We start from the raw sequence: 224622 nt of genomic DNA, 5'->3' as shown, positions 1-224622 counted from the left end.
GAACTCGCCCGAGAGCCGTATTGAACTCCATCGTGACCAGCTTACCTTGTGGGCGGTCGAGAACCTCGGACATCAGTTCGTCTCCAGGTAATTACGGAGATACCGAGCCTCGCCAATCTGGCGTTCCAGCTCCCAATATTCTGCTTCCTGATCCGCGTTCAGGTCATCCAGCTCTTCAAGCGCATCAAAGGCAGCTTCAAGGCTTTCCAGCTCGTCGTTCGCGCTCTGTAGAGCAGCAGGAACGAACCTCTGGTTAAAACTCGTCTGTGAGAAATTGTCCGGCAGGTTTGCCATTGTTGATCTCCCCGCCCCGCTGTGGGGCATGAGAGTCTATGTGCGACGTTATCACACAATGGTCAAGCGATAAAATCGCACATGTATGATTTTATCGATTCTATCGCACAAAAAAAGAAACCCGGCTTTCACCGGGTTCAAAGCTCTCAGTTGTCTCTGTCGCGCCCGTAATAGGCTGTGGGCTCACCAATAGGCTTAGCGCCCGTCTTGCCTGCATCTGTCGGAGTTGTGCTGCATGCAGCCATTGCAAATGCCAATCCGATGCCTGCGCTGATTTTGATGATCTTGCTCATTCAAGCCCTCTCCTACAGCCCGCGAGATGCGGGCCTTAGATGAGAGACCATATCAACATCGCAACAAATATAAATCTAGATTTGCTTTTAATTCATAAGCTCCGGCGGTTCCTCCATCGGGGGTGGCTCATCAGGTAAGGTGGGCGGATTGGGCGCAGGTGGCAACGGCGGTGGCATTGGAGGGGGTGGATTGGGCAGCTCGCTCGCATGACTTTCCAGCAGGTCGAAGATCAAATCAGATACGCCGTGCATGGTCCCCTCCTCCAAATTTTTGTGATGAGACCATTTAAAGTCTGCGTGCGGTGGCAGTTCCCCCCGATAAAAGAAAACCCAGCCGAAGCTGGGTCTCGATCTTACATTCCGCCGCCTGGGCCGCCACCGCCGCCGCCCATTCCTCCCATGTCGCCACCGCCTGGGCCTCCGCCCTGACTGTAACCGCCGCCGGGTCCGCCTTGATCACCTCCGGGGCCACCGCCACCCGGGCCGCCCATTCCATCAGGACCGGGCCCCCAACAGGCTGAGAGTGCGAGAGCCAGTCCAATAGCAGTGCTAATCTTTGCAATCTTGTTCATAGGAACCTCCTGCACTCACAAGGCAGGGTCTCTTGTGCAAGATCATGGCAATCATGAAACAAAAAGAAACCCGACCGGAGCCGGGTTGGCAATATAACTAAACCGGTTTAGATTTGGGTCAGGCGAGCAACGCCGAGTGCACTCTGGGCTACCTTCGGGACGCAGCTGGAGAGATGGTTTCCCTTAGGATGGCAACCTATCCAACTCTCTAGTGGGAACGCAGAGACGGGGGCTCGCCACTATTTCTGCAAAATACTTAATAGATTCAAGTTGTTCACCAGACAGGGATTTTGCCCAATCTGGTGGAAATATGACTATTCCTGCCCCAAAGATCTTTCCATCAAGGGACGCACAGCGTGGCATCAAGGCCTCGACATATTCAATTTTTGGGTTCTGCTGCCTCTTTTGGGGAAGACTTTTATAAATAGCACTGACAATAAAGTCAGCTGACTGTAGACCATATTTTTCTGTATTGGGGAATATAAAGATATTGGGTGGGTCAAAAACTGAGAAGTCGATCAATCCTTTTCTTAAATGTGTAGTTCCACTGTGATATTGTATCCAAAGTCTGGTAAAGTAATCTCCAAAATCAGGCTTTCTTAATCCTCCTCGATCAGAGAGGATAACCCTCAAATCGCTAACATTGCTTTTAACAGAGCATCGGTCATTATATTCCTTACAATATCTAGTTACTCTCTCAAGTAACAATCTGAGCATCCAATTATATAGAAATTTCTGCTTTTTGGATACTGACTCTGCCTTAGCGTTCCTGTGTGCTCGCATATTTTTTTTGTGCGATATGACGCAGAACCAACGGAATGGCCCTAATCCTAATTCGTGGCATATAATTGCTTTCTTCTTATGATTTAAACGCGCGAAGTGAATATCCCTACCAAAAGGTAGGCCCGCCCTAGCTGCCCCGTCATTCAATCTACGAAGCAATTCCGGCTCATCTGATGTTTTACTGACAATGCCGCCGAGAACGAACCACTCTGAACTGAGATCGTTATCATCATTAAGATAAGCTTTTAGGCCGTCGTCCCCAGCCTCATCTACATAGAGTGTAAATTTGTACTTGCTGGCTGAGGAATTCATGCCGGATTTCCTGGTTACTTCCAAGTCCACTTCCCAACGACGCGGCCGTTGATCTCGATATCCGAGAGAAGAACCGTGTCTGTGTCGTATGTCTTGTTCACGCTGATGATACGAACGCGCGCGGGGTCACTCAGGGGGACAAGCTGAAGCTGCTTGATGACCACCCCATGTCCGTTCCAAAGAACATACACACCGTCATGGCTCAGGATCTTGTGGTGCGTGTCCACAAGCACCCGGTCGCCCGGCATGAAATCGGGTTCCATTGAATTACCAATGACGCGGACTACAGCGAGACCCGAGCTATCTGGCACGTAGTTCTCAAGAAATGCTTTTGGCAGCGTCCATGTGGCGAGCGAGACGTGCATGTCTCCATCTCCGCCATTTTCAGCTACAAGCGCACCGCCGCCAGCCTGCGGAGAAACATCGAACTCATTGATGACGACTTCGCCATGGTTTGGCTTCTTGGCCCTCTCTGCGCGCTCCGCTCGCTGGATACTGTCCGCAATTCCCTCTGAGCCAGGCGCTACACCAGCCAGTTCCCATACTTCGGAAGCTGTGATTGGCGGGTCGCCGCGGTCAAGGAGCAAGGGGAGCATTCCTTTGACCAAATCGACAGGCAGGAAGGGCTTCTTATATTTCCCCTCGTACGAAGCGTACGTCGAGTAACGCTCTTCATATCCAAGAGCCTGGGCAAACTCTCTGACCGTATATCCAGCCCGCGAGCGCAGGGATTTCAGGCGTTCTCTTACAGGCAAATCTGTCATTCCGTTACTATGTGCGAAAAGACCGCACATGTCTGTGCGAAATAGTCGTTGCTTTTTGTGTGAACTCGTCGCACATATCGCACATGACCAAAGCACTCGTCATCATCGAGGAGCATGGGGGCACTCGCCCACTCGCTCGTAAGCTCGGACTTTCGCCCTCCACTGTTCAATCGTGGAAGCGCAAGGGAAGCATCCCGGCAAGCCGGGTTCCTGCAATCGCAGATGTCACAGGCATCTCTCTTGATGAACTGCTGAAGGCCTGCCTTCCACCACTCCCCACGCGCGCCAAGCGCCCCACCAAGGAGCCAGCGCATGCCTGACCTCCAGACAATCGGCGCGTTTATAACGATTGGCGCGGGCATGACCATGCTCGTCACCCTCTGCGTGATCCCTTCCTTCATGGCTCCGTTTCGGGGGATGAAGTGATGGCAGCTCATGGCAAGCGGGTTGGCGTTAATTGGGACGTTGAGACCGAAAACGTGCTCAAAATGCGCCGTAAAGGTCTTTCTTTTGCAAAGATCGGCCTGAAATACGGCTGCTCTGAATGGTCAGTTCGAGACGCGATGAAAGTGCGCGGCGTGAAGACTGTCCGCACCAGGACGGCGAAAACTGACGCGGAGATCCGGAAAGCGCATCAGGAAAAGGCCGTTCGGGATGCGCTGCGCAAACATGCCAAGGTGCAGGCCAAAAAGGCGGCCTCCACGTGGATTGGCGGGTTAGCTTCTTTCAGCGTGCTGTCGAAGCTCGACCGCGATATTCAAGCTGGCGCCGATCCGGTTGAAGCGGGACGTGCCATCTTCGGAAATCGCATCCCTCGCCCGCTTATCGGCGTGTTCGGCTGACCTCACCCGATGCACGCCCCTAACTCCTCAGCAACGCGAAGCGCGATGTGGTCTCTGACTTCCTGGCACATGCCGCGGTGCAGAGTAGCCCATATTCGCGCCTGCAGGATCAGGCCACGAGCCAGAACGGGCTCGTCAATGTTTTGTTCCAATTGTGGTGTCTGGGGCGGCATGTCCTCCATCTGCGGTTTCTCCTCTTCGCTCAGTGACATGACGAAGAATGGAGAAAAAGCGTGGGAAATGATCGGGCAAATCTCGACCGAAAATTGCCAATTATTGACCGAAAGTTTCCGCGAATGAGCGCCGTTATCGTTGCGCCCGTCCGCGACCGACTTCTTGAAGCGATCCGGCGTGAGTTCATGCCCCTTCGATCAGGAGCCGAAATGCTGGCGCGGGCTGCGAAGAAAACGCCCCGTGCTGCACGTAATTGGCTGTCAGACAAAAATGCGCCCGATGCGGAAGCGCTGATTGAGCTGATGGCCTCGTCCGAAAACCTCAGAAACGAGGTGCTGATGCTGGTTGCAGAACGCCAGCACGCACGAGGAGCAGATACATGCCCTGGTTCAAAGTCCGGCTGCGACGCCGGTTTGTTTGGCTGAAGCGAGAGGCTGGCCCTCCGCCGTCATGCCATGTGCTTTGCCTGCACGTCTCTTGGTTCGATTGGGAAACGTGGGCCGACAAGATGAAGCGTGCCCTGAGAGCGGCGGAAGAGGAGTTGCGCAAGTGACCGACCTACCGATTACAGAAGCGCGATCAATAATCGCGGATGCGGTCGAGATGGCGGGTGGTCAACACGCCCTCGCGCGCCGCCTCGGCATCACCCAGTCCGACATATCCCAGGCCGTGAACAACGGCCGTACAGACTCACGCAAACGGGTGCTGAACGCCCTCGGATACGTCGTGATTGAAACGATCCGCCCGATGAGAGGCCAGAACAGATGACACAAGACATGACAGGCCACAATTCCGGCGTTTCTGAGGGCGGTATTGCTGCCGACCGTCTCCGCTCAATCATTGAGAGAGTGGAAAGATTGGATGAGGAGCGCAAAGCTCTGGCCGGGGATATCAAGGATATCTTCTCGGAAGCGAAGTCTGCCGGATTTGACGTGAAGGTCATCAAGCAGATCATCCGCCTTCGCAAGCAGGAGCCTGCCGAGGTCGAAGAGCAGGAAACGCTGCTGGATATCTACCGTCGTGCGCTGGGAATGTGAGATGACCCGGACAATCTCATTCACTCTTCCCGCGCCTTACCCTCTCGTGAACCGCACGACCGGTTACAGCCATTTCACGGCGGCGAGGCAGAAGAACCAGATGCAACGTGAAGTCGCGGCTGTAGCTTATCACCTGCGGCCTTCTGCGCCGTTCGACAGGGCTCACGTCCTGATCGAGCGGCACTCCGTTGGAACGCCTGACACAGACAATCTAGTGGGTTCTGCCAAGCGTCTGATCGACTGCCTGACCACACCGCGCCCGCTGACCGTCCGGACGCCAGGCGCTCGCCAGCGCATCAAGAACAAGCGCGGGCTGGGGTTTGTCGTGGACGATGGTCCGAAGCATCTCACGCTCGAAGTGCGGGGTGTGAAGTGTCGTCTGTGCGAGCAGAAGACGGTCGTGACGATCACTGAAATTGTAGATGCGGAGGTGATGGCATGAGCGCGCGTAGATGGGCAAAATTTTGGTGGCAAGACTGGCAACGTGATCCTGCGCTGAGAATGTGCTCCCTCGCAGCGCGTGGCGCATGGATCGAAATTCTGTGCCTGATGGCAGATGCAAATCCGGTCGGACACCTCTTGGTGAATGGTCGTGCTCCCAATATGCGGCAGCTTGCAGCCGTGCTTGGGTGCTCAGAACGTGAGGCATCGAAACACGTTTCTGAACTTGAAGAAAACGGAGTTTTCAGCCGTTCAGACGATGGCACGATCTATAGCCGCCGCATGGTCAGGGATAAGGCTATCAGCGACGAAGCATCTGCCAACGGTAAGAAAGGGGGTAATCCCCAGATCAAACCAAAGAAGGCAACTAAGGTTAAGCCTGAAGAAGACAAGGGGTTAACCCCCACCCTTAACCAAGAGGCAACCCCCACCCTTAAACACCAAGAAGCAGAAGCAGATACAGAAGCAGATATACACTCTCTCACTACGTTCGAGAGCGAGCGCGCTCAAAATCCGAAATCGGAAAAATCGAAACGGGCCTCCCGGCTTGCCGCCAACTGGCGACCTTCGGCGGAAATGGTCGAGTTCGCTCAAGCCAACGGCGTCGATCCTGAGCGAACTGCAGCAGTTTTCCGAGATTATTGGGTTGGTGTTCCTGATCCCAAGGGCCGCAAAGCCGATTGGGATGCAACCTGGCGGAACTGGGTCAGGCGAGACCAGGACATTCGGCCAACAGCCCGTCCCACGCAGGCTGATCGCAGAGCTGCGGTCAACGCCGCATGGGCTGGCGTGCCCGATATCGAGGGGGTTTGAGCATGAGCATAGCGACCAAAAGCGCGGGGGCCGTCGTCCTTGCCCCGACCTACACGCCCGCCACCGGCGACCTGAAAGCGCTGATTGCAGCCAAGCGCGAAGGGTATCTCTGGCGGTCCGATCTGACGCCGGATCGTGTCTGTGCCATTCGCAAGCAGCTCGCCGACGCGGAACGGGCTTCCCTGCCCCCAACCCCGGTTGTCGTGGCGTCGTGGCTGATGAAGCTCACGAAGCTGGTCACGAACGCTCCAACAGAACTGTCCCGCGATCTGGCCGAAGTGATTTTCGAGGTCTGTGGCGATATCCCTGCCGGAGCCTGGAACCCGGAGAGCCGCTTGGCCTGGACACGTCAGCCGGACCGGAACGGCTACCCGGTTGGTTCGCGTTGGCCAGCACCCGGAGAGCTGCACACTCACCTTCGGCCCTTTGCCGAGCGGATCAGGGACGAGGTTTCAGTGCTCAAGACCATGCTTGCGATGGTCGAAGCGCCTCCTGAGCAGCGCGAGCGATCCAAGCCGACCGATGCCGAAATCGCCGCTGTTGTTCGCTCTGCCCGGATGGCCAGACAGGCGCTTGCCGAAGGTGTGGAAGAACTTGGGTGACAACCCCGAATGTGCCACTTCAGGAGTAGCGGACGAACGGATGAAGCCCCCGATAAGGTCGATGGGGTCGATATCAGTCCTAAAACCACCCTGAGAGCCGCGAGGTTGTCCGTAGAGTGCTTTAAAATTATCCGATAGAGGTATCCGACCCTAAGCTGGAAAACGCGCTGTGCGGCAAAATACGTTGCACGAGCTTTTGGTGTGCGTTACAAAGGCTCCAGAAACGAGAAAAGGGCAGGATTCCCGTCCCGCCCTTTTCAATTCCACAAGCGTCAGAACCGCCCGTGGAAATGCTCATCCGTATGTAGCGCGTACTCTATGCGTTATTCAACAAGCATCGGTCAAGGCGGTTCTTTTCACACAAAAGGACCGCATATATGGCCAAAAGTAACCGAAAACCCTCACGAAAACTGACCGATCTGGACGCGCAGATTATCATCGCACGTCTTGCGACGCAGGAATATCAGAACCGCATTGCGGCTGATTTTGACGTCAATCCTGGAAGGATTTCCGAGATTAAAACCGGGAAAGCGTTTCCTGAGCTTCAGCGCCCTTGGGGGTAATTTTATCAAGGCGGCCTCGTAAGGCCGCCTTGTCCGAAGACATAGGCGTTAGCTCTGATGGCGCGAGGTAAAGGAAAAATCGAGCGCAAGCCAGCCAAGCGGGATCTGCCCTCGAAGGTCTGTCCCGTCTGTCAGCGTCCGTTCACTTGGCGCAAAAAGTGGGCGAAGGACTGGGATCAGGTTCGATATTGTTCCAAGGCGTGTAAAGGCGCCAATTAGAAATTGAAGAACAGATTGGACAAAAAATGCCAATAAAAAAAATTAAAGAAAAAAATGTGTGGAGCTATATCAAATTCTTCTCACTTGTTTTTTCGATTCCAATTTCCATTGTTTCTGTCTTTGTAATGGTTTTTATAATCTGGAATGATTCTGCAGATTCAATATCTTCTTGGGTTTCTGCAGGGGCATCATTTATCAGCGCTATCGCTACGATTGGCGTCGGAGTATTTGCTTACAAAATTGCTCAGAAGCAAAACGACTCAGGTCAGATTGGCGCTTTAATAGATGTTTCTCGGTATTTTTCTGATTCAATAAACTCAAATTTTAATTCAATGGTTGGCGCTTCATCTCAGTCCGTGGCTAACATGGGGTTTCCCTCAAATTACATAGGTGACTACATACAAATGGGGGAGATTATAAAAAACGTATCAAGTGATACGACAGCAGGCACATCAAAAATAGTCTTTAAATCCCTTGTTTCACCCATGGCATGGAACGAATTAGAAACAGGAAAATTACTATGGCATTTTATAGATTATGAACTGACGTATAGAAATTTAGATTTTTCATCACTAAATGATGGTGAAAAAAATATATTCTTTACTGTATATAATCAATATAGAAAGTATCAGGAAATATTTTCCAATTTAATTAATTTAGAAAATAGAGAATTTTGGAATAAGATAGAAGAAAAATTAAAAATAACTTATTAATAATTCAATATTAATTAATTTCGTATTTCTATATAAAATATATAATCTTCCCGCACTTGCAGCAGTCGTACGCCCAACCTGATTTTGTTTTTTGTGTAGTCAATCGTTTGACTCGTACCGCTCCAAAAACGCCTCTATATCCCCATTCATAAGATCCTTCACGCGCTCCTGAAGAACCTCCTCCGACCAGTTCCACCATGCCAGAGCCAGCAATCGTGCGATAACGCTTTCAGAAAAGCGGAATTTGAGCAGCTTGGCCGGGTTGCCTCCTACTATGCCATAGGGGGCGACATCTTTGGTCACGACCGCACCAGCCGCAACAATTGCTCCATCGCCTATCGTGACCCCAGAGAGGATAGTTGCGCCAGATCCAATCCAGACGTCGTTACCGATGACCACATCGCCTTTCGATGAATGGTCCCCTTCCCCTTCTTCAGCTTTCGGCCAGAACTGGGAAAGAGTTTTGAACGGATATGTCGTCACAAGATCGGCGCGGTGATTGCCCAAAGCGATTGTGACATTTGGCCCGATGGAGCAGTAGTCGCCGATTGTGAGGTGAGCTTCCCCAGCTTCCAGGATTAATGGAGACCCATAGGTGTGCGGGCCAACGACCCAGCCCCACTCTGCGATTTGGTATGCGAGGGCGAAGTGCGTCAGCGCAGAAAATGCGTTGTTCCCAAATGACATAACAATGTCCTGTGGAGTTACAGGGTCTCAACGAAAGTCTTCACCCTAAATGGGTTGAGCGCAATGGGTATGTTCGCCAATCATCGTGTCGTTTTGTCCTTGTACAGCCAGCTTAGCCTGTACTATGATTCTGCAATGCAAAAATCCCCGAATGCCCGCGCCGGACTCGGCGATACGATCCGCCAGTTTTCCACTCCCAAACAGACGCGAAAAACGGCGTTCGTTTTGCCGAGAGCAGAGGATAATTCGCCTACGCCTGAGCGGGTGGCGAAGGCCGATTATGAGACGGTCGGATCTGGGAAGAAGGTTCGGCGCGCGAAAGCTACTGTCGTGAACACGCTTCACCTGGCTGGCGATATTACCGGCGATGATGTGGCGTCTGCCAAGAAATGGCAGCGGGAATATGACCTGGCCCGCAATGGCTATTTCGAAGCCCTGCCCGTTTCTGAGCGGCGGCACGTTGAGCAGGAAGAAGCGCTGAAACACGACGCTGTTTCGTGGCTGATCTTTCGCGGGCGTGCGAGCGCTCATCTTCGGGAAGTGTCTAACTCGCTTGGGCTTTGCTCGTTCAAGATCCTGAACTGGATGCTGGTTCAGGAGCTGTCGCTTTCGGCAATGGGTGCCCTGCTTTATCCGGGTGTCAGTCGCGCGCAGGCGAGCCACAAAGTGTCGGGCCGGTGTGCGCATGTTCTTCAGCAACTCACTGAATTTTACGAGCTCAAGCGCAGTCAACGACGAGCTGAGCTTAGGGCGGAGAAAGTGCTTGTACCTGTGTCACAGATGTGAGATTGTTTTTTCACGCTGCGACACCTGCGCCTAGCGTCATCACTGGACAATCAAACTCATGCCGTCACCCATCCAGACTGGATCTGTGGTGTGGTGGCGTAATGGGCGTTATCTCGTAGCCCCGGTCACTGATCGGAGCGTTGCGATTTGCCCGATTGAGGTTGGTCCCTGCCCTCGCCATCGTGCCGATGTGGCGCTGGATTGGTTTGAAGCGCTCAGCCTTCAGGTTGATAGCGGTTATGTAATCAGGTGTGTGCCGTTTGGCGTTCCGGTCTCGTCTGTCGTTTTGGCTGGCGGATTGGCGTTTGGTGCTTTGATGGCGCAGGTTCAGGTGGGGATCTCGAAAGAGGTTCAGGCTCGGGCTTTTGAAATGCGGCATTCCCCATGCGACTGTGAAATTCTCTAAAGTCCGGAGCGAACAATGGCGAACCTAACGCCGAAGCAGGCGCGGTTCGTTGAGGAATACCTTGTCGATCTGAATGCAACTCAGGCTGCTTTGCGTGCCGGGTACAGCCAGAAGACGGCAGCTAAGATCGGCTCTGAAAACCTCCAGAAACCAGAAATTCAAGATGCGATTTCTGAGGCGCAAGGGCGTCGCTCCAAGCGAACGGAAATTACTCAGGACCGGGTCTTGCAAGAGTTGGCCAAGCTTGGCTTTGGCGACATTCGCGATATTTTCTCAGAAAATGGTTCTCTCAAGCATCCAAAAGACATGGATGAGTATGCTGCGGCCCGGATTTCCTCGATTGAGGTGGTGGTAAAGCCCGTTCCTGGTACGCAGGGGCAAGAGGTCGAGCACGTCGCCAAGATTAAGTCTTGGGATAAGCTTGGCGCACTTACTCAACTCGGACGGCATCTCGGGATGTTCAAAGACAAGCTTGAGACGTCCGGAGAAATCGGCATCACCATCACATCGGACGACGACGCGCTGTAAGTATGGTCGCAAAGCTGAACCCCGCGCAGGCTGAAGCAAACCGGCTGCTGGGTTCGCCCGCGACGCATATTCTGCTCCGTGGCGGCTCTCGCTCCGGCAAGACGTTTCTACTGGTGCGGGCTATTGTGATCCGGGCGGTCAAAGCCCCCGGTTCACGGCATGGAATTTTCAGGCACCGGTTTAACGCCCTCAAAGCGACGGTCATCAACGACACCTTCAAGAAGGTGATGCGCCTCTGTTTTCCGGATCTGCCTTACACGCTGAACCAGACTGACTGGTACGTTCGGTTTCCCAACGGCTCAGAGATCCTGTTTCACGGGCTGGACAGTTCAGACCGGACGGAAAAGATCCTCGGTCTGGAATTCGCCACCGTTTACATGAACGAGGCGAGCCAGATCAGTTATGCGGCTCGGAATATGCTGCTAACGCGTCTTGCTCAGAGAACCTGCCTGGCGCCAAAAGAGTACATCGACGCCAACCCGCCTACGACGTCTCACTGGCTGTACGGGGTATTCGAACGCAAGGTCGAGCCGAAATCCGGGCAGCCGCTTCCGAACCCGGAGGCGTATGCGACGATGCAGATCAACCCGGACGCAAACCGGGATAATCTGACGCCGGAATATCTGGCCTTTCTTGAGGGGCTTCCTGAGAAAGAGCGGCAACGCTTCCTCCATGGCAACTACCAGACCGCCATTGAAGGCGCTCTCTGGACGTTGGACCGGATCAAGCGCGATGCTCAGGTAACGAATGCGAACCGGGAGGAAATACTCTCCCGGATGCAGCGCATTGTTGTGTCGGTTGATCCGTCGGGTTGTGCTGGCGAGGAAGACAAGCGTTCTGATGAGATTGGGATTTCCGTTTGCGGGCTGGACCGTGACGGCGTGGGGCGCGTTCTTGCCGATCTGACGGGGCGCATGGGCCCTGCTCAGTGGGCGAAAGCCGCTCTGGATGCCTTGGATCTCTGGAAAGCCGACCGGATCGTTGCCGAGAAGAATTTTGGCGGCGCGATGGTGGAGAACACAATCCGTGCAGTTCGACCGACTGCGCCGGTGAAGCTGGTGACGGCATCGCGCGGCAAGGCTGCTCGGGCTGAGCCTGTGGCGGCACTCTATGAGCAAGGCAAGGTTGTTCATCACGGGCGCTTTCCCGACCTTGAGGACCAAATGTGCCAGTTTTCTGCGGCTGGCTATCAGGGCTCGAAATCACCTGACCGGGCTGATGCTCTGGTTTGGGGCTTAACTGAACTGATGCTTGAAAAGCAGATCGGTCCTGCCGCCTGGCAGCCAACATCATTCTCTCTCGGCCGTTAAGGGCAAGTCATGGACTGGCTATCTCTCAAAAGCACGTATCCGGACCCGAAAGGGCAACCGGCACGATGCGGGCGACTGCTGGCCTTGCGGCGGGTGCTGAACTGTTCGCAGTACGACAGGATACCGAATGACTTCGCCACGGAGCGTAGCGGGGCTGGTGAATATATCCCCCTTTCCCGCCGTCGCCCATCAGTACGAACGAACATGTGCCGAACCGTTGTAGAGGACAGCGTTTCCCTGCTGTTCGGGGATACGCACTGGCCGTCTTTCGTTGCGAATAGTCCTGAGACAGTTGAGGTCCTAACAGCGTTTTCTCATTGTGCAGGCCTGGAACAGCTCTTCAATCAAGCTGCCATTGAGGGTTCGGTTGGGTCTGTCGCCATTCTCGCGGAAGTTGCGGAGAATATCCCTCGCCTGACGCTGCTTGATACGGCGTTTCTAACCCCACATTGGGGCTCGGATAACGGTGAGCTGACGTCCGTCTGTGAGCGATACACCGTCAAAGGTCGTGATCTTGCAGCTCAAGGGTTTGCGATCCCCGAAGACCGAATGGCCGTTGACCACTGGTGGCAGCGGACATGGACCGCCGACGACTGCGAGATCCTCACGCCTTGGCCGGTATCCGCCGATGCCCCGGGCGAGCGGGATAAAAGCCGTTCGGTTCGTCATGGGCTTGGTTTCGTACCGATCGTGTGGATCCGGAACCTTGGCGGCAGTCTCGGTGATCCCGATGGAGACTGCACGTTTGAACGCGCCATCGATACGGTCATTGAGGCGGATTATCTCCTGTCTCAGGCAGGACGTGGCCTGAAATACGGTTCCGACCCGACGCTTGTTCTCAAGACGGGTGCCATGCCTGGCGGACCAGCTCGTGAAGGTGGCGCTTCATCGGCTCTGACTCTCCCGCCCGAGGGAGATGCGAAGCTGCTGGAGATCAACGGCAACGCGGCTGAGGCGGTTCTCGGGCATTACCGGGAATTGCGGGCTATCGTGCTTGAGCAACTCCATGGAAACCGGGCGCATGCCGACAAGATCAGTGCAGCGCAGTCGGGCCGCGCGATGGAGATGATGTGCCTGCCGCTGATCTGGCTGGCTGATCGTCTTCGGCAGTCCTACGGAGCGGGCTTGTGCGATCTGCTCAGGATGATCTGTCAGTTTACGCACGCTGTGAACGATGGCCTCAAGATCGACGGAACGGCCGTCACGAACCTTGACCCGTCTGGGATCGGTTTGCACTGGCCTCCGTGGTTTGCGCCAACCGAGCCTGAACTGCTCCAGCTGGCGCAAGGGTTGGTCACAGCCGTTGATGGCGGCCTGATCAGCAACGAAACGGCTTGCACGATCTATTCAGCCCGCATTGGCATTGCTGATGCTGCGTCAGAGTGGGCGAAGATCCGCGATGAAGTGTCCAAGGGTACCCGTTTAGCTAAAAGTGCTGAAACGACCCGCAAAGACAGCAACGCCGGCAAGACCCTGTCCCATCAGGTGACAGCGTAATCACGCGGCTGATGCCGTAATCCACATGAGGGACTGATGTCCGAAGAAAACCCCGTCGACCCGAACATGGTCCGAGAGCTTGAACGCGCGCGCGCTGATATCAAGGCGATCCGAGCGGAACTGAAAGATGCCCATGCGGACGTTGATCGCGCCCGCAAAGAGCGCGACGGCTTCAAGGGCCAGCTGGAGACCCAGAAGAATGCGTTTGAGGCGCAACTCGCGGAAGCCAAGACGGCCTCGGAAAAGGCCACAGCAGATCACGAAGCGGCGTTGACGCAGCTTAAAACTGCTGGTGAGCGAGCTGTTATGGAAGCGCAGGCAGAAACGCTTGCTACCCGGCTCGGCGCGCATAACCCCGCTGATGTGGTTCGGCTGGTCGATCTTTCAGCGGTCAAGCGTGGTGAAGATGGCAAGTTCGAAGGGCTGACAGAGGCACTTGAGGCCGCGAAAACGGAGCGTGCTTATCTTTTTGGTGAGCCACCGAAAACGGGCGCCGAACAGGGGCGGACGATCACTGCCCCTGCTCCTAAGCCGGGGGCATCTGAGCCAGTCAATGCCCGCACGATGGATGGCAAGGACTATGAAGCGCAGAAGCGCCAGTTCCTCGCCTCCAAGTAATCGAGTTTCCCCGCCTGGCTGATGCTCGGCGTGACTGTGCCTGATGGCACGTAATCAGAATCAACAGACACAGGGACACGCCCAAATGGGTATTGAGAATTTTCCAGTCCAACTTCAGGCCGCCATTCAGCAGGGCTTTCTGGCCCGCGAGTTTGAGAATGGTCTGAAGTCCAAGCTTGGCTTTCGTGCGGCGGCAGACCGCGAGACTTTCAGCGTTGGCATCGGTGAGACAATCACCAAAACCCGTGCAGGCCTCAAGGCTCCTGTCACGACGCCGATGAATCCCACGCAGAACACCAACTTCGATAACGGCCTGACTTCTACGCCGTGGGATGTTGAGCAGTTCTCTCTCACGCTTAATCAGTATGGCGATACGATTGACCTGAACATGGTCACGTCCCGCGTCGGTATCGCCAGCCAGTTTCTGGTCAATGCCAACCGGAACGGTATTCAGGCCATGCAGTCTTTGGACCGCCTTGCACGCAACGCACTGTTTGGCGGTGCCAACAATGGCGTAGGGGGGTATCTGGGCGGCAACACTCGTGTTCGGACAGCACTTACGGCAGCCGGGACATCTGTGGCGGTGGACGATATTCGCGGCTTTGAACGCGTCATCTACAACGGGCAGGTAGTTGGCGTTGGCAGCAGCACGGGTATGACCGTTACTGTCGGATCAGAGGCTTATACGCTGACTGGTGCCACGGCAGACGCCACTAACGTCTCGACCGCCCCGGGCGGCATCTCTGGCACTCTCACATTTTCTGGGAATGTGGCGCAGTCTGATGGAGCTGAAGGACAGCCAGTTATCGCGGCCACAGCCCCTCTTGTTGTGCGCCCCAACGCCCGCACAACCACGGCAGGACTGATTGCCCCAACTGGAACGTATGGCTCTTCGAACTGGGTTCCGGGCGACAACCTAACGATGGATTGCATCAATCAGGCTGTTGCACAGCTTCAGAACAACAATGTGCCGATGATTGACGGGGCGTATCACGTTCATCTGGACAATTCGCAGCTTCGCGGGCTGTTTCGTGATCCAGACTTCAAGTACCTGTATCGCGGCGCTTACGGGTCCGAGGCTTACCGCGACGGCACGATCATTGAACTGCTCGGTGCTCGCTTCATTCCGACGACTGAAGCCCCGCAGCAGACTTCTCTGGGCGCAGGCGCAATCCACCGCGCTCTGGTTCTGGGTCAGGGTGCTCTTGTTGAGGGCAACTTCCAGGGGACCGGTTATTCCGATCTGCCGGATGCAGATAGCGCGCTGATCGAGATGGTGGACAGTGTGGCTATGGTCACTCGTGAGCCGCTGGATCGTCTGCGTCAGATCATTGCGCAGTCATGGTACTGGATCGGCGGTTTCGCGCTGCCTACGGACGTGACGGCAAGCACAACTGTCATTCCTACGGCAAGCAACAGCTACCTGAAGCGTGGCGTTGTGATCGAGACACTGTAATGGCCCGCCGTCCTAACGTCAGGGCGGCAACCATAGGGGGAAGTAGTGACGCTCCCCCTCTCCCGCCTTCAATTCGTCTAACATCGCCGCACGGCTTCATTGAGGCAGTTCACAACAAAGGCGTGTTTCACTGGGAAGCGGGTGAGGTTGTCACTAATCCCGTCACGATTGCTCTACTGATTGAGCGCGGGGCCAACTGGGAGCCTGTTGAATGTCTGGAAGTGCCAGCCTCACCACAGGACCACTGACGGATGCCGAGAAAACGGACATTCGCCGCTTTCTCGGTTATCCCGCAATCGGGTCCGATGCGTCCGGCCGGTCATCGTGGCGTTTTTTCGAGGCGTATGGGCAGAACGAATGGCGGATGAACAATCTTGCCGCTCCGGAATTGCAGCAGGTCCGGCTTTATCTGTCTCAGCTTTATCCGCTTGAAACGGCCATTCTCGGGGCGTCTGACAATCTCGACACGGACAGGGCTGCTGTCTGGCAGCACAATCGCAACGAGGTGTCGGACCGGATGGGACTTTACGATCTCTGGCGTCGTCGCCTCTGCGGGTTCCTCGGAATACTGCCAGGACCTGACCTGCAAAACTCGTCTTCTCAAATCATCATCTGAGGTGAGATATGGAAAATCTTGACGATCCGGTCATCACGACCGCGACCGGCTACGCCATTCCGCGTACTGCCTGGGCTCATATCCGGGACGGCTTCGTGGTGGCTATCGCGCAGACCTACGATCACCTGAAGCACCCGTTCGGTGACGTTGCAGAGGCTAAGCCGGGGAATGTTCCACTTGAAGGCGAGACTGTGATCCGCGTCACGGGCTCCAATGCTGCCGTCGGCCACCTTGTGGACAGCAAGGGGAACCTGACGCCGGCAGAGGGACGCACGACCGCGCTTTCTCCGGGCCAGCCAGCCTATCATGAGGGAGTTGTGCCGGAAGCGGTGCCGGTCAGTACTCCTGAAGAGGTTGAGCCAGAACCGGCGCCTGAGATTCCTCCACCCGATAAGCCCGAAGGGGAATAACCCATGGATCAGGCTCGATTGCAGGCCCTGACGGCGCGTGGCTACGGCAAGGCTGCCAAGCGCATCGGGGCTGAGACGATCCAGTATCGTCCGACGAGCCTGATTGATCCCCTCGCCTCGCCGCACGCGTCGTTTCTGGCAGCGTTCAACAACGATGCCGGGTTCTCGTTCAAGGCTCCGACGCTGTGGGGAAAACCCGCTGTGTTCGGGCTGTTCGATACGACGGACGTGCAGGCCGGGGATATTCTTGTCACGGGCGGCGAGAACTATTTTGTTGCTCGTTTCGAGGCGTTCCAGCCGCCGTTGTGTATCCTGTGTGACCGAACGATTTCCCTGTTTGGGAATGCGTCGTCAGGGGATGGCGCGACGGGGGATGAGAGTTCGTCCGCCTGCCCGCTGGCTGGGTATCAGGACGATTACGGCACATCCGGAGGCGGTAGTGCGTCTGCCGTGGCCTCAGGGTGGCCCTGCTCCATCCTGCTAAAAGGTAGCGGCGAGGCGTCTGGTAGCTCTATTCCGGGCGCCATCAAGGCTGCGGTCTATCAGCTTCTCTTGCCAGTCATGCCCGGATTTAACCCGCAGGTTTATATGACGGCGACTGACGATCTGGGGCGCTCCTATGTGATCGAGGGCGTTGAAGTCTCGCAATACGGGACGAAATGCCTCATGCGCGTTCAGCAGGTGTGACGTGGCAGATATCGGAACGACTTCTACCGCACTGGCGATGACGCTGGCTGGTCTGGTTTACCCGAATGGCCTGACAGGCTCATCCATCAGCGGGCGACGCACAATTATCCGGCGCGGATGGCTGCTGCCCTCTGATCAGACTGGGGCGTGCGGTCTCAGTAAGGGCGTTGATTACGTCACTGTCATGCCGATGGGATCCAGCTACAAGCGCATTGATAGCGCGCTGGATTACCCGTGGCGGACGGTCTCTATTTCGGGCTGCACGGTGATCCTCGCCGTGGACGACAACACTCTGACGGTGTCGATCCCGGATGATGTCACGCCTGCTGGTATCGTGGGCGCTCAGATCCTGTTTCAGGACGGAAGTGACACGCCAAACGCAACGTCTGTGTCGTACGCTGTCACAGCTGATGATACGGCCGTTACGATCGCTATGGCGCTAGCTCAGCAGGTCGAAGAAGCCTACCCGCGTGGGGCGACGGTCATCGTGCCAAATGCCCGTCAGATCATCGCGCGGACAGGCGGGATTGGCACACAGAAGCGAGTTACACGACGACAGGAGACACTGTTTCGGGTCTCGCTCTGGTCTGGCTCGTGGAAAGGGCGTGATGCTCTCGGGTCCGCTCTTGAAGCCGCAGCTTCGGCGGAATGGTTCATCCCGAACACGGACGGCACATTTTCGCAGATCAAGTTTGCGGGCGCCCAGGACGTCGACACCCAACAAACAAGCAGCATCTACCGCCGCGACCTGCTCTGGAAAGTGACCTACGACACGGTCCAGACACAGGCCGCGCCTCAGATGCTGTGGGGCATTGGGAACAACAACGTCGTAACGCATGCGGGTCTGGCGCTTCATTCGTTCGGCTCAGTCCTGCCGACAACGGGCGTTCTCACGGACAATTTCGAGACAGTTTATCTGGATGCGGCGGGCAACCTCGTGTTGCTGGCACAGCAGCCCTACTCCGGCCTGGCGATGGACGCGGCTGGGAACGTGATCGAGGACGCTGGCGGCAATCTGGCTGCGTTCCCCCAATAGCGAGAAAAAAACATGAGCGAGACAGTATTGTCTGGCGGGAGCGTGTCTTCTGCCAGCGCTAGTTCAAGCACGTCTAGTGCGGCGGTGACGAGCGGTGGCACTGCCGTGACGTCGGGTGGAACGTCCTCTGACGCAACGGGATCGGCAACGTCCGGGTCTGACACCACTGCCGTGACCTACGTCGTTGTCAGTGGAGGTTACGGGTTCGATGTGGGTCAGCAGATCTCCACCACGGACGATCCAGAGATCCGCAATTACGCCGTTCCGGTTTCAGGAGAATAATCCGTGGTTAAAATTTATCAGGCCGGTTCGCTGAACACGACGGGGCTGACTGTCCCTGCCATGTACGTGCAGATTGTTCAGCCGCAGACTGTCATCAACGGCGTGTCCTCCAACCGTCTCGGCGTTGTCGGTACGGCCTCGTGGGGCGCAGTCGGCAAGCCGGTCATCATCGGCGGCATGGGCGACTATCTGGCCGCATTTGGCACCAAGCAGGCTCTAGCCACGAATATCGGCGTTGCTGTGAATGTGGCGTTGCTACAGGGTGCCAGCGATTTCCGCTGCGTTCGCGTGACAGATGGCACTGACAAAGCAGCTACAGGGACGCTTGGAACGGTCGGGCTTACTGCGGTCTGCACTGGCGTGGCCGGTAACGCCATCACGGCAACACTCGTAGCGGGATCGGGGAGCAATTACGTCCTGACTGTCTCCCATGCAACGTTCGGAACATCGAGCTATACGGGCACAACCTGGACAGAAATCGCAGCCGCTCTCGTTGCAGACGCGTCCGCTCTGGTGGTTGCGACTGTTCCAAGCACGGTCCCTGCGCTGGCTGCTGGCACTGTCACGTTCTCAGGCGGATCCGATGGCGGCGCGCCAACGACAACTCAGTTTCTCGGGACTGACGGTACAGCAAACCGGACAGGCATGTATGCGCTGCGTAATACCGGCTGCGCGATCGGCCTCCTTGCCGGGCTGACAGATACGTCTTCGTGGACCACCCAGCAGCAGTATGGCCTTGGCGAAGGCACATACATGGTGACGTCGTTTGTGTCCGGCATGTCTGTTGCCAACGCCTTGACGGGTCTTGCCTCCGCTGGCGTGACTGGCTCCTACTCGCTAAAGGTCATGCACGGCGACTGGCTATATTGGAACGACGACACGAATGGCATTATGCTGGTTCCGCCGTCCCTGTTTGCTGCTGGTAAGCTGGCCGCGCTGTCGCCTGAGCAGTCAAGCCTTAACAAGGCGTTGGCCGGAATTGTCGGGAGCCAGAAATCAGGCCTCACATCCGTCGGTCAGGCGCTGACGTATTCCGACGCGGAACTGACGGCGCTGTTCGGGGTCGGGATTGACGTCATCGCCAACCCTTCTCCGGGCGGTTCGTACTGGTCGTGCCGATTGGGCCACAATACGTCGTCCAGCGCGGCGGTCAGTGGCGACAATTACACGCGCCTGACCAACTACATTGCCGAAACGCTTGCCACTGGAATGGGCGTCTATATCGGCGAGGTGATCAACGACGATCTGTTCGGAGACGTTCGGGCCACGCTGCTCGGCTTCCTGAAGACGATGCTTGATGCAGGACTGCTGGGTCTTTACGGCGGAGCAATCCCCTACACGGTTGTTTGCGATACCTCGAACAACACGCAGGACCGGACTGCGCTTGGTTATCTCCAGGCTGACGTAGCCGTTCGGTATCAGGGCATCGTTGAGAAATTCATCGTCAACTTGCAGGGCGGAACGACCGTCACTGTCACGACCAGCAGCGGGAGCTAAGTGATGGCAAATCCGTATAGTATTGGCCGGGATTGCCGGATCACCCTGCTTTGGAATGGCACTCGCGTTGATCTGCGAGACGTCACGCGCTTTCAGGCCAATCAGGAAGTGCGCCAGCAGCGCGCAGACCCGCTTAATTCCACACCGGTCGAGTTCAACACACCGAACGGCTGGCGCGGCTCGTTTCAGATTGCGCGAGCCAATGCGGGTCTGGATAATCTGGTGGCGGCTATCGAAAGCAGTTTCTGGAACGCCGGAACCATCAATACTGGCAAGATCTACCAGTACGTCCGAGAGCCTGATGGCACCACAACGACGTGGGAGTTCTCCAGTGTGTCGTTCTCCCTCACCACTGACCCGTGGCAGGCCGAGGGCATGGTTCATCAGACCTGTAACTTCTTCGCTTCAACCAGGACAAAAATCTCGTGAGTATTCCTTCTGAAATCACTCTCCCTGATGGCCGCAAGCTGGGACTCAAGGAGATCGATCCGGGCGATATGCTGGATCTCATCGAGGCTGCTGGTTCGGCTATGTCGGGTGCGGCTGCGGGTGCATGGCTTGGTTATGCGCAGATGATTGCTACCGTCACGAGCGTGGATGGCGTTCCTGTTCAATTTCCTTCCACCAAAGATGAGGTGAAAGAATTGGCGCGCAAGATCGGCAACACTGGCGTCGTTGAGCTTCAGAAGATGCTCTCGCCTGAAGGTGCCGACGAGGCCGCGAAAGACACGGCAAAAAACTGAGCCGGTCCCCGCTGTTTCAGGAGCTGCTGTTTCTGGCAGACCACGGGATAGCGTGGGACGTGGCTAAAGGCTGGTCCAATGCCCGGAGAATGGCCGCTTGCGTGGCGCTCCGGGAAATGAACGGCGAAGTGTGCGACTGGGACACCATGACATTCCATCGGAGGGGCGGATGAGGCAGTTCAAAGACATTGCTTCGTTTCAGCAGTTCATGCGTGAACGCGTGCTGCCCGCCCTTCCCGCTGCCGTTCATCGCGGCGTGCAGGATGGTGCAGACCGGATCAAAACCGAGACGCAGGCTCAGCTTGGTCACTACCTCGATGGGCCAGAGAGTGGGTTGCCTACCGCGTCATTGGCTGACAGCACGATTGATGACCGTATTCGCCAGGGATTTACCCCAGACGATCCCGGCTTGCGGACGGGCGACATGCGCGACAGCTACGGGACACGCGTGTCAGAACCGGCTTTGCGGGTTCACGCTTCTATCGGATCGGACGACATCAAGGCCGTTGTGTTCGAGATGGGTCGATTGGAACAGACCAACTATCAGCCCCCTCGCCCCGAATTGGCGGTCGCAGCGCATCGAAATGAGGATTGTGTGGCTCAGGGGATAGCCAAGGTTATTGTTCGAGTGCTTCAGGGAAGGCCGCTGCCGAATATGCGCCTTGATGAAGATGAGATTTGAAGGCCTTGCGTCTAAAGCGGAATCCGAGTGTTGGTCATATTCGTTAACAAATAGACATTATTTGTTGCATAGACTCGAAAACCTGTGACCAGAATTGGTTGTCGTCATGAGCGGCAAACAGCAACTCAGAGAGTGAACGTCATGAAGAAAAGAATCTTGCTGCTTCAAGTGTTTCTTTTTGCTCTGACTGCGGGCAGCCTTATCTCTGCACCCGCTGCGCATGCAGCGGATGATTCTTGTCCTGTGAAACCTTATATCTACATTTGCCCGGAGACTGGAGAGCCGGTCTACCCGCCTGGAAAGCCCCATCCTAATCCAGGATTCTCACAATAAGAGCCTGAATCTTCTCTTAGAAGCTGCCCTCACAGGGCGGCTTTTTTTTGGACCGCTTGGTGGGAAGAGGCTCACCTCCGTCACGGTCATACATTCCCTCTTCCCAGCAGAGTGTGCATCTCAACCTCAACGCCTTTCCCTCTAGAGGAACGCGTATGGGCTGGCGGCAGTGAATGCACGCACGTTTGACGCCTGGTGTTCTCCTGATTCCGTCTGCATCAACGCCAAGCCTCTCTGTAAGAGATCCAAGATTGTCGGCTTCGACCAGAGCCACCTTGGTGGCCGCGGCTAATTTTCGACATGCCGCCGTAAACCCTGAGTTGCAAACGACAGCCGCATGGGTCGCACGGTGATAATGCAGCGAGGCGAAGACTTCCTGCACGCATTTTGGCCCGACAGGCTTGCTGTAATATTTGCATTGGATCGCAACGACTGACTTTCCAGTGGTCGCCAGAAGGTCGCAGCCAAAATCTCCAGCAGCGCCAATGTGGCGAACGCTCCAGCCACGAATTTGGAGTTGATCAAAACAGTATCGCTCGAAATCCAAGCCTGTTTTCACGTTAGGAATCATCATGAGCATCGAAGCCTATCAGATCGGCGTATCCTTTGTCGCGGATGCAACGAAGGTTTCTGGCCCAATTGGCGAGATGCTGCGTGGAATGGATCGCATTCTTGAGCGCCAGAAAGATGTGAACATGGGGTTTGTCTCCATGGTTTCGTCTCTCGGTGGCGCTCGTCGGCTCGCTGGTGGGCTGGCGTCTGATTTGGAACGTGCCGCAAAAGCCGCTCGGGATGTAGCGTCTGCCTCTGGGCGGTTTCGTCAGGCCTCGGCCTCTTCTGGTAGTGCTTCGACAGGTAGCAATCAGGGAACTTCAACCCGCACTTCCAGTCGGCCTTCAGCGGCCAATATGGCATTAAGCGCAGCAACCGCAGCTCAGCGGGCTCCTTCATTTGTCGCTACTGGAAATTACGTCACGCCGTTCCCCGCAGCGGCTGAAGGGCTGCCAGGACGTCCTCAGCTATTGTTGCCCGCTCCCAGAGCGCCTGGAACCGGCGTCGCTGTCATCCCAGGCTTTGGGGCGTCGGGCTCCGGCGACCTGAACTTCAAGTACAGGAATACCTATCGCTCACAGCCGAGCGCAGCAGACACGATCTACGATAACGGATATCGGCCAGATTTCGCGCTGCATGGCGCGCCCTATGGACCGCAGGGATGGCATGACTTTGACGAACCTTTTTTTGATGGCGAAGCGCCTCGAGAGTCTCGCCTTTCTCGAATGCGCAGAGGCACCCGAACAGCTGTAAGAGCTGCCCGATCTGGGGCGATGACTGGAGCGCGCGCACTTGGGAGCATGCGCGTTCCCCGTGAACATCATGTCCTCACATTGCCTGAAATGTTCGCTGGCTATCTTGGCTGGCACGTCCTGAGTTCTGGATTTGAGCAGGCTGGAGCCTATGATCAGACTTTCTTGTCTATGTCTGGCGACCCAAAGGTGAATATTGCCGCGTTGCGTACACAAGCTGATCGCATCAGACGGACAAACCCTTATATCAATGCCCCAGATTCAGCCACGCTTGTGTCAGAAGCCTACGACTTGTCGGGTGGACGGATGGGCGAAGTGCCTGCGATCGCAGATATCTTGAGCCGTGTTGATCGCTCTTTTCAGCTTCTTGGAAAGGATGGGCCAGCTGCGCTCAGAGAGAGTGCGAACTTTGTTCGGGCGCAGGATATCTCAAATCGATTCTACAATCCCGCTACAGGGCAGTTCGATGCAGGACGCGCGAATGCGTCCACGGATTCCGCTATGGGAATGATCTTCGCCAATCGGCAGTTCATGCAGGGGAAGAATTTCTTTCAGTTCAGCCGCTCAGCAGGTGCTGCGGCACAGCAGATGAGCGATACGGGCATGTTCAATCTCGCCCACTTTATCGACATCGCCCCTGCCAAGGCCGGCATGCAGGTGCGGTCTCTTGAAAACCTTTTTGGCGGCTTTCATCCGCGCATGAAAAATGCCGACTTTGAATATTTCCAGAGTCTTGGCCTTGTCGGTCGAAATGGTCAGTTCAAAGGTCAACAGGAGCTATACTCAGATCCAATCGGTTGGATTACGCAGAATATTGCTCCCCTGCTTCCCCGTCATCCGGAGTTGCTCGGAATGATCCAGCGCATGAACGTCTCGGATCTCGTTAATGAGACCTACGGAGCAAGCGGAAATGTTGCCAGACAGGCTGCTGCGGCTCGAAGGACTAATGCCACAGCATCGGTTAATGCATTGGAGGGAGGCTCAAAAGCTGCGCAGCAGCGGACAGAAATTGCATGGGAGCGCTTTGAGTTTTCGCTTGGGCAGTTCGCTCAGGGGCCGGGAATCAAGGTTCTGAACAGCTTGACGGACGCACTGAACAACACATCAGCGTACATGGCAGCCCACCCAACTGACATGAGCCGAATGGCAGGGCAGATAGGAGATTTTGCCAAGGGCATGGTTGGGGCCGCTACGCTGATAAGTAAAGCGGTATCGATCGTGCCTTCATGGCTTTGGGAGCTTGGCCTGAGTGCTGCAGTTGGCGGCCGTGTCGCAGGCCCATGGGGAGCTACTGCGGCGGTTACGGCAACAGGAACTCACCTTCTAGCCAATCAAGCTAGAGGCCTCGACCATCGATACGGGTACGACAACCCTAACTACCACCTGACGTGGAAGGATAAACTTGATCCATTCCAGCTCTTCCATACGTCGGAAAAAGCTACACAGTCAGGCCAGCCCATCCAGGTAAACCTCCAGATCGGCGGCCAGCAGGTGGCGTCCGTTCTGGTCCCGCACATTGAAGCCAAGATGACCGCAAACGCGCAGAAAGAAAGCCGGGCCAGCAACGGGATGTATGATTCGTGGGCTGGCGTGAGTTTACCGGGGGTTAGCGGGGGGCGGTGATGACAAATTCTGCAAAGGAAATGACTATGCCGGGAATGATCAGTCCATCACCCGAGGCTTGGGAGCTTCTGACCAGATTGGCCCCTGAGTTTTTTCAGCTTCCCGAATGTAATGGAAGAACATTTGTACTGCTTCCTTCGTCATTAGGGTCCGAACGACAGAAGCCTGGTCCGTCCCAACAAACTGCATGCTCGGGCAGTCGATTACCAGCTCTCCTGATTGTCCCGCCCCAATCCTCAGGGGTTGGTCAATAACGTACTGCATAATCGGCTCACCAGCATCGACACGCTTTTGAAAGCGCTCAAGCGATGCCTTGGCCTCTTCAGGGGTATCGTAACCAATCTTGGGCTTCTCTTTTTCGGGCATAAGTCCGCTCCTTGAACAAATAAGGAGCGGAGCATTTGAGATGGAGTCCGGTCAAACTACAGCCATTCATCCACCCCACCATGATGCGAGCATGTCCCGCGATGGTGCGTGCTGAAGCTGTATGAGCCATCGCCGCATTTGGCTGAAGCCCCGGCAGGAACGCGGTTGCCCGTCGTATGGCTTGGGGAGTGGATGCTTTTGCCGTCCACGTTGGTGTAGTGGCCGCCGTCCAGGAGGGTGACGTCTTGGGAGGGTTTTGTCACCTGCGGCTTTGGTTGTGGCGGCTGGAATGCTTGGGCTGTCGGGGTTGTTACGAACAGTCCTGTTGCAATAACAAAAGCGTATAACGACTTATTAACGAAACACCGTAACCGAGACATATTTAGCCCTCCGTAATGGATGGGCGCACTAGTCTTGGATTCGAGTCAATTACCTTGGGTAGCTACTTCGGCCAGCCTTCGATAACTAAATGTTTGTTCTTTTCTATCGTTGCGGTGCCGGGAAATGGATCTACGCCGGTAACGCGGATCAGCGCTTCAATAGGCACCTGCCCGCATGTTGGTTGGAAGACGTTTTTGCAGACAATCACCGCGACTGCTCCTTCCGACGGGTCATAAACCGCTTTCCAGATCGAAGTTGGAATACGAACGTGGCCCTGGCCGATTGTTCCCGCATCGCCGCGAAACGCTGGTCCGGTGACGACAAAGACCTCGCCATCTTTGGCGGCCAGGCTGCGCACATCGCGCTCAATCTTGTTCCATAGGCCAGTATTCAGGGCGATGGACTGCGGCACGACGTTCGAGAGTGCGTATGTCTCGGCGCGGGAGGCCTTGTCTGAGGCGTCCCCGCTTGGCGTCATGTGGCCTCGTGACCATCCGGACCGCTTGTAGTCAGTCAGTTCGGCGCGCTGTCCAAGTGGGAGCCGCAGATCGGCGTGAAAGGCTGCCCTTCCCTGTAGTTTCTCAGCTTGTTCAACGCCCTCTTCCGTCAGGTGCTCAGTGGACCAAAGGGGTTCTTTATATTCGAGCGACTGCTGGGTGGCGTAGAACTGATTGCACAGGACCGGGCCTGCATTTGATTGCGTGGGAAGTTGTCCGTTTGGGCTCACGTCGGTGCATGCAGGCGCAGCCAAGGCGGATACGGGCGCAACGGTCAGGAAGGTAAGCAGGAGCGTACGGCGCATCTGAGCATCTTACACAGTTTCGAGCCGTTGCCATCTCAAGTGAGGTCAGACAGGTCGCACCTCTTGTCGTACTCGTTGATTGCGGCCGTAAGGGCATCAAAGCGGGCGGCCTTCGGCGTTCCGCGAACAGGCTCATTGTCAAACTACTGTTCGATCTCGCGCAGTGCCTACTCGTAGTCGGCTTCAGTTCGAAGGGAGCGGATACGCTTGACTGCAACCGGGCTCGGGACAACCTGCACGGGTGGCAACATAGCCTGAATGTCAGCGACAGTAAGTTCCGGATTGTCCGCATCCATAGAGATGCCCTGATTGATCAGAGCATCTTCATCATCAGATGGCATGACGATATTATCCTTACGAGACATGGGGCCCTTTCGCGTTTCCTGATCTTTCTCAAATTGATAATACGAATGATCCGGGGCGCAAGACCAAGGGGATAGTGCGACCTCTCCTGCTGGAGTAATAGCGAATAGATGTGTACGCTCACATCATGCGCCTCACTCCTCTCGCCGCCCTGTCGCTTCTTGCCCTGTCTGGATGCACATTCCCGCACTACGCGAACAAGGATATCGCATGTGTGAGGCAGAACATGACGTATGGTGGCCCCAATCACGGGCCGATGCCTTTTGATTATGCGATGGGTTTTTGTGTGCAGCATACGTCTAATGACGTGCTGGGGATCGTAAACGCACATCAAGTTCCGCTCGACCTTAGAGCGGACCAGGAATTGCAAAAGTTAGCCGAAAATCCTGAAACAAACCCTGACGGATACGCCTACGTCAAAAGGTAAGCCATGCTCCGTAACGTGCTGGTGTTTGGGGTGGAGGGGAATACCCCTCCACGGCAGAGCGGATTCGGGTCAATGGGATGGATTAGAAAGGGATTTCATTGTCCAAACCTGGATCAGGAATATGAGGCACTGCCCAAGCTTTCGGGGTCATTCCAGCTTTCAGAAGGGCCGCCTGCATCATACTTGCTGCTTTCGAGCGATCAGGAGAGGCTTTTGTCTCTCTCCACGTATCAAGAAGAGTCGGCATCAACGGCCAAATGATTTCAATATTTTCGCGCCGCAAATAAGATAATTTCTGGTCTACCGAAAATATTTTCCAATGCTGCCGCACGAAATCCAGCATTTCTTCTTCTTCAAATGATGGGTGAGTGTTTTCATCCTTTGCTAGCTTAATTGCCCTAACGCCCTCGCTAACATCCCAGTAATTGCGCCAATTCGCCGCATCGTAGCCATTCCCTCCGTCGTCCACTTTGGTGCGATCGGCAGCCTCTGTCACGGCCCTCTCAATGACTTTCGTGATCGTTTGCCCATTCAGACGCGCGACGAACTCCAATGCAAACCGCATTTTGGGATCAAGGCGGATTGTAAGGCTTTCCGACTTTCCCGCCTTCTTCTGAGTTCGCTGGATGGCCACGTTATATCCTCGAATCTGCAATTTCGATGATAATTAAACGCACAGCATTTTACATGCAAATCATGCTTGACGGCGCGTAATGCCTTGACGCATAAATGCAATGCACAATCAGTGCACATACACTTATCGGAGTGCGTATGCCTCAACAGATTCCGAAATATCCGCGCAAAAGGCCCCCTGGCTCATTCAAGCGCCTCATTGTTGAGATGTCCAATGATGAAATCAGCTTGGTTGATAATTGGGGAATAGATGCAGGGATGCCATCCAGGGCAGCGGCGTTTCGACGTCTTGTCAGGATAGGCTTGGAAACAGAAAAGGCATCAGGGGCCAGTTTGCAGACCACCCCCGATGCCTCAACAACCACCCTCTGAAAGGAAATGGCCATGAGCCACGATAGCACACCTGCGTCTGAAGGCGCAAAAACGATCTTCAATACCGTTGAGATTGATTTCAGAGATGCAATCAAGGCTCTCTCGCGTGAAGATCTTGAGAAGATCGCGGGTGACCAGTGCACAAAATTGTGCCTGATCTGGGAAAGCGTTATCGAGATGCTCAGCATCAACAATCCACCCTCTCGGGATAAGATGCTTCAGATTGCTGGAGACATGCTCGAAGCCCTCGATGATGAGGACGTAAGCCATGAAGTATTTTACGGCGGTGAGCATCGGGAGCGACTGCTCAAACTCTTTCCTGCCCTTCGTAGCGAAGGAGACGCAGCATGAGCAGCGCAATAGTAGCCTTTGCATTTGAAGGGCATTCAGTTCGTGGCTTCGAATATCAAAGCGAGGCTTATTTTATCGGCAACGAGGTAACTGAGGCGCTTGGCTATTCCAATGCCAGCAAGGCGTTAAGCGACCATTGCAAGTCATTGAAAAAGATCAATTATAACGAATCGTTAGAAATGGGCCTCACGGAAAAGGGGCAAAATCTGAGAGGGTTTTCGGTTATCCCTGAACGGGATGTGTATCGCCTCGTGATGCGTTCAAACCTGCCGACTGCAGAGGTCTTCGAAGAAAAGGTAGTCGGAGAGATCCTTCCCTCCATCCGCAAGACGGGCGGGTACATGGTCGCGGCGAAGGAAGAGACGCCGGAAGAGCTGGCGCTTCGGGCTGTAACGGTTCTGCAGGCTGCGCTGGAACGACAGAGAGAAGAGTCCCGTCTCGAAATCGAGCGCCAGAAAGCCCTGATTGACGAAGTGGCCCCTAAGGCGCGTGCACTCGAAACACTTGCTGGTATGCGGGGGTTCCATACCCTCACTCAGACCGCAAAAGCCTGCTCATGGCCTCGTGATGCATTCATTGAGGAATGCAACCGCACCAATTGGATATATCGAGACCGGGCAAAAGAAATCTGGATGGGGTATTCAGATAAGGAAAAGCTTGGATACTTGAATTACAAGCCTTTCCAATACACCAATAGCGAAGGGCGACTAATCAAGAAGCCTCAAGTTGTCTTTACTGACAAAGGATTGGCGAAGATCTGTGCCATCTTCTCGGCCAAGGAGCCCCCTCGCCCTTTCGCCAAGAGGTCGGAGGCAGCGTCATGAGCGCGCTGGCACTGGCAGGAACTGCAAGCTCTCCGAATAAACTCATGCGGATTGATCACATGGGCCTGTATCCCGAGGTTCGGCGCGGGGACTATGTGATCTGGCAGGAGGTTCGCGGCTTCGTTCAGGAAGGGCTGTACGTCGTGGCGAATGGCGACTTCCAGAACGTCTATCAGGTCCAGAACTGCGGCGGGAAGCTGGCACTGCTCTGGCCTGATCGGGACATTGACCCGAAGACGCGGGAACGGAAGCCGGGGATTGAGCCGCTGGAATACTCGCTGGAGGACTTTGCGAAATTCTGCCTGGGGTTTGTGGTGGCTACCGTGAAGGTCCAGCACGAAGGGGCTTTCCTCGGGGGCGAGACTTTGAAGGGTCGCAACGCCCGAGCGCCTAAACGCAGCCTAGTCGCTGCCTAACTATGGAACCGCCCTTCGGGGCGGCTTTTTTTGTGGCGCTAAACCCCTCAAATGTGAGAGCGTTATTGTCTCGGTTGTGATTTGGGCTGCGCGCAGATATTGCCGCGTGCGGAAAATGCGGACATATATGCGAAACTTATAGTGCTCTTTGGATTGAGCGAGACTGGGAGCAACAACTCACTCGATTGATGAAAAGACAGTTAGTAGATGATGGGAGGCCAAATATGACAATGAAAAAAATGACCCCCCAAGAGGTCCTCGATAAATATTGGACGAGAGGTATCTTACCGATAGACCCTGAGAAAATCGCACGAAAAGCTGACATTAAGATTGGAAATTTACCTTTTGAGGAGGTGAATGTAAGCGGCTGGTACTTGCCAACCGGCAATCATGGTCAACCAAAAATTTTGGTAAGCCGATTTGAGCCAGAGCGTCGTATCCGTTTTACCGTTGCCCACGAGCTCGGACATCACTTTCTGCAACATGGCGAGCGGCCTCGGGATTCCACCAAAGAATTCAACATCTACAACTTCGACCCCATCGAAACTGAAGCAAATAATTTTGCGGCTGATCTTCTGATGCCCGCAGAATATGTTTCTGCTCTGATTAAAGGGTTAGGCATCACTTCAGTAAAAACACTTTGCGAGAAATTCGATGTATCGGGCGTTGCTATGGAAATTCGCCTTAAGAAGCTAGGTTATATTTAAGTGGTAGATATGAATGGCGATCTTTCCGACGGTGATATTACTCAATCAGGTGTAGTTAATATTGACGAGACGCTAGAGGACCAAAAACAAAAACGTATATTCCGTTGGTGGATATTCTACCCTTTTGGTTGCCTTAGTTTCTGTATGTTTGTCGGTTTGTTTTGTGAGCTAACTAGATTGCTTACCTATAATGATCTTGTCATAACATCGTCTATGCAAGACTGGCACTCGAGTCTTCTTCTTGTTGCTATATTGGTAATATATGCTTCGGTACCTTTGTCGATAGTTATTTCTCTAATGAGAATGACTTCATCAGCAAAAAATAAGAATGAAGATGATCCACTCTTTACCAGTCCCCAAATTGAATTCATCAAGAATATTATAGGGCTAGCCTCAAGCGCAAAGTCCTAAAAAGTTAAGACCTACCCTCCAAGCCGCCCCTCACCGGGCGGCTTTTTTGTTGCCTTATGAACGCCGTGTCTTGCGGCCTGGCTCATCGCTGCAAAGCGCGTGTTGCCTCGGGTTTTTCTTGTACTGGCCCCTGTCCTGTACTACGATTCTCGCCTTATCGGAGGCGGAATGTCCAGCACACTTCTCAACGCAGAAACGGCAATCAGTTATCTCTCTGGAGCGGGTGGAAACACAACCTTCAGCTTGGGGACGATTACCCTGGAAGAGGTGGAAGTTCCTGAAGCGCTTCGGGTGGGCGGCGCTAATACGCTGATCGTGCATCAGTTGCCGGGTGGTGATCGTATCATCGACGAGGGCGGTAACGATCCGGCCCGTATCACGTTGGCTGGGCGCTTTCAGGGTGCTAACGCCTTGGCTCGGGCGCGAACGATCGAGCAGATGCGGAATGAGGGGGGTACATACCCATTTCGTGCGATCAACAGCCTATGGAAGGTTAAGATCCGCGCCTACGCCTACACTTACACCCAAAAGGGATACTTCATCCCTTACGAGATGGAGCTGGAGGTTGTCACGGCGCCTGTCTCAACGGCGGCAATCGGCACCTCCGCCCTCTCCTCTCTCGTCGGCTCCGGCGTAACTGGCGCACTCAAAACAATCACAAGCGCGATTGCAGATGTGTCATCGGTGGCATCGGAGATCGCTGGAACGGCACAGAACGTCATCGGGCAGGTAACGCCTATTGCGAACATGATTGGTGTTGGTGGACCACTGGCAAAAGCTCAGGACGCCCTGACAAGCGTATCGGGCATGGCGACGACGGGTGAAAATCTCGCAAACCTGCCGACGGCGCTTTCTGGCACGATTACAGGTTTGCAATCGACTGTTGGTCAGTTGGGCTCTGTCGTTTCTCAGGCGGGCGAGAATCTCGAAAGTATCGGTACGGGCAATGCCGCTTCTTTGCTCGCTATTGCTGGCAATGCTCACCTTGAGCTGGGCGCGCTCGAAGCCAGTCAGTCGGCCAGTGTGGCTCTCAAAAATACACAGGCGGTTTCCGGGCAATGAGCAAGACGATTACCGTCACGGCTGGCGACGTCTCGTTGTACCACGTTGCCGGACGCGAACTGTCTGACAGTACGCAGTGGTGGCGCATTGCTCAGGCGAATGGGTTGAGTGATCCGGATCTGTCGTGGCTAACGGGGCCTGTGCCGCTTGTCATCCCGGGCGTTGATCCGTCTCTAACGACAGGACTGCCGGAGACTGGATCTTGAGCGAGAGCACGATCACGGCAGTTGGGCATCGTTCAAGCGGGCCTGTCCGGTCGATCCGGGCGCGTCTGCTGGTGGATGGTGTCGAGCATCCGGAGACGCGCGTTGAGCAAGCGACCTGGAACCGGACACGATATTCGCGGGCGGATACGGCTGACCTGACACTTGCTGTGGATCGGGCGAAGCTGAATGCTGCCGGGAAGAAGTGGTTCGATCCTGTTACGGCTGATGGAGCCTTACCTCCTGACGTGAAGGTCACGCTTCAGCTTCGGGATGAAACTGTCACGAACGCGACTTGGAAGACGGTGTTTTCCGGGCTTGCTGATCGGGTGAAGTGGTCTCCTACCGAGACGCGCGTTGAGGTTGAGTGCCGGGACATGCTGGCAAAACTGCTTGATCTTCGGGTACGTGAAGCCTGGATGAACAAGACAGGACCGGAGGTCATCAAAGCTGTGGCGTCTGCCGCTGGGCTTACTGCCGATGTGACACTCTCTGCGGGTATGACCGGGCAGTTCTGGCAGTTGGAGCACAAACGGTCCTCGGCTGCCACGCATCACAAGTTCCAGACGGCGTTTGATCTGGCGCGGTATATTGCGGATGAGTTCGGCTGCGATCTGTACGCCGAGGGCGAGACGATTGTGTGCAAGCCGGTCGGATCACCGTCTGACAGTGGGGCGCATATTCATGCGTTTCATTACAATGACCCGGGGCCAACGTCGGCCATTCAAGCCGGAGCCCTGAGCCTGACACTGGAACGGGATTTCCTCACGAGCAAAAACGTGGTCGTGCATGTCATGTCTTGGGACAGCCGGCAACGAACGCGGGCTGAGACGTATTTCTCGGCGGATGGTCATTCCCGGACGCTCGCTGAGAACGCGGGCACGCTCTACAGCTATCGGTTTCCGGGGCTTCGTCAGGAGCAGATTGAGCGCAAGGCAGAGGCGATCTATCGGCAGATCATCGCGCATGACCGGACTGTTTCTCTCAATATTCCGGGTCGGATTACGCTGGAACCACGCCATTTCATGCGGTTTTCAGGCACGGGTAGTACCTGGGATCTGACGGGTGACGACGCGTACGCAGTGGACGCCGTGTCCAGCACATTTGGCGCAGACGGGTCGTTTCTGCAGGACGTAACATTGAGGAACCGCGAAGCCTCGAACGGAGGAAACAGTGACAGCACTGAATGAGGCGCGCCGCGTGGCTGAAGCTGCTGTGGCGCGGGCGGGAAAGCCATTGAACGGCATTGTCTCGGCTGTCGATCCGGTCAACCACTCGGTTAAGGTTCTGATGCAGCCTGACAATGTGGAAAGTGGCTGGCTGCCGGTTGCTACAATAGCGGCCGGTTCAATCCGCATCTGTCGCGTTCCGGATATGAACGAGCACGTCACGCTCTTGGCGATGGAAGGCGATGCCGAGCATCTGAGTGTGATCGCGGCTCAGTTTGATGCTGTTGTGATGCCGCCCGTGTCTCCTGCGACTGGCAAGCCAGCGCAGCCGGGGGAATTGCTGATCCGGACCGGATGCGGCCAGCCTCCTGCCCTTGGAGGTCAGACGGATGGGATCACAGATAGCCGCGCATCGTGGTGGCACATCACACAGGCCGCCATTTATTCGGGAGTTGGCGAGACTACCGAAACCATGACCACCAATGGCGTTGTCTGGAGGGCCGGTGACTGCACTGCATCCCTCACCTCATCTGGTTTTGCGGTCACTGGGGGCAATATTACGACGGACAAAACTGTGATTGGCGAGGAAGACGTGAAGACTGACGAGCACTCTCTCAACGGCCACGTCCACACTAATGGTAATAATGGCGGCAACACAGGAGGTCCTGTAGGATGAGCGCAATTTCTCACATCATTGGCGGAGATTTGATTCTCGATAGCGCGGGTGGTCTTGGCGTTGTCGGCGCCGCAGAAGAAGCACGGCAGGCGATCCTGCGGCGACTGTGCACGAATGCTGGCGATTACCCCTGGCACCTCGACTACGGCGTTGGGCTACCCGCTCGCATCGGGTCTCCAATGCAGGAAGGCGATATTCAGGCAGCCGTTCTTGCTCAGTTGCAGCAGGAGAGCGCGGTCGACCAGTCTCAGGCCCCGACGGTCGCGATTACGGATCAGGGGTCCGGGCAGTATCTGTGCGTTATCCAGTACGTGGACAAGCAGACACAGAGTGTTCAAGGGCTATCATTCTCAGCCTGATTTTGCTTGTACTTGTGACACAGTCGGCGTACTCCTAATCTATCATTGCCCTTTTTGCGGCAACAAGGCGCTCTTTGGGGCGCCTTTTCTGTTTCTGGCGCGTGCATGTCCCTAAATCTCCGATCGTTTTCAACGACCGTCAGCGCGGCCGTGGCTGCTGCACAGGCATCGTGCGCCTCGCTGTTGGATCTGTCTGTCGGAACGGCTGGACGTGCGCTTCTCGAAAGCGTTTCTGGCGTTGCTTTGTGGCTTCAGTATCAGGCGATTCAGATCCTGCTTGTCACGCGACTGGCTACATCATCGGGCGCAGACGCCGACAGCTTTGTCGCTGATTATGGCATGACAAGGCTTCCGGGAACGGCCGCGACGGGCTCCGTCACTCTAACGAGCTTTACGCCCTCGCAGTCCTCAGCAGTTGTAGTGCCGGGCGTTCTGGTTCGGACGGTTGCTGGTGTGTCCTACGCGGTCGTGCAGGATAGCTCCGTCTCAACGTGGTCTGATGCATCAGGCGGCTACGTTCGGCCGGTTGGGACGTCCTCGATCACTGTTCCGGTTCAGGCTGTAACGGCTGGATCATCTGGAAATGTGGCTGTCGGGGCAATTTGCCTGTTGGGCACCAGTGTTTCTGGCATTGATACGGTCACGAATGGCGCAGCGCTTACGAACGGGGCTGATCAGGAAACGGACGCAGAATTGCGCGCTCGCTTTCCGGTCTGGCTGGCTGCGAAAGCAACGGCCAATCGGGCGTCTGTTCAGAATGCTGTTGCTAGTGTGCAGAACGGCCTGACGCAGGAACTGATTGACGGCTACACGCCTGACAACACCTTTACGCCCGGATATTTCACGGTCGTAGCAGACGATGGCTCCGGCACGCCGTCCGACGATCTTCTAAGCAGTATTTACGACGCTATCTCTGACGTTAAGGCGCTTGGTGTCCAGTATGCCGTTCAGGCCCCAACGGATGTAATTGCAAACGTCTCGCTGACTGTACTCGTGCCTGTAGGTACTGACGTCTCTGCCGTCACGGCTGCTGTATCGACAGCGATTTCCGCTGATATCACGGCCCGCGCTGTGGGTGCTGGCTACGAGTATTCCCGCCTCTCCTACCTCGCGTACACGAGCGCTGGCGTGACCGTTAATGGCGTGACGGATGTTCTGCTGAACGGGGCGCAGTCTGACATTGCGGCGGCTCAGAAAACCACAATCCGTCCCGGAACAATCACGGTCACAGTGAGTGCAACCTCGTGAGTACGGGCGATCAGAGCGATTTCGTTCGTCGGCTGCGTGGACTGCTGCCGCGTGGGTGGTTTCCTGATCCAGTTGCGACTGTCTCAACGGAGCAGGCCCCGGTTCTGGTCGGCATCCTGTCCGGTTTTGGCAGTTCTCTTGCCGGGGCGTGGACGCTCCTTCAGCAGGTCCGAGTCTCTACCCGCCTGAGCACTTCGACAGGCTCAGTTCTGGATCTGGCGGCCAATGATTTGTTTGGCGTCGGCCAGTTCCCGCGCGCCAACGGCGAGACGGATGCGGCGTATCTCGCTCGCATCGAGGCCGCTTTAATTGCCAAGAAAAACACGCGATCTGCCATTTCTGCGGCACTGACCGCTGCTGGAGCTACTCAGGCCCAGATCGTCGAGTGCTGGAACGCCGCGGACTGCGGAGCCCTTCTCCCGGCAGGGGCAAGCAGAGGGTTAGGCGGATACGGCGCGCCAGCGCTGCGATATTCGGGACGCCCAGGGCAGTTCTTTCTTGAAACTGCCGTCACAGCTGACGTCCTGCCAATCGTCCGTAAATCGGTCGTGCAGACCAAGGCATCTGGTGTTGTCGCCTGGATCCGCAACGCTATCCCATCATAATGGAGGTCCGACTTGGATACTCATATCGTCTATCCGGGCCAGATCCCGCAGGATACGGACCTGCTCCTTGCTCAAAAGTTGTCAGCTCTGAGTGTTGGTGGTCTGGGTGATATCCTGTACGGCCGCACAGCCGCGGCATGGGGATTTTCTCCGACGCTGAGTTCAACGGCTCTGACTGTTACGATCGACGCGGGTGTTATCCTTGCTTCGGGGCCAATCTTGCCGACTGCGCTTGGCGGCCAAGGCGGTGGCCTCCCTGCTGATGCAACGGTCACGACCAAGCAGTATCTTCTCCCTTCGGCACAGACGCTGACCATCCCTGGAACAGGCGGCACATATACTCTTTATGCGCTGTGTTCTGACGTTGATACGGATAACGCACTGCTGCCGTTCTGGAGCGCGAATAATCCTACCCAGACGCAGGCGGGTCCGAACAATGCGGGCACCCAGCTTGCCACGCGGCGGGCCTCGCAGGTCGTACTGACGCTGGCACAGAGTGCTCCGGCTGCTCCTGCAAATGGCAGCGTTATCCCGTTGATGACCTTCACCGTCCCGAGTGGTGCGACAACAGCCTCCGGCGTAACATACTCTCAGCGAGCAAACACGTTCTGGTCGACTATTCCCGAGCTGGAATCCGGTCGTCTTCTGAAAGATGCGGATTATACGGTCAGTCAGTATTTCACCCCACAAACGAAGACGCAGTTACTGGAAGTCGAGATTCAGGGCGCGGGCGGAGCATCGGCGTCTGCAACAGGAAATTCCAGCAACTCAGTTGCCTGCGGCGGGCCAGGAGCGGCTGGTGGTTATATCCGACTCTTTGTCGACCTGACCAAAGTGTCCGTCCCGGCTGGAGGGTTCTATCTCTCGATAGGCAATGGCGGTTTGGGATCGACGGCTGCAAACGCTGTTGGTGGTACGGGTGGGGCTACTTCATTTGGGAGTATAGCTACCGCGAACGGTGGTGCCGGAGGTAATTCGACCGGGCCGATTGCTCCGGGCAATAGCGCGTGGGGCGGTCAGGTGGCAGGCGGTACAACCGTCGTGACTGCGACGGAGGGGGTTACGGTCTCCGATGCCCTGACAGGCGAAAACGGGCAGAGCCCTTTTGTCATGTATGGGGCCAGCAACGGGATCCCTGTCCCGCTAATGGGGGCTGCTCCACCTAGCAAATGGGGGAGTAGCGGACCTAATGCCACGACCGGGTCCGCGGACGGAGTTTCTCAGAGCGCTCGTGGTTTCGGTGCTGGCGGCGGAGGGACTGGGAGCGTTGGGGCCGGAACGCAGTACGGATCGTCCGGAGCACCAGGCAAGATCCGTATCCGGGAGTATTCCTGATGAGTGGAACAACAAGCAATCTGGTCTCTGTCACCCTGAGTGTTCTGGCAAAGCAGGTGGCCCCTCTTCTCTTGGAGGCGCAGCTTCAGGGCATTAATATCAGCGGTGCTGAGATTGACGGAATTGCGGTCTCTGACGCGATTACGGACGCATCTAAGACAGCTCTGGATGACCAAAAAGACATAGCCGGTGGCGTTGCCGCCCTTTCATCTGATCTGGGACTGATGCTGAATGGCGTTGAAGTCATGGGCGCCTCTGCAGATGGCCATCTCCTGATCAAGGTTGATTTGCCCACTATTGACCCAGGTATTTCCGGTGCACTCTGGAACAACGGTCAGTATGTGATGGTATCGGCGGGATAATCCGATGAAAAAAATGATTTTTCTAGCGGCTTCGGCCGCTCTCTGTGTGTCCGGTGTTCGGGCCGCTGACGTTGTTCCGAACCACATCCGGCATCCGCTGCATGTGGCAGCCGTGAAGACGCTAGCCCCGAAGTCCGTCGTTCGCATGGGGGCGGCGACTGCTTCCAGCTCCTCCACCTATGCGCCAACGCTGGCTCCAGGCGGCCTATCCAACGCCAACGTAATCGCAGGTTTGTCGTGGTCTGCTCTTTTAGGCGATACTGCCACCTACGCGGATAACTCCGTCCAGCAGGCGGATATCGGGTCTACGGTTGCGCCTCTTGATGCGAGTGGGAACGTAAAAAATCCCGTTGTTAGCAGTGTGTCTAATGCTACGGCGTCGGCGACATTTTCTGGATCGGTAGCACGAGACATAAAATCCGTAATGAGCGACACGAAGGAAGTAAAAAATTACGGAGCAAAACTAGACGATAGTCAAATTTATGCCGATCTTAATATCATAAATTCCCTTTGGGCAACTAACCCGCATTTAGTCAAAATATCCTCCGGGGCGATCTGGCCTCACTCGGGTAATTCAGCAATCGTCCCTTCTGGCAATACTGGAAACATCGTCGTTCAGGCGCAGGGAGAAATCAACCTGTGGCCGTCATACCCTGTGACCGATTATGGAATCGGGTTTCCTGTCCCGTATTTCGGGGATGGCGTGTCTTCTATCCTATATGGAGCTAATGCATCGGTTGCCCTTAGCCGAGTAGACGCCAATGACATCGGCTTTAACGCCAACCTACCGAACGTAGCGTACAACTATGTTGCTGATACCACCAAGGAACCCGGCAACGCTGGCGCTCCCGGTATGCTGAATATCAACATTCACACAGTTGCAGGACGCAACAAGAAAGGAATGGAAAGTGGCGTAAACGATATTTTCGACAGCCTATCTCTCGGCGGATTTGGCGACGATGATGTGCAAGACTGGCACCATATGGGGATTTATGGAACCGACTGGACGTGGAGTAATATCCAAGAAGTAAACCAGTATGTTCCGTTTTATTTTTCGACTGGAGTTGATGGGAACTACAATCAGGCTACTTATATAAACGAAGAAGACTTTGCTACAGGCGGACCGGAAAATAGCAAAAGCAGCTATGATCCGACGCAGTTTAACCGCAAGATGTTTTGGCTGGCCCATGGGTACGGCACAATGGGTTACGGGACCGTCGACGCCTCCGGAAACAAGACCGCGCATATTGCAGATGCGGTCACTTGGAAAGCTTCAACGTCTTACCATCGTTATCAGGAAATCATCGTCGCGGACCAGAGCGGACAACCCTTCACGTTTTACGCGCTTTCCAAATCGTACACGCCCAGCACAGGCTCCCCTGATTCCGATGCATCAGGAGCTACCGCCCCAACATGGAACTTCACAACAGGGTCAACTACAGCCGATGGCGATTTGGTATGGACCTGCTTAGGACCATTTACGGCTGATCTTGGTGAGGTTTTCGGCATTAGTGGCGATAATGCTCCCGGTACTGGGTGGGTCGCTCGGATCGGAACGCTAATGTCTGAAGACACAGATTATATTTATGACGCTCTGTTCGATTTCTCCAAAGCCGCATTTGATCCAAATGTGACGCACGTCTTTACCCGTATGCAGAAAGACATGTTTCTAGACCTAACTGCGGATGGCACTCAGGCGGGGCAAAATAATAGACTGTTTGGATATACATCTGGGGTAGGTCTAGCATACACATTGAGCGGGTCGGCAAATGGGACTGGGACTGAAAGTATACCTTTCTACGTAGCGGATAACGGTATTACAAAAATGTCTGCGTTTTCTGTGGGGTCGGATACCGGATCCATCACTAATGGCCGCGAGATCTTAAGAGCTTTAAATATGGACGGTTCAGTCCCTTCTAGCGAGCTTTCTCTTCGCTACTCCTATCCAGATCTGCATATGTATGTCGATAACAGCGACTTCGGAATGATCGTTCGTCGCGTAGGTGTGCCAGCATCAAGCTCTGCTTCCTGTAATGAGGGGGATATCGCTCAGGACCAGAACTATCTCTACATGTGTGTCGCATCAAACTCGTGGAAGCGTTCAGCGCTGGAAAGCTGGTAAGAACCTCACTGAAGAAACAAAAATGTACGACACTGACGACCATGTTGAGGTCACATATCGCTGCCCCTTCGGCTTGTCGTGTGCGTGGTTCCCGACGCAATACGGAACAGCATTGGCAAACTGACCCCAACGACAATCTGACTGACGCAGCCGCCCTCAGGGGCGGCTTTTTTATTGGAGGGGCCCATGCCCGATGAAGTGCTTGAGGCACCTGAAACGATCTCCACGCTTCAACGTCGCCTCAGAGCTGCTGAAGATACCGCGCTGCGTCTGGAGACCCGGCTCGATGCTGTTGATGCCAAGCATGATGATCTGAGAGCTGAGCTCAAGGCTGAGCTGCTGGACGTCAGGCGGGAGATTAACCTGATGCGGGACCAAATTCTGATCAGTGTGCAGGATCTCGGAAAAAAGCTGGATGACACGCGCTCGCTTCGTAGCTGGCTGATCGGCGTCCTGGCTGCAGGAGGCGGAAGTGTCGGCGCAGGTGCTGCCGTCTCGTTCTGGCACATTCTCAAGACAACCTATCCGCAGTGGCTGGGATGATGTCATGATAATCAATTCGTCTTACGGCCTTGATCCCGGGCAGGTGAAGCAGTTCATCGTCGTCCCGACACTCACGGCCATGGGCAGCCAGTTCGCCAGTCTTTCGGCCATCAATCTTTGCCTGGGAATTGCCATGGCCGAGAGCCGATTGCGCTATAAACGCCAGATCACGAACTCGGGCTTTGGTCCGGCTCGCGGACTTCCCCAGATGGAACCGGCGACCCACGACGACTGCTGGACCAACTGGCTGAATTTCCCGGCTCAGGCGCAGGTCGCAAAAGTTATTCGTGGGCTGATTGGCAACCTGACACCGAATGCCGATCTGATGATCGACAACGATTCCTATGCTTTCGCATTGGAGCGGATCAAGATCTACCGCGACAAAGAGCCGCTTCCCGCATGGAATGATGCAGCAGGCATGAGCCGGTATCACAAGCGCGTTTATAACACGTCGTCCGGGGCTGCTGATGCAGACGCTAACGTCGTGCATTTCAAAGCCGCGATTGCCGCTTGACCCGATTTCCCGCTTGGCGCGTGCGCTCAGCGCTGGCTAAGGCGGATACTCTTCAAGGAAAACAAAACATGGATTTCTCGACGCTTCTCAGCGCCGTGCCGGACAAGTACGCCCTGTACGTGTCCGCCTTCATTATCGTCTGCAAGCTGGTCACGGTGTTCGTGAAGCCGCCTTCGTCTACTTCGAAAGTAGCGTGGCTGTACCAGATTGTCAGCCTGATCGGTCTGAATGTGGGCTGGGCTGCCAATCGCCTGCAGGTCGGCAAAACGGGCGTGATGGTGGCTCGCTCCGATGCGGATGAAGCCAAGGCCGCTCTTGCCCAGGAGAATATTCCACTGGCCTCTCCCAAGCCGACCGATCGCCCTTCCTGACCGAAGGAGGCAGGTCTTTTCCTGTCAGACCGGATTTCTTCCTACCGCCCTTGAGGCGGTTTTTCATATCTGGAGCTTTTCCATGCGCCTTCGTAATCGCTTTGCCGTTCTCGGCCTCTCCGCCATTCTTCTTGGCTCTACTGTTGCCTGCACCACGACTGGCAGCACGACCACGTTCAACACAGCGGCCCTCAATAAAGATGCGAGCGCAATCGCCTATGCCGCGCAGGTCATCGAGACGATGCCGGGCGTGGTCGATCACCTCTCTGCCGAAGACAAAGCCAAGTTCGACAACCTGGTCGCTCAGATCAAGAGCGTGACGGCCTCGATTGAAGCCAGCTCTGACGGCTCCATCACGGTCAATACGGGTAAAGAATGGGCGAAGAGCCTCGGCGCCGACCTCAATACGCTGCTGACAATCGCGTCTCCGATTGTGTCCGTCTACTACCCGTCCGCATCCACCTATCTGAGCACGGTTCAGGCGATGATTCCGCTCGTTGAAACGCTCGCGGGCCTGACGGCTGCACCGTATGCAGCTCCTGCGGATAGCCCAGCCCTGCTGCGGGCCCGCATCTATCAGGGCGTCTGACCATATTCCCGACGTCGGGAAAAAGGGGAGTGGCTTCGGCTGCTCCCCTCTTTTTTTGTTTCTGGAGCAAGTGAATGACGCTCAAACTCGGCAAGGGTGCGGTCAAGCATGACGCCCGCACGTACAAACTCGGCCCCGTCCTGGCGGTCCGTCTGCCGGATGTTCCTGCCAGCAAGGACTGGTCCGCAGGTGTCCCTTATCAGATGTGGGGCAATGACCGGTTCGGATGTTGCGCCTTCGCCGCCTACGCCGCCCTGACGGCAACGTGGACGAAGGCAGCTCAGGCGCTTGTCCTGCTGACAACGACAACGGTTCTGTCAGCCTATGCGGAAGTGACAGGCTTCAATCCACAGACCGGGGCGAACGACAACGGCACAATCCTGCTGGATCAGCTCAATCACTGGCGTATTGCCGGGCTTCCACGTCCGGGACAGCCAGGACGTGACTACCTGACGGCGTTTGGTTCGATTGCTCCGACGGACGTTCAAGGGATCAAGCGGGCTATCGCATATCTCGGCGGCGTTCTCGCGGGCGTTCAGGTGCCTCGCGGGTTCATGAACCTCGGTCTCGGCGAGACGTGGGATCTGGCGAAGCTGTCTGGTGCGGATCTCTCACCTGAAGGTGGCCATGCCATTGCACTGACCGGCTACACAGCTGACGGTGTCTTCTTCAACACATGGGGCACGCGGACGTTCATGCCTTGGGCGACGTTCACGCAGATTGCGGATGAGGCGTACGGGCTTCTGTCTCGCCAGAACTGGCTTGGTATCCGGGGTTTTTCCCCGAATGGCGAAGAATTCGATTCGCTCCTGGCGGAAGTGAGGGCGGCGTGAAGCGCCTCCTCCTCTGCCTTACCCTCTCTGCCTGCTCGGCTGGCACGAACGCACCGACCACGATCAGTGCGGCCATCGCTGGTGTTCAGTCTGACCTGACTAAGGCGGGTGTGGTCAGTGTCTCGGATTTGCAGGGATGGTCAGCAGCACAGATGAGCGCGTTCGATGCCAACGTTCGTGCGCTCCAGTGTGCGCAGAAAGTCGCGGACCCGGTGGTTTCCATGATTGCCGGGCCTGTCACGATGAATCTGACAGGCTCGTTCACCCAGTCCGGTTCGTTCTCCGTGTCTGCGTCGGCTTCCAGTCTGACCCCTGTTTTTGGCTTGCAGGCCGATGCGTCTCGCACCCACGTGCAGACGCTTTCCATGCCGGTTCAGTTCGTGCCGTTGTCTGCGCTGCCGGATGCTGAGATGCAGCGTGAAGTGCAGTACGCAGGGGACCTCATTAAGCAGCGGCCAGACGTGACGGATCGGATTGTCTCAGATCGCGATGCTCTGGCCGCGCATGTCCGGCTGCTCTCATCCGGTTATGATGGAGGCGGCTGTTCTGGTGGTGCGCATCCGTTCGTGGGTATGCGCAGTAAGTAATTCTGGTTCGAAGTTAGTTCTCTGACTTGGACGATCTGGGGGGGAATTCGGAATGTCGGTTATCAGTTTATTGTTGTCCGATATCGGACATTCACGATGCAAGATTAACCCGAATAGATTGCCTCTAAGTCCGGTGAAATCGCCAGGAAGGCATCGCTCATAATCTGACGCATCCAGGGATTATCGACCGTTCGCTGCCAGAGGATCGATACAGAATAGTCTCCCAAATCAATGGGTGCCGCGCAGACAGTAAGGCCTGAAACAGCTGCGAGGCTCTGGGCCGCATGAATTGGTAGTGTGGCAATGGCACGCGCCCCGATCAGGAAGGGAGGAAGGGCAGAGAAATGTGTCAGCGCCGATTGCACCCGTCGTGAGTGACCAAGATTTTTCAAGGCTTGATCTACAATGCCCTCCCGGCCTGAAAACGAGACCAGAAGATGTGGCAGAGACAGATAATCTGTCAGTGTTAGCGGCAGTGTAAGGTCGCAGGAGACTGGATCAAGCAGGCAGGCATAACCGGACCGCCCGATCTCCTGCTGCTGTAATCCGGAGCGCACATTTGGCTGTGCGACAACAGCAAAGTCGATTTCGCCCGCTTCAAAAAGGGCCTCCACGCGGTGTGTGTTAGCCTGCCTGAATGTCACTGTAACACGGGACGCTTCTTTTGCCAGCCGTCTTGCGATTAGTGGCCCAATTGCAATCTGGAAGTCGTCAGACATGCCTATGGAAAAATGTTGTCGGCTGGTTGCGGGATTAAAGGCGGTAACAGTCGAGAATGCGTTCTGGATCAGAGCGACCCCGCCCTGGAGTGGCTCTGCCATGGCAATTGCCCGCAGTGTCGGCTGCATACCCCCACGGGTGCGGACGAACAGGGGGTCATCCGCCGCTCCCCTCAATCGGGCCAGAGAGGCGCTGACGGCTGACTGGCTCAATGACAACCGTTTTGCGGCTCGGGAAACGCTGCGCTCTTCCCAGAGCGCCAGAAAGGTAGTGACCAAATTGAAATCAAGACGTGAGATATCGACCATAGTGATTTTGACTATCAAAACAATCAATTTGCCCGATAATGTGAGAAAGTCCACTCTCCCCGTCATTGCAATTCACCACATCCATGAGAGATCCGGACATGAGCCAGCGTCGCGTCGCCGTTATCCAGGCAGGAACCAGTCTCTTCGACACCCCTCGCACACTGGATCGGATGGAGGCCCATTGCGAAGCCGCAGCAGCACAAGGCGTTGAGCTTGCAGTTTTTCCTGAAGCGTATGTCGGCGGATATCCAAAAGGTCTGAACTTCGGTGCTGTTCTGGGAAGCCGCTCCCCTGAAGGACGTGAGGATTACCTTCGATACTGGAAGTCAGCCATTGACGTTCCGGGAGCAGAAACAGCGCGGATCGGCTCTTTCGCGGCGAAAATGAAGGCCCATCTCGTTGTTGGGGTTATCGAACGTGATGGGGCTACGTTGTATTGTACGGCGCTTTTTTTCGGACCCGATGGGATGCTTTTGGGCAAACATCGCAAGCTGATGCCGACCGGCACCGAGCGACTGGTCTGGGGACAGGGAGACGGTTCGACCATTCCGGTATTCGAAACAGAGATTGGGCGTATCGGGGCTGCGATCTGTTGGGAAAATTACATGCCTGACCTACGTCAAAGCATGTATGCCCGTGGCATCAATCTCTGGTGTGCACCTACAGTAGACGAGCGCGACATCTGGCAGGCGTCCATGAGGCATATCGCTTATGAAGGGCGGACGTTTGTTCTCAGTGCCTGTCAGTATATGACGCGCGCGGATGCGCCGGAAAATTATACCTGCCATCAGGGTAACGACCCAGAAACCGTTCTCATTCGTGGCGGAAGCGTAATCGTCAATCCGCTCGGTGAAATCATCGCAGGTCCGATCTATGATCGTGAAGCCATTATTACGGCGGATATCGATCTGGATGATGTGATCCGGGGGAAATACGATCTGGACGTGGCAGGCCATTACGCCCGTCCTGATATCTTCAGTTTGCAGGTTAACAACGCCTGTCAAAATCCAGTATCGTTCTCTGCGCAAGAGATCGATGCTCCACTTCTGACGATGAAGATCGAATAAAATGACTGCGGCCTCTATCGCCTTGCCGTAACTACTGAAGCCCTCCTTTTAGATGTCACGGCAAAGTCCGTATCTGGGGATGAACTGCTATGGGGAGGGAAGCGGTCCGTCTGCTTTTGGACAAATTTCATTCGAAGAAGACGTTTTGTTGCGATGTTGACACGGCGTCTCGCCCGTAAGAGCATCAGGATTGTCGCAATAGAGCGAGCGGACGCTGAGTAAAATGAAGTTGATCCCGTGCTTGATGACTATTCTAATCCTGCCAAGCAGTGCCGTCTCTCAGACACCCAAGCAGATTTCCTGTAACGCTCGCAGCTGCAATGGAACCTTGTTTGAGGTTTTCGACGCCATACGTACTGAAATGGAGAAACCTGCTCCCCGACTTGCGAATATTTTCTCACCTCCGCTCCAACAGAAGCTTCGGCACGGAGGTGATATAGAGACCAGTATCCGCACACAGGATGCCTATATAATTCGCGGAATCGAAGTACGTCCGTTCACACTTGGGCGGCATGGTATGGTTTATCTTCGCCTGAGTAACCGCGATGAAGGCCGCTGCCTTGAAAGAGACAACGTGGAAAAGTATTATAAATTTACTAATAGAAATATTTTTATAGACGCTGCCGATCCACCGCCCCCGCAAGGCTGGGGGTATAAGAAAAAGTATTCGTCAGCGACTATCTACGTTGGTTTTTCTGACGGGCCGGCCAACTGTGCGAACGGGCTATCTGTTCACTTAGGCGAGTAGTACTCACGTTTGCATCTTTAGATGTAGTGTCCCTCATTCTCTGAGGTAACCTTTGCGGTGAGTTAACCGCCCGGGATTGGCGAATACTAATTGCGCCCAAGAAATTGCGTCGGCTTTGGAGAAGAAAAAGACTACTCATTTACGTCCGACTTGGGGTGAAAGCTGCCACGACATCTCACTTCTTGCGACGGCGCCAAGGCTCTCAGGTCGTGTGTCGAATACCACATCAACCGGAAAATTATGGTTGTGCGTCCGCTGTACTGTCTGAAGCGTGCCGAAACGGCGCCAGCCGATCCGCAAGATAAAGGCGGTGCATCCGCCGCAATTCGTCAGGTGCGCCAGGTGTCGTGGGTGCGTCCTGCGCGAGCATGCTACGCAACACTTTCATAGTGTTTAGAACGACGGCCGCGATGTCTTTCGCCAACGCCTCATCCAGGCCTGGCGCACAGACACGAAGTGCCGCCGCAATCCCGGCTATCGCATGTCCGCGCGCACGTTCGCGGATCTCCATCTTGTCAGTCCGTGCTTCCATCAGCGCGGACAGGGATTTCACACGAGGATGAAGCGTGACAAGCAATTCGATCAAGACGTCCGCCAGAGCGTCTGGGGATAGCGTAGTAGCACGTTTGGCGAGTGCGGTATATTCGTCTTCCAGAACAGCGATGTGCCGTTGCACCAGAGCGTCCGCCACCGCCTCCTTGTTTGGAAAGAAACGATAGAGCGAGCCGACTTTTGCCCCGGCGCTCGCGGCGATCTCCGCCATGGTTGTCGCTTCGTACCCTCGTTCCGCCATGAGGTCGGACGCGGCCTCCAGTAACTCCTCGACGCGCTGACGCCCAGCCGCGCGCATCGGCTGAAGAGACGTCCGTTTACCTCTTGACGAATTTGAGTCCATCCTCAAATAATGCTCCTGCTTGAGTGTCTACTCAACTTCTTAACGTTTCCGCTTGTTCCGGACAACGGTCCGGGATGGCGTTCGAACGTCAACAGGGAAGGTCTTGCCATGATTTCACTCCCCGCCACCAGGACGGCCCTCGTCCTGATCGATCTCCAGAAGGGCATCACGGAGCTACCCCTGGCTCCGACACCGGGTGCTGCGATTGTTGAGCGATCGAAAGAGCTTGCGACACGTTTCCGGGCTGCCGGCGCACCGGTCATTCTGGTAAACGTCGCGTTCGCGCCAGATTTCGCCGATGCCGTTCATGCGGTCGTCGATCGCTCCTTTTCACCGCCTGGCGGCTTCGCACCAGACTGGGCAGAACTGGTCGAGGGGCTTGCCGAACCGACCGATCTGCGTGTCACGAAACGGCAATGGGGTGCCTTCTACGGCACGGATCTCGATCTTCAGTTACGACGACGCGGTATCTCGACCATCGTGCTGGGCGGAATCGCGACCAATCTGGGCGTGGAATCTACCGCCAGGGCGGCTCATGAGCATGGATATAACGTCGTGCTCACCACGGATGTCATGTCCACATTCACCGAAGAGATGCAGCGCTTTGCCTGCGAGGAGATTTTCCCCCGCCTTGGCCGCGTGACGACAAGCGACGCGATCGCACTGGACGCGTAAGCGCATGGTGGATGTCTGCGCGTCTCACGGTTCCCGGCGAGATCGTTCATGAACACCAGAACATCGTTGCCATCCCAGGGTTCGGATCACCTGCCTCCGGGCACCTGGAAAATCGTGAGCGTCGCGGCGGTCGGATCTTTCATGGCGCAACTGGACGCCACGATCGTCAATGTGTCGCTCCCCGATCTTGTCGCGACCCTGCACGCTCCGTTTTCACACATTCAATGGGTGGTTAGCGGTTATCTGCTGGCACTCGCCCTGACGTTGCCGCTGAATGGATGGCTCGTAAGTCGCCTCGGGGGGCGAGCGGTCTATTTATGGTGCTTCGGTGCTTTCACGCTGACATCAGGCCTGTGCGCACTAGCGTGGTCTGCGCCGTCCCTGATCGTATTCCGGCTGCTGCAAGGCATGGCGGGCGGACTGCTCGCCCCTATGGCGCAGATGACGGTAGCTCGTGTGGCGGGCCGACAGATGCCGAGGGTCGCGAGCGTAATGACGGCACCTGTTCTGCTCGCTCCGCTTCTTGGACCCGTCGTCGCCGGTGCCATTCTCTCCATTGCGTCCTGGCGATGGATCTTTCTTCTCAATGTGCCGGTCGGGCTTGCGGCTTTTGCTCTTGCCGTTCTGTTTCTCCCTGACGATCGGCATGACGAGCGCCCCCGTCCACTTGACCTGACAGGGCTAGGATTTCTCGCGCCCGCTCTCGTCTCGTTTCTTTACGGCATGGATCATGTCGCCCGGCTTTATGGACAGGCGACCTTAAGCGCGTCCCTCGTGCTGTTTGTCCTGTATGTCCGATCCGCGCGACGCAAGGGCGATGACGCGCTGATCGACCTGCGCCTGCTGCGGGCGCCTGCCTTTTCGGTGTCGGCGATCATCATGTTTCTGACGAACGGGGTGTCGTTTGCTGGTCAGATGCTTCTACCCGTATGGCTGATTCACGCCTGCGGTGTCTCGCCCGAGCGGACGGGCCTGTTCATGGCCCCCCTGGGTCTGGGGATGATGTGCGTCTATCCGCTCATTGGCCGTCTGAGTGACCGGTTTGACGCCCGCGATCTGACCGGTTGCGGGGCTCTTTTGTCCTTTGTCGGCACACTGATTTTAGTGTTGCTCGCCTATAACGGTCTGAACGTCGTCCTGCTCGCCTTAGCATTGTTGCTGCGTGGCGGAGGTGGGGGCGCCGTCGGTATTCCAGCGATGAGCGCGGGATATGCTTCGATCGCACGCGCAGATATTCCGATGGCAACGACTGCGCTGAACATCATGCAAAGGATTGGAGGACCGACATTGATCACAGCGTGCGCCACATTCCTTGGGTGGCGGCTTGCGATAGCCGTTCCGTCCCATGTCGCATCAGAGGCTTATGCCGAAGCATTTGGATTGCTCGCATTATTCCATGGTGTTCTGCTGTTCGCCACTCGCTTCATCCAGCCTTTACAGAAGAAATGCCAGTTCGGATCGAACTGAACCCGTCGTGCATGGATACTCGCCTGAGAAAATAAAAATTACCCTAGCAAGATTAGCCAGCGTCGTCCGCTATGCGGTCATTCATTTGTGTTTCAGATTGTCCGACATGTAGGCGAAAGCAGTCTTCACCAGCTTCGAGCCCGAACAATCTCATCCAGCCGTGTTGTATATCGTGCAGACAGCAACGACGCCCTTGGTGTCCAGGTGCGACTTAACCCTGTCGATGAAGGGCGTATAACACCACTTCCAAACCGCGAATTGATCGCGTCCATGGCAGCCATTGCTGCATTGGATAGCTCCGGCGCCCGTGATGCAAATAACCCGCCCTGGCCCCCTGCTGGCCGCAGATCAGTCAACACAACCCCGGCTTTGAAATACCGGTATCCCGGCGACCAAACGGCCTGAGCTAGATTGGTTGCATGACGGATCAGGTCTCGGGTGTCCGAAGTCGGTTCAATGTCCGCGCCTACATGTTTGGCGTACCAAGGATCTCCATTGTGCGGGTTAGTCTGCATAAGGATGGAGAGGTGTGCAGCCTCCAGTTGCTCGGCACGCAACTTCTCCGCAGCCCTGGTGGCATAGTGCGCCACAGCTTCACGGATTTCGGGCCATTCCGTGAGTAGCCGACCAAACGTCCGGGTTGATGCAATGCTCTTTCGCGTGGCTGAGATCTCGGACAGGGCCAGGCACGATTGCCCGCGGAGCTCGGCCTGCACGCGGGCTCCGACAACAGTCAGTATGTTGCGGATCGTTTTGGGATCGAGGGCCACGAAATCCGCCACGGTTTCAATGCCCATGGCCCGCAGCTTTTGTGTGGTCTGTTTTCCAATCCCCCAAACCTCATCAATGCTGGTGGCGGCGTACCACTCAGCCCGGATATACGGATCTGTCAGATCACACAGACCCTCCAATCTTGTGTGATCTTTGGCTAGGCCGTTCGCGAGTTTGGCGATCGTTTTGGTCGGGCCCCACCCAACGCAGGTTGGAATTTTAGCCTGCTTCCAGACTGCGTTTTTGATTTCGCGGCATAGTCCGTGAAGATCCCCTGGGAGGCCGGTTAACTCGAGAAACATCTCATCGATCGAATATGGCTCGACAGACGGAACGCGAGACTGAAGAACTTCGTACATGCGCCGCGACATGTCAGCATACAGGGCGTAATTGCTGGAATACCAGACGACCGGCTTTGCCTCGGGACGCTTTCGGGCGAAGTGCCAAGGGTCGCCCATCTTGATACCAAGCGCCTTTGCCTCCCGCGTGCGGGCAATCGCACATCCGTCATTGTTCGAGAGAACAACGATCGGCTTACGCTTCAAACCAGGTTCAAACGCACGTTGGCATGAACAATAGAATGAGTTCCCGTCGATCAGGCCGTAGATGGGCATCAGACGTCCGTGCGGACCAGGCCGGTTGCCACAGCCCAGATTGAGACGTCTGTATCGTCGTCCACTTGCACAGGTTGCTTTGCGCCTGACGGACGTAGCCACCAACCGTCAGACCTCTGCGTCAGCTCGCACACGCGTAACTCATCACCAACACTCGCAACGACGACAACACCTGCTCGCGGAGCCAAGGCAGAATCAACTACCAAAATATCGCCGTGCTTGATCCCCCTTCCCGACAAGGCATCGCCTTCAACGCGCACCGGGTAACGACTTGGCTGGCGCAGATCCAGCACGGCCGCCATCAAGTCGATCGTTCCCTCGATATTGTCTGCTGCTGGGGACGCAAAACCCGTTGTGCGATCGCCTTGATAAGCCATGTTCTCCTCCCGATATAACGGAACAAAAAGGGAACAAAACGGGCCGCGTCAAATGAAATCTGAGAGCGAATAATCTTCTTTGGCGATTTCAGGTAGTTACGATTTCAGCTTTCCGCCGCCGAGAGATCACTGCAACCTGATACCCTCGGCGACTACGCTGCATCGCGTGCAGATACACTGAGGCCACCTGCGGTCATCCCGCAATTAATTATGTCTTTATATTTCTGACGTGTTTGGGAGTGCGAACTATTGAGGATTACTCAATGCTTCGCCTGTCAAGGGATCCTTGACGGCTGAACGTGTAACAAATGCTGATGAGTTGCTGCAGGCAAGACCGCCCCGCTGCTGAAGTGTCAGGGTCCTGCGGCGCCCATGGAGTCCCGTGCAATTGATAAGCGATTCGGCCTGATCTCAATTTCTGCACGGATTTTGCACGGATTTCATCGGTGCAACGCGATTCTACATGGTAGGGATCGGCGATAAATGGCAGCAGAAAGGATCGGATCGGTTCCGAATTCTCTCTCTAAAAACTGCGATTTTATAAGGAAAATTCTGACCGGATCGGGTGGTGGGCGCAACAGGGATTGAACCTGTGACCCCTACCATGTCAAGGTAGTGCTCTACCGCTGAGCTATGCGCCCCCGATCCGGTGAGGCGGTGTTTAGCTGTATCAGTTCGGGGTGACAACCCCCAAAAATGAAAAAAATGCACCGAGGTTATGACGACCCTTCCCCCCTATCCTGCTGTTATCATTAAAAAACCTCAGAAAACTGCCATTCCGATTGTGGTTTCCTCTCCCCATTCTGGAGAAAAATATTTCCCTGATTTTCTTCAGATGACCCGATTGTCTTTACGGGAGCTTCAGCAGACAGAAGACAGGTTCGTTGACAGATTGTTTGATTATACCTCTGAGGTGGGCGGTACGCTGCTGGCGACGGAGTTTCCGCGTGTCTGGTGTGATGTGAACCGGGATTGCCGGGAACTGGATCCAGGAATGTTCCGCCCTGCCCTGTCGAGCGAAGGGCTTGTGCAAAGTGCAAAAGTCCGGGCCGGATTTGGTGTTATCCCGCGGTGTGCTTCCCAAGGGCGGCCGATTTACACTCATTGCCTTCCTGTGGAAGAAATTCATCGGCGGCTGCAACTAGGGTGGATGCCTTACCACGAGAGCCTAAGCAGATTGCTTGGAGAGCTAAAGCAACAGTTTGGCTTCGTGATTTTACTGGAAGCACATTCAATGCCACCTCTCCCCCAGGCTCGTGCGTGTGACATGGTGATCGGAGATGTGCATGGAAAATCCTGTTCCCAGCACCTTACGGAAACCGTGCAGCAATCTCTGTGTCAGCTTGGATATGAGGTTCGGCGGAATGTTCCTTATGCAGGCGGATACATTACAAGTCATTATGGTTGTCCCGCTGAAGGAATACATGCCATCCAGTTGGAGATCTGCCGCTCGCGGTATCTGAACCCTGCGACATTACAACCATCGCGTGGTTTCCAGCAGGTTCAGAGCGATATGGCGGCCCTTCTGGAGACGCTCTCTCACTTTGTGGAAGACCGGTTATCCTCGCACGCTCCTTCCAGAGTGCAGTCAGCCTCGTGATGGCTTTTCTGTGGCATCCGGAAGATTGGCACAGTCACTTAAAATTGCGGTGAGTAGCAACCGGAAGTATGCCCTAAAGGCGTGTTTTTGAATCTGAGTTTGGACAAGTGCATGTTTCTGGGAATTGACGTCGGAACATCCGGAATCAAGGCTTTGCTGGTGGATGAAAACCAGCACGAAGTTGCATCCCATACGGAGAGCCTGACGGTTAGCCGGCCTCATGCGGGGTGGAGCGAACAGGATCCGGAAGACTGGTGGAAAGCCGCTTGTCGCGCCATTGATAAACTGCACAGTCAGCATCCTGAAGCGGTTGCGGCGATCCGTGGCATTGGTCTCTCAGGACAGCAGCATGGCGCGGTTCTGGTTGACGCATCTGGTGAAGTCTTACGCCCGTGCATTCTGTGGAATGATACGCGTGCAGAAGCGGAATGTGCACTTTTTGAGGAACGGTTCCCGCTCAGTCGTGAAGTGACGGGCAATATTGCCATGCCGGGCTTTACCGCTCCAAAGTTGCTCTGGGTCGCACGGCATGAGCCCGAAATTTTTGCCAGAATCCGTCATGTTTTGCTTCCAAAAGCATGGCTGCGGTACCGGATGACTGGCGAGATGATCGAAGATATGTCGGATGCCTCGGGGACGCTCTGGCTGGATGTTGGAAAGCGTGTCTGGTCGGCCGAGGCTTTGAAGGCCACGGGTTTGACGCTGGCCAATATGCCAACTCTCTGTGAAGGAACGGAGCCTGCCGGTGTTCTGACGGAAGATCTGACGCACCGTTGGGGCATGACGTCTGCGCCTGTATTTGCGGGAAGTGCCGGAGACAATGCTGCCGGAGCGGTAGGCCTTGGCGCTATTCGCAATGGGGATGCTTTCGTTTCTCTGGGAACCTCAGGCGTTGTGTGGGTGACAACCAATGAGTTCAGGCCAGAGCATCAGTCTGCCATTCATGCTTTTTGCCACGCCGTACCGGAAACCTGGCATCAGATGGGGGTAACACTTTCTGCTGCTGCGTCTCTCGCCTGGTGGGCAAAAGTGTGTGGTGTGACGGAACGCGAGCTGTTGACTGAGTTACCAGAGCGCCCTACCCGCCCATCATCTGTTCTTTTTGCGCCTTACCTGTCCGGAGAGAGAACGCCTCATAATGATGGGACCATCCGGGGCGGATTTGTTGGATTGTCTCATGATACGAGCCGGGCAGAATTGACGCAGGCTGTTCTTGAAGGAGTCGCGTTCTCTTTTCGTGATGCTCTGGAAGGTTTGACGGCTTCTGGGTCCATAATCACTGAAGCCGATGTGATTGGCGGGGGATCTCGCAGTCCGTTCTGGATTGCTATTCTTGCTTCGGTTCTTGGTTTGCGGCTGCACAGCCTTGCACATGGGGAGCACGGAGGTGCGTTCGGGGCAGCGCGGTTGGCCCGAATTGCTGCGACGGGTGAGAGTGTGGAGAGTGTGTGCACACCGCCGGAGCGGGTTTCTGCCACTGATCCGGTCCCAGAATTACAGAACGCCTACGATCAAGCCTATAACCGCTATCGTCGTCTCTATCCTGCTCTGCGGGGAATTCAGGACGCCTGAATACACCAAACAGGCCGAAAAGAAGATGTTTTGCCTGTGATGCCGGTATGATAATCCCGGTCATATGCAGGCAAAATTTCCTTCCGTTTATCTGGCCGGTGATCTGGTATTTCGGCCGGATGCGCTCTCCCTTTTCGATCGTCTTAAAGCCATCTGTGCAGAGGTAGGCCTTGAAGGTATCGCCCCTTTTGACGGGCAGGCTGAAGCAAGGCTGATGCCGCCGGGGCGCGAGACCATTCTGGCTTTCGTTCGTGCGGATCGCGAACTGATGGATCAATGTGATGGCGGGTTGTTTTGCGTAGATCCATTTCGTCGTTCAGCGGATATGGACCCTGGGACCGCGGTGGAAATTGGTTACATGCACGGTCTGGGAAAGCCGATGGAAGGCTACACTGTGGATGGTCGGCTTTATCCTGAAAAGGTCGAAGCTTACTGGCGCGAAGCCTGGGGGGAATCGCTTCGTACACGAAAAGAAGATGGGGCCCCCGCTTCGGGTAGTATGGAAGATCCGGGTGGAATGCTCGCGCATTCCGAGGGGTTGTACCAGAACGGCATGGTTGATGGATTTATCGGGTTTTCCGGTGGACAAATTGCGGTAGATGCCGATTTTTATGAAGCGTTTCGGAAGGCTGCAAAACGTCTCTCTGAGCGTCTGGGCCGTTAAGAGATCACAGCCCTTCTGGTAAGGACAAATGATCGTCAGACTTGCTTGCGGGGCTGATGATCATTGTCTTTGCATGAAGGAAATCGCGGTGCGCACTTCTGGTCTGATACTGATTGCCATACTGGGACTTTCTGGCTGCGCAGAGCCTCAGCGAAGAGATACTCGGGCGGATCTTCTACAGCCCATCAAAAATAACCACTCAGGAGCAGACACCTCCTCAGCCTTTCAGAAAGATGGAAAGGTCCATGGAAGCATGTCAATGAGTTCTGGTTTTGGAGCAGGCTCCGGTGTGGGAGCCGGGCCGGGCTAGCCTTCTCTGAGTAGCCCGGTTGGATGGTAATGGGGTTAGTGTAAGTGGGTTCGAAAACTCGATAGCGGTGGAGCCACCTCTTCGAGAGATTTATTCTCGGCATCAACGCCGAAAATCCACGCGACAATACTGGCGCAAATCATAAGAACGGCTGCAAAAACATATCCTGCAACAACGGAATCAAGTCGACCCGTTTCAATCAGGTATCCGAAAAGCACGGGGGCTGCCGCGCCGCCAAATAATGTTCCCAGTGCATAGAAAACCGCGATCGCGAAAGCGCGCATTTCAAGTGGGAAAAGCTCGCTGGCGGTCAGATAGGCAGAAGAAGCTGCTGCAGATGCAAAAAAGAAGACGGCGCTCCAGCCCAGTGTCTGGGTAAGTGCAGTCAATATTGAGGCGTGCATGGCCCAGGCCACCATCATCATGAGCAACCCCGAAAGCGCGTAGCTTGTTCCAATCATGCGACGGCGACCGATCGTATCAAACCAGCGTGCCATAAGAAGCGGTCCGAGGAGGTTTCCAAGAGCCAGAGGGAAAATATACCAGCCCACATGCCCTGTAGGAACGAACAGGTAAGTGGTTAGAACCATTCCATAGGTAAAGAACACAGCATTGTAGAGAAAGGCCTGTGCAATCATCAAAACAAGAACGTAAAATGTTCTACCGCGATAATCCTTCAACATGATCCGGATCATATCCATCGGCATAAAAACGCCCGCAGGATAGATCATAACTTTCGGGATCGTACTGTTGCTTTCAAGGTTAGATGAATGAGCCTCCATTTTGGAAACGATGGCTTCGGCTTCCCGTATGCGGCCATGTGTCATCAGCCAACGAGGGCTTTCAGGAACAAAAGCTCGCAGGAAAAGAATGATGAGGCCAAGCATGGCTCCGATGGCAAAGGAGACCCGCCATGCAATGGCAACGGGGAAAAGAGTGGTGTTTAGCAGGGCTATGGATCCCAAGGCCCCAAGAGCTGCACCTGCCCAGAATGTTCCATTGACCATGAGATCAACACGCCCGCGCAGACGGGCGGGCACCAGTTCATCAATGGCTGAATTGATTGCGGCATATTCTCCGCCAATGCCGAGACCTGTCACCATGCGGGAAAGAGCGAAGCTAACCGTCCCCCATGCGCAGGCGGATGCACCTACACCAAGGACGTACAGGCCGAGTGTCAGGAAGAAAATCTGTTTGCGTCCCAGTCGATCTGTCATCCAGCCAAAAACAAGAGCCCCGAGGACTGCACCTGTTACGTAGGCAGAAGAGGCAAGACCAACGCCTTCGGCGCTAAGGTGGAGCGTATCTGCTCTTTGTAGGGATGGTCCGAGAGAACCAATGACGGTTACTTCTAGCCCATCAAGGATCCACGTGATCCCCAGAGCGATGACGATGAGCATATGAAACCGGGACCAGGGCAGCCGGTCCAGACGCGCCGGGATATTTGTTTCCAGCGGTTTTCCATTCTGAAATGCGCGGATGGAGGAATGAAAGTCCTGAGTATTTTTCTGCAAGTCCGCCTCCTTTATGGTCTGTCATTCAGATTTTCGACTTGTGCAGCAGGAAACGCGGGGAGTTTGACGTTGCAGTGGCAAAAAATGCTCTCAACACTCACATTATCTCGACCGACCTACTCCTGTAGAGGTGGCGATGAGCAATTGAGAGGTTTTTTATTGCTGTTTCAGAGGGAGCGTGAATTCAGGATTCATTCGTTAAGATTTATTTTTCTTTATGTTAAGATTCTGCAACCTATTATGTAGCGTGAAATGTCGGTTGTTTATGTTGATCCAATACTTTAATGTTTTGAAAACTTTATTGGCATGTATTCGATCTATTATTCGTTAATCTCAGGAATAATTTAAAGCCGTATGTTGTCCCGCATCGCAGAAAAATACACTCCTGCATTGCTTGTTGGTGGAATTGTATTCTCTGCTGCTGTAATGGGCATTTATTCCAGACATTTTGGTCAGCTTGCCCAGATATGGCCAGCAAATGCGCTGTTGCTCTGGATCATGATTACCTATCGCCAGCTTGACCGATTGTCTGGTTGGCTGGGAGCCTGCGTTGGCTACCTGTTGGCCGGTTGGGTCATGGGGGACAGATTTCTGATCAATGTCTGGCTTGGAACTGCCAATCTGGCGGGTGTCAGTGCCGGATATCTACTTTTTGGAATTTTTAGGAAGGATGGAAATGGACTGATCGGCCCTAAATCCGTGCTTTCTCTTTTGCTGGTGTGCAGTGGAGCCGCAGCAGCATCTGCTTCGGTCGGAACGCTGCTTGCAATGTCTCTTCCCGGAACTACGGCATGGAGCCGTTTTATCCTGTGGTTTAGCAGTGAACTTAATCGGCACCTTGTTCTGCTGCCCGTATGTTTTTCAGGGCGGGAATGGTTCTCCAGACAGACCTTTTATCAATGGCGTCAGATTTTCGCTCTGCGAAAGATGAATATCGCACCGGTGACAAGTTTGGTCATATCCGTTGTTCTGGCAACGATTACGGGCGGTCCGGGAGCCATAGCCTTCCCGGTTCCTGCTCTTCTTTGGTGTGCCTTGAGTTACACGGTTTTACCGCTGTGTCTGATCGTCCTGATTTTCAACGTCGCGGTAATGGGGATCGTCGAGGCCGGATTTCTGAACTTTGGTCAGATGTATCCGCATCTTGGTGGCATTGTTTCTTTCCGCCTGGGATTATCTTTTCTGGTTCTTGGTCCGTTAACAGTTACTGCGATCATGACAACACAGCGAGCTTTGGTGGATCGCCTCAATCAATCAATTACCTGGGACAGTCTGACAAAAGTTCTCAGTCGTCAGGCGTACCTTGAGCAAAGTCAGTCCTTTATTGAGAGTAAAAGAAAAAAATCTGCGTTAGGAATTGCTGTCCTGATGTTGGATATTGATCAGTTCAAAAGGATTAACGATACATACGGTCATTTTGTGGGCGATAACACTCTGGAAGCCGTTGCAAAAGCAATTTCGGATATTTTGTCTGATGATCAGATTTGTGGTCGTTTAGGGGGGGAAGAGTTTGCGATTACCATTTCAGTTGAAAGGGGTGAAGAAGCGACCTGTCTGGCTGAAAAGATCCGATTGTCTGTTGAGAAAATTCTCATCCCGGTAAACGGGGATACATTCATTCATATGACTGTCAGTATTGGTGTTGCGTTCCAGCTGTTTACGGATGATGTGAAGTTTCGCGCTCTGTTGGCCCAGGCAGATGTGGCCCTCTATCAGGCTAAAGCCAACGGACGAAATCGGGTGGCACTCTCATCGACCGTATTGGAGAAACAGGAGCGCCCTGCTGTTCATCTTTCCTGAAAAACCAGTTTTTTCTAATGCCCAATGTAGCGGCCGGGCCTGTGAAAGACCATGAGAACACTGCTCATGGCTATGGCACTTACGGCAGAGAGCAATGCTTTTTCCCATGGCAGGAAGAATGCGGATGTAGCCAGAATGGCAGCATCAATCATGATTTGCACCCGACCGGCATTGAAGCCGCGGCTTTTCTGAAGCCAGAGCGTAATAACGCCTGTCCCGCCGACGCCCGCTTGATGGCGTGCCAGAGACAAAATTCCCATACCAATCACGGTTCCTCCAAACAGAGCTGCAAAGAGAGGCTGAATGGAAGAAAGCGTCATGACGCTGGGGATCAGGCGGGCAAGTGCTGTAATGCCAAAGCTCGCTATCGTTGTCTTTAGCGCGAATTGCGGCCCCATTGCCCGGATGGCAAACAGAAGAAATGGGATATTGATGGCTGTAAACAGATTTCCTGGTGTCACAGGTAGAAGATAAGACAGTAGCAGGGCAATGCCTGCAACACCTCCCGTGACAAGACCCGCCTTGTGAAGGCACATCAGTCCCATGACGATCAGGGAGCAGCCGATCAGAAAGGCGTAGACGTCCTCGACATAAGAATGACGTAGCCCAGGCCCATATGGCGAAGTCATAATCGGAAAATCCAGCCGTTCAGCAAAAGATCCAGTCCGCCAGACTGGAATAAACCATAAGATTTTGAGCCAGATAATTCAGCTATGCCGCATTGCCCAGCCTCATTCATCATTGGAAAATATTGTTTCAAGAAGGCCGTTCCCGGCTTGCTTGATGCTACTGTCAGGCTAGGCTTGATCGGATTTTTTGTACAGTACGGCTCAGATTGCGATTCTTGAAAAAGCTGACTTTGAGGGTAAAAGAAAACCCGGCTTGAGCCGGGCTCCTAAAATCACATTCTGTCGCCTGAGCCGCCATTGCCCATGTTGTCACTTTGGCCGCCTCTGCCATCACCTTGATTATAATTGTCGGGCCCACCCATGCTACCTTCATGATGATCATGATAGCCGCTGTAGCCCATATCACCTGGCCCCGGCCCCCAACAGGCGGAAAGAGCGAGAGATAGTCCGATAACCGTACCGATTTTAACGACTTTATTCATATGGTCCTCCTGCGGATAATAACGCTGGAGTGGGAAAGCTGAATCAGGGCAATATTAAAACAAAAAGAAACGAATTTTTAGAAAATACAGAAAGTTTGGGAGAAAATTGAATTTTCTATTACATTTGGAAGTATTTGAAACATAAAATTTTATAAACGGAGCGATATATGCCGTCACTTTAAACAATACATGATCTGTAAATATAGATCAGAAGAGTATGTTCTAAAAATTACTACGGACTTTAGGAGAATTCGAATGGTGGGCACGACAGGGATTGAACCTGTGACCCCTCCCGTGTGAAGGGAGTGCTCTACCGCTGAGCTACGCGCCCATTCGATGGACGGGCTTTTATCAGCGGGCCAACTCTCTGACAAGACGCTTTTTTCGCCACGTGCTCGCCTTTCTTTGAACTCATTGCCCCTCCAGAAACATTTTGTCTGACAGGGAATGGCAATGAAACGGAATGCGGCTCTGGATTGTATGCGCGGCGCTGCAATCCTTCCGGTGCTTGGAAACCATCTCGGGATCCGCATTCCCCTTGTACACACGGCCTTGGGTGATTTCCTTCCGCACTGGCTTTTGGTTGGCATGAACTACAATGGTGGCGAAGCTGTCAGCATCTTCTTTGTGCTGTCGGGCTTTCTGATTGCATCGCGCGTCCTTCAGCGATTTGGAGCACTGGATCAGATCCAGCCTCTGCCCTTCCTTGCTCATCGGGCCGCACGCATCCTGCCCTGCCTTGTAGCACTCGTCACGGTGTTGGGGCTGCTCGACTATATCGGTTTCGAGGATTACCGCTTCGTGAAGCCGGGCCAGAGTTTTTCTGGTGCGACACTGGCTGCGTTCGGTTTGTACTTCAATGTCTGGCAGGCACGGCATGGCTGGAGCGTGGCAGGTTGGACGGTGCTCTGGTCCCTTTCGATTGAAGAACTGTTCTATCTCTTTTTCCCGTTCTTCTGCCGCCTCAGCGCCCGTATCCGGGTTGGAGTTCTCGTTGCTCTCGCCATCATCGTGCCGATCTACAGGGCAACATTGCATGGCAACGAAATCTGGCGCGAACAGGCAACGCTGACGGGCGTCGGAACCATCGCAATGGGCGTCCTCATGGCGATTGTTGCTGCCAACTACCGACCCAAGGGGCGTTGGCCTGTTGTCATGGGTGCTGTCGGCTTAGTCATGATGCTGGCGGAGATGTGGGGCCCCATGTCTTGGTGGCGCCTGCTCCCGAATGGCCTGATCGCTATCTTTTACGCCGGGATTGCCATGCTGGTACTGGCCTGCGGCTGGAGGTCTTTCGAAGGAGGCGCAGGAAGCTGGTTGGTTCGCCGAATGGGGCAGTTGTCCTATGAGGTTTATTTGACACACATGTTCGTTGTCATGGCGGCTGTGCGGATCTGGAAACACAACCACTGGTCACAAAGTATGGGCTGGATCGTCTATCCGATCTGTCTGGTACTGATCTGGGGATTGGGAGAAGCGGTATCCCGTTTCTTCTCCCGCCCAATTGCCCTCCTGCTGGACCTGGAAGTTGCCTCCCGGTTCCGGCGGCGGGTGCTGGTTCAGAACCCGAACATGTGATCGAGAGAGAAGCCGCCCTCGCCATTTTCGAGGCCATGATAGCCGAACAGTCGGCACGTCAGATCGCGGATCAGAACATATCCGCCAACGCCAGCCCGCTCCAGATGCGCGCCTTCGAACAGGTCATGTGGACGGACCATGAAAGAACCTGACGGCTGAATGTGGATGGTGGTCTCCGCGATGAGGCTGCCATCTGCGGCATGAAGCAGCAGAACCGTCTCGGACGCACTGGTGCCTTCGATGGAGGCCGGATGGATCAGGCAGCAGAAACTCCGCAGTGCATCATGGCCAAGCTTCAGGAACAGGCGTGTTGTCAGGCCCGGCGGTGGTCCGGAATAGGACTGTGGCTCGGAGCGCCATGTCATTAACGTGTTGAAGATGTGGGCGCCAAAGCTGGTCTCGGCGGCATGATCCGTGTCTCGGTTACGATAGCGCATCAGCGCGTGAAGCCAGCCATCCGCCTCCCCGCCATCGCGAAAATCATAGACCAGATCAGCGTGGCCCGGACGATCGGTCAGGTCATGCAGGGCAATCGCCGTGGAATGGTCGCGAGGCAGATTTCCGAGGAAATGCGAGCCGACGGGCTGGCCAGCCTCATCGAAAATATCGAGCCTAACGGGGAGTGTTTCCAGAGCTTCGGACATCGGGTTGGGCTGAACGAAGCTCTCGAACGTCGCCGGGTCCAGAATGGGGAATGGCAGAAGGAACCCACGGCCCAGCGACGGTGCAAAGTTCCGGATAGCCGGGTCTGGACGGATATTGTCCCGCTCGACGTTTAGATGCGCGATACGCGTACGGCCACGTTGCTCGATTTCATAGCGGGGACGCACAAGATGGCGACCAGACCGCATTTCAAGCTGCGCTGGCCAAGCCAGATCCGGAAAAAGTGCCCCGACATTAACGGCCAACGTCTCAAATGGCCCGATCGCACGATTCACGCCTCGATGACCGTCCACGCCCATTGGGTTGAACGTAATGGCACCAGCGGGAATGGTCGTGGCGTGGCTGTTTTGCACCCAGACCGTGAGAGTTTCGTCGGCTTCGGGAGCGGGAAGCGTCGCATAGCGCACGGACGGCCAGGCGTTGGCGTCATGTGTGACTGAGAGGCTCGGATCGCCGTTCTTGCCCCACACGTCGAGCGCATATTTCACGACGTCATGGCCACGGGCACCAATGACGTGGATGAACAACTGCCCCATGAAGGCAGGAAGACCAAAGCGTTTACGAACATCCGCACTGTCGATGGTGATGCCAGCGCCGACGTGTTCAACGGGCTGTTCCCACTGCGCGATAATCTTTCCTGTTCCGTCATAGAGACGCAGCCAGTAACGCAGGTTCTGCGCGCCGTAATTGGACCAGTAGTTCGCTGTGACGATCCGCGTGGAGAAACGGTCATCGTCGCGGAAGAATGCAAAATTCGTCGCAAAATTGAGCTTGTCGAGATATGGGCGGCCACGAACGATCATGTCGTCTGGCAGGCGTGCAGGCGCGAGGGTGTAAAGGTAACGCCCGTTCAGGAGAGACCCTAACCGGCCGCGCATTTTTGCATCGTCGAAGGACAGCGCGAGGATGATATCTGCATCCACATGTGGCAGGTCCACGAGGGCTTTTCGCGTGCCGCCAAATCCGTCCGGCTGCCCGACCTGTTCCGTATCATGAACCAGAACGACAGAGGGGCGCAGACCAGGATAAAGGGCCACCAGCGTCCGGACCGTATCTTCGGGATCGTAAATGGCGATCGTCTGCCCGGCGAAGTCCTGCTCCATCCGCGTCAGTGCCTCGGCGGCAAGCGGGTGGGCCAGCGCCTTGTAGAGCACATTGCCACCCTGTGGACCGAACGTGCGGATATCGAGCATAGAGGGCCCTTTCAGAGCTTCAGTCGTTGGCGCATTTCTCTCGCCGTAGCAGGGGTGTCGTCAAGCGGGTGGACGGACCAGGGTTCAAGGTCGGGGCTGAAGGGCCGGATACGCCCGGCGTCCTGAAGGGTTTCGATAAACCTCCCAATCCGGGTGGACTTGCCGGGCAGCGGCAGGATCATGACCGGAGCGGTCGTCGCCGCGGCCTCCGAAATCATTGAGACACTGTCTGTCGTGACGGCAATGACGTCCGCGCAGGCCAGCATTCCCAGATAGGGGTTATCGTTGCCCTGCCCTTCCAGAATCCGTATTCCCGCCGGGATGAGCTTTTCTTTCAGAACAGCCAGCGCGGCGTCATCCGTTCTGCGGGATGGTGTCAGAACGGCCTGCATCCCGGTGCGGCTGGCGAAAGCGATCAGTCCATCAGCCATTTCTGCTGCTTCGGCGGCTCCAAGAGAAAAACGTCCATTCGTTCCGCCGATCAGGATGGACAGGAGTGGTCTGTTATCCAGTTTCAGGCGGCCTTCCCACGCGGCGCGTGCGACCTCCAGCTTGTGCGGCGTTACGGGATGAAGCGCATTGCGAGAAATCAAAACATTCTCGCCGATGATGCCATCATGGGTGTTCGCAATCACAAGATCGAACTTGGCCAGCGCTGTTCTCGGGTTCTGGATCTGGACGACCGGTAGCCCTTCCCGTCTGGCAACAGCAGCCCCGACAATCCCGCCCGTTCCGCCAATGCTGATAATGAGGCGGCTATCAGGCGAAATGCTGATCGGAGCAATCCGTTTCAAAGGAGAAGGCCAGTAGCGGGCTGGAAAGTGGCCCCAGGGTTTGCGGATCAGAACGGGCCGGAACTCCCACTCAAGACCTGCCTTTTCGGCCAGCCCTGCCCCCTGTGCCCGCATGCCGGCGAAGTCTTCTGCGATGATTGTTGCCTTCATGGCGGGCCTCCTGAAAAAAGAGCTATTTCCCGAAACGGAAGAAATTTGGCAAGAAGCGCATATGACGATGCCAGAAACACCCTCGACTGACACTCCTGACGGCTTTGCCGCTTTTGGGCTGATCCCGCCTCTTCTCGCCACATTGGAACAGGTGGGGCACAAGCGGCCCAGCACGATTCAGGTTCAGGCCATCCCGCCTTTGCTGAAGGGGCGCGATGTTCTTGTGGCATCCCAGACGGGCAGCGGCAAAACGGCTGCTTTTGTCCTTCCCATGCTTCAGATCCTCTCACAGGGTGAAAGTGCTCCCGGCCCGCGTGCTCTGATTCTGGAGCCAACGCGTGAACTGGCTGCGCAGACGGCTTCGGTCTGCCGTCAGTTAGGGCGTCGCCTGTCCCTGAAGACGCGTGTGATCTGTGGCGGAACATCACGTGAACAGCAGGTTCGTTCCATTGTCGATGGCGTTGACATCGTTGTCGCGACGCATGGTCGTTTGCTGGATCTTGTGATGCAGGGTGATCTGGTTTTGGAGTACCTGAGCTATCTCGTTCTGGATGAGGCTGACCGTCTTCTGGATGAAGATTTCTCCGAGAGCATGACGGCTCTGACGCCTTATTTCCCGGATGTTCCGCCCCAGACGGTTTTCTGCTCCGCTACGCTGCCGGAGCCAGTCATGGATCTGGCCAAGCGTGTGACGCGTGATCCTGTTCGGGTTGAGGTGGCTGCAGAGACGTTCACGCCCAAGAAGATCCGCCAGCGTGCGATGTTCGTGGAAAAGGAAGACAAGCCTGAGACGGTAGCTCGTATTCTGGAGCGTTCTCCGGGGCGGAGTATGGTGTTTACCCGCACGAAGGCGAATGTTGATCTATTGGCGAGGGTTCTGCGCAAGCACGACATCAAGTCTGAAACCCTGCACGGAGATCGGACGCAGGGCGCGCGAAACAAGGCGCTGGATCTGTTTCGTCAGGGGCGCGTTCCAGTGTTGGTCACGACGGATATTGCGTCCCGGGGGCTGGATATTTCCGATGTGGATCTCGTGATCAACATGGATATGCCCGAGACGCCGGAAGCTTATGTTCACCGCATTGGGCGTACAGCCCGTGCTGGCAAGAAGGGGGCCGCCTTCTCGCTCATCAATATCGACGAACGCCTGTCCCTTCGTGATATCGAGAAGCACATTGGCTATCGCATCCGCATTGCAACGGAAGACGCTCTCGATACTTAACCCGCGACACTGAGGATTTTCTGCCCCAGGTCCTGCCATGCTTTAGCGCTGTCAGGGACCGGGGCGACAGGGGGTGGAGCGTTGAGAAGTTGAGCGATGGTTCTTGCGATGGACGCTGGGTCAGGCTCGCAGAGCATGGCCTGGGAATGTTCGGAGAACTGTTCAGACAGTCCGCCAACATTAGTAGCCACCACATACCGCCCGCCCGCAATGGCCATGGCGCCGACACCGCTTTGCGATGCTTCCCGGTAGGGAAGAAGCAGTACGTCTGCCCAGGCAATCAGTTGTGACAGTTCGTCTTCCGGAACCCACCGGTTTTCGACGATTACGCCCTTCATTCCAGATAAACGAAGCAGCTCCGGGCTTTGAGGGCCTCTTCCGATCACTCTGCAATCTACTGCGATTTCGAGTTGAGGGAGGGCGTCGGCCAGAAGGTCAAGACCCTTGTAGGGGAGCAAGCGCCCGAACATCAGCAGTCTGGGTTTTTCGCCATGACTGAAAGGCAGAGGTGCCTCTGTTCCCACGAAGGGTGGATGTAACAGGGAGACTACGGGTTTCCCGCGACAGATGGCATCCCCCGACAGCACCGTGGCAACGTGCTGGCTGAAAGTCACCAGAAGGGACGACTGGCTGATAAGCGCCTTTTGCAGAAACATCTGAAACGGATAACCGTCTCCCGGATGTGTCCTGGCGTCATGAACAATTGTCACGACCTTGACGTCTGCTCTGCGGAGAGCATGAGCCATCAGAACATCAAGCGGGGCTGGCATCGCGCAGATGGCGACGTCGGGCTTGTTCCGAAGCATCAGCAGGAACAGCTTTGAGATGATCAGTGGGGCCTGAAGAAACCTGCCGAACAGCCCAAAGGCGGATCTGTAGGCTTTGAGCATCAGAGCATCAGAGCATCCTGTGGAGCATGATAGCTGTGAAGAATCTCTGCTTCTTCTGACAGGCACAATCTCACGGAGACGTCTGGTAACGCTGTCAGCCCATTGGCGAGGTCGACCGCAATGCGTGGTCCTGCTCCTCTTTTGCCCCATTGCCAGACAAGGACAGTCTTTATCGCCACGCTTCAACTCCTGCCGCGTGGATGGCTTTCAGAAGGCTGGTTCCGTCAAGATGCTTTGCAACGCGTTCCTGAGCCGCAGTTCCAAGGCGAGCCCGAAGATCAGGATGGTCCGCTGCCAGACGAAGGGCTTGTACAGCCGCTTGTCTGTCCGGGAGCGCCCAGCATGTCTGCGGCATGTCCAGCACGCCTCGGGGGTCATGGGCGGGGATGAGGTTGTAATCGACAGGAAGCCCGCAGGTGCTGTCCATAAATTCTGCTGTGGCAGACCAGTCGGTTGCAATCACGCATCGCCCCAGAGCCATCGCTTCGGCCACGACAAGGCCGAAACCTTCACTGCGATGCAGGGACAGCACGATATCGCAGCATCGCATCAGGGCTAGGCGATCGGCCCCGTTGTAAAGATGTGTCTCTATCTGGATATTGGAAGCGCCGTTAACGGCGCTCCGAATGGCGGCCATATCCTCAGGGTAATGGTCTATATGGCTGATTTTCAGAATCAGAACCCTGTCCTGACGATCTCCGAATGCTTCACGGAACGCAGCAATCGTATCAATCGGGTTTTTGCGCACCATGCTGGACGCCAGATTGAACGAGACAAGAACCGTAACGGCTTTTTCTGGTAATCCGAAGAATGCCCTATCTCGTGTAGAGGGGGCCTGTCCCACAAGGCCTACGGGATGTTCCACAACCCTTACCGGACGCCCCAGCGAAACCAGTGCATCAGCCGTGAAGCGGGATGGCGCCCAGATTTCATGAACATGCCGCCGTGCGTGCGTCCATGTGTCAGGCACGACCGGAAGCTCCCAGGCCCAGTAACCAATAATTTTTCGCCCGGTTCGGAGTGTACGCGGCATTCTGAGCAATACGGCGGGAAACATCGGTGCGTTCACATGTACGATCAGCGGTGCGCCAGGACCGACAGAGTCTCCATCCAGTCGGTGTGTCTCAATGTCCCATGTGGCACAGAGAATGCCGAGTTTGCGAAGAGCTGCCACCATAAGGCGTGCCCCCTCTCCCAGACCGGAGCCTCGACTGAATTCACCTGCGATGATGACACCAGCGGCGTGTCGAGGGTAACTGGCTTTGACGCCGGGCGTCACGCCCGCTGTTGCCCACGCAAAGAAACGCCGTCTCTGTTGCTGGGGAAGTTTTCGCCACATTCTGTGAAAAATAGAGAGGCCCGCACTGCGACTCACAGAAGTTCCTTCAAGGCGTTTTTGGAAAGAGTCGGAAATTGTTGGAAACTAAAACCACAATTTTCGTGTCTCATTTTTTACAACATGTTGCGGGCGCACACATCGTCATCCTCTCCCCTTTCAAAGTGCCTATGGTGAGAGATGAGGAACGTGCTTACAGTACAATCTATGACGGATCAGCGACCCATTTCCCTCACCTTGGAAACGATTCTTTCGGCATTGATATCGTTTGATACAACGAGCAGCCGGTCCAACCTGCCGATCATCGAATGGATTGAGGCATACCTCGTGTTCCATGAGGTCTCTTTCGTTCGTTATCCGGGTGGAGATGAGGGGAAATGGAATCTTCATGCCATCATCGGCCCGCAGACTGCTGGTGGCATAGCGTTCGCAGGGCATGTGGACTGCGTTCCTGTTGATGGGCAGGACTGGTCCTCTGATCCGTTTGTTCTTCGTGAGGAGAATGGGCTGCTTTACGGGCGTGGTGCTGCAGACATGAAGGGATATGTAGCCTGTATGCTGGCCGCTGTTCCTGATCTCAAGGTCATGGAGCTTCCCAAGCCGGTTCATCTCCTCTTCACGTGTGATGAAGAAATTACCTGCGATGGCGCACGATATCTGATTGCGGATATCCGTCGTGCCGGCCGTCTGCCTAAGCTTTGTGTCGTCGGCGAGCCGACCATGATGAGCCCTGTGATTGCCCATAAGGGTCGTTTTGCTGTTCGCGTCCAACTGAAGGGAAAGCCCGGTCACTCCTCCCTTCCGGAAGCTGGTCGAAACGCACTGCATGCGATGGGACGGGCTATTGCTTTATGTGCAGATGAAGCTGACTGGTTCGCTCTTAAAGGCCGTAAAATTGAGGGTTTCACCCCTTCTTACACCACCATGCAGGTCGGGTTGGCTTCAGGAGGGAGTATCCTTAATATCATCCCCGAACAGGCGCAGTTCGACGTGGAGTGGCGAAACGTACCGGGCGATGAAGGCGCCGAAGAGTTTGAGAAGCTTAAGGAGGCTCTGGCGCCTCTGGATGAGGATCTTAGAAAGGACAATCCCGAGGGCGGTATCAGCTATCTCCAGTTGGTAGACCTCCCTCCTCTCGCATTACCTGCGGATCATCCTCTGACTGAGATGACCTGTCAGATCACTGGTCGAAACACTCCTGGCGTGGTTTCCTACGGCACCGAAGCTGGCATCTATCAAAGGGGTGGGATGGACAGCATTGTCTGTGGACCGGGCGACATCGCGCAGGCTCATCGACCGGATGAATTTATTGCCAGAGAACAACTGGAGCGTTGTGGGAAAGCACTGCGGGACTTTGCACGGAGGGTGAGCGGAACAGCATGAGTTGCAAGGCTGGTCAGAGACATCATCCGATCAGGGTCCGTCAGCCTCGCTTGACGGAAGACCTGCCTGGATGTGGCCGTCCGGTTTATCCTCTGGATTTGTGTCTGAAGGCTCCGGACCTTTCTGCCTGGCGTAATACGGCCTCTGGCATTCCTGGTGTACAGATTTTTGATTCCGGTTTGAACGGCCCGGACCTTGTCATTGTCGGCATGGTACACGGTAACGAATATGCAGGCGGCCACGCTCTCGAAACCCTTCGTCGAAACAACCCGGTTCCGCGCGTCGGACGACTAACTCTGATTCTTGCGAATCTGACAGCATTTGGTTGCTTCGATTCAACCGCGCCGATGGCCTCTCGGTATCTGACCGAGGATCTGAACCGTCTTTGGCATCCGTCACGACTGAACAGTAGTGAACGGTCCAGTGAACTGGATCGAGCTCGACAAATTTTACCTTTTATTGAACGTGCGGACCTGCTGCTGGATCTTCATTCTACACTATGGCCGTCTGAGCCCGTCTTTATTGTGCCTCCGCGACGGCGCTCCAGTGATTTTGCCTGTGTTCTGGCTTCCGAAGAGCAGCCTGCAGCGTTGGTTGTGACGGATCTGGGGCATCAAGGTGGCTCCCGTCTCGTCGAGTATTCCCGATTTATGGCGGTTGGAGGGACCGGCCGTGCCTGCCTTCTGGAAGCCGGTCTGCACTGGCGACCAGAAACCGTGGATATGATGGTGAAGGTTTCCGAGCGTTTTCTGAAAGACGCGATGCGGATTCATTTTCAGGGACGCGAAACGGATACGAAGCAGCCCGCAGAGATGGCCGTCGTGACGGATAATGTTCTGGCGCGAAGCGCAGACTTTAGATTTGTGGAGCCATGGGTTGGCAATACCTGCATCCCGAATGCGGGAACCGTTATTGCTAGGGACGGTCATGATCTGATCTGCACACCTTATGACAAGTGTTTACTGATCGTCCCGAATTTGCGCCCCAGACTGGGGCAGCTTGCGGTGCGCCTGGCGAGACGCACCGCAGTCCACCTCAACGCTTAGGCGGAAGCGCGATCATAGATCGGGAAGCGACGGCAGAGCGCCTTCACTTCTTCATGGACACGGTTGGTCGTGTCATTGACGTCGCCCTCTTCCAGAGCTGCCGTCAGAACTTCGTCCATCATGCGGGCAATGGTGCGGAATTCTTCTTCACCGAAACCACGTGCCGTTGCAGCTGGGCTGCCCAGACGAATGCCGGACGTGACGAACGGCTTTTCCGGATCGAATGGAATGGCGTTTTTGTTGGCCGTGATGCCAGCGCGCTCTAGAATCTCTTCCGCAAGCTTGCCCGTTACCTTCTTGGGGCGAAGATCAACCAGCACTAGATGGCTGTCCGTGCCACCCGTCACGATGTCGAATCCACGTAGCTGAAGTTCATCTGCCAGTGCCTTGGCATTGGCGACAACGCGCTTCTGATAGTCGCGGAAATCATCCTTCAGAGCCTCACCGAAAGCTACGGCCTTACCAGCGATGACATGCATCAGTGGGCCGCCCTGAAGACCCGGGAATACGGCAGAGTTAACCTTCTTGGCCAGCTCTGCGCTGTTCGTCAGGATGATGCCACCACGGGGGCCGCGTAGCGTCTTGTGGGTCGTGGACGTCACGATGTCCGCGTACGGAAGCGGGCTCGGATACAGGCCAGCTGCGACCAGACCGGCAAAATGCGCCATGTCCACCATCAGATAAGCACCAACTTCGTCAGCGATCTTCCGGAAGCGCGGGAAATCGATGACGCGCGGATAGGCGGAGCTGCCGGCGACGATGATTTTCGGCTTGTGCTCGCGGGCAAGCTCTTCCATCTGATCGTAATCGATCAGGCCGTCCTGCGCGCGCACACCATACTGAACGGCGTTAAACCATTTGCCGGAATAGTTCGGAGCTGCACCGTGGGTCAGATGTCCGCCAGCCGCGAGGCTCAGACCCAGAATGGTGTCGCCCGGCTTTGCCATTGCCATGAAGGCTGCCTGATTGGCATTGGCGCCGGAATGAGGCTGCACGTTTGCAAATTCTGCGCCGAACAGCTTTTTAAGGCGTTCGATGGCGAGGGTTTCAACGCGGTCCACGTCAACGCAGCCACCATAGTAGCGCTTGCCCGGAAGGCCTTCAGCGTACTTGTTGGTCAGAACAGAGCCCTGCGCTTCCATCACGGCAAAAGAGGCCATGTTCTCGGACGCGATCAGCTCGATACCATCCTGCTGACGGGTCAGTTCGTCATTCAGAATTGCGGCAACTTCGGCATCAGCCTCTTTCAGAGGCGCGTGGAAAAAAGGATTCAGCGTGGACTGGCTGGCGTGTTCCGACATCGTGGTCCATTCTCCAGGGTGAGTTCGCCCCGTCACTACCGCAGAATGCGCGCGTCGGCAAAAACAATCCGTGTTTCCAACGAGGATCTTTCATGACCAATCCGCTCTGGCGGACCAAGCCTGTGTCTTCCGCTGCGTCTGACAATACAGGCCTGAAACGTGTTCTTGGCCCCTGGCATCTGATCGCACTTGGCGTCGGTGTGACCATTGGTGCTGGCCTGTTCTCGCTGACAGGCGTTGCAGCAGGCCAAAATGCAGGCCCTGCCGTCACGCTGTCCTATCTTATTGCTGCCCTCGCCTGTGGCTTTGCCGGCCTCTGTTACGGCGAACTGGCTGGTATGATCCCGTCGGGCGGGTCGGCGTATTCTTATGCCTATGCATCCATGGGGGAGTTGATCGCCTGGATCATCGGCTGGGATCTTGTGCTGGAATATACAGTGGGGGCTGCTGCTGTCGCCTCAAGCTGGTCCGGCTATGTGGCCTCCTTGCTCTCGGGTTGGGGAATCACGATTGATCCGAGGCTTCTGGCTACGCCCATGACGCCCGTGACACTTTCGGACGGGTCAGTCGTCAGCGCCTGGTTCAATTTCCCAGCGGTTCTGGCTATCTGGGTCGTGACGGCGTTGCTGATGCGCGGTGTCAGCCAGTCCGCTGCCGTGAACAATGCCATCGTGGTGATAAAGTTGACAGTGATTGCGTTGGTGCTGGTGTTCTGCATTCCGCATATCAAGCTGGCCAATTACCATCCCTATATCCCACCAAACGATGGCACCTTCGGGCATTTTGGCTTCTCTGGCGTGATGCGTGCCGCGGGGATGGCCTTCTTTGCCTATCTGGGATTCGATATCGTCTCCACTACCGCGCAGGACAGCAAAAACCCGGCTCGGGACATTCCCGTGGGGATTATAGGAAGCCTGCTGATCTGTGGTGTCGTCTATGCTGTGTTCTCGGCGGTTCTGACGGGCGTTGTGAACTATAAAGGCATGGCGAATGATCCAAGCCCGGTTGCAACCGCGATTGATGCTGCGGGTGCGCCCTGGCTCGCCAGTCTTGTGAAGCTGGGGATTACTGTCGGGTATGTTTCTGTTCTGTTTGGGCTGCTTCTAGGGCAGGCACGCGTATTTCTGGCGATGTCACATGACGGCCTGCTTCCGAAAGTTTTTGCGAAGCTGAACACACGCACCCATACGCCGTGGACCTCCCATCTCTGTTTTGCTGCGCTGACAAGTGTTCTGACAGCCGTGTTGCCTATTGGTGAATTGGGCAACATGACATCCATTGGAACCCTGCTTGCATTCATCATCGTCTGCGTTGGCGTTCCGCTTTTGCGGATGCGGGAACCTCAGGCGCCACGTCTCTTTCGTGTGCCAGGTGGCCCGATCATTCCGGTTCTGGGCGTGCTGTCCTGCGGTGCCGTCATGGTGTCTCTGGACCTGCTGACCTGGGTTCGGCTGGTGGTATGGCTCGTGATCGGGTTGGCAATCTATTTCTGTTACGGAGTACGTCACAGCCTGCTTTCCAGATCAAAAATATAGGAGCATGATCGGGGGCATGACGAATGCATCATTCCCCCTCTTCCGCCCGCGGCGTAATCGCCACGATGCCTTTACACGTCGGCTGGTTCAGGAAAATCGACTGCACGTCGATGACCTGATCTGGCCGATTTTCGTTTGTGAAGGCGAAAATCAGCGCCAGAAAGTGTCCTCCATGCCTGGTGTTGAGCGCGTCAGCCTCGACAATCTGGTAGAACATGTCCGCCCGGCTGTTGAACTTGGTATTCCGGCTGTTGCCATCTTCCCGATCACGCCAGTCGAACTGCGTGATGCAACGGGTACTGAAGCCTTGAACCCGGACAATCTGATGTGCCGCGCATCCCGCGTCATCAAGGAAGCCTTTCCGGAGCTTGGTGTCATCGGTGACGTGGCGCTCGATCCCTACACGGATCACGGCCATGACGGTGTTATCAAGGATGGCCGCATTCTGAATGACGAGTCTGTCGAGATCCTGCGGCAGCAGGCGCTCAATCAGGCCCGCGCTGGAAACGATATTATTGCGCCGTCTGACATGATGGATGGTCGTGTGCAGGCAATCCGCGAGACGCTTGATGCCAACGGCTTCGAGACCGTCCGCATCATGGCCTACACGGCAAAATATGCTTCCGCTTTCTACGGTCCTTTCCGTGATGCGCTGGGATCGGGTGGCCTTCTGACGGGTGACAAGAAAACCTACCAGATGGACCCGGCCAATTCGGATGAAGCTCTGCGTGAAGTTGAGCAGGATATTCGTGAAGGGGCCGATATGATTATGGTCAAGCCGGGAATGCCCTATCTGGACATTATTCGCCGTATTCGTGACCGTTTCTCGGTGCCGACCTTTGCCTACCAAGTGTCAGGTGAATACGCGATGTTGGCTGGCGCTATTCAGAATGGCTGGCTTGAGCGGGATCGTACCATCATGGAAAGTCTGATCGCTTTCAAGCGTGCTGGCTGTAACGGCATCCTGACGTATTTTGCGATTGATGCTGCCCGCCTTCTGAAAGAAGAGCACTGATTAACCGTCGCGCGAAAGGCGTTCAGGCATATTACGGTGGCCTGAACGCCGAGGAGATCGCTAAACGCCATATGGTGGAGGCAGGGCTGGACATTCTGGCTCAGAGGCTCAGAACACCCTATGGCGAGATTGATCTTCTGGTCGCGGATGAGAACTGGATCATTGGGGTGGAAGTCAAAAGCCGCTCTACGCTTCGAGATGGCGCAGAGGCTCTGGCTTCTCGTCAGGCAGAACGCCTGATGGCGTCATTCGGTTATATTCTGGAAACCAGACCCGAATGGTGTCGCCCCAATACGCGATTCGACGTTATTGTCGTCGATCACACGGGACAGGCGAGACGCATCATGGATGCGCTACGCCTCACATAAAGATCAGGTACGGCGGCTGCGTGTATGACGATGAGCTGCCGTCGCAACAGAAGCATGCGGACGGTAAGCCACGTTCCGGATCACAGCGCGATGCCCGCTCCATGCCACGGAGTGGCTTGCAGAGTGGCGAGCGAAATGAACAACAGGGCGGTGATAGACTGGCGTGGCCGTCAGAGCGTCGAATGTCAGCTTGCTGGCTTCAAAATCGGTAATGGCTGCACGGGCATGAGCTTTTCCGGCTCCCATGCAAAGTCCAACTCCCATAATGCCGAGAGCAATTCGGCCAGCCCACTGTCGCGCCATTGATGTGATCCCATCCCTGTTCTGATGAGTTCACCGTATGACGTAAACGCAGAGTTCGACAACCCCGTTTGGGTAAGTTTTAGAAAAAATCAAGGTCTTGCCATTTTTGGGCGCAACATGGCTGAATTGTGGCGGTCGCAGACCTTGCAGAGTGTTGAATTCCGGCCATTTTACAGGCCGGAATTAACAGATCAGGCATTTGCCGTAGCGATTCCCTTTTCAGTCAGCAGCGTTTCAAGTTCGCCGCTCTGGTACATGTCCGTGACGATATCGCAGCCACCGACGAACTCACCCTTGACGTAGAGCTGAGGAACGGTCGGCCACTGGGAGAAATCCTTGATGCCCTGACGGAGTTCAGCGCTTTCAAGAATGTTGCAGGTCTCGAACGGAACACCAAGATGCGTCAGGATCTGCACAACGCGTGCAGAGAAGCCGCACTGTGGGAAGAGCTTGTCACCCTTCATGAACAACATGACCGGGTTTGCGTCGATCAGGTTCTGGATGTGCTGGAACACGGTCTCGGACATTAGGTTTTCCTCTTATGGGCAGAAGAGAGGGGGGCAGCCCCTCTCCCACTGTCAGCAGTCACTTCAGAAGGGAATGATTCCCTCGCAGTTCAAGGGGTCAGGGTTTTGAGAGCCATTGCGTGAAGCTCTGTGCCCATTCGGCTTCCGAACGCATCATAAACCAGTTTGTGCTGTCGTACACGCGAAAGCCCCTGAAAGGCTTCACTGACGACCGTGCAGGCATAATGATCGCCGTCTCCAGCAAGGTCCTGGATCGTAATTTCAGCATCCGGGATTGCTGCAAGAATCGTGCGTTCGATTTCAGCGGCACTCATCGGCATAACTCAGACTTCCTCATCCATGAATTTCGGGAAAAAGGCAGCGTTGATCTTGCGCAGCCTGCTGGCTTCCAGGGAAATCCCGTCAGCAAGGTTCAGTGAGGTGCCGCCAGAGCGACCCAGCTTGCGTGCAGGAACATGAGCTTTTTCAGCCGCGGCAATAAGCTTCTGGGCATCTGGTGTTGCCACGACATAGCAGGCCTGATCTTCACCAAACCAGAACGCATGTAGCGGAAGATTGGACGGAGGCGGATTTAGCGTGCAGCCAACGTCTCCAGCCATGACCATTTCGGCAATCGTGACCAGAAGGCCGCCATCTGCGATGTCATGACAGGCTGTCACAGCGCCGGCTTCGATCTGACCGCGGACAAAATCGCCATTCCGGCGTTCGGCCACGAGATCAACATGAGGTGGAGCGCCCTCTTCCCGGTGGCAGATTTCACGCAGCCACAGGGACTGACCCAGTTCGCCACGGATTTCACCAATCAGGACAAGACCGTGCGCATCAGGCATGGCAAGTCCAATCGAGCGTGAGGCATCTGCCAGTACACCAAGCGCACCAATGGCCGGCGTCGGAAGAATGGCCTGAGCCAGACCTGTCGGAGAGCGCGTCTCGTTATAGAGCGAGACGTTGCCACTCACGACCGGGAAATCGAGCGCGCGGCACGCATCGCCCATGCCTTTGATGGCTTCTGCGAACTGCGCCATGATTTCCGGACGTTCCGGATTGCCGAAGTTCAGGTTGTCCGTCACGGCAAGCGGCTTCGCACCTGTTGCCGTGATGTTGCGCCATGCTTCGGCAACAGCCTGCGCCCCGCCAACTTTCGGATCCGCCTGACAATACCGTGGTGTGCAATCAGTCGTGAGGGCGAGACCCAGACGGGTGCCTTCCACGCGAACAACAGCAGCATCAGCCGCACCAGGACGACGCGCCGTGTTGCCACCGACAGACCCATCATACTGGTTCCAGACCCAGGCGCGGGAGGCCAGGTCCGGGCAACCAATCAGCGTCAGAAGAGCATGCTCAACACCCACCGGATCAGCCGGAGGCTGAATGTGGCGTGGCTTTTCCAGCGGCACGGTCGGACGATTGTAGATCGGAGCTTCATCGGCCAGCGGTGCCAGTTCGATGTCAGCTTCGATCACGCCATTGTGCTTGACCGTGATGCGTCCGGTATCGGTCAGATGTCCGACAACAGCGAAATCCAGCTCCCACTTTTCGAAAATGGCGCGGGCCTGTTCGGTGCTTTCCGGCTTGAGGACCATGAGCATCCGCTCCTGGCTCTCAGACAGCATCATCTCATAGGCGGACATGTTGGGCTCGCGCTGCGGAACTGCATCAAGATCCATCTCGATGCCAACGCCGCCCTTGCCTGCCATTTCGACGGCAGAAGACGTCAGGCCAGCAGCGCCCATGTCCTGAATAGCCACAATCGCATCGGTTGCCATCAGTTCGAGACAGGCTTCAATCAGAAGCTTCTCGATGAACGGGTCTCCGACCTGCACGGTCGGGCGCTTGGATGCGGCCTCTTCGTCAAACTCCGCGGAAGACATGGTGGCACCATGGATGCCGTCACGTCCTGTCTTGGAGCCGACATACACGACCGGATTACCCACACCAGCAGCTGCGGACAGGAAGATCTTATCCTGCTTGGCCACGCCAACCGTCATGGCGTTGACGAGCGGATTGCCGTCATAGGCCTTGTGGAAATTGACTTCGCCGCCGACCGTCGGAACGCCAACGCAGTTGCCGTAGCCACCGACGCCGCGAACCACGCCGTCAACAATACGGCGCGTCCCCGGTGTTTTTGGATCACCGAAACGCAGAGCATTCAGATTGGCGACCGGACGGGCACCCATGGTGAAGACGTCACGAAGGATGCCGCCCACACCTGTCGCAGCGCCCTGATAGGGCTCGATGAAAGACGGATGGTTGTGGCTTTCCATCTTGAAGACAGCAGCCAGACCTTCGCCGATATCCACAACGCCCGCATTCTCACCTGGCCCATGGATAACCCATGGAGCCTTGGTTGGCAGCGTCTTGAGATGGATGCGGGAGGATTTGTAGGAGCAGTGCTCCGACCACATGACCGAGAAAATTCCAAGCTCCGTAAAGCTCGGGGTCCGACCCATGATGGTCAGGACCTTCTCATATTCCTCGACCGTCAGACCGAAGGACTGAGCCAGTTTGGCGTCGATTGTCACACTCATCCGACGAGAGCCTCCACAAGGCCTTTGAAGAGCGGCACACCATCGGTGTCACCGATTTCCGGGTCAGTCAGGTTTTCCGGGTGCGGCATCAGACCGCAGACACGGCCGTTTTCGCTCAGGATGCCAGCAATAGAGCGAGCACTGCCATTGGGGTTCACATGACGGTCATCACACGAAACCTCGCCCTTGGCACCACAGTAGCGAAACGCAACCCGGCCCTCACCTTCGAGACGTGAGAGCGTCTCGTCAGAAGCAGTGTAGTTGCCGTCCCCATGAGCCAGAGGCGCGCGGAAAACGTCGCCCGATGACCACCCCTGCGTGAAGGGGGACGATGCGTTCTCGACCTTCAGGTGGCAATCCTGCGACAGGAACCGCAGACCGGCATTCCGAAGCAGCGCACCCGGCAGAAGATGAGACTCCGTCAGGATCTGGAAGCCATTGCACACACCCAGAACGTGACCGCCCTTCTCGGCGAAGGCTTTGACCTCGCGCAGGATGGGGGAATGAGCCGCCATGGCGCCACTGCGCAGGTAGTCCCCGAAGCTGAAGCCACCCGGCAGAACCACGAGATCCAGATCACCGAGAGATGTCTCGCGATGCCAGATCATTTTCGGGGTCTGGCCTGAGACCAGCTTCAGGGCATGCACCATGTCGCGCTCCCGGTTCGTACCGGGGAAAACGACGATACCGGCCTTCATTTCTGGCCCTCCGCTGGAGCCGATGCTGCGGCATGACACGGATAAGCCTCGTGCAGAGCACGATAAACGGCCTTTCCACCGGGCTGCGTCAGGGCATCAGTGTGCGCGTGCAGCCATGAAATCAGCTTGCCACGAACCTGCGTGGTGGTCTCACCCGTCGGAACGCAGAATGCGACCGGAGCACCTGCATCGTCCGCATAGCTGTCGTATTTCTTGGCCCAGACTTCGCTATCCATCACGCCTGCGAGATAGGCATCGCACAGAGCGGTGGACTTGCTGGCAGAGCACATGTTGCCAAGAGCTTTGCCGGAAACTTTGGAGACGCGTTGTGCGTGAGCCGGAGCGGCGGTTACGGCCAGAAGGCCGCTTGCCAGAAGAACTGCGGAGAAAAGCTTCATTCTGCCACCTCGACCCTGAAATCCTCGATCACTTCGTTGGCCAGAAGCGCACGGGCCATGGCTTCACCCTGCTGGATCGCCTCGGCCTTGTCCGTTGCAGGAACGTCCAGTTCGACAACGCGGTTCACACGGACTTCGCCGATACCCTTGAAGCCAAGAGACTCAAGTGCATGGCCAACAGCCTTGCCCTGAGGATCAAGAACGCCGTCTTTCAGGGAAACAAAAACGCGGATCTTCACTGTACTGCCTCCGGACCCTTGAGGTCTCCATTGCTGGCTTCGGGAAGGATCCCGAGACGCCGTGCGACTTCCTGATAAGCTTCCTCGACGCGGCCCATGTCCCTGCGGAACCGGTCCTTGTCCATCTTCTCGCTGGTTTTGGCGTCCCACAGGCGGCAGTTGTCTGGAGAGATCTCGTCAGCGACGATGATCCGCATCTCCTCGCCTTCCCACAGACGGCCGAATTCCAGCTTGAAATCAACAAGCGTGATGCCGACACCCATGAAAATTCCCATCAGAAAATCATTGGTGCGGAGGGCCAGCGTGTTCATGTCATCCAGGTCCTGCGGAGAGGCCCAGTCGAATGCGGCAATATGCTCTTCAGAGACCATCGGGTCTCCAAGGGAGTCATTCTTGTAATAATATTCAATGATGGTGCGTGGCAGGCGCGTTCCCTCAGGAATGCCCAGACGCTTGGCGATGGAGCCAGCCGCGACGTTGCGGACCACAACTTCCAGAGGAATGATCTCGACTTCCCGGATCAGCTGCTCACGCATGTTCAGACGGCGAATGAAGTGCGTGGGGATGTTGATGTCATGCAGCTTCATCATCAGGTGTTCGCTGATGCGGTTGTTCAGAACACCCTTTCCGGTGATGATGCCACTTTTCGCACCGTTTCCGGCGGTGGCGTCATCCTTGAAATACTGCACGAGTGTTCCGGGCTCTGGCCCTTCAAAAAGAACCTTGGCTTTGCCTTCGTAAAGCTGGCGGCGGCGGGCCATGAGCAATCCTTACTGCGTTGCGCCGTCCCGGTTCATAGGGATGCGGAAACGGCTGGTCCAGCGACGGTTTTCCGGTTCCATAGCATTACGGAGCCAGAACCGCGAGAGTGCGGGAAAACTATTCCCGCCCAGATTTGTCCAGATTAGCCGAAAACGCGGCTGTAGATACGATCAATCTGCTTGAGATGCTGGGCCGGATCGAAAGCGCGATCTAGAACCTCGGCACTCACACGACCTGACACTTCCGGGTCGGCCTCCAGATTTTCACGGAACGTGCGGAAGCCCGGCTTACCCAGCTTCGTCCATGTCTCCATGGCGTTGCGCTGTACGATCCGGTAGGCGTCTTCACGGGAGATACCGGCACGGGCCAGAACCAGCAGAACTTCGCCGGAATGGACCACGCCGCCAAGGCTTTCCATGTTGGCAATCATCTGATCCGGATAGATCACCAGCTTTTCCATCATGCCAGCCAGACGGATCAGGGCGAAATCAAGCCCGATCGTACCGTCCGGGCAGATGTTACGCTCCACGGAAGAATGGCTGATGTCCCGCTCATGCCACAGCGCCACGTTCTCAAGTGCGGGAACGACGTGAGAGCGGATCAGACGGGCAAGGCCGGTCAGATTTTCAGAAAGAACCGGATTCCGCTTGTGCGGCATCGCGGAACTGCCCTTCTGCCCCTTGTGGAAGAACTCTTCCGCTTCCCGGACTTCCGAACGCTGAAGATGACGCACTTCAACGGCCAGACGCTCGATGCCGCTTGCAATGACGCCAAGCGTGCAGAAGAACGCAGCGTGGCGGTCACGTGGGATGACCTGTGTGGACACGCTCTCGGCAACAAGGCCGAGCTTGTCGGCGACATATTCTTCAACAGCCGGGTCAATATGCGCATAGGTACCAACGGCGCCAGAAATGGCGCAGACCGCGATTTCCTTGCGAGCCTGAAGCAGGCGCTCTTTGTTGCGGGCAAATTCAGCGTAATGACCAGCCAGCTTCAGGCCGAAGCTTGTTGGCTCAGCATGAATCGCGTGGCTGCGGCCGATCGTGACGGTCAGCTTGTGCTCATAGGCGCGTGTCTTGAGCGCTTCCAGAACGCGATCCAGGTCTTCCAGAAGAAGATCAGCAGCCTGCGTCATCTGAACGGACAGGCAGGTGTCCAGCACGTCGGAAGACGTCATGCCCAGATGAACGAAACGACTGTCCGGACCGACCTTTCCTGCAAGCCAGGTCAGGAACGCAATCACGTCATGGCGCGTTTCAGCTTCGATCTCGTCAATTCGGGCCAGATCAGCATCGGAGAATGCAGCCATGGCAGCATCCCCCTTCTCACGGATGATTTTGGCTGATTCGACAGGCATGGCGCCCTGTTGAGCCATGGCTTCACAGGCCAGAGCTTCGATTTCGAACCAGATCCGGTAACGGTTGGCGGGCGACCAGATCGCGGTCATCTGGGGGCGGCTGTAACGCGGAACCATGAGAACTCCGGAAGCGAGTGGGGCTTTACGAGGGCTGCTTAGACCAAATACGAAGAGATTGCACGGACCCCTTTTGGAAGAAATAACCCTTTGACGCCCGATACCCTGACCCACGCCCTGATCGCGCTCGCGCAGGTAACGCTGATTGACATCACCCTTGCCGGAGACAACGCGATTGTCATCGGGATGGCGGTGCGTAGTCTCCAGGGACGTCAGAGACGGCTTGCAATCCTGATCGGGACAGCTTTTGCAGCTCTCCTGCGTGTGGGGCTAGCTCTTGTTGCCGCACGCCTTTTAGCGATTATCGGCCTGACACTCGCCGGTGGTTGCCTGCTGCTGTGGGTCTGCTGGAAGATGTACCGGGAGCTTCGGCACAGCGATGCCGAAGCGGAAGTGGAGGCTCCGTCCCGACTGGGGGCCGCCATTCTCAAGATTGTCGTGGCCGATCTTTCCATGAGTCTGGACAATGTTCTGGCGGTTGCGGGTGCTGCTGTCGGGCACCCTTGGATTCTCGTTGGCGGTTTGGCCTTTTCCGTATTGTTGATGGGAATTGCGGCGTCGTTTATTGCAGGACTCCTTGCCCGCTATCGCTGGATTGCCTGGTGTGGTCTGCTTGTTGTGCTAGCCGTGGCGATTGAACTCATCATCCGCGGCGGAGGAGAAATCTGGCATCATGTTGTGCTGCCGAGCTAAACGTCCCGTTCTTCTGGCTGTTGCTCTTTTTTTGGGAGCTGCAGCGCCTGTTCCGAACGTAACGCCCCCTGTCCGGGACAGGCTCGTCCAGTGGCTTCAACTGGTGTCACCTGGCGCAGGTAATCTCCCTGCAGAGGCCTATCAGGCATTTCTGGTGCAGACGCCGACCTGGCCGCAGCGGGCAAAAATGATGTGGCGTTACCAGACCGCCCTCGCCCATACATCCGATCCGGCAATGCTTGACCGACTTTGCCCAACATTGCCGCTGACCATGGTTTCAGCGTTTCTGACATGTTCCGACCATATGTCTGATTCCGCTGCAAAGGCCCGTAATCTCTGGAGTTCTGGCGCTGGTAATGCGCAGGAGGAAGTCTCGCTTCTTGGTCTTTATGGCGCAGGTTTTACGCTCGAGGATCAGTGGCATCGCTATGAGCGCCTTGAAAGTTCCGGACAAATTTCGGCTGCAAGTCGCCAGATTGATCGCCTTCCTGCGGATCGGCAGGCTTTGGCGGAGGCCCGCCTCGCCGAGCGTGCAGCGTCTCCAGATGCTGACACGGCTTTCAATACTCTTTCATCTCGTGATCGGTCAGACCCCACACTGGTCCGTTATCGTTTGAAGGCGCTACGGCGTGGAAATCGTCTGGATGAAGCATTGGCTCTCTGGGCGTCGGAAGGCTATGCCCTCCAGGTTGCTGCCCCATCTCACGACTGGTCGAGCGAAAGAGCTAGTCTTGCGCGAGCCTTTCTTCTGGCAGGCCGGACGCAGGACGCTTATGCGCTTGCCCAGGATATGACGCTGCCTTTCACCGAAATTGATCGTCAGGAAGCGCAAAATCTTTCGGGTTTCATCGCTTTGCGACTGCTTGCTGATCCGCAAAAAGCCGAGCAGTTTTTCAGTCCTTTGCAACAGGCAACCTCGCTCGCCATGCAGGCGCGAGGTTGGTACTGGACTGGGCGAGCCCGCCAAGCCCTGAAAGACGATCATGGTGCACAGGTGGCCTTCCAGCAGGCCACACGCTTTCCCACGACATTTCATGGTCAACTCGCTCAGGCTGCGTTGACTCAAGAACTTTCCTTGCTTGTCTCAGGTGCGTCGTCACCTAATTTCCATCATGCCCTCCTGCAGGATTTGCAAGCACTTCCTGCTCTGAATGCAGGAGTATTGCAGAGACAGGATCTGGTTGAAGCAGTCTCCGAACTCGCGCAGTCGGGCGATCTGGAGCATGCAAAAGATTTTCTTCTTTTGCTTCAGGTCGCAAATCCATCACCAGAAGGGCAGAAAGCAGTCGCTGATTTGGGCGCGCGTCTGAATGTTCCGGCTGCTGAAGTTTTTGCAGCACATGCTTTGTCTCGAAAAGGGGTGGCTCTTTATCCGCAAGGCTTTCCTGATCCTTGGCCTGAAGCCTCTACAATCCCTGTTGGCTTGCTTCCGGCTATTATTCGGCAGGAAAGCGGGTTCGACCCTTCTGCGATAAGTAGTGCACATGCCATTGGCTTGCTACAAATTCTTCCTGCCGCAGCGAAGGATGTTGTCCGGCGCGGGCATCTCGGCGGAATTAATGTTTCAGCCGCAGCCTTGCTCGACCCGCAGACCAATCTGACCGTCGGAAACGCATATGTGTCGCAGCTTCTGACACGGTTTGAAAATACCATTCCCTATGCACTCGCGGCCTATAATGCAGGTCCACACAGAGTGGATCTCTGGCTCAAGGCAAATCCTCCTGCTGATCCGCTGACAGAAGATGGACTTCTGGATTGGATCGAGCGTCTGCCTTACCGGGAAACGCGAATGTATATCGAGAATATCGAGGCAAACATGATGGTTTATCGGGTGAGTGCAACCAATGTCGGAAACTGACTTTCAAACCCTTTCGGAAACCGTGCTGAAGCACCTTTCTGACCGAAAAATGCGCCTTGTCACCGTAGAAAGCTGTACAGGGGGAATGATCTGCGCGGCATTGACAGATATCCCGGGATCTTCAGCTTTTATTGAAGGCGGCTTTGTGACGTATTCCAATGCTCTTAAAACAAGCGCCGCCGGTGTTCCTGAGGATATTCTGTCTCGGTATGGGGCAGTCAGTGAGGAGACTGCGCAGGCCATGGCGGAAGGTGCTTTATGCCATGCTGCGGATGCTACGATCGCCATTTCGGTTACAGGCATTGCGGGTCCTGATGGCGGAACGCTTGCCAAGCCTGTTGGAACGGTTTGTTTCGGGTTGTCCATCTTTCAGGGGGCAAGTCTTACAGAACGCCATGTTTTCCCAGGTAACCGCTCAGATATACGGCGAGCGACAGTCAGGCATGCTCTGGGTATGATCCTGAAAGTCTGAAATAAAAAATCCCCGCTGACGGGCGGGGATTTTTTATCAGCCAAAAGACTGGAAACTTACTGCCCGTCGTTTGGAGCCGTGGCAGGCATTGTGGAAGCTGGCGGGACGGATGGCGCAGGAGCCGTAGGGACGACAGCAGATGTCGGAACCGTTGCAACCGGTGCCGGGGGTGCTGGAGGCTGTACCTGAACCGGTGTCTGTGCCTGCTGGAGAGAACGTGCGTTCAGGGCATCAGTGGCTGAGACTTCATCGGATTTCTGGGCATGTGCTCCAGACTTCTTGTGATGGTGGCCGTGATGTTCGGCCATGGCAGGAGAAGCAGCAGCAATCAGAGCCGAGAGAGCAAATGCGCCGAAGGAAAGCGTCTTCATTGCGTAATCCTTTCATGACACCATTCGGTGGTTGGGCCTGAAACGGCCCATGGCCCAAATGGTTCATAATATATTACGGCATTTCTTTCTCGGTCAGGAGAGGCCAGGCTGTTGAGTTGCACGGCTCTGAGCAGTCTGTACCCCATAGGTATCCCGCGCTCTTTTGATGAATGCGGAGACCATCAGGCGAACACCTTCGTTGAACACTACGCCCATGGCGTTCTGCAGCAGACGCGAACGAAACTCGAAGTCTACGAAGAAATCGACCAGACAGCCCCTTGGGTCTGGCGTGAACGTCCAGACATTGTTCAGATACCGGAAAGGCCCCTTTTCGTAGCGTACCCGAATACGTGAGGGACGCTCGAGCGTAACGCGGCTGGTAAACGTCTCGCGAAAAGGCCCGAAACCGATGGTCAGGTCTGCTACAAGTTCCTGCTCTGTCTGGGACTTGATGGCGGCTTTGACACACCACGGCAGGAACTGCGGATATTTCTCCACATCTGCCACCAGATCAAAAAGCTGTTCCGGTGTGTAGGCAATCAACCGTTGCTCGGCATGTGTCGGCATCAGAGACTTTCTTTCAGACGGCTGTTCCGCGCGGCCTGGAGCTTCGCGAAATCGCTGTCCGCATGATAGGAGGATCGCGTCAGAGGGCTTGCGCTGACCTGAAGAAATCCTTTCGAACGGGCAGCCGCAGCATAGCCATCAAACTCTTCCGGCGTAACAAACTTTTCGACAGCCGCATGTTTGACGCTTGGCTGAAGGTACTGCCCCAACGTCAGAAAATCGACATCGGCGACCCTGAAATCATCCATGACCTGCCATACTTCCATCTTCTCCTCACCAAGGCCCAGCATCAGGCCAGACTTGGTGAAAATGGATGGATCGAGCCTCTTCACACCGTCCAGCAGACGCAACGACTGGTAGTATCGCGCACCTGGGCGAATTGTGGGATAGAGACGCGGTACAGTCTCGATATTGTGATTGAAAACGTCCGGCCGTGCCTCCACCACGATCTCCAAGGCACCTGGTTTCCGAAGAAAATCAGGCGTCAGGATCTCAATGGTTGTTTCCGGGGAGGCTGCACGGATCGACTGAATAACATGCGCGAAATGACGTGCACCGCCATCCGCAAGATCATCACGATCAACCGATGTGATAACAACATGCTTCAGGCCCAGCTTCGCGACAGCTTCGGCAACCCGGCGCGGTTCATCGGTATCCAGCGCCTTGGGCAGCCCTGTGGTCACATTGCAGAACGAGCAGGCCCGTGTGCAGATTTCCCCCATGATCATCATGGTCGCATGGCGCTGGGACCAGCATTCCCCGATATTCGGGCAGGCTGCTTCTTCACAGACCGTAACCAGATTGGCCTCCCGCATCAGAGCCCGTGTCTCGTGATACACGGGATGATTGGGCGCCTTTACCCGGATCCAGGATGGCTTGCGCTGGATCGGGTTGTCAGGACGATGTGCCTTCTCCGGGTGGCGGAGAGCAGACATCTCACGATGATCTATGGTGATGCGCTGGGACATGGCGTCAGATATGGAGCGGACCGTCGAAGGCCGCCAGAGTGGCTTCGTGCATCGTCTCGGAAATTGTCGGATGCGGGAACACTGTCTCGATCAGTTCTGCTTCCGTCAGTTCACCAGTACGGGCAATGACATAGCCCTGGATCATTTCCGTGACTTCCGCGCCAATCATGTGTGCGCCCAGAAGTTCCCCTGTCGTGGCATCAAACACGGTCTTGACCATGCCTTCCGTCTCACCCATCGCGACGGCCTTACCGTTCGCCATGAACGGGAAGCGCCCGACACGAACCTTGTGGCCTGCGGCAATAGCCTTTTCCTCGCTCAGACCCACCGAAGCGATCTGTGGGCGGGAATAGGTGCAGCCCGGAATGTTCAGTGCATGCAGAGGCTGTGGGGAACGGCCGGCAATCTTTTCAACGCAGAGAATGCCTTCATGGCTTGCCTTGTGAGCAAGCCATGGAGCGCCCGCAACGTCACCGATGGCATAGATGCCCGGCTCTGCCGTGCGACAGAAGCCGTCCGTGACAATATGAGTCCGATCGACCTGAACCTTGGTCCCTTCGAGGCCAAGATCCTCAACGTTTCCAACAATGCCAACGGCGCAGATCACGCGATCCACCGTCAGATCAACCGTGCCAGATGCGCTTTCAATGGTGGTGGAAACCTCGTTTTCACCCTTTTGAAGCGGACCAACCTTTGCGCCGGTGATGATCTTCATCCCCTGCTTCTCAAAGGCCTTGCGAGCGGCGGCGCTGATCTCGGGGTCTTCGGCAATCAGAATTCGGTCCGCAACTTCCGCAATGGTCACTTCGCTGCCCATGTTGCGATAGAAAGATGCAAATTCGATACCAATGGCACCAGAGCCAATGACCAGCAGGCGTTTCGGAAGCTCGGTCGGCGTCATGGCTTCACGCGCACCCCAGATCAGCTTGCCATCTGTCTCCAGACCCGGAAGCTGACGGCCACGTGCGCCAGTCGCCAGAATGACGTTGGGCGACTTGATGACCGCCACTTCGGCGCCATCCTTGGTGATGGAAACCTTGTGCGCTTCCCCTGCCCGACCAGCCAGTTTTGCCCGACCGTCAAAGGTCGTGACTTTGGCTTTCTTGAGTAGATGAGCAATGCCACCGCCCATACGGCGTGCAATACCGCGGGAGCGCGCAACAATCTTGGGGAGGTCAAAAGACACATTTTCGGCCGAGAAGCCGAAGGTGCCCAGATCATGCAGGAGGTGATGAATCTCGGAAGACCGCAGGAGCGCCTTGGTTGGAATGCAGCCCCAGTTTAGGCAGACACCGCCAAAATGCGTGCTTTCCACGATGGCAACGCTCATGCCGAGCTGGCTTGCACGAAGTGCTGCGACGTAACCGCCAGGACCGCCACCAACAACGATCAGATCGAAAGTATCGGACATGGATCAGACCACCAGAGTGTAAGGGTTCTGTACGATGTCGCGCAGGGCGTTCAGCCACTGTGCGCCAAGCGCGCCATCAACGGCACGATGATCAACAGAAAGTGTCGCCGTCATGACGGTTGCAATTGTAAGCTGGTCTCCCCGCACAACAGCGCGTTTCTCACCTGATGCAATGGCCAGGATACCAGCCTGCGGCGGATTGATGATCGCCGCGAAATCCCGAACGCCAAACATGCCCATGTTCGAAATGGAGAACGTGCCGCCCTGAAATTCTTCCGGCTTCAACTTGCCTGCACGGGCACGCTTGGCCAGATCCTTGGCCTCACGGCTGATCTCACGCAGGGATTTCTGGTCCGCATTGCGGATAATAGGCGTGATGAGGCCTTCCGGGATGGAGACAGCTATCGAAATGTCCACATTCTCGAAATGCAATGTCTCGGCATCGGTAAACTGAACATTGAGACCGGGCTGCTTCTTCAGTGCGAGCCCAACCGCCTTGATCATCATATCGTTAACGGAGATCTTGAAGCTGTTGTCCTCAGCCGTAGCATTCAGTTTTGAACGCAGGGCCAGCAGAGCATCAAGTTCGATGTCCACGGATACATAGAAGTGCGGAACCTGTGTCTTTGATTCCGTCAGGCGCCGCGCAATCACCTTCCGCATTGTGGAGTTCGGAACGCGCTTTACATCCCCGTCGATAGCAACCGGGGTCGCAGGGGTCGTTTTCGGCGCGACCGGTGCAGCGTTGCCGCCCTTCTCCACATCCCGCTTCAGAATACGACCGTTCGGGCCGGTCCCGTTTAGGGATCCAAGAGCAATTCCGCGGTCTTTAGCCATGCGTTTTGCCAGCGGGGAGACGAAAATACGCTCGCTGCTCTCCTCTTTCGACGCGGCTTTGGCACTTGCTGGAGGTATACTTGCAGCAACAGGCTCAGCGGCCTGAACAACAGCAGCAGGCGTCTGTGCCACAGATGCGTCAGGTACGTCTTCGCCTTCCTCAACCAGAATGGCGATGGGTGTGTTGACTGCAACACCCTCTACGCCTTCCTGAACAAGAATGCGGCCGAGAATACCCTCGTCTACGGCCTCGACTTCCATCGTGGCCTTGTCGGTCTCGATCTCGGCGATCACATCGCCGGCTGAAACCTTATCGCCCTCATTTTTGAGCCAGCGGGCCAGTTTGCCTTCGGTCATTGTCGGCGACAGGGCCGGCATCAGGATATCGGTTGCCATTGTCGGTCAGTCCCCGAACTGCTTGCGGACTGCTTCCACAACCCACTCGGGTTTCGGAAGTGCCAGTTTTTCAAGATTGGAAGCATAAGGCAGCGGCAGATCAAGGCCGCAGACGCGCGCTGGCGGTGCATCGAGCCAGTCGAACGCCTGTTCAACGGCAACCGTGCAGATTTCTGCACCGATACCTGCAACCGGCCAGCCTTCCTCAACGGAGACAATCCGGTTCGTCTTTTTGACGCTCTTGATGATGGTCTCGGTATCCAGCGGACGCAGAGTGCGCAGATTGATGACCTCGGCCTCAATACCTTCTTCGGCAAGCTTTGCCGCAGCATCCAAAGCCACGCCGACCATGATGGAGAACGCGACCAGCGTAACGTCCTTGCCTTCACGTTCAATCTTGGCCTTGCCAATTGGCAGGATGAAGTCCTCATCCGTGGGGCATGGGAACTTCTGTCCGTACAGGATTTCGTTTTCCAGCACCACAACCGGGTTCGGATCGCGGATGGCCGCGCGCAACAGGCCCTTCGCATCAGCGGCAGACCAAGGAGCCACAACCTTCAGGCCCGGGATATGAGCATACCAGCTTGCAAAGCACTGGGAGTGCTGTGCGCCCACGCGCGCTGCGGCACCATTAGGGCCGCGGAATACGATGGGGCAGCCCATCTGACCACCGGACATGTAAAGCGTCTTGGCTGCGGAATTAATAATATGATCAATGGCTTGCAGAGAAAAGTTCATGGTCATGAACTCGACGATCGGCTTCAGCCCTGTCAGTGCTGCGCCAACTGCCATTCCCGTAAAGCCATGCTCGGTGATTGGCATGTCGATGACGCGCTTTTCACCAAATTCGTCCAGAAGACCCTGGCTGATTTTGTACGCACCTTGATACTGGGCAACTTCCTCACCCATCAGGAAGACGTCTTCGTCGCGGCGAAGTTCTGCGGCCATTGCATCGCGCAGCGCTTCACGAACAGTGATGTTCTTCGTTTCGCCCCAGTCCTTTTCCTCTTCCGCCTGTTTGATGGCTGGAGCCTCAACAATGGCAGGAGCAGATGGGGTTTCAATCGCAACGGGTGCGCCGGCAGCCGGATCGGCAGGACGTGTTACGTTGTCTGCTGCCGCCGCATCTTCACCGTCTTCAAGCAGAACGGCGATAGGTGTGTTGACGGCAACGCTCTCGCTACCTTCGGGAACCAGAACTTTGCCGAAGACGCCGTCTTCAACGGCTTCGACTTCCATCGTGGCCTTGTCGGTCTCAATTTCAGCGATCACATCGCCCGACTTTACAGCCTCGCCCGGCTGACGGAGCCAGCGTGCAATCGTACCTTCGGTCATGGTCGGCGACAGGGCCGGCATCAGAATCAGAGATGCCATGGAACTCAGGCCTCCACCAGAATATCAGTCCAGAGCTCGGATTCATCCGGCTCCGGGCAGGTCTGTGCAAATTCGACAGCGTCAGCCACAACGGCCTTCACGTCAGTTTCAATGTCTTTGAAGATGTCTTCGCCAATGCCATTCTGCAGCATTTCAGCCTTCAGATTTTCGATTGGATCGCGCGTGCGACGCATTTCCTCGACTTCGGTCCGCTGACGATACTTCGCCGGATCGGACATGGAGTGTCCGCGATAGCGATAGGTTTCCATTTCCAGCAGGAATGGTCCCTTACCTGCGCGGCAATGCTCCATGGCTTCCTGAGCGGCCTGATGCACGGCGAAAACGTCCATGCCGTCAACCTTGCGGCTGGGGATACCCCAAGGCTCGGCATTGCGGGAAAGATCTTTGGATGCCGAGGCGCGCTCGATGGATGTCCCCATGCCGTAGCGGTTGTTTTCGATCACATAGATGCAGGGCAGCTTGTGCAGGGCGGCGAGATTGAAGCTCTCGTAAACCTGCCCCTGCGCAGAAGCCCCTTCGCCAAAATAGACGATCGAGACTTCGTCCGTGCCACGATAATGGTTGGCAAATGCCAGCCCCGTTCCAAGTGCGACCTGAGCACCGACGATGCCGTGGCCACCGTAGAACTCCTTCTCACGGGAGAACATGTGCATGGAGCCACCCTTGCCGCGGGAATAGCCACCGGAGCGACCTGTCAGTTCGGCCATGACGCCACGGGCTGTCATGCCGGCAACCAGCATCTGGCCATGGTCACGATAGGACGTGATGGACTTATCGCCCTGCTTCATGTTCAGGCCAATGCCGACCACAACAGCTTCCTGTCCAATATAAAGATGACAGAAGCCTCCGATGAGCCCCATTCCGTAGAGCTGCCCAGCCTTTTCTTCAAAACGTCGGACCAGCAGCATGTCCTTGTAGGCACGCTTCATTGTTTCCGGCGAAAGGGCCGGACCGTTGCTCCGGTTGGAAGCGGACGTTGTCTCGTCCATGGCGGTCTCCTGGAAATGCACAAATTTGGGGAAGCTCTTACCGATACTTGGCCTCGAAGGCCAGAGTGACCCCAGTTACATCTCCGAAAGGAGAGGCAGGGTCCGGAAGCTTAACGGAAACGCCCTGTTGAAGAGAGACGCGAAAGCGCCCCCTTTAACAGGGCCGGATGTCAGGTAAAGCCAAGAAGGCGACGGGCTGCTGCTCCCGGATCATCTTCGCGAAGGAGGCTCTCTCCAACCAGTACGGCGCTGGCTCCTACCTCACCAACCTTGAGAAGGTCGTCCTGCGTTTTGATACCGCTTTCAGAGACCACCAGGCGATCTGGGGGAACCATCGGAGCCAGATCCAGTGTCGTCTGAATGTCTGTTTTGAGCGTGCGAAGATTGCGATTGTTGATACCGATCAGCGATGTATCAAGAGCCAACGCACGGTTCAGTTCATCTGCGTCATGCACTTCCACCAGAACGTCCATATCCAGACCACGGGCGATACCGATGAGTTCGGATGCCTGCGTTTCTGTCAGCGCCGCCATGATGAGGAGGATACAGTCCGCACCGATCAGGCGGCTTTCATGCACCTGCCATGGGTCAAGAATGAAATCCTTGCGAAGAATCGGGAGGCTACAGGCCTCACGAACGGCGCGAATATCGTCCGTGCTGCCATGAAAGCATGACCCTTCCGTCAGAACCGACAGACAGGTCGCGCCCGCTGCCTGATAGGCCTGAGCAATACCGACCGGATCGTAAGTCGGGCGAAGAACACCTGCGGACGGGGAAGCTTTCTTGATTTCAGCAATTAGCCCAACCTGCCGGTCAGCGGTCAGATGCTGGAGAGCCTGTCCGAAGCCGCGCGTTGGTGTCGTGACTTCACGCGCCCGTAGCGTAATGTCCTTGAGTGACATGATCTGGGAGCGCTGCTCTACGTCCACGCGGGTACGTGCGCAGATACGAGCCAGAACGTCGCTCCTATCTGTCGTTTCGGCTGAAGGGTCCTTGATGGGTGGCGTGGTCGTTTCCGGGACTTCCGGGTCAGGAAACTGCTCTACCCCTTCAGGTGCATAGGTCATCGCTGGTCGCTGATGCATGAAGGTCATGATAGTCCTGCATTTGTCTTGGTAAGGGAGGCAATGGCAGTACGCGCCCGTTCCAGGGCTGTCCGTGCATGCCCATTATCAATGGAACGAGCCGCCAGTGCCATATTGTTACGGAACGCCTGTGCGTCAATCGTGCCATTATGCACGATAATGCCGCGTCCAGCCACATGAAGGGCAGCGGCGGCATTCAAAAGAACGGTATCACGGTAAGGTCCGTGCTCTCCTTCAAGAAGTGCAGTCAGGGCCTTTGCGTTCGCAGTGGAATCTCCGCCGCGGATGGCAGAAATTGGAGTGAATGACAGTCCCGCGATGCCCGGGTCGAATGTCATGCGGTTAATCATGCCGTTTTCGAGGCTTACGATTTCAGCAGAGCCGGCAAGTGTCAGTTCATCGCTGCCGCCCTCGTTCGTCGTGCCATGAACAGCCCAGACATGTGTGCTGCCAAGGCTGCCAAGGGTCCGGACGACCGGTTCACACCAGCGAGCGTCAAAAACACCAATAAGCTGACGCTGCACCTGAGCCGGATTGCAGAGCGGTCCAAGCAGATTGAAAAGTGTTCGAAATCCTAGTGCCTTACGGACAGGAGCCGCGTGGCGCATGGCCGGATGATGAAAGGGTGCGGCAAGGAATGCCAGATGGTTTTCCCGCAACTGAGCACTTTGAAAAGCCGGATCGTCGATCGGCGGAATGCCAAGCTTTTCCAGAACATCAGTCGCGCCAGATTTGGATGAAAGCGCGCGATTGCCATGTTTGGCGATCGGAACACCCAGTCCTGCCAGAACGAACGCAACGGCGGTCGACACATTGAGTGTGCCAAGTCCGTCGCCGCCTGTCCCGCAAACATCCAGCGTATCCGCCGGAACATCTGGCAGAACTGTCATATAACGGCGGACGGCCTGAACCGCTCCTGTCAGTTCATCAGCAGCTTCACCGCGCATTTTGAGCGCTGTGAGGAAAGCCGCGAGTTGGGCAGGTTCCACCTCTCCTGCCATGATTGCCGAAAATGCGTTTTCAGCATCGTCGGTGGTCAGAATAGAACCGTCGGCAACGCGACGTAGAAGAGATGGAAAGTCAGCTTTCTCCGTCATGCCGGCTCTACGGTCTTGTGCGGAATGCCAGCGATCGTCAGGAAGTTCGCCAGCAGTTCGCGGCCTGCCGTAGAGGCAATGCTCTCCGGATGAAACTGAACGCCATGCACATCGTAGTCCCGGTGACGGACGCCCATGATAATGCCATCCTTCGTGGACGCATTAACGATTAGTTCGGGGGGAATGCTTGCTGGCTCCAACGTCAGACTATGATAGCGCACGACGTTCACCGGTTTAGGAAGGCCAGCGAAAACACCCGTACCGTCATGGTCAACCGGACTGATCTTGCCATGCATTGGAACAGGTGCCCGGACGACCTTCGCGCCAAAAACCTGCCCGATTGCTTGATGTCCAAGGCACACGCCGAAAACCGGCACTTTTCCGGCTGCGGCCCGGACCAGATCACAGCAGATGCCAGCACCGTCGGGCGCACAGGGACCAGGGGAAATCACGATGGCGGAGGGTTTGAGAGCAAGAGCTTCCTCGACGCTTAGTGCGTCATTGCGCCGCACATCACATTCAACACCCAGCGCGCCCAGATGATGCACGATGTTGAATGTGAAGCTGTCGTAGTTGTCGATGAGCAGGATCATGGCAACAGGATGGCCTTCACGTTTCGTTACGTCAAATGCAACATTGTTTCAGGATTTTGCTGCGTTGGAGACAGCGACTTCCGCAGCCCGGAAAAGTGCTCTCGCCTTTGCCTGCGTTTCGCGGAACTCCGAGTTCGGATCACTATCTGCCACGACGCCGCAGCCTGCCTGAACATACATCTGACCATTCTTCAGAACAGCCATCCGTAGCCCGATGCAGGTATCCATTTCCCCATCCGCACCAAAATATCCAACGCAACCGGAATACGGCCCGCGGCGGGTCGGCTCCAGTTCGTCGATGATTTCCATGGCACGGATTTTGGGCGCGCCTGTCAGCGTTCCAGCTGGAAACGCGGCAACAAGTGCATCCATGGCAGTCTTGCCAGCCTTGATCTGCCCCGTGACTGTCGAGGAAATGTGCATAACGTGGCTGTAGCGCTCGATGACGAACTGATCGGGCACCTGAACGGTCCCGAGTTCCGAAACGCGGCCCACGTCATTCCGTCCCAGATCAATGAGCATGAGATGCTCGGCGAGTTCCTTCTGATCCGCGAGTAACTCTTTCTCAAGCTCTAGGTCATGTGCCCGGTCGTTGCCACGCGGACGGGTGCCAGCGAGGGGGCGGACCGTGACTTCCCCTGCCCGCAAACGGACGAGAATTTCCGGTGAGGAACCGACCAGTGCGTAATCTTCCAGTTCCATCAGGAACAGGAACGGAGCCGGGTTAATGCGGCGGAGGCTTCGGTACAGCGCAAGCGGAGACAGCGAGAATGGCGTTGTGAAGCGCTGGCTTGGAACGATCTGAAATGCGTCACCGGCCGCGATGTAATCCTGCGCGGTTCGGACATTCGCTTCGAACTGCTCCTGCGTTACGTTGGAGGATGGGGGAGCGAGTTCGGTGCCCGCAGGAAGCGTTTCCGTTGCATCTTCCAGAGGGGCAGCCAGCGCTGCCCGCGCCCGATCCAGTAGTGCATGAGCTTCTGCGGTTGTCATGGCGCCACGAACCGGCACCGCGAGCGTCAACTCATCACGGACCGAATCAAATACGGCGAAAAGCTGGGGTCGGATCATGATGCCTTCCGGCAGATCCAGATCATTGACGGGAGCGTTGGGCAGGACTTCCATCTGGCGAACCATGTCATAGCCCAGCACGCCAAATACGCCGCCGATCATGGGAGGCATATCGACTGGGAGGTCCATCTGGCTTTGGTCGATAATGTCCTTCAGCGTCTCCAGCGGTTTGCCCTGAAGAGGTGTTCCATCAAGGGTCACCTCCCCGCTCCGGCACTTCCAGACCAGATCAGGCAGAAGGGCAATCACGGAATAACGGCCCCTCGCCGCGCCGCCTTCCACGCTTTCCAGCAACATCCGGTAAGGATCATCGGAAAGACGGGACAGGCGCAGATAGGCTGAAACCGGGGTCAGGAGATCTGCGGCTTCGATACTGTGAACAATCGGCATCACTGCGCTCCGTTAGCGGCTGCGGGGGATGTCGAGGCCACAACCTGATTGAACAGGTTCATGTTCATGTGTGAGACGGGAACGGTTTTTTCCAACGCTGCGTCCAGGGCCATCGGAATGTCAGCCTGCAGGGACTGAACATACTGAGCGTCCAGATCGTGACGTAGGGACTGGCTGTCACCGGCATCGCCTGGCTTCTGTGCGGTCACATTGACCAGCCAGAACGCATCCGGGCCTTCATACATGCCAGTTGTGCCAACCTTCAGGCCGAAGGCAGCCCGCAGAACATTCTGCGGCAGGGACTGATCCGGATGAATACGGGAAACAGCAACGTCCTTGCGCAGGTTCGAAGCTTCTGGCTGGTTTTCAAGAGCCTTGGCCAGAGTGCTCTTCTTCGCTTCCGTGAACAGAGCCGTGACGCGTGCATCAGCGGCATGACGCTGCTGGTCTGCGGTCCAGGCCTGAACGACCTGATCGCGGACTTCCGTGAAGGGACGCAGCGTACCTGGATGGATTTCGTCAACAGCAACTGCGAAAGCAGAGCCGTCCGGACCATTCACAACAACCGGCTGTGCATCCTTCTTCTGGGAGAAGATGTGCTGGATGATGGACTGGCGCAGATTGGCATCGCCCGGAATTGGAGCAGGTACGCCGTCCTGCGTCATGCCGCGGGCATCAAGGGAACCTGCTGCTGGAACCGCGCCAAGATTGGATGGAATTTTTTCAAGCGTCGTTGAGCCTGCAATCGCGTCCTGAAACTGCGCAAGGCGCGCCTGAAGAGCCTGCGGGGCTTCCTGCTTCTGGACCTGATCGCGCAGATCGTTCTTTGCCTGTTCAAAGCTTGTCTGATGTGGTGCGACAACATCGGTGATGTTGAAGACCACCCAGCCTGCTGCCGTTTTGGTCGGGCCAGTGATCTGGTTTGCCTGAGCTGCGAATGTGAGCTTGGCCAGTTCCGGGTTCGGGATGTCACTCTGGCGCACATGTGGAAGAGCTACGGCTGCCGCGTACGGGTAAGCCTTCTGGATAGCGTCCCACGCATTCGTGTTGCGCCATGCCGTTGCGGCCGCGTTGGCTTTTGCCTCGTCCTGGAAGGTGAGAACCTGAAGTGTCCGTGTTTCGGGAACATTGTAGGTGCGGGCCTGGAAATCATACAGCTTGTGCAGGACGTCATCCGGAACTTCGATCGTCTTGGCAACGATGTCTGCCGTCATCACAACCATCTTGGCATGACGATATTCCGTGGTGCGGAAATCCTGCGGGTGATTGTCGTAATAGCGGTGAAGCTGTTCGTCTGTCGGTGCAGCAGCAACCGTGCCCGCCGTGAATGGCACGCGCAGAACATCCAGAACGCGCTGGTCTGCATCAAACGCAAAGAGACGATCCATCAGGGACGTCGGTGCCTGTACGGATGCGCCCATGCCCTGAAGCAGTCCGCGGGAAATGATGTCCTCGCGAATCATCTGGATCAGACGCTTTTCAGTAATGCCGATGCGTGTCAGGCGATCATTGAGCATCGCGCGATCGAACTGGCCCGCAGCATTATGAAAGGCCGGGATCGCGAAGATTTCTTTGCGGATCAACTCGTCTGGAACATTCATCCCTGCCCGTTCACCAGCAAGCTGAACTTCGTTCTGGATCACAAGATTGTGAAGAACCTGACGGGCGATCTGCTGTTTGGTGCCATCCGGAAGATGCGAGGCATCCGCCAGACCCATCTGCTGCGCTGCGGCTGGCAGTTGGGTGGAGAGCGCCCGTGCCAGATCGTCTGGTGTGATGCTGCGGCTACCGACCTGCACAATCGTGTTGGAGCCACGGGTCCCCATATTGGAGTAAACATCCCCTACGCCCCACCCGATAAAGGCCAGGAAGATCAGGATTGCGGCGGCACGGCCGGCCCAGGAGTCAACGAGAAGATGGCGTAGGGTGGTAATCATAGGGTCAGGACGGATCCGGATGGCGGGATGGTGCGGACAGGGAAGGCCCGCTAGAACTTGCGGCACCATAATGTCGTGAGCCGCGCTTGACCAGAAGCGGAAGGCTCACCCTCAGGAGGAAGCATGGACGTATCGCCGAAACTCGTAATCGGTAACTGGAAGATGAATGGCTTGCGGGACCAGACCGTACAGCTTGCAACTGCCGTAGCCGAAGGCGCACGCTCCCTGCCTGACGACGTGAAACTGGTCATCTGCCCGCCCTTCACCCAACTGGAGCGCGTGTCTGATATTCTCGAAACAATCGGTTCTGATCCAAAGATTCAGTTAGGCGCGCAGGACTGTCATACTGCATCATCCGGTGCGCATACGGGTGAAATTTCAGCGGATATGCTGGCTGATGTCGGTGTGCGGTACGTTTTACTTGGTCATTCCGAACGGCGCCAGAACTGTGGCGAAACGGACGCCCTCATTCGTCGTAAGGTGCAGGCAGCCGAAGCGGCGGGGCTGGTGCCGGTTGTCTGTATTGGAGAAACCATGGCCGAGCGCCAGGAGGGGCGCGCGGCGACTGTTTTGGCCAGTCAGATCGATGGATCTTTGACCGATAATTTTAACGGCGTTCTGGCTTACGAGCCCATCTGGGCTATCGGGAGTGGTGTTACGCCATCCCGTGATGAACTGGAGCGAACGCTGTTTCTTCTGCGTGGATTGTTGCAGTCTCGCCTCAAGATGGATGACATTCGCGTGCCAATCCTGTATGGCGGCTCCGTAACACCGGCCCAGGCGCCGACCATTCTTTCCATCGGGGTGCTGGGCGGAGTGCTGGTTGGCAGTGCGAGCCTGGACGCGAAAAGCTTCCTGCGCATTGCTGAAGCCGCATCGATCCGCCTGTCCTCCCAACCATTGTCCGGACCCTATCGTTCATGACCACTTTCCTGCTTGTCATCAATCTGCTGGTCACACTGGCCCTGATCGGTACGATCCTGATCCAGCGCAGCGAAGGCGGCGGCCTTGGTATCGGCAGCAGCCAGGGCATGGGCTCTTTCATGACTGGCCGTGGAACGGCAACGCTTCTGACGCGCGCGACCTCCGTTCTGGCCGGCGTTTTCATGCTGCTTTGCCTCGTTCTGGCCCTTCTGAACCGTGGCGCCTCCTCTGGCGTCGGAGGCCATGACATTCTTGCTGATCCGCCGGCTCCAGCCGCCGCAACAACAGCTCCTGCTTCGCCAGCAACCCCTGCCGCTTCGGCTCCTGCCGAGACGCCTGCTCACTAACTGAGTCGGGAAGCATCTCGACGCTTCCCCTCGCCCCCACCTTCGGTGTATGAGGAGCGCCCATGACGCGCTTCGTATTCATCACCGGCGGTGTGGTATCTTCTCTCGGCAAGGGCATCGCTTCTGCGGCTCTTGCTGCTCTCCTCCAGGCACGCGGCTACAAGGTCCGCATGCGCAAGCTGGACCCCTACCTGAACGTGGATCCGGGCACGATGAGCCCGTATCAGCATGGTGAAGTGTTCATCACCGATGACGGGGCTGAAACAGACCTCGATCTCGGTCATTATGAGCGCTTTACGGGCGTCCACGCCCGCCGTGCTGACAATACCACGACAGGCCGTATCTATTCCGATGTCATCGCCCGCGAACGTCGCGGCGATTATCTGGGCGGAACCGTTCAGGTCATTCCGCACATCACGGACGCCATCAAGGACGTCGTGGTGGCTGGTACGGAAGATTATGACTTCGTTCTGGTGGAAATCGGCGGAACGGTTGGCGACATCGAGAGCCTTCCTTTCCTTGAGGCCATCCGTCAGCTTCGTAATGATCTGGGTCACAACCAGACCATGTGCGTTCACCTGACGTTGCTGCCGTATATTCCCTCAGCAGGCGAACTGAAGACGAAGCCGACGCAGCATTCCGTTAAGGAGCTGCAGAATGTCGGTATTCAGCCTCAGGTTCTGCTCTGCCGTTCGGATCGTCCGATTCCGGAAAACGAGCGCCGCAAGATCGCGAATTTCTGTAACGTCCGCCCGGAAGCTGTGATTGCGGCGCTGGATGTCGATACGATCTATGCGTGCCCGATTTCCTATCATAACGAAGGCATGGACCGCGAAGTCCTGCGTTATTTCGGTCTGCCGTTCGAAGGCTCACCGGATCTGACCCGCTGGGAAAAGATCGTCCACGCGATTCGCGAGCCTGAGGGCGAAGTGAATGTTGCTGTCGTGGGCAAGTACACGGCCCTGCTGGATAGCTACAAGTCGCTGGCCGAAGCCCTGCTGCATGGCGGGATCGCGAACAATGTCCGTGTGAAGCTCGACTGGATCGAATCGGAAGAGTTCGAGAAAACGGCTGACATTGCCGAGCGCCTGAAGGATGCGGATGCCATTCTGGTGCCGGGCGGCTTCGGTGAGCGTGGTGCGGAAGGTAAGGTTCAGGCCGTTCGCTATGCCCGTGAGAACGGTATTCCGTTCCTTGGGATCTGCTTTGGCATGCAGATGGCTGTGATCGAATGTGCGCGTTCCCTCGCCGGTCTGCCCAAGGCCTCCTCCACGGAGTTTGGCCCGACGAGCGAACCGCTGGTTGGCCTTATGACGGAATGGGCGAATGGCAACGAACTGATGCGTCGTCGCGAAGGTGGAGATCTTGGTGGCACAATGCGTCTGGGCGCCTTCCCTGCCAAACTGGCTCCCGGCTCCCGCGTTGCGGAAATCTACGGCAAGACGGAAGTGCGGGAACGTCACCGTCACCGTTGGGAAGTGAACCTGCATTACAAGGATCGTCTGGAAAAGACGGGTCTGCGTTTCTCCGGCATGTCTCCGGACGGCGTGCTGCCGGAAGTCGTGGAATACCCGGATCATCCGTGGTTCATCGGCGTGCAGTACCATCCGGAACTGCTGTCCAAGCCATTTGATCCACACCCTCTCTTTGCAGGCTTCATCGGTGCAGCCCGCAAGCGGACGGAAAGTAAGTGAGCTTGCGGGTTGGCAATCTCGAGATCGGTCAGGACCGGCCCTTCACCCTGATTGCAGGGCCGTGTCAGATCGAATCCCGGGAGCATGCTGTGGAGATGGCGGATGCCCTTTCCACAGTGTGTCGCGAGCTTGACATCGGTCTGATCTACAAGAGCAGCTACGACAAGGCGAACCGCAGTTCCGTGAATGCGGCGCGCGGCGTGGGTATGGAAAAGGGGCTGGATATTCTGGCCTCCATCCGTGAGCGCTTTGATGTTCCGGTTCTGACGGATGTTCATTCTGCCGATCAGTGCGCTATCGCGGCGCAGGCGGTGGATGTTCTGCAGATCCCTGCATTTCTGTGTCGGCAAACGGATCTGCTGTTAGCTGCGGGTCAGACGGGTCGGGCCATCAACGTCAAGAAGGGGCAGTTTCTGGCTCCCTGGGATATGGCGAATGTTGCGGCCAAGCTGGCTTCGACGGGGAATGAGCGCATCATGCTCTGTGACCGTGGAACGAGCTTTGGGTACAACACGCTTGTTAGCGACATGCGCGGACTGCCGATCATGGCGCAGACGGGTTATCCTGTTGTTTTCGATGCTACCCACTCGGTTCAGCAGCCGGGCGGCCTGGGGGCTTCGACGGGTGGACAGCGGGAGTTCGTTGAACCCCTCGCCCGCGCTGCGTTGTCCATTGGTGTTGCTGCTGTCTTTATTGAGGCGCATCAGGACCCTGACAATGCTCCGAGTGATGGCCCCACAATGGTTCCTCTTTCGGAAATGAGAGGCCTTCTGACGCGCCTTAAGGCGTTCGACGCGCTGGCGAAGTCTTACAGCGTATAATTCTGCAACGGTGCGAGGGCTGCCATAAGGAGACTTATGACGGCCCCCGCTGTCAGCACGCCCCGTAAGGCCATGTAACCGGGTGGCAGCGCGCCATGCTTCCAGGCCACCCGTTCCACAGCAAACGTGGAAATGAAGCCGATGACCTCCAGTAGGTATCCGGCACGCAGGCCCCCCAATAATCCGACGCAGAGTGAAAGCCATGCCCAGAGCGCAGGGCAGACTCCCAGAAGGAGTCTCTGACGATCACGATCTGCCGTTCCCTGAACTGTGATGATGTCAGGTCGTTCCATGGCCAGCCCCCAGTGGACGGCCCCCAAAAAGGACAGGATACATGCGCCGTACGCCAGAAGAATGACCGTCAGATGCGGCAGTGGGGAGAAGAGCCCTGCCAGAAAAATCCAGCCTCCCAGCGTCAAGAACGGGAGGAGTCCCGCGAGACCAAGGATCAGGGCGAGAAAAGGAAGACGCATGTCGTCGATTGACCTTATGTTCTGATTTTGAGACGAAACGGTGATCCGTTCCGAACGGTTATGAGCCACACCCGGTTCACGCATATCCAGGAGAGCTTCCATTGAGCGCCATTGTTGATATCACTGCCCGCGAGATCCTGGACAGCCGTGGTAACCCGACCGTTGAGGTTGAGGTTGAGCTGTCGTCTGGTGCCCGCGGTCGTGCCGCCGTTCCCTCTGGTGCTTCTACTGGCGCCCACGAAGCTGTCGAGTTGCGTGACGGGGACAAGTCCCGCTACAACGGCAAGGGTGTTCTGAAGGCCTGTGGGTTCGTTGAAGACGAAATCCTTGAAGTGCTGCAGGGCGCCGAATCTGAAGATCAGATCGCCATCGATAACGCGATGATCGAACTGGATGGCACGCCGAACAAGTCCCGCATCGGTGCGAACGCCATCCTTGGTGTTTCCCTTGCGGTTGCCAAGGCGACGGCCGAAGAGCTGGAACTGCCGCTCTACCGTTATGTCGGTGGCGTTTTTGCACACACCCTGCCCGTTCCGATGATGAACATCGTCAACGGTGGTGAGCACGCAGATAACCCGATCGACATTCAGGAATTCATGATCCAGCCGGTTGGCGCGCCAACGATCGCTGATGCCGTACGCATGGGTTCTGAGATCTTCACAGCGCTGAAGAAAGGTCTGTCCGCTGCTGGTCACAACACGAATGTGGGTGACGAAGGTGGCTTTGCTCCGGGCCTGAAGTCTGCTGACGAAGCTCTGAGCTTTATTACGAAGTCTGTTGAGGCTGCGGGTTATCGTCCGGGTGATGATGTCACGTTTGCGCTCGATTGCGCTGCGACTGAGTTCTACGCCGACGGCCGCTACAACCTGAAGGGTGAAGGCAAGGAATTCGATTCTTCCGGTATGATCTCTTACCTGGAAGAACTGACGAAAAAGTACCCAATCGTCTCCATCGAAGACGGTCTTGCTGAAGATGATTGGGAAGGCTGGGCAGAACTGACCTCACGTCTGGGTGGTAAGCTCCAGCTCGTCGGTGACGATCTGTTCGTGACGAACCCTGAGCGTCTGCGTCGTGGCATCAAGGCTGGCACGGCCAATTCCCTTCTCGTGAAGGTCAACCAGATTGGCACGCTGACGGAAACGCTGGAAGCTGTTGAGACGGCTCACAAGGCTGGCTATACCTGCGTGATGAGCCATCGTTCCGGTGAGACGGAAGACGCTGTGATCGCGGATCTGGCTGTTGCGACCAACTGTGGGCAGATCAAGACGGGCTCCCTCTCCCGCTCTGATCGTACGGCCAAGTACAACCAGCTGATCCGTATCGAGCAGCAACTCGGTAGCGCGGCACGTTATGCAGGTCGCAGCATTCTCAAGAATGCCTGACCAGAAAGTCGGCCCCTTTTGGGGCCGGTTTTTCTTTTGGAAAATAATCAGGTGTCTTTTGACATGAATGATTGTTTCGCTCTGTCTCTCTGAGGTAGGTTATCAGGACGTTTGAAAGCCAAGGGAGACTGTACCCCGCGTGAGACCTCTTCGACTCATCAAGCGCGCCATCCGTACGGTTGCGCCGCCAGTCCTGTTTCTTTCCCTAACGGCTTATTTCGGCTGGAATGCTCTCCATGGGGCGCATGGTATTCGCGCGTATCAGGATCAGCTCGTTCTTCAGCAGCAGGCTCTTCAGGCGCAACAGGATGCCAAGGATGAGCAGGCTGTCTGGCATCGGCGGGTGCTGGCTCTGAAAGAAAAGGCACTTGATGCTGACATCCTCGATGAGCGGTCACGGGCCATGCTCAATCTTACTAAAAATGGCGATATCGTTGTGCCCTACGGTCCGCACGACAAGCTTTTCTGAGGTCAGTTTTTGAAAGAACCGCTTAATCGGTTCTTTTTTTGTGGGGGCAACAAAAAAGGCGACCGTAAGGCCGCCTTTTTAAACTCGTATGATCCGCGAGGTCTTACTTGATCTTGGCTTCGCGGAAGGTCACATGCTTGCGAGCGACCGGGTCATACTTACGGACTTCCATCTTGCCCGTAGCAGAACGTGCGTTCTTCTTCGTGACATAGAAGTAGCCGGTGTCAGCCGACGAAACGAGACGGATCTGAATAACGTTGGTTTTTGCCATGATACCCTCGGGCTTGCGCCGTCCTGATGCCGCTCGCAAGTGTCAAAGCAGCAGGTTGATCTAGTTCGGCGCACCATGCTGATTTGTCTGTCTCAGGTCAAGGCTTTCTCGTGAAAATCCGCTGATAACGTGTCTTTTTTCGGAAAAATGATCAATTTTAGCCGCTAAAAGCCATGTTTCCAGGACATTGATCTCCTTGTAGTCGCGTAAAGAGGAACCTATAAAGAACAAAAGGGAGATACATGTTGGTCATGTGTTCTGCCGGTTTTCAGATTATGCCTCCACCGAGGCGCATGGGAGCGCCTGTATGCTGACGCGCAAGCAGCACCAGCTTTTGCTATATATTGACGAGCACCTTCGCCGGACCGGATATTCTCCCTCTTTCGACGAAATGAAGGATGCGCTCGAGCTTCGGTCCAAATCCGGGATTCATCGCCTGATTTCTGCTCTTGAGGAGCGAGGCTTTCTGCGTCGGCATCATCATCGTGCCCGAGCACTGGAAGTTCTGCGTCTCCCTCACATGGGCACAGATGCGCCTCATGCGGATGGTGTCGCTCCACAGGCTCCCTTTGTGCCGACAGTTGTTGAAGGCGGTCGCCAGACCATGGAGGGGGCTTTTTCGGAAGCCCCACGCTCGCCCATCGAAGATGTGAGTGTTCAGATTCCCCTCTATGGGCGTATTGCGGCAGGTCTTCCGATTGAGGCACTTCAGGATGAGAGCGCACATATTCAGGTGCCCTCTTCCCTGCTTGGCACGGGTGAACATTATGCCCTGACCGTTGCGGGTGATTCTATGATCGAAGCCGGTATTCTAGATGGAGATGTAGCGATCATTCGTCGTGGCGAACTGGCAGATAATGGCCAGATTGTTGTGGCTTTGATTGATGATCAGGAAGTGACACTCAAGAAACTGCGTCGTCGTGGGTCTACGATTGCTCTTGAGGCGGCTAATCGGGAGTATGAAACTCGTATTCTTCCCGCATCACGCGTACGGATCCAAGGTCGTCTGGTAGCGCTATTTCGCCAGTATTGACGACGTGTTTCCTGCAAGTCCTTAAGGCTTGCAGGAAACGTAGAGTATTACTGTTTGGGTGATGACGGAACGCCGCGGACGACCCGGACTGTTCCGTCAGGCGCGATGAGTGTGCTCGTGCCATCCCCGTTCGGGATAATGATAGTCTTGTCAGGATTTTTTGACAGGAAATGAGGCGCATTATCGGGAACGCTTGTTGGAAGCGTTGGGACAAGATTGCTCCGGTCCAGAGATACTCCATGATGTGCATCGGAGCTTTCGCCAGCCGAGATGCTGTCTCCCGGTTTCATCTGATGACCCATAGCGCCCAACGCGCCAGACCCGGCAATGCCACCCATAAACGTTTTATCAATGGAGGCACCTCCGAAATAGGTTGCGGGGTCGCCCAAAGCGCGATTGAACACGCTGTCGGGGTTTTCAACATCTTTCAGGGTTGGGAGAGGTTGGGGAGAGCCAGGCCACATATTTCCGCCTTCCGGAAGGATCGGCGTGGAGGCAACTGTTTCTCCGCGAGCGCGGCGCAAGTTCTCGCTATCCCCACGTGGTGCGTTGGGATTGCCGCCTGACCATAGGGCTGTGTCATTAAAAAATTTGCCCATGCCCGAACAGCCACTCAGGGCGAGAGGTAATGCCAATAGAGCGGCCTTACGCATTGCATACTCCCATAAGGTCGATCCTTGACCTTTAGCGGTCATTGCGTGAAAGCGCCAGATGATGGGAGGATAACTGCAATAATAATCGTGCACAGTTCGGATCAGGATACGATCTTCGAGGACTTGCGCGGATCAGATGCCATCATTCTGGAAAGGCCAACTGTAAGGTAGCCCCAGCCACTGAGAACTGTTGGAATAACAGAGATCCACAGCAGAATACCACCAATCAGCGTGGCGGGCAGAAAGGACAGATGAAGAGCGGTAGCGGCCTTGTCTCCACCAATCAGGAAGCCAATGGCGACCATCTGGATGCCGGTTTTCCATTTTGCCAGACGGGTAGATGGAAGGGTTTCTCGCTGGGAAGCCATATATTCACGCAGACCGCTCACGAGGATCTCGCGCAGCATAATGATGATCGCGGCGTAGAGCGAGAATACCGGAAGAACCGTCAGGCCAGCCAAAGCCAGTAGCAGGGCTCCTACCAGGAGCTTGTCCGCGATGGGGTCCATCATGCGCCCCAGTTCGGACAGCATCTGCCACCGGCGTGCCAGAGCGCCATCCAGATAATCCGTGATGCAGGCCGCCGTATAGACAACACAGGCTGCTACATTCCCCAGTGCGGAATGCAGGGCTAGCAGAGCGACCAGAACTGGAATGGCCGCTATGCGAAGCAGGGTCAGGACATTTGGCAGATCAGTGAGCATCGAAGGCAGTCTAGAACAGTTTGGTTGGTTCCGGTATGCGCCAATCTGCTCGGGATGTGTGTATTTTTTGTGCCAAAAGGAGATGGAGCCTCGATCCTCACGGAAATGTCAGCTTTGCGTCCGGAGCCATTCAGGATGAAAATGTCCGTATATGGCTCTGGCAATGCCTGAACTGATTCCTGGCGCTGTTTCAAGCTCTTCAAGGCTGGCCTGTCTCACACTTTTTGCAGAGCCAAAGTGATTCAGAAGAGCTTTCTTGCGAGCACCGCCGATTCCCGGAACGTCATCCAGTTCTGATTTTCGTAGTCCTTTGGAGCGCCCTGCCCTGTGTGTTGTGATGGCAAAGCGATGAGCCTCATCCCGTAAGCGCTGGAGGTAGTAAAGAACCGGGTCTCGTGGTGGAAGCTGGAATGGGGCTTGGGTTTCCGTAAAGAACCATTCTCTGCCCGCATCCCGATCCGGCCCTTTGGCAATCGCCACGATGGGAATGTCCGTCACGCCCAGATCATTCAGGGCCGCGCGGACTGCATTGAATTGTCCCAGCCCGCCATCAATCAGTAGAAGATCCGGCCAATCTTCGGGTCTCTCGCCGTCTTCCCTGTCCTTGCCGAACCGACGTTCCATGACTTCACGCATCATGCCGAAATCATCTCCGGGAGTAACAGGCCCTTTAATGGCGTATTTCCGGTAGGATCGTTTTTCAAACCCTTCCGGGCCGCCCACGACCATGACACCATAAGGCGCCTGCCCCATGATGTGTGAGTTGTCATAGGTTTCGATACGTTTGGGCGTTTCTGTAAGGTTGAAAACCTTCGCTACCCCTTCAAGCAGCTTTTTCTGGCCCGTATTTTCCGCAAGCTTCCGTTCCAACGCTTCGCGCGCGTTCAGGGCGGCGTGATCGACGACGTTCTTTTTTTCGCCACGCTGCGGAAACGAGATTTCAACCTTCTGCTCCCGCCGAATGCTGAGGGCTTCCTCAACAAGTTTCTGTTCTGGCAAGGCATGATTCACCAGAATGGACGGTGGCGGAGGTTTGTTGTCGTAGAACTGCAGCAGGAATGCTGACAGGACATCCGCAGGAGCCTCTTCTTCGGCATGGACGGGATAGAACGCCCTATTGCCATTATTTCGGCTGCCTCGGATGAAGAAAACCTGAATGCAGGTCTGACCTGCGTCCTGCCAGATCGCTACGATATCGGCATCATTGATGGACGCCGGATTGATAATTCCCGAGTTCTGGATGCTGGCAAAACCGCGGATACGATCGCGGATCGCCGCAGCCTTCTCATATTCCATGGCCTCGGAAGCCCGCTCCATTTCGATCGCCAGTTCCTGTTGTAGCTCGGTATTTTTGCCTGACAGGAACTGCTTCGCCTGCATCACCAGTTCGGCGTAATCAGGCTTGGAAATGCGATCCACGCAGGGTGCGGAGCAGCGTTTGATTTGAAAAAGCAGGCACGGGCGGGTTCTGCTGTTCAGAACAGAGTCCGAACACGAGCGGAGAAGGAAGGTCTTCTGCACAAGGTTCAGGGTCTGGTTCACAGCCCAGGCCGAAGCAAACGGCCCCCAGTATGTCGCACCTTTAACCGGTTTGCCGCGCTGCTTGGTGATCTGCGGGAACTCGTGATTTTCCGTCAGCATCAGCCAGGGGTAGCTCTTGTCGTCCCGCAGCAGGATGTTGAAGCGCGGCTTCATGCGCTTGATGTAGTTTGCTTCCAGCAGAAGCGCGTCTGCTTCCGTTCTGGTAATGACGATCTCCATTGAGACCGTCATGGACACCATACGGCGAAGGCGTTCAGGAAGCTGGTTGATCCGCGTATAGGACGACACACGTTTCTTGAGGCTCAACGCCTTGCCGACATACAAGACCTCCCCCTTCTCTCCCAGCATGCGATACACGCCAGAGCTGTAGGGAATGGTCTTCAGAGCCTCGCGGATTGCGTCCACGCCCTGTTTTTTAACAGTCGGAACAGGGACTTCCTCACCCATCATTCTTGTTTCCATCTCCTTGGGCGTGAGGTCATTCATGCCGGTTCTTCAGTCATCCACTGAACCTGTGGACAAGTCTGTGGGTTGCTCCATGACAGAATCATGAAGGCCAAGGTTTGCAAGCCCTGCCGTCAGATTGCCTATTTTTTAATCATTAAACGTAAATAATTGAAAAGACTTATAAATTCTTTCCGTTGCATGGATGGGTGAGAAATTTTTCCCATTCTTGGCTTTGGTTGAACGGGACCTCTTGACTCTTAAAAGCATGGTGGACGAGTGCACTTCGCTTTAAGTCTTTATGGTCCCGTTCTGTTCCTGTTTGAGAGAACTTTTTGGCTGAGCTCAGGACGATTTTCAGAATGAAATTGATGCTTGTTCGGTCTTTTCCATCAGTCGCAGCATGTTACCACCCCAGATGGCAGAAAGATCGTCCGGTCCAAATCCAGCAGCTTGCAGAGCACGGGTCACGTTTCGCGTTTCTGTTGCGTCTTCCCAGCCAGGAATGCCACCGCCACCATCGAAGTCAGACGAAACGCCCACGTGCCTCACACCGATGCGCTTGGCAACGTAAGCCACATGGTGTGCCAGATCTTCGACAGTTCCGCCGCCTCCCTTGCGGAGGAAAGACCCCATGGCCGTAATCTGGATCAGGCCATCAGTTTCTTTGAGCCGATCCAACTGTTCGTCATCAAGGTTGCGAGGGTGATCGCAAAGACTGCGGACGCAGGAATGGCTGGCAAAGACAGGTGTCGTGGAGAGTTCAGACGCCTGCATCATCGTGGACTTCGCGGTGTGAGAGACATCCACTAGAACGCCATGCCGGTTCATCTCACGAATTGCCTCGCGGCCAAGTTCTGACAGGCCACCATGAAGCGCGGTGACATCGTTCAGGCTTTTGAGAGGAATGGCTGCATCCGCCAGCACATTATGCCCGTTATGGGTCAGCGTCATATATCGAACGCCATAGTCCCGGGCCAACTGGCCAATTCGGGCGGGGACACCACCAAGAGCATGACCATTCTCAATGGCAGGTACGATGGCGAGAGCATTGTTTTTGAAGGCTGAACGAACATCCTGAGCTGTCCGGCAGACACGAGCCACCAGCCCGTCCTGCTCTCCTCCCAGAGAAACAATGACCTTCAGCATGGCCTGCACACGCTCCCAGGCCTCTTCATGCCCTGCCTCATCGCGTGACCCTTGTGGGATGTAGGCTGCAAGGCAGACGGATCGCAGTTTGCCCTGATGGCACTTCCGAACATCCACTTTCCGCGGGTTATCCGAAGACCAGGCATCGTTCATGTTAGGCCATGGAATGTCGATATGAGTGTCGAAAGTGAGAAGCGTGTCGTGAAGGTCAGTCATGATACGTCCTAGATCGGGTGCAGGGTTTCTTGACGCAAGAGGTGCTTGTCAAAGAGGGCAATTCAGTCGATCCAGAGGTGATGCGTCTGATTACATGGAACATCAACTCCCTCCGACTTCGCTTGCCGCTCTTGAAGAAGCTGGTTGAGGAGGAAAACCCGGACATCGTCTGCCTTCAGGAGACGAAAGTTCCCGATCCGCTCTTTCCGGCTGAAGCGCTAACGGCGCTCGGACTGCCCCATCAGCTTTATCGCGGCATGAAGGGCTATAACGGGGTGGCGATTCTTTCGCGACTGCCCCTGACGTCCGTTGCGAACACTCCAAACTGGTGTAGCCGCGAGGATTGCCGGCATATCGCGGCCTCCATCGAGACCCCTGGCGGTCCGGTTCTGCTGCATGATTTCTACGTTCCAGCCGGCGGCGATATTCCTGATCCGGAAGAAAACGAGAAGTTCGCCCACAAACTTGCATTTGTGGAAGAAGCCGCTGCCTGGTTTTCGGAGACGCCCCCTGCCCGCAGCATCGTAGTTGGAGACCTTAACATTGCGCCACTGGAGCATGACGTCTGGAGTCACCGTCAGCTTCTGAAGATCGTCAGCCACACACCGCCGGAGACAGAACGGCTCAATGCCTGGATGGCGACAGGTTTTCAGGACGCCATGCGGCGTATCACGCCTGAACCGACCAAGCTCTATACGTGGTGGTCTTATCGAAACAAAAACTGGAAAAAGTCTGACCGTGGGCGTCGTCTTGACCATGTCTGGATGACGCCTGACCTGATGCCGGGATTACGGGATATCCGTATTCGTCGGGATGTGCGGGACTGGGAAAGCCCGTCAGATCATGTGCCGGTCGTGCTGGATTTTGATCCAGCCTGACCGGCTTGCTCCCGGCTTCAGGCCGGGAGTGATTCCGCTGTAGCGACTGTTTTGCCCTCTGGATCAAGGCGATAACCGCCCCCTTCCGTGATGAGCAGGGATGTCTTGGTCGGATCCGGCTCGATCTTCTGACGCAGACGATAGATATGCGTTTCAAGCGTATGGGTCGTGACGGCTGCGTTGTAGCCCCAAACCTCGTTCAGAAGAACCTGACGTGCCACAGGGCGATGCCCTGCACGATACAGATACTTCAGGATCGCTGCTTCCTTTTCCGTCAGACGGATCCGGCGGTTACGCGCGGTCTCGACGAGGAGTTTTGCGGAGGGACGGAATGCATAAGGCCCAATTTCAAAAACGGCATCTTCGCTGTTTTCAAAAATCCGAAGCTGTGCGCGAAGTCGGGCCAGAAGTTCGCCAATCCGGAAAGGCTTTGCCACGTAATCATTGGCACCGGCATCCAGGCCGCGAACAATATCGCTTTCATCATCTGAGCCGGTCAGGATGATGATTGGCATGCGAACTCCCTCACGACGCAACTCCGCACAGAAATCGCGTCCATCCCCATCTGGAAGGGTGATGTCCAGCAGCATCGCATCATAGCGTGCCCCCGGCTTCTTCAGCAGTTCCCGAGCAGTCGCGACAGAAGTCGCTTCAATTGTCTCAAGTTCGCCACCGTGCTGGAGCTGTTCTGCCAGCAACTGCCGGAGTGTGTCGTCGTCATCAACTACGAGGATGGGGCGGGGACCTGCCATAATACCTGTCTCGTCTTATCTGAGCGGAAGCGTCACATCCGCGTGGGTTCGCGTTGATAAGCCACGCATCTAATTCTTCTCTCCCCATTGCTGGAAAGCGAAGCAAACTTGCAACATGAGGTATGACAAATGCAAATTGAAAAGAAAACAGCCTGATGACTAAAGCTAATTTGAGAATCGCTGAAAACCGCGCTTTTCTCCACTTTCGAAATGAAATCATTCCGGCTTTGATTGGATCAGGCGGCATACGCCTTGACAAGCGCGAAGGTGATCACGCGACGCCGGTGGGAGAATTACCGCTGCGCCGTATTCTCTATCGTGCTGACCGTACGCAAAGGCCGGTTTCCGGCGCCGGCTTGCCTATTGAGCCAATCGCTCCATCAGATGGATGGTGTGATGACGTGGGCTCTTGCGATTACAACCGTCCGGTTACTCTTCCCCACGCCGCCTCATGCGAAAAAATGTGGAGGGAAGACCATGCTTATGATCTCTGCATTGTGATGGGATGGAACGATCTCAAACCCGATTCGGGGCGTGGATCAGCAATTTTCCTGCATCTGCCGACTGTGACGGGGTTTACGGAAGGGTGCATTGCTTTACAGGAACGCGATCTTCGCCGCGTCCTAGCACAGGGGCTAACCTCGATTATTGTGGAAGCGCCCTAAGACGCTTCCCCATCCCCTTTGGTCTGATCGGTAGGTGGGACCATGGAAATCATAAGATCTCCCGGCATCGGTACGATCGTTGTCGGGTCTTCGGCGGATCGAATAAGGATGGCTGTCCGTCGACTGACGAGGATATCCAGTCGGTTATCATCCGTTCCGAAACCGCCTGCATTCGCGTCTGTTGCAACGCGGGACGTAAAGCGCCACCCCTGTTCGAAAAGCGTATCGAACAGGGTGTAGTTCCACGCAGGTTCTCCAAGAACCTTACCACGCGAGTCACGAGACAGACCGTGATAGAAATCCAGTCTCGCCACGCCAGGGCTGATCTGAAATACGCGTTCCCGCCCCATAGCCGGAGCCAGATGGCCACAGATCATGCCGTTATAAATACCATCACCCGTCGTCGCGATCAGGTAATCAGCAGGACGCTCCTCAAGGGCCTCCTGTCCGTGCTGAGACAAGAGTTCAGTGCGCAGAACCGGAATATCCATCTGCGCTGCCGGCATCAGGGCGCTCGATCTGTTGTCGACCAGAAGGACTGGAATACCTTCCCGGTGCAGGCAGGCTGCAAGATCAACAGACCATCCGCTGGCGCCCAGAATGGCAATGGCCGGATCGTTTGAAAGGGTGAGTTTCAACGCTCTTGCAATGGGCCGGAGCGAGAAACCATGCAGGATCATTGTCACAGCGATGACAGCGAACACGGCTGGCATGATGAGATCGGCAGACTGGTATCCTGTTTCCTTCAGGCGAATACCTGCCGCCCCAGCAACGGCGGCAGCCACGATACCGCGAGGCGCAATCCATCCGACAAAAAGCCGTTCTTTCCACGGCATGCTCGTTCCAAGCGTGGAAAAGAAAATCCCCACAGGTCTGACAACAAACAGCACCACCAATGTCAGCATCAGAATCGGAATGGAAAGATGCTTGAGCACCTCACGATGCAGGTCGGCCGTCAGCAGGATAAACAGAACTGACACCACCAGAACCACCATGGATTCCTTGATGCGGCGAAGTTCTGCGACGCCGGGAATATGAAGGTTGGTCAGCGCCATTCCAAAAATCGTCACCGCGACCAGCCCTGCCCCCTCCATTTCCAGATTGCAGGCTGTGAAGATGACCAGCGCCATGGAAATGAGAACCGGCGTTTTGAGGATTTCCGGCATCATGTCGCGCGTGAAGAGATAGCGGATCAGATAAGCCGGAAGGATGCCTGCCGAGATGGACTCGGTTGCGGCGGCCAGAAGGTCTGGCAGCGTGTGGGTAAAGAAAACGCCGGTATGCAGATCCACATGCAAGAGCATGAGCTGTAAAACTACAGCCGCAAGAATCGCTCCCAACGGATCATTGACGATGGCTTCCCATCGCAGAAATGCGGCCACTTTAGGTTGTAGCTTCGCGCTGCGCAGAAGCGGGAGAACCACCGTCGGTCCTGTTACGACGATAATGGCCCCAAACAGCATGGATGTGCCCCATTCAAGATGGGCAACATAATGCGCGGCGAGCGATCCCAAGGCCCAGTTGATGGGCAGGGCAAGCATTGTCAGGCGCGCGACACCTTCTCCGGCTTCCCGAAGCTGGCGAATGTCCAGCGCCATCCCCCCTTCGAACACCACGATCGCCACCAGAAGCGACACAAGCGGACGGAAGACCCACCCCATCGTTTCGGATGGATGGAGAATACCCAGGCCGGGCCCGAACAGCAGTCCTATGGTGAAGAGGAGGACGATCGCTGGGAGGCGAAAGCGCCAGGCGACCCATTGGGCCAGCATTCCGGCCCCGAATGTCAGGGCTATGCCAAGGAAGATATCATACTGCATGTGTAAGAGCGCGTCTGTCCCGTGCTGATTTGGAAACGGGCATCATAACCCGGATCATGGTCCGGGCCTAACCGTCTCACTTTGCAGGGAGTATCTGCGTGTCAGAATCGAAACTGGTCATCCGCCCTGCGCAATCCCTGGATCGGGAGGGGATCTGGCGTGTTCTTGCGCCTGTTCTCAAGGCTGGCGAAACCTATGCCCTTCCGAGGAGATGGGGCCGTCGGCAGGCCCTCGGATATTGGATGGCTGTCGAACATCGCGTGTTTGTGGCGGAAAGTTCTGACGGTGAGATCGTCGGAACTTTTTATCTTCAGGACAATCAGTCAGGTGGCGGTCGACATGTCGGGAATGCATGCTTCGTCGCGTCTCCCGGATATGGTGCTGGTCGTCAAATGGGTGAATTTGCCCTGAAAGAAGCGCAGGCCCTGGGCTACCGAGCTATGCAGTTCAATTTCGTTGTCCGCACCAATGACCGCGCCATCGCACTCTGGACGCGTCTCGGTTTCCGGGTGGTTGGAACACTTCCTGGTGCCTTCAACCACCCCGAGCGCGGCTATGTGGATGCTTTTGTTATGTGGAAGGAGCTTCTTCCGTCCGAGCAACAGGCTCCAGACGCTGCATGACGCAGGCGAAGAAGCCGTCAGTTCCGTCCCGAAGTGGGGTCAGGGAGAACTGGGCCTTTTCGCGGAGTTCGGCCGGAAGAAGATCAGGCAAATCTTCCGTTGGAACCCGAACAAAGTCCGTCCTGCGCTTCAGGAACGCATCAATCTGCTGGCCATTTTCAGCAGCCAGAAGAGAGCACGTCGCGTAGATCATTCGGCCGCCCGGTTTGACCAAAGATGCTGCACGATCAAGGATTTCGGACTGTTTGATAACAAGTTCCTGAATGTCCTCTGGCGTCAGGCGCAGGCGTGCATCCGGGTTGCGACGCCACGTGCCTGTGCCTGAACATGGTGCGTCTACCAGAACACGATCGAAGCTCGCAGCACGACGCTTGGCCCATTTGTCGCCTGTCACCAGAAGGTGGCGTTCGACGTTGTGAACGCCTGCCCGACGCAGACGCTTCACCGCACCTTCAAGACGTTTCTCGTGAACATCGCAGGCAACGATATGGCCCTTGTTTTCCATGGTCATGGCAAGGGCGAGCGTTTTGCCGCCTGCGCCTGCACAGTAATCCAGAACGCGGTTGTCTGGGCGCGCATCAGCCGCCGCGACAACCAGTTGCGATCCTTCATCCTGAATTTCGACCAGACCATCCTTGAAAGCCTGTGCGGCCGTGACGGGCTGACGCCCATCGAGGCGCAGACCCCATGGGGAAAGCTTGGTCGGAACAGCGTTCAGCCCTTCCCGCTTCAACGCGCGCAGAGCGTCTTCCCGCGTGCCCTTCAGAAGGTTCACGCGCAGATCCAGTGTGGGTGCGCCCAGCATGGCTTCCATCTCGTCCGCCATGCGGGACCCGAAGGTCTCGCGAAGCGCGGGCTCGATCCAGTCCGGATATTCCAAGCGGATGGCGATTGGTTGCTTCTGGCTGGAAAGTTCTTTTCCTTCCAGATGCTTGAGGTTGATATCCTCACGCGGCGTCAGAGGGTTCTGGGCATAGCGCTCGCCGCTGAACATCATCCGGACCTGATCCATCGTCGTGCCAGACAGCAGCATGGAGGCTGCGCAGAGCAGGCGTGGAGAAATGTCGCCCTGGCTGCCTTCCAGATGCCAGTGCAGCCGTCTCCAGCCACGAAGCACATCCCAGGCCAATGTGGAAATGGCGCGTCTGTCTCCGCCACCAATATAGCGGCGTTCACGGAAGAAAGCGTTGGCAGTAGCGTCTGCGGGACGGCGGGGCGCATTCTGGATCGCACAAAGCAGATCAATGGCGCCGGAAAGGCGAGCTGCGGGGGTCATATCGCCCCCGTAGCCGGTTTGGCCTCTCAAAGCGAGAGGCCAATGCATATGAAATGTCAGTCCCGACGGTAGTTCGGGGCTTCACGCGTGATTGTCACATCATGAACGTGGCTTTCACGCAGACCAGCATTCGTGATGCGACGGAACATCGTGCGGACCTGAAGATCGGCAACCGTGGCAGATCCGGTGTAGCCCATGCCGGCCTTCAGGCCACCAACGAGCTGATGCACGACGGGAGCCATGCCCCCCTTATAAGGAACCTGCCCTTCGATCCCTTCAGGTACCAGCTTCAGCGTGTCACGGACTTCCGCCTGGAAATAACGATCCGCAGAGCCACGCGCCATGGCTCCGAGAGAGCCCATGCCACGATAGGACTTGTAAGCACGTCCCTGATACAGGAACGTCTCGCCGGGGCTCTCATCCGTGCCAGCCAGCAGCGAGCCAACCATCACGACGTCAGCACCGGCACCGATAGCTTTCACGATGTCGCCGGATGTGCGGATGCCACCGTCCGCGATGGCCGGAACGTCAAGTTCATGACAGGCCGCAGCGGTTTCCATAACAGCGGAGAACTGCGGGACGCCTACACCGGCAACAACACGCGTTGTGCAGATGGAACCCGGACCGATACCCACCTTGATGCAGTCGGCGCCGGCTTCAATAAGTGCGCGTGCGGCCTGAGGCGTGGCGACGTTGCCCGCAATGACCTGAAGAGCGGGATGACGCTCTTTAAGGGTTCGGACGGTGTTCAGAACGCCATGTGAGTGGCCATGCGCCGTATCTACGACAATGACGTCCACGCCAGCTTCCACGAGAGCTGCAGCGCGAGTCAGTCCGTCTTCGCCAACGCCAACAGCCGCCGCGCAACGCAGGCGCCCCTGATCGTCCTTGATGGCGAGCGGATGAGTTGTGGCCTTGTCCATATCCTTGACGGTGATCAGGCCGATGCAGCGACCGCCTTCGTCCACAACCAGCAGCTTTTCAATGCGGTGGCGATGCAGTAGTGCGCGAGCTTCTTCTGGCGCAGCGCCGTTCAGAACCGTGACAAGGTTCTCTTTCGTCATCAGATCGCGAACGCGGGTATTCAGATCCGTCGTGAAGCGGACGTCACGATTGGTCAGAATGCCAACAAGGATGCCTGTCCCGTCTTCCACAACGGGCAGACCCGAGACGCCATGGCGGGCCATGATGGCGTTGACGTCTGCCAGTGTCTGGTCTGGACCAACGGTGACGGGATTGACCACCATGCCGGATTCAAAGCGCTTGACGCGACGAACCTGCTCGGCCTGCTCTTCAATGGAGAGGTTCTTGTGAATGACGCCCATGCCGCCCTGCTGAGCCATGGCAATGGCCATGCCATCTTCCGTCACCGTATCCATGGCGGAGGACATCAGGGGAATGTTCAGCTCGATGGTGCGTGTAAGGCGTGTACGTGTCGACGTCTGGGCCGGAAGCACGGACGATTCAGCTGGCTCGACGAGAACATCGTCAAATGCCAGTGCCTCGCGAATGCGTGCGCTTAGATCAGTTGTGCAGGAAGAAGATGTCATGCCCGCTGGCCCCCGTTGGTCATGCGTCGTGAGACGCTGAAATCAGAACCGGGAGCCAAAAGGCCCGACCGGCCGTTGGCGGGTCCTCATAGACTAATTTCCCCCTGGAGGGGAAGTCTCTTTTTGCGGTAGATTTTAAGGAATTTTTTGGCTGGGAGACCTGGATTCGAACCAGGGCTGACCGGGTCAGAGCCGGTAGTTCTACCGCTAAACTATCTCCCAAGCGGTGAGTGGGTGTTTACCCATCACGGCTGGGTGACGCAAGGGGGCATTTTCATTTTTTTTAGAAAAACTGATATTTTTCTTGCGGTCAGACGTTTTCCCGTCTCATGCTGCTTATCCAAGGTCCCAAAACGGGCAAATCGGGAGCCTAAACAAGATGATGAGGCAAGGAACGGAGCACAGGCTATCAGGTCAGGCGTCAGTACGGACGTCTAGTACCCGTCAGGCCGGACCGTTCTTTGGCGCCATCGACCTTGGAACCAATAATTGCCGTCTCATGATTGCTGCCGGAACAGCCAATGGTTTCCGTGTGGTTGATAGCTTCAACCGCTCCGTTCGTCTTGGCGAAGGGCTACGTCTGAGTGGCCGTCTGGCGGAAGAGTCCATGACGCGCGCACTGGATGCTCTGCGGATCTGTGTGGAGCGCATGAAGCAATGGCCCCTATCCCACGTTCGGGCCGTTGCAACGGAAGCCTGCCGCAAGGCGGCCAACGGTCGCGAGTTCCTTGAACGTGTTCAGAGCGAAATCGGCCTGACGATCGACATCATTACTGCCCGCGAAGAAGCCGAGCTGGCTCTTGAAAGCTGCTCTCCGCTTTTCCGCGTGCCGTCTCATGCCCCTGCCCGGGCTGAGCGTGGCGTTCTGTTCGATATTGGTGGTGGGTCAACCGAAGTTGCATGGGTCCGGGTGGACCAGGCTCGCAAGTCCCAGACTCTGATCGGCACAACCAGTATGCCTGTCGGCGTCATTACCCTTCAAGAAATGTTCGGCGAAGGCCACGGGTCTTCTTATGAGGAGATGGTGTCTTACGTTCAGAGCCATCTGGCCGATTTCGAGAATATTCATCGCATCCGAAGGGAAATTACGCAGGGAAATGCCTGTCTGCTGGGAACATCCGGGACAGTGACGACCCTTGCTGGTGTGGCTCTTTCCCTGCCCCGTTATAATCGTGCGGCGATTGATGGTCTTACTTTGCCGGGTAACGTCATGCGCGAAGCCATCAATACGTTGCGCGGGCTTTCGAGAAATCATCTTTCCGCCCATCCATGCGTGGGAGAGGATCGTGTGAAATATGTTCTCCCGGGTTGTGCAATTTTCGAGGCAATTCATCGCGCATGGCCTATAGAAGAGGTCACGATTGCCGATCGGGGGTTGCGTGACGGCATGCTGCTGCGTATGGCCCGCGATCATGGCCAGCGTTTCACACGGGAACGCCGTAGGCCCTATCGTCATGTCACGCCCCGTTCAAGGGGCCCTCTCGGGAATTACGCCACGATATGAAGCCGCCCAGATCCCGCTCCGGTTCTTCTAAAAAGGATACGGGACCCAAGCGCATCCCTGGAAAAGCTCTCAAGAGCGCAGCTGCCCCTGGGGCGGCTGATGCCACACAGGACGCCTCGACATCCCAGACAGCCCGTAACAAGGTCGTCACGCTCCGTACTGCCCGTGGCCGTACTACTGCGCAGCAGCGCTGGCTGAACCGTCAGTTGAATGACCCTTATGTGGCGGCTGCCCGGAAGCAGGGCTGGCGGTCTCGTGCCGCCTTCAAGCTGATCGAAATTGATGACCGCTTTCACATCATTAAGCCGGGCGCGCGCGTCATTGACCTTGGTGCAGCGCCAGGTGGTTGGTCACAGGTGGCCGTCAAGCGTGGTGCAGGGCATATTGCGGGCGTTGACCTCCTGCCCGTCGATCCAGTGAGTGGAGCCGAGATCATTGAAGGTGATTTCACCGATCCTGAGATGCCGGACCGCCTGAAGGAAATTCTTGGCGGCCCTGCTGATCTGGTGATGTCTGATATGGCTCCCAATACAACCGGTCATGCAGCGACAGACCATATGCGCATCATGGGTCTCGCAGAAGGTGCGCTCGACTTTGCCATGCAGGTTCTTGCCGAAGGTGGCAGCTTTGTTGCCAAGGTTTTCCAGGGCGGCTCTGAAAAGCAGATGCTTGATTCCATGAAGCTGGCCTTCGCTTCCGTGAAACACGTCAAGCCGCCTGCTTCCAGAAAAGAATCAAGCGAGTTGTACGTCATCGCTACCGGGTTTCGTCCCGAACGTCTGACCGAAGAAGACTAACCTCCCTTCTGATGAGTGCTTTTCAGAAGCGCTCATCAGTTTGCGCGCTTGACCGAAACATGTTGCGGCTACAGAACGGACAGGATGATCCAGAGTCTGACTGTAATCCTGCTATATCTGGCCTCGCTGCCCGTCTTCGCGCTTACATTGGCGCGGCAGCCTCACAAGGATTTGCCGCCCTGGGCCATATGCCTGTCACTGGTGGCCACAGAAACATCAACACTCACAATCGTTAGTGTTCCCGGTGTTGCCTTTCTACATGGCTATGTCTTCTTGGGGCTGGCTCTGGGGTACCTGTTTGGGCGCGTCGCCGTTGCGATATGGTTTCTGCCACTTCATGAGCGCGGCGCCACATCCATTTACCGGTATGTCGGGCAACGTTTTGGCCATCGTCTTCAGAAGCTCGTCTCTGGCACATTTCTCCTGACACGTCTTCTGGCGGAGGGGGTGCGCCTCTATGCAGGCATGCTTCCCGTCTCCCTCCTGTTTGCGAGTATCGGATACCCCGTCCCTGACTTCGTTTTGCTCATGGGCATCGTCGTGCTGACATTGGCCTACACGTTGGCGGGTGGTCTGAAGGCTGTGGTGTGGTCCGATACGCTCCAGCTTGTTCTTTATCTGGGCGGAAGTGCTGCCTGCGGCATTGTGCTGTTTGACCGTATTGGTCCTGCCGTCTTTCATGCCGCCCCACTCTTCACATCCGGTTTGCCCGCTTTCACCAACCCGTTCTCGGTAACGGGTGCCGTGGTGGGAGGAGCGATCCTCTCCCTGGCGTCTCACGGGACGGACCAGTTGATGCTACAGCGTTGCCTTGCCGCCAGAACTCTTGGAGGCGCGCGTGCTGCGATGATCGGAAGCGTCTTTGTCGTGGCGCTTCTCTTTGCATTGCTTTCTTTTATAGGCGTTGGACTGCATGTTCTCTGGCCGGAGTATCAGGGCGCGCCAGATGCACTTTTTCCGAAGTTTATTCTGACGTTACCGCCAATTCTGCGCGGATTGCTGATCGCGGGTATTTTAGCCGCGACAATGGGATCGCTTTCCAGCGCCATGAATTCCATGGCCGCAGCAACCAGAAGTGACTTCTTTCCTAAAAACACGCTCTCCCTGCGGACGGCGACATCGTTCTGGGCTGTTTTGCTGGTCGCAACCGCTTTGCTGTTCTCGCACCCGACCGGCTCTGCTGTCGTGTTCGGTCTCTCCATAGCATCCTACAGCTACGGTGCGACGTTAGGCATTTTCCTGCTGGCCATGCTTGCACATTCGCGGGACGAAGCGAGCGGAATTGCTGGTTTTCTGGTATCTATTGCCGTGTTGGGTCTGTTGGCGATGGTGCGTCTTGATGGGCACCCCATCGCCTTCCCATGGCTGGTTCCAGCGGGTGTTATCGCTGCGTTCGTAGGCGCGACCGTTTTCTCAAAGCTGCGGCGGATAGGTTTTCAGAAATAGGGCAATGGCCTTCTGAGCCGCTGCGGCATCCCGTCCCAGTTCCATGAGGGCTGGGATCTGCCGTGGATGCTTCAGAAGAGATCCAAACAATCCGGGTAGATAAATGGCCCCGTCTTTCAGGCCATCACGCGCTGCAGGTGGCAGATTCCGGTCCGAATCATCGCAAACCACCCTTAGAACAGCAAAGGGTTTGCCCGTCTGAGCAACCGCGCCGCTTTCCATATCGACTGCAACACAGCGGGTCTGGTTGTACAGACGGCTTTTTTCTGCTGCTGTCTCGATCAGGGTGTCGCTGTGCAGAAGACCTCCACGTCGCGCATGATCGGCCCCGAAACGTCTGCTCAGAACAATGTCCGCGTCGTAGGACGTGTCTTGAACAACGACCCGGTCCGCAACGACGATCGTTCCCGGCACAACGCTGGACGATAGACCCCCGGCACAGCCAAACGATAACAGCCGGGTTGCACCTGCCTGAACAAGCCGTGCAGCACCTTCCATTGCACCAGACGCTGTCGCGTTGCTCAAGGCAATGGGTGCATCAGGCAGGAAACGGCGAATAATGCACGCTTCCTGCTTCATTCCAACCAGAATACCGAGCATCAGAAACCGTATTCCACTCGGCCCGTGTTGCTGGTGCCCAGATTGCGATATCGGGACAGGGCCTGGAGCGGAAAGAACTGCTTGTAGCCGTGATAACGAAGGTAGAAGACTTTCGGGAAGCCAACGGCGTTATAGGCTTCTTCCTGCCATTCTCCGTTCTCGTCTTGCTGGGACATCAGGAAGTTGACGCCGCGTTTGACGGCTTCACTGTCCCTGCGCCCCACAGCCATGAGGGCCAGAACGGCCCAAGCTGTCTGGGATGGCAGGCTTTCCTTGTAAATGCCCGGGGGTGCACCTTCGTAGGTTGCACAATCCTCGCCCCAGCCGCCGTCCGAACGTTGAATATCTTCCAGCCAGTTCACAGCGCGCTTCACCATGGGGTCATCGTACGCAATTCCCGCAATGTTCAGCGCGCACAGAACAGACCATGTGCCGTAGATATAATTCGTCCCCCAGCGTCCAAACCAGCATCCTTCCTTTTCCTGCTCTTTGCGCAGGTATTCCAGTGCCTTGTCGATCACCGGGCGATCTTCCGGATGACCAAGCTGGCATAGGAAGGAAATGCACCGGGCCGAGACGTCTGCCGTAGGAGGATCAAGGAGTGCGCCATGATCCGAGAATGGAATATGGTTCAGCATCTCAAGGTCATTATCGACGTCGAACGCGCCCCAGCCGCCATTTGTGCTCTGCATCCCGATGATCCATTCACGGGCGCGTTCAATCGCTTCGCGGTTTTCTTCAGGGTCAACACGATGAAGCAGCATGCCGACAACAGCTGTGTCATCCACGTCCGGGTAGTAGTCATTTTCGTACTGAAAGGCCCATCCGCCTGGACGCAGATCCGGCGTGTTGATTGCCCAGTCTCCCTTGACGTCGAGGATCTGACGATCCCGGAGCCACTCGGCACTTTTCTTCAGCTTTGCGAGGGTTTCATCACGCTTTGTCGGATGTGCTCCGGACGCAGCTTCCATCATGGCCAGACCGGACAGCCCTGTATCCCAGACAGGGGACACGCAGGGCTGGCAGTAAATTTCGTCATTCTTGTGAACCAGAAGGTCCTGAATGGACTCCCATGCTGTCACAACGCGCGGATCACTATCCGGCACACCAAGGGCACGATACATCATGACCACATTGGCCATGGCAGGATAGATTGCTCCGAGACCGCCACGGCTCAGGCGCGGCTCGATAAAGCTGATGGCTGCTTTAAGAGCCTTGTCATGAATTGTCTTGGGAATGAGCGGCAACACTGGCCGTAACGCCGTGTCCAGATGCTTGAACGCCCGCCCCCAGATCGAACGGTAAGGCCCGCGTATCCAGTCTCTGACCTCAGATGGCGGTTTGACGAACAGTTCCTGTATATGAATACCGCGAGGGTTGACGGCCTGGGGCTTCAAGGCCCCTACAGCCAGCATGGGAGCAAGCACTGCGCGGGACCAGTAAGACATGTTCCATACGGAGAAGAACGCCGTCCGCGGGAGCAGCATCAACTCAACCGGCATGACAGGCGTTGCGTCCCAGGGAACTTCCCCAAACAGCGCAAGCTGGATACGCGTAAAGACGTTGGAGCGAGCTGCGCCACCATGGTCCAGAATGGCTTCACGTGCACGACGCATATGCGGCGCGTCAATGCTGTCACCAATGGCCTTCAGGGCAAAATAGGCTTTTACGGTCGCAGAAAGGTCAAAACCGCCGCCGAAATAGAGAGGCCAGCCACCGTGTTCGCCCTGAATGCGGCGAAGATAAACGCCAATCTTGTTCTGCTTTTCCTGATCGATCCGATCCAGATAGTGTTCCAGAAGAACGTATTCAGCAGGAATGGTGGCATCGGCTTCAAGCTCGAAAACCCAGTGCCCATCGTCCTTCTGACGTTTGCCAAGGGCTGCATGAGCCCCCTCGATCGCACGAGTGACGTCATCTCCCTCAATGGGCTTGTGGGAAAGGGTCTCGCTCATGCGGTCTTCTTTTTCGTCTGGATAGATCAACATTATTCAGGTCTTCCGGGACATGCAGCCCTCATCAAGGGGAGTGGTGTTACAAGCATAGCTTTGTGAGTGCGCCTCACGATTCCGTGTGTTTTATGGCTGAACGGAAACCCAGGGCACTCACTGCCGCCAATCCTGACTGGATTGCCCCTTCAATGGTCGAAGGAAGGCCTGTGTTCGTCCAGTCTCCGGCAAGCGCCATGTTTGCCGTGTCGGTTTTGGCGGCAGGGCGACGGCGGTTCTGCTCGGGGGTTGCGGCAAACGTAGCCCGCTTCTCACGCAGCAGGCGTGCTGGAGGCATCGCAACAGGCAGGGGCTGAGGCAGAACGGGATCAAGCGCGCGTCTGATTTCAGACCAGATCGTAGCCAGCATTTCGTTGCTGTCGCGGTCGGCGTAGCGATTGGCGGCGCTGACTGTTACGGACAGGACGTCACCCTTCAGGAAGATCCATTCCGAAATACCCCCAACAAGCCCGACAAATCGTGCCTGCGCGACGACGCCCCGTGCTTTCACGGGAGCCGAGAGCTTGAAATGCGCATTCGCGATACTTTCGAAAGCATCAGGAGTAATGATTTCCGGAAGCAGGGTTTGTGCCACAGGTCCGGGTACAGCCACGATGACATGATCTTCCGAGCCAAGCTCAATTCGCCCTTCTGTGGTCTCGATGGCTGTAACCCGCCCTTTTTCACGTTCGATTGCGCTGACCCGCACACCGGTACGGATTTCTCCATGATAGCGCCGCAGGTAGGCAAGAGCCGGGTCCACCAGCGTTTCGGAAAGTCCGATTTCAGGGAACCAGGGACAGCACGCCATCCCACCTTGCGCCAGAGACTTACGGATCACATTTCCCAGGAGCAGCGCGCTTCCTGTGTGCAGGTCTGTGTTAAGAACCGAAATTGCAAAGGGTTCCAAAAGACGGCGGCTGAGTTGACCTGGTTTGAGGCAATCTTCAACGACCGTATTGTCATTGGCTTTCAGAAAGCGTCCCAGAGACGCAAGTTCTGAAAGCTTCATGCCAGGCACGCGGCGACCACCGGGAAGTGCCCAGAACGGTATCTTTCCCTTGGACAAACGCAGCGTCCACGCCAGATCGTCCTGCAGATCATAGTAGGGAAAAATTGGAATACCCGGGCCACTCAATGTGTGACGGGCGCCAAGAATATCAAGATAACGAAAGGTCAGACCATTTGCAGACAGGATCAGATGATTGCCGTTATCAATGAGGGCATCGAGTGTCTTGTCATGAAATGAACGTGCTCGTCCCCCACAGGCCGGACCTGCCTCGTAGATCGTGACCTTTGCCTGTGCGGCAAGCTCGACGGCTGCGGAAAGACCCGCCAGGCCGCCACCAATGATATGAACGTGGCTCATGGGCTTATTTCACATATGCCGCCAAAGCGCGGACCGCACGCCAGCCTTTGCTGACTTTTGCTACCGCCTCAGGGTTCTTCCACCCTCTTTTTTCCAAAGCATTCAGAACCGGTTCGTAGGATGCTGCCATCATACGCGCCGGACGCATCGCCTTATGGTCACAGTCCTTCATGGCACGGCGTGCCTCCCGGAAATGATCATGGGCGCGCCGGGCAAGGATGCGGCCTACGCCATCGAGACCATGAGCGTACAGGGCTTCTTTCGGATCGCTGGGAACATTGAAGCGTTCGAGCAGTTCTGACGGCAGATAGAGACGGCTGCGTTCGGCATCTTCAGCAATATCTCGCAGGATGTTCGTAAGCTGAAGCGCTCTTCCCAAATGCTTAGAGACAAGATCGGCAGCCGGCGAAGAGTCGCCGAACGCCCGGACGGACAACCGGCCAACTGCTGACGCAACGCGATCACAATACAGATCAAGCGTTTTTTCATCTGGTGCAATGATGGGATCACCGCAATCCATGGCCATTCCATCAATGATGGCGTGGAAATCTTCAGCCTGCAGATCGAAACGGAAGATGGTCGCTACAAGCACGCGGTCCAGAGCATCGCGCGTTTCACCCTTATAAAGGCGCTCGATGCGGTCATGCCACTCCTGCAGAGCCTGCAGCGGATCTGCAACGTCCGCGTCACCGTCAGCAATATCGTCTACCTCGCGGCAGAAGGCATAGATTGCGAACATGGCCTGACGTCTTGCTGCCGGCAGAACCTTCATGCCACGGGCAAAAGACGTGCCGGATGCAGTGACGATATGCTCCACATGGTCAAGATCGGCCTGCGCGCAGGGAAGACCGGAAGAAGCACGCGCCCTGCTGAAAACCATGTCTGTCCCCTGTCCTGTTTCAGAAATGCTGCGTTCTAACGCCAAATGGGCCTGTCACAAAGTCGGCTCGAACGGAATGGGATGCCATACGTTCCTATGATGCCAAAAGGCAACACCCTTCCATCAGGAGGTCCCATGAAGTTCAGTCTCTTTCTTGCCACTATCGCTATGTGTTCGAGTTTTTCTGTGGCTCAAGCAGAATCGTCGTCAGCCAAAGCTCATGCCGATCATCTTCTGAAAGCCACGCATTCATGGAACGGCGTAGCCTACGCGCCCTATACGACGTCCCAGCCGGAACTCAGCATGATTCGCCTGACAATTCCGGCACATACGGCCCTGCCCTGGCATAAGCACCCGTTTCCGAACGCGGGATATGTTTTGCAGGGTTCTTTGACAATTCAGGATAAGGAAAGTGGCAAGAGCCAGACTTTTCATCAGGGAGAAGCTTTTGCTGAATCTGTGAATGACGTTCATCGTGGTGTGTCAGGAAACGAGCCGACCATCCTTTTGCTGACTTACGCTGGCGCAGAAGGACAACCCACGTCGATCCCCGTGGATAAACAGAATCCTGAATATTGAATCAAAGCTCAATTGGACCTTTGACAGCTAGATCGTTTCGTTTCTATTATGTTTTCAGAAATTCTAGGAGCGTGAACCGAGCATGACCGACCGCCTGTCCTCTGAAGCAAAAAATGATCTCCTTTCACGCGGTTACTCCCGTCGTAGTCTGGGCCGCGTAGCTGCACTTCTGAGTGCAGGCATGGCGGTACGGTCTATCGTAGGGCGCGCTGAAGCCTCCCCTCTCACGGCTCTCCCGCCTGGCGATGTGACCAAGATGGTCCGTATTGGCAGCAATGAGTGTTGGACCGGCCCATTTCCGGCTGCGGCCAAGGCTGGTGCCGCTGCGGTTTTCGAAGGAAACCGCTACGACCCTACGGGTCATACGCGCGAAGATCTGATCAGCACCGCTGCCAAAGTCGAAAATATCCCAGAGAATTGCATTATACCTTGGGGCGGTTCGTCCGATCCACTTTGTCGTACAATCGTGACATTCTGCTCTCCGACCCGTGGACTCGTGACGGCTGATCCGAGCTATGAAGCGGGATGGGTTGCGTCTGAATGGCTTAAAATTCCGCTAAAAAAAGTGCCGCTGGACGCGTCAAATGGTTACAAAACCGACGTGAAAGCGATGTTGAAGGCGGATCCAAACGCAGGTGTCTATTATATTTGTTCGCCCAATAATCCGACCGGCACACTGACGCCGCTGGAAGATATTCGTTGGCTGGTCGCAAACAAGCCAAAAGATTCCATCGTTCTGGTTGATGAGGCTTACATTCACTTCTCTAATGCTCCGAGTGCTGTTGCGCTTGTTGCTGAAGGTCGGGATGTCGTTGTTCTGCGCACATTCTCCAAAATGTTTGGAATGGCGGGGCTACGTCTTGGGTTTAGCATAGCTGCCCCTGCCCTTCAGGAAAAAATGATGCGCTATGATGGCGTGAACCAGACACACATGCTGCCTATCCCGGCGGTTGTGTGTGGCACGAAGAGCCTCACCATGAAGGCCGATATCGATGCCCGTCGTCGTGAGATGATTGCGGCCCGCGCCATGACCTACGACCATCTTCAGAAGAAGGGAATCAGCTTTATCCCGTCTGATGCAAATATGTTCGTTATTGACTGGAAGCGGCCTGCCGGGCCGATCAAGGATGCATTCCTGAAGGAAAACATCATTATCGGGCGCTCCTGGCCGATCTGGCCGAACGCATCCCGCATCACGGTTGGCTCGATGAGTGAAATGAAGAAATTCTGTGCGGCACTGGACCGCATCATCGGCTGATAGTTCAAAACGGGAGGCTCTCTGGCCTCCCGTTTTTTATTTAGTGTGTTGGCCAGTAGCGCATTGCCAGAAGTAGGGCTTTTGCCCCGTCAGCTTTTGTAAGAGCAACCCGTTCGGCCACAGGGTCCTGACGACGCAGTCGCTTTGCCAGAATATGCGACAGTTCCACAATGACAGCGGCCTCCAGTCGCATCCGTCGATCTCGGATCAGCATTGGAAGACCGCGTGCTTCGCGATTCAGTGCATCCACCCCATCAAGCATCCTGTCGAAAACCCGTCTCAGCCCGGGCTTGCTGCGCACCAGCCTCAGGTCATCAATGGTAACGCCTTCTTCCTTAAGCCAGGGCAGCGGAATGTAGCAGCGGTCCAGAACCTGAAGATCTTTTGCCGCATCCTGCAGGTGATTAATCACCTGAAGCGCTGAACACAGAGCATCTGAAGGTGCAAGCGTTTCGTGTCCTTCTGCATGGAGCAGCAATAAGAACCGACCGACAGGATTGGCGGAATACCGGCAGTAATGCAGCAGTTCCTGCCAGCTTTCGTATCTTGTTTTTTCTGCATCCATGCAGAATGCTTCAAGAAGATCTGTCGCTGTCTCCAGCGGTACACCTGTCTTGAGAAGAACCTCTCTCAGCTTCACCGCTGTCTGGGCATCGGCTCGTTGCGGAGCCTGTAGTTCTCCTCTGATGACGGCGGCCATCCCACGCAGTCGGGCAATTTTCTGCTGCGGGGTTAGTTCGGATGTATCCACCATGTCATCCGCCACGCGGGCGAAATTGTAATAGGTATGAACATACGGGCGGAGATGGCGGGAAATCAGCAAAGAACCAACGGGGAAATTCTCGTCGGTTTTGCCTTTGTCAGAGGTGACGTCTTTCGTCCCCCAGATGTCTTCTGTCACGATGCCTCATCCGTATAGGAGCGATTTTTCCAGCGCACGCCAACGCCCCTGTGATGGTCGATCGCCGAGCCGATGGTTGCGGCCATATAGAAGGCGGCAATCAGCGGCAGCGGCAGTGCGCGCCATAAGGGAAGTCCGAACCGTCGCAGGGTTGGAAGAAATGTAGCGCAGGACAGGAGATAGGTCAGTAGTCCAACCTTCCTCGTACGCCCTTTCCCAAAAATGGTTAGTCCGATCGGAAGGAGCCAGATCAGCGTCATTCCGAAAATGGTCACAAGAAGCAGGAGCGGCGACTGCCGGAGTTGGACATAAGCCGTCCGGGCAATCATTTCCCAGATGTCTTTCGCGCCACGATATGGTCGAACCGACCATGCGAGCGCGCTGTGGCCCAGATAGAGGCGGCCGCCGGAGCGTTTGACATGCGCTGCAAGAGTGCAATCGTCGATGAGTGCTCCCCTGATAGCCTCAATGCCACCAATCCGGTCCAGTGCGCGTCGACGAAGCAGAATGGTCCCTCCTGCTGCGCCTGCGATTTTGGATCGCTCGTTTGCCGTCCATGCAAAAGGGTACAGCATGGCGAAGAAATAGACGAAGGCCGGAACCAGAAAGCGCTCTGCAGAGCTCTCACAATTCAGAGCCACCATTTCGGAAACAAGATCCAGATCGTCTGCACGGGCCTTGGCGAGAAGCGTCGAAAGATGCTTGGGCGCATGCATGATGTCTGCGTCGGTTAGCAGGACGTATCCGTAAGGCCCAATGTGACTCAGTGCTTCCTGCGCGCCCTGATTGACAGCCCAGAGCTTGCCACTCCATCCCGTAGGACGGGAAGCACCGGTCAGGACGGTGAGACGTTTGTGTGGGTCAGGCAGGGCGCGGGCCAGATCGCCTGTTCCATCTGTGCTGTTATCGTCTACCAGGATGACCGACAGTTTCCCGTCATAATCCTGTTCAAGTAGCGACGTCAGACACGCTTCAATCGACTCGGCTTCGTCCCGTGCCGGAACGACGATTGCGACGTCAGGGGCGCAGGGCGGAGCAGCGGAAGGTTTGAGAACGGGTCCACCCTGCCAGAATTTTCCATGGAAGAGCGTCAGGTAGATCCAGGCGCCAAGGCTGGTGAGTGCACTTCCATAGAGCATTATTTCATCCGTCCATGCAGACGGAACCACGAAATGGCATCCGCTATGGCGTCCCTTGCAGGCCGGGGGGCATAGCCAAGTTCCGTCTGCGCCTTCAGCGAAGAGAAAAACATCAGCTTCCGAGACATGGCGAGTGTTTCACGGGTGACACGCGGCTCAATGCCAAAGCCCCGAGCCAGCCATTCAGATACGACAGCCACCGGATAAAGCCACGACTGCCTGAGCTTGATGCGGGGCGGTTTGACGCAGGCAATCTCGCTCGTGAGGCGGAAAAGATCCCCCAGCATCATGTTCTCCCCGCCGAGAATATATTTCTCGCCGATCTTGCCGCGTTCAAGCGCCAGAACATGCCCTTCGGCAACGTCATCAACATGCACGATGTTGAGGCCTGTCTCCACATAGGCTGGCATCCGACCGGATGCACAATCGAGGATCATCTGACCTGTAGGCGTTGGTTTGATGTCGCGCGGGCCAATCGGCGTCGAGGGGTTGACGATGATTGCAGGAAGTCCCTTTTCACGCACCAGTTTCAGAACTTCCTGTTCTGCCCGGTACTTTGAAAGCTTGTAGGTCCCGATAACGGTGCTTTCCGTGACGTAGGTTTCTTCGTCTGCCGGCGTACCGTCCTTGTTGAGCCCAAGGGCCGCAACGGAAGAGCAGTACACGATCTTCTCTACGCCGGCTTCCAGGGCAGCCAGCATGAGGTTCCGCGTCCCTTCCACATTGGCTTTCATCATCACTGCCGGGTCCGGAACCCAGAGTCGGTAATCAGCCGCGACGTGGAAAAGATTTTTTACGCCTTTAAGCGCTGCCGGAAGAGTCGAGGGATCGGAAAGATCTCCGATGGCAAGTTCCGCGTCGAGCTCTGTAATGTTGGATCGGTCCGAGTTTTCCCGAATAAACAGACGCAGGCGGTGCCCACGTTCCCGGAGCACGCGGGCAACAGCAGAACCGACGAACCCGGTAGCCCCTGTAACGAGTGTGACATCGTTCATGGTGGCAATCTTCTCCTTGGTTCATCAGCAACAGGTTGAAATTTTTCGCGTACCTTACTGCTGCTGGCTTTCGGGGGAAAGCGTCTGCAAGACTGGAATATTGGAGAACTGTGGGTTAGAGCGTGTTGCAAACGGCATGTGACGAAGACGTTGAAAAAAACTCTCCCCATTATCCTCTCCCTTCTGGGCGTGGCTCTCTTCACATTCATTGCAGCCAAAGCAGGCGTTCATCCTGTTATGGAAGCTCTTGGAAAAGTCGGTATCGGAGGGTTCTTCCTTCTGGTCATGGCTCAACTCGTGGTGGACATTGGACTCGGTATCGCCTGGAAGGCTTCCGTTCCCCAGATCGGTCTCCTGAGACTGATTGGCGCGCGTCTGGTGCGAGATGCAGCCGGGGCCTGCCTGCCCTTTTCCCAGCTTGGTGGAATGGTCCTCGGAGTCAGAGCAACTCTGGCAGGGCGCCGTGCTCAGGCGGTGGATGGAGAAGATCTGCACTGGCCTGAAGGCGTGGCGTCCAATCTGGTGGACATCACCACCGAAGTTCTTGGGCAGATTGCATTCATTCTGGTTTCAATCCTCTGCCTTGTCGGTCATCAGGGAGCTGCGCGGTTTATCTGGCCACTGATGGGTGGCATGGTTCTTCTGTCGCTTGGGATCGCAGGGTTTATCTGGACCCAACATCGTGGCGGGTCGATGGTTCGTAAGGCTGCGATGTTCTTTGGGCGTCATATTGCGGCTGACTGGCGCGAAAGCCTGATCGGAAACACCGATATTTTTCAGGCCCGTCTGGAAGCTCTGTGGAGCCGCCCGGACCGGATCATGCTGGGAGCATTGTCACATTTCCTCTGCTGGATCGCAGGCGCTTTGCTGACATGGATCGCGCTCATTCTTCTGGGAGCGCATGTCGGATTCCTGTCAGCGCTCGCTATTGAAGGCGTCGTGTGCGGGATCATGTCAGCAGGGTTTCTTGTCCCCGCGGCTCTGGGAGTGCAGGAAGCAGCCTATGTCGCTCTTGGTCTGATTTTCGGAATTGATTCACAGATTTCTCTGAGTCTGTCCCTACTGCGTCGTGGAAGGGATATTCTGATAGGTATTCCCGTTCTTCTCGGCTGGCAGTTTGTTGAAATGAGCCGTCTTCGCAAAGAAAACGGCTCTTCCACACCTCGCTCAGAAAAGACCGCGACATCCGTTTTGAAGACAACAACATCCGTTATGGCCGCAAGTGGCAAGAAAGACGGCTCGTCTTCTCGTGAAACCGAAGATAAGGACGGCGCTGCATTTGCAACGTCGCCGCGTATTCTTTGATGGCCCTTTTCAGATCTCTTGCCGTTATTGGGCCCGGACTGATTGGATCTTCTGTCCTGCGTCGTGCGCGCGAAACAGGTCTTCTGGCAGACACGTTGATTGCAGCGGACATCAACCTAGCAGTGCTGGAGCGTGTCCGAGACCTGAAGATAGCGGATGTTGTAACAGATAGCATGGCGGTGGCGGCTCAGGCCGAATGTGTCATGATCTGTGTGCCGGTTGGTGCTGTTGAAGCGACGGCGCGTGCTATCCTTCCCTACATGAAGCCGGGTTCTTTTTTAACGGATGTAGCCTCGGTTCGGGGCCAGCTTGGACCTACGATTCAGGCCCTTCTGCCAGAAGGCGTTGCATATGTACCCGGCCATCCAATGGCGGGTACCGAGCATTCTGGGCCGGATGCAGGTTTCTCGACGCTGTTTGAAAACCGCTGGTCCCTGCTCGTGCCGCCTGATGGCGCAGATGAGAAAGCTGTGCAGAAGGTACGGCAGCTTTGGGAGCTGTGCGGCGCCAGAACCAAAATCCTGTCTGACGACAAGCATGATCGTATTTGCGCCATGGTAAGCCACCTGCCTCATCTGCTGGCGTTTACCATTTGCGACACGGCCGATAATCTTTCCGAAGAAATCCGTGCTGCTGTTCTTGATTATGCAGCTTCAGGGTTTCGGGATTTCACACGTATTGCTGCTTCGGACCCGGTGATGTGGCGGGACATTTTCATCGCCAACAAGGATGTTCTTTTGGAGACCCTTGATCGCTTTGTGGCAGATGCTCAAGGCATGGCGCAGGCAATCCGGGAAAGCGATGAAGCTGCTATTACAACCCGTATTGAACGGGGACGCAGGATCAGACGAACACTGATTGAGAACCGTCAGGCCTGATGGTTGGATTTTCTTCCACCCAGCAACGGGCTGGATGGAAGAAATATTTGAAAATCAGGCTGTTATGATGCGAAGCGTATTTGTGCTTCCAGCAACGCCGTAAGGCAGGCCAGCCAGAACAATAACATGATCGCCAGGTCGGCAAAGCTGCATAGAACATGCCATGGCCGCAGTAGGCTCTGCCAGTTCTTCTATGCTCTGAGCGATATGCTCTTTCTCCACAACCCGTGGAAACACACCCCAAACAACGCAAAGTCGCCGTGCGACTTCCTGATGAGGTGTGACAGCCAGAATGGGGCAATGGGGCCGCTCGCGGGCCATGCGGATTGCGCCACCGCCACCCTGTGTCCGGACACCGATGGTCTTTGCGCTCAGAGCCGTACTGACCTGCCAGGCCGCCTGAACAATGGCGTTCTGAACGGTCCCCTCGGGCTTTGGACGGGCACGGTCCATACGGAGGCGCCACTCGGCGTCCTGCTCCACGCGAGACGCGATGCGAGCCATGATGGAAACGGCTTCAATCGGGTATTTACCCGCTGCGCTTTCGGCCGAAAGCATGACAGCATCCGCGCCATCATAAACGGCGTTGGAAACGTCTGAAACTTCAGCGCGTGTTGGTGTCGGGCTTTCGATCATGCTTTCAAGCATCTGCGTTGCCACGATCACAGGGCGACACTGGCGGCGTGCTTCAGCAATAGCGCGCTTTTGGGCAACGGGAACTTCCTCTGGTGGCAGTTCCACGCCGAGATCGCCACGGGCCACCATGATGGCGTCAGACAGGCGTACAATCCGCTCCAGATCTTCCATCGCCTGAGGTTTTTCAAGTTTCGTGACGATCGCTGCACGACCCTTGGCGATTTCGCGAGCTTCTTCGACGTCTTCGGGACGCTGCACGAAGGAAAGCGCGATGAAATCCACACCCAGCGAGAGGGCAAAGTCGAAGTCCTTGCGATCCTTTTCGGTCAGCGCAGGAATTGGCAGCGTGACGTCAGGAACATTGACGCCTTTGCGCTCGGAGAGCTTGCCACCAATAACAACTTCCGTTTCAAGCGCACCTTCGAGAACATTGACGACACGCAGCTTGAGTTTGCCGTCGTCGAGGAGAAGATGGCTTCCGGACTTTGCTGCCGAGATGATTTCAGGATGTGGCAGGCAAACACGATCGACATTGCCGGGGGTTTTATCCAGATCAAGCCGGAAAGGCTTTCCTTCTTCAAGGATGACCGGGCCGTTCTCGAATACGCCAACACGCAGTTTCGGTCCCTGAAGATCGGCCAGAATAGCGAGAGGGCGTCCCACTTTCGTTTCTGCCGCACGGATCGCTGCATGACGTTCGCCATGATCTTCATGAGCACCATGAGAGAAGTTTAGGCGGAAAACGTTTACTCCGGCCTCAGCTAGAGACAGGATCATCTCGGGCGAGGATGAGGCCGGACCAAGAGTTGCGACGATCCGCGTACGACGATGATGGGAGCTGGATGTCATGGAGTGGCGTCCTCGCTAGGAAAAATCAGTTGGATTGAATCGTCTCGCCAGGGAGCAGTCCCCAGAACAGACGACGTGGCAGCCATCCCTCGTAGCCTTTGACGACCACGTGGCACCATTGAGAACTTTGTGGGCAGGCTTTGATGTTGCCCACGGTTCCCGGCTGGAGGACAGCAACCACGCTGCTGTCTTCCTCCGGATGGCTCATGAGGAGAACATCACTTTTATGCGCGCGGGCTTCTTCCTGAGTCGCAACATGCCCCAGAACGCGCGCATCTGCGCGACCGATATGGTCTCCGTCCTTTTCGGAAGCCTCACCAGTTTGTGCTTTCACACCTTCCGGTGGAAGTCCCGGAATAACAAAGGTACGGCTGCCATAAAGGGTGGCCTGATGTACCCAGCCCTTCTGACCGTCGGAGTCTTCAACCAGACGCCAGACATCGAACTCACGTTCGATTTCAACAGGAAGACCGCGGCGATGATAGACCCAGTCAATCGGATAGCGATCACCTGGCCCTCGGCGCATGTATACTTTGTCAGCTCTTAATGCAGCATAGCGCGGCAGAGGCAGACCCGTATTGCTTCCCTTGTCGGTTGGTGCGTCAGCCGGTGGAGCATCGGGGGATGGCGCTGGCATCTGGGTTGCACTGGCAGCCGCAGCCCCGGCGGCACCCGCTGCTAATCCGGCAGCTAGAGGCGCGGCATGACGCGTGACAGTCGTATGTCGTGCGGCGTGATGGGCCTTTTTGGCAGGACTGGCAGTATCACCCGTATTCTTCGAAGGCTTTTTCTTCCCATGCGCGGCTTTGGCAGCTTTCGCATCGGCCTTGATCGCGTGGTCATGTTTATGATGGGCCGCTTCTGCGGGAGAAATGACCATCAAAGCCGTTGCCGCTGCGAAAGACAGCAGAAGCGGACGGCAGCGCAGGGTTCGGGACAGAGGAGTGACAAGCGTTCTCATGAGCGCATCCCTGCCAAGGGTGGAGAGTTTCGGCAAGTCACCAAATGACGAAAATCGCGATTTGGATGCGGGAAATAGGTCACAGTGCAAGGATCGGTCGGTCTCCAGCCTGTTCCAGAAAAGTGACAATACCCCGAACGGCAACTGTTTCACACAGAGTGTCTGGTGTCAGCCCTGTGAGCGCAAGCCCCGTTTCGCAGACCATAAGGTTTGCTCCGAGTTCAATGACAGCTTCACGTAAATCCCGGAAGCTGGCGACGCCTCTGTTGTCCAACTCGGTATCGGAGGTGATGTCTTTCAGGCCTGACCAGTCTTTTGCGAGAGCATGAACGCTTCTGCCGCCAGCAAAAATCGTTACCGTGCGCCCCAGAGACAATGCGCCAGCCGTGACGATCAGCGCATAATGTGCGCGTTGCCAGGAATCATCTGCAAGCGTGATGAACATGGGGGCTGTCATGCGTGATGATCCGATTGCGTAGAAGGATGAACCGGACACGCCGGATCTCTGGCGAGAGGAAAGCTTCTGAGAGTACCGGCAAGAGCATCCCACATCATGAGACGCGTGTCCTCCCTGCCCTCAAGCTCCATGATTTCCCTCATGACTTCCACAGCCATCAGGCTCCCCATGACGCCTGTCGCAGCGCCCAGAACGCCGGATTGGCCGCAGGTTGCTGCTTCTGTTTCAGCTGCTTCCGGGAAAAGGCATCGATAACATGGTCCACCACATTGGGGGCGAAAAACAGCCAATTGTCCTGCAAAGCCCTGAACTGCGCCGGAAATAAGGGTCTTTCCATGCCGGACGCAGGCGTCCGAAACTGCCAGGCGTGTTTCGAAATTATCAGTTCCGTCACAAACCAGATCATATTCTGGAACGACGTCATTCAACGTATCAGCAGTAGCCCTGACAGCATGCGTGTTCACCGTGACCAGAGGGTTGATGTCGCTGAGGTGATAAGCGGCAGCCTCTACTTTCAGGCGACCTATATCTTTCGTGCCGTACAGAACCTGCCTCTGAAGATTGCTGAGTTCCAGAATATCATGATCCATCAGCCCAATCCGGCCAATCCCCGAGGCTGCAAGCTGTTGGGATAAAGGCGCTCCCAACCCTCCTGCTCCAATAATCAGAACGGAGGCATTTTTCAGCCGCGCCTGCCCGATGGCCCCGACTTGGGGAAGTAGGATGTGGCGGGAATATCGCTCAAGCTCGTCGTCGGAAAAATCAAGAGTCATGGTCTCAAGATAATTGCTGACTTTTGAGACGGAAAGACGTTAGATTCATCATTGTCCACATCTCCCCGGATTTTGGGGTTTGTGCGGAGGCTCTATCATGCAAAATTCTTTCTGGAAAAAATCTTCCCGGACGCGGCAGGGCCTTGGTGTGGGTCTTGGAGCGACTCTGGCTGCCTACGCCATCTCTCCCTATCTGGCGCTCTGGGATATCGACCGTGCCATGAAGGGAAACAATACGGCCCGGCTCGTCCCGCATGTGGATTGGACGTCTCTCACACATTCGCTCAAGGAGCAGTTCAAGCCGCCCGCACCAGCGTCAGATGATGATCTTCCGGATTTCGGGAGTTCCTTCGCAGGAAACGCCATATCGAATGCCATCGATACCGAGCTTTCGCCTGGAACACTGATGACAACGGCTCATCAGTTCATGCCGACTGGTGCCACAGCATCATCGGGTGGAGGCTGGCCTGTGTGGGGTGGCCTGCACGCCCATTTCGTGAGCCTCAACAAGTTTGAGGCTCAGGTGGACCAACCGGGACAGACACCGTTCGTCCTGCATATGAAATTCGAGCACTGGGGCTGGAAAATCACGCGGTTCGATCTGCCGCAGTCTGCCCCGCGGCCCTGATTCAAAGGGCCGTTCAGGCCGGAGGAAGGTCTTCCTCAAGGACAGTGATGTGAATGGCGTAGGACACCTCGCCCTCGTCCTCATCACGGTGCACCGTGCCGATCACTTCGCCTGCGACCGCGAGTTCAACACTCATTCCCTTACGGGCTGGCTTGGTAACTGTCAGTTTCTGTGAGCCGAGAAGACGCTGCAATGTCGTCTGAAGGCGCGTCACTTCGGAAGGGGTCATATCGGCCATCGGGTGGCACTCCTGAGTTTTGGCAAGGTCTTGCCCTGTAGCTCATCGTTACCCTGAAAGGAACCCATCTCCCCTACCCTGAATGGTATTCCTGTTGTAGAAACCGGGCTCTTCCAATCTTTCGCCCTGTTCCCCGGCTGTGCCCGGAGGTTTAGGGCGGGTCATCCTGACCTTGCGCAAAGGAGACAGAATGCGCCCCTCCGTCCTCCGTGTTTTTGGAGCACTTGCAACCACCGTTACCCTTTCCGGATGCGGATATTTCGATTCCCGTAATGCTCACAAGGCCCAGTTCGAGATGGTCGGCATGACCAGCTACGATGTTCAGGCTTGTGCTGGTCTTCCGGGCAGTACGAAGAAGCTGAACGATACAACGGAAATCTGGCAGTACGATGGAACCCAGAGCACGCCGACGATTTCGTCGGATTCCGGCCTTATTCCTGCACAGTCAATCATCAGCATCTATCAATCCGCTTTTGGCGGCGGCGGTACGACGTGCCGTATGGTGCTTCGTCTTGACCATGATCGCGTTTCCGAGGTGCATTACACCGGGAACGACGACGAATATATCGGAACAGACGGTATTTGCTCCATCATTACCCGTGGTTGTGCACGTCAGCGTGAATCGACCATGCATCGTGTAAACGCTGGACCATTTGGCCCTGTTTCTGCTTTCCATCCGCCCGCGACACCTCCGCAGAGCAGTTCGGCAACATATTCAGATCAGTCTGGGAAATATGTACCGCAGTTCAGCAAAGACAAGACACAGCCTGTGATCCAGCCTGTTAAGTAAGACGGTAGGCCGGGGGGAGACCCCCGGCTTTCTCATTTTATGGGCAGTTAATCAGATATTTCATTTTTCGAACGGCTGGTCCAAGCCCGGAAAAAACTGCCTCACTGATCAGAAAGTGTCCAATGTTCAGTTCCGCCAGCCCTGGCAGCTTGGCGATAGGCGGCACATTGTCATAAGTCAGGCCATGACCGGCATGGAGTTCAAGGCCACAATCGGCAACGGTTCCCGCTGCCTGATGCAGACGTTCCAATTCTCCACCTTTGCCATGAGCATAGGCGCCGGTATGCAACTCGACCACAGGTGCACCGAGTTCTGCTGCTGTTTCGATCTGTCTTGTATCAGGATCGATAAACAGTGAGACCCGAATACCGGCATCTCTCAGTCGAGCAATTTTGGGCGCCAGAATTTCTTTGTGCCCGGCGACATCAAGCCCCCCTTCAGTTGTGACTTCAGCACGCTTTTCCGGGACAAGGCAGCATGCGTGCGGTCGAAGAAGGCAGGCGATACGGACCATCTCTGCAGTTGCTGCCATTTCGAAGTTTAGCGGTGCCGCCAGAACCTTGAGGCGTGGCATATCGGCGTCCCGGATATGTCGACGATCTTCTCTGAGATGAGCTGTAATTCCATCTGCACCCCATTGGATCGCCAGTTTTGCAGCGTCCACGGGATCAGGATAAGCATCGCCACGGGCGTTTCGTAATGTGGCAACGTGATCAATATTAACGCCGAGCCGGATCATTGGCTGTTTCCCCTTCTGTGCTGGGACATGAAATCTGCCAGTCTGAGTGCTGCCAGAAGGCTGGAAGGATCTGCCCGGCTGGAACCACCAACCGGGGCGGCAATGTCAAAGGCTGTCCCATGATCCGGGGACGTTCGAATAATGGGTAAGCCCAGAGTGACATTGACGCCCTCTGCCATATCGAGCGTTTTGAGCGGAATTAGGGCCTGATCGTGGTACATGCAGATCGCCACGTCATATTTCGGGCGGGCCGTGGCACTGAACATTGTATCTGGCGGATAAGGCCCGGAAACGCACAGCCCTTCGTCTTTCAGTTGAGCAATAGCCGGACCGATAATCGTTTGTTCTTCGGTCCCCATCAGCCCCTTTTCCCCTGCGTGAGGGTTCAGACCGGCAATAGCCAGCCGAGGGGATACAAGCCCAAAATCGTTTTGCAAGGCACTATGCGTCGCCCGGGCCACGGCGATAATATGGTCTGTCGTGAGAGTTTCCAGGGCACGTCGCAGTGAGACATGAATGGTGACGGGAACGACTTTAAGCTGAGGGGATGCGAGCATCATGACCTCTTGCCCTGTCGTCTGACAGAGGGCCGCCAGAAATTCCGTGTGCCCCGGATAAGCGAAGCCTGATGTTGCCAGAATGTGCTTGGCAATAGGGTTGGTCGTGACACCGCCTGCCCGGCCTTCCAGAACAAATCCAACGGCACGCTCAATGCTTTTGATGACGGCGGGCGCATTGTCTGACGTTGGCTGTCCCGGCGTCACAAGAGTTGGGCACGTTATCGGGAGAACAGGTAGCGCGTCAGAAAAAGTCTGCTCCGCATCCTCCGGCTTTTCAATCAGCCGGAATGGAACTGAGTTGTTCAGTAGAACAGGATCGCCCAGCCAGAAAAAAACTGGCCCGGTGTTCCGGAGAGCCTGCCATGCGGCAACGGCAAGCTCCGGCCCGATACCAGCAGGGTCACCGAGAGTCAGGGCGATCGGAGCTGTCATATCAGCCGACATCCGCCAGAGCGGCAAGGATGCGGACCCAGGAGCGAATACCTTTGTGAAAGGATTCGAGACCATATTGCTCATTGGGGGAATGAATGCGGTCATCTGCCTGCGCAAAACCGACCATTAGAGCATCCAGCCCTAGCGCATCCCGCACTTCACCAGCGACAGGAATGGAGCCGCCGCTTCCAATGGTGGCTGCTGGAACGCTCCACTCATCCGTCAGAGCCTTGAGTGTTGGCGCGAGGAACCGGCTGTTCCGGGACACTTCAAAGCCCGGTGAACCACCATGTGGTGTAAATGTAACTTTCGCATCGGCCGGGAGAGTCGCGTTAACATGAGCGCGGAATGAGTCCCGGATTTTCTCAGGATCCTGCCCCGGAACCAATCGGAAGGAAACTTTCGCCATGGCTTTTGCTGGCAGAACAGTCTTGAACCCTTCTCCTTCATAGCCGCCGGAAATTCCGTTGATTTCACAGCTCGGACGGCACCAGGTCTGCTCAATGGCAGTATAGCCCTTTTCACCTGCTGCAATAGCGAGACCAGCTTCTTCGAGAAGGGCCGCATCATTCGGGAACAGGGCTCTCCATTGTGCCCGTGTCTCTGGCGACGGGTCCTGAATGCCGTCATAAAAGCCGGGAAGCGTCACCCGGCCGTCAGCATCGCGCAATGTTGCAAGGATTTGGCAGAGCAGTGCGATCGGGTTTGCTGCTGCGTTGCCATAAATGCCCGAGTGCAGATCATGTGATGCGCATTCAATGACGATTTCTTCTGCCATCATTCCGCGTAACGAAGTCGTGATGCCTGGCGTCGTTCGATCTGCCATGGACGTATCACACACAAGCGCGACGTCGGCTTTCAGCTCTTCTGCATTTTCCTTGAGAAAGGGAAGCAGATTGGCGCCCCCGCATTCCTCTTCCCCCTCGAGAAGGACGCTGACCTGAACAGGAATGGATCCATGAACTGTTTTCCATGCACGGCACGCTTCAAGGAAGGTCATGACCTGTCCTTTGTCATCACTGGCACCACGCGCAACAATGACCTTTCGACCTGCACCATCCTCTACAAGGCGCGGTTCGAAAGGCGGCGCTTTCCAGAGATTTTCAGGGTCGGTCGGCTGGACGTCATAGTGCCCATAAAACAGGACATGAGGTTTGTCTGCCTGAGGTGTATCGTGTGCCACGACCATCGGATGCCCAGGCGCAGCCCATTGAACATCCCTGACATCAACTGACAGTCCCATTTCTGCCAGATCCTGTCGAAGCCATTCAGCGGCCTTGCGGCAGTCCGCGGCGTGGGAGGGTTGGGTGGAAATGCTGGGAATGCGCAGCAGGCTGAACAGTCTTTCAACGGCACTGTCCAGAGACCTGTCAACGTGAGACAGAACAGCATCAAGAGGAAGGGATGTTGAAGTCGTCATGGAGTCAAAGTTCCGAAAGAGGTAGTGAGATGCCAACGCGAGGTGTCAGGGTTCCGAGGGCCGGTGCTTCTTCCGACGTCTCAAAAGGATGAGAGTCCTCGGCCTCCCGGGTAGGATCGTCAGCTTTGCGATGCTGCAGACGAATGGGGGCTGGCGCGATGGGGCCATTGGGCCTGTCCTGCCTGATCAGGCGTGGTGCATGGTCAGGTAGCGCAATAGGGGCCTGCCCCGACGAGAGGTTCAGAATATTCGTTACCTGCTGATCAAAAATTCTCGCATCAGCCAAGGACGAGACGAAGTGTCTGACGTTCTGGCTGATGCGGTTCCAGAGTTCTTCGTCTTCATACAGTCGTATCACCGCATCTGCGAAAAGAGCGGGGTTACAGAAACCACCTGCAATGCACTTGCCGGCCTCTTCTGACCACCCAAGTTGCTGCATGGTTGTTTCTGTCAGAACAGCGGGAAGGCCGGCAGCCGCAGCATCCAAGATTTCCTGTGCAGGTGCACTCATGACGCGGGAAGGATCAATCATGATCCTGCGTGTGCGGTAAAGTGCAGACATGTTCACGCTATCAGGGAGTGGTTCAATTCCTAAAGCTCTTGTGTAAGGTGTCAGGTCGATGTCGTTGCCTCTATACCCTGCAAACAGAACTGTCGCATCCGCTGGAAGGCGGTCGGACAATTCATGCAAAACCTGATGCACAAACCAGTCCAGACCATCATGTGCTGCGCTTCCTGAAGTTTCACAGGGTAGTGCGAAAAGAATTCCAGAACGATCATGAAAGCCCGGAACCGTCGTTGGAATGGTACGCGGAACATAGTTGAGTTCAAGTACGTTACCGTACCCGAGAGCGCGCAGGTTTTCAGCTTCTTCGGCGTGAGAGCATACAAGAGCCTGACACATCCAGGCGTCTGTCAGTTCGCGGTCAAGATCATCAAGCATTTGCTCGCGATCATTATGAAGGCCAACGCGCTTCCGAAGATAACTTTCTCCAGATGTTGTGCCATCAAGATCCAGGATCATATTCAGCTTGGGAAGAATGGCAGAATGTGATCGCAATATGCTGCCTGTTCGATGCAGTGTGTTGCCTCCCGTGATCCAAAGGTAATCGAAGGACGCAGCACGATCCCTGAGAAATTCCGGAAGCTCGGAAATGTCACTCTCGTTCATGATTTCTACGTTCGACGGAAAATCAAGGGCAACCGTCACGGGGTCGGTAACACCGCCTTCCAAGGGGAAAACCGTAACATGGTACCCCTTGAGACTCAGGGCCAGAATCAATTCCTGGGTCCGAAGATGGGGGGAGCCAAGCGAGCGGTGAGGCAATGTAGAACAGAGCACAAGCACTGTTGGTACGCCTGACGCAAAACGTGCTCTGAAAAGAGACGTACCGGTCATGGGATAGCGGGAAAGTATGGCCGAAAACCGTCGTTTCAGCCATGTCTGATTCCGGCGCAGGAAGTCTTCGGGTAACACAGTTGGTGGTCGGGTCCGATCCAGAATGGAAGGGTCATAGACGATTTTACCACCTACCTGACGCAGAGCCAGACACAGGGACAGGAGCCTGGCTTCGGACCCAATGCAGACTTCGTCAATGCCTCCGCATGCAGCCAGCTTGTCCCGTCGACAGAACAGCATGCCAACAGAGATTGCATCTACCTGACGGCAGAACCCGATTTCCGGTTCATTTGCGCGTCGGCCAACACCAAATCTGAGAGTCGAAGCATCTCGCCAGACAATCGTGCCCGCCTCAAGGACTCGGCCATCAAGACTCAAAGACTGGCCACCTACAGCCCAGACATCAGGGGAATCAAAGGCCTGCAAAGCGGCGTGCAATGTATTGGGGAACGGCTGCGTGCCCGGCTCCATCAGGAGAACAATATCGGCACGCGTACGTTCTACAGCGTGATTAACCTGTTCCGTGAAATTTGTTCGGGATGTTGGGCGAAGAACACGTATTCCTCTTACAATACGCTCGATCTGTGCCGTCTCGTCACTCGAACCGTTATCAACAATGATGATATCAATTGCGCCCGCCCCATTTGCATGCAGGGCAGCCAGTGTAGAGAGTGTTTCCAGAAACTGGTTGGTTACGGGAATGACGACACTGATTTCCGGAGGCCGAATCAGGCGAAAATCCAGAGGAGAGCGGACGATTGACGGAATAAGCGTGCCGGCCCGCTGCAAATCCAGATTTCTATACTGTTCCGGAGAGGCATCCGGAAGCTCTTGTGTAACGGCGATATTTCCCTGAGACTGGACCCAGAGCGCAAATAAGTCCTCGAATTGACCTTCTCTGAGCTTGCGCTGTATCCCCGGTTTTTCGGAAAAGCCTCTCAGATCTACCTCGGCCTGAGGTGTGCGCATCTCACGGGCGCCGTAACGCACAAAATGATCATACCCGTTGCGAAACCCGCCATTGGCCACGATCTGTGCAACGTCCGGGTACATATGAGCGTAATAGTCTTCACTGAACCATTGGTTCGGGTTGTATGCACCTGGTGTGGCATTTGTCAGATAATGATGCAGTGCGTTGAGGAAAACACCGTCTTTGAGGGCATTTTCGACCTCTGGGTAGGTAGCCAGATACCACTCTGGATCAAAATACCAAGAACTCCGACATAATCCCGCCCCTGCTGACATCAGGAACTGTCGAAAATCACCTTTACCGATGTCGTAGGAAATGCCTCGAGTCAGGCTGGCCATCCGGAAAACGGATGTCTTGAAAAAGGTGTGTGCCTGCCTCTGCTCCTGCTCGCCATCTGTCAGATAATGGTCATACCCGTTGCTAAACCCCTGAGAAATCAGAACCGGCAGACTGAGATCTGTATTGCGGGTGAAATATTCGGTCTCGGAGAAAAGCCAATGTGGCGAGCGGCTCCGAAAACCGCTCTCACAATAATGCAGAAAGCCACAACTGAAGACGCCGTAGCTGATGCCATCCCGAACGTCAGGGTTTTGTCTCAGATACCATTCTTCGTCGAAAAAACGATTGGGTGACAAGCCTTGGCTGGCCCCCTGTTCCAGCCAGTGCTGTTCCATGGCCTCATTGCTGAGATCCAGAGCCGAACCATCGCTTTTGAGAAGCTGTTCCTCCCGAAGAATACGCGCATACCGGGTCCGGTACCATTCAGCATCAAAGCGACCCCAGACCGGAGGCCTGGGACCAGAAAAGGCTGGAGAAGCAAGGATATAGTCTTTCAGGCTCATGACGACCTTTTCCTGCACGCGTCTTGGTCTTTGAGGATTAAATATTATCAGCCCTGTTGAAGCCGACGGCTCTGCCACAGGTCATGGAAATTGATGGGTTGGATATTTCCTACAGGGAAACCAGCTTCCCGAATCACATTTAACATTGCTGCACGAGCCGAAGGGAAAAGATATTTCGGGGCTTCGACGAGAAGAAGCGGCTCTGCCGTAGCCTGCGTGACTGCTCCTGTCAGACCAAAAAGACCTGCATAGGCAATATTGGTTTCATAGAGCACGCGGGGAGCAGGTGCATTGGGGACGGGAGCCGCGTCCAGACCCTGCGCACGAATGACCAGGGTAACTTCAAAACTCGGCTGTCCGCCTGGGAGCTGCCGGGCCGTCACATCCACTGTCATGCCGACGTGAGGCTGGGCCGGGATGTCACGGTAGATGTCAGGGGTATTCTGAACGTCAATGGACAGGGTACGGAGATACTGCGAGCCCACAACTAGCGCAGGGCTGGGTTCAGACGTCGCAGAACTTCCGGATGCACCCTGAAGTGTGTCTGCATGATTGTGATCGTTCATCCTGACCTTACCTGTAATCTGCACAAAACAACCTGCATTGTCGTTTGAAAACGCAGGATAAAGACATAAGGTTATCTTGTGTCATGAGGGGGAAATTTTGGCTACCCGAAGGCTTCCTGAATCTGATTATATGAAGCGCCCACGTAGCATTCCAAGCGCCGGAAGCGGCGCCCATCGCCTGGGAAGTTCTGCGCGGGCAATCCGGCGAATATGATAACTGGGCGGTGGCTGTTGTTCAGACATCAGGAAGTGAGCGTAGGCCCGGACCTGAGAAGTCCGCCACTGGCAGTCAGCTTCCGCGGCTTCGCGTGATATATAAACATCTGCGATGATCGTACGCTTCCCCTGAGATGCGATCACGGCCCATAAGGTGTCGGTTTTTGGCAATGACGGACGCAGTGGTATGACTTCGGGCACGGCGGTCCCTTTCAGTAAAATACTGGGAATGTTATCGCCTTAACGGAACGTCAGCATCGGTGTCTGGTTATGTCCCGCGACAAGAGCACACCACCATGAGTGCTGACAGGAAATCAATCCTCCTCAGGGTGTCTTGTCGCCCTGCAGGCAGCACGATAGGACTTCCTCATGCTGAGACTTCTTTTTATCGTTATTTTTTTGGCTGCCCTGATCGTTTTTGCTCTGAGCAACACTGATCTTGAACCAATCTGGCTCATCTCCTTTGGCTGGCATCTCTCTGTGGGTACGCTGGCGCTTGGTATTGGTGTTGTCGGCCTGATCTTTGGCTTTCTGACTGGTTGGGTTGGCGAGCTGCGGCAACGTTCGCGCGCTCGCCGGTCTGAAGCGCATGTTCGCACGCTGGAAAGTCAGTTGGTGGAACTGCACCAACGGCTTGACCGTCTTCAGACCCCTCCCGTTGCCGCAACAACGACAGTCCCCTCACCTGAAAACCGGATCTGATTATCACCATGTCCAAGAGAACCAAGCTGATTGCTGCTTTTGATACGAATAGCCGGTCACAGGCAGAAGAGTGGTCCGTGACCCTCGGCAAGACGGTCGATGCCATCAAGCTTGGGCTTGAGTTTACTTATGCCTGCGGTCTGGATGCGGTTCGGGCTGTCTCGACAGGTCACCAACTCTTCCTGGATCTCAAACTGCACGATATTCCCAATACCGTTGCTTCCGGTCTTTCCGCGCTTGCCCCTTTACGACCTGCCCTGACGACCATTCATGCCTGTGGTGGAGCGGAGATGATTGCCCGCTCTCGTGAAGCGCTGGAAAAGGCATGTCCAGATGAAGCGCATCGTCCTCGTCTGCTGGCTGTTACTGTTCTGACGAGCATGGACGAAGCTGGCCTACACGAAACCGGCGTAAGTGCTACGCCGCAGGAACAGGTATTGCGGCTCGGCAAGCTGGCAATTTCGGCAGGGGCCGATGGACTTGTGTGCTCGGCCCACGAAATCGCGCTTCTGCGTGATGCTCTGGGCGACAAACCTGTTCTGGTTGTGCCTGGTATCCGCCCTGCTGGCAGTGCCTCCAACGATCAGAAGCGGATCATGACGCCGACGCAGGCGGCTCAGGCTGGCGCGGACTGGATTGTTGTCGGACGCCCTATCACACGTGCTCCTAACCCTGCTTTCGCAGCCCAGGAGATCATGGCTGAGCTTGCCAGCGCATGATCGGCGTCAAGATCTGCGGTGTACGGGATGTTTCAACCATGCAGTTCTGTGCGAATTTGCGGGTCGACTGGGTTGGTTTCGTCTTTTACCAGGCCTCTCCACGTTATGTGACACCCGAGCAGGCTAAGGTTCTGAATGATAGCGCGCCTTCCCGGTCCTTGGGCGGCCCCGCGCGCGTCGGGCTGTTCGTCAAGGCGGATGACGAAGCAATCGAACAAACCCTTCAGTCTGTGAAGCTTGATGTTCTGCAGATCTACGACACAGAAGAAAGAGCGAGAGTCATAAGGAGCCGTTTTGGCCTCCCCACATGGCTTGCAAGAGGCGTGACTTCGTCGTCTGACCTCCCGTCTCGTGCTGAACTTGATGGGTATGTGATTGAGGCCCCGCATCAGGCAGGAGACGGCCGCCCTGGTGGTCTGGGACGCACATTCGACTGGACGTTGACCAAAAGCTGGTCTGCCCCAGCGTTCTGGATGCTGGCAGGAGGCCTGAACCCTTCCAATGTTGGTGATGCATTGCAGGCCAGTGGAGCGCCTGCAGTAGATGTGTCTTCGGGTGTGGAAGACAGCCCTGGCCATAAGTCTCACGATTTAATCAAAAAATTTGTCGAAAAAGCGCGTTTGGGGGGTTGATCTCCGAAAGGGCTTTTCGTAAATACCACCTCGCTCGACAGGAGAGATGGCCGAGCGGCTTAAGGCGCACGCTTGGAAAGCGTGTGTACGTTAATAGCGTACCGAGGGTTCGAATCCCTCTCTCTCCGCCAGCGATACCCCCACTATTAGCGACCGTTATTGACCAAAGGCAGCCACTTCTGCTCTTTTCGTTCATCTGGTCTGTTTCATTAATATAGAGAACAAATCATGAACCTCCATCATAATGGGGGTACCGATGGGGGTGTCGTTTGAGGCGTGGGGGTATCGGTGCTTACAGACATAGCAACCCGCGAAAATCTGCCAGAAATGGACGTCTGGCCAAACTGCGTCGATACTTCGGCGCACAGCCTACTTCCGGCAATCGACTGGAGCGCGGCTTGTGCGAGACTGCGGGCGCGTCAGGTTCAGGATATCGTCTAGGTTGAGCGCCGAGTGCGGTACGGATCATCTGACGGTAGATGTGGGATGGAACGCGAGACTGAAGAACTTCGTACATGCGCCGCGACATGTCAGCATACAGAGCGTAATTGCTAGAATACCAGACTACGGACTTTGCTTCGGGGCGCTTTCGGGCGAAATGCCAAGGGTTGCCCATCTTGATGCCAAGCTCCTTTGCCTCCCGCGTGCGGGCAATCGCGCAGCCGTCATTGTTCGAGAGAACCACGACAGGTTTGCGCTTCAGGTCAGATTCAAACGCGGGCTGGCATGAACAATAGAATGAGTTCCCGTCGATCAGGCCGTAGATGGGCATCAGACGTCCGTGCGAATCAGGCCGGTCGCCACGGCCCAGATCGAAACGTCCGCATCGTCATCCACTTGCACAGGCTGCATTGCGCCTGACGGACGTAGTCACCAACCGTCAGGACGTTGCGTCAATTCACAGACGCGCAGTTCATCCCCGACGCTGCCTTCGTTGATAGAAGGCGGTATGGATATGGATTAACCCGAAGATGTTGACACAGTGGCTCAGGAGCCAGACAGTCGAGGATTGGAAGGTTGGCCCTAAAAAGTTCCTGCTCAATAATCGTGACGGAAACCGAGGAAGCCATGGCGGCCGCTTTTCGTCGGAATACGTTCCATCTCCCTTGCCCGACGACACTTCAGATCAGGCTTTTGTTCGTTATGCATTTTACACTGGAAACTCTTTTCTTCCTGATCTCAACCGCCTTTGTCGCAGGCTGCATTGATGCTCTGGCAGGTGGCGGAGGTCTTCTCACCATCCCCGCCCTGATGGCAGCCGGTATCCCTCCTGTCTCGGCACTGGCTACCAACAAGCTTCAGAGTAGTATCGGGACCTTCTCGGCGTTCCTGGCCTTTCTCAAAGCCGGACATGTCGATATCTCTCAGTTTACTCTGCCGGCGGTGGGCGCTTTTCTTGGGTCTCTGGCGGGCGCCACGGCCGTTCAGTTCATCAACCCGGTGTTTCTGTCTGCCATTGTGCCGCTGCTGCTCGTAGGCATGGCTATCTATTTTCTGTTGGCACCACCCATGAGTGCGATGGATCGGCAGGCTCGCCTGAACCGTTGGGGCATTACCGCCTGCATCACAGCCGTAGGTTTTTATGATGGTTTTTTCGGTCCTGGCGCCGGGTCGTTCCTGACAACCGTTCTGGTTGCCTTTGCCGGTCTTGGACTGGTCCGTGCCATTGCCAATACCAAGTTCCTCAACCTTCTGACCAATCTTGCGGGCCTGACCGCCATGATTGCCGGAGGAAAGGTCTTATGGCTTCTTGGCTTTGGTATGGCGGGAGCTAACATTCTGGGTAATCAGGTGGGTGCGTGGCTTGCCATGCGTTTTGGTGGCAAAGGGCTCCGGCCCTTACTGGTCGTCATGTCGCTAGCTTTGACCATCAAATTGCTGGCCAATCCCGATAATCCATTGTGGCAAATCATCCCGCGATATTTGAGCTACTGAAGGTCTCCTAAGTGCTTAGCCCCGGAATTTGATGGGGTGGTGCTTTCACGTGAGTGGAAGGAAGTGGATGTGTCGCACGCGCACGCTCTATGATGTGCAATTAGTAGTAATCAGAACAGGGCTTCAACAAATGTCTAATATTATAACCTTATATAAGACATTGAGATGTTGATATCAAAATATAAATAAATTTTAAACAATAATCTTCTTTAGGTTTAGTAATAAAAGTATATTTTATATAATATTTTTCGGGCCAATCTATGGAAGGTCGCATAAATGACCTTTCTCAGTCACTACGTTGTCAATTCATTGGATTGCGATTTACGTGCTTTCTCCCAATGGCCAGCCAGTGAGTCACATCACGCGACTCACTTAGTGAGTTAACAGGACCTGCGACTAGGAGGTAGACGTTCTCAAGCGTGCAGAAACGGTATTTCCGGCGATTTGGACGACAATTGTCAGTATGACAAGAATACTCACGACCCATAGCATCATGACAGTATTGAATCTTTGATATCCATACCTGATGGCAAGGTCTCCCAATCCTCCCGCTCCAACGACCCCTGCCATGGCTGAAGCGCTGATCAGGGTAACCAGTGTTACTGTCAATCCAGAAACCAAGCCCGGCAAAGCTTCCGGGATGAGGACGGAACGTACAATTTTAGTCCGTGTTGCTCCCATTGCGCGAATGGCATCAATCAATTCTGGATCAACGTCCTTTAGTGACACTTCTGCAATACGCGCGAAATAAGGAATGGCCGTAATCGAAAGAGGCACAATGGCGGCGGCGGTACCCAGCGCAGTGCCTACAAGAAAGCGCGTAAACGGGATAAGGATTACTAGTAGAATAATAAACGGAACTGCTCGTGTCAGATCTATTACAAAGCCCAGGGCCCGACCGATAGGTCGAATGGGCCATAAGCCGCCTGGGCGTGTGATGGTTAGAAGAATGGCGAGAGGCAGGCCAAAAAGAACAGCTATCCCCGCAGACGCAAAAACCATTTCAAGCGTTGCCAGCGTTGCTCTGAAAAACAACTCAAAGATCTGATGACGCATATCCAATGACCTCCACTTCTTCCACGTTTTGCGATAGCCATTGGATCGCTTGTTCATGATTGCAAGATAAACTCAGCACAAGCGTGTCGCGCCGTTCGGGGGACTTTCCGTGAATGTCTGCTTGTAAAATGACGGCCGTAACGCCAAAAATTCGATAGAGATCTGCCAGCAGCGCTGATGATAAATCACCCCGGCTGCTGCCGAGACGCAAAACTGCCACAGTCCCGGGAGTGGCTCCGTTTGTCATGAGTGGAAGTACATGATCAGGAAGAGATACCGGATCATCGTTGATAAAAGATTTAGTTAAAGCGTGACGGGCCTGCCCTCTGGCAAGAGCCTCCGTTGAAATATCTTCAGCAATAGCTCCCTGATCAAGAACGAGTACTCGATGAGCAAGGCGGCGTATAACATCCATCTCATGCGTAATAAGAATGATTGTGACGCCTACCTCTCTGTTAATTTTTTCCAGGAGGGCAAGAATTGAAGCCGTGGCTTCTGGGTCTAGTGCAGATGTTGCTTCATCACACAGGAGAATAGCCGGACTTCCTGCAAGGGCTCTCGCTATTCCAACTCTCTGCTTCTGGCCTCCAGAAAGCTGTGCAGGATACTTGAGTTCATGACCTTCAAGGCCAACCAGCTTCATAAGCTTCTGTATGCGATGAGGGCGTTCCTTTTTGTGAACGCCCAGAATTTCAAGGGCAAGAGAAATATTTCCAGTGACTGTTCTGGATTGCAGAAGATTGAAGCCCTGAAAGACAAGGCCAATACGCTGTCGAAGGGCAAGAAGGTCTTTCTCTTTAAGTTCATTCAGATCCTGACCTTCGATAAGGACTCTGCCTGAATCTGGAACTTCCGCGCCATTCAGGCAGCGAAGGAGTGTCGTTTTCCCTGCCCCGGAGCGTCCAATAATTCCGACAATTTCGCCTTCCCGAACAGAGAAACTCACGTTCTCAAGCGCAGTATGCCCTTCAAAACCTTTGGAAAGATTTTCAATTTTTAATATTTCACTCGTTTTGTCAGGCATACAGGCTTTCTGAATATTCTGGATTTTAAAGCGTCAGGTCGGCGCGCAGGTAGTAGAAGCCTCCCTCTTCAGAGAGTTGCTGGCTGAGTGTATCATAAAGATTGTTGTTATAGTCTGCTGTAAAGGAAGGCACCCGACTTGGATGGGCATTCCCTACGTTATTACCTCCAAGAGCGAGGTGAAGCTGAGGAAGAACCTGATAGCCGACTTCAAGATTGGTTACGAAACGTGGGCGATTGATCTGATGATAGAAATCCGTTGTCGAGAAGGCGTTGCTGCCGGAGACAAACGTCAGGTTGGATGTCGTGTGACCATAGCGGATTTCATGCACAGCCACATTCCACTTACCACGATGCCAGATCCCGCCAAAAATCAGCTTATTGGCAGGATTTTCCGTTGACATCAAGCTGATCTGCTGTGCGTTCAGAACGGGCGTCCCTTCCCCGGTCCGGGCAATGTCTTTTACATTTGTATGATTGAAGTTAACCGCAGCGTCCCAGTCCACTTTTCCATATTGGCCAAAATCTGAAGAATAACGCGCCGTGATATCAAGACCCGTTGTTCGTGTATTGGCGCCATTTGTGAAATAATTTGTGCTGACAGCGGATTCATCTCCGGCAAAGCCTGAGGTATTCACGCCTGCTGCGGCATATGCTTCAACTGCACGCGCGCCCGAAGCATACCCTCCGTCAACAATACGATGTTTGATGTAGATCGTATAACCATCAATATTGATATGGAGTCGAGGAATTGGGTTCAGGATCATCCCCACACTAAAATTTGTGGATGTTTCCGGTTTGAGGCCAGGAGAGCCTAGCGCACGTGCGGCAGCCGAATTGGCTGCAATCTGTCCCGTCGCATAATTGGGGCTGGAGATGAACGCTGCGAAATTCTGCTCTGCAAGAGTGGGGGCGCGAAATCCGGTACTCGCTGTTCCTCGGAAACCAATATAGCGATTAATATCATAGCGTGTGGAAATCTTGCCCGTCCGAGCATTTCCGACGTCGTTATAATGTTCAAAGCGACCTGCAAGGTCTACTCGCCACTGTTTGACAATCTGTGTTGAAAAATCGACGTATGCTGCCGCCACATGCCTGGCTGCATTCACTGCGTCCTCAGGTGTTTCGCCCTGATACCCCTGTGCGCCACTCAAATAATACGACAAAGGTTCCCCTGCTCCAATTGAGTATGTATCCCGGCGATACTCTCCACCAAACGCAATATTCAGGGGGCTGTAGAGGAAAGGAATGTCGACACCACGTCGAATGTCGAGATTATTTGTCCATTGTTGATTGGAGTAATTGCCAAGATAAAAACGGGATGGAGAATATCCTGTTTCCTTATAAGCATCAGCATTGGCCGAATTGTAATCAGCCAGTGTGTCATGATCTCCGCCGATTGTGGAACTTAGATCCCAGTCAAATCCATAAAGTCTTTTTCCACGAAATCCTAGCGTGAAACCATAATCATTTTCAGGCATTGTCTCAACAGGCTCAAAACCATTTGGATACATTCCCGAGAGCCCGTCAGCGGCTGTTGTACTTGGAGCACGGAGAAAGGCCCAACGTTCTGCATCCCGGTGCGTAAACGTTCCGAAGCCATAAAGCTCTATGCTGTCTGTCAGATGATAACCAAAATTCGCTTCGATTGACTCTCGTGTGACCTGAGGCTGACCTGTTGCCAGATCATTGTTTTTACCGGTCCGGGGATCAATGCCGGTTCTCTGAGTTCGATCCTGATGTTTGAATTCTGCGCTGATATTCAGATACCCGCGCCGCCCTAGTTTGAAGCCTGCATTCAAGTTTTCTCCTGTCGTGAAACCATCTCCCGCGGCATAGCCACCGTTTGTGGCTTGCATATGAATGCCGTGATTATTGGATTTCAGAATGACATTGATAACACCCGCGATAGCGTCCGATCCGTACTGAGCGGCGGCTCCATCCTGTAGGATTTCAATGTGATCAATGGCAGAAATGGGCAGCATATCCAAGTCAACAGGCGTTGTTCCCTGTTGCGACGAAGCGTCTACTGCAATTGCTGCTGTCGTGTGCCGTCTTTTGCCATTTACAAGAACCAGAGTCTGGTCGGCGTTCAGTCCTCGCAAACTGAGTGCATCGATCACTGATCCTTGATCCGAACCATTTACTTCCCGGCTGATCGAAGGCGATAGCTGAACAAGCGCTTCGCGAATGTCTGTCATTCCAGTCGCGCGAAGCTGATTGCCGCCAATGATCGTAATCGGGCTTACACTTCTCGCTGCTGTCTGGGACGGATCACGCGTTCCTGTCACAATCACCTGTTCAGGCTCTTCAGAACGCACACTGCTCGTACTGGTTACAGACGCAGGCTTTTTGACGAAATCCTCCTTTTTAAGCGGCTTTTCTGCCTCCGGGTTATCTTGATCCAGCTTATTTCCAGCCGCGACCGCCGTAGAGAACGAAAGGCTGACCAAAAGTGGCGCCAAGATATAACCACTACGCATAATAGTTCTTTCTAGGAAAAATATCCATATCCGATTATGTCATAGTGTTTTTGGAGTCAAACAATGTGTTGTGTGTGGATTTAATATATAATGCGATTTATGATGGCGATATGTACGGTTGGCCTGCTTGTGTGGGCCGCCTCAAACCGGCTTTGCTTTTAGATAGTCGTAGTTGAAAGTGATCAAACGCATGACGCAGAAGCACCTTTCCCTGCCCACCATCGACCTGTCACTTTGGAAAGATCAGCAAGCGCCAGATAATGTCTTCCTAAGTTCTCTCAGAAACGCGGCACACGAATACGGATTTTTCTATCTGAAAGGTCATGGGATTCCATTGGATCTGAATGCTGCTCTCATGACGCAGGCAAAGAATTTTTTCTCTTTGCCGCTTGCTCAGAAAGAGCAGATTGCGATGATCAATTCCCCTCATTTCAGGGGGTATAATCATGCAGGTCGTGAAATCACGCGCGGCAAAGCAGATTGGCGTGAACAACTGGATATAGGTCCAGAGAGATCAGCCCTTCAGGATCTTGAGAACAAACCTGCTTATCTCCGCCTTCAAGGCCCTAACCAATGGCCGGCCACACTTCCGTCTTTCAAAGAGACTGTTCTTCTGTGGCAGGAAAAGGTTTTGAATGTTCTGAGGCGCCTATTGGAAGCTCTCGCTTTATCCCTGGGGCAGGATGCAACAGCTTTTCATCCTGTCGTCAGGGATACACCTTATCAACTTTTGAAACTTATCCATTATCCCAGTCAGCCTGACGATGGAGGGAGACAGGGAGTTGGTGCCCATAAAGATAGTGACCTGTTGTCTCTGATTCTTCAGGACAATCAAGGAGGCCTTGAGGTGGAACTGGAGAACGGGGAATGGATTCAGGCTTCTCCGCAATCAGGCACATTCATTGTCAATATCGGAGAACTTCTGGAAGTCGCGTCAAGTGGGTATTTCAAAGCCGCAATTCACCGTGTTATTAGCCCCTCTTCTGGACGAGACAGGCTGTCCGCTGCGTTTTTCCTTGGGGCACAACTTGATGCTACGATGCCGACGCTTCCTTTGTCGGAGAGCCTAACAAGGGCTAATAGCGGTATTACTCAGGATCCCGAAAATCCCCTGTTTTCCCAGATCGGGCAAAACACCCTCAAAGGGCGCCTGCGTTCTCATCCAGACGTCGCAGCCCGCCATTATAATGACCTTGTTTCTGCTGTTCCGTCGAAAGATCTGCATCATGCGTAAGCGACTAACCAATCTTTCTGCCGCCGCAAATAACAATTCCCTTGGACGGCGTAAACTTCTGATGCTGCTGGCTGCCACACCAGTAATTGTGTCGTCAGCAAAAGCACAATCAAAGCCTGTTCGTGTTGGCATTCTGTCAGGGGAAGACGAAGATATCTGGCGCATTGTCCAGGATAATGCACGTTCAGAAGGGCTGACGATCGAGGTCGTGACTTTTTCTGAAGGCAATCCGATCAATGCAGCCTTGGCGGCCGGAGATCTGGATGCCAATGCATTTCAGCACGGACCGTATCTTCGGGCTCAGAACGCTGCCCTTGGATCTCATATCGTTCCGGTCGGGAATACTTACTTTGCCCCGATCGGGTTTTATTCAAAAAAATGGAAAACGCTGTCGGCGATCCCGGACGGCGCGACCATTGGCGTTCCTGCCGACCCCACAAACGAGGGACGTGCTTTGAAGCTGCTTCAGTCTCTGGGGTTGCTTAAAATTTCTTCTGATGCAGGCGACATGCCAACAGTCCTTGATATCGCCGAAAACCCAAAAAATCTGTCTATCAAAGAGTTGGACGACCCTGTTCTGGCACGCTCTCTGGCTGATCTGGATGCTGGCGTGGTGATTACAGAATGGGCTTATAAAGCGGGGATCAACCTCACGTCAGAGCGGTTGGCACGTGAAAGTATGGACAATAATCCGTATATCAATTTTATCGCCGTTAACGAGCCGGATGCCCATGCGGCATGGGTCCAGCCTTTAGTGCATGCATTTCAGAAACCGAACGTCCGCGCGAAGCTGCTTGAAGCCTATCATGGAGCCATCATACCATCCTGGACGTGATTTTCGCGTCTTCTGCAATCAAGAAAACAAGGATTTTACAGCATGACATGGTCTCCCTCCCCTTCCCGCTACGAGCACGCTCTTTTTCGCCGTTCAGGTCAGTCGGGTTTGAAGCTTCCTCTCATTTCTGTGGGTTTGTGGCATAATTTCGGAGGGGTAGACGTTTTCGAGACTGGCCGCTCGGTTATTCGTAGAGCATTTGATCGGGGTGTTACACATTTCGATCTCGCGAATAATTATGGACCACCTTACGGATCAGCCGAAGAAAATTTTGGCGAAATCCTTCGTCGGGATTTCAGAGCCTATCGTGATGAAATGATCATCTCGTCCAAAGCCGGATGGGATATGTGGCCAGGGCCCTACGGAAATGGAGGCTCTCGCAAATATCTGCTGGCTTCTCTTGATCAGAGTCTCAAGCGCATGGGACTCGAATACGTGGATATCTTCTATTCCCACCGTCCAACACTTGATGTTCCTTTGGAAGAAACCATTGGAGCGCTTGTTCAGATGCACCGCCAAGGCAAGGCACTCTATGTTGGGATATCGTCTTACGGTCCTGAGCGAACCCAGCAGGCGGCTGAAATTCTTAAACGCGAAGGTGTTCCTCTCCTTATCCATCAGCCGTCGTATTCCCTCTTGAATCGCTGGGTAGAGGTTAAACTTCTGGATACGCTGGAAGCTCTTGGTGTCGGCTGTATTGCCTTTTCTCCTTTGGCTCAGGGTCTTTTGACTAACAAATACCTGAACGGTGTTCCTGAGGGCTCCAGAGCTTCGACGGGGTCTTCCTTCTCTCAGGAAATGTTGACAGAAGAGAACTTGTCTCACGTTCGTGCATTGAATGAAATTGCTCAAAAAAGAGGTCAAAGTCTGGCGCAAATGGCAATTGCGTGGGTTTTGCGTGATGAACGCATAACATCAGCGTTGATTGGCGCAAAAAACGTTCAGCAATTGGATGACTCTCTGGATTCTCTAAAAAACCTAACTTTTAGTTCTGAAGAACTGGCGAAAATTGATCACTATGCCAAAGAAGGAAAAATTGATCTGTGGCGTGATTTGTCAAAATAGAAAATTTTATTCCGATTAATGGAAGTATTATCGAAGTATATAGGTCTTATGTGCTTCAAGCTCTGGCTGTGAATGCCAGAGCAAAGGGGGGCGAGATATTGCTTGGGACGCTGCTGGTAAAAGAGAGCATTTTCGACTGAATAACCTTCTGGCGGCAATCTGTTTGCGATGATCAACGCCGCATTAATGCGTCACCGGCTTCGACACTAATTTCAGAGATGGAAATACTCGCTTCTGACTTTCCAAAATAGTACTAAGTCCGTTCACGGTATGCTCTGCGTAAAGCCTGAGGTGGTTGAGCATACACACGGAGGAATGCGCGACGCATACGCTCAAGATCGCCGAAGCCAATGCGTAAAGCGATCTGATCGAGAGGTTCATTCGTATTTTGAATACGTGGCAGAGCGGCGTCACACCGGATACGCTCAACGGCGCGGGCAGGTGTTTCTCCTGTTTCTGTAACGAACTGTCGTGCAAACTGCCGCGGGCTAATGCCTGCAAATTCTGCCAGCCGTTCTACCTGTAATTGTTCCTGTAGATGCAAACGAATGTACGCAATGACGTTGCGAATACGTCCAGGAGGAGGCTCCAGATCAAGAAGTGTGGAAAACTGAGATTGGCCACCAGTACGGCGATGATAAACCACAAGCTCTCTTGCGACAGCTTTAGAAATCTCAATTCCAAAATCCTCCTCAATCAGAGCCAAGGCAAGATCGATGCCAGCCGTAATGCCAGCAGAAGTCCAGATCGCACCATCACGGATGAAAATGCGATCTGCTTCGACTTTTAAAGAGGGATAATGGCGCTGGAGAACTGCCGTATGTCGCCAATGTGTTGTTGCGCGGCGCCCGTTAAGAAGACTTGCTGCTGCCAACAAAAATGTCCCGGTGCAAACACTGGCACTCCGCCCCGCTTGACTTGCCATCCTGCGAACGAGAGCAACTACATCGCCGCAATCTGTAAAAATCTCAATATTGGGAGCCCCTACGACCACAATCGTATCGGAATACTTGGGAACAGAAGGTTCGGTGGTTTCAATTTTTACACCTGATGAACTCTGGATCAGCCCACCAGAAACAGAGACGATCCGGATATCATAGCCAGTTTCATGATAATCGCGCGCCAGATTGAAGGCGCAAAGAGGGCCGCTGAGGTCGAGTAGCTCAAACCCTGGAAACACAATGAACCATATGATGGGAGAGAGATGAGAAGCCAAAATTTATAACTCCATGGCAGAATAAGAGGACTCTATGTCATTTCTGCCGTCAGGATCCGGGAATATGATCATAACGTTACGGTGGGCCAGCTGAAGAATTCTGCGGCGCCTCATAATGGTTCTTTGGGCCTATTTCTTCAATGAGAGGAGATAATATCATGATAGATACGTTTCGATCCGGAACGAGCATCAATGGAATTGAGGTTCCGGACTCTGTTCTTGGACGTGCGATTACTGAATTTATTCGCGATACTGAAAGCGAGCTACTCTTCAACCATTCAAGCCGGGTCTATTTTTTTGGCGCTCTGGCTGGGCAACAGCGCGAACTGATCTTTAGTTCAGAACTCCTGTACGCTGCAGCAATGTTTCATGACATAGGGCTGATGCCTTCTCACAGCAGTAAAAATCTGCGATTTGAAGTCGATGGTGCAAACGCTGCAAGAGATTTTTTGCAAAGTTATAAAGTCGATCCCTCGGATATCGAAAAAGTCTGGACCGGCATTGCTCTTCACACAACACCAGGCGTGCCTGAATTCATGCACCCGGTGATTGCACTAACCACTGCCGGGGTCGAAATGGATGTTCTTGGTCTGACATACGACCAGTATTCTGATGCGGTTCGCGACGCCGTCGTAACGGCTTTTCCTCGGACGCCTCATTTCAAGGAAGACATTATACAGGCATTTTATGAAGGTATCCGACATAAGCCAGAAACAACTTTTGGGAATGTTAAGGCTGACGTCATATCTGATAAAGAACCGTATTTTCACAAAGGTAATTTCTGCTCTATTATACGCGGATCATGCTGGAAATCTTGATTATTACCTGTGGATATTGAATCCACAGGTAACTATTCTCATTTATCTTAGTGTGTTTCCTGATAATGGTTTCTGTAATAATTGATTATTAAATACTATCGTAATAACGGTGAGACTTTTTGACCTAACAGATTAATACCACGCAATTGCGCATCATGATCGTTGGCAATCATGCTAAGTTGGAAGGTCAATCGATCAATGCCTCCCAATGCCTGAGCGGCGACTTTAGCCTTTTCTGCTACCCGGGACGGATTACCGATCAATAATACGCCGTTCGGACCCACTTCATGCATGTAGCGCTCACGCGTTGCCGGTGGACCTCCGCGTTCTAGTGCCATCTTGCTGGCCATATGATGCCAGCCTGGCCAGAGGGCTTCGATGGCCTCTTCGTTAGTATCAGCAACATACCCAAAAGTATGGATGCCGACTTTCAGTGCTTCAGGTGGATGGCCTGCTCTTCGGCCTGCTTCCCGGTAGAGATCGACAAGTGGGCGGAAACGGCTATGTGCTCCTCCGATAATTGCTATCATCAGCGGCAATCCAAGGAGGCCGGCCCGTATGAAAGACTGCGGCGTACCGCCGACACCCAGCCATATCGGTAAGGCTTTTTGAAGAGGTCGAGGGAAAATGCCTCCGCCAGTCAACGGTGCACGAAACCGCCCTTTCCAGTGAGGGTGGGTTTGAGATCGTACCTGCAGCAACAAGTCCAGCTTTTCTGCAAAAACGTCGTCATAATCATTCTGTGTAACGCCGAATAGACCATGAGCTTCCTTGAACGACCCTCGTCCAACAATGACTTCTGCACGTCCTTGCGAAATAAGATCGAGCGTTGCAAAATCCTGAAATAAGCGCACAGGATCAACTGCACTGAGAACAGAAACGGCACTGGTCAGACGGATGTTCTTGGTGCGCGCTGCGGCTGCGGCGAGGATTACGGCTGGCGAAGCATCGATGAATTCTGCTCGGTGGTGTTCGCCAATCCCAAAAATGTCCAGACCTGCCTTATCAGCAACATCAATTTCTTCCAGAAGCCGTTCCATACGTTGTGTTGGTGACGGTACAACGCCGGTCGTCAGGTTCGGAATGATAATAGCAAAGCTATCAATTCCTATTTCCATTGTGCGTCTCCTCGTCGCGTTAGATTAGCGCAAGCGTGCGATTTGTTCGCGCTCCAGCCAGGCCAAAACCAGCGCGAGTGTCAGCAATATCACCGCTCCGGCTGGATTGGAGTGCAGGATGAATAGATGGGTCAACAACGCAAAGAACATAGTGGCAGCCAACCACAGCGCTCCCAAAACCGTCACGCCGGAAATGAATAGGGCCACTACTCCTGCGATTTCGAGGAATGCCGTGACATAGCGAAACCATTGGCCAAGACCGATCTGGTCAAAGACCTGCACCATCATTGAAACACCGGCAAGCTTGGAACTGGCTGCCGCTAAAAATGCAGCAGCTAATAGGATACGTAAAACCCATGAAGCGATCATTGTCTTCTTTTCAGGTGTTACAGGCGAACTGGTTGTCATGAAGGATCTCCAAGTTGATTGGCATCCGTCATAATTCTTGCAAAATCATCTAAAAACCCTATGTTTCTATATATAATCTATCGGATAAATAGATATGTTAGATGGTATTACGCTTGATCAGATCAGAACTTTTCTTGCGGCGACCGATGAAGGAAGTTTTTCCGCTGCGGGTCGCAGACTTGGTCGTGCCCAGTCAGTTGTGAGCCAGACATTAGCAAATCTCGAAGGCCAACTAGGGTTGTTGTTGTTCGACCGGACCAATCATAAACCGGTTCTGACCGACCACGGAAAAGCCCTCCTGGAAAAAGCACGAGCCGTGGTAAATTCTATGGATGGCTTCAAGGCACGTGCAAAAAGCATGACTGAAGGTGTAGAATCGGAATTAGCTATCGTGGTGGATGTTATGTTTCCAATCGAGCGTCTGGCGATGGCTGTTGTTGCATTTCGTGACGCATTTACGGATGTTCCTCTGCGCGTTCATGTGGAAGCTCTCGGCGCTGTCTTGCAACCAGTAATCGATGGGCATTGTGCGTTTGGTATTATGGGGTCGCTACCCGTGGCCCCCAATGACATGACGACCGAAGCGCTGTCTTCGGAGGAAATGATCATGGTGGCTGCGCCCGGGCATCCGCTTAGCGCGATTCAGGGACTAATCCCTACGAGCGCGCTGGCAAATCATACTCAACTCATCCTTACCGACCGTAGCCCTCTTTCAGAAGGCCGACACTTCGGCATTATGTCTTCCAAGCGTTGGCATCTGGCGGATCTCGGGGCCAAACTTGCATTTCTGCGCGCAGGACTTGGCTGGGGTAGTATGCCTCATTCGATGGTCGAGGCAGATTTGAAAATGGGTACCTTGACCCGGCTTCAGCTTGCTGGGGGGCAAGCTGCATTTATGATGCCAATGTTGGCCGTGTATTGTGCTGATAGTTTGCCCGGGCCGGCCGGACGATGGCTTATCGAAAAGCTCAAGCAGGCAGAATAATTTACGTTAGACCGGCATTAATCCATTAGACGTATGTCATCCTTGTAGATAGAGAGGCCAAAAACTCGTTTTCGGAAGACAGGAAGATTTCTAATTTCTGTTATTTCTAACTAATGAAGTGATCCAATGGATCGTCTATCCTAAAGTTATAGTAATGAGGATAAACTATACAAATTTGAATATTTTTGGGTCCTTACTCAAGCGTGTGGCATCAGTCCTAAATCACGGGCTGCTTCTGTTGCAATGTCATGGCGTAGCTTGACAATACTGTGCCCACCAGACGGATGCACACGGTTTGTGAGAATTAGCACGTAACTGTCACTGTCCGGATCAATCCAAAGCGATGTCCCTGTGAAGCCTGTATGGCCAAAAGAATGAGGTGAGAAAATATCGCCTCTGGGCGTCGAATAATGTGTTGAGATGTCCCAGCCAAGTCCACGCAAATCAGCCTTTTCTGCGGGTTGCTGAGGCGTGACCATGAGTAGAAGGGTCTCGCGCGTTAGTGGGAATGCACTTGGACGTCCTGCCAGTCGATCAAGCAATGCCTGTGCATAGATGCACATGTCATGAGCGTCTGAGAAAAGCCCTGCATGACCTGCTACCCCTCCCATTCTTCGTGCTGTTGGATCGTGAACAACGCCTCGTAAAAGAACATTTTTCTCATCGTATTGCGTAGGAGCAATCATCGACTTTAACGACGTATCTGGAAGGTAGCCGGACTGCATCATTCCAAGCGGTAACAAAATATTTTTACTAACGTAGTCATTAAGAGCAAGGCCGCTTGTTTTTTCGACGATCAGGCCAAGGGTAATGAAATTAATATCACTATAAACAAATTTTTCACCTGGAGGATTGTTCAGAGGAGAAACCATGACCCGGCGGATTGCCTCTGATTTTCCATTCCATGGATCTTCCAGTGGGAGGTCTGCTGGCAGACCGGAATAATGTGTCAGGAGCAAGCGAAGAGTAATGCTGCTTTTGCCATTGGCCTCAAATGCAGGAAGATAACGGACAACAGGATCATCAAGATGTAAATCTCCCCGCTCCACCAGTTGCATGACAGCCAGAGCCGTCATGGTTGGCTTGGTCAGGGATGCCATGTCAAAATGAGTTTCCCATGTCATCGGTTCCTGCCGAGGGACTAATGTTCGCTTGCCATAGACATATCTATGAACAACTTGTTCATCATGACCGATGGCGACAACCGCTCCTGGAGCTTCACCATTCTTTACGGCTGCTCGGACCAGACGATCAACGTCAGAGAACTGGGAATATGATGGGCGGGCACATGCTGCAACTACCGAGCAGGTCAGTGTCATGCTGCCCGTCAGGAAAGCTCTCCTTCCTGAACCTTTTCGATGCAACACCATAGGGCTTAGTCTCTCCAGCTTTTACTTCTTACGGTTCCGGAAGAAACAGTAAGACTAACGGGGTTGCGTTGAAGTGCAAGCGTTGATGACAGAGAAAAACCAGGAATTTTTAGGAATGATGGGAGCGGTATTTGAAGTGTCCCACTACCTGATGAAGCTGTTGTGCTTCTTGCTTGAGGTTGTGACTGGCTGTTGTGGTTTCTTCAACCATAGCAGCATTATGCTGTGTTGCCTGATCCATCGCACCGATCCGGGTATTGATACATGAAAGGCTTGCAGCCTGATCGGCTGCTGCCGAGGAAATACCTTCAACTAGAGACGTAATACGGCCCACATTGGTCGTGATGGCGCTGATGGCCTGATTGGCCTGAGCCACTAACCCTACCCCTTCAGCGACCTTTGTGCCAGAAACAGAAATAAGAGCACGAATTTCTTTTGCAGACGTGGCGGAACGGTGAGCAAGATTGCGAATTTCGGTAGCCACAACTGAAAATCCCGCCCCTGCCTCTCCTGCACGCGCTGCCTCAATTCCGGCATTGAGAGCAAGAAGGTTTGTCTGAAACGCCATTTCTTCCATCAGGCCAATTGTTGCCCCCACCTTTCCAGACGATGCTTTGATGCCCTCCATGGCATTATTCGCCAGGCGCATGACTTCTGTCACCGCGACAGCTTCGTCTCGTGCGCCTGATGCAGCCAGTCTGACATCTTGTACAGCCTGGGCGGTTTCCTGAACGGTGGCTGTGACTGAACTGACGGCCGTTGCTGCTTCAGCAAGATTGGCAGCCTGTTGCTCTGTCCGGGCTGCGAGATCATCCGCTGCCGACGATATTTCCGCCGTTCCACTAGCGATGACAGAAGCACCATCCGCAATTTGCTCTACAGATATGCGGTAATTGGTGATCAAAGCGTTGAAGTTGATCCGAAAATCCTCGAATTTTTCCTGAAACGGTTCCGGAAACGAGAATGTCAGGTCGCCGGTTTTGACAATCTCCATACCTGCACAGATCTGCTCAATTGTGTCGCTCTGAATCTGACGGATGCGGTTACTGTCTTCTGAAAGGCGTATCTGCGTCTGAGCGGCTTCACGGGCTTCTCTTGTAGCGTTTTCCTGCGCTTTGATACGATGCTGACTGCTGTCTATGAATTTAAGAAGGGATTTTGCGAGCCGACCTGCGTCGTCAAACCGGTCTCCGTAAGGAACGCGGGATTCGAAATCGCCATCTGCAACCTTTTCAGTTGCGTCGGTGATTCGTTCAAACGGAACAGCAATGATGCGAATTGCAAAACTGCCGATCACCAATGTCAGGATGATCTGAAGCAGGACGCCGCAAAGCTGCGCGATAATCTGTGCCCCTTCGTAGTGAACAAGAAATCTCTTGCACACTTCATCCACAACAAATTGCACGGCAGAAACGACGAGAAGGGCCGTGATGATGACCCGAAGTTTCTGTCGGATCGGAGCTTTCGTTTCAATCCAACGGAGCAAGGGAAGATCTCCCGAAAATATAATGGCAGCCGTATATGGGTCAGCACGGCTTCCAGAACCCGGAAGAAATCTAGAGACAGTTTCTTAATTTATCCTGAATGGATCAGGCAGATTTTTTATCATGCAGAGGGATTAAAGGGCTCCTTCGCTGAGCATTTCTCCTTCTGCAGTGATGCGGAAATCTGCCGTGCCTTCAGTGACCAGGAGGCGGCTGTATTCGCATGCGCCCTGTCCCACGCAGGTGGTTACCCGCTTTATACGCATCAATGCTGTACCAGTATCCACTTTGAGCCATTCGGCAACATCCTGAGAAGCTCGGGAGAGGCCAATGGAAACATCGGCATGGCTGATTCGAAATTTGAATATGTCCTGCAGGATCGAGGTAGACGTTGTGCGTCCCGCCAGTTCCGGTGTGACCATTCTGGCAAGTGACCCTGGATAGAAAACTTCCGTCACACCCAGAGGTCCCTGCTCGGAACGATAACCTCGCCGGATAAAAAGAGCGTCATCCTTCAGGGACAATGCCTTTGCAACTTCTTCGGGTGGTTGTCTCATCCTATAATCCAGAAGGGTCATTTCAGGGCTTAAACCCTTGCCCGCCAGGATTTCAAAAAAGGAATGAATGGTCTGCTGTCGGCCTGGTCGATGCAGTGCTCCGACAAATGTGCCTCGCCCGTGCTGGCGAACAACGACATCCCGTTCCGCAAGGTAGGAAAGGGCCTGCCGAACGGTAATACGGCTCACCCCATACATCTGGCACAGCTCTGCCTCTGAAGGCAGGCGATCCATGAAGCGACTGTCCTTTCCGATTAGCCCGGAAATATGGTGCCCCACCTGAAGATAGAGAGGGGTTGGACCATTCGGATCCAGATCTGACGAAAAGACAGCATGAGGCATAAAGAAAAAATCCGGGGAACGTTTCACTTTTGGATTGAACGAAGATCGCTGAGGCGGTAGTAGGACGTCTTATAACAACTTAATACGTCTTTGCCGATTCATGTGTCGTCTCCTTGTCTGGCCCATGAGGCATCTGTGTCACTTCGGGCGTCTCCGTATCGTTTGAGAGCTTCTTCCATGCGCGCTTCGACCTTCCTGAGTACAGCCGTTATCGGCAATCTGTTCTGTGTGGTAGCCTACGCCGCCCCTGTTGCAGATACAAAACACGCTGCGGAGAAACGGCATTCTCCCTCCCCTCGCAAGAGTATAAAAGCTGCACAGTCACGACCGGAGGTTATCCGTGTCGCGGCGGAATCAGTAGCCGGCGGCCGTATGGTCCCGCAGAATGGCACCAAATCCCGTAGCGAAATTACTCAGGCGTATATCGCTAAACAGGCCCCTACCCCGAATGTCTTCAAGCTTCTTGGCAATCTTCCGGGAGCCAATGTTGCGAGCGCCGATCCATTCGGGATGGTGAGCGGCAATATGACGATCCGGGGCATGAACAGCGATCAGATCGGCTTCACGGTTGAAGGCGCTCCCCTGAACGACATTGGTTCGTACATGGCCTTCCCAACGGAATGGGTAGATTCTGAAAACCTCAACGAAGTGACGATGCAGCAGGGTTCCGCCAATCTTGATTCGCCAGTGATCGGTGCATCAGGGGGCATCGTGACAATGAACCTGATCGATCCCTCCCATAAAATGGGTGCGACCATCGCCGGATCATTCGGCTCATACAACACCCATCGTGAATATGTGCGCCTTCAGAGTGGTGACATTGGTAATACGGGGATGCGCGCCTTTGTAGCCTGGTCCCATCTGGAAGAGCCGCATTTCCGTGGTGCCGGCGACGACCATAAACAGCATGTTGACGCCAAACTGGTAAAAGACTGGACGAATGGCAGCCGCAGCACAGTCGCCGTAACGTTCGATGATTCCATGAAGGTCGCCTATCTCAACCCAAGCCTGTCAGCCTGGCAAAAATATGGGCGTGGAGCAAACTATACGGAAGCCTTTTCCCCGACAGACACGAAATATTGGAAACTTCATCAAAGTCCGTATCGCGTTCTTATCCTGAGTGCGCCTCAAAATATTGTTGTGAATGACAAGTTAGGGTTTGATTTCACACCATATTTCTATTGGAACTCGGGTACGATCGCTTCCGCATCTCTGCTTTCTGAAAATTCCATTTATTCAGGAACGCAGAAATACAGCATCGATCTGAATGGAAATGGCACCACGACCGATAAGGTCATGATGTACACGCCATTTGGAACGCCGTACGTGTATCGCCCAGGACTTGTCTCCAAGGTTCATTATACCGTGGGGCGTCACACGCTTGTTTTTGGTTACTGGTTCGATTGGTCCCGTCAACGGATGGTCAATCCTTACAGCGCTGTGGGAGAAAATGGTGGCCCTGCGAATGTGTGGGGCTATCTGGGGAATGTTAAGCTGTCAGACGGAACGCGGCTGGCCAGCTATGACAATCTGACGATCACGCGTGTTAATACCCTGTTCTTCGGCGATACATTTAATGCGCTGCATAACCGTCTGCGTGTGGAAGCCGGAATCAAGGAATCCATGGTGACGCGTATCGGCTACAACTATCTGCCGGGCGCACAGTATCGCACGAGCATGAATGCAGCCGTTGCGACCCCCAATCTGGGCGCGCGTTATCGGATCGACAGCCACAATCAGGTTTTCGCCGATGTCGCGACCAATTTCCGCACCCCGACCCTGAATGCGCTTTACAACACATACAGTGCTTCCACGGGTAAAGTAGCAACGCTGGCCAATCCGTCCCAGAAGACGGAGTATTCCATTTCCGAAGAGTTGGGTTATCGCTATCAGGGCGATGTCCTGAACGGTTCCATCACGTTCTTCAATTACAACTTCACGAACCGTCAGGTCTCCACGCAGGTCACGATCAACAACGCGCAGATTACCCAGAACATCAATGCAGGTGGTCAGACGTCTCGGGGTGTTGATGTAGAGCTGGGTCTTCGCCCTTGGCATCATTTGCGTCCTTACGTCTCCGCTGAATACCTGCATGCGACGATCGATAACAACTATCAGGTCGGCTCAGATTACCTGCGGACTGCCGGCAAGACTGCTGTTCGTAGCCCAAATGTTCAGGCATCCGTTGGACTGGATTATGATGACGGAACCTATTTCGCGGGTTTTGCCGTCAAGTATGTCGGCCGCCAGTTCTCGACGTTCATGAACGACCAGGCCATGCCGGGGTATGTGAACGCTGACATGAATTTCGGGTATCGTGCGCCAAAGATCTTCCATACGCATCCGGAAATCAGGCTGAACCTCATGAATGTTGGCAATAACAAGTATCTTTCTGGTGTGGCCGGTGTTGCTGCGTCTTCAAGGGCATCGCAGGGCGTCTATGGTAGCACCATCGCAGCTCAGGGCTCCCCGACTTATTATGTTGCTGGCAGCTTTGCGGCGCTTGTAACCGCTAAGATTGATCTCTGAGCACCATGTTGCGACAGAATCTGGACCGGTTTTTCGGGCTCACGGCCAGCGGGACAACTGCTGGCCGTGAGGTTGTTGCGGGCCTGACGACCTTCGCTGCAATGGTTTATTGCGTGGCGGTCAATCCGATGATCATGGCAGAAGCAGGGATGGATCGTGCCAGTGTTCTGAGTGCGACATGCCTGATCGCGATTTTCAGCACGACCCTAATGGGGCTGCTTGCCAATCTCCCCCTCGGTGTTGCGCCCGCCATGGGCTCGAATGTCGTTTTTGCGATCATTCTCGTCAAACAGATGGGCGTTCCCTGGCAATCTGCACTGGCGCTGGTGTGTCTGACGGGTGTGATCTTCATGGTCATGAGCCTGACGCGCCTTCGCGAGAGGATTGCTCACGATATCCCCGATACACTCCGGATCGGGATTCAGGTCGCGGTTGGGCTGGTCATCATGTTCATTGGAATGCGAAATTCCGGTTTTGTCGTTCCGAGCCCTTCGACCTTTGTAACCATGGGGCCGATCACCAGCCCAAAAGTCCTGATGACGCTGGCCGGGTTCATTCTGACACCTGTTTTGGTGGCACGGCGTGTGCCTGGCTCTCTGATCCTGTCCATTATCGCCCTGACGATCGTGGGTCTTTTCCTGCCGGATGGAAAAGGCGGCACCGTCACGCGCTGGCCGGAACATGTTTTCGCCCTGCCCCAATGGCCGCACGCTACCGCTTTCCAGTTGCAGCCGCTCTATCTTGTACAGCACATTCTTTATGTGCTCCCGATGTTGTTTTTCTTCTTGTGCACGGAGCTTTTCGGCACTCTGGCCAATCTTCTGGGCGTTGTAACCGCGACGGGCATGGTTTCGAAAAACGGTCGTATTCCCCGTGCCCGGGAGGCGTTCATTACAGATGCGGCAGGCAGTATTCTGGCCCCGCTGTTGGGAACATCCATTGTGACGGTCTATTCTGAATCCATCACGGGGGTGCATGCCGGGGGACGAACCGGTCTGACTGCTCTGGTGATCGCGGGTGGGTTTCTGGCAGCCCTGTTTCTGTGGCCACTGTTCATGATTATTCCGCCACAGGCCACCGCACCCTCTCTCCTCATGGTTGGAATGATGATGTTTCAGGGCGTTCGGCATCTTGATCTGTCAGATCTTCGGGAGAGCGCACCAGCTGCGTTGACATTCATTATCGCCCTTCTGACGGGTAATCTTATCAACGGCATGGCCATTGGAACCTTCTCTTATACGGCCATGGCTCTCGCCACAGGACGCGGACGCGTCATCCCGCCCGTCGTGTGGGGGCTGTGTGTCATCTTCATTCTGTTCTTCGTTGTTTCCGCCCGAATGCACGGCCATCACGCCTGAGAGGACTCATCATGTTTTTAAAATCAGGCTTGCCGGCCCTTCTGTTCGGGCTCGCCTCTCTACTTCCCTTTCGTGCGCAAGCGGCCTCCGATCCCAATTACATTATCATTGACAATGATTTTGCAGGGCCCGGCGGCACCAATATCCAGTCTGTCATTCCGCTCCTTGGACAGCCTGACAAGGCAACACTTCTTGGGTTTACCGTTGTAGTTGGTGATGGCTGGGAAAATGAGGCCGTGGCTCATCTGTCCCGTTTTCTGGATATCGCCGGGACGCCCTCAGTCATTCCTGTCGTTCCGGGCGCGACGCAGCCGCTGGTCAATTCGCGGGCACGGCTTCTGGCATGGGAAAAATCAAACGGAAAAATGCCGTGGAAAGGAGCATGGCGAGGAGAGGCGCCTGACTTCCAGCCGCCTGTAAAGGTTCTGAAGGAAGGTTCGACAGAACGGAAAACGCTCCCTGAAACGGCAGCTCTTTTCCTGATCAGAGAGGTCCATGCACATCCGCATCAGGTAACAGTCCTCGCTGCGGGTCCACTGACGAACATCGCTCTGGCGATCAAGCTGGATCCAGATTTCGCATCGCTTTGCCGCCGTCTGGTATTCATGGGTGCAATCGTGGATGGAAATCTCGCACAGGTGACGGAAAGTGCGGATTACTACACAGACTTCAACCTGATGTTTGATCCGGAAGCTGCCAGCATTGCGCTTGAAGCACCATTTCCAGAAGTGGTCTCCATCGGAGCGGTCGCAAATCCGATCCGCATGACTACCGACATTCGGGACAGAGCCACACAGACACCTGGCCCGGTTTCAGACTATCTGCGTCAGTATTTCCACCCTCAGCCCATGTGGGATGAACTTGCCGCCGCGATTGCCGTAGATCCGACGCTTATTACACGCACTGTTACCGCTTATATGGACGTCGATCTCACGCACGGTCCGAATTATGGCTATGCGCATGTCTGGCCGGAAAGCACACGTCCCCATATTGGCGAACGTCCTGTGAAAATCGTGACTGCAGTTGATACGTCACGCTTCATTCAGACTTTCGTGGATGCGGCCAACCGGATGAATACGCATGGTTGATGTAAACTGCTCGCTGGCAGACCCTCACCTGCGGAGGCGCGCGGTTGATGCGGCTATGGGGCGTACGGAGTTTGATGTTCTGCTCTGTAATGGCCTTGTCGCGGATGTTGCGACCGGGGAGCTTCGGGAAGCTGATGTAGGTCTGGTCGGCTCCCTGATCGCCAGTACGCATCCTCGGGGTCAGCGTCAGGATGCCCTGAAAGTTTTTGATCTCAAGGGAGCTATTGTTGCTCCTGGCCTCATCGACGCGCACATGCATATCGAAAGCTCGATGATTACTCCGCGTGTCTACGCGCAGACTGTTGTTCCTCAGGGCACAACGACCGTCTGCTGGGATCCGCATGAGATCGGAAATGTCAGTGGTCTTGCGGGAGTTCGCTGGGCGATCGAGGCGACTAAGGGTCTTCCTCTGCGCATTCTGGTCGAAGCTCCTTCCTGTGTTCCGTCCGCTCCTGGCCTGGAGCGCTCCGGTGCGGTGTTCGATATTTCTGCCATGGAAGAGATGCTCTCCTGGCCTGAAGTGATTGGCGTCGCTGAAGTGATGGATATGCGCGGGGTTGTGAATGGCTCTTCGCGCATGAGCGGGATCGTCAACGCAGGCTGTGCAAGTGGAAAGCTGGTCTGCGGTCATGCGCGCAATCTTGGAGGCAGGGATCTTCAGGCTTTCATGGCAGCGGGCATTGAGTCAGACCATGAATTGACCAGCAAAGCTGATATTCTTGAGAAGCTTCGTTCAGGTATGACGCTTGAACTTCGCGTCTCGCATGAGAATATCCTGCCTGAAGCCATCGCTGCTTTTGAAGATCTCGGCTGCGTTCCCCAGACCGTGACGCTTTGCACGGATGATGTTTTCCCAGACGATCTGTTCCGTCGTGGCGGCATGGTTCACCATCTGAAATGTCTGGTTGCTCTGGGTATGAAACCGTTGGACGTCCTGCGGTGTGCGACCTTGAATGCAGCAATGCGTCTGGAACGGCGAGATCTCGGATTGGTCGCAGCGGGTCGACGGGCCGATCTGGTTGTTTTCGACAATCTGAGCGATTTTACCCCTCTGGAAGTTTTTACGTCCGGTGTGCATTCCGCTTCTCGCGGCGTGCTTCTGGCAGACCTCCCTTCCGAATTGCCTGGCCTTCCTTTGAACACCGTCCGACGTTCGCCAGTAACAGCGGCCGATTTCAAAGTTCCTGCTCCGAACGTGCAGAAAGTCCCCGTTCGTACGGTCCATACGCCTCGTACAACCCGATGGGGGCAGAGGGAGGTGGAGGTTGAGAACGGGTATCTCGTGCTTCCTGCCGATACGGCGCTGATGGCGGTCTTTAACCGTTATGGAGAAGATAGTCCGCCCGGTCTTGGGGTGCTTGAGGGGTGGGGGGACTGGTCTGCCACAATCGGTACCACCATTCTTCACGACAGTCATAATCTTGCGGTTTTTGGCCGTGACCCGGAAGATATGGCTCTTGTGGCGAACACGCTCATCGCTGGTGGTGGCGGAATGGCTGTTGCTCGTAATGGGCAGATCGTGGCGCATGTTCCTTTGCCTGTCTGCGGGCTTCTGTCTCCTGAAAGCCCGGATGTGGTGGGAGAACAGTTTGCCGCCGTGCGAGAGGCTGCTGCGGCGGCTACGACATGGGATGGTCCAACGTCCATGATCAAGCTCGTAACCGGCGCTTCCCTTGCCTGTAACCCCGGTCCTCATGTCACGGATCTTGGTATTGCAGATGGCGGTACGGGAGAAATCTTTACCAACATGATTATTGAGACGGCCTTCTGATGCATTTCCCTCATGACGTCGTTGCCATGCGCCGCGCGTTGCACCGTTTTCCGGAGACAGCCTTTCTGGAGTATCGGACAGCTTCAATCGTCGCCGAGCGTCTTGCCGAGCTGGGCTACGCCGTGAAAGTGGGCGCGGACATCATGTGTATGGAGAATGTTCGCGGCATTCCGTCAGCTCAGGATGTTGAAGCCGCGAAATCTGCGGCACTTCAGGCCGGAGCCAGTCGGGAATGGCTGGATAAGATGCCGGCAGGACAAACAGCAGTCTGTGGTGAGCTTCAGCGTGGAGAGGGGCCGGTTCTGGTACTCCGCTTTGATATGGATGCCCTACCCGTTCATGAATCGGACGCCGGAGAGCATCGTCCAGCCGTTGCGGGATTTGCCTCTCAATGTGAAGGGCGGATGCACGCCTGCGGGCATGATGGTCATACCGCCATTGGCCTGGCTGTTGCAGAGCGCCTTGCCCATGTAAAATCCCAATGGACCGGCACGTTACGCTTTATTTTTCAGCCCGCGGAAGAAGGTGGTCGTGGGGCGCAACCCATTGTTGCCAGTGGCTTGCTGGACGATGTTGATGTGTTTCTTGCAGCGCATCTCGGATGTCAGCTTCCGAGTGGACAGATCGCCCTTTCTGCGGATGGCTTTCTGTGGGCTGAAAAATGGAATGTCACCTTTAACGGGACGGCAGCTCACGCAGCCATGTGCCCCGAGGAAGGGCGTAACGCTCTTCTCGCGGCGTCTCTTGCCGTGCCCGGCCTCTATGCCCTCCCGCGGGATGGTCAGTCTGATACCCGGATCAATGTCGGCCTTTTTCAGGCAGGGCGAACCCGCAACGTCATCGCGGATCATGCCTATCTTGAACTGGAACTGCGCGCTTCCGCTCAACAGGGGCTTCAGCGCCTGACGGAAGGAGCAAGACGAATGCTTGAAGGCGCTGCACTCAGTCAGGGCGTCCATGTTGACATTGACGTTTACGGAACAGCCATCAGTGCCCAGTCGGACGATGCAATCATGAGGCGTCTTGAAGCTGCGGTTCACGAAACACGGGCTGGAACAGTGGTTCGGAACTGGCCTATTGGCGGTGGTGACGACGCCACTTTCATGATGCAACGGGTGCAGGAGCGTGGCGGCCACGCAGGATATTGCCTGATCGGGGCTGATATTGCCGCCCCGCATCATGCAAGCTTGTTTGATTTCGACGAAAACGTCCTTGAAAAGGCCGTAAACCTTCTGGTTGCCTTCGTTGAGAGGTCTGCATGAGTACCCTGCCCTTCTGGCAGCACTTTGCGCCTGAGGAAGATCTCTCCGCGCCTTATACGGACCGTTTCAGGGTAAGGATTGGACCTCACAGACTAGATCTTCCTTTGCGGGTTCTCCCAGATGGACAGCAGGCTGTTTCCTCTTTGCTGGTGAATCAGGCTTCTTTTACCGTGATGGATGCGCTATCCGACAATCTGTCTGAAATCGCTCGTTCCCTGATGCCTGATCTGATCGTCGGTATGCCAACGCTCGGTTTGGGTCTGGCTGCAACGGTTGCAAAGGCCTGTGGGCTTGAACGCTACGTCCCGTTAAGCACATCCCGCAAATTTTGGTATGATGACAGCCTCTCAGCGCCGCTGTCATCCATCACCAGCCCGGATAAGACCAAACGACTTTATCTGGATCCGAACCTGCTTCCCTTGCTTCGGTGTGCAAAGCGGATTGTCATGGTGGATGATGTTGTCAGCACGGGATTTTCTCTGGAGGCGGCCGTCAAGGTTCTGGGTAAGGCTGGTGCCTCGCCGTATGCGGCTCTCTGCGTTATGACGCAAAGTCATCGTTGGCGGGGTAAGTTTTCATTTCCTGTCATGAGCTGTTTTTCATCGCCACTCTTCGAACCATGTGATGGTGGCTGGGTTGAGCAGGACTGAGTGCCAGCTCGATTGAACCGTTATGGTCTGAGGGCCTGCACAAGGGCGCGCAGTGCCTTTTGGGCCGCCTTGGTGCCCCACTCTTTCAGAAGTTTCTTCCCGCTTGAGCGGTGAGCAAGGGCATAAGGACTTTGGCGCACAGGCGGCATCGCTGAGACGTGATCTTTGAGGGAGGCCGGTAAGGACGGGAACGGATCAATATTCACAAGTTGGGTCAGCATGGCCACAGAAGTAATCTTGCAAGTCGGATGAGACGTATTGAGACAAACATAGGCACCTGTTCCATTTCCGGCCGGATCGTAGACTGCTTTCCATGTCACGACTGGAACAGGAATACGGTTGGCCCCAATCGTTTTCTGGAAATGGTCTGGATCATATCCAGGACCTGTCACGACGAAGATTTCGCCTTCCTGTTCAGCCCATCCTCTTACGGCACTTTCGACGCCTTCCCATGCCCCACGATTTAGCTCAGCTGTCTGGGGAACGATATTTGACAGCAGAAAAGACTGGTTCTGGGAGGTTGTGTCCGGTTCGTCTCCGCTCGGGGTCATGTGCCCTCGATCATAGCCAGAGGCGCGATAATCCGAGAGCAGCGCCTGCATGGTTCGGGGAAGCCGCTCATCTGGCTGGAAACTGCCATTACGCTGTGTTTTTCGGGCGAGAGTGACGTTTTCTTCAGTCAGGTTTTCGGCGGACCAGAGCGGACTTTTGGTCTGCTCGGATACGAGAACCGCATAGTCATCATTGCACAGCAGGACTGTCCCGATTTTCTGGGTCTCTGACAGAAGAGCTGGCGGGGTATTGCCCGCGAAAAACTGGGGGCAACTTGCAGCCTGCGCCCCACAAAGGGTTGCCAATTCAAGCAGCGCTCCGAGAATGATACGCTGCCCAATTCCCATGGTTTGATAACCCCTTCAGCTTTTATAGTGCTAAAAAAGAATAATAATATTATCCTTTAAGAACAATAGCATAACGCAAAAATTACCCTACTCTGAAGCAGAGGTTGGGCTGATTATCAGGTGTTTTCCGGGGAGCGCCACAAGGCAATACTTCCAATCAGAGCTGTAAACGCAACATAGATTGCGGGTGCCAAAGGTGTATGCGGTGTCAGGGAAGAAATAATTGCCGGAGTTAGCCCTCCGAACACTGCGTAGGAAATATTATAAGAGAGTGAGAGTCCTGAGAAGCGAACCATAGCGGGAAACGCGCGAAGCATCCCGATAGGAACCAGCCCTACAAATCCGCAGCATAGACCGCTGAATGCCGCCCATAGTGTCAGCATATGAGGGAAGTATGGCGCGACACCATAGAGCCCTAGCGCACCGGCAGAGAGAGCAACGCCGCTGATGACCCCGAGACCCTTTAGCGGGAAAATGTCTGTCAAACTGCTCATCACCACGACGGAGACTGTCAGGCAAAGAGTCGCAGCCAGACTGGCAACCATCGTCTCGGAGGGGGAGACATGATGAAGTGTCTGCATTAGCGGAGGCATCATCAGAACGAGAACAACAATGGCTGCAGTCAGGGTCCACGTTGTCATCATGGAGCAGAGAATGCCCCGTCGATGATCACGAAGGAGGATTTTCGCAGGAAGGGTCCCTGCAGTTTCCGCACGCTCATGCATTTCCCGAAAAACAGGGGTCTCTTCCAGCCACCGGCGCAGAAACATGGCTCCAAAACCGAAAATCCCTCCAATCACGAACGGAATACGCCATCCCCATGAGGATACGACGTCGGGCGCAAGAACGGCATGGAGAAGGAGGATAATGATGGAGCCGAGCAAAATACCGCCGGTCAGTCCTCCCGTCAGAAGGCCGGTCGCCAGACCTGTTCGGCCTGCAGAAGCGTGTTCAGACACAAAAACCCAGCCGCCCGGGGCTTCACCACCAATTGCAGCCCCTTGCATGACCCGGAGTACCAAAAGGGTCAAAGGGGCTACGACGCCCAGTGTTTCATATCCCGGCAGCAGACCCATCAATAAGGTTGGAACCGCCATCAGAAGGACGCTGAGCGTGAAAACTTTCTTTCGCCCCGAAACATCTCCAAAATGCGCCATAACAAGGCCGCCTAACGGTCGGGCAAGATACCCTGCCCCAAAGAGACCGAATGCCTCTGCCTGCCGAAGCCATTCTGCTTGGCTTGCAGGAAAGAAATGAGCTGCAATCAGCTTGGCCAGAAAAGCAAAAATAACAAAATCGTAGAATTCCAGTGCTCCTCCAAGAGATGCAAGCGCAAGGATACGAAGCTGGGAGAGGCTGAGCGCAGAAGGCACAGCATCCTGGCGAGGCAACATAGAAAAATGATCCCTGCTCTTGGGGGAAAGAAAGACGGATAGCTCATTTTGAGCCGACAATTGGGGTGATTATGTTATTTGTTTCCATAAGTCTATAATTAATGGAAGATAATATCTCAATCTGACTAAAATTTAGTCAAAAAATTTCTGTAAATTGAATGGGCCAAATTCTAAAAGACCTTATTTCGAAATTGTACTTCGCTCTATCAGAGAGAGACTCTCGGAATGTGGAAATATTTTTCTAATTCCAAAATATAAAAAATATTATTTATTAAATTTATTTGGAAAATTATAAATAAAACAAAGTAAAAAAATATAATCAAATTTCTGATACCTAACGATGCTCATGAAAATATTATTATTATTTCCTGAAGAATTCTGTATTTTTTATCGAAGTTCTTTAGCAGCTCAGGCTTCAGATGCTTGAGCGGAGGCTTTGAAATTCATGAAACCACAATCAGAAATTCTGATCGTCGGAGGCGGTGTCGCAGGTCTTTCGCTTGCGGCGAGTCTGGGCAAAACCTTGGGAAAGCGCCGTAAGGCACGCATCACGTTAATTGACAAAAGCTTTTCCCATGTCTGGAAACCAATGTTGCACTGCTTTGCCGCAGGAACGGTTGCCAATGAAAACGACCGGATCAGCTTTATCACCCAGGCCAGTGAGCATCACTTCGAATTCTGGCCGGGTGAAGTCGTTTCGATTGACCGTGAGAACCGTCAGGTGGTTCTCAGTCCTTTTCATGCTTCGGATGGTTCTCTGGTCCTTGAAAGCCGGACCATCCGTTATGATACGATCATTCTCGCGATTGGAAGTTGTGCCAATGATTTCGGGACCTCGGGAGTCAAGGAGCATTGTCTCTGTATCGACAATCTCGTGGAAGCCAATGTTTTCAATGAAAAGTTCCGTATGGAATTGATGCGGGCTTTCGCGCATGGTTCGGAACTGGACATTGCTATTGTCGGTGGTGGCGCCACGGGAACCCAACTAGCTGCGGAACTTCACAAGGCTCTTGATATCGTTGACCCATACAGCCTGCATGCTTTTGGAAAAACACCCCCCAAACTGAGAGTGACGCTTCTTCAGTCAGGGCCGCGTATTCTGCCTGCCTTTCCAGAAGCTGTATCACTTGCTGCCCAGCAGGAGCTTGAGCGGATCGGTGTCACGGTGAGAACATCGGCTCGTGTGGCGGCGGCAGATTCAACCGGCTTTATTCTTAAAGACGGTACGCATATTCCTGCCAAGCTTCGTGTCTGGGCTGCGGGTGTAAAAGCCCCGGAGGTAACGCAGACCTACGGGAATCTTTCTTTAAATCCCACAGGCCAGATCCTGACACATTCAAATCTCTGCTCCATTGATGATGACCGGATTTTTGCTGTAGGCGACTGCTCATTCATCAAGGATGACCCCCTGCCCGCTACGGCTCAGGTCGCCCGGCAGCAGGCTCTTCATCTTGCACGCCATCTGCCTGCGTTTATTGAGCGTGGAGTGAAGGTCCCCGGGTGCGTTTTCAAAAATAAAGGCGCCATTGTCGCTTTGGGGAAATACAACGGGTGGGCAACGCTTCCCGGAGGAACAGTCTGGGGAGGTGGTTTTTTTCATGGGTTTTCAGCTCGGATGGCACATCTTTTCCTCTATCGTAGACACCAGATCGAACTATTCGGTTTCTATAGAGGGATGATTTCTCTTTACTCAGACTGGATTGAAACTTTTGTGCGACCATCGGTAAGGCTTGATTGAAGTTTTACAGTGTCATCATTTTAATATGCGATGCCCTTTATTTTCTATTCCATGGAAATAAAGGGTTTTTTTAAAAATAGATTAATTTATTTCAGATAAACGAATGTGGCATTTTATTTCTTCCTGCATGAGGATATAACGCGGGTATGTCCTCACAGATTGTTTCATAAATGTTTCACTCTCCGCGAAGTGCGCCGAAAACTGCTCTAAAAGATACCAGAACCGCTATTGTAACGGGGGTATCTGGTGGAATTGGCACTATTGTGGCCAAAGCTCTTCTGGATGAGGGCTACCATGTGGTCGGTTTGTCGCGCACTCATCCGACGATTACACATGATTCGTTCACGTTTATCTCGTTCGATGCGTCGCAGGCAGTCGAGTTGGAACAGTCCTGTGAAAATATTGCCAGTTACTTTGCTTCTGTGTCTGTTCTTGTTCATTGCGCGGCCATCATAGCGCCTGCTAATGTTGAAACCATGGGTGCAGATGACGTTCTGCGTCAGATTTCGATCAATCTGACGATGCCGGCGGTTCTGACGTCCAAGCTTCTGTCTTCTATGGGAAAGGGCAGCCGGATTGTCTTTGTCAATTCCATGGCTGCAGCAATGCCTCTTGCCGGAAGCAGTATTTATAGCGCTACGAAGGCTGGTCTTCGTAATTTTGCGCTCTCTCTTTCCCAAGAGGTGCACCATCGTGGAATTTCAGTGTCGTCCATTTTTCCCGGGGCTGTTCTGACTGAAATGTTGCGTCAGGAAATGGCGTCTGGCGGTTCGGTTTTGAACTTTGTGAGCTGCCCGGCGACCCCTCATGCTGTAGCGCGAGAAATCGTTTCCTTGATCAATAAACCTAGACAGGAACGCTTCTTCCCTGCGCTTGATGGTATTTTCGGCGGCTTATGTATGTTAATGCCCGCATTGTTGCGAATTTCGATGCCTGTGCTGACATATTTTGGAAAACGTGGTTATGCACGCGCTATCCGTAAAAATATTTTTCAAAATAAAGTCTGATTTTCTATTCAGGAACAGGCTTCCAAGTGTTTTATTTGGACATGCATGTGCAATAAACATGAACGGCTGAGAATATTATGAAACCCGACATCCAGAACCAGTTGGCATGAACATGCCCTCCGGTATCTAGGGTTGTAGTCATGCAGGCGATGAGAAAGAAGCTGGTCATCAATGCCCCGGACAACACGATCCATATAAGCCGCTTCTTGTTCATCTGTGGTGTTACTTTCGTTATCGCCCCAAGTTAGGAAGGGGAACTGAACCCAAAAACTTGCCTACGCGAGCGACGAGACGAAAAAAGTGAGCAAAAAAATCCATACAAGACTATAAGGTGTATGAAATTGTAAAATTTTACAGAGCATTCCAGCTTTTTTTTGAATACTCCCTGTTGTGACCGTGATCAAGCCATCTGCATCTCGGAAGTCATGAGAAATATGCCTGAAAAAGACTTTTCCACGACTGCAAATCATCGCCTCTTATCTCGACAGGATAGCCGTTGTCTGGGAGCAAAATTGCGGAAATCCATGCCGCGCGCTGCACAGTCCGAATGGATTCTTCCCGCCAATCGTACAGACCCGGTTGAGATTCTAAGACTGCAAGGCCTGACGCGTATCGCTTCCCTCCTCCCTGTTCGTTATGATCGTATGAAGGTTTCTCCCTTCACTTTTTTACGCGGCGCTGCAGCCGTGATGGCACAGGATCTCGCCAAGGCGCCTGTTTCTGGCATTCATGTTCAGTCCTGTGGAGACTGTCATCTTGCCAATTTTGGGAGTTATGCCTCTCCCGAAGGTGTGCCTGTTTTCGACATTAATGACTTTGACGAGACACTTGATGCTCCGTTCGAATGGGACATCAAACGCCTCGGAACGTCTCTTGTACTTTCCGGACACGAAAACGGCCTCTCCCCAAAGGCCGCCAGACAACTCGTAAAAACCATGTCGTTATCTTACACGCAGCAAATGGCGCGGCTGGCTGGGATGACGCCCTTGCAGGTCTGGGTAGATCGCATTGACTTGGTAGCAGCGATTTCCGACTTTGAGGATCCTAAGGTCAAAGCGAAAGCAGAGAAACTTCTTTCGGATCGTCTAGATGCCGCCAAGGGATACTTTGGTCTCGTCAGCAGTGATAAAAGCGGTCCGTCTTTGAAGGAAAAACCTCCTTTGGTAATGCGCTTACCAGATCAGGAGGAGGCAATTCGGCTTGCTTTTGCACGCTATATCGCGACTCAACCTCCCGAACGCGCCATTCTCCTCAAGCGTTACAATCTGCGAGACGTCATCTTCAAGGTTGTGGGCATCGGCAGCGTCGGTACGTTTTGTGCGATTGGACTGTTTGCGACGGCCGATGGCGAGACAATGCTCCTTCAGATCAAGGAGGCCCAGACATCGGTCCTTGAAGCTGGCGCCCTTCCCTCGCCGTTCAAAAATCAGGGCGAGCGTGTAGTCACAGGACAGCGGATCATGCAGGCCGTTTCGGATACTTTTCTGGGATGGACGCACAGTAATGCATCCATCGGCAGCGATACGCCGGATCTGGCCGGGGCTGGCCGTCAGTTCTATGTGCGACGCGTCAAGGACAGTCGCCTCGCCGCCATTGGCGCAGACGTTGCGCAGGAAGGGTTGGAAGACTATGCGCGGCTTTGTGGCCGCACTCTGGCGCGCGCCCATGCTCGCTCGGGAAATGCCAGCATGATTTCCGGTTATCTTGGAAAAGGCGCTGGCTTTGCGGACGCAATGGCTGAATTTTCACAAAACTACGCACAACAGACCGAGGCAGACTGGAAAAGCTTTGTAACTGCTCTGGAACATGGGAAGCTGGCTGCTCATTAGAGGCCATTCTTACCTCACGGGATTTTACCTGATACGGATCAACGACTATAGGAAAGTCAGACAAATCGACACGCCCGGCGGCTTCTTCAAGCGGACTTTCCTTCATGATACGTCAGTCACCCTCTCTCACGACCTACATTGTCACATTCAGTTGTCCGAACCGCCCGGGTATCGTGGCGGCAATCAGTCAGCGGCTTTTCGAATTGGGTGCCAATATTACCGAGGCGCAGCAGTTCGACGATACGGACAGTACTCAGTTCTTCATGCGGATCGTCTTTGAACTTCCAAATAACAGCCTTTCGGAGAAAGCTTTGAGGGGTGAGCTTGCTTCGTTGGCTGGAATTTTTTCAATGAACTGGTCTCTCAGCGATCGTGCAAAACGCCTCAAGGTTCTTCTATTTGTTTCCCGCTTTGATCACTGCCTCGTAGACCTGCTGTATCGGTGGCGGATTGGTGAACTTCAGATTGATCCCGTAGGAATTATCTCCAACCATCCCCGGGAAACTTACGCGGATCTGGATTTCCACGGCATTCCTTTTCATCATCTGCCAATCACGAAAGATACCAAGGCCGAGCAGGAAGCGCGGATCTGGGCCGTCTTTGAAGAAAGTGACGCGGAGCTTGCTGTCCTTGCTCGCTACATGCAGATCCTGTCGAACGAGATGGCAACACGTCTTTCCGGGCGTTGCATCAATATTCACCACTCGTTCCTGCCGGGTTTCAAGGGCGCGCGTCCCTATCACCAGGCATTCAGCCGTGGGGTTAAGCTGATCGGGGCCACGGCCCATTACGTGACGAGTGATCTCGATGAAGGGCCGATCATTGAGCAGGATGTGGAACGGATTTCCCATGCAGATGACCCAGATGATCTGATCCGCAAGGGCAGAGATATCGAGCGTCGGGTTCTGGCCCGCGCCGTTCGGTATCACGTAGAGCGTCGCGCCATCCTTCACGGAAACAAGACGATCGTTTTTACCTCCTGAGCCTGCTTAACGGGCGTGCAGACTGACATGTTGGAAGCGTTTGGACAGGCCTTTTCCGATGTGTCAGCATGACGCATCGTCTCCTGAGAAAAGCCGGTAGAAACAGTCATTGAAACCCGTCAAAATCCTTCACACATCCGACTGGCATCTTGGTCATGAGCTTTCAGGTCACTCGCGTGAGGCTGAACACGATGCTTTTCTTGCCTGGCTTCTGGATGCACTCGAAGAACAGGCCTGTGACGTCCTGCTTGTCACAGGGGACCTGTATGACATGGCGAACCCGCCCGTCTCGGCACAGCAGAGACTCTATGCTTTCATAGCAACCGCCAGAAGCCGGTTGCCGCAACTCCAGATCGTCATGATCGGAGGAAACCATGACAGTGCCCTGCGGATTGATCTGCCAGGCGCTCTCGTTGATGAGCGGGTTTATCTTGTCGGCGGTCTTCCGAAAAAGAATCTTCAGCCAGATTTCGAACGGATCTGCATCCCGCTTGAGAATTCGGAGGGTCAGGTTGCCGCCTGGCTCGGAGCAATCCCTTTCTGCCGACCCGGCGATCTTGGAAAAGAAAGCCTCGAAGAGCTTTACGCGGAAACAACCCGACAACTTTTGGCTCGGACGAATGGTCTTCCTATTATTCTCACTGGTCATCTGCATGTCGCCGGCGGGGATGTGTCAGAGCTGTCAGAGCGTCGGATCGTCATAGGGGGCGAAGAAGCGCACGCCGCGTCCCTGTTTAGCGCGGAGGTCACCTATGGTGCTCTCGGGCATCTGCATCGACCGCAGCAGATTGCTGGACCGTCACTGGTTCGCTACGCAGGTTCCCCCTTCCCGCTCTCCGTGACGGAACGCAACTATAAGCATTCCGTGACCTTGGTAACCCTGACGCCGGGTAAGCCGGTGGTCCAAGAACTTTTAATTCCCCGGGCTGTTCCTTTCCTGCGTATCCCCAATGGGGCTCCGCGTTGTCTTGATGCTGTCGTGAAAGAGCTTGAGGCTCTTCCTGTGGAAACACTCCCGCGCGATCAGCAGCCGTTTCTGGAAGTTTCTGTTCTCATGGAGACTGCCGAACCTCATCTGCAATCCCGGATACTGAATGCGCTTGAGGGAAAATTCGTTCGGCTGACGCGGATCAACCGTGTTGTTCAGCAAAGCGGGCACTTGGGATCACTGGCGGATCAAAGACAGGAACTGGCCGACCTTCAGCCCGAAAAGGTTTTCGGGGCACTTCATGAGCGGAAATACGCTACGAGCCCGGACACATCGCTGGAACGTGCCTTCGCCGAACTTCTTCTCCTGGCAGAAACCGCAGACCCTACTCTTTCGAAGGCAGACTGATGCATATCCTTGCAATCCGTGGCAGTAATCTTGCCAGTCTGGCTGGATCATTCGAGGTCAATTTCAATACGGGGGTTCTGGCTGATGCCGGCATCTTCGCGATTACAGGACCGACGGGGGCTGGGAAATCCACGCTCCTGGATGCTATCAGTCTAGCCCTTTTTGACACCATTCCCCGTTTGGAAAGTGCTCCCAAAACAGGTCAGATCACGCAGGATGAGATTGGTCCGCAGGATCCCCGGGCGATTTTGCGGCATGGCTCCGGCCACGGTTTCGCAGAGCTCGATTTTATCGGACGAGACGGTCGAAGCTATCGCAGTCGTTGGGCAGTTCGCCGCGCCCGGGACCGTGCGGAAGGTAAACTTCAAACCAGTACGCTCGATCTGGAATGCCTTGATACCGGGGAACGGCTGGGCGGGAAAAAGACAGAAACCAAAGCGGAAATTCTGCGGCTTGTCGGTTTGAATGCACAACAGTTTGGTCGGGCTGTTGTGCTGGCGCAGGGAGAGTTTGAAGCCTTCATCAAGGCAGATGGCGATGAACGGGCACAATTGCTCGAAAAGCTGACAGGCGCTGATATCTACAGTCGTGTTGGCAGGATCGCTTTTGAGAAAGCCCGTGATGTCAGAGCGGGATATGACACTCTGGAAAGGCAGATTGCGGCGATGAACGGCCTCGACACAGAGGCGCGCCAGTCACTGAAAGAAGAACGAGAGGCGGCAAAAGTCGCTCATGACGAAAAGCTGGCGATCTGTGAACAGTTTCAGACCGCTCAGGACTGGCATGACAGACTGTCGGATCTCAAAGCCAAGCGTGATGCCGCTTCGCAGGCCTGCGAAGCGGCGCGGCAGGCCTGCGACAATGCAGCCCCTCGCTTCACTGCGCTGGAACGCCATAAACAGGCTCTGACCCATCTGGCGGCTTGGGAAAGGCTGAAAGACACCGAAGGCAGAGTCCGTCAAGCAGAAGACGCCGCTTTTCAAGCCCGACAGACTGAACAAAATGTCAGCCATGCCATGGCGTGTGCTGAAGGTGAGCTGGAAACTGCCGTACAGGCTCTTGATGCTACCAAGTTTGCACAGCAGGACGCTGCCGCTGATCTTCACGAAGCCCGGCAACTGGACATGGAGTTAAAGCATGTCGCAGAGGGGCTCGACTTTGCGACGAAAAGCCTCAGCAAGCAGACTGATATTTTTCAGAGTGCTGATACGGCTTCAAGAAAAATCACGCAGACGGTTCTGGATGTTCAACTCAAGAAAAACGAACTCACGGCCTGGTTGAGAGAGCACTCCAACCTTGCAACACTGTCCCCTTTTGAAGCTGACCTGATTTCTGATTTCAAGGCTCACGCCACTCTGCTTTCTCAACGCTCAGGACTTGAAGAAGCAGAACATCTGGCGGGTTGTCAGCATTTGGAAGCCGTAACACAAACCCGAAATGCCAAAGAAGCGCTCGAAAGTGCCGCTCAGGCTCTGAAATCTTCCGAGAAAGCGACACGGCAGGCTGAAGAAAATTTGCCTCGCCGGGAACACTTTGAGCATCTGACCTTATCTCTTCGGGCACTGGAAGCCACTCAGAGAAAAAACTTGGAAGTAAATCGTCTTCATGAAGACGTACAGGACTCTGAAACGAATTATGGAAAAACAGTTGATGATATTCAGCGTCTGACTGCCGAACAGGCAGACTATCAGAGTGAACTTACTCAGCTAGAGACGGAAATCCCAATTCTTTCAGCTATTCTAAAAGAGGCAAAACGTTCGGAGGAACACTGTAGAAATACAACCAGTGACGCAGCCATGATGATGCGAACAGCCTTGGTGGAGGGAGAGCCCTGCCCGGTTTGTGGGGCAACGGCCCATCATCTTGACGCATTGGATGCCATGCTTGGTGGTGCAGTCGAAGCCGCGCGGAAAAGGACAGACGATGCTGCGACTGCGCTTGAGACCGTGCGTGATCGTGCAACGGTTCTGGCGACCCTAAGTGAGGCAGTGCACGAGCAACTCCGCAAGCTATATGACCAGCAGCATCACCAGAATATGGCGAAAGAGGCCTGTCAGGTAGCGTGGACATCAGGTGTGGAGCAGTTGGAGCGAGAATGTCGGGCTTATGGTCTGGACAACAAGCTGTCCGGCCACGCCTTAACCGACGAGACGCAAAAACGCCTGACGGCTCTCAGTCAGGAGCAGGCCGCACTTCATGCAAAAATGCAGTCACTCGATGAAGTCCGAGCAGCAGAGCGCACAGCAAGAACGCATCACGATACAGCCCGACAATCTCATGAGCACGCTGAAACCCATTGCCGGGTCGCAGAAGACAGGATGAAAGAGGCGCGCCAACTGCGTCTTCAGGCCGACGCAGAGCAGACGCGTCTGGAAAAATGCCTGGACGACAGACTTTCCGACGTCATTGCATGGCGTGATCTGTCAGAAGATCCAGCCATGTGGTTGTCTCTTACTCTTGCGGCGTGGCGTCAGAGGACTGATGCGCTCTCCCAGTTGGAAAGTGATTGGCCAAGCTTGCATGCCGCACATGTGCGTGCTGAAGGTGAAGTCCAGGCAGCCAGAACATCTCTGGCAGAGGTCCAGGCAGACTGGCAGGCAAGGAACGATGTCTATCAGGTTCTGCTTCAAAGACGTTCGGGCTTGCTTGATGGGCAACCCGTTGACAGCGTTGTTGAGGCTCTTGCCGGAGCAGTCAAAGTCGCTGAAGACGCATTTCAGAAGGCACAGAATGCCAGAAATGCTGCATCAGAGCTTGCGGTGGGCGCAAGAGCGCGTCGTGAGGGGGCGGAAAAGCTTTTTGAAGAAACCCGAAAAGAGCTGGTTGATTTAGGCGAAAGCTTTGGTGCTCGGCTGGAGCGTGAGGGGTTCAGCCGTGCAGATATTGGAGAGGCCGAGGCTCTTGGAGTGGACTATGCCACGTCTGAAGAGAGGGCGCTGTTTGAACTGAACAAGGCCCATAGTGATGCGTGCGCGGCCCTGAGGCCCCGTGAAAGTGATTACGCACAGCACGACGCCAGCAGGCAGGCAGTTTTTGAGATTGCTGATCTGGAGCAGCAGCTTCTAAAGGCGAAAGCAGCCGTCGCAGACGCTCAAACCGCGCTGACCCGATTGGAAGCGCGGATTATTCAGGACGACGAAACACGATACCACACGGCTGAACTTAGAACGCAACTCGCAGTAAAGCGTGCGGATGGTCATGTCTGGGAGCGGCTGGGAGAGATGCTGGGTGACGCTCAGGGAAAGAGGTTCCGTAATTTCGCACAAAGCCTGACGCTTGATCATCTTCTCGACTTTGCAAATGAACGCCTTGCAGATCTTAAACCCCGTTATACCCTTCAACGGGCGCCCGCAGGGGAAATGCTGATCGAAGTCATTGATAACGATATGGGAGGACTGGTTAGAGGATTGCAGAATCTTTCCGGCGGAGAACGCTTTCTCGTCAGTCTTGCGCTAGCCTTGGGACTTTCTGAAATGTCTACCGGGCGCGGCATTCGGATCGAAAGCCTGTTTATAGATGAAGGGTTTGGAGCGCTGGATTCTGCAAGCTTGGGACAGGCGGTTGCTGTGCTTGAACACCTTCAGGCACAGGGGCGCCGCGTTGGTGTCATCAGCCATGTAGAAGAACTCAAGGAACGCATCCCCGTAAAAATCGAGGTAACGCCTCTATCAGGGGGAAAAAGCCAGATCGCGATTGTCGTCGATTAAGACTGGCAATTTTATGCGATGGTACGGGCAGAGGGACTTGAACCCCCACAGCTTGCGCCACCAGAACCTAAATCTGGCGTGTCTACCAATTCCACCATGCCCGCGGACTGTGAGGTGGGTCTATACGAACTCTTCGGTATCGGCAATGACATTTGTAGTTATGGCATTGAAAATTTTGACCCCGCTGCCTGATACAGATCTGGCTGTATCAGGCTCTTCCTCACAGGATGCCCGAGATTTGAAGTTCAGTCTTTAACCTTCTGGAACTTCAGAACAAAATTGTCGCCCTCCCCAATGGCTTCATATTTTGCATGGTCCGTTGCTCCCAGTGCGTAAGTGGGAGGCAGCGTCCAGATCCCTTTGGGCCAGTTGGCTGTATCTTTCGGGTTGGCATTGATTTCAGAACTGCCAACCAGTTTGAACCCTGCCTTCTGGATCAGGTCGATTGCGTAAGACTGCCGAACATATCCGTCTTTTGCCATCGGATCCTGAGGTGCGGTGGTATTTCCACGATGATCCTCAATGCCCAGTATGCCACCCGGTTTGAGGACCCTGTGAATGGCGGCCAGCATTTCCGGCGCGTTTCCGGCTTCCATCCAGTTGTGCATGTTGCGGAATGTCAGGACGAGATCAACGCTGTTTGCAGGCGCAAAATCCAGATGCTGCCCGTCAAATTGCGTGGTTTTGATCCGTCCGTAAATGTCTGGACGTTCGGACTGAAGCTTGCTGATAGCCTGTTTTTTCAGGTCAGCAGGGCCTAACGCGACGGTGTATGTGCCATGATCATACAAATAAGGCGCCAGAATTTGCGTCCAGTACCCCCCTGATGGCCAGATTTCCAGAACATGAGCGTCTGGCTTTAACCCAAAAAAAGTTAATTCTTCAATGGGGTGGCGGACCGCATCACGCGCTACAAAAGCGGGCGTTCTTTCCGGAGAGTGTACAGCCTGATCCAGGGTTGGCCCGGCAAGCGCGGACGTAACGGTCAGGAGAGGAAACAGACACAGGAAGGCATATTTCGACAGCATGAAAGTGCTCCAGTCGTGAATCTCACAACTGTGGCTTCAAAACTGAAAAAAGTCTTTACTCATCTGGGAAAATTTCTGAGAGCAGAGGCGTTGTTCCGCTTTCGGATATGTTTCTTTCAACCGTTGGCAGGCACTTTCTGGCAACGCTCTCCACCGGCAGTAAAAACAGGACTGAATACCCATGCGTCTGGACGATCAGCGGGAAAGCACCAACATTGACGACGTGAGAGGTTCCGGTGGGGGTGGTCGTACGCCTTTGCGGATTGGCGGTATTGGTGGCGTCATTCTCGTGATTGGTGCGCTCTATTTTGGTGTAGACCCCCGCATCGTCCTGAACCTTTTGCAGACTGGCCCGTCATCCGACAGTTCGACGGTTGCGCAGGTTCAGCGTCCAGCCAATGATGCTGGCAAGCAGTTTATTGCCCGTGTTCTCGGATCAACGGAAGACGTCTGGACAGCATACTTCCAGCAGATGGGACGCACATATCATGATCCCCGGCTGACGCTTTTCAGTGGTGGCGTACAATCCGCCTGTGGCTATGCACAGACATCGGTTGGGCCATTTTATTGTCCGGCGGATCACAAGGTGTATCTGGATCTCCAGTTCTTTCAGGAGTTGCAGAACCGGCTTGGAGCGGGCGGCGATTTTGCAAAAGCGTATGTTGTTGCCCATGAGATCGGGCATCATGTTCAGAATGAGCTTGGCATCATGCAACAGGTCAGCCGACAGGGCGATGCGTCTCAAAAAGGGGCCAACGGGCTTTCTGTACGTGTGGAGCTTCAGGCCGACTGCTTTGCTGGTGTCTGGGCCAAGCGGGCGAATGACGCCAAACATCTTCTCGAAACAGGGGATATCGAGGAAGGCATGAATGCGGCTGCTGCTGTTGGTGATGATCGGCTGGAGCGTCAGGCGAGAGGATATGTCGTTCCTGACAGCTTTACACACGGCACTTCAGCCCAGCGCGTCAGTTGGTTCAAACGCGGTCTGAGCAGTGGTGACATCAATCGCTGTGACACGTTCAGCGCGCCGAGCCTTTGATATCGTCGGAGTATGCCTGAGACTGCACGCTACAGAATGAGATGACATCTTTCGATGCCGTCATGAGTCTGGAAAAGTGCGAAAATATGATGCTTCATGCTTGGATTGCCGTTGATCAGGATATTCATCATGAAGCGCATTTTGCTTCCCCTTTCCATGGCTCTGTTTGCCTGTCACGCAGGTTCTGCACTGGCTGACGACGCAAGTTGCAAAAGTGGTCTGCATCCCCTTCCTGCTGGCTATGAAGGATGGAGCAATCCCTCCCCTTTAAACGCCGCAACTCAGGCTGGTGCTCTCTCTGCGAGCAGGCTGACATTGGGACATGCCGCCACAATCCGGCTCGCTCACACTCCGGATGTGCATTTTGTAGAGCGCCCGGCAGAGCCAGGCGGAAGTGTCAGCTTCAGTGGCATGGTGGCTTTTGAAGCGCCTAAAGATGGGACATACAGGGTTATGCTCCCAAACAAGACATGGATTGATGTCTTGCAAGGGACTGTTCCAGCCAGTTCAACTCACCATCAGCACGGACCAGATTGTTCCGGTATTCGCAAGATGGTCGATTTTCCACTTAAGTCTGGCACGTACACGCTACAGCTTGCCGGAAGTGGCCAGCAAGATATTCCTGTTATGGTTTCTTCTGTCCCGTGAGGATTTCTGGGCTGTTTCTTCTCGTGGTGACAGTGAGCTGCCTGCCAGCAATGGCTTGTGCGGCCTCTCTGTCTCCCGAGAGGGCCGAGATAGAGTTGGGGCATCGTCTTTTCTACGATGCAGACCTGTCTCTGGATGGAAGCATGTCCTGTGCTACCTGCCATGAGCAAAGACATGCTTTTTCCGATGGAAATCCCACACATCCCGGCGTGACGGACGAACAGGGTATCCGTAATGTTCCCTCCCTCGCCAATGTAGGATTATTCCACAGCCTGACATGGACAGATCAACATGTCACTTCTCTGGAAAAGCAGATCTTTATTCCCCTGAGCGGGAACCATCCTGTTGAGATGGGCATGACCAATATGGCCGAACTCTCTCGGCGCCTTTCGACAAATCCCTGCTATCGGGCTCTTTTCTCAATCGCATTTCCAGAGAGTGCTATGGACATGAAGCACTTCTCTATGGCGCTTGCGGCTTTTGAGCGCAGCATGGTGTCAGACCACGCTGTTTGGGATCAGCCGGATCATAAGGAGACAAGCGAGCAGAAGCATGGGGAGATGTTATTTTTCGGGAAAGGAAAATGCTCGGTTTGCCATAAGCCACCGTTGTTCATGGACCAGCATTTTCATGTTCTGGGAAAGCTTAAGGATGGCCCCATCAGAACGCCGTCTCTTCGTAATGTGGAAGTCACAGCCCCGTACCTGCATGATGGGTCCGCGGCTACTTTGGCGGCTGCCATTCAGGCTCATCCGAATACAGATTTTTTATCTGACACAGAAATAGCCAGCATTACGGCTTTTCTGTCTCTTTTAACGGATCAGACATTTCTCTCACGTCAGGACTTCGCCTTGCCTGCCGAACAATGCCCTGTCAGGATTGCACAATGAAGGATCATTGCGTCCATGATCTGCTGATAGGACATTCAGGGTGACGTCTATGTTCAAGTGTACCACCTTTTTTCTGACGGCTGCTTTGGCGACATTTTCCGTTGCTCATGCAGAAGATGGTCTGGCAATTTACAACAGTCGGTGCAGCGTTTGTCATCAAGCTGCGGGGATTGGTTCTCCTAGCCAGTTTCCTCCCCTTAGTGGCCGGATTGGTAAGATCGCGGGCTCTCCTGAGGGCAAAGCCTATCTGATCCATGTTCTGTTGAATGGCCTTCACGGGCCGCTTGAAGCTTCAGATGTGAGCTACATGGGTTATATGCCCTCCTTCAAATCCCTGAGTGACGAGGATCTGGCGGCAGTTTTAACCTATGTTTCTTCGTTAAATACGCCTGGTACGCCACCGGTTTTTTCTGCAGACGATTTCAGGTCGCAGCGCGACACTCCCAAAAAAGCCAAGGATATTCTGGCAGAGCGTGAAGCGCTGGATGCTCTGCATCCCCTGCCTTGATCAGCGCAGTCTCTTTGTTCGTCCTGTCCAGACACGTCGTTTAAGAACAAACAGAAAGCCGCTCAGGATGGCTACATAGGACAGGACGAACAGTCCCGTCCTATGTCTGGTATGAAGATGTGGATGCGCGGCCCATGAGAGAAATGCTCCAACGTCATGTGCCATCTGCGGAACGGTAGCGTTTGTCCCATCAGTATATTTGATTTGTCCGTCATGGAGTGGCGGAGGCATGGCAATGTGAAGATGGGGCATGGCGGTATTGTAATACGAACCGGGTGGAAGTTTTTTCCCTTCTGGTGGGGAGGTATAAGAGACCAAAATATCAATAATTCTCTTGATACCGCCTTTCTGTGTCATAGCCAGACGTGAAAAATCTGGTGGAAGACCGCCGTGATTGGCCATGCGTGCCATACCGGCTGTAAGGTAGGGAGAGCCTATAACATCTGAAGGGTGAGCGGGGCGTGTCTTTGGATCGCCATCATCATCCAGGCCATCGGGGATTTCATGCTGGGCAGCATAGGCTTTGATATCCGAGACGGACAGGCCCAGCTCTCCCAGATCGGCATACGTAACATGATTGAGACTGTGGCATGAGCTGCAAACCTGCCGAAAAACCTCGAGGCCACGCTGTTCGGGTGTAGAGGCATGAACTGCAAAAGCCGGAAACGCCAGCATACTGGCTATAAAGAGACGTCTCATTAAAAATGCTCTTTTCGGCGGCTGGCCTGTTCTCGACGCGCAATCATAGGAAGCAGGCCCAGAAAATAGACATACCAGTACGCGACAGCGGCACGGCTGATCCAGACCCAGAAAGAACTTGGAGGGCTCATCCCCGCCAGACCAAGAGCCAAAAAAGCAAGAAACAGAAGAGGCAGAGCCACTCGGAGCCAAGGTCGGAAACGGGCGGATCTGATCGTCGAAGAGTCAAGCCAAGGCAGCGCGAACAGAATGACGATGCTGCCTGTCGCAAGAATAAGACCACCGAGTTTTGAGGGGACGGCCCGAAGGATGGCGTAAAACGGGGCAAAATACCACTCAGGTATAATATCCGAAGGTGTTATCAGCGGGTTGGCCTGAACATAATTGTCGCTCAGCGTCAGAAAGTCAGGCGCGAAGAAAATCAGCGCCGCATACACCAACAGAAAAAGGCAAAGACCCAGACCATCTTTCGTCGTGTAATAGGGGTGGAACGGCACGGTCTGGTCAGGCTCCGTCAAATCCTTGCCGGTCGGGTTATTGGACCCCGTAACGTGTAGAGTTGCGACATGCAGGACAATGACGCCGATGATCGAAAATGCCGTGACAAAATGCAGGACAAAGAGGCGGTGCAGCGCAATATTCCCCAGACCTTCCCCACCCAGAAGCCAGGATGCCAAAGGTTTGCCAACAAGTGGAACTGTATTGACGGCATTCACCACGACGGTCGCACCCCAGTAAGACATCTGTCCCCAGGGAAGAACGTAACCGGCGAACGCCGTAATCATAACCAGAAGCAGTAGTCCCAGCCCTGTTAGCCAGACCAACTCACGCGGGGCTTTGTAGGAACCGTAATACAGGCTGCGTGCAATATGCACATATAGCGCTGCGAACAGCATGGATACGCCGCCCATGTGAATGGATCGGATGAGCCAGCCTGAAGCGACCTGCCGGTCGATGGTTTCAACACTTGAAAAGGCGTCGGCAAGCGTCGGTGTGTAATTGAGAGCGAGGAAGATACCGCTAAGGATCAGAAGCGTCAGTGAAACAACTGCGAATGCACCGAAATTCCAGAGATAATTGAGATTTCGCGGCATGGCGAATTCAACATACTCACGCCGGAAAGCGGATAAGATTGGCAGGCGGGTATTCAACCATGTCGATACGGATTGAGGACGTTCATTCATGGTTGTGCTCAGATTTGTCGAATGTTGGCGATATCGAAGTCAGGATCGCCTTTACTCTCGCCGATACGCAGATGTGTGTCAGAGATCATCGTCACAGGCGGAACCGGGAGATTGTACGGCGCAGGCGCGTTCTTAAAAGCTCGACCAGCGCTGTCAAACTGCGATCCATGACAGGGGCAAAGGTATTTCCCGGAGGGCTCGGCCTGTGTTGGAGCATCAAATGTTGGGACGCAGCCCAGATGCGTGCAGATCCCGATCATGACGCCGATGTCGGGGGTAATGGACCGATGCCAGTTTGCTGCATCTTTGGGTTGTTGCGGCATACGGGACTCAGGGTCACGCAATTTTTGAAGAAGCGCTGGATCCTGAAGTTTTTTCAGCATTTCCGGCGTTCTTTTCTGCACAAAAACGGGCCAGCCCCGCCATGTGACAACACTCTGCTGGCCCGGTTTGAGCGTCGAGAGATCCACGTCCAGAATGTCGCTCTCGCCAACATGGTTGCTGCGTGTTCCGTTCAGGCTATCCAGAAAGGGATAAGCCAGCGCACATGCGCCAGCGCATCCCATGCCAACAGTCACGGTAGCCAGAACATCCCTGCGTCGAGGTCCCCGCTCCAGTTTGGAGTGGGGGGTGTCAGAAGTCAGGGAGGCATCGTCTTGTGTCATGGGTTCTGCTCGAAATGGACCGGTCCCAATCATCGGAGTGCACCATGGGAGGTGTCAATCTCAAAGCAGTTTATTGTTTTCGTATGATTGTCATTATTCCCAGACAGGAAATGGATCCGGGAGAGTGTCATAGTGCCAAGGCATGAAAATACCATCCGCATTTTCTGGCATCAGGCAGTTATTCAATGCGGCCCGAATATCTGCTTCATCCATGTTTGCACCAATAAAGACCAGTTCCTGCCTCCGATCTCCATATGTATCGTCCCAGTATTTTGCGAGTGTTGCGCGCCAGGCGTCATCATCAGGCCAGGAGTCCTGCGGCACACTGCTCCACCATCGCCCTGCAGCCTGATTGCGGGCCAGCGCACCGGCAATGCTCAGTTCACCAACCCAGTCCGGTCGTGTTGCAAGCCAGAAATAGCCTTTGACGCGCACAACACCTGACCATGACTGTTCGATAAATTGTGCAAAGGCTTGTGGGGAGAACGGACGGCGGGCTCTGTAAACAAAACTCGAAATTCCGTATTCCTGCGTTTCCGGAACATGGTCCGCATGACCATAGAGTTCTTTAAACCACATCGGATGCTGGTGAGCCCGATCAAAGTCGAAGCGGCCAGTGTTCAGGACCTCGTCCAGAGAAACAGTGCTCTGATTGGTTTCGAGGATTTCGGCATCCGCATTGAGAGATCTGATGATGAGTCGAGCTGCGTCCCTCTGTTCAGGTGTTGCGGTATCAACCTTGTTCAGAAGTACCACATCGGCGAACTCGATCTGCTCCACAAGAAGGTCAACAAGTGCCCGTTCGTCGTCTTCACCTGCGACCTCTCCCCGATCTTTCAGGAAGTCTGTTGAACCATAATCGCGGAGCAGATTCACCGCATCCACAACTGTCACCATGGTATCGAGGCGCGCAATATCGCTGAGACTACGGCCGTCCTCGTCCCGAAACTCGAAGGTTGCGGCGACAGGAAGTGGTTCTGCGATGCCTGTTGATTCGATCAGCAGATAGTCGAACCGTTTTTCACGAGCCAGTCGATCGACTTCCTTGAGAAGATCATCCCGCAAGGTGCAGCAGATGCATCCATTACTCATTTCGACGAGTTTCTCATCCGTACGGGAGAGATCACTCCCTCCTTGTCGCACCAGATCCGCGTCAATGTTCACTTCGCTCATATCATTGACGATGACGGCGACTTTCCGCCCTTCGCGGTTGTTCAGGATATGATTGAGAAGTGTTGTTTTTCCGGCTCCAAGAAAGCCGGAGAGAACGGTAACGGGCAATCGGTCATCCATGATGACAAAAGCTCCTTGATGGAATGAACGGTCTTGCGTGAAAGGCTTATATAGTTATGATATAACATATCAATATGTAGAGTGATTTTGTTGCGATGTCATCATGCCCGACGCGTCACCAACTGGTCAGCCAATCGTCTTTCAGGGAAATACTCTCCCCGGAACGCACGATTGCCGTTCATTCTCAAAGACTTACTGAATCCATCAGAAGAGCCTCGGAGAGTCATCTCCGGAATGGTGCGCGTCTGATCATGGCTCAAGGGACGCTGGAGACGATCTGTAGCGGTCTTACTGAAGCTTTCCCGGATGAAACCCTCCCTTTGCTGGCGGATATGATTGATCTTGCAAGCCGATATCAGGAGGTTTCCGGGCATCAGACGTTACGCGTTCGGCTTGAGAAAGTGACAACGGACAGTTGTCGAAAATTCCATGTTGACTGTGTGGGGCTGCGATTGCTCCGCACTTATGTCGGCCCTGGTGTTGAATGGACGGCAGATGGAGGTTTGACCATTCATCAGGCTCCGGATGGGGCCGTTGTTTTTCTCAAAGGAAAGCATTTTCCGGGATGGTCTGAAGCAACCAGTGTCCGCCATCGCTCGCCACGTTTATCGGCTCTGCCGATCGAGAAACGCCAGAGGCTTCTTCTGACGATTGACGAAGCTGGTGCGTGTGGAGCGTCCATGGACGCTCCTGTAATGATTGCGGCCTAATATCATGTTTGTCATCGAAAGCTGGCCTGATCCTGTCCTCGCCGATGCTCCGCGTGTTCGAGCCTCAAGTCGACCGGAAATTCTCGTAGACCTCGCCAGGACGGATCTGGACATGATTGTCTGGACCCGGAAAGTGCCGAACGACTGGCAGCAGAGATTGCAGGGCCATCAGCTTCCTGCAGAAGATCTTTTTCTGGACGGAACACTCAATGATATTCTGAGTCAGTTGAAGGGTTCCGCCATCCGTGAGCGCTATCCTGCCTTCATGATTGAAGATGTCGAGCAGACAGCAGCTCTGGCTGCCGCATTTACTGTCTCGGATCGGATGGTCTTGCGGCTGACATCCGAACAACAGCCAGAGCAGCCGTTCGGGAAAGCCAAGCTGCGAGCGTTTTGCTGCTATGGATCCGGGCAACTCCATTGGAAGTCGGGCACGTTCAATGGCTACGATCCGACCAGTAGTCTATCTCCTTTTGATCTTGCGTTTGTTCCTTCCTGGAGTGGGGACAGGGTGCGCGTCAGCTGCGAGGCTAGTCCACAGGCTGTGTATCTTGCGTTGTCTGTTCTCTAAAGCCCATTCACAAAACAAACATAAAATATCGTGCTCTTGCCTCGTGATTTTCAAACATCAGGCATGGTAACGATGCGTCCAGTTCTGACCATACGAGAGAGATGATCCGGTGACCGTAAAACTCGACCGTCGTGGCCTGCTGGGTCTTGGTGCCGGTTTTTCCCTGAGCGCTCTCCTGCCCTCGATCCAGCGTGCCCGCGCCATTCCTGCGCACCGTGAAAGCGGAACGCTTGAGGATGTGCAGCATATTGTCGTGCTGATGCAGGAAAACCGTTCATTCGACCATTATCTTGGCCATCTTTCAGGCGTTCGTGGTTACGGAGATCGGCATGTTGTTCGCGGCCCCGGCGGTGAACCCATCTGGTGGCAGCAACGACAGAAGGCCGAAAACGGCTGGATTACGCCGTTTCACCTCCCAACCCAGACATCCAGCGCGGAATGCGTTATCGACCTTGACCATAGCTGGTCGCCAACGCATGCGGCGATCAACAAGGGCTGGAACAACCAGTGGCCTCGTCACAAAAAAGATATGACGATGGGGTACTACACGCGCGAAGATATTCCCTTCCATTATGCATTGGCGGATGCCTTCACAGTCTGCGACCACTACTTCTGCTCCACACCAACCCAGACGCATCCAAACCGCTTCTATCTGATGTCCGGGATGGTGGATCCGAATGCGACGGGTGGCGGCCCCATTCTCGATAACGTGGACTGGGTGGACCGGGAATTTTACCCCAAGGTGCCAGATCCGTTTACCTGGACAACCTATCCGGAGCGTTTGCAGGATGCCGGTGTTTCCTGGCAGGTGTATCAGCAGGGTCTTTCTGGCGCCGATATCGAAAACGGAAATTTCGGTACCAACGTGCTGATGTGCTTCAAGAATTTTGCTGAGGCACAGCCGGGCTCTGCGCTACATGACCGCGCCATGACGGCCCGGACACTGGATCATCTCAAACAGGATGTACTGGCCGACAAACTTCCGCAGGTTTCGTGGATACTGCCTCCAGCAGCTTACTCCGAACATCCGCGCTGGACACCGGGATACGGGGCAACATTTATTGCCCATGCTCTTGATGCCCTAACGGCAAATCCTGACGTCTGGGCCAAGACAGTCTTTTTGGTCATGTACGACGAAAATGACGGCTATTTCGACCATATGCCGCCGCCACAGCCTCCTACCCCGGTTTTGCCGGGCCTGAGCACCGTGTCCACTGAAGGCGAGATCCACAGGCATCTCCAGAACTTTGAAACGCAACGCTACAAGCCTGACAACCTGCCGTATGGCCTTGGCCCGCGCGTTCCTGCCTTTGCTATTTCCCCGTGGAGCACTGGTGGGTTTGTCTGCTCGGAAGTCTTTGACCACACCTCTGTCATTCGCTTTATTGAGAGTCGGTTTGGCGTCAAGGAAACCAACATTACGCCCTGGCGTCGTGCGGTTTGCGGCGATCTGACAAGCGCGTTTGACTTCTCTCGCAAGAGCCATGTGAAAGTCCCGCTCCCCGATACAGCTGCATACAAGAAAATCGCGGACGCTTCCTGCAAGCTGCCCAACCCTGTCATTCCTCACCAAAGCACAGTTGACGATATCGGAGATCAGGAGCGTGGCGCGCGCCCTGCCCGTCCGTTGCCATACAATCTGGCTGTGGATCTGATTGAAGACACGCCTGATGCGGTGGCGTTCGAGATCCGGAATACGGGGGCGGTCGGTGCCAGCTTCTATGTCTATCGGGACGGAACAACCGAAACGCCGCGCCGTCATACAGTGGAGCCCGGTAAATCCGTCAAGGATCGTTGGGATATTTCGCATCAAGGCCAGCATGACTTCACGGTGCTCGGCCCGAATGGCTTCGCGCGATATTTCAAGCGTGCTGTCCTATCGACGCTGGTGGTACGGGCTTACCACCAGAAAGAAACAGGACAGCTTGTCCTTGACCTGAGGAATACTGGTGCGGTCAGTAAGAACATCCTGATCAAGGATAACGCTTACGGTGCGGAAGACAGGCCGCTTTCCATAGCAGCCGGTCAGACACTGGCTGTGTCTCTCGATCTGACTTCAAGCCATCAATGGTATGATGTGAACGTGTTGGTCGATGGAGAAACCGATAATCATCAACGCTTCGCAGGTCATGTGGAAACCGGCCGTGCCAGTATTACAGACCCTGTCATGGGTGCGGTCATGGCTCATCAAATCAACGGCTGAGCATAAACCTCTTGAGGACTACTTTTGGGTAGTCCTCAAGAGGCCGTTCTTAGCCCTCAATATCCAGTCCGATATCGAGAGCCCTGACGGTATGAGTCAGCCAGCCGAGGGAAATGATATCGACACCGGTTTCCGCAATCGGACGAACTGTTTCAGGGGTGATGCGGCCTGATGCTTCCGCGATCCCTCTTCCATCAATTAATCTGACAGCCTGGCGCAATTGGTCCGGTTTCATATTATCGAGCAGATACGCATCTGCTCCCCCTGCCGACAAAGCCTCTTCAAGCTGCTCCAGTGTATCAACCTCAAGCTCGATCTTCATGAGATGACCCGCGCGGCTCCGGGCCTTGGCAAGAGCAGCAGACACGCTGCCACAGAGTGCCAGATGGTTGTCCTTGATCAGGATGGCATCATCCAGCCTGTAGCGATGGCTGGATCCTCCACCGGCCCGAACAGCATATTTCTGAACGGTCTTCATTCCGGGTAGCGTCTTGCGCGTACAGCAGATGCGTACGCCGGTCCCATGAACTGCATCCACAATTTCGCGCGTGGCTGTTGCGATGCCACTGAGATGAGACAAAAGGTTCAAGGCGGTTCGCTCGCCAGCAAGAACGGTTCCAGCCCCACCTTCGACAACTGCCAGAACATCACCGGCAACGATTTGCTCCCCATCGTTTTTCTGAGGCAGGAACCGAACGCTTTTATCCAAGAGCGTGAAAGCAAGTTCAGCCCCTTTCAGGCCCACAAGCACACCCGTCTTTCGGGCACGGAAAATGGCCTGCAATGGTCGGTCCGGGTCTAGTAGCGCCTGTGTCGTGACATCGCCTCCTGCTCCCAGATCTTCCAGAAGTGCAGTACGGACCAGAGGCTCCCAGAGAAGACCCGGCAGAAAAGTCTGGAATGTCATGAGAGTAATCTTTCAGGAACAGGAAGATCTGACAAAGTGAGGGTTGTTCTGTAAGGATCTGTTATTTCAGGATAATCCGTTCGATAATGACTTCCTCGGCTCTCGCGTCGTTTGAGCGCGGACTGAGCCAAGAGGGCCGCCACAAGGGCTCCGTCGTTTGTTTCAATGTCCGGTAGAGCTGCATGAAGGAGCGTCTGAAGGCCGGTTTCGTCTCTGAGAATTCCGGCATACTCACTCATGAGTTTCGGTATCTGGCCTGAGAGCTGCGAGTGAGCCTGACGTGTCGTCACAGAGCGAAGAAGTGCCGGTTGATGGTCAACATGGTCGATATCTTCTGCCGCCCATTGTCCCGTCAGGAAGGCCTCCAGTAGGGAATTACTGGCCAGACGGTTTGAACCATGAAGACCAGTGCAGGCTGCTTCACCTGCCGCCCAGAGGCCGGAAACAGAGGTGCGTCCCCGCGCGTCCACGTCCAGACCGCCCATGTGATAGTGCATTGCTGGACTTACCGGGATGGGACTTTTCTCCGGATCGACGCCAATGGCATGGCAGGCTGCGGTAATGGCCGGAAACTGCTGACTGAAGACTGTCTCCCTCAAGCGCCGCCCATCCAGAAAAACGTCATGCCCTTCTCGGATATGAGCAAAAATGGCTCTGGCTACGACATCCCGAGATTGTAGCTCGTCCGTAAAGCGCTCGTTCCTCTCATCCACAAGAATGGCTCCAGCACCTCGAACGGCCTCACTGACAAGTGGGCGGCGTCCTGTCATTGAGCCCGTTCTCAGGGCCGTCGGATGGAACTGGGTGAACTCCATATCAGCCACCCGCGCACCCACTCGAGCAGCGTGAGCAAGGCCTGATCCGCTCACTGTGGATGGACTGGTCGCCTCGTTGTAAAGTGCCCCTATTCCTCCCGAGGCCACAAGGCATGCAGATGTGGGCAGGAAACCTGCAGATGTATGGACACCTCGCAGGCGTCCATCCTGAACTATCAGCCCGTTGAGGCGGGTGCCTTCCAGCACTGTAATGTTCTCGCGGGCCTGCACGCGTCTGATGAGCGTCTGCATAATGGCCGCCCCACTCCCATCGCCTCCGATGTGCAGAATACGCTTTCTGGAATGTGCAGCTTCCAGATGCAGGTCCAGAACTCCGTCTTTCCGCGCGAATGGAACGCCCCAGTCCAGCAGAGTCTGGATAACCTGAGGCGCTGCGGTTGTTACGCGTCTCACAACCTCCGGCACACTCAGACCCGCGCCAGCAGCCAGCGTATCCACTGCATGCAACTCCGGTGAATCATCCGAACCGATGGCTGCCGCGATCCCTCCTTGCGCCAGAGAGCTGGCGGCCTCCAGCCCTAATGGTGACGGTGTGAGGATGACGCAGGGTTGACGCAGATGGAGTGCAGCGGACAGGCCCGCCAATCCTGCCCCAACTATCACAGGCTGATCCGCGAGAGCGCTCAGAAGAGCCTTGCCCATGCTAGATCGCCAGCATCCGTTCTACGGCCGCTCGGGCCGGTGCTTCAAGGACAGAGGGAATGGTGACGGGGGTCTCCATATTTTCCAGCGCGCGGCGAATGCCAGCCAGCGTAATGCGCTTCATGTGCGGGCACAGATTGCACGGGCGCACAAACTCCGTCTCTGGGTTGAGAGTCGCAAGATTGTCGCTCATCGAGCACTCCGTGACGAGCAGCACTTTTTCGGGTTTCTGTGTGGCTACATAATCAATCATGTTGGCTGTAGAGCCTGAATAATCAGCTTCAGCCACCACCTCAGGCGGACATTCCGGATGTGCGATGACGGCCACGCCCGGGTGCATACGCCGATACTGGCGGATCTCCTGTGGCGTAAAGCGCTCATGAACCTCGCAGTGGCCCGGCCAGGTCAGCATTTCAATGCCGGTTTCGTTCTGGATGTTCTGTGCCAAAAATTCATCCGGGATCATGATGACACGCGGCACGTTCAGGCTCTCGACAACGCGTTTCGCATTTCCAGAGGTGCAGCAGACGTCCGTTTCGGCTTTCACGTCCGCGGTACTGTTGACGTAAGTCACGACCGGAACGCCGGGATAACGCTCTTTCATTTTCCGCACGTCTTCAGCCGTGATGCTCTCCGCTAACGAGCAACCTGCCCGCTCGTCGGGGATCAGAACGGTTTTGTCGGGATTCATGAGCTTGGCGGTTTCCGCCATGAAGTGAACGCCTGCCATGACGATCACATCGGCATCCAGATTTTGAGCATCCCGCGCAAGGGCGAGGCTGTCTCCACGGATATCGGCCACGCAATGAAAGATTTCGGGGGTCTGATAGTTGTGAGCGAGAATGACGGCATTCCGCTCCTGCTTTAAACGCAGAATGGCTTCGATATCATCCGCATAAAGTCTCTCCCAGTCCTCCCGAGCCATCAGGCGTGAGACGGGTTCGTATAGCCTGTCCCGGCCTTGCAAGGCATTTGAACCGCCCATGATGGACTCCATGATCTATTATGCTCTAATTGAGCATATAGTATCTTACTCCATCAGCAACGCTTTCACGCAACACATTTTCAGGAGATGTAGTCCAAAGGGAGCTTGGCACCCGAAAGATAACAGTTTTCAGAATTCTCCCGGTGGAACCTGTAAAGCCGTGCAGGACGTCCCTGAACGCCGCTCTCGTAACGGTCCGTCTCTTCTACAAGCTGTTGATTTTGTACGAGGCGTCGGAAATTCTGCTTGTGCATGAGACGGCCTGACAGGGCCTCCATGGCTTGCTGAAGATGCAGAAGTGTAAAATCTTCGGGAACCAGTTCGAAAACGGCTGGCGTATAGCGAATTTTTGCGCGTAGCCGTGAAAGCGCTGTCGCGAGAATACGTCGATGGTCCCCAAGCATGGATTGGCCATTGATCTGCGATACGGTTTCCCGCCCTGCTTCCCGAACCAGACCTGCTTCCCAGAGCAGTTCATATCGCTCCAGAACGGCATCGTCATTCCAGCTCTCGCCATTCAGCCCAAACGCCTGATTGCAGCGTTCAAGCCTTTCGGTCTGATCGCCAGCCCAACCTTTCAGCCGATCTTCAATGGTTTTCAGGACTGTGAGGCAGCCATTGGTGCGGCGGTCTTCCCATGGGAAATAATTGTACCAGCTCTGCCAGGCACCCTGCGTCTGTCCGTCCCTGGTCAGAGCCATGTAGGAAATACGAACCAGCCTGTCTTGTTGAGCCAGCGCAGCATCCCCGAACGTATAAAGCTGTTCCACATGCCCCAGCCGGAAACCTGTCTGCTGCTCGACCCAGTGTCTCAGGCCGCGCTGGAGAGAGGTATGCTCGGTTTCCAGAGGCCCGGCTGGCAGGCAACGGCCGTCTTGAAGGGTCAGCACTTCTGGCATGCCGTTCCGCAATGTTGTCAGAACGGCAACCAGTTCGGCACGGCAGGTTGCTACGTGGTGATCCATGCTGAGATCGTGCCTTTTCACCACAGAATCAGTCTTTACTCTCATAGAGTTCGTTTTCTGCGAAACAGGCTGGAAATCATCTGTTTCGCAGAACGATATCAGCCTTCGAGTGTTGCTGGCATGGAGGCCATGTCGATGACAAATCGGTACTTCACATCGGAGCGAAGCACGCGATCATAGGCTTCATTGATTTCATCCATGCGAATGACTTCAATATCGCTCGTGATGTTATGTTTCCCGCAGAAATCAAGCATTTCCTGCGTCTCCTGGATACCACCAATGGCTGATCCTGCAAGGCTACGGCGCTTGGCGACGAGGCTGAAAGCCCCGATGGACATCGGCTTTTCCGGAAGTCCGACCAGCACCATGTGCCCGTCCTGCTTCAGAAGCGCGAGATAGGCGTTGATGTCGTGGTCGGCAGAGACGGCATCGAGAATGAAGTCAAACCGGTTTGCTTCTGCTGCCATGGCATCGGCATCACGGGAGATGACAACCCGGTGTGCGCCGAGGCGCTTCCCGTCTTCGATTTTGCCGGGAGACGTCGTGAACAGAGTCACTTCCGCACCCAGCGCTACGGCAAATTTGACGGCCATATGTCCAAGCCCGCCAAGCCCAACAACGCCAACTTTGTGCCCTACGCCGATCTTCCAGTGCGCCAGTGGAGACCAGGTCGTAATGCCCGCACAGAGAAGAGGTGCCGCAGCGGCTGGATCCAGATTTTCCGGAATGTGAAGAACAAACCCCTCATCCACGACAACCGCACGAGAATAGCCGCCGTACGTGTGAGCGCCTTCTATCGGAAATGACGTGTCAGGGCTGTTATAGGTCCAGGTTGGGCCGGCATCGCAATACTGCTCCAGCCCAGATTCACAGGACGCACAGGACCGGCATGAATCAACCATGCAGCCCACACCGACCAGATCCCCAGCTTTGAAGCGGGTGACGTCACGCCCTACGGCGCTGACACGCCCGATGATCTCGTGACCGGGTACAACCGGATAGGACGCTGGTCCCCACTCGCTTCGGGCTGTGTGAATGTCCGAATGGCAGACACCGCAATGGGTGATGTCAATCTGAACATCCATTGGACCACAGTCCCGGCGTTCAAATGCGAATGGCGTCAGCGGAGACGTTGGACTGGAAGCGGCATAGCCAACGCAGGTCAGCATGGGATTTCCTTTTCTGGGAAGACAGCCAAGAATGCAAAAGAGATCGGCACGAATACCAGAAAACATGTTTCAGCCATAGGTGCTGCCCTGCATTGGTTCCCGTCACGAAACTGCGAGGCATCCCACAACGCTTCTCGCCTCTGCCAGAAGGGATTCGAGATCCAGTCCCGGAATCATTCCATCTACGACAACGGGCTTTCCATCCATCAGGACGTGTCTGACGGTTGTGGCTCCAGAGACAACCGGTGCAATCAGCGCGTCGTGCATCCCTGCACATCGTGGGGCATCCAGACCATGAATGACCAGATCTGCCGTTGCTCCGACTTCTATCCGGCCTATGTCGGGAAGCCCCAGAATGGCGGCTCCTTCAGACGTTGACCACCTCATGACATCTTCGGCCGTTACAGCCCCTGCCCCCTGAACCGCGCGATGGACCATCCAGGCACAGTGCATTTCTGCATTCATGTCACAGGCTTCATTGGACGCTGCACCATCAACAGCCAGAGAGACGCGCCCTCCCAAGGCATCCAGAGCGGGCGCGGGCGCAATTCCTGACCCAAGTCGACAATTGCTTTGTGGGCAATGCGCCATGCCAGTACCCGTCTGGGCAAGAAGCCTGAGTTCGCTCTCATCCAGATGGACCAGATGTGCGAACCACACATCATTTCCGACCCAGCCATGCTCCGCCACGAACTGAACGGGCCGCATATTGTATGTTTCCAGGCAGAACCTGACGTAATTCTCCGTCTCCGACAGGTGCGAATGCAGGGAAATGCCCATACTTCGTGCCGCCACGGCCATTTGACGTAGTTCATCAGGCGTGACGCCCCATGTGGGCGTATTGGGTGCCAGAGCAATCCGGCGTTTCGCGTTCGACCCGGACTGATGATACCGGCTGACAAGCGCATCGACGCGCTTGAGCATGACATCCAAAGTTTCGGTCGGAGCAGGAATAACCTCGTCCGTATCGAATTTTCTGGCCCGCGTTGTCCCTCCCCGTGCCAGAACGTAGCGAAGACCCAGATCTTCGGCAGCATCGAACAGAACAGCGGCCGGGTCATAAGCGTACATGTCCGCAAACAGGTAATGATGGTCCGCAACTGTCGTACAGCCTGATAGAAGCAGCCCCACCATCCCGACCCGAGCGGCAACATTCAGCGCCCGTTCGTCGATGCGGCTCCAGTAGGTGTTGGGAACAAGACGCAGCCAAGGTTCAAGCGGCTTGTTGATGGCAGTCGGGACCGCCTTGAGAACACTCTGGAACAGATGGTGATGCGTGCTGATCAGGCCGGGCGAAACAACACCGCCTTTCGCATCCAGTACTGTTTCTCCGTCATGAGGAGACAGGTCCCCGATTTCGACAATTTTCCCGTTCCGGATTCGAAGACTTCCTGTTCTTCTGGCTGCATCCCCTTTTAGGCCAGTCAAAATACCGCAGGTGTTGTGAATAAGAAGCGTCATGTGGGCATGATCCGAAGTGTGTCTACAAATTCTGTTGTGAAGGCGCTTTTCCAGTCCGCATCGGCTGGCAAAAAGTTTTGACTGACCATGAAATCCCGTGTCGCCTGCCATCGGGCAGTCGTCATTGCGCCCAGCCCTTTTGCCTGGACATCATCCGACAGAAGGACATTTGCTTTCTTCAGCCCTTCGTAACCGAAAGTCAGGTGCCCAAGCGTCATGTTTGGATTGGCTTTCAGGATCAAAGCATTCCCCGAAGTGGGATCCTGAAAATAGTCGCTCCAGCCAAGTAGCGATGCTTTTACGAAGCTGTTTACCTTGTTTTTGTCTGTCTTCACCATTTGCTGGGTGGTGATCATCGGGGCGCCATATGGCGGGTATCCCAGATCCTTGAACAGGAAGAATTCGACCGGCATTCCTTTCAATTTCGCATCCCAGAGCTCGGATGACGCGTAAGCCTGTACGGCCATGCTTTTGTCGAAGAAAAAAGGCTGGAGGTTGAATGAATATGGCCTCGCCTGTTCTTCCGTATAACCAAAGCGTTTCCTGAGCCATGGCCAGAATGTCGCATGTGAAGATGATGCAATCAGGATCGGATGATCTTTAAGCTGCTGAAGATCAGTAACTCCAGCGTGCGTCATCAGCCCCTGCTGATCATGTTGGAACGTACTCGCCACGGCAACGAGGGGAATACCAGACGCGACAGCAGAGAGAAGCTGAAAGTCATATCCGGTAATGAAGTCGGCTCGTCCGGCTGCAAGAAGTTGCGGAACATTCATCTGCGGACTGGCTGCCTCGATTGTGACGTCCAGCCCTTCCCGTGCATAATATCCTTTGGCAAGCGCCTGATAGAAACCGCCGAATTCTGCCTGTGCGTACCATGATGTGACGAGCTTTACGGGCGTGCCAGCAGCGCGTGCTGTTTGAATAAACGGCATAGAAAGCGCGCCAAGACCGGCGGTCAAACCAAGGAGAGACTGGCGGCGACCAAGCATGATTCTGGACATAAGGGGACATTCTCCCGTTTCGCTGTGCATACAGTTTATGAACCGAAATGATTTTTCCGGAAGTCTCTATTTGCGTTTGATCTGATGCTGTTTTGATGACGATGCTTTGGAATTGACAGCGCGGTCTTTGATATGTTTTGAATTTTGAACGAGTATAAGCGGTCGGGATCTTCAAAAAGATTTTGGGCATTGCTCCAGCAGGTCTGCGCAACAGGCTTGGATGGAGGAATACGTTCGGAGCCACCCCCGTTTGTTCCCCATCCATTGTACGCGTGGTCCCTGCTGTCTTTCGTCAGGCATAAGGAGAGACTGAGCAGATGAGCACCTCAGCCACGACATCCATGAGCGAGATTGAGACCGAGCGTCGCATTGGCGGACCTGGAACCAGTATCGTCAGAGACATTCCCAGAATTGACCTGTCGTCATTCGAAGAGCGCAAGCAGGAAATTGCCGACGCTCTATGGTCGGCTGCGACTGAAATTGGCTTTTTCCAGGTCTATAATCACGGCATTCCGCAGGACGATATTGAGCGTGCATTTTCTCTGGCCGAGCAGTTTTTCGCTCTTCCGACAGAGACAAAAGCGGCATTCCACTTGAAACCCGGAACCAATGCCGGTTGGGAGTTTCGGGAACAGGTCCGGCCCTCAACGGGTACGCCTGACCATAAAGAGTCCTTCCAGATTACGCTTCCACGCATGGCGGGGCTGTGGCCGCACGATGCGGATATTGCCGGTTTCCAAGAATTTCTCACGCAGTTCGAACATCAGAACTGGGTGATGGGAATGAAAATCCTATCGTGTTTTGCGATGAAGCTCGGCTTCGATGAGGATTTTTTCACATCGCGGCATGAGCCATCTTCGCCGGATTATCAGTGTACCCTGCGCCTCATCCACTACATGAGCATGGAAAATGCCAAGCCTGCAGACTTCAACAACTGGCGCGCCGGAGCACATTCAGATTTTGACTGCCTGACCCTGCTGCATCAACGGGCCGGTGAAGGCGGATTGCAGGTCTGTCCGGGGAAGGATGTTGATAGTGGGGCTTGGACGGACGTTGAGCCAGCCACCGGTTACGTGACCTGCAATATTGGTGACATGCTGATGCGCTGGAGTGATGACAAACTTCTCTCCACTCTGCACCGCGTGCGGATGCCGAAACCGGGTGAGTATCTTGGAGAACGGTTGTCCCTCCCGTTTTTCTGTCAGGCCAACCGGAATGCGATCATTCAGGGGCCAGACAAGAAATACGCGCCTATCTCGGCCCAGAATTACCTTCTTGAACGTCTTCAGGCCAATTTTGCGGCGTTGCAAAAAGCCAAGTCTTGATGATGGACCGGGCCATCAGGCTGCGACGCGATGTTGTCTGACCTGAAAAATGGTCAGGCAGCTCATGCCTGGGGTATTTAGTCCCGGGATTTGGTGGCGTGATGCGCTCCGGGAATACAGTCCACACAAGACGCTTTACAAGTGCTGGAGTGCTATGGGGGTCTTCATTCGCCTGATGGACGGTCTGGTTGCCGGAAAGGCAGAGCCTCAGACGATCATGATTGATGCGCCCCTCTCAAGGCACATCATATGGCTTCGCATTGTTGGTTGAAGAAGAGCATACAGGCCGTCTGATTGGGTGTACCGAAGGCGAGGTAAATACGAAACTGTGTGCTGTTACCGGCCGAAACGGATGTCTGCTCGACTTCTTCATGACCGCAGGCCAGATTAGTGGTTACATTGGTGCCGCTGCCTTTCTGGGCAGTCTCCCCAAGGCGGAGCCTCCTTAAGAAACCGCTAAAATACGACAAGCGGAAATACAAACGGTGCAACAGGTTATGACACTCGCTGCAAAGTCGTGTTCTGGTTATAAGTCCTGAGGCTCCAGCGTTCTGGCGCTGAGCATCTTGCCCGGATTGAGCAAAAGCAGCGGATCATAACGCTTCTTGATGGCGGCCAGATCTGGTGATGCCACACGATGCATGCCGCCCTCCTCAATCGTTACAACATGAGGGTTGGCGATGTTCACGCCACGTTTTTCATGTTCCGCGATGATGTAATTAAGACGGCCTTCATCCGTAAAGCGAATGACCGGAAGAGCCGCACAACTGACATGACCACCCATCGGGAAAAATTCCAGGTGCATCATCAGTTCATCAGGGAAAAGTGCCCTGATTTCCGCAACCTTGTCGAGTGTGCCGTCTGCCGGATAGCCGCATTGGAGATAGGTATATCCGCGATCCTTCTTCAACACCTGAAGTGTCGTGTGATTCCACGTCAATTCATACAGCGGCGTTGCGCCGGACGTGTTTTCCATGTCCCGCGTGTTGGCTTCGTAACAAAGCTGGCCGCCTGCCTTTGTTGTCAGCAGCTTGACTGTCTCGATTCCTGCCGGAGCAATCATGAGAATGACAAGGGAATCTCCCTCTGGGACGTGCTCGCGCACAGAGGCAAAAAACGGCGGTAGGTCGCCATCCACAACGGAGACAAGTTTCTTCTGAATGCCACTTTGCAAGGCGATGTCTCTTGCGAAAACAGCAGCCTCCTCAAAGGAAGCGAACGAAACGGCCATATCCTGCCAGTTCACGGCAGGTTCCACCCCGATTTCAAGCTCGGTAATCAGGCCGGTCGTTCCATAAGTATGCAGAACACTGCGAGCATCCTCGCCCCGTAGCTCTACAACTTCGGGCTCTTTACCAAGTGTCATCAGACGCAGGGCCAGAACATTTCCCGGCGATGACAGACCGCCCCAGCGAACCGATCCAATGCCGCCGGAACCACCTGCAATAAAGCCGCCAATCGTGGCTGTCCGCTTGGTGGAGGGATACATGCGGACTTCCCAGCCCTGCTCCTGTAAGGCTCGATCCAGATCCAGCATATTCATGCCAGCCTGCACGCGTGCAACGCCATCCTTGACCCAGAGCAGCTTGTTCAGTTCTGTCATTTCAATGACAGCCCCGCCCTCCATCGGAACGGCCTGACCATAATTACCGGTGCCCCCTCCACGTGGGGTCAAGCGTGTCTTCGTTTCGCGTGCCGCAGAGGCAATCTTGAGAAGATCCTCTTCATTACGCGGCATTACGATACAATCCGCAAAACAGCTGTCGAGCTGTCGCTTCAGAACCGGGCTGTACCAGTAGAAATCGCGACTTTTGCGCTTTACGAGAGCCGGAACCGTCTGAACAGGAATGTCACCGAGCAACGAGAGGAAGGTTTCAATACTGCTCATCGGCCAAGATCCTCAGTGATGGGGCGAATGCGGTCGAGTGGGTATTCTGCAATTTCTGCAAGAAGCTCAAGGAAACCCTTGATCCATTGATTGGCAACGGCCTCGCCCTTTTCCGCCGTCGCAATGCCCGCATTGCCAGCGGCCCCGGACGGATGAATGTCATGGGTCAGCCAGCCAAAACCGACACGGCCTTCTGCTTCCAGCCACTTCGCGGTCTCGGCCAGTTTTTGTGGCCAGGGCTCGAAATTGTCTGCGCGGCTCATATCGACGAGGTCGGGCCGAAGATGCAGCATCAGAGAGGTTTCGATGTCGCCGCCATGAATGCCGTACTGGCGCTCTTCGGCTGTGAACATGCCATCTGGCACACCAAACCGGGACCAGCCCACACAAACCACAAACATTCCATGCGTTCGACGAAGCGTTCTTGCAACAATATCAAGGATCTGTGGCTGTCCACCATGGGAATTCAGAAGAACCAGACGCTTTACACCCGAACGCGCAACACTCTCGCCAATTTCGATCAGAACCTGTGTCAGGGTCTGAGCACTCAGCGTCAACGTACCAGGATACGCCACATGCTCCTCACTTTTTCCAACAGCCTGGATCGGAAGCGCGGTCGCTGGAACTGTTGAAGGAAGAGCTTCGAGAGCCTTGTCTAGCAGCATCTCGTTGATGCAGGCATCCACATAGACTGGTAGATGTGGGCCATGCTGTTCAACAGCAGCCACAGGCAGAATTGCCACCGTTTCTGGCGGAAGATGGCGGAACTGGCGGGAAATCATGTCACACCAATATTTCTTGGGCCAGAAAACCGTCTCGGGGCTGCTTGTCATGGGCTTGGCTTCCGTTGTTCGTCGTGTGGAATGACGCATCCCGGTCGATCCGGGCTGACAAATTTCCTGTTCCGATATGATATTATCCCGGAACGAAAAGATATGAGAAACAGGAACTTTGCAACTTTTAAAGCATCTATTTTCGATCATATGAGTGCAAAAAAAAGCTCACAAACTGTGAAGACATTCCGTTAGCGTTTCTGAAAATTCCATGGAAGGCCCTGCATGTCACTCTTCTCTTCGCCCATGAAGCCTACTCGTGCCATACTCTTGAGTCGGGTGTCTAAAACCGTCATGGTCGCGTCTCTTGGAGTGTTTGGGCTCCTAGTGGCTGTGAACAATATGATGGATTACGGATCAAATTATGAGTTTGTCCGGCATGTCCTGTCTATGGATACGACATTCCCGGGCAATGCGCTCAGATGGAGAGCCGTCTCTTCTCCCCTGCTCTGGCATATTTTTTATGTCCTTATCATTGGGGCGGAATTCCTGACTGGTGTCCTCTTTTCCTTTGCTGCGTTGCAAATGGCACGGGCAGTCAAGGCGCCTGCTGAAGAGTTTCGCTCTGGCCGTGCGCTGGTTCCTGTCGCGACCGCATTGGGTTTCATGATCTGGTTCTTCGGTTTTTCTGTTGTCGGTGGTGAATGGTTTGCGATGTGGCAGTCCCATGTCTGGAACGGGCAAGAAGCGGCGTTCCGTTTCTTCATGACAATGCTGGGCGTGTGTGTTTTTACGCAGCAGGGAGACTGAGTGCATCCTTTTTGCGTGCACAAAGAGGTGAAAAAGGTATCGGTCCGGCAGCAGAATAAGTCTTCACAGCGGAACGAAAAAGCCGTTACGGTCTGATTATAAAAATCAAGTCGGGAGGCAGCGCATGACATTACCAAGGCTCAACCGCCGCAGCATGCTTCAGGGCATCATGGCTGCGGGAGCTCTGTCTTCCCTGCCCACCACAAGAGCAAACGCCGCGACAAAGCCGCTCAGTCTTCTCACTAACTGGTATGCACAGGCAGAGCATGGCGGCTACTATCAGGCAGTAGAGGACGGTCTTTACGCTCAGAAGGATCTGGATGTCTCCATTCAGATGGGCGGTCCCCAGATGAACATGACGCAACTTCTGATGGCCGGTCAGTGTGACATCGCCATCATGCAGGGCGAAGAAGCGATCCGCTGCGCCCTTCAGGGTATCCCGGCCGTCGCGATCGGCACGACCTTTCAAAAGGGTGTCGGCGGCTTAATGACTCACCCGGATATCCACGATATCACCCAACTCAAGGGGCATCCCATTCTGATCAGTTCGGAAGGTCGCGCCAGTTTCTGGATATGGCTCAAGAAACGGTATGGCTTCACTGAAGATCAGGTGCATCCTTACACCTACAATCTTCAACCTTTTGCCTTCAATCCTCAGATGGCCATGCAGGCTTTCGTCTCGTCCGAGCCTTACGGTGCGAAAAAGGCGGGCATTCCTTTCAATTTCTTCCTTCTGGATGATCTTGGATACGCGGCTTACGGAAACGTTCTGATGGTGTCTCGTAAGACACTTGAAGAGCGTGGTCCGGAATTACGGAAATTCATTGCTGCCAGCAGCGAAGGATGGAAGCGCTACATCTTCGGGGATGCCAGTAAGGGCGATGCCGCCATTCGCAAGGCTAATTCGGATATGAGCTCCGATCAGCTCGTCTGGTCTCGTCAGAAACTGAAAGAAATCAAGGCTCTTGGAATGCCTGGAGCCCCTATCATGACGATGAATGATGAACGCTGGAAGCGCATTTACGATATCCAACTCGCCGCTCAGCTTATTCCAGAAAACCCGCAATGGAAAAGTGCCTACACGCTTGAATGTGTCCGCGATGGTCTGGCGACGGTTCCGGCATGAGCAGTCCCGTCCTTTCCCTCGCGAGCATTGAAAAAGTTTTCCCCAACGGCGTCCGCGGACTGTCTCCCGTCGATCTCACGGTCGAAAAAGGAGACTTCGTCACGCTCATTGGCCCATCGGGCTGCGGAAAAAGCACCCTTCTGAAGCTGATTGCCAATCTGCACACACCGTCCGGTGGGAAAATGAACTGGTGGGGTGGTAATTTTGGTGATGTCGGCCGCAAGGGGCGCCGCATGGCGTTTGTGTTCCAAGACGCCACGTTAATGCCCTGGGCGACGATCGCGAAAAATGTGCGTCTGCCTCTCGATCTGGAAAAAGTAGACCGGGCCACGGCGGACAAGCGTGCTTTGGCGGCCCTGGAACGCGTAGGCCTTGGACACGTCACGGAGCATTACCCGGCCCAGCTTTCCGGCGGCATGAAAATGCGTGTGTCCATCGCTCGGGCGCTTGTCACGGAACCTGACCTTCTCCTGATGGACGAACCCTTCGGTGCTCTGGATGAATTCACGCGCAATCGTCTCGACGAAGAAATGGCGCGGCTTTGCTATGAAGACGGCCTGACCACACTGTTCGTAACCCATGCCCTGCATGAAGCGGCTTTTCTCTCCAGCCGCGTTATGGTGATGGCAGCCCGTCCGGGCCGTATTCATGCTCAGTATGAGATCGATCGGTCTATCCTCCGCAATGAGGAGTTCCGCCTGTCGGATCAATTTGCAGGGATCAGTCGGGAACTAGCCATTCTTCTGGAAGACGCCAGTCGGGAAAGCATGATCCCGCAGGAGATGCGCGCATGATGTCCTCCCGCACGTTCTCGCTACTGGCTCCCGTCACGCTCGGTATCATTATTCTTGGGATCTGGGAGGGGATCTGCCGTTTCTGGCATATCCCGCCCTATCTGATGCCGTCTCCCTCGGCCATATGGCGTGCATTGATGCTGGATGGCGTGGCGCTTCTCCATGCCCTACTCATCACGCTGGAAATCACGTTCGCTGCCTTGATCGCTGCTGTTGTGGGGGGCGTGCTCGTCGCATTCCTGCTGGTGCAAAGTCCTCTTATCGAGCGTTGCCTGATGCCCTACGTCGTCATCATGCAGGTTACGCCAATTGTCGCGATTGCCCCTTTGATCATCATCCTGATCCACAACACGCCGCTGGCTTTGACGGCCTGTGCGGCTCTGGTCGCGATCTTCCCGGTCATTTCCAACACACTCCAGGGGCTACGGAGCGTTGATCCTGATCTGGCGGCTTACTTCCAGATGCACAAGGCCTCGCGTCTTCAGACGCTAATCCGGCTTCGCATCCCCAGCGCGCTTCCCATGTTCATGGCGGGTCTGCGGATTGCCACCGGCCTCTCCCTGGTCGGCGCGATTGTCGCCGAATTTGTTGCGGGAACAGGCGGCAACTCAGCCGGTCTGGCCTATCAGATCCTTCAGTCGGGCTTTCAGATGGATATCCCGCGCATGTTCGCGGCGCTTTTCCTCATTACCGTCGCTGGCCTTGTTCTGTACGCCGCCGCCGCCAGCCTGCAACGCTTCGCCCTGAGACACCGCTCATGACCTTTCCTTTTCCCGTCGGACAATCTCCCTCTGGTCTTTTGAACGCGAGCATTCCGAAAGATCTGCTTCCTTCAGCACTCGCAGGCAGCAAGCTCTGCGATATCGCACTCGAGAACGGACACATCGCGGAGATCGTCCCGGCAGGCCAACTTCCCCATACCTCGGGAAACGTCGACTTGAAGGAGCAAATGGTCTGGCCCTGCTTTGCCGATAGTCACACCCATCTGGACAAGGCCTTCATCTGGGATCGGACGCCCAATCCCGATGGAACATTCATGGGTGCGCTTCAGGCGACGACACAAGACCGGGAGGCTTACTGGACGGAAGCGGATGTAGAACGCCGCATGGAGTTCAGCCTGAATTGTGCCTATGCCCATGGCACAAGCGCGATCCGGACCCACTTAGATACCTTCGGTGTTCATGGAGCCAGGGTCTGGCCCCTTCTTCGCAGAATCCAGAAGAAATGGGCCGGAAAGATCGCGCTCCAGGGCGTCTCCTTGACCATGCCTGAGCGTTATATGAGCGAAGACCGGGACGGTATTGTGCGGAGTGTCGCGGAGACAGAAGGCGGCGTTCTGGGTGCCGTTCTGATGAAGCACAACACGACGGAAGAGGCGTTGGATGTGCTGTTCGGTCTGGCGACGGAGTACGGGCTGGAACTCGACCTGCATGTCGATGAAAACGGCAAAACAGGTGGCACCGCGCTCGAACTGGTGGCTCAGGCAGCACTCAGGCATCGTTTTCGCCATAAGATCCTGTGCGGGCATTGTTGCAGCCTGACCGTACAGGATGACGTCGCTCAAACACGCATCATCTCTCTTCTGGCCGAAGCCGGGATTGGTATCGTCAGCCTGCCTCTCTGCAACATGTATCTTCAGGATCGGACTGCTGGCCGAACCCCGCGCTGGCGGGGCGTGACATTGTTGCAGGAACTGGATGCCGCGGGCGTGCCGGTCATGCTGGCAAGCGACAATGTGCGCGACCCTTTCTATGCCTATGGGGATTTCGACATGCATGAAATCCTTCAGGGCGGCACACGCATTGGGCATCTCGACCATAACACTCGACCCTGGGTGCAGTCCGTCAACACCCGGCCGGGAGACTGGATGGGACGCAACCACCGTCTTGAGAAAGGCGCCGTGGCCGATCTTATTATTTTCCCGGCCCGGAACATGAACGAGTGGATGAGCCGCAATCAGACAGGCCGTACGGTTCTGAGATCCGGGCGCGTCATCGACGCCGTCCCTCCAGCGTATGAAACCCTTGGAGGAGACCTCTGATGGTTGCTCTCAAGCCGCGTCGTACGGAAGCCATGCTGACACGGGATGGTATTCGTCTCGTGGCGGATATCTGGGAACCTGAAGGAGAAGGCCCCTTCCCTGTTCTTCTCATGCGTCAGGCGTATGGTCGCAAGATTGGTACGTCACTCTGTTATGCGCCTCCCGAATGGTATGCCCGACATGGTTATATCGTCGTCATGCAGGACGTCCGTGGTCGTGGGGCGTCAGGCGGTGAGTTCGTTCTTTTTGAACATGAAGCAGAAGATGGCGCCGATACTATTGCCTGGGCCGCTTCGCTTCCTCGAAGCAACGGCCGCGTCGGCATGTTTGGCTTTTCCTTCCAAGGGAGCAATCAGCTACTGGCAGCCGGCGAAAAACCGGAGGCGCTAAAGGCGATTGCTCCAGCCATGATTGGATGGCAACTGGATCGGGACTGGGCGTACGAGAATGGCGCATTCGCGATGCGTGCGAACATCGGATGGGCCACACAACTCGCGGCGGAAACGGCCCGTCTCAAGGGAGACTACGAGGCTCAGCAGATCCTGTTTGCTGCCAGCCGCGGGACGTCCTTCAATGGACGTCAGCCTACCGTTCCGGCGCATGACGCCTTACTGGCCAAGTATAGTCATTACACCTGCTGGCGAGACACGCCTCCCGGTGATGCCTACTGGGACAAAATCTCACCCGCTAGCCGTTTAAGCGATATTGCAGAATTAGCTCCAGCGGTCCTGCTGATCGGCGGGTGGTACGACAGTCATCTCCCTGGAACGCTCGAAGCCTATCGCGCGCTTTCTCCCTACACGCCGACCCGGCTCATTGTCGGACCATGGGCTCATTTCCCTTGGGACCGCCATATCGGGGATGTGGACGTTGGTGACGATGCGATTACGGACATTGATCAGCAGCAGATCAGGTTCTTTGATCAATGGCTGAAATCAGAACCTGAGCAGCAGGTCGCTCCTGTTCGTCTTTTCGATATGGGAGCTTGTCAGTGGCAGAATCTGCAAGACCTGCCGGAAGGGAATACGCAGGCGTTTCCGTATGGGAATGGGCGCGCTGCCATTGATACCCGAGATGGCGCCTTGGCTCTTGCGGTACCAGATGATGCGCTGGCTTTGTCTGAAAGCCTTACTCTTGATCCATGGCGCCCTGCAGCGTCGTGCGGCGGCAGCTTCGGCTTTCCCGGCGGCCCAGTAGATCGGACGCGGACAGACGCTCGGTCAGACGTGCTGACCTTTACGACCCCCCTGCAGGAGACGAACAGACTTCTGGCAGGGACTGTCACAGGCTGTTTCGAGTTCGAGAGCGAATACGAGAGCTTCGATATCCACGCCATCCTATCCCGTGTGGATGTGCACGGAAAGGTTCACCCGCTTGCCGAAGGCTATGCCTTAGCTAAGCCCGGTCAAACCCTTCTTCCGATGCGCGGCACATGCTTGACCCTTAAAAAGGGTGAACGGCTCAGGCTTTCCCTCTCCCTCGCCTGCTTTCCGGTCTTTCCAGTCAATCCCGGCACAGGCGGCAGCCCCATCGCGGCGACGCTGGATCAGCAGCGGGTCACAACAGTTCATCTGAAATGCGGTTCCGGCACCTATCTTCTTCTTCCTTGGCTCAAACAGGAAAGCTAATTCTCATGTCTTTTGCAAAATGCAGCCCCTATAGTGTTGAAGCCTTCCGGATTGCGCCGGACTCAACCAATTACTTTGCCATCCTGTTTGATAGGAAAGCTGGTAATTATTCTTCCATAGCTGTCGTAGAAATCTTTGAACCCGGAGGAGCTACACCTCCGAACACACATACAGACGCTGACGAAATGTTTTTCGTTCTTTCGGGTACGGGTCGTGCTTGGTGTGACGGCAAAAGCTGTGAGCTGAAAGCCGGAGACGCTCTTCTGGTTAAACCTGGCTCGGAACATATTCTGGAGAACACTGGCACCAGTAAGCTTTATACGCTGACTGTCATGACACCGGATGAAGCTTTTGGCGACTTAATTCGCAGCGGTATTCCCGTTAAGCTGGACGCTGAAGACCTGGCTGTACTCTGCGGAGGGAGTCAATGAGACGTTTGGGTAGCACATATGCTAACAGTTGGGGGGCCACAGAGGCTTCTATCAGTCTGTTACGACCAGACCGTAAATCCAGAACTGTCAGTCTTCCATCCGTTCCCCAAAGTCTGACTCTTGATCTGGCAAAAACTGCGATCATTGTCATCGATATGCAGAACGATTTCTGTCATTCTGAGGGCTGGCTCGCCTCTATTGGTGTAGATATTTCTGCCGCGCGTCGCCCAATTAAGCCTTTACAGACGCTCCTTCCTGTCCTGCGAGAGCATGATGTTCCGGTCATCTGGCTGAACTGGGGCAATCGTCCGGATAAACTTAACCTGCCTCCCTCAGTGCTGCATGTTTATGATCCGACCGGGGAGAATAAGGGCATCGGATCTGCGCTGGGCATAGCGGACAGGAAAGTGCTTGAAGATGGGAGTTGGAATGCTGCCATTATCGACGAGCTACATGTCGAGGTAGAGGATATTCATGTTGCAAAATACAGGATGAGTGGCTTTTGGGATACTCCTCTTGAAGGGATCCTGAAAAACCTGCGTGTGGATACCCTGCTTTTTGCCGGCGTCAACAGCGATCAATGCGTTCTAAGTACGCTCACGGATGCAGGGTGTCTGGGGTATGATTGTATTCTTCTCAATGATTGCTCAGCGACAACCTCTCCGGAGTTTTGTGAGCAGGCTACACTCTATAATGTCCGACAATGTTATGGGTTTGTCGCATCCGGATCTGATCTCGTAAAAAATCTAAATTCCGAACTTATAACTAAAGCATAATATTTCAACTGCGCAGGAAGTCGAAAGTGGATATGTAAGCATCTACCATAACGTGTTGTACTATCCTGAGACTTCCTAAAAATTTTATTTTTATTTACGTGATGACCCGTTACCTTTAGTTTCTGGTTTCATGAATTATAATCCTAAGATGACGGTGGCAGCGAGTATAATCGTAGAGAAAAAGGTTGTGAGACGCCTGTCGTAGCAGGCCGCAACGCGGCGCCAGTCCTTGAAAACGTTCGAACATGCTCTCTATGCGTTTGTAGCAGTGCTTGCCGTATTTTAAGGGTCCTGGTCGACGAGTAGCCGTTGGACCTTTAGCACTCATCGAACAAAGCGGCGACATCGATATAATTAATGATCTCCTCTTGAGGTCATGAGGAAGCTCAAAGGGTGATTGTTCGTACCGCTAATGGGGTTAAGCTTGGTGCTCATTCCGCCTTTCAGGCCGATCAGGTGGTCCGTATCCCTTTTTTATCTGCAGATTGGAAGCCGTACGATACGCCTTCAGATAGGTTGCGTCGAGGATGACAATCTTACGATCGGAGAGCTTGTGTGCAACCAGACCTCTCATCTCCCGTAGGAATAATGCTCTTGTGATACCATCACGTTCCGCTAACGAAGGCCATTGCGATTGACGAAAATATTCAGGCTAGCACCTGACGATCATCCACTTCGGGCTTGTCGTGGCTCTTAGGAAAATACGACTCAAGCCGTGCCACCTGCTCGCCATGTCAGATAAGTAGCGACTGTTTTTCTCAATTGTAATGAATTTATAAACAAATGCCCCCTGAAGATTCAGAGGGCATTTGTTTGGTAAAAATATTTATCAGAACGCTGTAGAAATTGTTCCAGTCATGCTGAAGCGCGGCTCAACATAAAACTGGGCGCCTGAACCCGTTTTGGAAAGGTTGCCATTCATCAAGCGGACTGCCGATGTATTTGTGGCTACGCCGACCACACCTGTGCGAACAATGGAACCCGTCAGGTTGGTAAAGTTCAAGCGAATGGTCGGGGATTTCGCATACCACACCGGCTTGAAGTGATACCCTAGAGACAGTGTATTGGTCACATAACCCGGAATGCGCTGATCTCCGGCGATAGAGACAGATTGCGGACCGGTATAATGAACGGTGGCGTTGGCAAAGAAGCCTTCGTGCGCATATGTCAGGCCAAAATTTGCCATGACGTGAGGCGAGAGAGGTGCCTGCGTTCCTTTCGTCCGGAATGCAGTCAGATTTCCCAAGGCATCGGATGCTGCAATGTTAGTATCCATTCGAGCATTCAGGTACTCAAACGATACATAAGGGCTAAACCCATAAATAGGCTGAGTAGAAATCATCACGTCAAAGCCACGCGCTGTCTGGTTTCCAGCATTGACGACGCCACTCTGATTATTTCCCAGATAGGTGCTGAGAAGTCTGTTTGTAATATTGTAATTAAACAGATCCAGATCGACGATGACATATTTGTCATTATATCGGTAACCGAGTTCTTCCTTGATGGAATACTGGTTTTTTGGAAGTGTCCCGGTATAAGTCGTATTCCCGAGCGCAGACGCAGAGGGCTGGCGGAAATCGCCTTCAGCGTTCACGTACACCTGATGATGTTCGTTGAAGTGATAGCTGATCGAAAGATGAGGCAATGGCGCAGTCAGGTTCTGACCCATCTGCTTGTTGCCTGGGTATGTTCTGTACCAGACATTGGACATGACATACTTGAAACCAGCATTGACCAAGAGCCGATCATGGAAATACTTCGCTGTTTCCTGAAGGAATAGCGAATGAATTTCATATCCGGTCGTATTACCGGGGTAAGAGCGACTGCTTCCCGAATAAACCTGATATGTGGAATCATTCGGGCTCGGGTTTGAGCCGTCCGCCTTTGTCACGCTGGTTGGGAAGTGCTGGGTGTAATCTTGATTTTCGTACCAGTAACCAAAGTCAAGGTGGTTGTGTTTGTCGATATCGTAGCCAAGCTTGGCTGTCGCACCGACATCAAGTGCACCATTTTCCTGGAAGTAGCTTGTCAGAGGTGTGCCTGAGGCAATTGTCTCGCCTGACTTATAATTCGTGGTGCCTGTTGCAAAGCCGCCAGACGAACCGTCCCAGCCCTGCCCCCAGTTATAGTACGGGCGCAGATCGAACTGCAGCTTGTCCGTAAGAACAACGTGGATCGGGGCGCTCAGGAATAGCTGGTTCCAGTGATCAATATTATTCTTCCAGTAATCGTTTCCAATCGAATCAAATTCAGCTTTGCGACCGTACCCAGTACCTGTCTCCTTATACTGGTGGAACTGAGCAGCTGTTGGGTAATTGTCAATTACGAAATCTTCATAGTTCCAGGACATGAACAGTTTCGCATAAGACCCGTTTTCCCAGTCCTTACGAATACCGAAGTCGAGGTGACGGCGCTGATTGATGCCTGCCCCCATCCATGATCTTGCATGAGTATTGGAGAACGAGAGGTAGCTGCGGAGACCTGTCTTCGCAATATCACCAGACTCAATGCGAATAAATTCGCGCGACAGATTGTTAGTGCCATATGAAAAATCAATCAGCCCGCCAAACTGGTGGGAGGGATCATGAGATGTTTCGTTCATGACACCTGCAGCAGCGGATGTCGCAGGCAGGTCGATTGGAGAAGACCCAGGCATCATGCTGACGCTATCGAGGTTTTCAGAGTCAATATCTTCCGCCAGATAAGATGCGCTGGCTGCTGGCGCCCCATCGACCATGAGTGCCATGTCGGCATCGGTCAGGCTTCGGCTCTGAATACGGCCGCCCTGCATACCTGACGTATCGGGCGTAGAAACGTTGACACTTGGCAGGTTCTTGATGAGATCAAGTGCCGTGCTGGTCGGGCTCTTGGCCTCAATAAAGGCTTTGGTAATGGTCTGGATAGCGTAAGGTGCCGTTTCAACGCGCATCATGCCGCCGCCGCGACTACGTGCCAGACGGGACGTAGAAACAGTTACGTGTTCGTCCCCTGTAGAGTTAATCGACGACGGACGACGCATCTTGGGGTGTTCAGGGGCAGCAGTCACAGCGGCATCACGAGAGGCACGCTGGCTCTGAGTTGCCATGCGATGAGCGTGAGCGGTTTTGTGTTTGACGGGGCTGGTTGCAGCCCGAACTGGCTCAGCAATGAATACTGAACTAAAACCCGCCAGACACGTTACAAGGAGGAGGGCCTTTTTATAAGACTGTTTTTCAGATCGATATGGACACATAACCTGCTGGCTTCCCCTGCTACAAGACACTTAACGTTCTCCACAGGACTTGGTCTCCGATCAGAAGACCCTTCCCATAACGGACTCGTAACATAATCAAGCACTGCCTCAAAAGGCGAATAATTGCCTCACAGTGATATCAAAAAGAGATCACTTGCGAGATATGTCACACTTGTGGATCTTTTTTGCACACCTAAGGGAATGTTTCACAATATAATCGTTTGGTAAGTTTTTAAATCACAAACGATAAAAACCCATATATAATAATCAGTTAACAGAAATATTTTCAACGAGATTATGGTTGGGTTAGAGGCGTCTTATTAACATCTCGCTAACGAGAATGGCGTCTGTGTTGTTTGTGCCACTATCGCTTCATAAGCTGCCTCACTGTTTTTGAAGCATTCTCAATGCGGAGGCGGTACAAAATCTTGAAGGTGTTTCGGAATGTTCCTATTGTGCATCTTTTGGATGAAAGTTCTGCCATGCTGCACAGTCGACTTCTGGTCTATCTGGATACAGTCGCCCGTTGCGGCTCCATAAGAAAAGCTGGAGAACACTTGAATGTCGCTTCCACGGCGATCAATCGGCAGATTTTGGCTTTAGAGCAGGATCTTGGTGCCCCGATTTTTCAGCGACTTCCCCGAAAACTCGTATTGACGGCCTCCGGGGAAATCTTGCTGGCGCATGTTCGTGAAACTCTGAAGAACATGAATCACACCCGCCAAATTCTGGAAGATCTGAAAGGATTGAAACGTGGCGAGTTCTCGATCGCCACAATGGTGGGGCCGGTTTCTACCTTTCTTCCGCTGGCTTTAACAGACTTTCATAATACGCATCAGAATGTACGAACTCATGTCAGTACCTATGGCACGCATGATCTGGTCGAAGTAGTCAAGAATGGTCAGGCCGATATCGGAATAGGTTTTGATATTCCATCAGAAAATGGACTGGTCGTACAGGCGTCCAGAAGTGTGCCCCTCGGTGTGGTTATGAGTGTGCAGCATCCTCTTGCTCATCAGGAATCCATCAGTCTTGAAGACTGTAATGCTTGGCCACTGGTAGTAGCAGATGAGAGTATGGCGATCCGTCCTCACCTGGAGGATCTATATACGGCGAAGGGATTGACCTTTACGCCTTCTCTTGAAACCAATTCTATTGAACTCATGCGACAAATGGCTCTTGTGCCGGGGAATATTACCTTTCTAACGCCGCTCGATATTATTCAGGAACAATCTGAGGGAAAGCTCAAGTTTCTCACATTACGAGAAAACGGCATTCATCCTCAGACAGTTTCGATTGTTGCTCGTTCGAAAGTTTCAAATCCCTTCACGTCTCTTTTTATTGAAAGGGTTGAGTACTTTCTTCAAGAATACAGTTCGGCCCATTTTGTCTAAAATACTACTTCAGTACGTCTGTCTGGAATAGAAAGACCTTCAATCCACCATGAGGGATTGGAGCCCCTGCTGGTAGGAACGGCAATCCGCTTGCGTGAGCCAGTGATTTTTCCGTTGTGATAATTCCTACCCGCCAGCCTTTGAAATGCTCAAGCAATCGCTTACCGAGCGCTCTATACAAAGCTGACAGTTTCTTTTTGTCACCCAGGCGAGTGCCATACGGAGCATTCAGAATTACCAAACCTGGCGGGCCAGCAGGAGGCGTTATATCGCTCACTGTAGCCTGGCTGAAGGTTGTATATGCTGTAACACCAGCACGCTCAGCGTTGGCTTTGCTCATAGCAATCGCTCCAGCGTCTCGATCGCTTCCGTAGAAGTGAAATTCCGGGGTACGCTGGCTTTTCACTGCGCGCATCTGCTCCCACGCAGCTGAATCAAATGTGGCAAACCGTTCAAACGCAAACTGCCGCGAGCGGCCCGGATTAAGGCGCGCTGCGATTTCGGCCGCCTCGATAACGAATGTTCCTGACCCGCACATAGGGTCAAGAATGGGTTCCTGACCGGTGTATCCACATTTTCGCAGAAACAGTGAGGCCATTGTTTCACGCATGGGCGCGCGATTAACGGCTTCCTTATGGCCCCGTCGGTGCAGAAGATCACCGGATGTATCCAGACTGAGCGTACAGAAATTATTCTCGATCCGTGCGCGAACAATAACAGGTGCAGTTTCGGAATTTGGTGCTCCAAGCGTCTCCGTGATGGCTTTGGAAATGCGTTCAGCTGCGGCTCCGCTATGATAAATTCGCGAAGATGAGCACGAAACTTCAACTTGGAACGGCACGTCAGGTTTGAGCAATTCACTCCAAGGGATTTCTTTGGAGCGGAGTTCAAGTTGATTCAGATATTCAGCACGGAATTGTGCAACTCGCGCCAATACACGGCTGGCGCCACGGACCCAGAGGTTTGCGCGCCAGACTTCAGGCCATCCTCCCCGCAGTGTCACTCCCCCAGGAACAACTTTGGGCTGGCGAAACCCTTTCAGTTTCACCTCGGCGCAAAGCATGTCTTCAAGACCGGGGGACGTTGCGAGAAAAATTTCAAAGTGCCTGTTTTTCGTCATGGCGCCTCCATGGCAGGAAGCGACGTATAGAGCAATCTTTTCTGCTACATTCAGAGGTATAATGGGCTTATTTCTGGCAATTCTTTGTCAAGTAACCAGACATGATTGTAAAGTTATCGTGCCATCGTTATTCTTTTTGCAGGTGAAGCGTAAATAACCATACTCTTGGAAGTCCCCTGCGTTGGTCACAACCGTGAAGCCAGCGGCCTTTCCGTCAAATTTCGTCCCATGTCGTGAACATAATCCCCTCGGGAGGATCGACGATGAAGCCATCAGAAACACGCAAATTTGGCCGTAACAACTTTAGCGTTACAGCTTTCGCTTTCGGGACCGCACCGCTCGGAAATTTTCTGCAGGAAGTGTCCGAAGAAGACGCAAATCAGATGATACAACATGCTTGGGATGCGGGGATCCGCCTATACGATACGTCTCCGATGTATGGTCATGGCCTGGCCGAACTGAGGCTCGGACAGGCTCTCAGGTGGAAAAACCGGGATGACTTTGTCATTGCCACGAAAGTTGGTCGTACACTGCACGCCGCACCTCGCGCCGAAATCGATTTCGCTCCCTGGGTCAATGCAGCACCCAACCGCATGAGATTTGACTATACTTATGATGGGACAATGCGATCTTTTGAAGATTCATTGCAGCGACTAGCTCTTGAACGGATCGATATGGTGTTTATCCATGACATTGACCGGTTCACACATGGGCAAAACCAGCCAGAAGTTTTCAAACAGGCAATGGACGGAGCCTGGCGGGCGCTTGAAAAACTGCGTACCGAGGGCGTCGTCAAGGCTATTGGCGTTGGTGTGAACGAATGGGAAGTTTGTCATGCTGCCCTTCAACAGCATGATTTCGACTGCTTTCTGCTTGCAGGTCGTTACACCTTGCTTGAACAGGATGCTTTGCGGGATTTTCTGCCGCTTTGTGAACAAAGGAATGTCACGTTACTTGTCGGCGGAGGCTTTAATTCGGGTATTCTCGCCACAGGCGCTGTAAAGAGGGCTAAATATAATTACGCTCCTGCCCCGCCGCATATTCTCGAACGCGTTTCCCGCATTGAGGCTGTTTGTAAACGACATCACGTTCCGTTGCCTGCGGCGGCTTTACAGTTGGAGGGTTCGAAAAACCTTCTGGATTTGAGGGTTCCTCTGTGATTCCATCTCTCCTGCGTTGATTGGGGATGATGGCAGATGAAGCAGCCTGGTTTCTTTGATGTTGAAGAGCGGCTGGCCCGGTT

General features: G+C 54.7%; 229 protein-coding genes, 5 tRNA genes and 1 pseudogene (1 of these 235 only partly in view). 127 read left to right on the top strand and 108 right to left on the bottom strand.

The window, feature by feature from the left end; genetic code table 11:
• From J4P41_RS07435 to J4P41_RS07410, 6 genes are all read right to left on the bottom strand, one after another.
• On the bottom strand, positions 1-73 hold the 5' end (the start) of the coding sequence (locus J4P41_RS07435; protein ID WP_023942274.1) for a hypothetical protein. It extends 134 nt beyond the left edge of the window; 73 of the gene's 207 nt are visible here — the first part of the coding sequence; it begins with the start codon at positions 71-73; the stop codon falls past the left edge of the window.
• The gene (locus J4P41_RS07430; protein WP_426066624.1) at positions 73-294 is read right to left on the bottom strand and encodes a hypothetical protein; all 222 of its coding nucleotides are present in this window, start codon (positions 292-294) and stop codon (positions 73-75) included. Before J4P41_RS07430 ends, J4P41_RS07435 begins: the two co-directional genes overlap by 1 nt.
• Before the next feature lie 146 nt (positions 295-440).
• Positions 441-587 carry a hypothetical protein gene (locus J4P41_RS07425; RefSeq protein WP_426066623.1) on the bottom strand — a complete coding sequence of 49 codons (147 nt, stop codon included), beginning with the start codon at positions 585-587 and terminating at the stop codon, positions 441-443.
• A gap of 353 nt (positions 588-940) precedes the next feature.
• The gene (locus J4P41_RS07420; RefSeq protein ID WP_426066622.1) at positions 941-1159 is read right to left on the bottom strand and encodes a hypothetical protein; all 219 of its coding nucleotides are present in this window, start codon (positions 1157-1159) and stop codon (positions 941-943) included.
• 183 nt (positions 1160-1342) lie between these two features.
• Complete coding sequence (locus J4P41_RS07415; protein ID WP_426066621.1) at positions 1343-2254, bottom strand: DUF3800 domain-containing protein; 912 nt, start codon at positions 2252-2254, stop codon at positions 1343-1345.
• A 14-nt stretch (positions 2255-2268) separates the two neighbouring features.
• Positions 2269-3018 (bottom strand): LexA family transcriptional regulator, encoded by a 750-nt coding sequence (locus J4P41_RS07410; protein ID WP_034881403.1) that lies wholly within the window; start codon positions 3016-3018, stop codon positions 2269-2271.
• Positions 3019-3101: 83 nt separating this feature from the next.
• Here J4P41_RS07410 and J4P41_RS07405 point away from each other — a divergent pair, with 83 nt between their 5' ends.
• Positions 3102-3338, top strand: coding sequence for a carph-isopro domain-containing protein (locus J4P41_RS07405; protein ID WP_082778489.1), 237 nt, complete (start codon positions 3102-3104; stop codon positions 3336-3338).
• Positions 3339-3443: 105 nt separating this feature from the next.
• The gene (locus tag J4P41_RS07400; protein WP_426066620.1) at positions 3444-3860 is read left to right on the top strand and encodes a hypothetical protein; all 417 of its coding nucleotides are present in this window, start codon (positions 3444-3446) and stop codon (positions 3858-3860) included.
• A 2-nt stretch (positions 3861-3862) separates the two neighbouring features.
• Here J4P41_RS07400 and J4P41_RS07395 read toward each other — a convergent pair whose 3' ends face one another.
• A complete protein-coding gene (locus J4P41_RS07395) occupies positions 3863-4042 on the bottom strand; it encodes a hypothetical protein (RefSeq protein ID WP_426066619.1) in 180 nt (59 codons plus the stop codon).
• Between the two features lie 114 nt (positions 4043-4156).
• On the opposite strand from J4P41_RS07395, the gene J4P41_RS07390 reads away from it, so the two are divergent.
• The 9 genes from J4P41_RS07390 to J4P41_RS07350 all read left to right on the top strand — a co-directional run bounded on the left by J4P41_RS07390 (position 4157) and on the right by J4P41_RS07350 (position 8422).
• On the top strand, positions 4157-4459 hold the full coding sequence (locus J4P41_RS07390) for a hypothetical protein (protein ID WP_211568457.1): 303 nt from the start codon (positions 4157-4159) through the stop codon (positions 4457-4459).
• Between the two features lie 124 nt (positions 4460-4583).
• On the top strand, positions 4584-4802 hold the full coding sequence (locus tag J4P41_RS07385) for a YdaS family helix-turn-helix protein (RefSeq protein WP_062018194.1): 219 nt from the start codon (positions 4584-4586) through the stop codon (positions 4800-4802).
• 8 nt (positions 4803-4810) lie between these two features.
• Positions 4811-5071, top strand: a complete 261-nt coding sequence (locus tag J4P41_RS07380; protein ID WP_426066618.1) for a DUF2312 domain-containing protein — start codon at positions 4811-4813, stop codon at positions 5069-5071.
• Between the two features lies 1 nt (position 5072).
• A complete protein-coding gene (locus tag J4P41_RS07375) occupies positions 5073-5513 on the top strand; it encodes a hypothetical protein (RefSeq protein WP_062018199.1) in 441 nt (146 codons plus the stop codon).
• Positions 5510-6325, top strand: coding sequence for a winged helix-turn-helix domain-containing protein (locus tag J4P41_RS07370; RefSeq protein WP_426066617.1), 816 nt, complete (start codon positions 5510-5512; stop codon positions 6323-6325). The genes J4P41_RS07375 and J4P41_RS07370 overlap by 4 nt, the downstream gene beginning before the upstream one ends.
• Positions 6326-6327: 2 nt before the next feature.
• Positions 6328-6927, top strand: a complete 600-nt coding sequence (locus J4P41_RS07365) for a hypothetical protein (RefSeq protein WP_426066616.1) — start codon at positions 6328-6330, stop codon at positions 6925-6927.
• A gap of 377 nt (positions 6928-7304) precedes the next feature.
• Positions 7305-7490, top strand: a complete 186-nt coding sequence (locus J4P41_RS07360) for a hypothetical protein (RefSeq protein ID WP_211568453.1) — start codon at positions 7305-7307, stop codon at positions 7488-7490.
• A 57-nt stretch (positions 7491-7547) separates the two neighbouring features.
• Positions 7548-7709, top strand: coding sequence for a DUF2256 domain-containing protein (locus tag J4P41_RS07355; RefSeq protein ID WP_426066615.1), 162 nt, complete (start codon positions 7548-7550; stop codon positions 7707-7709).
• 26 nt (positions 7710-7735) lie between these two features.
• On the top strand, positions 7736-8422 hold the full coding sequence (locus J4P41_RS07350) for a hypothetical protein (RefSeq protein ID WP_426066614.1): 687 nt from the start codon (positions 7736-7738) through the stop codon (positions 8420-8422).
• Between the two features lie 99 nt (positions 8423-8521).
• Here the strand turns inward: J4P41_RS07350 and J4P41_RS07345 are convergent, their stop codons facing one another.
• Entirely contained in the window at positions 8522-9109 is a 588-nt protein-coding gene (locus tag J4P41_RS07345; protein WP_426066613.1) for a CatB-related O-acetyltransferase, read from the bottom strand.
• 135 nt (positions 9110-9244) lie between these two features.
• Between J4P41_RS07345 and J4P41_RS07340 the strand changes: the two genes are divergently transcribed.
• The 17 genes from J4P41_RS07340 to J4P41_RS07260 all read left to right on the top strand — a co-directional run bounded on the left by J4P41_RS07340 (position 9245) and on the right by J4P41_RS07260 (position 21663).
• A complete protein-coding gene (locus J4P41_RS07340) occupies positions 9245-9895 on the top strand; it encodes a hypothetical protein (protein WP_156472215.1) in 651 nt (216 codons plus the stop codon).
• Between the two features lie 58 nt (positions 9896-9953).
• Positions 9954-10301, top strand: a complete 348-nt coding sequence (locus tag J4P41_RS07335) for a hypothetical protein (protein ID WP_426066612.1) — start codon at positions 9954-9956, stop codon at positions 10299-10301.
• A gap of 15 nt (positions 10302-10316) precedes the next feature.
• A complete protein-coding gene (locus tag J4P41_RS07330) occupies positions 10317-10829 on the top strand; it encodes a terminase small subunit (protein WP_426066611.1) in 513 nt (170 codons plus the stop codon).
• 2 nt (positions 10830-10831) lie between these two features.
• A complete protein-coding gene (locus tag J4P41_RS07325) occupies positions 10832-12139 on the top strand; it encodes a phage terminase large subunit (protein ID WP_426066610.1) in 1308 nt (435 codons plus the stop codon).
• Between the two features lie 9 nt (positions 12140-12148).
• Entirely contained in the window at positions 12149-13636 is a 1488-nt protein-coding gene (locus J4P41_RS07320) for a phage portal protein (RefSeq protein WP_426066609.1), read from the top strand.
• Between the two features lie 36 nt (positions 13637-13672).
• Positions 13673-14254: a phage scaffolding protein gene (locus tag J4P41_RS07315; protein WP_426066608.1), complete on the top strand. Its 582-nt coding sequence runs from the start codon at positions 13673-13675 to the stop codon at positions 14252-14254.
• Between the two features lie 85 nt (positions 14255-14339).
• The gene (locus tag J4P41_RS07310) at positions 14340-15710 is read left to right on the top strand and encodes a DUF4043 domain-containing protein (protein WP_211568436.1); all 1371 of its coding nucleotides are present in this window, start codon (positions 14340-14342) and stop codon (positions 15708-15710) included.
• On the top strand, positions 15710-15958 hold the full coding sequence (locus J4P41_RS07305; RefSeq protein WP_426066607.1) for a hypothetical protein: 249 nt from the start codon (positions 15710-15712) through the stop codon (positions 15956-15958). The genes J4P41_RS07310 and J4P41_RS07305 overlap by 1 nt, the downstream gene beginning before the upstream one ends.
• Positions 15922-16326 carry a hypothetical protein gene (locus J4P41_RS07300; protein ID WP_023942239.1) on the top strand — a complete coding sequence of 135 codons (405 nt, stop codon included), beginning with the start codon at positions 15922-15924 and terminating at the stop codon, positions 16324-16326. The genes J4P41_RS07305 and J4P41_RS07300 overlap by 37 nt, the downstream gene beginning before the upstream one ends.
• 8 nt (positions 16327-16334) lie before the next feature.
• The gene (locus J4P41_RS07295; protein ID WP_023942238.1) at positions 16335-16736 is read left to right on the top strand and encodes a hypothetical protein; all 402 of its coding nucleotides are present in this window, start codon (positions 16335-16337) and stop codon (positions 16734-16736) included.
• A 3-nt stretch (positions 16737-16739) separates the two neighbouring features.
• Positions 16740-17423 carry a hypothetical protein gene (locus tag J4P41_RS07290; RefSeq protein ID WP_426066606.1) on the top strand — a complete coding sequence of 228 codons (684 nt, stop codon included), beginning with the start codon at positions 16740-16742 and terminating at the stop codon, positions 17421-17423.
• A gap of 1 nt (position 17424) precedes the next feature.
• A complete protein-coding gene (locus J4P41_RS07285) occupies positions 17425-18459 on the top strand; it encodes a hypothetical protein (RefSeq protein WP_426066605.1) in 1035 nt (344 codons plus the stop codon).
• A gap of 12 nt (positions 18460-18471) precedes the next feature.
• Complete coding sequence (locus tag J4P41_RS07280; protein ID WP_426066604.1) at positions 18472-18741, top strand: hypothetical protein; 270 nt, start codon at positions 18472-18474, stop codon at positions 18739-18741.
• Positions 18742-18744: 3 nt separating this feature from the next.
• Positions 18745-20238, top strand: a complete 1494-nt coding sequence (locus tag J4P41_RS07275) for a phage tail protein (RefSeq protein WP_426066603.1) — start codon at positions 18745-18747, stop codon at positions 20236-20238.
• Positions 20239-20241: 3 nt separating this feature from the next.
• Complete coding sequence (locus tag J4P41_RS07270; protein ID WP_426066602.1) at positions 20242-20667, top strand: hypothetical protein; 426 nt, start codon at positions 20242-20244, stop codon at positions 20665-20667.
• On the top strand, positions 20664-20981 hold the full coding sequence (locus J4P41_RS07265) for a hypothetical protein (RefSeq protein ID WP_426066601.1): 318 nt from the start codon (positions 20664-20666) through the stop codon (positions 20979-20981). The genes J4P41_RS07270 and J4P41_RS07265 overlap by 4 nt, the downstream gene beginning before the upstream one ends.
• Positions 20982-21150: 169 nt before the next feature.
• Positions 21151-21663: a hypothetical protein gene (locus tag J4P41_RS07260; protein WP_426066600.1), complete on the top strand. Its 513-nt coding sequence runs from the start codon at positions 21151-21153 to the stop codon at positions 21661-21663.
• Between the two features lie 349 nt (positions 21664-22012).
• On the opposite strand, the gene J4P41_RS07255 is transcribed toward J4P41_RS07260, so the two are convergent.
• A complete protein-coding gene (locus J4P41_RS07255) occupies positions 22013-22570 on the bottom strand; it encodes a restriction endonuclease (protein WP_426066599.1) in 558 nt (185 codons plus the stop codon).
• Between J4P41_RS07255 and J4P41_RS07250 the strand changes: the two genes are divergently transcribed.
• Positions 22569-24923: a hypothetical protein gene (locus J4P41_RS07250; RefSeq protein WP_426066598.1), complete on the top strand. Its 2355-nt coding sequence runs from the start codon at positions 22569-22571 to the stop codon at positions 24921-24923. The two genes, J4P41_RS07255 and J4P41_RS07250, sit on opposite strands and share 2 nt — an antisense overlap.
• A 39-nt stretch (positions 24924-24962) precedes the next feature.
• On the opposite strand, the gene J4P41_RS07245 is transcribed toward J4P41_RS07250, so the two are convergent.
• From J4P41_RS07245 to J4P41_RS07230, 4 genes are all read right to left on the bottom strand, one after another.
• The gene (locus J4P41_RS07245) at positions 24963-25289 is read right to left on the bottom strand and encodes a hypothetical protein (protein WP_426066597.1); all 327 of its coding nucleotides are present in this window, start codon (positions 25287-25289) and stop codon (positions 24963-24965) included.
• Between the two features lie 56 nt (positions 25290-25345).
• Positions 25346-25669 carry a DUF3761 domain-containing protein gene (locus tag J4P41_RS07240; RefSeq protein ID WP_426066596.1) on the bottom strand — a complete coding sequence of 108 codons (324 nt, stop codon included), beginning with the start codon at positions 25667-25669 and terminating at the stop codon, positions 25346-25348.
• Between the two features lie 62 nt (positions 25670-25731).
• Positions 25732-26472 carry a DNA/RNA non-specific endonuclease gene (locus tag J4P41_RS07235; protein WP_426066595.1) on the bottom strand — a complete coding sequence of 247 codons (741 nt, stop codon included), beginning with the start codon at positions 26470-26472 and terminating at the stop codon, positions 25732-25734.
• Between the two features lie 167 nt (positions 26473-26639).
• Positions 26640-26837, bottom strand: a complete 198-nt coding sequence (locus tag J4P41_RS07230; RefSeq protein WP_426066594.1) for a hypothetical protein — start codon at positions 26835-26837, stop codon at positions 26640-26642.
• Positions 26838-26962: 125 nt separating this feature from the next.
• Between J4P41_RS07230 and J4P41_RS07225 the strand changes: the two genes are divergently transcribed.
• Complete coding sequence (locus tag J4P41_RS07225) at positions 26963-27262, top strand: hypothetical protein (protein WP_426066593.1); 300 nt, start codon at positions 26963-26965, stop codon at positions 27260-27262.
• 82 nt (positions 27263-27344) lie between these two features.
• Here J4P41_RS07225 and J4P41_RS07220 read toward each other — a convergent pair whose 3' ends face one another.
• Positions 27345-27896 (bottom strand): hypothetical protein, encoded by a 552-nt coding sequence (locus tag J4P41_RS07220; protein ID WP_426066592.1) that lies wholly within the window; start codon positions 27894-27896, stop codon positions 27345-27347.
• A 383-nt stretch (positions 27897-28279) separates the two neighbouring features.
• Between J4P41_RS07220 and J4P41_RS07215 the strand changes: the two genes are divergently transcribed.
• The 20 genes from J4P41_RS07215 (at position 28280) to J4P41_RS07120 (ending at position 43554) form a co-directional block, all read left to right on the top strand.
• Positions 28280-28618 (top strand): hypothetical protein, encoded by a 339-nt coding sequence (locus J4P41_RS07215; protein WP_426066591.1) that lies wholly within the window; start codon positions 28280-28282, stop codon positions 28616-28618.
• Positions 28615-29442 carry a BRO family protein gene (locus J4P41_RS07210; RefSeq protein ID WP_426066590.1) on the top strand — a complete coding sequence of 276 codons (828 nt, stop codon included), beginning with the start codon at positions 28615-28617 and terminating at the stop codon, positions 29440-29442. Before J4P41_RS07215 ends, J4P41_RS07210 begins: the two co-directional genes overlap by 4 nt.
• Positions 29439-29858, top strand: coding sequence for a hypothetical protein (locus J4P41_RS07205; protein WP_426066589.1), 420 nt, complete (start codon positions 29439-29441; stop codon positions 29856-29858). The genes J4P41_RS07210 and J4P41_RS07205 overlap by 4 nt, the downstream gene beginning before the upstream one ends.
• Positions 29859-30082: 224 nt before the next feature.
• Positions 30083-30565, top strand: coding sequence for an ImmA/IrrE family metallo-endopeptidase (locus tag J4P41_RS07200; RefSeq protein WP_426066588.1), 483 nt, complete (start codon positions 30083-30085; stop codon positions 30563-30565).
• Positions 30566-31144: 579 nt separating this feature from the next.
• Positions 31145-32038: a hypothetical protein gene (locus J4P41_RS07195; protein WP_426066587.1), complete on the top strand. Its 894-nt coding sequence runs from the start codon at positions 31145-31147 to the stop codon at positions 32036-32038.
• A complete protein-coding gene (locus tag J4P41_RS07190) occupies positions 32035-32244 on the top strand; it encodes a hypothetical protein (protein WP_426066586.1) in 210 nt (69 codons plus the stop codon). The genes J4P41_RS07195 and J4P41_RS07190 overlap by 4 nt, the downstream gene beginning before the upstream one ends.
• Complete coding sequence (locus tag J4P41_RS07185; protein WP_426066585.1) at positions 32241-33431, top strand: hypothetical protein; 1191 nt, start codon at positions 32241-32243, stop codon at positions 33429-33431. Before J4P41_RS07190 ends, J4P41_RS07185 begins: the two co-directional genes overlap by 4 nt.
• A complete protein-coding gene (locus J4P41_RS07180; RefSeq protein ID WP_426066584.1) occupies positions 33415-34086 on the top strand; it encodes a phage baseplate assembly protein V in 672 nt (223 codons plus the stop codon). The genes J4P41_RS07185 and J4P41_RS07180 overlap by 17 nt, the downstream gene beginning before the upstream one ends.
• Complete coding sequence (locus tag J4P41_RS07175) at positions 34083-34445, top strand: phage tail protein (RefSeq protein ID WP_426066583.1); 363 nt, start codon at positions 34083-34085, stop codon at positions 34443-34445. Before J4P41_RS07180 ends, J4P41_RS07175 begins: the two co-directional genes overlap by 4 nt.
• Before the next feature lie 105 nt (positions 34446-34550).
• Positions 34551-35693 (top strand): baseplate J/gp47 family protein, encoded by a 1143-nt coding sequence (locus tag J4P41_RS07170; protein ID WP_426066582.1) that lies wholly within the window; start codon positions 34551-34553, stop codon positions 35691-35693.
• Positions 35690-36298, top strand: a complete 609-nt coding sequence (locus tag J4P41_RS07165) for a hypothetical protein (protein ID WP_426066581.1) — start codon at positions 35690-35692, stop codon at positions 36296-36298. The genes J4P41_RS07170 and J4P41_RS07165 overlap by 4 nt, the downstream gene beginning before the upstream one ends.
• Before the next feature lie 12 nt (positions 36299-36310).
• Positions 36311-37633, top strand: coding sequence for a hypothetical protein (locus tag J4P41_RS07160; RefSeq protein WP_426066580.1), 1323 nt, complete (start codon positions 36311-36313; stop codon positions 37631-37633).
• A complete protein-coding gene (locus J4P41_RS07155) occupies positions 37633-37995 on the top strand; it encodes a hypothetical protein (protein WP_426066579.1) in 363 nt (120 codons plus the stop codon). The genes J4P41_RS07160 and J4P41_RS07155 overlap by 1 nt, the downstream gene beginning before the upstream one ends.
• 4 nt (positions 37996-37999) lie before the next feature.
• Positions 38000-40117 (top strand): hypothetical protein, encoded by a 2118-nt coding sequence (locus J4P41_RS07150; RefSeq protein ID WP_426066578.1) that lies wholly within the window; start codon positions 38000-38002, stop codon positions 40115-40117.
• Between the two features lie 186 nt (positions 40118-40303).
• On the top strand, positions 40304-40660 hold the full coding sequence (locus J4P41_RS07145; RefSeq protein WP_211568409.1) for a hypothetical protein: 357 nt from the start codon (positions 40304-40306) through the stop codon (positions 40658-40660).
• Between the two features lie 4 nt (positions 40661-40664).
• Complete coding sequence (locus J4P41_RS07140; protein ID WP_426066577.1) at positions 40665-41174, top strand: hypothetical protein; 510 nt, start codon at positions 40665-40667, stop codon at positions 41172-41174.
• A gap of 68 nt (positions 41175-41242) precedes the next feature.
• Positions 41243-41545: a hypothetical protein gene (locus J4P41_RS07135; protein WP_426066576.1), complete on the top strand. Its 303-nt coding sequence runs from the start codon at positions 41243-41245 to the stop codon at positions 41543-41545.
• A gap of 82 nt (positions 41546-41627) precedes the next feature.
• On the top strand, positions 41628-42134 hold the full coding sequence (locus tag J4P41_RS07130; protein WP_426066575.1) for a hypothetical protein: 507 nt from the start codon (positions 41628-41630) through the stop codon (positions 42132-42134).
• Positions 42135-42208: 74 nt separating this feature from the next.
• A complete protein-coding gene (locus J4P41_RS07125) occupies positions 42209-42967 on the top strand; it encodes a hypothetical protein (protein ID WP_426066574.1) in 759 nt (252 codons plus the stop codon).
• Positions 42964-43554 carry a hypothetical protein gene (locus tag J4P41_RS07120; protein ID WP_426066573.1) on the top strand — a complete coding sequence of 197 codons (591 nt, stop codon included), beginning with the start codon at positions 42964-42966 and terminating at the stop codon, positions 43552-43554. The genes J4P41_RS07125 and J4P41_RS07120 overlap by 4 nt, the downstream gene beginning before the upstream one ends.
• Before the next feature lie 104 nt (positions 43555-43658).
• Here J4P41_RS07120 and J4P41_RS07115 read toward each other — a convergent pair whose 3' ends face one another.
• Positions 43659-44582, bottom strand: a complete 924-nt coding sequence (locus J4P41_RS07115; RefSeq protein ID WP_426066572.1) for a LysR family transcriptional regulator — start codon at positions 44580-44582, stop codon at positions 43659-43661.
• 98 nt (positions 44583-44680) lie between these two features.
• Between J4P41_RS07115 and J4P41_RS07110 the strand changes: the two genes are divergently transcribed.
• Positions 44681-45649: a carbon-nitrogen hydrolase family protein gene (locus tag J4P41_RS07110; RefSeq protein WP_275954922.1), complete on the top strand. Its 969-nt coding sequence runs from the start codon at positions 44681-44683 to the stop codon at positions 45647-45649.
• Between the two features lie 986 nt (positions 45650-46635).
• Here J4P41_RS07110 and J4P41_RS07105 read toward each other — a convergent pair.
• The gene (locus tag J4P41_RS07105; protein ID WP_426066571.1) at positions 46636-47292 is read right to left on the bottom strand and encodes a TetR/AcrR family transcriptional regulator; all 657 of its coding nucleotides are present in this window, start codon (positions 47290-47292) and stop codon (positions 46636-46638) included.
• A gap of 108 nt (positions 47293-47400) precedes the next feature.
• Here J4P41_RS07105 and J4P41_RS07100 point away from each other — a divergent pair, with 108 nt between their 5' ends.
• Both J4P41_RS07100 and J4P41_RS07095 read left to right on the top strand, forming a co-directional pair.
• The gene (locus J4P41_RS07100) at positions 47401-47967 is read left to right on the top strand and encodes a hydrolase (RefSeq protein WP_211499611.1); all 567 of its coding nucleotides are present in this window, start codon (positions 47401-47403) and stop codon (positions 47965-47967) included.
• Positions 47968-48015: 48 nt separating this feature from the next.
• On the top strand, positions 48016-49434 hold the full coding sequence (locus J4P41_RS07095) for a DHA2 family efflux MFS transporter permease subunit (RefSeq protein ID WP_426066570.1): 1419 nt from the start codon (positions 48016-48018) through the stop codon (positions 49432-49434).
• A 125-nt stretch (positions 49435-49559) separates the two neighbouring features.
• Here J4P41_RS07095 and J4P41_RS07090 read toward each other — a convergent pair whose 3' ends face one another.
• From J4P41_RS07090 to J4P41_RS07080, 3 genes are all read right to left on the bottom strand, one after another.
• Positions 49560-50819, bottom strand: a complete 1260-nt coding sequence (locus J4P41_RS07090) for a Y-family DNA polymerase (protein WP_426066569.1) — start codon at positions 50817-50819, stop codon at positions 49560-49562.
• The gene (locus J4P41_RS07085; protein ID WP_426066568.1) at positions 50819-51196 is read right to left on the bottom strand and encodes a LexA family protein; all 378 of its coding nucleotides are present in this window, start codon (positions 51194-51196) and stop codon (positions 50819-50821) included. Before J4P41_RS07085 ends, J4P41_RS07090 begins: the two co-directional genes overlap by 1 nt.
• Positions 51197-51762: 566 nt before the next feature.
• Positions 51763-51837: transfer RNA gene (locus tag J4P41_RS07080), tRNA-Val, on the bottom strand.
• Between the two features lie 77 nt (positions 51838-51914).
• Here J4P41_RS07080 and J4P41_RS07075 point away from each other — a divergent pair.
• The 3 genes from J4P41_RS07075 to J4P41_RS07065 all read left to right on the top strand — a co-directional run bounded on the left by J4P41_RS07075 (position 51915) and on the right by J4P41_RS07065 (position 55032).
• Positions 51915-52796, top strand: coding sequence for an N-formylglutamate amidohydrolase (locus tag J4P41_RS07075; RefSeq protein WP_426066567.1), 882 nt, complete (start codon positions 51915-51917; stop codon positions 52794-52796).
• Between the two features lie 111 nt (positions 52797-52907).
• The gene (xylB, locus tag J4P41_RS07070; RefSeq protein WP_426066566.1) at positions 52908-54368 is read left to right on the top strand and encodes a xylulokinase; all 1461 of its coding nucleotides are present in this window, start codon (positions 52908-52910) and stop codon (positions 54366-54368) included.
• Between the two features lie 64 nt (positions 54369-54432).
• Positions 54433-55032, top strand: a complete 600-nt coding sequence (locus J4P41_RS07065; RefSeq protein ID WP_023942370.1) for a nucleoside 2-deoxyribosyltransferase — start codon at positions 54433-54435, stop codon at positions 55030-55032.
• A 345-nt stretch (positions 55033-55377) separates the two neighbouring features.
• On the opposite strand, the gene J4P41_RS07060 is transcribed toward J4P41_RS07065, so the two are convergent.
• Positions 55378-56856 (bottom strand): MFS transporter, encoded by a 1479-nt coding sequence (locus J4P41_RS07060; protein WP_426066565.1) that lies wholly within the window; start codon positions 56854-56856, stop codon positions 55378-55380.
• Positions 56857-57624: 768 nt separating this feature from the next.
• Between J4P41_RS07060 and J4P41_RS07055 the strand changes: the two genes are divergently transcribed.
• On the top strand, positions 57625-58656 hold the full coding sequence (locus tag J4P41_RS07055) for a diguanylate cyclase (protein ID WP_426066564.1): 1032 nt from the start codon (positions 57625-57627) through the stop codon (positions 58654-58656).
• 14 nt (positions 58657-58670) lie between these two features.
• On the opposite strand, the gene J4P41_RS07050 is transcribed toward J4P41_RS07055, so the two are convergent.
• The 3 genes from J4P41_RS07050 to J4P41_RS07040 form a co-directional block, all read right to left on the bottom strand.
• Complete coding sequence (locus J4P41_RS07050; protein WP_426066563.1) at positions 58671-59285, bottom strand: YitT family protein; 615 nt, start codon at positions 59283-59285, stop codon at positions 58671-58673.
• Between the two features lie 272 nt (positions 59286-59557).
• Positions 59558-59767, bottom strand: a complete 210-nt coding sequence (locus J4P41_RS07045; protein ID WP_426066562.1) for a hypothetical protein — start codon at positions 59765-59767, stop codon at positions 59558-59560.
• 256 nt (positions 59768-60023) lie between these two features.
• Positions 60024-60098, bottom strand: a tRNA-Val gene (locus J4P41_RS07040).
• 116 nt (positions 60099-60214) lie between these two features.
• On the opposite strand from J4P41_RS07040, the gene J4P41_RS07035 reads away from it, so the two are divergent.
• Positions 60215-61345 (top strand): acyltransferase family protein, encoded by a 1131-nt coding sequence (locus J4P41_RS07035; RefSeq protein ID WP_426066561.1) that lies wholly within the window; start codon positions 60215-60217, stop codon positions 61343-61345.
• Here J4P41_RS07035 and J4P41_RS07030 read toward each other — a convergent pair.
• Complete coding sequence (locus tag J4P41_RS07030) at positions 61327-63201, bottom strand: hypothetical protein (RefSeq protein WP_426066560.1); 1875 nt, start codon at positions 63199-63201, stop codon at positions 61327-61329. The genes J4P41_RS07035 and J4P41_RS07030 overlap by 19 nt on opposite strands.
• Positions 63202-63212: 11 nt before the next feature.
• On the bottom strand, positions 63213-64145 hold the full coding sequence (locus tag J4P41_RS07025) for a mitochondrial fission ELM1 family protein (RefSeq protein WP_426066559.1): 933 nt from the start codon (positions 64143-64145) through the stop codon (positions 63213-63215).
• On the opposite strand from J4P41_RS07025, the gene J4P41_RS07020 reads away from it, so the two are divergent.
• Positions 64129-65367 (top strand): DEAD/DEAH box helicase, encoded by a 1239-nt coding sequence (locus tag J4P41_RS07020; RefSeq protein ID WP_426066558.1) that lies wholly within the window; start codon positions 64129-64131, stop codon positions 65365-65367. The genes J4P41_RS07025 and J4P41_RS07020 overlap by 17 nt on opposite strands.
• On the opposite strand, the gene J4P41_RS07015 is transcribed toward J4P41_RS07020, so the two are convergent.
• The 3 genes from J4P41_RS07015 to J4P41_RS07005 are packed head-to-tail and all read right to left on the bottom strand — an operon-like array spanning position 65364 to position 67596.
• A complete protein-coding gene (locus tag J4P41_RS07015; RefSeq protein ID WP_426066557.1) occupies positions 65364-66257 on the bottom strand; it encodes a glycosyltransferase family 4 protein in 894 nt (297 codons plus the stop codon). The genes J4P41_RS07020 and J4P41_RS07015 overlap by 4 nt on opposite strands.
• On the bottom strand, positions 66257-66436 hold the full coding sequence (locus J4P41_RS07010; RefSeq protein WP_426066556.1) for a hypothetical protein: 180 nt from the start codon (positions 66434-66436) through the stop codon (positions 66257-66259). The genes J4P41_RS07015 and J4P41_RS07010 overlap by 1 nt, the downstream gene beginning before the upstream one ends.
• Entirely contained in the window at positions 66427-67596 is a 1170-nt protein-coding gene (locus J4P41_RS07005) for a glycosyltransferase family 4 protein (protein ID WP_426066644.1), read from the bottom strand. Before J4P41_RS07005 ends, J4P41_RS07010 begins: the two co-directional genes overlap by 10 nt.
• 186 nt (positions 67597-67782) lie before the next feature.
• Here J4P41_RS07005 and argE point away from each other — a divergent pair, with 186 nt between their 5' ends.
• Positions 67783-68976, top strand: coding sequence for an acetylornithine deacetylase (gene argE / locus J4P41_RS07000; protein WP_426066555.1), 1194 nt, complete (start codon positions 67783-67785; stop codon positions 68974-68976).
• Entirely contained in the window at positions 68973-70022 is a 1050-nt protein-coding gene (locus J4P41_RS06995) for a hypothetical protein (protein WP_426066554.1), read from the top strand. The genes argE and J4P41_RS06995 overlap by 4 nt, the downstream gene beginning before the upstream one ends.
• Here the strand turns inward: J4P41_RS06995 and glyA are convergent.
• Positions 70019-71323: a serine hydroxymethyltransferase gene (glyA, locus tag J4P41_RS06990; RefSeq protein ID WP_010501708.1), complete on the bottom strand. Its 1305-nt coding sequence runs from the start codon at positions 71321-71323 to the stop codon at positions 70019-70021. The two genes, J4P41_RS06995 and glyA, sit on opposite strands and share 4 nt — an antisense overlap.
• 92 nt (positions 71324-71415) lie before the next feature.
• On the opposite strand from glyA, the gene J4P41_RS06985 reads away from it, so the two are divergent.
• Genes J4P41_RS06985 through J4P41_RS06975 form a run of 3 tightly spaced genes read left to right on the top strand, consistent with a single transcriptional unit; the run spans position 71416 to position 74241 of the window.
• Positions 71416-72858, top strand: coding sequence for an APC family permease (locus J4P41_RS06985; protein WP_426066553.1), 1443 nt, complete (start codon positions 71416-71418; stop codon positions 72856-72858).
• Positions 72859-72874: 16 nt separating this feature from the next.
• A complete protein-coding gene (gene hemB, locus J4P41_RS06980; protein ID WP_167384232.1) occupies positions 72875-73873 on the top strand; it encodes a porphobilinogen synthase in 999 nt (332 codons plus the stop codon).
• Positions 73870-74241 carry a YraN family protein gene (locus tag J4P41_RS06975; protein WP_426066643.1) on the top strand — a complete coding sequence of 124 codons (372 nt, stop codon included), beginning with the start codon at positions 73870-73872 and terminating at the stop codon, positions 74239-74241. The genes hemB and J4P41_RS06975 overlap by 4 nt, the downstream gene beginning before the upstream one ends.
• A gap of 3 nt (positions 74242-74244) precedes the next feature.
• Here the strand turns inward: J4P41_RS06975 and J4P41_RS06970 are convergent, their stop codons facing one another.
• The 9 genes from J4P41_RS06970 to purB form a co-directional block, all read right to left on the bottom strand.
• Complete coding sequence (locus tag J4P41_RS06970; protein WP_062025228.1) at positions 74245-74544, bottom strand: hypothetical protein; 300 nt, start codon at positions 74542-74544, stop codon at positions 74245-74247.
• Positions 74545-74735: 191 nt separating this feature from the next.
• Entirely contained in the window at positions 74736-75071 is a 336-nt protein-coding gene (gene grxD / locus J4P41_RS06965; RefSeq protein ID WP_007281919.1) for a Grx4 family monothiol glutaredoxin, read from the bottom strand.
• Positions 75072-75160: 89 nt separating this feature from the next.
• Positions 75161-75391 (bottom strand): BolA family protein, encoded by a 231-nt coding sequence (locus J4P41_RS06960; protein WP_023942351.1) that lies wholly within the window; start codon positions 75389-75391, stop codon positions 75161-75163.
• A gap of 3 nt (positions 75392-75394) precedes the next feature.
• Positions 75395-77599, bottom strand: a complete 2205-nt coding sequence (gene purL / locus J4P41_RS06955; RefSeq protein WP_426066552.1) for a phosphoribosylformylglycinamidine synthase subunit PurL — start codon at positions 77597-77599, stop codon at positions 75395-75397.
• Entirely contained in the window at positions 77596-78297 is a 702-nt protein-coding gene (gene purQ, locus J4P41_RS06950; protein ID WP_426066551.1) for a phosphoribosylformylglycinamidine synthase subunit PurQ, read from the bottom strand. The genes purL and purQ overlap by 4 nt, the downstream gene beginning before the upstream one ends.
• A complete protein-coding gene (locus J4P41_RS06945; protein ID WP_426066550.1) occupies positions 78294-78695 on the bottom strand; it encodes a Rap1a/Tai family immunity protein in 402 nt (133 codons plus the stop codon). Before J4P41_RS06945 ends, purQ begins: the two co-directional genes overlap by 4 nt.
• The gene (purS, locus tag J4P41_RS06940) at positions 78692-78934 is read right to left on the bottom strand and encodes a phosphoribosylformylglycinamidine synthase subunit PurS (RefSeq protein ID WP_426066549.1); all 243 of its coding nucleotides are present in this window, start codon (positions 78932-78934) and stop codon (positions 78692-78694) included. Before purS ends, J4P41_RS06945 begins: the two co-directional genes overlap by 4 nt.
• Positions 78931-79695 (bottom strand): phosphoribosylaminoimidazolesuccinocarboxamide synthase, encoded by a 765-nt coding sequence (gene purC / locus J4P41_RS06935; protein ID WP_010501729.1) that lies wholly within the window; start codon positions 79693-79695, stop codon positions 78931-78933. The genes purS and purC overlap by 4 nt, the downstream gene beginning before the upstream one ends.
• Positions 79696-79838: 143 nt before the next feature.
• Positions 79839-81170 carry an adenylosuccinate lyase gene (gene purB, locus J4P41_RS06930; RefSeq protein WP_426066548.1) on the bottom strand — a complete coding sequence of 444 codons (1332 nt, stop codon included), beginning with the start codon at positions 81168-81170 and terminating at the stop codon, positions 79839-79841.
• 90 nt (positions 81171-81260) lie between these two features.
• Between purB and J4P41_RS06925 the strand changes: the two genes are divergently transcribed.
• The 3 genes from J4P41_RS06925 to J4P41_RS06915 are packed head-to-tail and all read left to right on the top strand — an operon-like array spanning position 81261 to position 84193.
• Positions 81261-81863, top strand: a complete 603-nt coding sequence (locus tag J4P41_RS06925; protein ID WP_426066547.1) for a YjbE family putative metal transport protein — start codon at positions 81261-81263, stop codon at positions 81861-81863.
• The gene (locus J4P41_RS06920) at positions 81844-83721 is read left to right on the top strand and encodes a lytic transglycosylase domain-containing protein (protein ID WP_426066546.1); all 1878 of its coding nucleotides are present in this window, start codon (positions 81844-81846) and stop codon (positions 83719-83721) included. The genes J4P41_RS06925 and J4P41_RS06920 overlap by 20 nt, the downstream gene beginning before the upstream one ends.
• Positions 83708-84193, top strand: a complete 486-nt coding sequence (locus J4P41_RS06915; RefSeq protein WP_426066545.1) for a CinA family protein — start codon at positions 83708-83710, stop codon at positions 84191-84193. Before J4P41_RS06920 ends, J4P41_RS06915 begins: the two co-directional genes overlap by 14 nt.
• Before the next feature lie 56 nt (positions 84194-84249).
• Here the strand turns inward: J4P41_RS06915 and J4P41_RS06910 are convergent, their stop codons facing one another.
• The 12 genes from J4P41_RS06910 to J4P41_RS06855 form a co-directional block, all read right to left on the bottom strand.
• Entirely contained in the window at positions 84250-84564 is a 315-nt protein-coding gene (locus J4P41_RS06910; RefSeq protein WP_426066544.1) for a hypothetical protein, read from the bottom strand.
• Between the two features lie 93 nt (positions 84565-84657).
• Positions 84658-85131, bottom strand: coding sequence for a type II toxin-antitoxin system RatA family toxin (locus J4P41_RS06905; protein ID WP_426066543.1), 474 nt, complete (start codon positions 85129-85131; stop codon positions 84658-84660).
• Positions 85131-86099, bottom strand: coding sequence for a lipoyl synthase (gene lipA / locus J4P41_RS06900; RefSeq protein ID WP_010501738.1), 969 nt, complete (start codon positions 86097-86099; stop codon positions 85131-85133). Before lipA ends, J4P41_RS06905 begins: the two co-directional genes overlap by 1 nt.
• A 4-nt stretch (positions 86100-86103) precedes the next feature.
• Positions 86104-87510, bottom strand: a complete 1407-nt coding sequence (gene lpdA / locus J4P41_RS06895) for a dihydrolipoyl dehydrogenase (RefSeq protein WP_062015159.1) — start codon at positions 87508-87510, stop codon at positions 86104-86106.
• A 3-nt stretch (positions 87511-87513) separates the two neighbouring features.
• Positions 87514-88743, bottom strand: a complete 1230-nt coding sequence (locus J4P41_RS06890; protein ID WP_426066542.1) for a pyruvate dehydrogenase complex dihydrolipoamide acetyltransferase — start codon at positions 88741-88743, stop codon at positions 87514-87516.
• Between the two features lie 6 nt (positions 88744-88749).
• The gene (locus tag J4P41_RS06885; protein WP_415574349.1) at positions 88750-90117 is read right to left on the bottom strand and encodes a pyruvate dehydrogenase complex E1 component subunit beta; all 1368 of its coding nucleotides are present in this window, start codon (positions 90115-90117) and stop codon (positions 88750-88752) included.
• Positions 90118-90122: 5 nt separating this feature from the next.
• Positions 90123-91127 (bottom strand): pyruvate dehydrogenase (acetyl-transferring) E1 component subunit alpha, encoded by a 1005-nt coding sequence (pdhA, locus tag J4P41_RS06880; protein WP_426066541.1) that lies wholly within the window; start codon positions 91125-91127, stop codon positions 90123-90125.
• Positions 91128-91297: 170 nt separating this feature from the next.
• The gene (gene trpC / locus J4P41_RS06875; RefSeq protein ID WP_061932957.1) at positions 91298-92221 is read right to left on the bottom strand and encodes an indole-3-glycerol phosphate synthase TrpC; all 924 of its coding nucleotides are present in this window, start codon (positions 92219-92221) and stop codon (positions 91298-91300) included.
• Positions 92218-93309 carry an anthranilate phosphoribosyltransferase gene (gene trpD, locus J4P41_RS06870; protein WP_426066540.1) on the bottom strand — a complete coding sequence of 364 codons (1092 nt, stop codon included), beginning with the start codon at positions 93307-93309 and terminating at the stop codon, positions 92218-92220. The genes trpC and trpD overlap by 4 nt, the downstream gene beginning before the upstream one ends.
• A complete protein-coding gene (locus tag J4P41_RS06865; protein ID WP_426066539.1) occupies positions 93306-93902 on the bottom strand; it encodes an anthranilate synthase component II in 597 nt (198 codons plus the stop codon). Before J4P41_RS06865 ends, trpD begins: the two co-directional genes overlap by 4 nt.
• Positions 93903-93950: 48 nt before the next feature.
• Complete coding sequence (gene trpE, locus J4P41_RS06860) at positions 93951-95363, bottom strand: anthranilate synthase component I (RefSeq protein ID WP_426066538.1); 1413 nt, start codon at positions 95361-95363, stop codon at positions 93951-93953.
• The gene (locus tag J4P41_RS06855) at positions 95363-97300 is read right to left on the bottom strand and encodes a peptidyl-prolyl cis-trans isomerase (RefSeq protein ID WP_426066537.1); all 1938 of its coding nucleotides are present in this window, start codon (positions 97298-97300) and stop codon (positions 95363-95365) included. The genes trpE and J4P41_RS06855 overlap by 1 nt, the downstream gene beginning before the upstream one ends.
• Before the next feature lie 123 nt (positions 97301-97423).
• On the opposite strand from J4P41_RS06855, the gene tpiA reads away from it, so the two are divergent.
• The 4 genes from tpiA to kdsA all read left to right on the top strand — a co-directional run bounded on the left by tpiA (position 97424) and on the right by kdsA (position 101086).
• Positions 97424-98224, top strand: coding sequence for a triose-phosphate isomerase (gene tpiA / locus J4P41_RS06850; protein WP_426066536.1), 801 nt, complete (start codon positions 97424-97426; stop codon positions 98222-98224).
• Entirely contained in the window at positions 98221-98571 is a 351-nt protein-coding gene (gene secG / locus J4P41_RS06845; protein WP_426066535.1) for a preprotein translocase subunit SecG, read from the top strand. Before tpiA ends, secG begins: the two co-directional genes overlap by 4 nt.
• 62 nt (positions 98572-98633) lie before the next feature.
• Positions 98634-100265, top strand: a complete 1632-nt coding sequence (locus J4P41_RS06840; protein ID WP_015074107.1) for a CTP synthase — start codon at positions 98634-98636, stop codon at positions 100263-100265.
• Complete coding sequence (gene kdsA, locus J4P41_RS06835; protein ID WP_426066534.1) at positions 100262-101086, top strand: 3-deoxy-8-phosphooctulonate synthase; 825 nt, start codon at positions 100262-100264, stop codon at positions 101084-101086. The genes J4P41_RS06840 and kdsA overlap by 4 nt, the downstream gene beginning before the upstream one ends.
• Here the strand turns inward: kdsA and J4P41_RS06830 are convergent.
• On the bottom strand, positions 101074-101559 hold the full coding sequence (locus J4P41_RS06830) for a DUF3429 domain-containing protein (protein WP_426066533.1): 486 nt from the start codon (positions 101557-101559) through the stop codon (positions 101074-101076). The genes kdsA and J4P41_RS06830 overlap by 13 nt on opposite strands.
• 101 nt (positions 101560-101660) lie before the next feature.
• Between J4P41_RS06830 and eno the strand changes: the two genes are divergently transcribed.
• Positions 101661-102941 carry a phosphopyruvate hydratase gene (gene eno, locus J4P41_RS06825; RefSeq protein WP_010501764.1) on the top strand — a complete coding sequence of 427 codons (1281 nt, stop codon included), beginning with the start codon at positions 101661-101663 and terminating at the stop codon, positions 102939-102941.
• Positions 102942-103080: 139 nt separating this feature from the next.
• Positions 103081-103410, top strand: a complete 330-nt coding sequence (locus tag J4P41_RS06820) for an FtsB family cell division protein (RefSeq protein WP_034880253.1) — start codon at positions 103081-103083, stop codon at positions 103408-103410.
• 103 nt (positions 103411-103513) lie between these two features.
• Here the strand turns inward: J4P41_RS06820 and rpmG are convergent, their stop codons facing one another.
• Entirely contained in the window at positions 103514-103681 is a 168-nt protein-coding gene (gene rpmG / locus J4P41_RS06815) for a 50S ribosomal protein L33 (RefSeq protein WP_007281888.1), read from the bottom strand.
• A gap of 307 nt (positions 103682-103988) precedes the next feature.
• Between rpmG and lexA the strand changes: the two genes are divergently transcribed.
• Positions 103989-104714: a transcriptional repressor LexA gene (lexA, locus tag J4P41_RS06810; RefSeq protein ID WP_023942326.1), complete on the top strand. Its 726-nt coding sequence runs from the start codon at positions 103989-103991 to the stop codon at positions 104712-104714.
• A gap of 47 nt (positions 104715-104761) precedes the next feature.
• Here the strand turns inward: lexA and J4P41_RS06805 are convergent, their stop codons facing one another.
• From J4P41_RS06805 to J4P41_RS06790, 4 genes are all read right to left on the bottom strand, one after another.
• Complete coding sequence (locus J4P41_RS06805; RefSeq protein ID WP_426066532.1) at positions 104762-105367, bottom strand: hypothetical protein; 606 nt, start codon at positions 105365-105367, stop codon at positions 104762-104764.
• A 101-nt stretch (positions 105368-105468) separates the two neighbouring features.
• On the bottom strand, positions 105469-106071 hold the full coding sequence (gene pgsA / locus J4P41_RS06800; RefSeq protein ID WP_415574328.1) for a CDP-diacylglycerol--glycerol-3-phosphate 3-phosphatidyltransferase: 603 nt from the start codon (positions 106069-106071) through the stop codon (positions 105469-105471).
• A 108-nt stretch (positions 106072-106179) separates the two neighbouring features.
• Positions 106180-108063: an excinuclease ABC subunit UvrC gene (gene uvrC, locus J4P41_RS06795; protein WP_426066642.1), complete on the bottom strand. Its 1884-nt coding sequence runs from the start codon at positions 108061-108063 to the stop codon at positions 106180-106182.
• Positions 108064-108414: 351 nt separating this feature from the next.
• Positions 108415-109422 (bottom strand): dipeptidase, encoded by a 1008-nt coding sequence (locus J4P41_RS06790; RefSeq protein WP_426066531.1) that lies wholly within the window; start codon positions 109420-109422, stop codon positions 108415-108417.
• Between the two features lie 80 nt (positions 109423-109502).
• Here J4P41_RS06790 and J4P41_RS06785 point away from each other — a divergent pair, with 80 nt between their 5' ends.
• On the top strand, positions 109503-110300 hold the full coding sequence (locus tag J4P41_RS06785; protein WP_426066530.1) for an exodeoxyribonuclease III: 798 nt from the start codon (positions 109503-109505) through the stop codon (positions 110298-110300).
• Between the two features lie 17 nt (positions 110301-110317).
• Here J4P41_RS06785 and J4P41_RS06780 read toward each other — a convergent pair whose 3' ends face one another.
• Positions 110318-111052, bottom strand: coding sequence for a response regulator transcription factor (locus J4P41_RS06780; protein ID WP_010501781.1), 735 nt, complete (start codon positions 111050-111052; stop codon positions 110318-110320).
• 155 nt (positions 111053-111207) lie between these two features.
• Here J4P41_RS06780 and J4P41_RS06775 point away from each other — a divergent pair, with 155 nt between their 5' ends.
• Positions 111208-111717, top strand: coding sequence for a L,D-transpeptidase family protein (locus J4P41_RS06775; RefSeq protein ID WP_426066529.1), 510 nt, complete (start codon positions 111208-111210; stop codon positions 111715-111717).
• On the opposite strand, the gene J4P41_RS06770 is transcribed toward J4P41_RS06775, so the two are convergent.
• A complete protein-coding gene (locus J4P41_RS06770; RefSeq protein ID WP_426066528.1) occupies positions 111714-113537 on the bottom strand; it encodes a cation:proton antiporter in 1824 nt (607 codons plus the stop codon). The two genes, J4P41_RS06775 and J4P41_RS06770, sit on opposite strands and share 4 nt — an antisense overlap.
• A 98-nt stretch (positions 113538-113635) precedes the next feature.
• Between J4P41_RS06770 and J4P41_RS06765 the strand changes: the two genes are divergently transcribed.
• The gene (locus J4P41_RS06765) at positions 113636-114160 is read left to right on the top strand and encodes a GNAT family N-acetyltransferase (RefSeq protein ID WP_426066527.1); all 525 of its coding nucleotides are present in this window, start codon (positions 113636-113638) and stop codon (positions 114158-114160) included.
• Here J4P41_RS06765 and J4P41_RS06760 read toward each other — a convergent pair.
• The 3 genes from J4P41_RS06760 to J4P41_RS06750 form a co-directional block, all read right to left on the bottom strand.
• Complete coding sequence (locus J4P41_RS06760) at positions 114108-115436, bottom strand: RsmB/NOP family class I SAM-dependent RNA methyltransferase (RefSeq protein ID WP_061931048.1); 1329 nt, start codon at positions 115434-115436, stop codon at positions 114108-114110. The genes J4P41_RS06765 and J4P41_RS06760 overlap by 53 nt on opposite strands.
• Positions 115437-115492: 56 nt before the next feature.
• Positions 115493-116986: an IMP dehydrogenase gene (guaB, locus tag J4P41_RS06755; RefSeq protein WP_010501790.1), complete on the bottom strand. Its 1494-nt coding sequence runs from the start codon at positions 116984-116986 to the stop codon at positions 115493-115495.
• A 148-nt stretch (positions 116987-117134) separates the two neighbouring features.
• Positions 117135-117208, bottom strand: a tRNA-Gln gene (locus J4P41_RS06750).
• A gap of 157 nt (positions 117209-117365) precedes the next feature.
• Here J4P41_RS06750 and J4P41_RS06745 point away from each other — a divergent pair.
• The 3 genes from J4P41_RS06745 to J4P41_RS06735 all read left to right on the top strand — a co-directional run bounded on the left by J4P41_RS06745 (position 117366) and on the right by J4P41_RS06735 (position 120733).
• On the top strand, positions 117366-118490 hold the full coding sequence (locus tag J4P41_RS06745) for a Ppx/GppA phosphatase family protein (RefSeq protein ID WP_415574316.1): 1125 nt from the start codon (positions 117366-117368) through the stop codon (positions 118488-118490).
• A complete protein-coding gene (locus J4P41_RS06740) occupies positions 118487-119287 on the top strand; it encodes an RlmE family RNA methyltransferase (RefSeq protein WP_023942314.1) in 801 nt (266 codons plus the stop codon). Before J4P41_RS06745 ends, J4P41_RS06740 begins: the two co-directional genes overlap by 4 nt.
• Before the next feature lie 84 nt (positions 119288-119371).
• Positions 119372-120733: a sodium:solute symporter family transporter gene (locus tag J4P41_RS06735; protein WP_426066526.1), complete on the top strand. Its 1362-nt coding sequence runs from the start codon at positions 119372-119374 to the stop codon at positions 120731-120733.
• Here the strand turns inward: J4P41_RS06735 and J4P41_RS06730 are convergent.
• The 4 genes from J4P41_RS06730 to hpnD form a co-directional block, all read right to left on the bottom strand.
• Positions 120701-121333 (bottom strand): hypothetical protein, encoded by a 633-nt coding sequence (locus tag J4P41_RS06730; RefSeq protein ID WP_426066525.1) that lies wholly within the window; start codon positions 121331-121333, stop codon positions 120701-120703. The genes J4P41_RS06735 and J4P41_RS06730 overlap by 33 nt on opposite strands.
• Entirely contained in the window at positions 121333-123288 is a 1956-nt protein-coding gene (shc, locus tag J4P41_RS06725; protein WP_426066524.1) for a squalene--hopene cyclase, read from the bottom strand. The genes J4P41_RS06730 and shc overlap by 1 nt, the downstream gene beginning before the upstream one ends.
• Before the next feature lie 106 nt (positions 123289-123394).
• Entirely contained in the window at positions 123395-124690 is a 1296-nt protein-coding gene (gene hpnE / locus J4P41_RS06720; protein ID WP_426066523.1) for a hydroxysqualene dehydroxylase HpnE, read from the bottom strand.
• Between the two features lie 4 nt (positions 124691-124694).
• The gene (hpnD, locus tag J4P41_RS06715) at positions 124695-125570 is read right to left on the bottom strand and encodes a presqualene diphosphate synthase HpnD (RefSeq protein ID WP_426066522.1); all 876 of its coding nucleotides are present in this window, start codon (positions 125568-125570) and stop codon (positions 124695-124697) included.
• 135 nt (positions 125571-125705) lie between these two features.
• Between hpnD and J4P41_RS06710 the strand changes: the two genes are divergently transcribed.
• The gene (locus tag J4P41_RS06710; protein ID WP_426066521.1) at positions 125706-126149 is read left to right on the top strand and encodes a cupin domain-containing protein; all 444 of its coding nucleotides are present in this window, start codon (positions 125706-125708) and stop codon (positions 126147-126149) included.
• Positions 126150-126231: 82 nt separating this feature from the next.
• Positions 126232-127407 (top strand): pyridoxal phosphate-dependent aminotransferase, encoded by a 1176-nt coding sequence (locus J4P41_RS06705; protein WP_426066520.1) that lies wholly within the window; start codon positions 126232-126234, stop codon positions 127405-127407.
• A 40-nt stretch (positions 127408-127447) separates the two neighbouring features.
• On the opposite strand, the gene hpnC is transcribed toward J4P41_RS06705, so the two are convergent.
• The 3 genes from hpnC to hpnA are packed head-to-tail and all read right to left on the bottom strand — an operon-like array spanning position 127448 to position 130442.
• Positions 127448-128308, bottom strand: a complete 861-nt coding sequence (hpnC, locus tag J4P41_RS06700) for a squalene synthase HpnC (protein ID WP_415574303.1) — start codon at positions 128306-128308, stop codon at positions 127448-127450.
• Entirely contained in the window at positions 128305-129447 is a 1143-nt protein-coding gene (locus J4P41_RS06695) for a glycosyltransferase (protein WP_426066641.1), read from the bottom strand. Before J4P41_RS06695 ends, hpnC begins: the two co-directional genes overlap by 4 nt.
• Positions 129447-130442, bottom strand: a complete 996-nt coding sequence (hpnA, locus tag J4P41_RS06690) for a hopanoid-associated sugar epimerase (RefSeq protein ID WP_426066519.1) — start codon at positions 130440-130442, stop codon at positions 129447-129449. Before hpnA ends, J4P41_RS06695 begins: the two co-directional genes overlap by 1 nt.
• A gap of 138 nt (positions 130443-130580) precedes the next feature.
• Between hpnA and J4P41_RS06685 the strand changes: the two genes are divergently transcribed.
• Positions 130581-131747 carry a lysylphosphatidylglycerol synthase domain-containing protein gene (locus J4P41_RS06685; protein ID WP_426066518.1) on the top strand — a complete coding sequence of 389 codons (1167 nt, stop codon included), beginning with the start codon at positions 130581-130583 and terminating at the stop codon, positions 131745-131747.
• Positions 131747-132625, top strand: coding sequence for a prephenate dehydrogenase/arogenate dehydrogenase family protein (locus tag J4P41_RS06680; RefSeq protein WP_426066517.1), 879 nt, complete (start codon positions 131747-131749; stop codon positions 132623-132625). Before J4P41_RS06685 ends, J4P41_RS06680 begins: the two co-directional genes overlap by 1 nt.
• A 54-nt stretch (positions 132626-132679) precedes the next feature.
• Here J4P41_RS06680 and pyk read toward each other — a convergent pair whose 3' ends face one another.
• The 4 genes from pyk to J4P41_RS06660 all read right to left on the bottom strand — a co-directional run bounded on the left by pyk (position 132680) and on the right by J4P41_RS06660 (position 136301).
• A complete protein-coding gene (gene pyk / locus J4P41_RS06675) occupies positions 132680-134110 on the bottom strand; it encodes a pyruvate kinase (protein ID WP_426066516.1) in 1431 nt (476 codons plus the stop codon).
• A gap of 25 nt (positions 134111-134135) precedes the next feature.
• The gene (locus tag J4P41_RS06670; protein ID WP_426066515.1) at positions 134136-135071 is read right to left on the bottom strand and encodes an SH3 domain-containing protein; all 936 of its coding nucleotides are present in this window, start codon (positions 135069-135071) and stop codon (positions 134136-134138) included.
• Between the two features lie 79 nt (positions 135072-135150).
• Entirely contained in the window at positions 135151-135528 is a 378-nt protein-coding gene (locus J4P41_RS06665) for a hypothetical protein (protein ID WP_426066514.1), read from the bottom strand.
• Complete coding sequence (locus J4P41_RS06660) at positions 135525-136301, bottom strand: HesA/MoeB/ThiF family protein (protein ID WP_426066513.1); 777 nt, start codon at positions 136299-136301, stop codon at positions 135525-135527. Before J4P41_RS06660 ends, J4P41_RS06665 begins: the two co-directional genes overlap by 4 nt.
• A gap of 97 nt (positions 136302-136398) precedes the next feature.
• On the opposite strand from J4P41_RS06660, the gene J4P41_RS06655 reads away from it, so the two are divergent.
• Entirely contained in the window at positions 136399-136929 is a 531-nt protein-coding gene (locus tag J4P41_RS06655; protein ID WP_211569012.1) for a DUF2939 domain-containing protein, read from the top strand.
• Between the two features lie 13 nt (positions 136930-136942).
• On the opposite strand, the gene J4P41_RS06650 is transcribed toward J4P41_RS06655, so the two are convergent.
• The gene (locus J4P41_RS06650) at positions 136943-137167 is read right to left on the bottom strand and encodes a DUF3126 family protein (RefSeq protein ID WP_010501823.1); all 225 of its coding nucleotides are present in this window, start codon (positions 137165-137167) and stop codon (positions 136943-136945) included.
• A gap of 190 nt (positions 137168-137357) precedes the next feature.
• On the opposite strand from J4P41_RS06650, the gene J4P41_RS06645 reads away from it, so the two are divergent.
• Positions 137358-137957: a hypothetical protein gene (locus J4P41_RS06645; protein ID WP_426066512.1), complete on the top strand. Its 600-nt coding sequence runs from the start codon at positions 137358-137360 to the stop codon at positions 137955-137957.
• Positions 137958-137994: 37 nt separating this feature from the next.
• On the opposite strand, the gene J4P41_RS06640 is transcribed toward J4P41_RS06645, so the two are convergent.
• The 6 genes from J4P41_RS06640 to J4P41_RS06615 form a co-directional block, all read right to left on the bottom strand.
• Positions 137995-138696 carry a pyridoxine 5'-phosphate synthase gene (locus J4P41_RS06640; protein WP_426066511.1) on the bottom strand — a complete coding sequence of 234 codons (702 nt, stop codon included), beginning with the start codon at positions 138694-138696 and terminating at the stop codon, positions 137995-137997.
• Entirely contained in the window at positions 138693-139688 is a 996-nt protein-coding gene (gene pdxA, locus J4P41_RS06635; protein WP_426066510.1) for a 4-hydroxythreonine-4-phosphate dehydrogenase PdxA, read from the bottom strand. The genes J4P41_RS06640 and pdxA overlap by 4 nt, the downstream gene beginning before the upstream one ends.
• 1 nt (position 139689) lies before the next feature.
• Positions 139690-141108 carry a M20/M25/M40 family metallo-hydrolase gene (locus tag J4P41_RS06630; RefSeq protein WP_426066509.1) on the bottom strand — a complete coding sequence of 473 codons (1419 nt, stop codon included), beginning with the start codon at positions 141106-141108 and terminating at the stop codon, positions 139690-139692.
• A gap of 4 nt (positions 141109-141112) precedes the next feature.
• Entirely contained in the window at positions 141113-144319 is a 3207-nt protein-coding gene (locus J4P41_RS06625) for a glycosyltransferase (RefSeq protein WP_426066508.1), read from the bottom strand.
• A 47-nt stretch (positions 144320-144366) separates the two neighbouring features.
• Positions 144367-144885, bottom strand: a complete 519-nt coding sequence (locus J4P41_RS06620; RefSeq protein WP_426066507.1) for a protein-export chaperone SecB — start codon at positions 144883-144885, stop codon at positions 144367-144369.
• A gap of 126 nt (positions 144886-145011) precedes the next feature.
• Positions 145012-145302 (bottom strand): hypothetical protein, encoded by a 291-nt coding sequence (locus J4P41_RS06615; protein WP_211569005.1) that lies wholly within the window; start codon positions 145300-145302, stop codon positions 145012-145014.
• 168 nt (positions 145303-145470) lie between these two features.
• Between J4P41_RS06615 and J4P41_RS06610 the strand changes: the two genes are divergently transcribed.
• The 4 genes from J4P41_RS06610 to J4P41_RS06595 all read left to right on the top strand — a co-directional run bounded on the left by J4P41_RS06610 (position 145471) and on the right by J4P41_RS06595 (position 147285).
• Positions 145471-145803: a lipopolysaccharide assembly protein LapA domain-containing protein gene (locus J4P41_RS06610; RefSeq protein WP_415515269.1), complete on the top strand. Its 333-nt coding sequence runs from the start codon at positions 145471-145473 to the stop codon at positions 145801-145803.
• An 8-nt stretch (positions 145804-145811) separates the two neighbouring features.
• Entirely contained in the window at positions 145812-146522 is a 711-nt protein-coding gene (gene pyrF, locus J4P41_RS06605; protein WP_211569003.1) for an orotidine-5'-phosphate decarboxylase, read from the top strand.
• Positions 146519-147154 (top strand): phosphoribosylanthranilate isomerase, encoded by a 636-nt coding sequence (locus J4P41_RS06600; RefSeq protein ID WP_426066506.1) that lies wholly within the window; start codon positions 146519-146521, stop codon positions 147152-147154. Before pyrF ends, J4P41_RS06600 begins: the two co-directional genes overlap by 4 nt.
• A 40-nt stretch (positions 147155-147194) precedes the next feature.
• Positions 147195-147285: transfer RNA gene (locus tag J4P41_RS06595), tRNA-Ser, on the top strand.
• A gap of 161 nt (positions 147286-147446) precedes the next feature.
• Here J4P41_RS06595 and J4P41_RS06590 read toward each other — a convergent pair.
• Positions 147447-147926, bottom strand: a complete 480-nt coding sequence (locus J4P41_RS06590) for a hypothetical protein (RefSeq protein ID WP_426066505.1) — start codon at positions 147924-147926, stop codon at positions 147447-147449.
• Between the two features lie 296 nt (positions 147927-148222).
• Between J4P41_RS06590 and J4P41_RS06585 the strand changes: the two genes are divergently transcribed.
• Complete coding sequence (locus J4P41_RS06585) at positions 148223-149089, top strand: TSUP family transporter (protein ID WP_426066504.1); 867 nt, start codon at positions 148223-148225, stop codon at positions 149087-149089.
• 396 nt (positions 149090-149485) lie between these two features.
• On the opposite strand, the gene J4P41_RS06580 is transcribed toward J4P41_RS06585, so the two are convergent.
• The 3 genes from J4P41_RS06580 to J4P41_RS06570 are packed head-to-tail and all read right to left on the bottom strand — an operon-like array spanning position 149486 to position 153651.
• Positions 149486-150145, bottom strand: a complete 660-nt coding sequence (locus J4P41_RS06580; protein WP_211568912.1) for a methionine ABC transporter permease — start codon at positions 150143-150145, stop codon at positions 149486-149488.
• Positions 150126-151169, bottom strand: a complete 1044-nt coding sequence (locus J4P41_RS06575; protein WP_426066503.1) for a methionine ABC transporter ATP-binding protein — start codon at positions 151167-151169, stop codon at positions 150126-150128. The genes J4P41_RS06580 and J4P41_RS06575 overlap by 20 nt, the downstream gene beginning before the upstream one ends.
• Before the next feature lie 25 nt (positions 151170-151194).
• Positions 151195-153651, bottom strand: coding sequence for a TonB-dependent receptor plug domain-containing protein (locus tag J4P41_RS06570; RefSeq protein ID WP_426066502.1), 2457 nt, complete (start codon positions 153649-153651; stop codon positions 151195-151197).
• A gap of 190 nt (positions 153652-153841) precedes the next feature.
• Between J4P41_RS06570 and J4P41_RS06565 the strand changes: the two genes are divergently transcribed.
• The 3 genes from J4P41_RS06565 to mgrA are packed head-to-tail and all read left to right on the top strand — an operon-like array spanning position 153842 to position 156785.
• Positions 153842-154885 (top strand): isopenicillin N synthase family dioxygenase, encoded by a 1044-nt coding sequence (locus tag J4P41_RS06565; protein ID WP_034880119.1) that lies wholly within the window; start codon positions 153842-153844, stop codon positions 154883-154885.
• Positions 154878-155720 carry a MetQ/NlpA family ABC transporter substrate-binding protein gene (locus J4P41_RS06560; protein WP_023942076.1) on the top strand — a complete coding sequence of 281 codons (843 nt, stop codon included), beginning with the start codon at positions 154878-154880 and terminating at the stop codon, positions 155718-155720. The genes J4P41_RS06565 and J4P41_RS06560 overlap by 8 nt, the downstream gene beginning before the upstream one ends.
• A 42-nt stretch (positions 155721-155762) precedes the next feature.
• Entirely contained in the window at positions 155763-156785 is a 1023-nt protein-coding gene (mgrA, locus tag J4P41_RS06555) for an L-glyceraldehyde 3-phosphate reductase (RefSeq protein ID WP_426066501.1), read from the top strand.
• Between the two features lie 253 nt (positions 156786-157038).
• Here the strand turns inward: mgrA and J4P41_RS06550 are convergent, their stop codons facing one another.
• Entirely contained in the window at positions 157039-158001 is a 963-nt protein-coding gene (locus J4P41_RS06550) for a GlxA family transcriptional regulator (RefSeq protein WP_426066500.1), read from the bottom strand.
• A 158-nt stretch (positions 158002-158159) separates the two neighbouring features.
• Between J4P41_RS06550 and J4P41_RS06545 the strand changes: the two genes are divergently transcribed.
• Entirely contained in the window at positions 158160-158819 is a 660-nt protein-coding gene (locus J4P41_RS06545; protein ID WP_426066499.1) for an HD domain-containing protein, read from the top strand.
• 95 nt (positions 158820-158914) lie between these two features.
• Here the strand turns inward: J4P41_RS06545 and J4P41_RS06540 are convergent, their stop codons facing one another.
• Both J4P41_RS06540 and J4P41_RS06535 read right to left on the bottom strand, forming a co-directional pair.
• Positions 158915-159937, bottom strand: coding sequence for an LLM class flavin-dependent oxidoreductase (locus J4P41_RS06540; RefSeq protein ID WP_426066498.1), 1023 nt, complete (start codon positions 159935-159937; stop codon positions 158915-158917).
• A gap of 24 nt (positions 159938-159961) precedes the next feature.
• Complete coding sequence (locus J4P41_RS06535) at positions 159962-160345, bottom strand: DoxX family protein (RefSeq protein WP_426066497.1); 384 nt, start codon at positions 160343-160345, stop codon at positions 159962-159964.
• A gap of 94 nt (positions 160346-160439) precedes the next feature.
• Here J4P41_RS06535 and J4P41_RS06530 point away from each other — a divergent pair, with 94 nt between their 5' ends.
• Complete coding sequence (locus J4P41_RS06530) at positions 160440-161330, top strand: LysR family transcriptional regulator (protein ID WP_426066496.1); 891 nt, start codon at positions 160440-160442, stop codon at positions 161328-161330.
• Between the two features lie 197 nt (positions 161331-161527).
• Here J4P41_RS06530 and J4P41_RS06525 read toward each other — a convergent pair whose 3' ends face one another.
• The 3 genes from J4P41_RS06525 to J4P41_RS06515 all read right to left on the bottom strand — a co-directional run bounded on the left by J4P41_RS06525 (position 161528) and on the right by J4P41_RS06515 (position 165083).
• Positions 161528-162700, bottom strand: coding sequence for a serine hydrolase domain-containing protein (locus tag J4P41_RS06525; RefSeq protein ID WP_426066495.1), 1173 nt, complete (start codon positions 162698-162700; stop codon positions 161528-161530).
• A 109-nt stretch (positions 162701-162809) separates the two neighbouring features.
• Complete coding sequence (locus tag J4P41_RS06520; protein ID WP_426066494.1) at positions 162810-164186, bottom strand: methyl-accepting chemotaxis protein; 1377 nt, start codon at positions 164184-164186, stop codon at positions 162810-162812.
• Positions 164187-164318: 132 nt separating this feature from the next.
• Entirely contained in the window at positions 164319-165083 is a 765-nt protein-coding gene (locus tag J4P41_RS06515) for a GntR family transcriptional regulator (RefSeq protein ID WP_426066493.1), read from the bottom strand.
• A gap of 177 nt (positions 165084-165260) precedes the next feature.
• Here J4P41_RS06515 and J4P41_RS06510 point away from each other — a divergent pair, with 177 nt between their 5' ends.
• From J4P41_RS06510 to J4P41_RS06485, 6 genes are read left to right on the top strand one after another with little or no spacing between them, the layout of a single operon-like run.
• Positions 165261-167612 carry a TonB-dependent receptor gene (locus J4P41_RS06510; protein ID WP_426066492.1) on the top strand — a complete coding sequence of 784 codons (2352 nt, stop codon included), beginning with the start codon at positions 165261-165263 and terminating at the stop codon, positions 167610-167612.
• A gap of 5 nt (positions 167613-167617) precedes the next feature.
• Entirely contained in the window at positions 167618-168970 is a 1353-nt protein-coding gene (locus J4P41_RS06505; RefSeq protein ID WP_426066491.1) for an NCS2 family permease, read from the top strand.
• 11 nt (positions 168971-168981) lie between these two features.
• Entirely contained in the window at positions 168982-170058 is a 1077-nt protein-coding gene (locus J4P41_RS06500) for a nucleoside hydrolase (protein WP_426066490.1), read from the top strand.
• Positions 170051-171829 carry an adenine deaminase gene (locus J4P41_RS06495; RefSeq protein WP_426066489.1) on the top strand — a complete coding sequence of 593 codons (1779 nt, stop codon included), beginning with the start codon at positions 170051-170053 and terminating at the stop codon, positions 171827-171829. The genes J4P41_RS06500 and J4P41_RS06495 overlap by 8 nt, the downstream gene beginning before the upstream one ends.
• Positions 171829-173091: an amidohydrolase gene (locus J4P41_RS06490; RefSeq protein WP_426066488.1), complete on the top strand. Its 1263-nt coding sequence runs from the start codon at positions 171829-171831 to the stop codon at positions 173089-173091. Before J4P41_RS06495 ends, J4P41_RS06490 begins: the two co-directional genes overlap by 1 nt.
• Complete coding sequence (locus tag J4P41_RS06485; RefSeq protein ID WP_426066487.1) at positions 173088-173741, top strand: phosphoribosyltransferase; 654 nt, start codon at positions 173088-173090, stop codon at positions 173739-173741. The genes J4P41_RS06490 and J4P41_RS06485 overlap by 4 nt, the downstream gene beginning before the upstream one ends.
• Positions 173742-173761: 20 nt before the next feature.
• Here the strand turns inward: J4P41_RS06485 and J4P41_RS06480 are convergent, their stop codons facing one another.
• Positions 173762-174640 carry a DNA/RNA non-specific endonuclease gene (locus J4P41_RS06480; protein WP_426066486.1) on the bottom strand — a complete coding sequence of 293 codons (879 nt, stop codon included), beginning with the start codon at positions 174638-174640 and terminating at the stop codon, positions 173762-173764.
• 116 nt (positions 174641-174756) lie between these two features.
• A complete protein-coding gene (locus J4P41_RS06475; RefSeq protein WP_426066485.1) occupies positions 174757-176034 on the bottom strand; it encodes an MFS transporter in 1278 nt (425 codons plus the stop codon).
• 445 nt (positions 176035-176479) lie between these two features.
• Between J4P41_RS06475 and J4P41_RS06470 the strand changes: the two genes are divergently transcribed.
• The 6 genes from J4P41_RS06470 to J4P41_RS06445 all read left to right on the top strand — a co-directional run bounded on the left by J4P41_RS06470 (position 176480) and on the right by J4P41_RS06445 (position 186634).
• Positions 176480-177772 carry an NAD(P)/FAD-dependent oxidoreductase gene (locus J4P41_RS06470; RefSeq protein WP_426066484.1) on the top strand — a complete coding sequence of 431 codons (1293 nt, stop codon included), beginning with the start codon at positions 176480-176482 and terminating at the stop codon, positions 177770-177772.
• A gap of 170 nt (positions 177773-177942) precedes the next feature.
• A complete protein-coding gene (locus J4P41_RS06465) occupies positions 177943-178779 on the top strand; it encodes an SDR family NAD(P)-dependent oxidoreductase (protein WP_034881359.1) in 837 nt (278 codons plus the stop codon).
• A 434-nt stretch (positions 178780-179213) separates the two neighbouring features.
• Positions 179214-180608, top strand: coding sequence for a DUF2252 domain-containing protein (locus J4P41_RS06460; RefSeq protein ID WP_426066483.1), 1395 nt, complete (start codon positions 179214-179216; stop codon positions 180606-180608).
• A 104-nt stretch (positions 180609-180712) separates the two neighbouring features.
• Complete coding sequence (gene purU, locus J4P41_RS06455; RefSeq protein WP_426066482.1) at positions 180713-181591, top strand: formyltetrahydrofolate deformylase; 879 nt, start codon at positions 180713-180715, stop codon at positions 181589-181591.
• Between the two features lie 109 nt (positions 181592-181700).
• The gene (locus J4P41_RS06450; RefSeq protein WP_426066481.1) at positions 181701-182927 is read left to right on the top strand and encodes a metallophosphoesterase family protein; all 1227 of its coding nucleotides are present in this window, start codon (positions 181701-181703) and stop codon (positions 182925-182927) included.
• On the top strand, positions 182927-186634 hold the full coding sequence (locus J4P41_RS06445) for an AAA family ATPase (RefSeq protein ID WP_426066480.1): 3708 nt from the start codon (positions 182927-182929) through the stop codon (positions 186632-186634). The genes J4P41_RS06450 and J4P41_RS06445 overlap by 1 nt, the downstream gene beginning before the upstream one ends.
• Before the next feature lie 19 nt (positions 186635-186653).
• On the opposite strand, the gene J4P41_RS06440 is transcribed toward J4P41_RS06445, so the two are convergent.
• Together J4P41_RS06440 and J4P41_RS06435 are read right to left on the bottom strand one after the other, a co-directional pair.
• A tRNA-Leu gene (locus tag J4P41_RS06440) sits at positions 186654-186738 on the bottom strand.
• 141 nt (positions 186739-186879) lie between these two features.
• On the bottom strand, positions 186880-187662 hold the full coding sequence (locus J4P41_RS06435) for a class I SAM-dependent methyltransferase (RefSeq protein ID WP_426066479.1): 783 nt from the start codon (positions 187660-187662) through the stop codon (positions 186880-186882).
• 181 nt (positions 187663-187843) lie between these two features.
• Here J4P41_RS06435 and ypfJ point away from each other — a divergent pair, with 181 nt between their 5' ends.
• The 4 genes from ypfJ (at position 187844) to J4P41_RS06415 (ending at position 190747) form a co-directional block, all read left to right on the top strand.
• Entirely contained in the window at positions 187844-188701 is an 858-nt protein-coding gene (gene ypfJ / locus J4P41_RS06430; RefSeq protein WP_426066478.1) for a KPN_02809 family neutral zinc metallopeptidase, read from the top strand.
• 129 nt (positions 188702-188830) lie between these two features.
• On the top strand, positions 188831-189349 hold the full coding sequence (locus J4P41_RS06425; RefSeq protein ID WP_426066477.1) for a hypothetical protein: 519 nt from the start codon (positions 188831-188833) through the stop codon (positions 189347-189349).
• Between the two features lie 32 nt (positions 189350-189381).
• Positions 189382-190239: a cytochrome-c peroxidase gene (locus J4P41_RS06420; RefSeq protein ID WP_426066476.1), complete on the top strand. Its 858-nt coding sequence runs from the start codon at positions 189382-189384 to the stop codon at positions 190237-190239.
• A gap of 49 nt (positions 190240-190288) precedes the next feature.
• Positions 190289-190747: a c-type cytochrome gene (locus J4P41_RS06415; RefSeq protein ID WP_426066640.1), complete on the top strand. Its 459-nt coding sequence runs from the start codon at positions 190289-190291 to the stop codon at positions 190745-190747.
• Here J4P41_RS06415 and J4P41_RS06410 read toward each other — a convergent pair whose 3' ends face one another.
• The 4 genes from J4P41_RS06410 to zigA form a co-directional block, all read right to left on the bottom strand.
• Positions 190748-191446, bottom strand: coding sequence for a cytochrome c1 (locus J4P41_RS06410; RefSeq protein WP_426066475.1), 699 nt, complete (start codon positions 191444-191446; stop codon positions 190748-190750).
• Positions 191446-192630: a cytochrome b gene (locus J4P41_RS06405; protein WP_426066474.1), complete on the bottom strand. Its 1185-nt coding sequence runs from the start codon at positions 192628-192630 to the stop codon at positions 191446-191448. Before J4P41_RS06405 ends, J4P41_RS06410 begins: the two co-directional genes overlap by 1 nt.
• An 8-nt stretch (positions 192631-192638) precedes the next feature.
• Positions 192639-193295, bottom strand: a complete 657-nt coding sequence (gene petA / locus J4P41_RS06400) for a ubiquinol-cytochrome c reductase iron-sulfur subunit (RefSeq protein ID WP_426066473.1) — start codon at positions 193293-193295, stop codon at positions 192639-192641.
• 93 nt (positions 193296-193388) lie between these two features.
• The gene (zigA, locus tag J4P41_RS06395; protein WP_426066472.1) at positions 193389-194588 is read right to left on the bottom strand and encodes a zinc metallochaperone GTPase ZigA; all 1200 of its coding nucleotides are present in this window, start codon (positions 194586-194588) and stop codon (positions 193389-193391) included.
• Positions 194589-194683: 95 nt separating this feature from the next.
• Here zigA and J4P41_RS06390 point away from each other — a divergent pair, with 95 nt between their 5' ends.
• From J4P41_RS06390 to J4P41_RS06380, 3 genes are all read left to right on the top strand, one after another.
• On the top strand, positions 194684-195298 hold the full coding sequence (locus J4P41_RS06390) for a DUF1826 domain-containing protein (protein ID WP_426066471.1): 615 nt from the start codon (positions 194684-194686) through the stop codon (positions 195296-195298).
• A gap of 4 nt (positions 195299-195302) precedes the next feature.
• On the top strand, positions 195303-195869 hold the full coding sequence (locus tag J4P41_RS06385) for a hypothetical protein (RefSeq protein WP_426066470.1): 567 nt from the start codon (positions 195303-195305) through the stop codon (positions 195867-195869).
• Positions 195870-195978: 109 nt separating this feature from the next.
• A complete protein-coding gene (locus J4P41_RS06380; protein ID WP_426066469.1) occupies positions 195979-198072 on the top strand; it encodes a phosphocholine-specific phospholipase C in 2094 nt (697 codons plus the stop codon).
• Between the two features lie 49 nt (positions 198073-198121).
• On the opposite strand, the gene nadC is transcribed toward J4P41_RS06380, so the two are convergent.
• From nadC to J4P41_RS06345, 7 genes are all read right to left on the bottom strand, one after another.
• Positions 198122-198979 carry a carboxylating nicotinate-nucleotide diphosphorylase gene (gene nadC, locus J4P41_RS06375; RefSeq protein WP_426066468.1) on the bottom strand — a complete coding sequence of 286 codons (858 nt, stop codon included), beginning with the start codon at positions 198977-198979 and terminating at the stop codon, positions 198122-198124.
• Positions 198976-200457 carry an L-aspartate oxidase gene (locus J4P41_RS06370; protein WP_426066467.1) on the bottom strand — a complete coding sequence of 494 codons (1482 nt, stop codon included), beginning with the start codon at positions 200455-200457 and terminating at the stop codon, positions 198976-198978. Before J4P41_RS06370 ends, nadC begins: the two co-directional genes overlap by 4 nt.
• Position 200458: 1 nt before the next feature.
• Complete coding sequence (gene nadA / locus J4P41_RS06365; RefSeq protein ID WP_426066639.1) at positions 200459-201442, bottom strand: quinolinate synthase NadA; 984 nt, start codon at positions 201440-201442, stop codon at positions 200459-200461.
• Positions 201443-201522: 80 nt separating this feature from the next.
• Positions 201523-202407, bottom strand: coding sequence for an NUDIX hydrolase (locus J4P41_RS06360; protein WP_426066466.1), 885 nt, complete (start codon positions 202405-202407; stop codon positions 201523-201525).
• A gap of 98 nt (positions 202408-202505) precedes the next feature.
• Positions 202506-203576 carry an NAD(P)-dependent alcohol dehydrogenase gene (locus J4P41_RS06355; RefSeq protein ID WP_426066465.1) on the bottom strand — a complete coding sequence of 357 codons (1071 nt, stop codon included), beginning with the start codon at positions 203574-203576 and terminating at the stop codon, positions 202506-202508.
• Between the two features lie 102 nt (positions 203577-203678).
• Positions 203679-205037: an amidohydrolase family protein gene (locus J4P41_RS06350; RefSeq protein ID WP_426066464.1), complete on the bottom strand. Its 1359-nt coding sequence runs from the start codon at positions 205035-205037 to the stop codon at positions 203679-203681.
• The gene (locus J4P41_RS06345) at positions 205034-206041 is read right to left on the bottom strand and encodes an ABC transporter substrate-binding protein (RefSeq protein ID WP_426066463.1); all 1008 of its coding nucleotides are present in this window, start codon (positions 206039-206041) and stop codon (positions 205034-205036) included. Before J4P41_RS06345 ends, J4P41_RS06350 begins: the two co-directional genes overlap by 4 nt.
• 317 nt (positions 206042-206358) lie before the next feature.
• Here J4P41_RS06345 and J4P41_RS06340 point away from each other — a divergent pair, with 317 nt between their 5' ends.
• Both J4P41_RS06340 and J4P41_RS06335 read left to right on the top strand, forming a co-directional pair.
• A complete protein-coding gene (locus J4P41_RS06340) occupies positions 206359-207366 on the top strand; it encodes an isopenicillin N synthase family dioxygenase (protein ID WP_426066462.1) in 1008 nt (335 codons plus the stop codon).
• A gap of 85 nt (positions 207367-207451) precedes the next feature.
• Positions 207452-207864, top strand: a pseudogene (locus tag J4P41_RS06335) (IS5/IS1182 family transposase); the annotation flags it as partial.
• Positions 207865-207892: 28 nt separating this feature from the next.
• Here J4P41_RS06335 and J4P41_RS06330 read toward each other — a convergent pair.
• Complete coding sequence (locus tag J4P41_RS06330) at positions 207893-209254, bottom strand: FAD-binding oxidoreductase (RefSeq protein ID WP_426066461.1); 1362 nt, start codon at positions 209252-209254, stop codon at positions 207893-207895.
• Complete coding sequence (locus J4P41_RS06325; RefSeq protein WP_061931086.1) at positions 209251-210087, bottom strand: creatininase family protein; 837 nt, start codon at positions 210085-210087, stop codon at positions 209251-209253. The genes J4P41_RS06330 and J4P41_RS06325 overlap by 4 nt, the downstream gene beginning before the upstream one ends.
• A gap of 225 nt (positions 210088-210312) precedes the next feature.
• On the opposite strand from J4P41_RS06325, the gene J4P41_RS06320 reads away from it, so the two are divergent.
• From J4P41_RS06320 to J4P41_RS06285, 8 genes are all read left to right on the top strand, one after another.
• Entirely contained in the window at positions 210313-210837 is a 525-nt protein-coding gene (locus J4P41_RS06320) for a DUF2165 family protein (RefSeq protein ID WP_426066460.1), read from the top strand.
• A 124-nt stretch (positions 210838-210961) separates the two neighbouring features.
• The gene (locus tag J4P41_RS06315) at positions 210962-211963 is read left to right on the top strand and encodes an ABC transporter substrate-binding protein (protein ID WP_426066459.1); all 1002 of its coding nucleotides are present in this window, start codon (positions 210962-210964) and stop codon (positions 211961-211963) included.
• A complete protein-coding gene (locus J4P41_RS06310; RefSeq protein ID WP_426066458.1) occupies positions 211960-212757 on the top strand; it encodes an ABC transporter ATP-binding protein in 798 nt (265 codons plus the stop codon). The genes J4P41_RS06315 and J4P41_RS06310 overlap by 4 nt, the downstream gene beginning before the upstream one ends.
• The gene (locus J4P41_RS06305) at positions 212754-213518 is read left to right on the top strand and encodes an ABC transporter permease (protein ID WP_426066457.1); all 765 of its coding nucleotides are present in this window, start codon (positions 212754-212756) and stop codon (positions 213516-213518) included. Before J4P41_RS06310 ends, J4P41_RS06305 begins: the two co-directional genes overlap by 4 nt.
• A complete protein-coding gene (locus tag J4P41_RS06300) occupies positions 213515-214798 on the top strand; it encodes a cytosine deaminase (RefSeq protein ID WP_426066456.1) in 1284 nt (427 codons plus the stop codon). The genes J4P41_RS06305 and J4P41_RS06300 overlap by 4 nt, the downstream gene beginning before the upstream one ends.
• Positions 214798-216426, top strand: a complete 1629-nt coding sequence (locus J4P41_RS06295) for a CocE/NonD family hydrolase (RefSeq protein WP_426066455.1) — start codon at positions 214798-214800, stop codon at positions 216424-216426. The genes J4P41_RS06300 and J4P41_RS06295 overlap by 1 nt, the downstream gene beginning before the upstream one ends.
• 5 nt (positions 216427-216431) lie before the next feature.
• Positions 216432-216857 (top strand): cupin domain-containing protein, encoded by a 426-nt coding sequence (locus J4P41_RS06290; RefSeq protein ID WP_426066454.1) that lies wholly within the window; start codon positions 216432-216434, stop codon positions 216855-216857.
• Positions 216854-217633, top strand: coding sequence for a cysteine hydrolase family protein (locus J4P41_RS06285; protein ID WP_023942009.1), 780 nt, complete (start codon positions 216854-216856; stop codon positions 217631-217633). The genes J4P41_RS06290 and J4P41_RS06285 overlap by 4 nt, the downstream gene beginning before the upstream one ends.
• 829 nt (positions 217634-218462) lie before the next feature.
• Here J4P41_RS06285 and J4P41_RS06280 read toward each other — a convergent pair.
• On the bottom strand, positions 218463-220865 hold the full coding sequence (locus tag J4P41_RS06280; RefSeq protein WP_426066638.1) for a TonB-dependent receptor: 2403 nt from the start codon (positions 220863-220865) through the stop codon (positions 218463-218465).
• 434 nt (positions 220866-221299) lie between these two features.
• On the opposite strand from J4P41_RS06280, the gene J4P41_RS06275 reads away from it, so the two are divergent.
• Positions 221300-222259 carry a LysR family transcriptional regulator gene (locus J4P41_RS06275; RefSeq protein WP_426066637.1) on the top strand — a complete coding sequence of 320 codons (960 nt, stop codon included), beginning with the start codon at positions 221300-221302 and terminating at the stop codon, positions 222257-222259.
• 4 nt (positions 222260-222263) lie between these two features.
• Here J4P41_RS06275 and J4P41_RS06270 read toward each other — a convergent pair whose 3' ends face one another.
• A complete protein-coding gene (locus J4P41_RS06270; protein WP_426066453.1) occupies positions 222264-223379 on the bottom strand; it encodes a THUMP domain-containing class I SAM-dependent RNA methyltransferase in 1116 nt (371 codons plus the stop codon).
• A 263-nt stretch (positions 223380-223642) separates the two neighbouring features.
• Between J4P41_RS06270 and J4P41_RS06265 the strand changes: the two genes are divergently transcribed.
• Positions 223643-224539 carry an aldo/keto reductase gene (locus J4P41_RS06265; RefSeq protein ID WP_426066452.1) on the top strand — a complete coding sequence of 299 codons (897 nt, stop codon included), beginning with the start codon at positions 223643-223645 and terminating at the stop codon, positions 224537-224539.
• Positions 224540-224622 lie beyond the last annotated feature (83 nt).

Source organism: Gluconobacter sp. NFX36 (genome assembly GCF_049887835.1).
In the GTDB taxonomy this organism is placed as follows: domain Bacteria; phylum Pseudomonadota; class Alphaproteobacteria; order Acetobacterales; family Acetobacteraceae; genus Gluconobacter; species Gluconobacter japonicus_A.
This window is presented reverse-complemented; position numbering and strand designations above follow the sequence as displayed.

Excerpts from the sequence above, each read along its gene's own strand:
- J4P41_RS07065 (WP_023942370.1), top strand. The coding sequence starts at position 54,433 with ATGCAGGCAAAATTTCCTTCCGTTTATCTGGCCGGTGATCTGGTATTT.
- J4P41_RS07310 (WP_211568436.1), top strand. The coding sequence starts at position 14,340 with ATGGGTATTGAGAATTTTCCAGTCCAACTTCAGGCCGCCATTCAGCAG.
- J4P41_RS06405 (WP_426066474.1), bottom strand. The coding sequence starts at position 192,630 with ATGAATGAACGTCCTCAATCCGTATCGACATGGTTGAATACCCGCCTG.
- J4P41_RS07025 (WP_426066559.1), bottom strand. The coding sequence starts at position 64,145 with ATGAAGGCAACAATCATCGCAGAAGACTTCGCCGGCATGCGGGCACAG.
- J4P41_RS06985 (WP_426066553.1), top strand. The coding sequence starts at position 71,416 with ATGACCAATCCGCTCTGGCGGACCAAGCCTGTGTCTTCCGCTGCGTCT.
- purQ (WP_426066551.1), bottom strand. The coding sequence starts at position 78,297 with ATGAAGGCCGGTATCGTCGTTTTCCCCGGTACGAACCGGGAGCGCGAC.
- J4P41_RS06345 (WP_426066463.1), bottom strand. The coding sequence starts at position 206,041 with ATGTCCAGAATCATGCTTGGTCGCCGCCAGTCTCTCCTTGGTTTGACC.
- J4P41_RS06510 (WP_426066492.1), top strand. The coding sequence starts at position 165,261 with ATGCGCGCTTCGACCTTCCTGAGTACAGCCGTTATCGGCAATCTGTTC.
- J4P41_RS06575 (WP_426066503.1), bottom strand. The coding sequence starts at position 151,169 with ATGCCTGACAAAACGAGTGAAATATTAAAAATTGAAAATCTTTCCAAA.
- J4P41_RS07030 (WP_426066560.1), bottom strand. The coding sequence starts at position 63,201 with ATGCTCGATATCCGCACGTTCGGTCCACAGGGTGGCAATGTGCTCTAC.
- J4P41_RS07020 (WP_426066558.1), top strand. The coding sequence starts at position 64,129 with ATGATTGTTGCCTTCATGGCGGGCCTCCTGAAAAAAGAGCTATTTCCC.
- purC (WP_010501729.1), bottom strand. The coding sequence starts at position 79,695 with ATGGCCCGCCGCCGCCAGCTTTACGAAGGCAAAGCCAAGGTTCTTTTT.
- J4P41_RS06695 (WP_426066641.1), bottom strand. The coding sequence starts at position 129,447 with ATGCTCTATGGAAGTGCACTCACCAGCCTTGGCGCCTGGATCTACCTG.
- J4P41_RS06915 (WP_426066545.1), top strand. The coding sequence starts at position 83,708 with ATGTCGGAAACTGACTTTCAAACCCTTTCGGAAACCGTGCTGAAGCAC.
- J4P41_RS06290 (WP_426066454.1), top strand. The coding sequence starts at position 216,432 with ATGTCTTTTGCAAAATGCAGCCCCTATAGTGTTGAAGCCTTCCGGATT.
- trpE (WP_426066538.1), bottom strand. The coding sequence starts at position 95,363 with ATGCCGATTGTTCACAGTATCGAAGCCGCAGATCTCCTGACCCCGGTT.
- J4P41_RS06315 (WP_426066459.1), top strand. The coding sequence starts at position 210,962 with ATGACATTACCAAGGCTCAACCGCCGCAGCATGCTTCAGGGCATCATG.
- J4P41_RS07100 (WP_211499611.1), top strand. The coding sequence starts at position 47,401 with ATGATTTCACTCCCCGCCACCAGGACGGCCCTCGTCCTGATCGATCTC.
- J4P41_RS07425 (WP_426066623.1), bottom strand. The coding sequence starts at position 587 with ATGAGCAAGATCATCAAAATCAGCGCAGGCATCGGATTGGCATTTGCA.
- J4P41_RS07350 (WP_426066614.1), top strand. The coding sequence starts at position 7,736 with ATGCCAATAAAAAAAATTAAAGAAAAAAATGTGTGGAGCTATATCAAA.
- J4P41_RS06580 (WP_211568912.1), bottom strand. The coding sequence starts at position 150,145 with ATGCGTCATCAGATCTTTGAGTTGTTTTTCAGAGCAACGCTGGCAACG.
- J4P41_RS06475 (WP_426066485.1), bottom strand. The coding sequence starts at position 176,034 with ATGTTGCCTCGCCAGGATGCTGTGCCTTCTGCGCTCAGCCTCTCCCAG.
- hpnA (WP_426066519.1), bottom strand. The coding sequence starts at position 130,442 with ATGAACGATGTCACACTCGTTACAGGGGCTACCGGGTTCGTCGGTTCT.
- rpmG (WP_007281888.1), bottom strand. The coding sequence starts at position 103,681 with ATGGCAAAAACCAACGTTATTCAGATCCGTCTCGTTTCGTCGGCTGAC.
- J4P41_RS06865 (WP_426066539.1), bottom strand. The coding sequence starts at position 93,902 with ATGATCCTGCTCATCGACAACTACGACAGCTTCACATTCAACATCGTG.
- J4P41_RS06590 (WP_426066505.1), bottom strand. The coding sequence starts at position 147,926 with ATGCCCATCTACGGCCTGATCGACGGGAACTCATTCTATTGTTCATGC.
- J4P41_RS06970 (WP_062025228.1), bottom strand. The coding sequence starts at position 74,544 with ATGGCGCGACAGTGGGCTGGCCGAATTGCTCTCGGCATTATGGGAGTT.
- J4P41_RS07005 (WP_426066644.1), bottom strand. The coding sequence starts at position 67,596 with ATGTGGCGAAAACTTCCCCAGCAACAGAGACGGCGTTTCTTTGCGTGG.
- pyk (WP_426066516.1), bottom strand. The coding sequence starts at position 134,110 with ATGACATCCAGCTCCCATCATCGTCGTACGCGGATCGTCGCAACTCTT.
- J4P41_RS06515 (WP_426066493.1), bottom strand. The coding sequence starts at position 165,083 with ATGCCTCATGCTGTCTTTTCGTCAGATCTGGATCCGAATGGTCCAACC.
- J4P41_RS06285 (WP_023942009.1), top strand. The coding sequence starts at position 216,854 with ATGAGACGTTTGGGTAGCACATATGCTAACAGTTGGGGGGCCACAGAG.
- J4P41_RS07380 (WP_426066618.1), top strand. The coding sequence starts at position 4,811 with ATGACAGGCCACAATTCCGGCGTTTCTGAGGGCGGTATTGCTGCCGAC.
- J4P41_RS06775 (WP_426066529.1), top strand. The coding sequence starts at position 111,208 with ATGACTAAAGCTAATTTGAGAATCGCTGAAAACCGCGCTTTTCTCCAC.
- J4P41_RS07235 (WP_426066595.1), bottom strand. The coding sequence starts at position 26,472 with ATGCGCCGTACGCTCCTGCTTACCTTCCTGACCGTTGCGCCCGTATCC.
- J4P41_RS06650 (WP_010501823.1), bottom strand. The coding sequence starts at position 137,167 with ATGGCCGATATGACCCCTTCCGAAGTGACGCGCCTTCAGACGACATTG.
- J4P41_RS07420 (WP_426066622.1), bottom strand. The coding sequence starts at position 1,159 with ATGAACAAGATTGCAAAGATTAGCACTGCTATTGGACTGGCTCTCGCA.
- J4P41_RS06905 (WP_426066543.1), bottom strand. The coding sequence starts at position 85,131 with ATGCCGACACATGCCGAGCAACGGTTGATTGCCTACACACCGGAACAG.
- J4P41_RS07295 (WP_023942238.1), top strand. The coding sequence starts at position 16,335 with ATGGAAAATCTTGACGATCCGGTCATCACGACCGCGACCGGCTACGCC.
- J4P41_RS07095 (WP_426066570.1), top strand. The coding sequence starts at position 48,016 with ATGAACACCAGAACATCGTTGCCATCCCAGGGTTCGGATCACCTGCCT.
- J4P41_RS06505 (WP_426066491.1), top strand. The coding sequence starts at position 167,618 with ATGTTGCGACAGAATCTGGACCGGTTTTTCGGGCTCACGGCCAGCGGG.
- J4P41_RS07360 (WP_211568453.1), top strand. The coding sequence starts at position 7,305 with ATGGCCAAAAGTAACCGAAAACCCTCACGAAAACTGACCGATCTGGAC.
- pgsA (WP_415574328.1), bottom strand. The coding sequence starts at position 106,071 with ATGCTCACTGATCTGCCAAATGTCCTGACCCTGCTTCGCATAGCGGCC.
- J4P41_RS07280 (WP_426066604.1), top strand. The coding sequence starts at position 18,472 with ATGAGCGAGACAGTATTGTCTGGCGGGAGCGTGTCTTCTGCCAGCGCT.
- J4P41_RS07300 (WP_023942239.1), top strand. The coding sequence starts at position 15,922 with ATGTCTGGAAGTGCCAGCCTCACCACAGGACCACTGACGGATGCCGAG.
- J4P41_RS06470 (WP_426066484.1), top strand. The coding sequence starts at position 176,480 with ATGAAACCACAATCAGAAATTCTGATCGTCGGAGGCGGTGTCGCAGGT.
- J4P41_RS06445 (WP_426066480.1), top strand. The coding sequence starts at position 182,927 with ATGCATATCCTTGCAATCCGTGGCAGTAATCTTGCCAGTCTGGCTGGA.
- J4P41_RS06770 (WP_426066528.1), bottom strand. The coding sequence starts at position 113,537 with ATGCAGTATGATATCTTCCTTGGCATAGCCCTGACATTCGGGGCCGGA.
- J4P41_RS06480 (WP_426066486.1), bottom strand. The coding sequence starts at position 174,640 with ATGGGAATTGGGCAGCGTATCATTCTCGGAGCGCTGCTTGAATTGGCA.
- J4P41_RS07365 (WP_426066616.1), top strand. The coding sequence starts at position 6,328 with ATGAGCATAGCGACCAAAAGCGCGGGGGCCGTCGTCCTTGCCCCGACC.
- J4P41_RS06960 (WP_023942351.1), bottom strand. The coding sequence starts at position 75,391 with ATGCCGATGAGTGCCGCTGAAATCGAACGCACGATTCTTGCAGCAATC.
- J4P41_RS06745 (WP_415574316.1), top strand. The coding sequence starts at position 117,366 with ATGATGAGGCAAGGAACGGAGCACAGGCTATCAGGTCAGGCGTCAGTA.
- J4P41_RS07290 (WP_426066606.1), top strand. The coding sequence starts at position 16,740 with ATGGATCAGGCTCGATTGCAGGCCCTGACGGCGCGTGGCTACGGCAAG.
- J4P41_RS07330 (WP_426066611.1), top strand. The coding sequence starts at position 10,317 with ATGGCGAACCTAACGCCGAAGCAGGCGCGGTTCGTTGAGGAATACCTT.
- J4P41_RS06320 (WP_426066460.1), top strand. The coding sequence starts at position 210,313 with ATGTCACTCTTCTCTTCGCCCATGAAGCCTACTCGTGCCATACTCTTG.
- J4P41_RS06855 (WP_426066537.1), bottom strand. The coding sequence starts at position 97,300 with ATGATTACCACCCTACGCCATCTTCTCGTTGACTCCTGGGCCGGCCGT.
- J4P41_RS06310 (WP_426066458.1), top strand. The coding sequence starts at position 211,960 with ATGAGCAGTCCCGTCCTTTCCCTCGCGAGCATTGAAAAAGTTTTCCCC.
- J4P41_RS07045 (WP_426066562.1), bottom strand. The coding sequence starts at position 59,767 with ATGAATAAAGTCGTTAAAATCGGTACGGTTATCGGACTATCTCTCGCT.
- J4P41_RS06530 (WP_426066496.1), top strand. The coding sequence starts at position 160,440 with ATGTTAGATGGTATTACGCTTGATCAGATCAGAACTTTTCTTGCGGCG.
- J4P41_RS07140 (WP_426066577.1), top strand. The coding sequence starts at position 40,665 with ATGATAATCAATTCGTCTTACGGCCTTGATCCCGGGCAGGTGAAGCAG.
- J4P41_RS07375 (WP_062018199.1), top strand. The coding sequence starts at position 5,073 with ATGACCCGGACAATCTCATTCACTCTTCCCGCGCCTTACCCTCTCGTG.
- J4P41_RS06325 (WP_061931086.1), bottom strand. The coding sequence starts at position 210,087 with ATGACAAGCAGCCCCGAGACGGTTTTCTGGCCCAAGAAATATTGGTGT.
- J4P41_RS06370 (WP_426066467.1), bottom strand. The coding sequence starts at position 200,457 with ATGGGCAAGGCTCTTCTGAGCGCTCTCGCGGATCAGCCTGTGATAGTT.
- glyA (WP_010501708.1), bottom strand. The coding sequence starts at position 71,323 with ATGTCGGAACACGCCAGCCAGTCCACGCTGAATCCTTTTTTCCACGCG.
- J4P41_RS06460 (WP_426066483.1), top strand. The coding sequence starts at position 179,214 with ATGCCTGAAAAAGACTTTTCCACGACTGCAAATCATCGCCTCTTATCT.
- J4P41_RS07105 (WP_426066571.1), bottom strand. The coding sequence starts at position 47,292 with ATGGACTCAAATTCGTCAAGAGGTAAACGGACGTCTCTTCAGCCGATG.
- J4P41_RS07055 (WP_426066564.1), top strand. The coding sequence starts at position 57,625 with ATGTCTCTTCCCGGAACTACGGCATGGAGCCGTTTTATCCTGTGGTTT.
- J4P41_RS06500 (WP_426066490.1), top strand. The coding sequence starts at position 168,982 with ATGTTTTTAAAATCAGGCTTGCCGGCCCTTCTGTTCGGGCTCGCCTCT.
- J4P41_RS07215 (WP_426066591.1), top strand. The coding sequence starts at position 28,280 with ATGAGCCACGATAGCACACCTGCGTCTGAAGGCGCAAAAACGATCTTC.
- J4P41_RS07145 (WP_211568409.1), top strand. The coding sequence starts at position 40,304 with ATGCCCGATGAAGTGCTTGAGGCACCTGAAACGATCTCCACGCTTCAA.
- J4P41_RS06785 (WP_426066530.1), top strand. The coding sequence starts at position 109,503 with ATGCGTCTGATTACATGGAACATCAACTCCCTCCGACTTCGCTTGCCG.
- J4P41_RS07355 (WP_426066615.1), top strand. The coding sequence starts at position 7,548 with ATGGCGCGAGGTAAAGGAAAAATCGAGCGCAAGCCAGCCAAGCGGGAT.
- J4P41_RS06585 (WP_426066504.1), top strand. The coding sequence starts at position 148,223 with ATGGCGGCCGCTTTTCGTCGGAATACGTTCCATCTCCCTTGCCCGACG.
- J4P41_RS07335 (WP_426066612.1), top strand. The coding sequence starts at position 9,954 with ATGCCGTCACCCATCCAGACTGGATCTGTGGTGTGGTGGCGTAATGGG.
- J4P41_RS06995 (WP_426066554.1), top strand. The coding sequence starts at position 68,973 with ATGAGTTGCAAGGCTGGTCAGAGACATCATCCGATCAGGGTCCGTCAG.
- J4P41_RS07325 (WP_426066610.1), top strand. The coding sequence starts at position 10,832 with ATGGTCGCAAAGCTGAACCCCGCGCAGGCTGAAGCAAACCGGCTGCTG.
- J4P41_RS07035 (WP_426066561.1), top strand. The coding sequence starts at position 60,215 with ATGGCAATGAAACGGAATGCGGCTCTGGATTGTATGCGCGGCGCTGCA.
- J4P41_RS07255 (WP_426066599.1), bottom strand. The coding sequence starts at position 22,570 with ATGATGATTCCTAACGTGAAAACAGGCTTGGATTTCGAGCGATACTGT.
- J4P41_RS06645 (WP_426066512.1), top strand. The coding sequence starts at position 137,358 with ATGCGCCCCTCCGTCCTCCGTGTTTTTGGAGCACTTGCAACCACCGTT.
- J4P41_RS06535 (WP_426066497.1), bottom strand. The coding sequence starts at position 160,345 with ATGACAACCAGTTCGCCTGTAACACCTGAAAAGAAGACAATGATCGCT.
- J4P41_RS06910 (WP_426066544.1), bottom strand. The coding sequence starts at position 84,564 with ATGAAGACGCTTTCCTTCGGCGCATTTGCTCTCTCGGCTCTGATTGCT.
- J4P41_RS06390 (WP_426066471.1), top strand. The coding sequence starts at position 194,684 with ATGTCATCATGCCCGACGCGTCACCAACTGGTCAGCCAATCGTCTTTC.
- J4P41_RS06600 (WP_426066506.1), top strand. The coding sequence starts at position 146,519 with ATGATCGGCGTCAAGATCTGCGGTGTACGGGATGTTTCAACCATGCAG.
- J4P41_RS06945 (WP_426066550.1), bottom strand. The coding sequence starts at position 78,695 with ATGAAGCTTTTCTCCGCAGTTCTTCTGGCAAGCGGCCTTCTGGCCGTA.
- J4P41_RS06295 (WP_426066455.1), top strand. The coding sequence starts at position 214,798 with ATGGTTGCTCTCAAGCCGCGTCGTACGGAAGCCATGCTGACACGGGAT.
- J4P41_RS07225 (WP_426066593.1), top strand. The coding sequence starts at position 26,963 with ATGCGCCTCACTCCTCTCGCCGCCCTGTCGCTTCTTGCCCTGTCTGGA.
- J4P41_RS07110 (WP_275954922.1), top strand. The coding sequence starts at position 44,681 with ATGAGCCAGCGTCGCGTCGCCGTTATCCAGGCAGGAACCAGTCTCTTC.
- J4P41_RS06830 (WP_426066533.1), bottom strand. The coding sequence starts at position 101,559 with ATGCGTCTTCCTTTTCTCGCCCTGATCCTTGGTCTCGCGGGACTCCTC.
- J4P41_RS07340 (WP_156472215.1), top strand. The coding sequence starts at position 9,245 with ATGCAAAAATCCCCGAATGCCCGCGCCGGACTCGGCGATACGATCCGC.
- hemB (WP_167384232.1), top strand. The coding sequence starts at position 72,875 with ATGACGAATGCATCATTCCCCCTCTTCCGCCCGCGGCGTAATCGCCAC.
- J4P41_RS07395 (WP_426066619.1), bottom strand. The coding sequence starts at position 4,042 with ATGGAGGACATGCCGCCCCAGACACCACAATTGGAACAAAACATTGAC.
- J4P41_RS06760 (WP_061931048.1), bottom strand. The coding sequence starts at position 115,436 with ATGACCCCCGCAGCTCGCCTTTCCGGCGCCATTGATCTGCTTTGTGCG.
- J4P41_RS06270 (WP_426066453.1), bottom strand. The coding sequence starts at position 223,379 with ATGACGAAAAACAGGCACTTTGAAATTTTTCTCGCAACGTCCCCCGGT.
- J4P41_RS07405 (WP_082778489.1), top strand. The coding sequence starts at position 3,102 with ATGACCAAAGCACTCGTCATCATCGAGGAGCATGGGGGCACTCGCCCA.
- J4P41_RS06735 (WP_426066526.1), top strand. The coding sequence starts at position 119,372 with ATGATCCAGAGTCTGACTGTAATCCTGCTATATCTGGCCTCGCTGCCC.
- mgrA (WP_426066501.1), top strand. The coding sequence starts at position 155,763 with ATGACATGGTCTCCCTCCCCTTCCCGCTACGAGCACGCTCTTTTTCGC.
- uvrC (WP_426066642.1), bottom strand. The coding sequence starts at position 108,063 with ATGATGGGTGAGGAAGTCCCTGTTCCGACTGTTAAAAAACAGGGCGTG.
- grxD (WP_007281919.1), bottom strand. The coding sequence starts at position 75,071 with ATGTCCGAGACCGTGTTCCAGCACATCCAGAACCTGATCGACGCAAAC.
- J4P41_RS06640 (WP_426066511.1), bottom strand. The coding sequence starts at position 138,696 with ATGATCCGGCTCGGCGTTAATATTGATCACGTTGCCACATTACGAAAC.
- hpnE (WP_426066523.1), bottom strand. The coding sequence starts at position 124,690 with ATGAGCCACGTTCATATCATTGGTGGCGGCCTGGCGGGTCTTTCCGCA.
- J4P41_RS07085 (WP_426066568.1), bottom strand. The coding sequence starts at position 51,196 with ATGGCTTATCAAGGCGATCGCACAACGGGTTTTGCGTCCCCAGCAGCA.
- J4P41_RS07125 (WP_426066574.1), top strand. The coding sequence starts at position 42,209 with ATGACGCTCAAACTCGGCAAGGGTGCGGTCAAGCATGACGCCCGCACG.
- J4P41_RS06780 (WP_010501781.1), bottom strand. The coding sequence starts at position 111,052 with ATGGCAGGTCCCCGCCCCATCCTCGTAGTTGATGACGACGACACACTC.
- J4P41_RS06630 (WP_426066509.1), bottom strand. The coding sequence starts at position 141,108 with ATGACGACTTCAACATCCCTTCCTCTTGATGCTGTTCTGTCTCACGTT.
- shc (WP_426066524.1), bottom strand. The coding sequence starts at position 123,288 with ATGAGCGAGACCCTTTCCCACAAGCCCATTGAGGGAGATGACGTCACT.
- J4P41_RS07345 (WP_426066613.1), bottom strand. The coding sequence starts at position 9,109 with ATGTCATTTGGGAACAACGCATTTTCTGCGCTGACGCACTTCGCCCTC.
- J4P41_RS07240 (WP_426066596.1), bottom strand. The coding sequence starts at position 25,669 with ATGTCTCGGTTACGGTGTTTCGTTAATAAGTCGTTATACGCTTTTGTT.
- J4P41_RS07170 (WP_426066582.1), top strand. The coding sequence starts at position 34,551 with ATGTCCCTAAATCTCCGATCGTTTTCAACGACCGTCAGCGCGGCCGTG.
- J4P41_RS07090 (WP_426066569.1), bottom strand. The coding sequence starts at position 50,819 with ATGCCCATCTACGGCCTGATCGACGGGAACTCATTCTATTGTTCATGC.
- J4P41_RS07415 (WP_426066621.1), bottom strand. The coding sequence starts at position 2,254 with ATGAATTCCTCAGCCAGCAAGTACAAATTTACACTCTATGTAGATGAG.
- J4P41_RS06305 (WP_426066457.1), top strand. The coding sequence starts at position 212,754 with ATGATGTCCTCCCGCACGTTCTCGCTACTGGCTCCCGTCACGCTCGGT.
- J4P41_RS06620 (WP_426066507.1), bottom strand. The coding sequence starts at position 144,885 with ATGAACGATCACAATCATGCAGACACACTTCAGGGTGCATCCGGAAGT.
- J4P41_RS06485 (WP_426066487.1), top strand. The coding sequence starts at position 173,088 with ATGAGTACCCTGCCCTTCTGGCAGCACTTTGCGCCTGAGGAAGATCTC.
- J4P41_RS06425 (WP_426066477.1), top strand. The coding sequence starts at position 188,831 with ATGAAGCGCATTTTGCTTCCCCTTTCCATGGCTCTGTTTGCCTGTCAC.
- J4P41_RS07175 (WP_426066583.1), top strand. The coding sequence starts at position 34,083 with ATGAGCGCAATTTCTCACATCATTGGCGGAGATTTGATTCTCGATAGC.
- J4P41_RS07050 (WP_426066563.1), bottom strand. The coding sequence starts at position 59,285 with ATGACTTCGCCATATGGGCCTGGGCTACGTCATTCTTATGTCGAGGAC.
- J4P41_RS07190 (WP_426066586.1), top strand. The coding sequence starts at position 32,035 with ATGAGCAAGACGATTACCGTCACGGCTGGCGACGTCTCGTTGTACCAC.
- J4P41_RS06565 (WP_034880119.1), top strand. The coding sequence starts at position 153,842 with ATGACGCAGAAGCACCTTTCCCTGCCCACCATCGACCTGTCACTTTGG.
- J4P41_RS07230 (WP_426066594.1), bottom strand. The coding sequence starts at position 26,837 with ATGTCTCGTAAGGATAATATCGTCATGCCATCTGATGATGAAGATGCT.
- J4P41_RS06840 (WP_015074107.1), top strand. The coding sequence starts at position 98,634 with ATGACGCGCTTCGTATTCATCACCGGCGGTGTGGTATCTTCTCTCGGC.
- J4P41_RS07200 (WP_426066588.1), top strand. The coding sequence starts at position 30,083 with ATGACAATGAAAAAAATGACCCCCCAAGAGGTCCTCGATAAATATTGG.
- J4P41_RS07245 (WP_426066597.1), bottom strand. The coding sequence starts at position 25,289 with ATGCCCGAAAAAGAGAAGCCCAAGATTGGTTACGATACCCCTGAAGAG.
- trpC (WP_061932957.1), bottom strand. The coding sequence starts at position 92,221 with ATGACCTTCATGCATCAGCGACCAGCGATGACCTATGCACCTGAAGGG.
- J4P41_RS06435 (WP_426066479.1), bottom strand. The coding sequence starts at position 187,662 with ATGCTGTCGAAATATGCCTTCCTGTGTCTGTTTCCTCTCCTGACCGTT.
- J4P41_RS06525 (WP_426066495.1), bottom strand. The coding sequence starts at position 162,700 with ATGGTGTTGCATCGAAAAGGTTCAGGAAGGAGAGCTTTCCTGACGGGC.
- J4P41_RS06610 (WP_415515269.1), top strand. The coding sequence starts at position 145,471 with ATGCTGAGACTTCTTTTTATCGTTATTTTTTTGGCTGCCCTGATCGTT.
- J4P41_RS07150 (WP_426066578.1), top strand. The coding sequence starts at position 38,000 with ATGAAAAAAATGATTTTTCTAGCGGCTTCGGCCGCTCTCTGTGTGTCC.
- secG (WP_426066535.1), top strand. The coding sequence starts at position 98,221 with ATGACCACTTTCCTGCTTGTCATCAATCTGCTGGTCACACTGGCCCTG.
- J4P41_RS06415 (WP_426066640.1), top strand. The coding sequence starts at position 190,289 with ATGTTCAAGTGTACCACCTTTTTTCTGACGGCTGCTTTGGCGACATTT.
- tpiA (WP_426066536.1), top strand. The coding sequence starts at position 97,424 with ATGGACGTATCGCCGAAACTCGTAATCGGTAACTGGAAGATGAATGGC.
- J4P41_RS06805 (WP_426066532.1), bottom strand. The coding sequence starts at position 105,367 with ATGCGTAAGGCCGCTCTATTGGCATTACCTCTCGCCCTGAGTGGCTGT.
- J4P41_RS06890 (WP_426066542.1), bottom strand. The coding sequence starts at position 88,743 with ATGGCAACCGATATCCTGATGCCGGCCCTGTCGCCGACAATGACCGAA.
- J4P41_RS06410 (WP_426066475.1), bottom strand. The coding sequence starts at position 191,446 with ATGAGACGTCTCTTTATAGCCAGTATGCTGGCGTTTCCGGCTTTTGCA.
- J4P41_RS06665 (WP_426066514.1), bottom strand. The coding sequence starts at position 135,528 with ATGACAGCCCCCATGTTCATCACGCTTGCAGATGATTCCTGGCAACGC.
- J4P41_RS06660 (WP_426066513.1), bottom strand. The coding sequence starts at position 136,301 with ATGACTCTTGATTTTTCCGACGACGAGCTTGAGCGATATTCCCGCCAC.
- zigA (WP_426066472.1), bottom strand. The coding sequence starts at position 194,588 with ATGGATGACCGATTGCCCGTTACCGTTCTCTCCGGCTTTCTTGGAGCC.
- J4P41_RS07320 (WP_426066609.1), top strand. The coding sequence starts at position 12,149 with ATGGACTGGCTATCTCTCAAAAGCACGTATCCGGACCCGAAAGGGCAA.
- J4P41_RS06740 (WP_023942314.1), top strand. The coding sequence starts at position 118,487 with ATGAAGCCGCCCAGATCCCGCTCCGGTTCTTCTAAAAAGGATACGGGA.
- J4P41_RS06350 (WP_426066464.1), bottom strand. The coding sequence starts at position 205,037 with ATGACGCTTCTTATTCACAACACCTGCGGTATTTTGACTGGCCTAAAA.
- J4P41_RS07430 (WP_426066624.1), bottom strand. The coding sequence starts at position 294 with ATGGCAAACCTGCCGGACAATTTCTCACAGACGAGTTTTAACCAGAGG.
- J4P41_RS07130 (WP_426066575.1), top strand. The coding sequence starts at position 41,628 with ATGCGCCTTCGTAATCGCTTTGCCGTTCTCGGCCTCTCCGCCATTCTT.
- lexA (WP_023942326.1), top strand. The coding sequence starts at position 103,989 with ATGCTGACGCGCAAGCAGCACCAGCTTTTGCTATATATTGACGAGCAC.
- pyrF (WP_211569003.1), top strand. The coding sequence starts at position 145,812 with ATGTCCAAGAGAACCAAGCTGATTGCTGCTTTTGATACGAATAGCCGG.
- nadC (WP_426066468.1), bottom strand. The coding sequence starts at position 198,979 with ATGACATTCCAGACTTTTCTGCCGGGTCTTCTCTGGGAGCCTCTGGTC.
- pdxA (WP_426066510.1), bottom strand. The coding sequence starts at position 139,688 with ATGACAGCTCCGATCGCCCTGACTCTCGGTGACCCTGCTGGTATCGGG.
- J4P41_RS07135 (WP_426066576.1), top strand. The coding sequence starts at position 41,243 with ATGGATTTCTCGACGCTTCTCAGCGCCGTGCCGGACAAGTACGCCCTG.
- J4P41_RS06670 (WP_426066515.1), bottom strand. The coding sequence starts at position 135,071 with ATGAGAACGCTTGTCACTCCTCTGTCCCGAACCCTGCGCTGCCGTCCG.
- J4P41_RS07210 (WP_426066590.1), top strand. The coding sequence starts at position 28,615 with ATGAGCAGCGCAATAGTAGCCTTTGCATTTGAAGGGCATTCAGTTCGT.
- purB (WP_426066548.1), bottom strand. The coding sequence starts at position 81,170 with ATGGTTCCGCGTTACAGCCGCCCCCAGATGACCGCGATCTGGTCGCCC.
- J4P41_RS07250 (WP_426066598.1), top strand. The coding sequence starts at position 22,569 with ATGAGCATCGAAGCCTATCAGATCGGCGTATCCTTTGTCGCGGATGCA.
- J4P41_RS06490 (WP_426066488.1), top strand. The coding sequence starts at position 171,829 with ATGCATTTCCCTCATGACGTCGTTGCCATGCGCCGCGCGTTGCACCGT.
- pdhA (WP_426066541.1), bottom strand. The coding sequence starts at position 91,127 with ATGGACGAGACAACGTCCGCTTCCAACCGGAGCAACGGTCCGGCCCTT.
- J4P41_RS06705 (WP_426066520.1), top strand. The coding sequence starts at position 126,232 with ATGACCGACCGCCTGTCCTCTGAAGCAAAAAATGATCTCCTTTCACGC.
- J4P41_RS06680 (WP_426066517.1), top strand. The coding sequence starts at position 131,747 with ATGGCCCTTTTCAGATCTCTTGCCGTTATTGGGCCCGGACTGATTGGA.
- J4P41_RS06655 (WP_211569012.1), top strand. The coding sequence starts at position 136,399 with ATGCAAAATTCTTTCTGGAAAAAATCTTCCCGGACGCGGCAGGGCCTT.
- ypfJ (WP_426066478.1), top strand. The coding sequence starts at position 187,844 with ATGCGTCTGGACGATCAGCGGGAAAGCACCAACATTGACGACGTGAGA.
- J4P41_RS06360 (WP_426066466.1), bottom strand. The coding sequence starts at position 202,407 with ATGGATCACCACGTAGCAACCTGCCGTGCCGAACTGGTTGCCGTTCTG.
- J4P41_RS06710 (WP_426066521.1), top strand. The coding sequence starts at position 125,706 with ATGAAGTTCAGTCTCTTTCTTGCCACTATCGCTATGTGTTCGAGTTTT.
- J4P41_RS06340 (WP_426066462.1), top strand. The coding sequence starts at position 206,359 with ATGAGCACCTCAGCCACGACATCCATGAGCGAGATTGAGACCGAGCGT.
- J4P41_RS07260 (WP_426066600.1), top strand. The coding sequence starts at position 21,151 with ATGAGGCAGTTCAAAGACATTGCTTCGTTTCAGCAGTTCATGCGTGAA.
- petA (WP_426066473.1), bottom strand. The coding sequence starts at position 193,295 with ATGACACAAGACGATGCCTCCCTGACTTCTGACACCCCCCACTCCAAA.
- purL (WP_426066552.1), bottom strand. The coding sequence starts at position 77,599 with ATGAGTGTGACAATCGACGCCAAACTGGCTCAGTCCTTCGGTCTGACG.
- J4P41_RS06280 (WP_426066638.1), bottom strand. The coding sequence starts at position 220,865 with ATGTGTCCATATCGATCTGAAAAACAGTCTTATAAAAAGGCCCTCCTC.
- J4P41_RS07315 (WP_426066608.1), top strand. The coding sequence starts at position 13,673 with ATGTCCGAAGAAAACCCCGTCGACCCGAACATGGTCCGAGAGCTTGAA.
- J4P41_RS06730 (WP_426066525.1), bottom strand. The coding sequence starts at position 121,333 with ATGCTCGGTATTCTGGTTGGAATGAAGCAGGAAGCGTGCATTATTCGC.
- xylB (WP_426066566.1), top strand. The coding sequence starts at position 52,908 with ATGTTTCTGGGAATTGACGTCGGAACATCCGGAATCAAGGCTTTGCTG.
- J4P41_RS07400 (WP_426066620.1), top strand. The coding sequence starts at position 3,444 with ATGGCAGCTCATGGCAAGCGGGTTGGCGTTAATTGGGACGTTGAGACC.
- J4P41_RS06920 (WP_426066546.1), top strand. The coding sequence starts at position 81,844 with ATGTTGTGCTGCCGAGCTAAACGTCCCGTTCTTCTGGCTGTTGCTCTT.
- J4P41_RS07410 (WP_034881403.1), bottom strand. The coding sequence starts at position 3,018 with ATGACAGATTTGCCTGTAAGAGAACGCCTGAAATCCCTGCGCTCGCGG.
- J4P41_RS07205 (WP_426066589.1), top strand. The coding sequence starts at position 29,439 with ATGAGCGCGCTGGCACTGGCAGGAACTGCAAGCTCTCCGAATAAACTC.
- J4P41_RS07270 (WP_426066602.1), top strand. The coding sequence starts at position 20,242 with ATGGCAAATCCGTATAGTATTGGCCGGGATTGCCGGATCACCCTGCTT.
- J4P41_RS06545 (WP_426066499.1), top strand. The coding sequence starts at position 158,160 with ATGATAGATACGTTTCGATCCGGAACGAGCATCAATGGAATTGAGGTT.
- purU (WP_426066482.1), top strand. The coding sequence starts at position 180,713 with ATGATACGTCAGTCACCCTCTCTCACGACCTACATTGTCACATTCAGT.
- J4P41_RS06625 (WP_426066508.1), bottom strand. The coding sequence starts at position 144,319 with ATGAGCCTGAAAGACTATATCCTTGCTTCTCCAGCCTTTTCTGGTCCC.
- lpdA (WP_062015159.1), bottom strand. The coding sequence starts at position 87,510 with ATGTCCGATACTTTCGATCTGATCGTTGTTGGTGGCGGTCCTGGCGGT.
- J4P41_RS06300 (WP_426066456.1), top strand. The coding sequence starts at position 213,515 with ATGACCTTTCCTTTTCCCGTCGGACAATCTCCCTCTGGTCTTTTGAAC.
- J4P41_RS07195 (WP_426066587.1), top strand. The coding sequence starts at position 31,145 with ATGTCCAGCACACTTCTCAACGCAGAAACGGCAATCAGTTATCTCTCT.
- J4P41_RS07370 (WP_426066617.1), top strand. The coding sequence starts at position 5,510 with ATGAGCGCGCGTAGATGGGCAAAATTTTGGTGGCAAGACTGGCAACGT.
- J4P41_RS06570 (WP_426066502.1), bottom strand. The coding sequence starts at position 153,651 with ATGCGTAGTGGTTATATCTTGGCGCCACTTTTGGTCAGCCTTTCGTTC.
- J4P41_RS06265 (WP_426066452.1), top strand. The coding sequence starts at position 223,643 with ATGAAGCCATCAGAAACACGCAAATTTGGCCGTAACAACTTTAGCGTT.
- J4P41_RS07390 (WP_211568457.1), top strand. The coding sequence starts at position 4,157 with ATGAGCGCCGTTATCGTTGCGCCCGTCCGCGACCGACTTCTTGAAGCG.
- J4P41_RS07115 (WP_426066572.1), bottom strand. The coding sequence starts at position 44,582 with ATGGTCGATATCTCACGTCTTGATTTCAATTTGGTCACTACCTTTCTG.
- lipA (WP_010501738.1), bottom strand. The coding sequence starts at position 86,099 with ATGTCCCAGCGCATCACCATAGATCATCGTGAGATGTCTGCTCTCCGC.
- J4P41_RS06495 (WP_426066489.1), top strand. The coding sequence starts at position 170,051 with ATGGTTGATGTAAACTGCTCGCTGGCAGACCCTCACCTGCGGAGGCGC.
- J4P41_RS07155 (WP_426066579.1), top strand. The coding sequence starts at position 37,633 with ATGAGTGGAACAACAAGCAATCTGGTCTCTGTCACCCTGAGTGTTCTG.
- J4P41_RS06385 (WP_426066470.1), top strand. The coding sequence starts at position 195,303 with ATGTTTGTCATCGAAAGCTGGCCTGATCCTGTCCTCGCCGATGCTCCG.
- J4P41_RS07015 (WP_426066557.1), bottom strand. The coding sequence starts at position 66,257 with ATGCTCAAAGCCTACAGATCCGCCTTTGGGCTGTTCGGCAGGTTTCTT.
- hpnD (WP_426066522.1), bottom strand. The coding sequence starts at position 125,570 with ATGGTTTTCAGCAGGGCGCGTGCTTCTTCCGGTCTTCCCTGCGCGCAG.
- J4P41_RS07305 (WP_426066607.1), top strand. The coding sequence starts at position 15,710 with ATGGCCCGCCGTCCTAACGTCAGGGCGGCAACCATAGGGGGAAGTAGT.
- J4P41_RS06465 (WP_034881359.1), top strand. The coding sequence starts at position 177,943 with ATGTTTCACTCTCCGCGAAGTGCGCCGAAAACTGCTCTAAAAGATACC.
- J4P41_RS06790 (WP_426066531.1), bottom strand. The coding sequence starts at position 109,422 with ATGACTGACCTTCACGACACGCTTCTCACTTTCGACACTCATATCGAC.
- guaB (WP_010501790.1), bottom strand. The coding sequence starts at position 116,986 with ATGACATCTTCTTCCTGCACAACTGATCTAAGCGCACGCATTCGCGAG.
- J4P41_RS06330 (WP_426066461.1), bottom strand. The coding sequence starts at position 209,254 with ATGAGCAGTATTGAAACCTTCCTCTCGTTGCTCGGTGACATTCCTGTT.
- J4P41_RS06560 (WP_023942076.1), top strand. The coding sequence starts at position 154,878 with ATGCGTAAGCGACTAACCAATCTTTCTGCCGCCGCAAATAACAATTCC.
- J4P41_RS06540 (WP_426066498.1), bottom strand. The coding sequence starts at position 159,937 with ATGGAAATAGGAATTGATAGCTTTGCTATTATCATTCCGAACCTGACG.
- J4P41_RS07075 (WP_426066567.1), top strand. The coding sequence starts at position 51,915 with ATGACGACCCTTCCCCCCTATCCTGCTGTTATCATTAAAAAACCTCAG.
- nadA (WP_426066639.1), bottom strand. The coding sequence starts at position 201,442 with ATGGGCGGTTCAAATGCCTTGCAAGGCCGGGACAGGCTATACGAACCC.
- J4P41_RS06355 (WP_426066465.1), bottom strand. The coding sequence starts at position 203,576 with ATGCTGACCTGCGTTGGCTATGCCGCTTCCAGTCCAACGTCTCCGCTG.
- J4P41_RS06885 (WP_415574349.1), bottom strand. The coding sequence starts at position 90,117 with ATGGCATCTCTGATTCTGATGCCGGCCCTGTCGCCGACCATGACCGAA.
- trpD (WP_426066540.1), bottom strand. The coding sequence starts at position 93,309 with ATGACGGAGAAAGCTGACTTTCCATCTCTTCTACGTCGCGTTGCCGAC.